The sequence below is a fragment of the Streptomyces sp. NPDC047525 genome (assembly GCF_040643025.1).
Classification (GTDB): domain Bacteria; phylum Actinomycetota; class Actinomycetes; order Streptomycetales; family Streptomycetaceae; genus Streptomyces; species Streptomyces durmitorensis.
Genome location: NZ_JBEYTL010000018.1, coordinates 1 through 189,485, shown reverse-complemented (window position 1 = coordinate 189,485; position 189,485 = coordinate 1). Strand labels below are relative to the sequence as shown.

Genomic DNA, 189,485 nt, shown 5'->3' with positions numbered 1-189,485 from the left:
GTGGGGCTGCGCCCCACGCTCACCCGCCTTGCTGCGCAAGGCGGGTGACACTCCGTCCGCTGCGCTCCCGGAGTGCAGGCCTTCGCTGCGCTCCGGCCCAGTGGGTCCGCTTCACTCCCCCACCCAACGGCCCTTCCGGCTTCGCCTCCAGAACCGTCAAGGCCCGCTACAGCGGGCCAGACTGGCTACGGGGTCTACTGGCCTGACGGAACGGCAGCAATAAGGAGGTCTGTAGGTGGTGACGGCACTTCGGCAAGCAGGCATCGACCAGGCCCGCCAGGTGGGCATTGACCAGTCGTCAAACTGCGTCATCTCGGGTGTCATGAAGAAGCGGTAGCAGGATCCAAGAACAGTAGGAAGCTCTCTGTCTGGGAGTGCTTCATTTTGAAGTCTAGATGGACTCTGGAATCAGAGCATCCCACCGATGCATATCAGAATCTGCATTTCGATGTCACTAAACCGCACTCTGATTGTCACCGGCGCCTGGGCTGTCATCGGAACCCCGTGACATCACCATAGCCGCCAACAAGCAGCCCACATACACGTTTCCCACGATCCCGTGGTTGTACGCCCCCGGGCGCGGCCTGCAGGGCAAAGCGGCAAATATCGGCAGGGAAGGAACTCCATATCCACCGATGAGAATTCCTTGGATGCATACCGAAAGCATGGGAAGTCTCTGCAAGAACATTTGGATCGCTGCGGGCGCCCTGGCGCCCATCCTTGCGGCTCACTGATCGGGGACAATCACAGGGCCTGCCCACCCGTACGCAGACGGGTGGGCAGGCTGCCGAAGCGCGAAGCCTGAACGGGTACTACGCGCCCAACATGGCCGCCGGAGGCACGAGCCCCAACTGCCCACCTGCGGAGGCGGCTCCGGACAGTCGGTGCCAGACGTCCGAAGCCGCCCCGCTTTTCCGGGCCGGGACGCCCGGAAAAGCGGGGTACAGCCCAGCCCCGTCACCGGGAGAGGTTGGCCAGGCTGCCGACACAACACGTGACGCTCTGCTGCATCCCCCGGCAAACGCCGCCGGCCACCACCAGGACACGCCAGCCGAACAGAATGGACAGCCTGAAGCCCAAGGAACAGGCGCCGCATCAGGCGGGTACTCCTCTGCCGCTGGGCGGGGGTACCCGTGACCCCTGGGAGGCCGAAGGGCCACCCACGCCCACTCCCCGAGCAACTGGCCACTTCCGTCAGCAAGACGAGATGGACGTCGTCCGCTCACCGCTCATCGACTGGCGAGGCGGCGGACCAGACGACTGGAGACACTGAAGGGAATGCGGCCGAACTTCTCACGTAGGACGGCCGCGACGGATGACTTCCCTGACGCGCTATTTCCGCGCAAAACGATCAGTCGCGTGTCTTCGATTCCCACCACGTCCGCACCCTCGCGTCGGTCACTCAGAGGTCGGTTCGGTCAGCAACGCCGAAGGAAGGATCACCCGACTCCGCGCGAATCGCGTCTGGCAAGCGTATGGACGCGCAACTCGAAGTCGACACAACTCTCAACATCCGCAGGTGCCTTGGTTCCGGCGATGAGGCCACCGTGCGCGTGATGATATCGGTTCATGACTTCGTCGACGCCACCGGACTGGCCGCACTGCGGACGTGGAGCCGACCCTGAGGTAGACGATGTGGGCTGCCGTGGCGTCCACGTGCCCGGTCACGCGGCATGCCTTGCCCACCTCGAACCCACCGATCGCGCCGCCTACTTCGGTGGGCTGGGTCCAGGCGCCGATGTCGACCACCGGGGGACGACCTTCGATGGGGCCGTGCTGCATGGCCTGATCGCGGCCTTGCGTGATCCGGGGTCCAACACCGTCCTGCTCGGGGACTCGTGGTTCGACGAGGCGACCTTTGCCGATGACGCTTGGTTCAACGGGGCGACTTTCACCGGGCGCGCCAGGTTCAAGGGCGCGACCTTCACCAAATACGCCCGGTTCGGTGGGGCGACCTTCGCGCAGGGTGCCCGGTTCGGTGGGGCGACCTTCGCGCAGGAAGCCTGGTTCGGCAGGGCGGCTTTCGCCGCGGACGTCTGGTTCGACGAAGCGACGTTCACTCAGGATGCCCGGTTCACCGGCACGGCCTTCGCTGGAGATGCCCGGTTCAAAGAGGCGACGTTCACTCAGGACGCCCGATTCAACGGGGCGACCTTCACCGGGGCTGCCCGGTTCCACAAGGCGACCTTCGCCGAGTCCGCAGGGTTCGAGGGGGCAACCTTCGCTATGGAGGCGGACTTCAGCAGGACGATCTTCGCCAAGGACGCCCTGTTCCAGGGAGTGACCTTCTCCGGGGATGCAGTGTTCGAGGCGCGCTTCACCGGGCGAGCCCGATTCAGCGCGGCGGTCTTCACAGCAGATGCCCGATTCAGGTGGGCGAAATTCATCGGGCACGCCGGGTTTGACAGGGCGACCTTCGCCGCCGGCGCCGACTTCGAGCGGGTGGCCTTCGCGGATGCCGCATTCGAGGGAGCGACTTTCACCGGGACGGCCGGGTTCGACAGCGCGATTTGTTCCGGAAATATCCGGTTCGATCGGGCGACCTTCCAGAAAGCCCAGTCACTGGGACCTCTTGCCTGCCAGGGCACGCTGAGCCTGTCCCGGGCCGTGTTCGCCGGACCGGTGACCGTCGAGGCCGCCGCCGCTCGCGTCCGATGCGTACGCACCCAATGGGGATCAACCGCAACCCTGCGCCTCCGTCACGCCATGCTCGACCTGACCGACTCCGTCCTGACACTTCCCATCGCCGTCACCGCACACCCCGCTCCGTTCGATTGCAACGCCCGCTTCGACGAGCCCGGGCTCACCTGGTATCAGTCGGGGGTCAGCGTCGAATCCCTTCGCGGGGTCGACTGCGCAATGCTGTCTCTTTCCGACGTCGACCTCGCACCGTGCCGATTCGCGGGAGCATTCCACCTCGATCAACTCCGCCTGGAGGGGCGGTATAACCTGTGCCCCCCGCCGGCCGGAGTACGTTGGCACCGTTGGCTGCCTGTGCGTTGGACACCGCGCCGTACTCTGGCCGAAGAACAGCACTGGCGCGCCAGCCGCAGTGTCTCTACGGACGGCTGGTCGCCTGCGCCCGAGGGAGTAGGTGTCCTCGAACCGGTCGCGTTGGCGCCGGTGTACCGGCAACTCCGCAAGGCATTCGAGGATGGGAAACACGAACCCGGAGCCGCTGACTTTTACTACGGCGAGATGGAGATGCGCCGTCACGCCGACGACATTCCCTGGTCCGAGCGCGCCTTGCTCAGCGCTTACTGGATACTCTCTGGCTACGGCCTCCGTGCAGCCCGCTCCATCGGTTGGCTCACCGCCGCTATGGCCGCCACCATCGTCCTCCTGATGGGCTTCGGACTGCCCAACGAGTCCCCACAGCAAGAAATCGTGCGGGAAAAGTTGGACGGCGAGTGGAAGACCATCATTGAAAAGCCCGAGCCGAAGAACCCGAACGGCGACCGGTTCACCACGAAGCGCTTCGAGAAGGCCCTCAACATCACCTTGAACTCAACGGTGTTCCGCGCCAGCGGCCAAGAGCTGACGACGGCCGGCGGGTACATCGAGATGGCGTCCCGGTTCACGGAGCCGGTACTCCTCGGGTTCGCTGCGCTCGCCATCCGCGGCAGAGTCAAGCGCGGCAGCTGACTCTGACGTTTTTGTGGTGTCGGCCGGACCTACCGCCAGCGCCGGGCCCATCCGCGCCGTACGTACCCGTGCTACGAGTACGAGCTCACGCCGTGCCCCGGGCCGGAGCATGAGTGCACCGGGTGCGCGGCCGACGACGTGGCGCGCTTCGACTTCGACCGCGACACGGTCGAACTGTTCCTGCACCACTTCGGCAACCCCACGGAGGCCAACCGGCAGCTGTGGCGCTCCACCCTGCACGGGTGGCACTGGTACCCGGTCCAGCAGCCGCGGCCCGAGATAGACTACCGAACGTACGAGGTCGAGGTCACCGAGCTGTGCGCGCGGCGCGCCCTGACCGACGACGAACGCGACCAGGCCGAGCAGCAGGCACACGTCTTCCTCGCGCCGTTCGTAGCCCGGATCCGAGCTGTACGCGGCGACACGAGTGAGACGACGTGACGGAGGTCCTGCCACCGTCACGCGACCTGTACAGGATCAGGCGGAGAGCGCGTCGAGGGCGGCTTGCCAGGGGCTGACAGCCGCTGGCTTCTCGGTGCCCAGGACAGTGCGGGACCTGTCCGAGCTCTACCTGACATGGGGGATGGCGAGCCGCGAAGAGACTCCGGACGGCACCCATTGGTCGATGCCCGCCGTCCTTCCGCTGCCCGGTGATCTGCTGACGCTGGACGCTGAACTCACCAAGCGCCTCGACGAGATCCGCTGGACGATGCGCACCGGACCGCTCGTCGACACCCTCATTAACCACCTGGTCGACGCTGGGGAGCCGCAGGAAATCCTGACCTCCCTGGACCGGCTGGCCTCTGCCACCAGCCAGGACGCCGACAACGTCCGCCTGGCCCTCGCGGAGCTCGTTCAGTCCGGCGATGCCCGCGTGCAGCGCGGCCAGGAGCCGGCCGACGCGGAACGACTGGAGGCGCACCAGCGCTTCCGCCTCGTCATGGACTGGGACCACTTCCACGAGCACCGGCTGCAGGTGAGCCTCGGTGACTGACGGCGCGCCGGGCAGGGGCAAGGTAGGCACCGAGGACACACGACTCATCGTGATCCGCGGCAACAGCGCCTCGCCGCACCGGCCGCGCCACGGCGACCTCGACGCTACCCGTGGCGCCGAACGCCTCCATGCATCTGGCCTCGTTTGCCTCGCGGCCCTCCGGCGCTTCTTCGTAGTCCCACTCCTCTTCGGGCCACGAGAACGTGAGTGCGCTGTCGAGACCGCCGCCGATCATGTCCCAGTGGCCGTCGAAGACTTCCTGCAGCAGGTCGTCGAGAGAGCCGGTGAAGCCGGGCTGGCTCGCGATCCCGATCAGCATTGTCAGCGGGAAGCCTGGCGGGGCAGGACGTGCTCCCAGCCCGAGACGAACCAGTCGTTGTGCATCGCCAGATCCCGGCGTGGGCCGGGCACATGCGGATTCTCGGTCATCAGCAGCTCTCCCTCGAAAACGGCCTGACGCGCGCAGCGTACGCACGCAGGTGTGTCTCGTCATGGACGTCCGACCCAGGCCCGATGGTCGGGCGTGGCGTGCAGTTCCTCGCGCAGGCGGCCCCGTAGGACACCGACGCGTGTTCGGCCCTCCAGGACCAGCAGTCCGCTGCCCGCCGGGTCCAGGAGGCGCCGGTCGAGGAGGAGCGGCGGGCGCCGCCACGTCCCGTGCTCTTCCCAGTGCCGGCCGACTTCCGGGGGCCGGACCGTGACCCAGTGCACCGGGTTGTCGGCATAGTCCTCGATGCAGCCGGCGTCGGACGCTCCGGTCGGCATGGTGTGGAAGTCCGCGGCCGGGATCGTCTCCAGCCGCCAGGTGATGTCGCGCAGGTCGATGCCGCCGTAGTCGTTGCCGAAGGCGGCGTTATCGCCGTGGTCGAAGAGGAACTGCTCGAGGACGTCGTCCGGCCACGACAGAGCGGCCAACGCCGGATCAGCACGGAACTGGTCGTAGCTGTAGCTGAGGCCACCGGCGCGACGGCGGACCATCAGCGGGCTGAGGTCGCTGAGCTTCATGACACTAGAACTACAGGAGATTCTCTGCGGTGTTGCCCCTGCTCCGGTCTCGTGACGGTGAGGTGGCGGAGCCTTTGTATCGAGTGACTCCATAGAGCCGGGCCCTGGGGATGTCATGGCTGCTCCCCGGGGCCCGTGGTGAGTCCCAGCGCGGCGCGGTCAGTTGAGGTCGGTGGTGCCGATCGCGGCGCGGGGCCGGTTGCGGGCCCACTTCTTCAGGTCTGCGACGCGGTAGAGGAGTTCGGTGCCGCTCTTGTCGACTGCGGCGGGGAAGGTGGGGTCGGTGGCGCGGGCGGTACGCAGCGCGTGGAGGCTGGTGAGGCCTGGCACGTCCTGCTCGAACGCCTCGCGGAGCCCTCCTCTTGGCGGTCCAAGGTCGAGTCTCAGGACGGGGGCCAGCGGTGCAATTGCTCCCGCTCGCCGACAAGGAGCGCCATCAGTTCAATGTCGTCGTCGGGCAGCGGCCGGCCAAGTCGCTGCCCGACGGCGCGATACAGGCGCACGGCGCTGTTGTCGCCATCGGCCGCCAGGAGCGTTGACAGCAGTGGTGTGCCGGGGTCGGCGCCTTTGTCGACCAGGACCAGGAGTTCCACCTTGTCCTGATGGTCGAGGCGGGCCAGCTGGCGCTCGCCGGTCTTTTCCCCGATCTGAGTCCACGTGGTGGTGCGCCGTTCACGGGCTGCCTTCTTCAGGGCCCCGCGCACGGTCGGCGTCAGCCTCGTGGCCTTAGCGCTTCGGGCTTCGAACACCGCGGCCTGATCTGCTTCGTCCCGTCGGCGCTGCTGTTCTTCCTCGCGGCGAGCCCGGTCTGCCTCGCGCCGCGCGGCATCGGCCTCCCGTTGCTCTTGCCCGTCTGAAAGCGCCCTCCCCCGCGCCCGGCGCGCGGCTTCCCGCCGGGCCTCGAGGTCGCGTGCCCGGGACCGTTGCAACTCCTGAGCCCGGGCCTGTGCGGCCCGCACGACGTCCTTGTCCTGCGCCGTGGCGCCGGGCTCGCTCAGCAGCTCGATCGCTTCAGTGAGCAAATACGAAGTGGGCCGTTCCTGCAGTTCGGCCAGCACGGTCCGGCGCCGTTGCGCGCGCTCATCCAGCCACCGAGCGGTGCGCGCCAGATGTAGCAGCCTCTGCCGTCGGTCCGCACGATGTCGTGCACTCCCACCCGATGGTGCGCATCACAGTGCGTACACCCCCGCACCGGCTGCGCACCATCGACGCAGCCCGAGCGCACGGGAGTTGAACACGGACAAGAATCCCTCCCCTCGATGCAGAGCATCGCGGACGCGTAAGTGGACGATGCGGGCGGTGGCCAACGTTGAGCGGGAACGATGCGGCAGGTAGCGCGCCTGGACAAGGGGGTGCACCCCCTGTGCGGAGCACTCACGGCAGCCGGTGCGCACCATCGCACCGCACCCGGGCACCGTCAGCCTGCGTGCACGCATCGGGGAGCATCGTGCATTCCCCCGCGATGACGTGCACTTGCGTAGGGAGTGCACGACACCGTCACGTGCGCACCGGCGGCATCGGGTGCGCAACATCCTGGTGCGCTCAGCGGCCAGTTTGCCGCCCGTGGCGCGGGTCCTGCTGGGAGCGGTGCGTCCAACCCGGAGGCTCCGGCGGAGGAGGTCACACCCCGGGTCCAGGTGCGCGTACCAACCTGGGGAATGGACCCAAAATCTGGCGTCGCAATTTTTCCGGACCTTGCGCAAAGATGGCGGCAGAGATCACGAAGGGGACGGCGTGCGGCTGACGATCGACACCGAGACGGACACCTACGAGCAGGCGCTCGCTGCGGTCCAGGCTGCCTACGGGCTGCGGCCGGTCGCTCCGGCCAGCTGGCCGGATGCCCCGGCCGTGGAGCCGCGGCCCGATCCGCAAGACCTGAGCGGTGACGACCTCACCGACGGCTGGAGCGAGCAGATGCTGTTCCAGGTGCTTGCCGCGCTCATGCCCGGGGCCCGGACGGTGCTGCGCCGGATCACCGACCTGGGCGGCGAGGCGTCATACGACGACGTCCAGCAGCACTTCACCGGGCACCCGACCGTCCCGATTCCGCCGTCCCGCATCGGCGGGACGCTGACCAGCGTCAAGGCGGTGCAGCGCCGTCTTGGGCCGGAAGGCGCGGGTCCTCTGCTCCAGCGGGACGAGCGAGCACGGCGCTACCGTATCGACAGTGCCCTCGTGGCCGGTCTCACGAGGGCGTTCGCCATGGCTGATGCCCGACCCGACCTGGTGCGCGGTGAGGGATCATCACAGGTCAGCTGACGTGGCCGCGCCATCGGTAGAAGAGCGTCTCGCCCGGGCCCGCACCGAGTTGGATCGGCACACCGGCCAGCAAGGTGCCGACGTCGATGGTCTGGCCGGGCCGCAGCACGGTGAAGCCCTGGCGTGTGTAGTACGGCCCAAGTGCGCGCGGGGTCTCGAACCCGCCGAACAGCAGCATGTAGTCCAGCTGCCAGTACAACTGAACGCATCGCTTCAGCAAGGCGGCCCCGATTCCTTGGCCGCGGGCGTCCTCGCTGACCGCGACCGCTTTGATCTTTGCGTACTTGAGCATCGAGAGCAGGGCGTGCTGCTCGTGGCCTGGCAGGCGGGTGACGGTGGAGATGATCGTGCCGGACGGTACGGCCAGCAGTGCTCCAAGGACCTGTCCCTCCCGGTCCTGGGCGACCAGCGGCAGTGACATCGCGGCCGCCGCTGCCTTCAAGTCGCCAACCGCAGCTGCCCGCACGAGCGGATCGATCAGACGGGCACCCGCGAGGCCGTCCAGCAGCCATGTCCCGCACCTCCCTTCGGCGAGCGCTTCAAGGTGGCCGGTCTCCATGTCATCGGACGCAGCCTTCAGCAGTTCAGTGACCTCGGCTGCCTCCTGCGGCCTCGCGAACCGGATCCGCACTCCGCCGGGCCCGGGTAAGCCATCGATCAGCCTCTGCTTCGTCACCCGCACCATCCTGGACGACGCCCCACGTAACTTCTTCGTCTTCTTCGCCATCTCTGAGAGCTATCCCCCGTCCTGTCCCCGGCACCCGCCCCACCTGGTCGGCGTCGCGACCGTTGCGGTGCAGCCAGGCCTGACCGAGCCGGGCCTCGGTCAGCGTCCAGCTGACTAACGCAGCAATCGACTTGGCGGGCACGTCCAGGACCAGGCCGCCGACGCAGTACGCCGACACCTGGCAGGACTGTGCAGACCGTGCCCCTCAGCGACTGGACCCGCTACAACTGGGCAATCCGCCGCGTCCTGTGACGGGTGCGCTGACGATCGCCTCCGGGGCCGCTATACCCGAGGCTGACTGTGCATCGACAGAAGCGTGTGTGGCTTGAGCACAGCCGAGCGCCAACGGCGTGGCCGGCTCGCGAATGTGCTTGTGAGACTCGAACCCCTTACCGATAAGAGCACAAGAGCCTGATCGAGCGATCTTGATGCCGCTGAGATTCTGACCGCCTGGAGTTAGCAGGGAGACGAACCGGTCCGACCCTTTGGGTAAGGAGATTCTCGCTGTGAGCCTGCTTCTCCAAGCACTTTGACAACTGGGATCACACAACACGAGGGGGTTATAGACACGCAGGCGGGCGAATCATATCCTGTATTGATGGATTTGGGGTTACTTACCGGTGTTGCGGGACTTGTCGTCACTATGGGAGCAGGTGCCATAGCTTGGTTACAGCTGCGTCGAACCCCCGCCCGGGAAGGCGATATCAGCCAAAGGCACCTAACCTCTGATCCAAGCAGCCCTTATTGGCCTCCACTTGGAAGGATTCGTGTAGGTCTTGTAGGGCGAGATTCCATACTCGAAGATCTTCGAGAATCAGCAAGGAGACCTGACGGGCGAGTTCATGTGTTGGCCGGAATGGGCGGGGTGGGAAAGTCCTACATTGCGTTACAACTGGCAAAGGAGGCCACCCAGAATCGTCGACCAGTTTGGTGGATCGAGAGCTCAAGTCAGAATGCGATAGATTCTTCGCTACTCGGCCTGGCAGCACACCTGGGTGCTACGAGTAGTGAAATAGAGCAGTCTCTGTCCGGAATTTCGAATCCATCTGACGTATTTTGGCGCACCCTCAACAAATATAAAGGATGGATGCTGATCATCGACAATGCCGACGATCCGAACAATTTAGAGGCGAGAGGTCGACTGCCCGGCGACGGGAATGGCTGGCTACGTTCCACCAAACGGGGTCTAATTATTGTGACAAGCCGGTGTGATGCTGCACTGTGGGGGCCCATTTGCCATGTGCGCAAGATCAGCGAACTGTCTCCGATGGATGGAGGGAAGCTCCTCTTAGATCTTGCACCTGAAGCAGGTAGCTACGAATCGGCACAGCAGATATCCACTCATTTGGGCGGACTGCCCCTGGCCCTTAATCACGCCGGCCGATACTTATCATCCAGCTTCGCGGCTGAGGATTCATTCGACTCCTACCTGCGAGGGCTATCCACTGGTATGGGTGACCTTCTCCGCAGTCATTCCCGCCCGGTTTTGAATCAAGGAGAATCTGTTTGGCAAACATGGGATTTGTCTGTCGGTGTACTGGTTGATTGCGGCGTCGGTGACGCTCGCAACGCAATGCTCACCCTGAGTTTAGGTTCTGCACCCAACCCCATACCATTAGAGATATTTCGCGCCGCAGTACACAGGCAGGCTGTACCCCGCTCATTCCTTTCACTCACCCTACCTTCGCTGTCCACATTCGGATTAATTGAAATTCAAAATTTGAACGAAGGTTTCGAGTCTCGCTTCACTGCACAAGTCTCGGTGCACCCAGTCGTGGCCGAAATGATAATATTCGCCGCAAGTGCTGACAGTATCTTGGAGAGTAAGAGAAACCTTGTGACTTGCTTTGAATCTGCAGTCGCAGCACTGGACAGGCTAGATCCGCGCACCTGGCGCACATGGGTTTCACTCGTTCCACACCTTTCAAAACTACTGGAAAGTTCCCTTGAAGCGGATGAGCGATTCGTTAGCGACTTACTTCACGTGGTCGCACGCGTAATCTCAGCCCTAGCCTTCGCCTCGGAGCACCCCAAAGCCGAAGACCTGGCAAAGAAAGTAGAAGATTACGCCTTACAATTTCCCTCATGTGAAATCACCGGTATAACGGCACGCTATTGCATAGCACAGGCACTGAGGACGCGTAGCGACTCGCGCGCAGGAGAGCGCGAGTTTCGAGATATACTGAGTGCGCAGGTACCCATTTTAGGTCCGTTTCATGCGGATGTATTCCACACAAGGCACAACCTGGCGCACACCCTGGCCGCGAAAGGCCTAGTGGACGAATCCATCAGGGAATTTAGGGTAGTGATAGCCGGGCGCGAGACTACCCTTGGGGCTCATGATCAGTACACGATAATCAGCAATATGGCGTTGCTATTCTGGATCATAAAAGCCCGTCGCCCTTTGGAGGCCAATGCACAGTACAATATCACCATGCTGGCAGTGCAAGAGGTATATCCAGCGGGGCACCCAATTTTCCTCACCTTACGACAGCGCTCGGCTGAAATCAAGATATTGGAAGGTCAGGTCGAAGGACTAACGGAAGAGCTTCATGAAATCATAGAAAGGCAGCAAGAATTATTAGGAGTGGGGCACATTTCAATCCTAGGAACATGTGCATCTCTCGCCGACGTACTTGAGATGGAGGGACAGAACTTTCGATCACTGGCCATACTGGATGGAGCCTTGTCTGCCCTTCAATTGCGGCTCGGCCATGACCATCCAAAAGTAGTAAATCTGCAAGCGCGCCTCAATGGGCTGCGCAGGCAATCCCGGAACACTTAAGTGAACCAATAAAGGCGGACCTGGACAGTGCGCGAAGAGTAACCTCGGCCGTCTCTTTCACCTTGCTGTCACGTAACATAACTATTGTTGTCGCGCCCGCGCCGCAGGCGGACACACAAAACTCTAGGCAACTCCCAGAATCGCCCGAATAGCTACTCTTCTTCCAAGTTTGCATTACCACAGTGGCTCCTCCATAGGTTGCCCTGGAAATCTTCTTCTTAGCCCCAAGTATGAGTATGTCGCTCGGTAGCTGTGATCACAAGCGGCTGCGCCATACAGCATCATTCCAACTCGTGATCAAAAATGACACAGACGCAATGAGAATATCGACCCCTGCAATCACTCTGGGGTAAAATACTGAGAGGGCGCCACCGAAGGTCCCTCACTCACAGCTTCCCTGTACGCCTGATTGGCAATCCGAACGAAGCTCTGACCTGTCCTTTTTCCGGAATGCTCGGCTTCTTCCGCCCAGTAGTCCCCACGGATCTCCCAGTGCTGCCGTGCAATCTCGCTCCGAAAGTGAGACACAAGCTCATGACGCAGACCTGCCTCTGAGAACTCACCGAGTGCATACGACGAGTAGATACCCGCCAGAATCAGATTGGCGAAACCAATCTGTTTGAATCTCTGCTCTGACATGGGGCGGCCTGGCGGGGCAAAACAGGGAAGCAGAGTCGGGTCCTGCATGGCAAGAACGAACAGCTCCCGCTGGTTTGTTCGCGTCAACTGATGTGCAGCTAAACGGCTCTGCCTAGCCTGATAGAGCAGCGAACCCGCCACGCCAATCAGCGCGAGGACCGAAAACAGTGAGGCGCAAATTTGGCTAGCGTCAGCGATTTCCTGCGAAAACACCCGGCCTGGGACGCTCGCCACGAGAATAAAAGGCACTGACAGCAGCAGGATAGCCGCGACGGCCGATAGCGCCAAAACCACCCGCAGCCTTGACTGTCCCCTAAAAGACACAGTGACTCCTAGTGGAATAGCTTCTAGTAGATCCTTATGCCGCCCTGCCGATCGGCAGGGTTATAGGCGAGTCGACGTCTATGCCCGGACAGTCGCGCACGCGAAGGTGATCGCGATAGGGGGACAGCCTGCCTGTGGCCAGGCACACAGTCTTGTGCTCCCCATCAGCCCGTCAGATGGGCTGGCACGCTCCCAGGGCACGCACGAGCCCCGCCGCAATGCGGGCTGCCCCCGCTGGAGCTACTCCTGCGCCCGCAGAGCATCCAGGAACCACTACCGATGTACGCCACCGTGTTCCGGTGGCTAGTCTGGTGGCATGACGGTCATGACATTGCGTATCCCCGATGATCTGGACCCCTCGATCCGCGCGAGCGCAGAGGCGGCCGGTATGTCACTGAATGCCTACATCGTGCGCGCCGCGCGCCGCCAGTCCGTCCTCGACGCAGCGCAACAGCTCGCCGACCTCGGCCTCGGTGACGACCTGGCCGGCGAGGGCGACACTCTGTGAGGCGCGGTGACATCTGGACGCTCACGGACGGACGCCACGTCCTGCTGGTGTCCCTCGACGGCCTGGAGGCCACGTTCAGCGCGGTCCTCGCGATCGTGCTGCACCCCTCCGGCCGCTTCCCGGACACCGCCATGTCCGTCGTGATCGGTGACCCGCTGCCGTGCACGGCGGTAGCGGTCAATCTCCAGCAGTTGCGCACGACCCGGTTCGAGGGCGCGCAGCACATCGGCACAGTGGCCCCGGAGACGATGGCACGCGTCGACCAGGCACTGCGCGCCGTCCTCGACCTGTAGTCGCCGGACTCACAGCGAGCACCACCATGCTCTGGCTGCCCCAATGCCAGACGCGGCGGCCTGCGCTGGAAACCCTCCGCAGCAACGTCCCCCGTAGCGTGCGATGTTGCCCCCGCGACCTCCCCCTGCCGCTGTACTGCCCAAGCGCAGCTTTGACTGTGCAAGTCGTGTCCGACCGCGAGGCCGGTGCGCAGAAGGACCCGTTTCAGTCGGACGGCTGCCATGCCCTTCTGCGCTTCCGGGCTCCCGCCGCTCACGCGGGATCTCCGCAACAAGCAGCGCAACGAGACCGACGTCAGCCGCGACGAATGCGGCGGCAGCCTGCTACTGGTCGCCGTCGTCAAACAATCCAATTGAGGCGACATAGTCGCGGGCGGTCCTGCCCACCAGGCCTGGCGACCTAGCCGCCGCGAGGCGTACTGCATCCCTGACCCGTTCCCGAAAACACGAGCCAATCCCGACATTGATCACACTGAGCAGAATCTGGTAACAAAGGTCCTCCTTGTCGACACGGTCGATGAGTTCGAGAAGGAGGTCGACGAAAGGCGGCACGATTCGCGGGTCGTAGCTTTTGCTCAACGCCCAGATCACAGAAGGAGAAGTGACTTCACCAGCCTGACTCACATGTGCAATTAATTCCTCAACAACGAGCGTCACCTCTACCTGCGACAGCCTCCAGTTTGCGTATTCCTTACTCAGAACGGCGGTGATTCCCCCGTCGTCGGCCAGTGGCCGGTAGACTCGCTCGCGCTCGATCAGCAGCCCAAGAATGAGAGCTGCATCCTCCCCGTCCGTGCCGCCCACGCGGACCGCTTCGACAAGTCCTGATACGTCATTCACGGCATCAGCGCCTCAGGTTGTGACCTCGCAGGTTCTCGACATCTACCCGAGCATCGCGGAACCTGAGATAGGGAAAGTACTCCGACCAGGAGTGAGTGCCGGCAACACCGGCTGGCGGACGGCTGAGGATCCACCGGATCTGCTTGGCACCAGCCAGCCCAGCCGCGGCTTGCGCTGCTTCCGGTCTGACCAGGGCGACAACCGCACCGAGCGTTGCCACCGCCTGCGCTGTCGTCACCCCGGTGTCCCAGGGGGCTACCGCGGGGAGTCCGAAAGTGGGGCCACCTGCGCGAGATCCCCACTGCACCTGGAACCTCATTCCAGCCGCCTTTCCCTTTCCCCGCTCCTTTTCCCCCTTCCTCTTGAACGCGGTCTTCTCCTCACCCACACTCTTGCGTTTGCTCGCCTCTGATCTGCCCCGCTGATTTTTACCCGGCTTGGGTCCTCCTCCCTTGGATTGGCCGCGTGTTTGGATGAACTGCACGAGGGATTCGACGGTTTGCATCACGCCCTCTGTACGCGCGGTGCCAAGATACTTGTTGATGCGAGCCAGGGCGCCCTCGATACTGGCCTGCAAGCCGATCATCTCCGCGATGTACATTTCGAACACAGAGCGAGCCTGCGGGAACACCCCTCCGGTGACCGTAATTGAGACCTCATTTACCTCCCCGCCGTGAACAAGCATGGGAATATCAGTCCGAACAAGTTGGATAAGATCTGTACTGCGGCCGCGAACCTTGCCAAAATCACCCTGGAGCTGTAGGACAACCGCTTCTGCCTCGGCGCGGCCAGTGAAATGACGGTCGTCGACGGCAAAGGACGCTCTCAATTCGCGCACCCCATCTTCAACACCGAGATAGTTTGTGACAACTACGACATGCCAGGAAGTGAGTTGATATGTCAGTATGTCGCCTGCAAGGGCGGTCCTATATGCAAGGAACAGCTCACGGTCACCTTGTGCCGAGGCTTCGAGAGCGGCAGTCGTGTGAGATCGGATCAGCGCGACCACAGCATCCCCTGCAGAAAGCCAGGCTGTTAGCACGGGGTCCCCAGTCGCCCCCGAGCGAATCTGCCGCCAGTCAGACTGGATCTCGTCTGCGGCATCGAGCGCTTCCTTCCCGGCGGTCTCAATATCTTCCTGCACCGCTGAGGCGCGCGCGGCACCAACCTGCGGAGCGGGGTCTCGCTGCACACCCGGTCCCACTCGTGTGCGGATGACCCGCGCAGCCGTATCAGCAGCTTCACGTTCCGCAAAGTCACTGGAAGTGCTGACAGGCAGAGCACCCGACGGCGCGGTGGCGGACTGCTGGACCACATGGGCAAGTTCATGCGCCAAGATCTTGCGCCCTGGGTCGCTGAGTAGGTCAGGCATCGAGTTTCCCAGCACAATGTGTCGACCGACGGTGTACGCCCTCGCCTGAACGCTCGCAGCCGACTCGGCGGCGCGTGGTTCACTGTGCACTCTTACTCGGCTGAAATCGTGCCCGAAACGTGCTGACATCTCGTCGCGTATGGCCCCCGGGAGTGGCTGCCCAGGCGAGTGGATGACGTTATGCACAATCGGCGGGGCGGTGTTCGGCGTTGGACTCTTGGGCAAGAATGCCGCGGACGTCCCAGTCCGGTGGCTAACCTTCAGTGCCCTGATCACAAGTCCCCCCAGATCTCTGCAGGGTCAGTGCAATGCGAAGGTATGCCGCGGCCGTCACGGCTCCGTCACCCGGCGAGGGGCGATTCGCTCATCGCCCGATCGCTCCCTCGAACTGGGCAGTGAGCGGTGACCGGAGCTGCCTTGTCAGCGACGTGCTTCAGCAGGCCCTGGTGTTTCGGGCTCGGAGCAAGCAGTCCGGGCGAGGCAGCTGATAGTGCAGGTGCCGACGAGGCTCAAGGCTCTGCCGTCTCGCGCGCTCATGGCTGGACGCGCGCAAGCCCGCGAGGCATACCGCGGGCCGGTCGATGCCGTACGCCGGCAACAGCAACGAGATGCGTACGCTGCACTCCTGTCAGCCGCACGGACCTACCTGCCCGAGACACAGCGGCTCGCCTACACCGCGTCCGACATCCGGGATCACCTCATGAGAGGCGACACGAGAAATGGCAGGGGCGGTATAGATGAGGCCCAGACGATTGCCAACTACAGAGCCGTCGGGTCCCTGGACATCGACCCCGTCCGGGACGCTGTCGCTCTGGTGGCTCTGGAAGGACGAAGCCCCGTGTCCTGGGCCGCCGACGATATCGAGCGTCGCGCCGAACTGCTGCACCGCTCGTTGGACCGCTATGCAGCGATGCCTGGGGGCGATTCATTCCTGTGGCCGGAAGACCCAGCAATCATCCGTGAAGGTCTGGAATCTTCGGTCAAGCAGTTCATTGCGGCAGCCCGGTCCCACCTGAACGGCATGCCCTTCGGCCCGTCGCCTGACGGGGAGCGGCGCGGTACGGGGCAGTTCGGTGATAGGGATCTTTGGAATTGGCTCTGGCCGCGGGCTTGGCCAACTCGTCCAACTGCCCCTGAGAACCTGCTCTGCTGAAGCTGACATGCCAGGTCCAGAGGCCGTCGTTTCGACCCCGATCCGTTCCACGTGGGGCTGTCGCGACAGGATAAGGGCATGACCGAGAGTGGAGCAGATCTGCTTGCGTTGTTGCGTGAGCTCGATGATCCGGAGTGGCTGGAGTGGCCCGAGCACTACAACCGTGCTGCAAGTGCAGCTCAGCTCGGCGGTCTGGTGACTCGACTCGAAGGCGATTTCGCAACGTGTTGTACGACTGAGCAGGACACTCAGGACTCAAGTGAATACGGACGCGTCGTCGTGCCTAGGGACGCGACCGTCTGTGGCACCCGGATCGTCATCTGTGTGAGCAAGTTCGGCTCGCTGGCTCGGGTTTGCGCGGACAACCCCGGCGCGTTCCTCGGGACGGAGGAGGCCCAGGCCGAGGGTGAGCTCGACGGCGCTGATCTCGCGAAGGTCAACCGGGCGTTGGGCGAGCTCGGGTATGTCGTGGTTGCCGAGGAACTGCTGGAACGCGACTACGACGGGCCGAGCCGACTGCCCTTGCATGTTCAGCGGCCCAGCTGGTGGCACCGCTTCTTCGGCATCTTCTGACGATCATGTCACTGAAGCAGACATAACACGGTGTCCGTCGGCGAGAGTGAACCTTTTCCAACCTCACACTGATGTGTAGTGAAGGACGAGGACGGCCTTCACCAGGTTGGTGATTCGGTTGGTGCCGCAGCGGAGCTTCCGCAGGAGGCGCCAGCCCTTGAGGGTGGCCATGGCCCGCTCGCCGAGGCAGCGGATCTTGGCGTGGGTGGTGTTGTGGCGGCGCTTCCATCGCTTGAGGCGACGGCCCGAAACGGCACCCGGACGAGTCCGCCGGCGCCTTGATATGCCTAATAGGCACGTGGGTTGGCCGTTGGGCCAGTCCGGGCAGGGGCCGGGCGAGACGTCTGGGCTGTACGCAGCACCGGGAGTGCTTCGACAAGCACGCGAAGCCCTTGGCGGACACGGGTGATCTTGGTCGAGAACCCGTCTACCAGGAGCTTCGTCGTCGCGCCGGACGGTCCAACTCGCGGTCAGCACCGCCAGCCCGGAAAGGGCCCACTGCTCAAGGTGAAGCGTCTATCAACGAGCAAGCTCAAGTGACAACGTCAGGCAGCTCATCGTTCGGATCAGCGTGGCATCCCAACAGGACCTACAGGGGCCGATGCTTCTGGAACCACGAGATCGTCTCAGAGAGACCTTTTTCGATGGAGGCTTCAGATTTCCATCCAAGGACGGCTCGCGCCAGAGTCAAATCAGGGCGTCTGAAGCGTGGTTCATCGGGTACCGGCGGCAAGTATTTGATCTTGGATGAACTTCCGGTGAGCCTGATCACCTCGAGGGCCAGACTCTCGATAGAGATCTCGCACTCAGTGCCCAGATTTATCGGCCCCGGATGATCTGAAGCAGCCATCCTCAGCATTCCTTCAATTAGTTCTGAAATATGGATGAATGACCTTGTCTGATCTCCCTCGCCCGTAACTGTCACTGGTCTCCTGTCTAGCGCCTGGGTGATAAAGGTCGGGACCGCACGGCCATCGCCTCGCCGCATGCGCCCGCCGTACGCGTTGAAAATTCGCACGACGCCCACATCGGTGCCATATGCCCTGGCATGGGCGAACGCGGACACCTCCCCAAAGCGCTTGGCCTCGCCATATATCGAGCGGGCATGCGTCGTGGCAAGGTTCCCCGGATAGCTCTCCGCCTGCGGCTGGACCAAGGCCTGACCATAGACCTCCGAACTAGAGGAGAATACGAATCGCGCATTCTTCCGGTGGGCGAGATTCAGCACGTTCAGCGTCCCGACCGATCCAGTCTCCAGGGTTTTCATCGGCATATGAAGGTAGTCCCGCGGGCTGCTAGGCGAGGCGAGATGGAAGATCAGGTCCACCCGGCCATCGATAGTGATCGTATCGATCACATCTCCACGGACCACTGTCAGCTCGGGAACCCTCAATATGTGATCGAGGTTAGCGAGTTTTCCGGTGGAGAAGTCGTCGATACAAGTTACCCTGAAGGATTGGCGCAGAAGAGCTTCGCAGAGATGCGATCCGACGAAACCGGCACCTCCGGTCACTAGCGCGTGTTTGATGGCCTTCACCTTGTCTCCGTCATAGCTCGGCGATAGGGATCTTGAGAACCTTGCGCCACCGCCAGGCAAGAGAAAGGCATGCTCGCCCGGCAGGCAGCGTGTGCGAGCTGTGTTCGTACTCCTTCACGATGTCCCTGGTGAACAAGAGACCGGCGTAGCCCGAGTTGTCGTCACGCATACGCACAAATGGGCCCTGAGAGTTCTCTGAGAGCATGGGCCCGAAGACTCGGTTGAAAGCGGTCTCCTCGAACACGACAACAGTGAGGATCTCTGGTTTCCAGGTAACCGGGTCTAGCCCGATGCCAAGGAACCAGATCTCGAGGTCATGGTTTCTGCGCATGGTGTCGAGCTCGGAGTATGGAGGATCCTCCGCGTAGTTATAGGTCGCTCCTCGGCGGGCCTGGGAGCTGTCCACTCCGAGGAATTCCTCGGAGTAGGAGCGCAGGACGCTGTGCCAGATGTCAAAGTCTTGGTCCACCCCCGCCGATCTCAGGCCTGATGTGGGCTGGAATTCCCTGGCGGGCGCCACGTGGATGGCGCCCATCGCGGTAGCCACGGCTGAGGCCCTGCGGTCATGAAGGAAGAAGTACGCCCCCTCTGCCCCTCTGCGTACGGTCAAAGTGTTGATACCCGGCAAGGCGCAGCGGCGATCGAACGCGAAAGGGTCGCCGAGCCATCTCCGGTATCGGCCCTTGACCGGGCGGAGCGATCTGCCGTCGACCAGCCGCGCGGCCAGTTCGTATCCGAGAGGCTCGGAGGTGTTGATCATGTCGAAGTAGTTGGCGAGTGTGAAGGACAGCGCCAGCTCCGCTTCACTTTGGAGTTCGTCTTCAGATCTAACTGACATCAGGCGATAAGAGCGTCCGTTGGCCCAGAGTGAAGGTCGCGCGAAGATCTCGATTGCATCGCTATACGAACCGATGTGTGTCCCGCCCTCAGTCAACGGCCAATACCTGAGGAGGCGCGCCTGAGCTTCGACGAGCGCTATGCGCGACGATTCTTGCCGATCGATGCTCAGGGACACGTCCCCGAGATCGAGGGGACTTCCCGGGATCCAGCCGGGCTTCTGCAACAGGGGTATGCCGGGATCGTGGCGATATTCCTTGTGGGCGGCAAGGCAAGCTTCCGTCAGCTCGGCTCGCGCTGAACTGAGCTTCGACCTGACGGCCATGAACCGTTGGGCGCTCGTGGTGCGTCGGCGAGCGGTTAATGCCACGTAAGCACCGGCGGCGCCCGCGCCGGCACTGGCTGAAGCGACGATCAGACTGATCAGCTGGAAGAGTGACATGAGGGGCTGCCTTCTGTCTGAGTATCCGAAGGCTGGAGATTGTTCACCTGAGTCTGACCGCAGGGCCTCACGGTTGTCGATGTCGGCGCTGACACTTGTTGAGGCGTTCCAACCTGACGGGTGATTGGACGGACGACCCCGGCGGTGGGCATGAAGCAAGCTCCTGGTAGACGGGTTCACAACCAAGATCACCAGTACGCCAGGAGCTTTCGCGTGCTTGATTACCCCTCCGGTATCGATCTGTCCAGCCGCACCCTGCAACACCTCTCTGGTCTCCTCACAGGTCACCGTCGTCGGATTGGCTCCCGGTGGCGTCGCCTCACCTGCGGTCGGCAGGCCCTGCTCGTCCTGGCCCACCTGCGCTGCGGCGACACCTACGCCCGCCTCGCAGCAGGTTTCCGCGTCGGTATCACGGCGGTCCACCGGTACATACGCGAGACCGTCGACCTTCCGGCCGAACTCGCGCCCACGCTGGAACAGGCCATAACGACCGTGCGGAAGAAGGCATACGTGATCCTCGACGGCACCATGCTGCCGATCGACCGCATCGCTGCCGACCAGTCGTACTACTCGGGGAAGAAGAAGCACCACGGGATGAACGTGCAGGTCCTCGCGGATCCAGCCGGCCGTCTGATCTGAGCCTCGGACGCCCTACCCGAAGCCGTGCACGATCTCACCGCGGCCCGGACCCAAGGCATTCCCGCCGCCCTGACCGCCGACGACGTCAAGTACTGGGCGGACAAGGCATATCAGGGCGCAGGCCCTGCTGTCCGCGTCCCGTTCCGGGGCAAGAACCTGCGCGGCTGGCGTCGGCGTCACAACCGCGATCACACCAAGATCCGCAGCCTTGGCGAACGCGCCATGGCCACCCTCAAATGCTGGCGGCTCCTGCGGAAGCTCCGCTGCAACACCACCCGGATCACCGCCGTCGTCCATGCCGTCGTCGCACTCGAACTCGCCACCTGATCAGGATGAAAAAGGTTTCAGTGCCTCTAACTGTTTCTAACAAAAGCGGTTGATCATGTGACTGTTGGCGTGTCGACTCGTTGGTCTGGTTGTGGCGAAGCGTCAGTCGCGGCCGTGGACCGTGTCGGATGAACTGTGGTCGCTTATCGAGCCGTTGCTGCCCGAACCGGCACCGAAGCTGGTTCAGGGCAGACCGCGGGTGCCCGATCGGCAGGCCCTGTGCGGCATCTTGTTCGTGCTGCACACCGGCATCCAATGGGAGTACCTGCCCCAGGAGCTGGGCTTTGGCTCGAGAATGACCTGTTGGCGGCGCCTGGCAGCCTGGAACGAGGCCGGCGTCTGGGATCAACTCCACCTCGTTCTGCTGGAGAAGCTGCGCTCGAAGAACCAGCTCGACTGGGACCGGGCGGTGATCGACTCCTCGCACGTGCGGGCGGCCCGGCTGGGCCCAAAAGCGGGCCCAGCCCGGTCGACCGAGCACGGCCGGGCAGCAAGCACCACGTCGTCGCCGACGGACAGGGCATCCCGCTCCCGGTGTCGCTGACCGGCGGAAACCGCCATGACGTCACGCAGTTGCTGCCCCTGCTGGACAAGATTCCGGCAGTGGCGGGCGTGGTCGGCCGCCCGAGGCGCAGACCCGATGCTCTGCTCGCCGACCGTGCCTACGATCACGACAAGTACCGTCGCCTGCTCTGGCAGCGTGGCATTCGTCCGGTGATCGCCGAACGAGGCGTAGAGCACGGCTCTGGCCTGGGTGTTTTCCGTTGGGTGGTGGAGCGCACGATCGCCTGGCTGCACGGCTTTCGACGGCTGCGGATCCGCTGGGAGCGACGCGACGACATCCACGAGGCCTTCCTCGGCCTCGCCACCTGCCTGATCACCCACCGGCACGTCCAACGTCTCTGTTAGGACCTCTTAGCGCACCAGGAGATCGATGGCGACCTTGAGCCGGTCGAGGTAGAACTCCCGTGACGCGGCTTGGTGCTTGAGGCCGATCGATGCGCTGATCATCGTCTGTGCTACCAAGGGGGCCGCGTCCTGTCCTGACTTGACGGCGATTGCGTCTGTGATCAATTCCTCGAAACGTCGCGGTGTGGTTTCGACGATCTCTCCGAGGAGGTCGGGGTTGCCCTCGATGACCGCCGCGACGTCGCGCGTCAGCGGGCCGATGTAGCGTCCTGCCCACTGGTCGAACGCTTCAACGAGGCGCTCCGCAAGGGGGCGTTCGGTCTCGGCCAGGACGTGTTCGACCGTTGTGATGTCTCGCTCCAGGGCCTGGGTGACCGCGGCACGGAACAGAGTCTCCTTCGAGGAGAAGAGAAAGTAGAGCCCGGGCCGGGAGATGTCCGCCGCCCGCGCCACTTCCTCCATCGAGGTCTTGCGGTAACCGAATCGCGCGAACGTGACCATCGCGGAGTCCAGAACCAGGGTCCGGCGATCGGTGTCGGCGGCTGTCGACGGCCGGTGGCCGATATCGGGACTGCTCATGGAACGAGCATACGAGCGAGAACCAGACTATACAACTTCAGTCCAGTTCGTATAGTCGGTGCCATGACTCACGCACTCATCTCCACGCCCTTCACTGCCTCCAGCACCGCGGACGAGGTGCTGCGAGGCGTCGATCTCGCTGGCGTCCGCGCCATCGTGACGGGAGCTTCTTCCGGACTCGGGCTCGAGACAGCTCGTGTGTTGGCCGCTGCCGGGGCGGAAGTGACGCTCGCTGTCCGGAACACGGCTTCGGGTGACGCCGTCGCAGAGACGATCGAGAAGTCGACCGAAGGGATCCGTCCCCGAGTCGTCCGGCTCGACCTTGCCGACAGGAGCTCCGTCACACGATTCGGCGACGCGTGGCGCGGCCCACTTCACCTGCTGATCAACAACGCTGGCGTGGTCACCGGTGGCCTCGAACGGACGCATGAAGGCTGGGAACTGCAATTCGCGACGAACCATCTTGGCCACTTCGCCCTGACCAGCGGCCTTCATGACGCCCTGGCTCTGGGAGCGGCCGACCGCGATGGAGCACGGATCGTCTCGGTCAGTTCGACGGCGCACATGCGTTCCGGCATCGACTTCGACGACCTCCACTTCGAGCGTCGCAGCTACGACTCGCAGATTGCCTACGCCCAGTCGAAGACGGCGAACTCTCTCTTCGCCGTCGAGGCGACCCGTCGCTGGGCGTCCGACGGCATCGTCGCCAATGCGGTGAATCCCGGCGGTATCGCGACAGGACTGCAGCGGAACTTCACAACAGAACAGAAGGAGTCGCTCGCCGCGGCCGAGGCCGCCGGAGTCTTCACCTATAAGACGGTCGGGCAGGGGGCCGCAACAAGCATCGTCGCGGCCGTCGCCCCCGAGTTCGCTCACTCCGGAGGCCACTACCTCGACGATGCACAAGAGGCCTACACCGTGCCGGACGACGCCGACCTCGCGCAGCACCCGCACGGTGTCAAGGAATGGGCGCTCGATCCCGCCATGGCCGAGCGTCTCTGGGCTGTCTCGACCGACCTACTCCGCGCCTGATCTCTCGACGTCGCGCAGATTCTCACCGTTGCCGAGCTCGATGGATCAGAGGCTCCGGTCAGCCATTGCTCCGGCGACCCTGGCGACGGGCCCGGGTCTGCGGCAGTCCCAAGTCCAGCCGGCCGCCTTCGTGGACGACCGGCTCCCCATCGAGGGAGATGGGTCGGGCCATCGGCTCCACCGGCGGCGGAGCACCATGCCGCTCGAGTGATCAGGAATCGTGCGCGGAGATGACGAGTTTCCATCCGCTGCCGGCGCAGCCCTCGTTCGGCGGCGGAAAACGGTGGCCGCGCACGTCGGCGCTGTAGCGGTGGTGCTCCCCGCACTCGCACTCGTAGATCCCCGACTCGGGGACGATCTCGCCGGGGCGGTAGACCTGACCACACCGTGGCACCGTCCGAAACGGAAATCAGCTGGACCACCTGCTCGTACACGGCACCGGCAGCCTCACGCTCCCACTGGGGAGTCTCGGCCCACGGCGTCACGTACGACGGATCCGGCTCCCCCGAATAGTGAAATTCGACTCCGGCGATCCGCGTCTCTATGAAGCGCTCACGGCGAGACTGCGCTCCAAGCTGGGCGTGCCGGGCCTCCTGGAGAAGGTCCGCGGCGCGGGGTACCGCGTCGTCACCCAGGACGCCTGAGAGGTACCTGTTCGTGCAACACCGGATGAGGCCTGCGGCTGGGCCCTGATGCCACCTCTCTGCGTCAGGATCAGCAACGCCGCCACAACGGCTATTTGCTCGGTACAACGCAAAATGGCCCGCACTCCTGGCGATTTCATGCCGAGGATGCGGGCCCGTCGTCGTCGGTTTTGCGAGCCGATACGGCCGCGCATGGCATGCACGCCGGTGATGGCTGCAGCCATCCAGAAGCACGCCCCAGACACCGCAATCTGAGCCGGTGCGTGAAGGAGCAGAGCCAGAACACACACAACGGCAAAGACGATGACGCCGCAGGCTATCGACGTGGTGTCACGCCAGGCGGGTGTCATAGGCCTGCCTACGAAAAACAGGACCCCGATAGACAGGAGCACCATCAGGGCTCCGCTATAGATGAGCCACGAGCTACTGGGCGGGGTGGCGTCCGGCCAGCTCGCGGGCCCGTGCGGGGGTCGAGTTCGCGCGGGACTGCGCGGCGCTGAAATCAACACGACCGTTGACGTACACGACTCCCTCGCCATCAAGAACGGTCCCCGGAGGAAGTTGTATGCCGGCGAGGGCGAGATCCATCCAGTCTGACGGCACGTCGCGTCCAGAGCGGGTCTGCATCGCACGGTGTCTTCGGTCCGCCACAGCACGAGCCGGTGCCCGTCGAACTTCAACTCGTAGTGAAGATCATCGCCGACGGGCAGGGGCGGCGCAGCCTGGGCAAGAGCGACGGAGATGGGCCAGTCCACACCCCGAGCCTGGTGGCGCCCCGCGAGCGCCGCCTGGCGGCCTACTCCGTCCGCGCGCGGCCCGAAACCTCCACCGTGCGGGCGCAACCCGATCCGCATGCCCGCTTAGTCGATGTCCTGCATCAGGAGGCACGACTCGTTTGGCTGGATCGTGTCAGCCCGGGGCTGCGGCACTCAGAGGATCTGTCGGATCCGGTGATGTCGAGGGTTGTCAGGAGCGGGTGGCGTAGCGGCTGTGCTTGCGCAGGCCGGTAGCGATGGTGTCGTAGCCGGTGAGGCGGAGTGCGCCGATGGCCAGTTCGCGGAGCGTGGCCGTGGCCCGGCGCCCTTTCCGTGACATGAGCCGGTGCTGGCTCGACGCGATGTCCCAGAGCGTGTCGGGTACGGCGGCGATCCAAATTCGGGCCGGGTCGGCGTGGCTGAAATGGACGCGCAGCATGTCGTTGGCTCTCCCCGCTGAGCGCGACCGGCGGGGACATCGCAGCGCGAGGGATCAGGAGGTGATAACCGTGTCCTCAATGCGTGCGTACGGGGACCGGCCAGGGGCGGCGGGCAGGTGCCCCTGGCCGGAGCGAGAGCGCGATGGTTCGCTTCGGGCAGGGAACCGGAGCGGACACGGTCAGTTGCAGGCGTGGCCCCAGCCCATGTCGGGGCGCCAGGTCTTGGTGCTCGCGGTCCCGCCCTGCTTCTTCCAGGTGAACTTCGCCTGTACCTGGAAACTGTTGGTCGGCCACCTGCACGGGTTGACCGACGAGGTGCTTGCCAGGTCTTGGGTGCGGTGCCAGCCGTCGTTGTCCTTGGCGGACTTCACCGTCAGCGTCCTGGTGCCGTTGAAGCGCAGGAGCTTCACGTCGTTGACCGCGACCGTGTAGTTGCCACCGCCGGCGGTGTCTGTGATCTTCGCCCGTGCCCGGTATGTGTCGGCCTCGTCGTCCCACCATACGGTCGCACAGCGCTTGACCTGCTTGCCGTAGCACTCCCAGGTGCTGTCCGCGGACGCCATGGACGGTGTGAAGACGATCGATGCGCCCACCGCTGCGACGGTGAGCCCACCAGCCGTACCGATCCGGCCGAGTTGCTTGAGCCTCATGAGGTTCCCTTCCATGTCCCGCGGCCGTTGGACGGCCGCCGGGTCTTAAGCGCTGGCGACGGGAACGCTAGCCGGGAATCCGGGGTGAACCGTGAGGCGTGCGGTGCTGTTGCGCAGCCGTGACAACGTCCGGATTCGGCTGCCGCCGCCAGCCGACCGAGCCCCAGATCTTCCAGGGCGCGAGCGACGGTCGGCCAGGAGGTGACGTCTGGGCAGTACCCGATGCGGTGGTTGGTGACTTCACTCTCAGCCCACCGGCCTGCCTTGCGAACGAAGCTGAGGTCAGCGGCGCGGTGTGCGCGCCCCGCGTTTGGGTTCGGGCGCGGGGACGCAGCCTTCTGGGATGGCGCGTAGAGGGAGAAGGCCCGCAGCGTTGCCCGGACACCTCGTGCGGGACGTGTCGCCGCCTGCGACGCGGGGCTCTGGGGTACGAAAGCCCGGCCGGGCGTGGGTGCTTGGCGTCGGTGCGGCAGTCGTGAGCGTGTTGCTCGTCGCGCTGATCGTCGTCGTGGCGCCGCGCCATCTCCTGGCCTGGGACACTGCCGGCGCCCGCGTTCCAGACCGCGCGAAGGCAATCAACGACATTCGGACCACGCTGCTGCAGGGGCTGGCCGGGGTGGCATTGCTTGTTGGAGCCTTCTTCACCTGGCGGCAATTGCAGGTGACGCGGTACGGACAGCTCAGCGAGCGGTTTACCGCGGCGGTGGAGCAGTTGGGCAGCCACCAGCAACACCACCTTGCGCCGACGGCTCATCGGCCTGTCGCGCCGCCGGCCAGGACCGCACATTTCGCCTGGACCGCGTCACCGGCGTACGGACCCTGCCGGGCTCGTTCGAGCCGCCCGCTGGACTCGACTCCGCCGAGCGCGTCCTGACAGGGCTCGCCACGGCTCCGTACCGGCATGCGGTGGCCTTGCGCATCCAAGGCACGACCGAGCACATTCACACCGGCTTCCGCCGAGCGTCGCGCTCGTGGAGGAACTGCCGGCCCGGGAGACTCCGGACAGCACGGACCCACCGGAGGAGCCGTGGTCTCGCGTAGAGATGCGCGTGGACCGGCTCGACTGGCTGCCTGCCGTACTGGCCTCGCTGGACCGGCCCTTCGCCATCGAGCGCCCGGACAAGCTCCACGACCTCGTCGAAGCCTTCGCCGAACGGCTCCTGCACTCCGCCCGGGCCGGGCGCTCCTAGCGACCTGAGTCATCGAGGTGTCTCAACGGAAAGGGGCGGTGTTCCGGGCGACCCAGGGGGCGAAGGGACGCGGGGCGCGGGGCGCGGCCACGTATGCGTTCCACGTCCGGGTTGAGCGCAGTCCGGCCGGATTCGGGACGGAGTGACGTCCAGGGTGCCGTCGGCGAGTACGGCGAGCACAAACCGGCGAGCAAGCCTGCACCACCTGGAACAGGTCCATGGACCACATGACCGACGTGCACCCCGTGCGCACCCGCAAGGCCGTCACGGACATACGACGCGATCTGCGCCGCTTCCGTGCCCACGGCATCCGCTCCGCCGTCGAACTCGACGAACGCGCCGCTTCGTTCCTGGCTGGCGGCGTTTACCCGCTTCGACCAGCCGCAGAGGACGGCGGCGGCCGCGAGCAGGGGGCGGTGTGCTTGAGTCTCGTCATGCGGGTGAGCTTCGCCGGTCTCCCTCAGCAGCCACATCTTCCCAACTGGCCTCTGTGGGTGGGGGTTTACCCTGAGCGATCACCTGGGGGCATGGACACGGGGGCCGCCACGTACGTGAGGGGCGGCCCTGTCCGGGTACCCGGAGTTGGACATGAGGAGGACTCCATGCCGCTCACGTTCCGCAAGAGCTTCCGGATACTGCCCGGCGTACGGCTGAACATCAACAAGCGCTCGTGGTCCCTCACCACAGGTGGCCGCCACGGCCCCCGCCGCACCCACAGCAGCACCGGCCGGCGCACCACGTCGATGGACCTGCCGGGCCCGTTCGGCTGGCGCCGCACAACGAAGCGACGGTAAGAGGACAGCAGGAGAGCAGCCTTGAGTCGGCTCCGGGCCCGCGCGGAAAAATTTGATGCCGCGACGCGCTGCGCCCTGTTACGGCCACGCACGCCAAGCGCTCGGCTGGAAACCCCAGCCGAGCGCTGCCGTCCCCGCAATCCGGCCGTTCTGACGGGTCTGCGTGGAAGGAGCGACGTTCAACGTGCACTCGCCACACGGGAAGGGACCCGCCCGCACCCAGAACCGTCGCCGCCCACCACTGCGGCGAGCGAGCCGACCCCGACCACTCCCCCGCCCGACCCGACCACCACAGATCAGGCCACGGCACAACCGGCCCGCCGATGACGGCTCGAAAAGTGCGCACCCACCCATTTCTTGCGGCGATCGACCCATCGCCGATGTCGTCGCCGGGGCGCGGTCGGGCGGCCCAGGACCAGGCCGTGGACACTGAAGTGGTCGGCGAGCAGAGCGAGTTCGCTCGATCGGTGGACGTGCCGGACTCGCCGCTTCGTACCCTGACCAGGGTGGAGGATCATACGGCTACCAGGATCGCTGCACGTCCGGCGCCCGCCTTGCGACGCTACGTCGGCTCGTATGTCGGTTTTGACCTGCACGGCTTCCCGGCGGGGGTGCACTGCCGTCCGCCCGGCCGGGTGCTCACTGCGGTGATCAGCCTCTCCGGCCCTTTGGAGGTGGCGGCGGGCGTCGACGACGGCTCACCGGTCACCCGATTCGACCCGGCCTCGTCGGCTCGGCGTCAGCGCGCTGCTGATCGTGGTTGCCGTCGCCGGAGTCGGCCTGTGCGGCCTGCACTTCGGGGTGGAGTTCACCGGCGGGCGCCTGGTGGAGTACAGCACCAGCAGGCCCGTGGACGCGGCCCGCACGGCGGTCACGGACGCCGGGTTCCCGCGCGCAGTGGTGCAGGAGTCAGGCGCCGGGGACATCTCCGTACGCAGCGGTGAGCTGAGCAACGACCAGCAGCACACGGTCAAATCGGCGCTGGCAAAGGAGGGCGGCGAAGTCACCGTCGAGCGCGACGAGCTGATCGGGCCGAGCCTGGGTGACGAGCTGCGCCGGCACGCGCTCATCGCGCTCGGCATCGCCGTGGCCGCCCAGCTGGTCTACCTCAGTGTGCGGTTCCGTGGACGTTCGCCGCCGCGGCGGTCCTGGCGATGGTGCACGATGTGCTGCTCGCGGTGGGTCTGTTCGCCTGGCTCGGCAAGCCCGTGGACAGCATCTTCCTGGCGGCCCTGCTCACTGTCATCGGGTACTCCGTCAACGACACCGTCGTCGTCTTCGACCGGGTACGCGAGGCGCGCCGCCGCGATCCGGCGGCGGACCTGGAATCCACCGCGAACAAGGCCGTCATCCAGACGCTGCCGCGCACGGTGAACACCGGGATGGGCGCACTGTTCATCCTGGCCGCCCTGGCCGTGCTCGGCGGCGACTCGCTCGCGGACTTCTCCACGGCGCTGATCGCCGGCGTGCTGATCGGTATGGCGTCGACGGTGTTCACGGCCGTGCCGATCGCCGTGCCACTCGAGGGCAGCCGCCCGGCGCCGCCGGTGCACACCAAGCGCGGAGAGGACAACGGAGCGCGGAGCCCGCTGGAGCGACGCGGACGGGCGCGGGATTCCGGCGCCGTGGTGTGAACGGAAGGTTGGGGGGCCACGAGCGGTGTGTCTGCCACCGGCCACCTGAAGACGGCTTCAGGTGGCTTCAGGTTGTCTTCAGGATCACTCCGCCACTGTGGATCTTGTCGAGCCCACCGCCTCGCACCAACCGACGCGCCGTCAATTGGCGTGCCAGGAGGAACTTTCCGATATGCAGCCCCTCATCGATCACGCCCGGTCCTTCCACCTACAGTCCGCGGCACGACCCGAGGAGTTTGCCCGACTGGCCGAGGGCCAGTCCCCGCAGGTTCTGTTCATCACTTGTTCCGACTCCCGGGTCGTCCCCTCATTGATCACCGGGGCCCGTCCTGGTGAGCTCTTCGAGCTGCGGACCGCGGGCAACATCGTCCCTCCGTACGCCTCCGAGCAGCCCACGGGCGAGGCGGCCACCATCGAGTACGCGGTGGAGGTGCTCGGAGTCCAGGACATCGTCGTCTGCGGCCACTCGCACTGCGGCGCGGTGGGCGCTCTGCTACGCGGTGACGACCTGACCTCCGTCCCCGCGGTGCGCGACTGGCTCGCGCACGCGACGCCCCGGCCCGACGGGGAGGTGGAAGACCCGGCCGTCGCCCAGGCCGTGCAGAACCACGTGCTGACACAGCTGTTGCGACTTCGTTCCCATCCTTACGTCGAAAGCCGCCTCGCGCAGAACCAACTCCGCCTGCACGGTTGGTTCTACGAAGTGCACACGGGGTTCGTACTGGCCCATGACGTGCACGGCGACACCTTCCAGGCCCTGTGAGCGCGAGCGTGGACCACCGGACGAAATTCCCTCATCTGCGGCAGGACTTCGCCGCCTCGCTCGTCGTGTTCCTGGTCGCCCTGCCGCTGTGCGTGGGCGTCGCCGTGGCCTCCGGTGTGCCGGCCGAACTGGGCCTGATCACCGGCATCGTGGGCGGTCTGGTCACCGGCATGATGCGCGGCAGCAGCTTCCAGGTCTCGGGCCCTGCCGCCGGACTGACCGTTCTGGTCTTCGAGGCCGTGCAGGAATTCGGGCTGCCCGCACTCGGGGTGATCGTGCTCGCGTCCGGCCTTCTCCAACTGGCCATGGGAGCCTTCAGACTGGGGAGCTGGTTCCGGGCCATCTCGGTCTCGGTCGTCGAGGGCATGCTCGCCGGCATCGGACTCGTGATCATCGCGGGCCAGTTGTACGCGGCGGCCGGCATGACGGCCCCGGCCTCCGGCCTGGGCAAGATCTCCGGGCTGCCCCGGGCAGTGGTCGATGCCGCCGGGAGCACTACTGCCCTCGCATCCCTCGCTCTCGGCGCGGGCACCATCGCCGTCATGCTGGTGTGGAAGCAGCTACCGCGGCCCGTACGATCCGTTCCGGCGGCGCTCGCCGCGGTCGCGCTGGCCACACTGGCCTCTCTGGCATTCGCCATGCCGGTCGACACGGTCGAGGTGCAAGGGCTGGCCGGCTCCATTCAACTGCCCGGGCTCGACGCCATCGGTGGGCTCGCCGACGTGAGCGTGCTCGGGACAGTTCTGGCCTTCACCCTGATCGCGTCGGCCGAGAGCCTGTTCAGCGCGGCGGCCGTGGACCGGCTGCACAACGGGCCGCGCACCGAGTACGACAAGGAGCTCATCGCCCAGGGCACAGGCAACGTCGTGAGCGGGTTCCTCGGCGCGCTGCCGATGACCGCGGTCATCGTGCGCAGCTCCGCCAACGTCCAGGCAGGCGCGCGGACCAAGGCCTCACGCGTCCTTCATGGCGTATGGCTGCTGCTGTTCGCGGCGTTGCTCCCCTTCGCACTGGCGCTCATCCCGATCCCGGCCCTCGCGGGCATCCTCGTCCACGCGGGGTGGAAGCTCATCCCGCTGCGTTCGACAGTGACGCTGTGGCGCGCGCACCGGGGCGAGGCGCTGATCCTGGTGGTCACCGCGGTGGCGATCGTCGCGGTGAACATGTTCGAGGGTGTTCTGATCGGCCTGGCGCTGTCCGTGGCGAAGACCGCCTGGCAGGCCTCGCACATCAGGCTGGAGGTCACCGACAAGGGCGCCGGCCCCATCGAGGCGTGCCTGACGGGCAACGCGACCTTCCTGCGGCTGCCGAAGATCCTCGACAACCTGGAGGCGCTGCCCCAAGACCGTCCCATCCGACTGGATCTCTCGGGCCTGCACCACCTCGACCACGCGTGCGGGACGGCGCTGGAGAACTGGTCGGCGCGGCACAGTGCGGCCGGGACCGAGCCGGTGAAGGTCACTGAGCTGCCATTGGAGCGGGCAACGTCCGGCTGACGCACCCTCTCGCGGGAGCGTAGCGTCCCTCGCTCGGGCCCCTGTCTGACGTGGCGGGGCCCGAGAGAGGGACGCTGGTCGGCGATCGGGGCTCAGGTTCCGGGCGCCGCGGAGTGTCCTGGTGTCGCCGCTCCCCCCAGCGCCGACAAGGCGGTTCGATCGCTTTCCGGCACCCTGACACAGTGGCGCACTGTGACAGACGTCGAGACTTTGACCGCTGCGAACGTGCAGCTCATGCAGGGCCTGGCTGGCACCCAGACGACCGAACGGACCGACCGCAGCGCTCAGTTGCAGGGCTGGCTGACGCTGGAGCGGCTGCCAGCCTACGCACCCGAACTCAACCCGGTGGAACTGCTGTGGTCGGCGACACCATCTCCGGAGGGCCTGGCGACGACATCATGGGCGGCGGCAACGGAGCCGACATCCTGATCGGCGGGCCCGGCAACGACACCAACTACGGCGAGACCCTCCTCGGCAGCCTGCTCTACCTGTTCGACAACGGCAACGACACCATCTACGGCGGCATCGGCAACGACGACCTCAACGGCCAAAACGGCAACGACACCCTCTACGACCACACCGGCACCGACACCATGAGCGGTGCCCTGGGCAACGACAACATCGACGTCCAGGACGGAGCGGGCAGCGGCATCGCCAACGGCGGCCTCGGCTCCGACACCTGTGCCACCGACGCAGGCGACACCACCAGCAGCTGCTGACACCACACCCCTACACACAACAGTCCCCGCTCCCCGACAGGGAGCGGGGACAGCGTTCGATTCCGCGAGCAGCACGGACGCCTCCCGAAGTGGTGAACATCTGCTGCTCGTTCTCGTGAACAAAGCCACCGGGGGAAGCTCCTGTGGCCGCACCCCGACTGTGCTCCACGCGGCTGGTATTGGTGGGATCCCGACCGTATGACCTGACGGGGCTACAGCAGGACCGACACCGAGCTCGACGTGCTCGACCACTAGGGGCCTCCTGAACGACGGCGACGGCCTTCGGGTGTGGTTCTGAGTTACCGGAGAGCGAAGCGGTTCGTTGGTGGGGCATGACGAAGATCACCTTGCCGTACGTCGGTTCTGGCGGTGGCTGAACAACAGGTCAAGTGCGGGCTCTTGGCTGCGGGTTGTCCGCCCGTCCCCGCGCGAAAGAAGCGGACTGCCGTTTGTGCTCGCTCCGCAGGCTCCCCGGTCTGTGCCCGGGGAGCCTGCGGAGCGGTGAGGTTGAACCATGCGGCCGATGTCCACGACGCGGCGGCTCGGCGCGCACCGACGATTGACCGCGTAGGCAATCGCCCGTTGACGTCTCAGGCGCGGGCTGCCGCCGTGGCGACGATCCAGTTCCTGAACTCGACGGCGTAGTGCCGCAGGTGGTGGTCCAGGACATCGTCCGGGCATGTGACGGGGAAGTAGACCGTCAGGTTCGCCGTGAAGCCGTCGGCGGTGTCACCGAACTGGATCAGCGCCCGCCCGACGACCGTACCGTCGGCCAGGAACAGGTTCGAGGACATCTTGCGCGGATATTCGGACTCCGGGAGAAGTTCTTCCGCGTCCTCGGCCCAAGCCAGTTCGGCCGTTCCCCAGCCGCCCATGTAGAAGTCGGCGACATGAGGGCCGATGTTCTCCACCACGCGCGCTCCGATCTCGTCGGTGCCCATCACGTAGTGCTCGGGGTGCGATGCGAGCAGTGCTCGCTCATCACCGGCGAAAGCCTTGTCCATCCAGGCCAGGAAGGTCCCCGAGCTGAGGCCCTGCGTCGCGAGCACCGTGGTGCCCGCCTTGAAGTTGCCGTCGGAGGTCCGGGCGCTCTCGCGCAGGAAGGCGTTGCCTTGCTCGATGTCCTCAGCCAGGAGGTCGAGCAGTGCCTGGCGGCCCAGTCGCGTCCGGAAGCGCTCCAGGGCACGGCGTGCGTAGAACAACTCGAAGTCGTCGATGCTCCCGGCGCCTGCGGGGCCTGACTCGAGCGTCACGGTCACCGGCGGGGAAGTCTGGTTGTCGGTCATGATCGAACCTCCATCAAGATGCGAATGTACATTCACATTCGCATTATGAGAGTAATCAGAGAGGTGCACCACTTGTCAAGAGTTCCTGCTGAGACCACCGCCGATACGATGCGGGACATGAACGATCAGCACGACCGCCCGGCGCCGTACCGGGAGCCCCGGCAGGCACGCAGCGCCGCGACACTGGCACGTGTGCTGCAGGCGGCCGAGGAAATCGCGTCATCGTCCGGTCTGGACGAGATGACGATTACCGGCGTCGCGGAACGCGCCGGCGTCTCGGTCGGCACGATCTACCGTCGCTTCGAGGACAAGGAACAGCTGATCAACGCGCTGACGGAGCGGATGCTGGACCGACGTGAGGAGTACGTGGCCGAGCGACTGCGCACGGCCGAGCCGTCCCTCTCCGGCGTCATGGACGCCTATGCGCACGCCCTGTTGCAGTCGTTCGCCGACAGCAGCAACCTCTTCCCCCAGTTGCTGCGCGCGCGAGGGGGCAGGCCCTCGGACCGCGGAGCCCGCACCATCACCGAGATTCATCGCTTCCTGATCGAAGCAGCAGCTCCCTACACGGATGAGATCCGTCGCGCGGACCCGCAGGCAGCGCTGGACACCGCGGCCCGCGCCATCCTCGGCGCGTGCTTCCACAACTCCATCCGCCCCGACCCGGCGACCGGAGAGGAGGCCCAACGCCGATACGCGAACGAACTCAGCGACATGGCGATCGCCTACCTCCTCACACCCGGCCGCCCGGGTGGCGGCGTCCGCGCCTGAGTCAGCCCGCGCCTGCCGCGCCTCGTACCGACACAGTCATTCCGTCGGCAGTACGCCACTCGCATCCAGCGGCGCCATCTGAAGAGCAGCAATCTCCCGCTGCACAAACTGCTTGAAACTGGTCGGCTCTCGACCAAGCAGCCACGTAAGGACGTTGGGGTTACCGACGAAGTCGTGACTGCTGTAGCGCTTGCTGATCGCACGCGCTGCCATGGTCTGATACGGGAAACGGCTCGCATGGTCGGGCCCGAGGGACGATTTGGTGAATTCGTCGGACTCGATACGCCGGGCGGAGATCTTGCGTCCCAGCGTTTCCGACAGGACTTCTGCGATCTTGTATGCCGTGCAGCGCCCGGGTGCGGCCAGTTCGTAGGTGGCCCCGACATGACGGTCACTGTCAGTCAGGACAGCAGCGGCTACGTCCGCCACATCGGCCAGATGCGGGGCGGGCCGCGTCTGATACATCTCCCGGTTCTGCCAGGTAAGGGGCGGGGCACACGGTGTGAGCGGGGGCCCTACAACAGGGCGCCGCCGGACACCTCGAGGCGCTGGGCGGTGACCCATCGCAGATCCTCGGAGGCGAGCGCGGCAATCGCGTCGCCGATCTCCTGCGGTTCACCGACACGGCCGAGCGCGGTCTGCGCGCCCAAGCCTTCGCGCATCTGCGCGTCGTCCCGCATGGCGCCGCCGTTGAAGTCGGTGGCGGTCGGCCCCGGCGCGATGGCATTGACGCGGATCTTGCGCACCCCCAGCTCCACGGCCAAGGTCCGGCTGAGGACCTCGACCGCCGCCTTGGAGGCCGAGTACACCGAGGTGCCGGCACTGGTGTGGCGGCTGAGGGAGGAGGAGACGTTGATGATCCGCCCCCCGTCGGCCAGCACGGGCGCAAGCGCCTGGATGAGGAAGAACGTGCCGCGCACGTTGGTGTCCATCACCGCGTCGAAGTCGTCGACCGTGACCGCTTCCAACGGTCCGAACAGCCCGATCCCGGCATTGTTGACCAGGACATCCAGCCGGGTCGCCTCCCAGCGCTCCAGCTGCGCAGCCAGGCGGGAGACGAAGGCGGGAAAGGAGGCCACGTCGCTGATATCCAGCCGCAGCGCGGCAGCCGTGGAGCCGGATTCCTGAACGTTCTTGACCGTCTCCTCGGCCTCCTGCGCGTCGCCGCGGTAGGTGACGATGACGCGCAGCCCGTGCCGGGCCAGCGCCTGGGCCGTAGCCCGGCCCAGCCCGCGATTGCCGCCGGTCACCAATGCGATCTTGCCTGACTCCATGAGCGCTTCTCCATGCGGTGACGGAACGACGCCGGCGGGGAGTGCTCCCGCCGACCGAATGCGAGTCGGGCGACTCGCCTCCCTGTCCACGTAAACACCTGCACAGTGGCGAGTCAAGTGACTCGCCTCGTGATGGGTCATACTGGTCCCATGACCGCAGGACTCTCCGCGCACCATCAACGACTCGCTCAGCGCAAACGTGAGGCGATCACTGCAGCGGCCACGAAGCTGTTCCTCGAACGAGGCTATGACGGGACCTCGCTGGCGAAGATCGCGCAGGAAGCGGTCGTCTCGAAGTCCACGCTGTTCAAGCAGTTCCCCACCAAGGCAGCGCTCTTCGAAGCCATCGTCACCGAGTACTGGAAGGGCGGGCCAGGCCCGGCGGCCCCCGCGACGCAGCCCGGTGACCTGCGCGCCGGCCTAAGCACCATCGGCCGCCAGTACGCCGACCTGATCGGCCGGCCCGCGATGGCGGCCCTCTTCCGCATCGTCATCGCCGAACTGCCGCGCTTCCCGGAACTGGGACGGGCTCAGTTCGAGCTGGGCAAACTGCCCTACTTCATCTCCGTCCAGCACTACCTGGAGGCCCAGCACGCCGCGTGCACTGCGGTGGTACCCGACGCGGAGAGCGCCACCAACCAGTTCCTCGGCATGATCGCCAACTACGTCCTGTGGCCGCGGATGCTGCTCGCCGACTGGAGCCCCGCACCTGCCGACGTCGGCCACGCGGTCGACGAGGCGGTCACGACGATGCTCGCCCGCTACGGCCGCAGCGCCAACGACTCGCAGCAATCCTGAGAGGTCGTTTTCAGCTGGCTTGCGCCGCCTCATGCATCTCTTAGGCGGCGTCTTGATTGGTGTCCGTAGGCTGGGCCTATGGAGAGTGGGCTTGAGACCGTGTGCCGGATCTGCGGGCTGGACGTCGGTGAAGTGCGGTTCGACGAGCACGGCTTGGCCCTGTTCATCATCTGTGGGTGCTGCGGCACTGAGTCTGGCGTCGGAGACGACACTGTGACTCAGGTCCGCCTCCTTCGTGACCGCTGGCTCGACGCTGGGTCCGTCTGGTTCGAGCCCAGGGCCCAACCGATCGATTGGCAACCGCGTGAGCAGTTGCGCATTCTTCCGCCGAACTGGCTCTGACCTCGATGGCTGTCAGTTCACCGGTGGCATGCGCCGGTAGCAGATGAGGAGTGCGGCGAGTCCGGCGAAGGCGAGGAAGCGTTCGGCCTTGCGTTCGTAGCGGCCGTGCAGGCGCCGGTATCCGTTCAGCCAGGCGGGCTCACGCCCCACGTACTTCGCCTCACCCTGCTGTCGACGGCAGCGACGGCGGGGCACTGCAGCCCCCGCCCCGAAACCGGACCGGGCCTCTGGAGCCCTGCGTCCGACGCGCCCCAGAGGGCGCGATCGGCGTGGCCGGGGTGGTGGTAGCTCCTGCCACCCTCCCGACCACGCATTTCGTGACCCTTTCGTCACCGTGGTCGGGGGGCAGTGGTCGACAATCCGGTCGGAGCCGGCGGGTTGCCTCAAGGCACCAACCCCACACCGCCCTCCGCAAGTTTGCGCATGTTCCGATCCACAGCATCACCAGACACCGTCCCGCGTCCGGCGGCCGCCGGCCTCGCGCTGACCCAGATGCGGCGCCGCGTACAGATCGGCCGCGCCGGAGTATGGGCCGCCCTGGCCGCCGGCCCCCTCGCCCTGGCCGTCACCGTCGGCCAACCCTCACCCACCATCGCGGCCACCCCCCAACCCGCCAAGCAGCACACCGCGCAGACAACATCGGTGACCGACCCCTCCGGCTACGTCGCCCAGTTCGTGGGATGCGGCACGACTAACGATTAGACTCATTGTTTAAATCTGGACACCTCCTCTAGCATGCGGATGGCAGCGTGCCTGCCGGGTCGCAGGACCCCACGACCGCACGTCGAGCGAGGAGAAGCCGGAACCGTCCATGAATGCCGAACAGCACTCAGCCGCCACTGCCCCCGACCTGTACGACCGGTCCGGACAGCGCTACCCCCTGGACGAGCCCCGCTGGCGGGGCAAGGACGGCAGCCCTCTCGCCGTCAGCGCACTGCCGGGCCTGCGGCCCGAGCAGATCGACACCGCCGAACGGTCCCTGTGGCGCTACCACGCGGTCCTGCCCGTCGACGCCGCCCGCCGGGTGAGCCTGGGAGAAGGGTGTACGCCGATGGTCCCGGTCGACTGGGCCGGCCGACGCGTGCACTTCAAGCTGGAGTGGTTCAACCCGACCTCCAGCTTCAAGGACCGGGGCGTATCGGTGATGATGTCCCACCTCGTGGCGCACGGCGCCGATCGCGTCCTCGAGGACAGTTCGGGCAACGGCGGTTCTGCGGTGGCCGCCTACGCCGCCGCTGCCGGCATCCGCGCCAAGGTGATCGTTCCCGCCCTCACCTCGGAGGCCAAGATCCTCCAAACCCGCGCCTACGGAGCGGAGGTCGAGCTGGTGGGCGGTACCCGCGACGAGGTCGCGGACGAGGCGATCCGCCAGTCGGAGCAGATCCCCTACGCCAGCCACAACTGGCACCCCATGTTCCTCCAGGGCACCAAGACCATCGCCTACGAGATGTGGGAGTCCCTCGGCTTCACCGCACCCGACAACGTCGTCCTGGTGGCCGGCGCGGGCAGCAACATCCTCGGGTGCGACCTCGCCTTCGGCGAGCTGCTCGAGGCGGGCCAGATCGACCGGCGCCCGCGCCTGTTCGTCGGGCAGCCCGAGCACTGGGCGACCATCGCCGACACGTTCAACGGCATCGCCCCCTCCAGCCGCGGCGAGCGAGTACCGACGATCGCCGAGGGCGCGTCGATCGCCCGCCCGGTCCGGCTGCCGGAGGCCGTGGCGGCCATCCGCCGCTCCGATGGCGCCGCCTACGCCGTCCCGGAGGCGGAGATTCACACCGCGGTCCGCGCGCTGAGCGCGCGAGGCCTGTACGCCGAGCCGACCAGCAGCGTTGCCGCGGCAGCCCTCGACCACTTCCTCGCGACGGGCGACATCGCGCCGGGCGAGACGACCGTGGTCGTCCTCACCGGCGCGGGACTGAAGTCCGCCGAAAAGATGGCCGCGGTGTTCGCCGGACACGGTAACGATGCCCAGGAATCGAGCAGCACGCGATGACCCACTCCACCGGTCGGCCAGATGGCGAACGCACCAACCAGCCCGTTGTACCGAAAGACGAGCGCTTCGTACCGGAAGACGAGCACCTCGTGCGTGAGGCCGAGCGCATTGCTGTCGCCCTCGGCCGCATGTTTCCAGGTCTGTGCGAGGTCGTCCTGCACGATCTGCGCCGCCCCGACAACGCCATCCGCACCATCGAGAACAACCTGTCCGGACGGCAGGTCGGCGACTCCGCCACGGAACTGGGCCTGCGCCGCATCGCGGACCCTGACTATCCCAGCGTGATTCAGAACTACAGCAACCAGTTCCCCGACGGGCGCCCGGCCAAGAGCACCTCGATCGGCATCAAGAACGCCGAGGGACGGTACGTCGCGGCCCTGTGCCTGAACCTGGACGTCAGCACGCTGTCTCCGCTGGCCTTGACCCTCGCCAACCTCGTCGCCCCCGATACCGAACACCAGGGCGAGACCCTGGAGACGCTGCGTGCCCGCACCGGACGCGAACTCCGCTCGGCCATCGACTCCTTCGCGGCGCAGCACTCCAGCACACCGCGCGGCCTAAACCGTGGCCAGAAACGCGAGCTCGTACGCCGACTACACAGCGAGGGCTTCTTCGAGACCCGCAGCTCCGCACAACTCATCGCCGACCAACTCGGCGTCTCCCGGGCGACCGTCTACAACTACACGAAACAGCCAGACCGATGAACCCCCTTGCAACCGGCCGCGACATGCCCCCTGCCCCAGGGCCCCGGGGAGAGTCGCGTTCGCCCGGTTTGATCATGGAATCCCGTGGAGGGTGAGCGTGGCTGCGGGGTGCGTGTGGGCTCGCCGGCCGCTGGCGACGTTGGCCCATCCGGAGCGGCGGAGGGTGGCGCGGGCAAGATCGCGCAGGGCGCTCATGACGGCGGGGGTGCGATGCCGGCGGATCTGACTGGCGTCTTCGGCGAAGGTCACGTCTTTCGTCCAGTAGACGGTGTTCTCGATGATCCAGTGGCCGCGCGCCCAGGCAGCGATCTCAGCGGGAGACGCCTGATGGGTCGCGAGATCGGTGACGGCGTAGACAGTCTTGGTCTGCCACTTCGATGTGCCGATTCGGCGGCGTTTGCGGTGGATGCGAACAACCTGGCGGGCATGGGGGAACAGCAGTCCGTCCACGCTCACCACCTTCACCTCGCGGACCTCCTCCCTGCCGTGCCCTCGGTCGCGGAACTGATCGAGGACCGGTACCTGCCTCCAGGGCAGTTTGGTCAACTGACGGGCCAGGGTGGGCTGGTTGTTCTTCACCGACAGCAGGTAGTGGGCCTGGCGGTCCTCGACAAGGTAGCGAGCGTGACTCGTCTGGGCATGCAGGGCGTCGACGGTGACGACGGAGCCGGCCAGATCCTGATCATCAAGGGTGTCCAGCAGCGGAGCGAACTCGGGGATCTCGTTCGTCTTCGCACCGATCTCGCGCAGAGCGGCAGTCAACGCATCGTGGTGGCGCACTGCGGACAGGACGAAGACGCGGCTGCCGTCCGCACGGACGGCTCCGCGTAGGCATTTGCCGTCCACGGCGAAGGCCGTACGACGTGGTTGCGGCGGGTCCGTCTCGTGCTGGGCGGTGCGGTGGACGCGGCGCTGTTCGCGCTCTACGGTCCCGTCCGGGGTTGTTGCGGATATCGGGCGGGCCTGGAGTGTGGTGAGCCTGGTGAAACCGGCGGCGGTGAGTATCGCGGGGTCGACACGGGGAAATACGTCGCGCAAAGTGCGCTCGCCCGGAGCCTTGAACCGGCCGGTAAAGGGATCGAAGGAGCAGCCCAGCCGGGCCAGGACATCCTGGTCGCAGCGGCGTACCCACTCGGCAATGGCGGTCAGGGAGTTGTGCCCGGCGCTGGTGAGAGCACACACGCCGACCGCGAGCAGCGTTGCCAGCCGGAACCGCACCCCACGCGGATTCCTCGGATCGGGCACCAGGGACAGTGCGTCGAGCAGCCCGGACGGCACCACCACCTCGGGCCGTGACGCTCCAAACGCGGCCTGTGGCAAGTGCAGAGCGGACGGATCAGATGATGGTGCAACGAGCACGGCGACCTTACCGGAACCGGGTTGGTTCACCGGTCGGTGCCGTGAGTTCCTTGGTCATGAAGACGCGGCTGGTGCCTGGCGGATCGCAGGGCACCTCTCCGAGCCGCTTCCAACCGTGGTTCTGGTAGAAGCCGGGGGCCTGGAAGGTGATCGTGTAGAGCACGGCCATGCGGCAGCCACGGGCACGAGCCTCGTCCTCGGCCTGCCGGAGTAGCTCTGTTCCCAGCCCGCTACCACGCAGCCGGGGCGGCAGGTAGAAGAGGTCGAGGAAGAACAGCCCGAGCGAGGTACGCCCGGTCAGTCCGCCTACCACCTGGCGCGTCTCGGGATCACGGACAAGGACGGCCAGAGGTCTGCGGTCGGCGATTCCCGTGCGTTCAATGTTGAAGCGGTCCAGCGCGTCGGAGATTGCCGCAACGTCCTCCGATAGGGGGGAGTCGGTGAGCACCCAGTCCGTCTGGGGTTTGGGCTGGTGGGAGGCAGTGACGGCAGTGTCGGACGCAGGCATGGTTGCTCCAGTACGTGAGCGGATGTGGGTGCAGGGCCGGTGAGCCCGGCGCACGAGCCGACGCTAGGACCCGGACGCTTCGACGGACGTCGAAGGGACGTCGGCGACAATGGGCACCGTGGACATTCAGCGCGCAGACCAGGATGTGGGTGTGGACCTGGCGGGCGTAGCCAAACTGGTGGCCGACAACACCCGGGCCGCCTTCTGCCTCGCACTGCTCGACGGCCAGGCGTGGACGGCGAACGAGCTCGCGCGCTACGCCGGAGTCGCACCGTCCACCGCGACCTCGCACCTGAACCTGCTCGTAAACGGCGGACTCCTCGTCGAGGAGCGGCACGGACGCCACCGCTACGTACGGGTGGCCGACCGCAGAGTGGTCGAACTGATCGAGAGCCTTGCCGCGCTGGCCCCGAAGCACAGCCCCCGGCCACGCTCGCTGTCGGCCTCCGGCCGGCAGCAGGCACTGGCCCGCGCCCGGCTGTGCTACGACCACCTGGCCGGAACCACCGCACTGGCTATCACCGACGCAATGGTCGAACACGGACTCCTGGAGTGGGGACCCGAGCCGGGCCTGACCGGCAAAGGCGCCCTCTGGCTTGTCGAGGTCGGCATCACGGTGCCCGCCGGCTCACGTCGGCCACCGGTGCGCGCATGCCTCGACTGGACCGAGCGCCGTCCCCACCTGGCCGGCGCTGTGGGCGCCGCCCTGTCTGCCCACGCACTCGCCACCGGGTGGATGACGCGCATCGGCACCACCCGCGCCCTCCTCGTGACACCCGCCGGCTGCCGGGCACTGCACGACCACCTCGGCCTGCCACCAGCTGAACTCTGATCCTGAACCGGACCTGACCGGGCCACACCGACGCGTGATCAAGCCGGGCGAACAGGACTCTCCCCGGGGCCCTGCCTCCCCTCCACACACCCCGGTTGCAGACAGCGAAACCCCCACCGACCCGAACCTGACCGAAAACACCCACCACCGAGCCGCACCGAAGCCGAGCAGGACCGCACTGCCCAGCTGCTGCCGCCCGGACGTAACAGCCCAGGTCAGAGGCGAATTGCTGCCTACGGGTGACGCTCGGGGAGCCAGGATAACCAAGGGGGCGGTGTCTCCCGGCGCGTGCCGGGCCGGATCACGGAGATACCGGTTCGCGCCGGGGGACGCCGACCGAAGGAGAGGGCAAAACTGCGGATTGGAATCCATTCGATCAGCCCGGGGAGGGACAATCGACCGATTTCGCCTCCCTGGGGTTATTGGATAGAAGGAACCGCGCCCGACGCGCCATCGAAGGACACGAGGCTGCCGGAGATCGTCGCGCCGCCGAAGGACGCCACTCCGCCGGAGAACGACGCGTTGTCGAAGTACATATGGCTGCCAGAGAATGTCGCGCTGCGGAAGTACACCTGGCCGCCGGAGAACGTCGCGTTGTCGAAAGACACCACGCTGCCGGAGAACGTCACGTGGCTGCGAAACAGGGCCAAACGCCCAGTCAGAGCCTGTCTTTGAACCCCCGCCTGCGGAGCGATGCCCGGCACGCACGCTTGCCGCACGTCGCCGAACGACATGCGGTTCACGGAAAGGTGATGGCGCTGTCGGCGGGCGTGAGCATGATCCAGCGCAGGGTCGGAGCGTCGCAGGGTACGCAGGCGGCGACACGGACCTCCGTCGGACGCGGTGAGACCGTCGGCAGGTACATCGGTCGTGCCGAGCCGAGTGGGAAGCGGCCCGCGGGCGCGTGGCACTGCCAGAGCCGTTCCACCTCCGGTGCCCGGCGGATGGCATGCACGACCTCGTCGAGGCGAGTGTTCTCTCCGCCGTGCTGCCAGGAAAGCCGCAACTGTCCCAGCAGCGGTTCGGCCCAACTGTTCTGCCATGCGCGCAGCTGGTAGCGGGCCTCCTCGGAGAACGCCCAGAGCATGACGTTGGCCTGCGGGCGCACGAGCCAGGGGCAGTGGCGAGCGGCGATATCGTTCGCGTGGCTGACATCCCAGGCCTCATCGCACAGAAAGCTGATGCAGCGCTGCCGACGCACCAGCTCGAGCAGTTCGGGTGCGGGGTCCACGTGCCCCGCCTGCGGCTCGGTGTGGCCGGTGCCCCGGTAGAGCGCGGCTGCCTGGGCGGGACCGAGTCCCAGGATGCGCACGACACCAGCGATGAACTCCCGGCTGTAGGGCCGGTCCTCGCCGCTCTCCAGCGCGCGGTACCAGCGCTCGGAGACGCCGAGGAGCAGGGCCATGTCGAGCTGGGTGAGGCGAGCGCGTCGGCCACGCCCCGGCACCAGGGTCGGAACCGCCTCCAACGGCCGGGCCGCGCGCCAGGCGCGAAGCATCCGTCCGAGGTCCTGACGGCGGGCATCCATAAGGCAAAGCTCCAGTAAATTCAGCGGTGCGCCCGGGCACGGCCAGGGCGAGCGGGCTGGTCAGAGCGGTCGAATTCACACAGGTGGGGCCAGTACGTCGGCGTACCAGAACCGGAACCTCACAGTACCGGAACCACACAGTTCCGGTGGTGGCCCGTCGTCGGCGGTCATGGTGTGGGCCGCAGCGGCGCCGGGCCGGGCGGCCACCACGTCGCCCCGGGTGTTCCGCATGCGCCCTGCCCGCACGCCCTTGGAGGTTCTTCCGATGACCTACTTCCTGCCCGAGACGGACCCGGTGCTGACCGCGGCCCGAGGCCTCGCCCAGACCCACCCGGACGCGATCGCGGTGCACGACGCCCCGCTCTACCTCACCGCGCGCTCGCCCCACCCCGGTCGGCGTGTGGCTCTCGTGTCGGGCGGCGGGTCCGGTCACGAGCCGCTCCACACCGGCCTGCTCGGCCGTGGCGGCCTTGACGCAGTGTGTCCGGGACAGGTCTTCGCCTCCCCGCACAACCGGCAGATCTACGAGGCGAGCCGGGCGACCGCCAAGCAGGACGGTGTCCTGCTCATCGTGAAGAACTACACCGGCGACGTCATCAACTTCCAGATCGCGGTGGAACGCCTGCGCCACGACGGCATCCCCGTGGCGACGGTCTTGGTCGACGACGACCTCGCCACCGACATCGCGGACAGCGCGACCGGCCGCCGCGGCACCGCGGCCACCGTGGTGGTGGAGAAGCTGCTCGGCGCCGCCGCGGACCGCGGCGCGACACTGGAGGAACTCGCCGCTCTCGGCTCCCGGATCGTGTCCCGGTCACGCAGCCTCGCGGTCGCCGCCCGCGCGCAGACGTCGCCGACCACCGGGGAACCCGCCTTCGACCTGCCCGCCGGAATCCTCGACTACGGCGTCGGCATCCACGGCGAACGCGGCATCCGCACCATGGTCCGCCCGCCGGTCGGCACACTCGTACGACAGATGACGGACGAACTCCTCGCCGCGCTTCCTCCCGGCCCCGACGAGGTTCTCGCCCTCGTCAACGGCCTGGGTGCCACCACCAGCCTGGAACTGCACTCCATCAGCACTCTGCTGGTGGACGCACTCGGCGAGCGCGGCGTCCGGACCGCCCTCGTCGTCCCCGGCACCTACACCTCCGCCCTGGACATGGCCGGCTTCTCGCTCACCCTGACGCGGCTCGAGGAAGGCTGGACGGACCTGTGGGCCGCACCCACCGATACCCCGCTCAGTTTCCCGAAGCACGTCATCGCCGTGGACTCCAGCGCGCCCTCTCCGGCGCCGGTGGCCGCCCCGCCCCTCACCGATGACCGACAGGGCAGCCGTGCGGTGCTCGACCGCTACGCGCTGATCGTCACCCAGGTCCGCGACAACCTCACCAAGCTGGACCAGCTCGTCGGTGACGGCGACTTCGGAGACAACCTCGCCGGCGGCGTGCGACGCGCCGGTCGCCGCGCGGACGAGACCGGCGTCGAGGGGACCGCCGCACTGGCCGACGTCTTCCTCAACGAAGTGGGCGGCACCAGCGGCCCGCTGTTCGGGCTGCTCTTCCAGCACTTGGCCTCGGTCTCGCCGGCCGACGGCCAGCCGCCGTCCCTGACCGCGCTGGCCGACGCCACCGGTGCGGCGCTCGCCGCGATTCAACGGGTCGGCGGCGCGGCCCCCGGCGACTGCACCCTCGTCGACGCCCTCGCCGCCACCGCCGACACGCTCGCCTCCCTGCCCCCGGAAGCCGCCGAGACTCCCTTCACCTGCGCCGCGGAAGCAGCCGTCCGGGGCGCTCTGGCCACCGCGTCGTTGCGGGCCCGGCGGGGCCGGGCGAGCTACGTCGGCGATCACGCCCTGGGCGTTCCCGATCCCGGTGCGCTGGCGGTTGCCCTCCTCTACACCGCGCTGGCCGATGTGTACGAGCCGTCCACGGCCACCCGCCTGCCGGCCCCCGGATACATCACGGCGCACTGACCGGATACCGCCTCCGGCTCGTGATTCAGAACCCGTCCTCGATCCCTTGATCATGCTGTCTTGCAGGGCGACTCCGCGCGTGGCACGTCGTTGCGGAGGTGTGCTGAACGAATCGCTGTACCGCTCGATCCGGGATGTCGCTGTTCGCCCCAACCGACCGAGCCGGCACCTCGTTGGGCTGGTCTCGTTGGAGGACAATGAATGTCGACGAGTTACGGGCCCGCCTGGATGTGGAGAGGCGACCGGAGACGATTGTTTTCCTGTCACGCGGGGTCAGCTTGAAGTTCCAGAGGTTGCGATGCGCAGTGAACTTCATCCCGGTCGGCGTCACTTTCGTTACCGCTGCTGCGCTGTTGAGAGCCTGTCTTTGGGCCCTCGCCGGTGTCTCGGCGTCCGGCACGCACGCTCAGCATGTGTACGACGGGGGTTCAAAGACAGGCTCTCAGCTTGTCTTTGAACCCCATCTGGCTCTGCAGATGACTGCTGACAACAGCAGCGGATACTTTAGGGCCAAACTGTGATGGCGGCGGCAGTTGGGATGAGGGTGCCCGTGAGGGAGAGGAGCCAGTAGCGGGGTGCGGTGAGTTGGGTTCGGCGGGCGAGGGGCCGGTTGGCTGTCCACCAGAGGAAGGCGCTCGCAGCGATCATGGGGCCGAAGAAGAGAAGTGCCGAATTCGGACTGTCGTCATGCTCGTTGTTCGGGATTCTTGTCGTCAGCCCCATGTCGGCGAGCGGCCAGTTCGATAGCAGAAACCAGAGCATCAGCATGGGCACGAGGGCTGGGACGCCCAGTAGTAAATTGATGCCGAGTGGTGTGTACCAGCGTCTGGTCATGGTCCCCCTCGATCCTGGACTGCGACGACGTCGCGGCCCCCTTAGTGCTCTGACCGCATAGGTTCACCGGTGCGATATCTCCGGCCCTGTACCCGCTCAGGAGGCGGTAGTTGTTGCCCAGGTTCGGAACAGGGTGAGGGCTTCGGTGAGGTTGCCGGGACCGCAGGCAGCGTGGAATGCCTTCTCAGCGGTCCAGGCACGAACCCAGTCCTGCGTGCTGCGGTTGACCTCCTGAATGGTGTGCTTGCGTCCTTCCAGGTCCGTCTCCTGCAAATCGATCTCGATGGTCCAGCCGGGATTGTCGAGCGTGGCGATCTTCACGCCCCACTCGTGCTCCCAGTCGCCGTCGCACTGCTGCGCGTACCAGTTCTGCAGCCAGCCGAGGAGAGACTCCGAATCGCTCATAGCAGGAGATGCTAAGCGAGTCGCGCGCCCGGTTTGTGCGTGACCGATCGGGCCTGCAGGGGAGAAGCGATGGCGGAGCCGGTACGAGTACGCAGGCTGACCGACCAGGAGGGGCAGCGACTGCAGCAGATCGTGCGCCGGAGCAGCACCAGTACGGTGCGCTACCGCCGCGCGATGATGCTCCTGGCGTCGGCCGGAGGGAGCCGGGTGCCCGTCATCACACAGCTCCTGGCGGCTGACGAGGATACCGTGCGTGACCTCATCCATCGCTTCAACGAGATCGGCATGGCCTGCCTGGACCCTCAGTGGGCGGGAGGCCGTCCCCGCCTGCTCACCGCTGACGACGAGGACTTCGTCATCGCGACGGCCACCACCCGCCCGGTCAAACTCGGCCAGCCCTTCACCCGCTGGTCGATCCGCAAACTCGCCACCTACCTGCGCAAAGTCCCGGACCGGGTGATCCGCATCGGCCGCGAGGCCCTGCGCTGCCTCCTTGCCCGGCGCGGCGTTACCTTCCAGCGGACCAAGACCTGGAAGGAATCCACCGACCCCCAACGAGACGCCAAGCTGGACCGCATCGAGCACGTCCTGGAGCACTTGCCCGACCGTGTTTTCGCCTTCGACGAGTTCGGGCCGCTCGGCATCCGCCCCACCGCAGGATCCTGCTGGGCTCCACGGAACCGGCCCCATCGGATCCCGGCGACCTACCACCGCACCCACGGCGTCACCTACTTCCACGGCTGCTACTCCATTGGCGACGACGCTCTGTGGGGCGTCAACCGCCGTCATAAGGGCGCTGCGCAGTCCCTGGCCGCACTGAAGTCGATACGTGCTGCCCGACCCGACGGCGCCCCCATCTACGTGATCATGGACAGCCTGTCCGCCCACAAAGGCGCCAAGATCCGGGTCTGGGCAAACGGGCATGGGGTCGAGCTGTGCTTCACCCCGACCAACGCCTCCTGGGCGAACCCGATCGAAGCCCACTTCGGGCCCTTACGACAGTTCACCCTGGCCAACTCCCACCACCCGAACCACACCGTTCAGACGCGCGCACTGCAGGCATATCTACGCTGGCGCAACACAAACGCCCGCCACCCCGACGTCCTCACAGCCCAGCGACGAGAACGCGCCCGAATACGCAGTGAGAAGGGCATGCGCTGGGGAGGACGCCCCCGCGCCATCGCAGCATGACCCCAACCCGGTGAACCTACGCGGTCACAGCACTAGAGACCGAACCCGGGTCCAGACGAGGGGCTCTCGGGACCTGACGGAGGTTCCGGCCCGCGGTTCGGGCTTTGTGGCAAAGGGGGTGACAGCAGTCTGTCCAGGTCAGACGCGCTCGTGACGCTTCGGCGCCGCTTTTCCCGTGCGATCGGGAGCGGCGCGCTCGCAGAAGTCGGGGACGGACCAGAGGGCCCAGAGGGCACGGAAGTCGCAGACGGCGGGGAAGGAGGCTCCCTTCTCGCCGAGGCTTGCCGTCGGAGTTGGGCGGCCATGCGGTTCATCAGGCGCCCGGATTCCTTGACCGCGCATTTGGGCAGGTTGCGTGGGTCCCTGAGCTCGACCGAGACGGCTTTGAAGTCGGCGGCGTGGCCCCTGTAGCCGATGCTGACCCCGTCACGGTCGCGTAGGACACCGGCGCTCCGGGGGCTGACCTTGATCGATCGGTCCGGGATCGCGTCGAGTGACTGGGGCGAATTGAGCGCGGCACGCACTGCGGCGTTCAGTTTCTCGCCCGGTTCCTTCCACTCCTTCTGCGATGGCATGACCACGGCGTCGATCAGCGAACTCGTCACTTCGGGATGTGACTTGAGCAGGGCAGAGGCACTGACGGTCGCCCGACGGCAGGCGTAGGTGAAGTCGTTCCGCTGATAGAGACTGTCCCCCGTCTGGACTCCTTGGCAGTTGAGCACGGTGATGTATCCCTGCATCGCTTTGAGACCACGGGTGACATCGGAGTGCGGGGACCGGCCTCCCGAGCGGCCCGAGATCGAGCAACTCTTCTTCTCTGAAGGTCCATTTGCCGGCGCACAACGCTTTTGCGGCCTTGGTGCGGAGTTCATCGTTCTTCGGGTCCATGATCAAACGGTTCAAGGCATCGCGCACCGCTGGGCGGCTTAAGACCTCCGCGAAGTTCACGGTGGGGTCCTGCAGTGTGTACGTGTAAGTGTTGAACTGCTCGTTGTCGTCACCGATCTGGACCCCACGGCAGGCGAGGACGAGCAACGCGGGGGCTGCTGGGGTCTGTGGAATCGAAGTCGGCGGTCCGGGGTTCTGGGACTCAGGTACGGCCGGTGGAACATATTTCCCGTTGATGATCGGCGCGTCCTCGCTGACAGGACTCGGCGGCATGGCCGCCCTGAATTTTGGGATGAGCGGCCTATGGCCCTCATAGGACCCGCCGAATACGGGATCGTCGTACGGCAACGCCAGCAGAGCCGTCTCGATCACCGGCCCGGCGTCACGATCGGACCCGCCGAACGCGAGATCGCCGAGTAGCTCACCGATCTCGGTCGGGTATGCCAGCCGTCCCAGGACAGGCTGTTCGACCGCAGGCCCGGCCACGGGATCGCTGGCGGCTGGCGTCGGAGAGGTGGCCGGAGCCGCCTCTTCGGGGGTGGGACGGCGACCGGACGTACGCGTCGAGCCTCCCGCTGCTTTCGGGTGCGCCGGTCGCGAAGTTCTGCAACCCCGTGCGCGAGCGCGGCAAGCAGCCCCAGGCCGGTTAGAGCGGCCACCGTCCAGGCTACGAACACGGCCACGTCCATCACCGCATCTGCCAGGAAGCCCGCCGCCACCCTGGACACATGTCCCGCCCCCGCGAAAACCCAAGAACCCACCCGGATGACGACCAGCCCGACGAGAATCCACCCCAGGAACCTCACATTCATCCCTCCCCTGGCCTCACCGGCGGCGCCAAGGCGTTGTTGAACGTATTCCACTGAGGCCCGAAGGCGATGCCATTGCTGTCGCTGATCCACAGGTTCCGGACGCCGCCGCCCTGCGTACCCTCCATCTGTCGCAGCACTCCGTCAGCGAGTGCCCGCAGCTCCTCGTCCTGCCCGGCCTGGACAGCCTCCAGCAGCCGACGTAGTTCGGGAGCCACCGGGTCCGGGGCGGAGGTGTCCCTGTCCCGCTGGGCTGCGATCGCGGGGTCCAGTTCGGCTGACCGTTCGCCCAGCCGCTCCCGGACCCGCTGGCGCAGGCGGGCGTACAGACTGCCTACGGCCTCGGACGTGCTGGCTTGTACTCCGGCGGCGGCCCCTGTGGCCAGGGCCGTCGCTATCAGCGCGATGACTTCCATGATCCCCCCAAATGAGAGCGGGAGAAGGAGTCACCGAGCGCGGAAAGAGTCTGAACGCCTAAGAAAAATCGATATGCGGGGTTGCTCCACAAAGAGGGCGAACCGCCCTCCGCCCCCGTCGGCCGTGCCTGATCCCGCTCCTCGGACAGTTCATCCGACGGCACGGGTTCCGCAATCCGGATCTGCCGGCGGGCAGTGGATCCCAGGCCCACGAGGGCGTCAAGGTCGGCCAGGGCGTGGTGACTTGATGCCCCGCTGCGCGCACGCCTGCGTCGACGCCTCGCACTCCCCCAGCCGCGCCCAAATTAGCCATCTTGCGCTGAGCGGACGCCTCTGGTCCGTGCTTCGCCTTGCCGGCCCGTGTTCCGGTGCGGGCATCCGGTCACAAGGTGAGGGCTCTCTGCGCTGCGGAAACTCGGACAGCACACTGCTGGGCGACTCAGTGCACGGCCGGCTGCTGCGAGTCTCCACGTCGCGCTCACATCTTCTCCACTGACCTGAGCATGACTTTTTCGCCAACGTGGCTACGGCGTGGCGTACTTGACAAAGTGTCATGATCGTTTGGTGTTACAATCTCGGGCACATGCCACGTGGACTTTTTCCTCGGCTTGGCTACAGCCAGGGGGCTCTCCGGGTGGTGAAGGCTGCCCACGTCGAGAGTCCGCATGGATAGATTCCGAGAGCTGGACTCCAGCCGCTCAAAGAGAGTCACATGACAATTTTGCAGGATCCGACGGTCTGGGCGCTTGCTGCCGGCGTCCCTGTCGCCACCATGGTGGTCGTTCGCCAGCGAAAAACGAGTGAGTCGTTGCGCCGTCAGAAGCGGGGACTCGAAAGCGATCTGACCGAACTTCAGGGCAGCCACGCTGACCTCCAATCCACCATCGCAGAGCTCCGCAGGGGCTACGACGAGGTGGTCCGACAGGCAAAGGAAGAGGCGGAGAACGCCACCAACACCGTACTGAAGTCTGCGATGCAGACCCTTCAGGGCCTCGCGGCGGAACAGCAGCGGGCCATCTCCGGGCTGCAGAAGAAGTACGGCGATTCGGCCGTGCTGCGAGATCTGCTGGACGTCGACCACATGAACTCGCAGTTCAACCGGCGTGCACAGTCCATTGCCGTGCTCTGCGGTGGGTGGCTCGGCCGGCAGCGGGATGCGGCATCCATCTACGACGTGATCCGCGCAGCTCAGGGCCGTATCCGGCACTACCAGCGCATCGACATCGCCTCGCGGGTGGACATCGCGGTGACCAGCCGCGCCGTCGAGCCGGTCGCGCTGACGGTGGCCGAACTGCTCGACAACGCCACCAGCTATTCGGCGCCGTCCTCCATGGTCGACGTCGAAGTGCGGACGGTGCCCAAGGGCATGTGCATCGTGATCGACGATGCAGGCGTCGGGATGAGCGAGGAAGAGAAGACGGCCGCCACAGCTCTGCTGTCCAGTGGGTCCGCGGTGAGCGTCTCCGAACTCGGCAATCCTCCCGCGTTCGGTTTCGCGGTGATCGGTGCGCTGTGCGCGCGCTTCGGGTTCACGGTCACCATCGACAGCACTTCTCCCTACGGCGGCGTCCGAGCGGTGGTGATGGTGCCGAAGGAGTTGCTGACCGACATGCCGGAACCCGCGAGGCCCGCCGCAACGCAAGGAGCCAACGCGGGCACAGGGGAAAGCGGTTCGGCTCCCGCGACGACAGCGGGCGACCTGCCCCGGCGACAGAACAAGCGCCGCGCCATGGCACTCGTGCCGGACAACCAGCCCGATGAAGCGACTGCGCCGCCGGCCCGGTCGGCGGAGGCACGGGTGGCGGCCATGGGCGCATTTCAGCGCGGCACTCTCAGCGGCCGAAGTGCGGGGGTACCGGCCGCCGAACGCGACACTCCTGCCGATACACACGAAGGATTCGATGCCCCGTGAGCGACGACCTGTCCTGGATGCTCGAGGACGCGCTGGCGATTCCCCATGCCCTGCACGCGGTCCTGATCTCTGCTGACGGCCTGCAGATGTCCCGCACCGCGGAGATCGGCCGGGACGACGCCGACAAGGTGGCCGCCGCCGTGAGTGGACTGCAGTCGCTCAGCCGGTCCGTCGGATTCTTCTGTGGTGACGACGGCACGACCTGGCGCCAGACGCTCATCGAGTTCGACGGTGGCTGGGTGTTCCTGAATGCCGCAGGAGGTGGCTCCTACCTCGCCGTGGCAGCGTCCGCCGAGGTCGACATGGGAGACATCACATATCGGATGCAGCAGCTGGTCAGCCGGCTGGGCAAGGCCATGTCGACCGGCCGCCGCACCGACACGGTCACCTCATGACGGATCCGGACCGTACCGAGCCCGAGCTCGTGTCCGAGGCCGGAGAATTAGTCCGGCCCTATGTCATCACCCGTGGGCGTGACCTGCTCGATGAGGGCGTATTCGCCCTCATCACTCTCGTCACGACATCCACCGATGATCAGCAGCGCCCCCAGCGGCTCTCGCCCGAGGAGCAGCAGATCCTGGAGATGTGCTCCAGCGGCTACCTCTCGGTCGCTGAGATCGCCGCCCATTCTCAACTGCCTCTGGGTGTCGTCAAGGTGCTGCTCAGTTCCCTCGCCGAGGGGGGCTACCTGGTCACCCGTGCGCCGGTTCCCTCGGCTCGTCTCGCCAACAAGGCCTTGCTTCAGGAGGTGCTCGATGGTCTCAAGGCTCTCTCTGTCTGAGGACGCCTACGTGCCCGGCGGTGCACAGCAGACTGCGGTGAAAATCCTGGTCGTCGGGCACTTCGCCGTCGGCAAGACCACTCTGATCGGCTCGCTCTCCGAGATCGCGCCGCTGTCCACCGAGGAGCAGATGACGAGCCTCTCGGAGAGAGTCGACGACCTCAAGGGAGTGCAGGGGAAGACCACGACTACGGTCGCCCTGGACTTCGGTCGCCTGACCCTCAGCGAGCGCATCGTGCTGTATCTGTTCGGGTCACCGGGCCAGCAGCGGTTCGTCAATCTGTGGGACGACATGGCCCGCGGAGCGCTGGGCGCCCTGGTCCTGGTGGACCCCGAGCGACTGGCCGACAGTTTCGAGGTCATGGATCTGGTCGAGAGCTACGGCCTCGACTTCGCCGTGGCCCTCAACCAGTTCGACGGCAGCGCGGTACACACCCCCGAAGCAGTCCGGGAGGCGCTCGACCTGCTGCCCGACACCCCGGTCGTCACCATCGACGCGCGCGACAAAGCGTCGTCCGTCAACGCCCTGATCACCATGGTCCGCTATCTGCAAAAGCGCGCCGCCCTGGAGCACGCATGACAACCCCTCCCGTACCTCCGCCCGGCTGCCCCGCACACGGCAGTGGGCAGCGCATATCCCTTGACACCCCGGAGTTCGCCGCCAACCCGCACGCGTACTACCGTTACATGCACCAGCTCGGCCCCACGGCGCCGGTCACCATCGCGCCCGGCGTGGAGGCGACCCTGGTGACCGACTACAACGCGGCTCTTGAGCTGTTGCAGGATCCCACTACCTTCCGCAAGGACGCGCGCCGCTGGCGTGCGCTGAACGAGGGCCTCATCCGCGCCGACAGCCCGGTCCTGCCGTTGCTGGCCTACCGGCCGAACTGCATGTTCACCGACGGCGCCGAGCACGTGCGACTGCGGCAGGCCATCACCGAGAGCTTCGCCCGCGTCAGCAACAGCCGGCTGAGCCGCATCGTCAACCAGGCCGCCCAGTTCCTCATCAACCAGTTCAGCGCTCGCGGCAGTGCCGACCTGCTCAGGGACTACGCGCAACAGCTCCCCCTGTACGTCTTCAACGAACTCTTCGGCTGCCCGGCGGAGATCGGCGACCGGGTCCTGTTCGGCATCTCCGGCATGTTCGACGGCGTCAATGCCGAGCAGGCCAGCCAGGTCCTGCTCCAGGCGGTGGGCGAGCTGGTGGCACTCAAGCGCGTCCATCCCGGGGAGGACATCACGTCCTACCTGATGCAGCACCCGGCACAGCTGACCGACGAGGAACTGGCGCACACGCTGGTGCTGCTCCTCGGCGCGGGCGGCGAGCCGGAAGGCAACCTCATCGGCAACGCCTTCTACACGATGCTGACCGTTGAGGAGTACGCGCGCAACGGTCAGTTCGACAAGGCCCTCGATGACACCCTGTGGCGCAACGCGCCCATGTCCAACTACGCGCCGCACTACCCGGTCTCCGACACAGACGTGGCCGGCGACAAGGTCCGCGCCGGTGAGCTGGTCCTGGTGTCCTTCGGTGCCGCCAATACGGCGCTCGCGGACCAGGGGGCCGACACCCGCGGTCACCTGGCCTGGAGCGCAGGCCCGCACGCCTGCCCGTCCAAGGAACCGGCCAGGCTCATCGCCCTGACCGGCCTGGAAGCTCTGTTCAACGCGCTGCCGGACGTTGAACTCGCGGTCCCCGCGGACAGCCTCGCCTGGCGGCCCGGCCCCTTCAACCGAGCTCTGGCCAGCCTGCCCGTCCGCTTCGGTGCGGTCACCCCGCGCCCCGCGGCCGCGCCTGAGCCGACGGCCGCGTCCCCTCGCCACCAGGCGCACCCTCCCCTGGCGCCCACGCCCGCGCCCACGGAGCCGCAGGCCACCGGCAAGCCGGCGCGCTGGAGCAGCTTCGTGAGGTGGCTGACGGGCCAGTAGCCGGTGCACCCCCTGTGATGCAGGCGACACGGGCAGTTGTTGTAGCCTGCATGAAAGATCAACTGCTGGGGTAGGACAGCGCGGAGTGTCTGGAGTGACACGAGATGAAGGAGAGGCAGTGAACCTCGCAACCTCCGCGCCCCGTTCCGCAGGCAACCGGCCGGGCCAACGGCGCACCACATCCAGCAGCAGGAACTCGTGCGGGTGCGACGACCCCGAAAAGGCGCAGGGCCGAATATCCGTGGCTTACGACGGATCGGCCCTCGTCTCCCGCCTGGTTGGCGCAGCACGTCCCCGTACCTCCGCGCCGTACAGAGGCTTCTTGCGCCGTGCCGTGCGAGGAACGCGATGACGTCCCTGCCGGAGGCGGGCATACCGGCAGACGAACCCGGTAAGGCAACGCTCGGCGATCACGTGCTGGGTCAACTACAGCGCCTCGGCGCCGCGGTGGGCCTGAGCGAGGCGGACACCGCGCTGTACGGGCAGGTCCTGCTCGACTCCCTCGCGGACTCCGCCCGGCGACCGTTGTCTCTGCCCCCGGCGTCGCCCAGCTTCCTCTCCGACGACCACACCCCCGTCGAGTTCTCCCTGGCCTGCACGTCGGACGCCGCCCCGGCACTGCGGGTGCTCGTGGAGCCCGGATGGACCCACGAGGACATGGGCGACAGCGGCCGCGCCGGACTCGAGGCCATCCACGCGATGGCCGCCCGCTGGAACTTTTCCACCCATCAACTCGACGCCCTGCACGACTTGTTCCTCCCCACTACGGCCGAGGGGCCGCTGTCACTGTGGTACGCGCTCGATCTGCGCGCGGGAGGGGTCCCCGGCGTCAAGGTCTATCTGAACCCCTCCGCCGCCGGACCCGAGCACGCTGCACACACCGTGCAAGAAGCGTTACGCCGACTTGGCTACGACAAGGCCTTCGCGCAGCTTCCCCCCGCGGCGGGCTATCCGTTCCTCGCACTGGACCTGGGCTCCTGGGAGTCACCTCGCGTCAAGGTCTACGTGAAGCACCCGCGTATGTCGGCCGACGACGCCTGCGCGCTCAGCCATGCCTCCGGGGCCGCAGCGGCAGACATCCGCCACTTCTTCCACGCGGCCGCCGGACACCTGCCGCCATCCGGGCAGCACGGGGACGGTACGCCGCGCCTGCTGCGGCGGTCCGCGCTCACCTGCCATTCCTTCACTGAAGGCGACAGCGACCCCAGCGGCTTCACGCTCCACATCCCCGTCCGTGACTACGTGCGCGACGACGAGGAGGCCCTCGACCGGGCAACCGCCCTGCTGACCCGGTTCGGCATGGACCCCACGGTCCTGCGCCGGAGCCTGCGCGCTCTCACACAGCGACAGCTCACCGACGGTGTGGGGCTGATCGCCTACCTCGCTCTCGTGCACGAGCGAAACCGGCAGCCCCGCATCACGGCCTATCTGTCCTCTGAGGCCTATCTGACCAGGGCGCCGACAGAGCAGTACGCGCAAGTCGGCCTGTCAGCTGCACAACACACCCAGAGCGCTCTGAACTCCGGTCGCAGGGCCGCCGATCATGCCATCCCGCACACCGCACCAAAGGAAGTCTCGTGGAACCGTATCGCATCAAAGTTGTAGAACCGATCGCGTTCACCACCCGAGCGGAGCGCGAGGCCGCGCTGAAGCGGGTCGCCTACAACCCCTTCGATCTGCGTGCCGACGAGGTCACCATCGACCTGCTGAGCGACTCGGGGACCGGTGCCATCTCCGCGGACCAGCTCGCCGCGGGCATGCACGGCGACGAGTCCTATGCCGGCAGCCGCAGCTACTACCGGTGGCACGAGGTCGTCTCCGAACTCACCGGATATCCCCACATCCTGCCGACACACCAGGGCCGCGCCGCCGAGCGCATCCTGTTCTCCGCCCTGCTCAAGCCCGGCACGAGCGTGCTGTCCAACACCCACTTCGACACCACCCGCGCCAACGTCGAACTGACCGGCTGCCAGGCCTACGACTTGCCCTGCGCCGAGGCGAAGGACCTCGACAGCGATTACCCGTTCAAGGGCAACATCGACCTGATCGCCCTCGAGCAGGCGTTGGAGAACGCGCATCAAGCGCCCGTGGCGGCCGTGCTGATGACCATCACCAACAATGGTGGCGGTGGCCAGCCGGTCAGCATGGAGAACCTGTACCGGACCGCCGAGCTGTGCCGCCGCCACGACGTCCCCCTGATCCTGGATGCCGCGCGTTTCGCGGAGAACGCCTGGCTGGTGACCCAGCGCGAGCCCGGCTACGCCAACCGCACCCCCCGCCAGGTCGCCGAGGAAACCTTCCGCCTTGCGGACGGCTGCGTCATGAGCGCGAAGAAGGACGGCATCGTCCACATCGGCGGCTTCATCGGTCTCAAGGACCCTGAACTCGCCGAGAAGTGCGCGGGCCTGCTCATCGCCACCGAGGGCTTCACCACCTACGGCGGCCTCGCCGGCCGTGACCTCGACATGATGGCCCGCGGACTTGTGGAAGTCACCGAATCGGCCTACCTCGCCGAACGCGCCGACATAGCCGCCTACCTCGCCGCGCGCATCCGCGAGGCCGGAGTCGACATCGTGGAGCCGGCAGGCCTGCACGCCCTCTACGTCAACGCCGGGCGGCTGTTGCCCCACATCCCCCCGCACCAGTACCCAGGCACCGCATTGGTCTGTGAGCTCTACCTACGCGGAGGCATCCGCTCGGCGGAGCTGGGCAGCCTGTACCTCGGGGAAGAGGACGAACAAGGCAACTCCATCAAGACCGCACCTTATGAACTCGTGCGGCTGGCACTCCCCCGTCGGGTCTACACCCGCAGCCACTACGACCATGTCGCCGCCACCCTGGCCGACATAGCCAAAAACCCCGAATCGGTGCACGGCTACCGCATCGTGGGTCAGTCGCCGATCCTTCGCCATTTCAGCATCAAGCTGGAGCCCGTGCAGTCCGGCGGCTGATCTCTACTCGACACGTCGCGTCGCGCAAGAGTGGGGCCGGCAGCGCCGGCTCCCACTTCTTGAGCTCGACTCTGTCGGGGATCTTGGAGTTTCCCGGTGCGGCAGCATGGTCGACGGGCATGCTCGGGACCCCTACCGGTGGATCAGCAAGCTGTCCGAAGCCACCCGGCTGCTGGATGAGGGTTGTGGGTGCCGAATATTACGTCGGTGCAGTTCAGCACCGCTATCGCGCCAACGACAGCGGACGGCAATGATCAATGCCCATGCTCCTTCGACTGGCCTGCATCGCCGTCACTCACGCCTTCACCGCCCTGCGGCTGATCCCGATGAACGACCACGACAAGGACGTCGAGATCCTCGCGCTGCGTCACCAGCTCGCCGTCCTGCAACGTCGGCTCGGCAATCAGCGCCCCGGATTGCAGGCGGGCCGACCGCGCCTTCCTGGCCGCTCTCCTCGCCCCGCTGCCACGAACCGCCCTGCGCCGGCTACGGCTCATCGTCTCCCCGGACACTGTCCTGCGCTGGCAGCGCGACTTCATGAATAACCGTCACACCCGCCTCAGCCGCAACCCGCGTCCAGGCCGCCCCGCACAATCGCCTCCGTCCGCAGCCTCACACTCCCCCTCGCCTCGGAAAACCCAGCCTGGGGATACCGGCGCATCCACGGCGAACTCCCGCTCCTCGGCATCAAGCTGGCGCCCTCCACCATCTGGGAAATCCTCAAGGCCGAAGGCATCGCCCCTGCAACCCAACGCTCGAACGTCACCTGGGCCACCACCTTCCTGCAGTCCCAGGCCGAGGCGATCCTCGCGATGGACTTCATCGAGACCGTCACCCTCACCGGGCAGCGTCAATACCCGCCGTCATCGACGAGATCCTCTCTCAGGCCGGGATCCGTACCGTGCTCACCGCCCTCCGCACGCCACGCATGAACTCAATCATGGAATGCTGGGTTCGCAGCCTGCGCCGTGAACTCCTCGACCGCGCCCTGCTCTGGAACGAAGCCCACCTGCGGCGAGCGCTCCACGAGTATGAGCAGCACTACAACCATCACCGCACCCACCGCACACTTCAGGCTGCCGCACCTCTCCACGCCGTCCCCGAACCGCTCGAACCAGTACAGATCGAGCGCCTAGACATACGCCGACGCGACCGTCTCGGCGGCGTGCTCCACGAGTACCACCATGCTTCCTGACCTGCAGGGGCGTAATTATCGGCACGCACAGGCCTCGGACGGGTTGTGGAAGCTGTTCCAGCGCGGTACCAGCCGCTCCGGTACGGGCCCTCAGGGTGGAGGTCGACGCAGGTAAGGAGACCGATAGGTGCTTGCGGCCACGACGGTCTGTACCTGGCACCAACGTCGAGTGGTAGGGCGAACTGACGCTGATACAGACCCGGCTGGGCCAGACGCTCAACCCTCGTCGGCAGTCCCCTCGTGCGCAGCCGACCCACCGTCTGCGCCGAAGTCGCGCGGGGCGCCTGGGCCGCCAAAGCCGACAGCAACCCTCCTCAGGCGTCGGGGAGTCCAGCGTCCACGGCCAACCGGCGGCCGCGGCCTGGCGTCAGGCGGCGACAAAGGTGAACACCCCCGTCAGCGCTCCGCGCCGATCGCGGCCGCCGCGGCGACGAGCGCCGTCATCACTGCCTCATCCACGTCAGGCGCCCAGGGCCGCCAGCACCACGGACCTGGCCTCCTCCTGGACCAGGCGCAGATGATCCTGCCCGAGGAAGGACTCCCCGTAGATCTTGTAGACGTCCTCGGTGCCCGAAGGCCGGGCCGCGAACCAGGCGTTGGCGGTAGCGACCTTGATGCCGCCGAGGGCGGCACCGTTGCCCGGTGCCTCGGTGAGGACCGTGGTGACCGGGTCTCCGGCGAGGGTGTCGGCGGCGACCTGGCGCGGGGACAACTTGGCGAGCAGCGCCTTTTCCTCGCGGGAGGCCGGGGCGTCGACGCGCGCGTAGGCCGGGGCGCCAAAGCGGTCGGTGAGCTGGGCGTAGTGCTGCGACGGGGTCTTGCCCGTAACCGCCGTGATCTCCGAGGCGAGCAGGGCCAGGATGATGCCGTCCTTGTCGGTCGTCCACACCGAGCCGTCCCGGCGCAGGAAGGACGCCCCCGCCGACTCCTCGCCGCCGAAGCCGAGCGTGCCGTCGGACAGGCCGTCCACGAACCACTTGAATCCGACGGGGACTTCGACCAGCGGGCGACCTACGTCCTCCGCGACCCGGTCGATCATGCTGGACGACACCAGGGTCTTGCCGATCCCGGCGCCCGCGGGCCACTGCTCCCGGTGCGAGAACAGGTACGAAATCGCCACGGCCAGATAGTGGTTGGGGTTCATCAGGCCCGCGTCCGGCGTGACGATGCCGTGCCGATCGGCGTCGGCGTCGTTGCCGGTGGCGATGTCGTAGCGGTCACGCTGTTCGATGAGCGAGGCCATGGCGTACGGCGAGGAGCAGTCCATGCGGATCTTGCCGTCCCAGTCGAGCGTCATGAAGCGCCAGGTGGGATCGGTCAGCGGGTTGACCACCGTCAGGTCGAGCGCGTGCTGTTCGGCGATGCGGCCCCAGTAGGCGACCGAGGCGCCGCCCAGCGGATCGGCGCCGATGCGCACGCCGGCGGCCCGGATCGCCTCGAGGTTCAGCACGTTCGGCAGGTCGGCGACGTAGGCGCCGAGGAAGTCGTAGCGGCCGGTGCCGGGGGCGGTCAGCGCACGGCTGTACGGGATGCGCCGTACGCCCTTCAGGCCGCCGGCGATGATCTCGTTGGCCCGGTCCTGGATCCAGGAGGTCGCCTCGGAACCGGCCGGGCCGCCGCTCGGCGGGTTGTACTTGAAGCCGCCGTCGGCGGGCGGGTTGTGCGAGGGGGTGACCACCACACCGTCGGCGAGACCGGAGGTGCGGTTCCGGTTGTGGGTGAGGATGGCGAGCGACACCGCCGGGGTGGGCGTGTAGCCGTCGGCCTCGTCGATGAGAACGCTCACGTCGTTGGCCGCGAACACCTCCAGCGCCGTGATCCGGGCGGGCTCGGACAGGGCGTGGGTGTCGGCACCGAGGCAGAGGGGGCCGTCGGTGCCCTGCGCGGCGCGGTACTCGCAGATGGCTTGGCTGGTGGCGGCGATGTGATCCTCGTTGAAGGCCGCCGCAAGGGACGAACCGCGGTGTCCCGAGGTGCCGAACGCCACCCGTTGCACCGGTTCGTCCGGGTCGGGGTGCAGTGCGTAGTACGCCGTGACCAGGCGGGCCACATCGATGAGGTCCTCGGGCCCGGCGACCTGCCCCGCTCGCTCGTCCTGCATCTCCCCGCTCCTCCACAAGGTCGACCGTTGTGTACGCCCCTCATTCTCCCCTGCCCGGCCCGCCGGGACGCGCACCGGGCCGCCGTTGTGGCCTGTGGCGGCGGGTACGACGATGCGGGCCGACGAGCGCAGGAGGGACCGCCGTGATGCACGACCAACCACCAAGAGCCTTTCGCCGCCGTGCCGTTCCACCCGCCGGGCGCCGACTACGAGAAGGCATTCGCACCTGTCCGCGCTGAAGAGGCTCCAGCCCCGCCCTTCCCGCCGACCCTTAGGGCAACTCCCGCTCGCCCCAAAAGGGGAGGACGAAAAGGCGCGGGGACACCCTGCGGAGGGCAGCCATTGTGTCCCCGCGCCAGGCGTCAACCGGGCCATCGTTGGCGAGGGCCGTACGCAGAGCGCACAGGCTGCCCAGGTCCGCGTCCCGCACGAACCATTCCATCAGGACGCCCGCCCGCCAGTAACTCACCTCACGGACCGCGTCCACGATCTCCGCGATCACCGCACTCTGTTCAGCCGACGAAGCCTTCATCAGGACACCTTCCTGACGAGCACCAGATCCCGGAGGGATCCCAACCCCACCCTCCTCCCCCTGACGGCCCGATTGCCGGAATCAGCTATCCCCGTTCCCCTGCCGACGTGCAGGGATCACCAGTAGATATTCACATCGCCACCCACATCAACAACCATCGAAGTGCATCACTTTGGCCGCATCCGTGGCATGTGTCCGAGCCCGAGCGCGACGGTTGGCGGACCGATATGCACCGGCCCCAGCACCTCCTCCGCCGCTCCACAGGGTTCAAAGACGGTGCACTTCAGTTGGCCATCGTCGCGCTCAGGACCAGTTGAGGGCCAGGAGTTCAGTTATCTCAGCTCGGTTGCGGACAGGACGTACGTGTACCGCCTCGGCAGCACGGGTGGAGAACACGCGCTGACAGCTGCGCCACTGTGACGTTCAGCGGTAGCTGGCCACATCACTTCACAGGGCGGCCGGTTGCAGTGCTGCGCGGCGCGGCACCTGGCCACTCTGCTCAGCGATAGTTGGCCGCTCAGGCTTTGGGACGGCAGATCCTCTGGTGCATCGTCCGCGCGTCCACCACCCTGAGCGCATGGATTGGAGCTCAGTGTTGTCGACTGCTGTCGGCGCCGCGATCGGCATCACGGCCACCGTCATCGCGGATCGCAACCGCTGGCACCGAGAACGATCCAGTCGGGCGCTGGAGGTCCGGAGGGAGACCTACACCTCGTTCATGACAGCCATGAACGAAGCTGGCGAGGCCATCCGCTCCGTGAGCCTGGGCGACCAGCCGAGTTCGGCGGCGCGAGACTCAGTGACTCGCGAGGCATTCAGGTCCTCGGGCGTTCACGCCGCGCTGGAGCGTTTGCGGCTGGAGGCGCCGCCCAATGTCGAAACAGCCGCCGCCGAGGCTTTTCGGTCCATGCGTCGCCTGCGCGATCACTATGCAGCCGGTAAGGAACCCACCGATGCCGAGGCACACGCCGTTCGCATGAAGCTCGAGGAGGACTTCAAAGTCCTGCGCGGCTTGATGCGCACAAACCTTGCGGCGGAGAACGACTGATCACATGACGGTTGTGACGGTGCGCGGTATCTGGCACAGACCCCTGGCGACCTGGGGCCGAGCGTCGAGTTGGGCGCGATGGTTGTCACCGCCTGGGTGCCGAAGTCGTCACCAGAGCACACAGCAGCGCGCGACGACCAGGCCAGGCGCACCTCAGTGCCCGTACAAGATCTTCGCGAGTGTGGGCCGGGATCGCGAACTCGCCTGATGCGGCCCTATACCGCGGTGAAGCCGCCGTCAGCGGCGACCACGGCTCCTGTGATGAAGCTGGAGCGTGGTGAAGCCAGGAAGCACAGGACCTCGGCGATCTCTTCGGGCTGCGCGACTCGGCCCAGGGGCTGCGCCTCGGCGAAGGACGCCAGGTATGAGCGGCTGTCGGGGCGGATCGTGTCGAGGAAATCGGTCTCGATGACGCCTGCGGCAACGAGATTGGCGCGGATGCCCAGTGGCCCGCCCTCGACGGCGAACACCTTGGTCAGTTGGGCCAGAGCGCCCTTCGACGCACTGTAGGCGACGCCTTCGGGCAGGGCGACGGTGCTGGCATAGGACCCGGTACTGACGATGGCACCGCCGCCACGGCTCTTCATGACCCGGAATGCTTCGCGGGCGCAGAAGAACGCGCCGCGGGCGTTGACCGCCATCACAGCGTCCCAGTCCTCGGCGGTGGTTTCGGTAATGGGCTTGTTCAAGGTACGTCCGGCGTTGTTCACCAGGATGTCCAGTCCTCCGAAGGTACCCAAGGCCGATTGCACCGCGCGGGCGGCGGTCTCTTCCCGCGTGATGTCGCCGCGCATCGCGAGTACGCCGGGAAACTCGTCCGGCAGAGTCGTGATGTCAGGACGTAGGTCGACGGCGACGACGCGGGCGCCGCGGGCGTGGAGAAGCGCCACGGTCTCCTTGCCCACGCCGCGCGCGGCCCCGGTGACTAGGGCGGTCTTCCCGGCGAACTCGGTGGATTGGGATGCTTCGGCGGACGCGGTTGCAGGTGTCACGGTGTGGTCCCTGGAGAAGGTGAGTGTGAGGGCAGGCACCGGTGCGGGCTGCCTGAAGCTGTGCAGTGGGTGAACGGGGCAGGTGGGCCAAGCCGTTGACGCGCTCACGGGGTGCGGCGTTCGAGGCAGGCCGTCGTGGTCGTCGCGCGGCTGGGCTGTTCAGTGCGCGGTGAGGCCGCCGTCGACCACCAACTCCGAGCCGGTGACGAACGAGGAGTCGTCGCAGGCGAGGAAGAGGATCGCGGGTGCGACCTCGTCGGCGTGGCCGGCCCGGCGCATGGGGGTGCGTTGGACGTCCGGCTGCTGGTCTCCCTGGTCGTCCAGGAGGTCCTGGATCATCGGTGTGGCAATCACCCCGGGATGCACCGAGTTGACCCGTACTCCTTGCCGGGCGTACTCGACCGCGGCGGTCTTGCTCAGCAGGCGTACGGCCCCCTTGGATGCTTGGTAAGCCGCGGCCGCACCGCTTCCCACCAGGCCGAGTACGGACGAGGTATTGATCACCGACGCATTGCCGCTCGCACGCAGGAGCGGCATCGCCGCCTTCATGCCGAGCCAGGTGCCTTTCTGGTTCACGTCGATGACGCGGTCCCACACCTCTTCCCGCGTGTCTTCGATACCTGGCCAGTCCAGGATGCCGGCGAGGTTCACGAGCACGTCCAGCGTGGCAAACCGGTCGCGCACAAGCGTGATCACGTCGTCCCACTCCCGCGCGGAGGAGACATCGAGGCGGGCGGCGACGACCTCCGCGCCGCCTGCCTCCAGCCGCTCGGTCAGACCTCGCAGCGGGCCTTCGGCGACATCGGTGATCACCAGCCGTGCGCCTTCGCGGGCGAAGAGTTCGGCGGTCGCTGTGCCGAGGCCGCCGGTCGCGCCCGTGATCAGCGCGACCTTGCCGTCAAGTCGTGGTCCTGTCATGGATATGGTCCTTGCTTCTCGTTGATACCGGCTGACTGCTGTGGGGGACTCATGGGTCCGCCGACGGCGGATTCGCCTTCCGGTGACCAGGCGCCGCGGCCCGGCCTCCTCTACGACGGCTTCCGCTCCCGATGGAGCACGACGTGCTCGTGATGGAGCACTCCGTCCCGGATGTCGCCCGTGGCGGTGAACCCGGTGTCGTCGACGTAGTCCAGGTGGCTGCCGGTCACCGTGTACCGGCCGGTGTACGCGCAGCGCCGCTCGCCGCGGGCTTCCAGGCAGCGGCCATCCGGCAGCAGCTCCCGCCGGATGTGACCATCCGCGGTCACGCACATCCCGACCACGTCGACGCGGTCGCCCTCAACGGCCCCGGCCATGGCGGACTCCTCTCCTCAGACGGTGCGGTCCTCCCCGCTCCACCGAGTCTGGGCAGGTCAGCGGCCACCAACCAGGACGCTTGCTGCCTGGACGTGCCACACCCAGGCAGCGCCCCGGGCCACGGCCTAGCCTGAACACATGGACGGCAACCACCTGGGAGACTTCCTGCGAGCACGCCGCGCCGGCCTGCAGCCGCAGGACGTCGGCATGACGAGCTACGGAGCCCGCAGAGTCGCCGGACTGCGCCGCGAAGAGGTCGCCGTCCTGGCCGGAGTGAACGCCGACTACTACACCCGCCTCGAACAAGGCCGCGAACACAACCCCTCAGCCCAGGTGGTCGACGCGCTCAGCCGCGCGCTGCACCTCGACAATGGCGCCCGCGCGCACCTGTACCGGCTGTCCGGGGCCACACCGAACGACCGGCCCTCCGCCCACGCCGCCGAGCGGGTCAGCCCGGCGCTGCGACAGCTGATGTCCGGCTACCCCAACACTCCAGCGTTCGTCATGAGCCGGACCCTGGAACTCCTCTCCATCAACGCCCTGGCCGATGCCCTCTACGCCCCGTTCGAACCGGCGGACAACCTGGCCCGCATGACCTTCCTGGACCCTGCGGGCCGCAACTTCTACACGGACTGGGACCGGGCGGCACAGGCCACCGTCGCCAACCTTCGCGAGGCAACCGGATTCGACCCGGACAACCCACGGCTGCGCGAACTCGTCCGCACCCTCACTGAGCACAGCGCGGACTTCACCCGCCTCTGGAGCTCCCACACCGTGCGCGGCAAGACCCAGGACGCCAAACACTTCCTCCACCCGGACGTCGGCCCCCTCACCCTCACCTACCAGGCATTCGACGTACGCGACGCCCCCGGCCAGCAGCTCGTCATCTACCACGCCGAACCAGGCAGCCCCAGCGCCCAGTCCCTCAATCTGCTCGGTTCCATCCACGCCACACAGCGCCAGCCCCACCGCTGACCAGGCGACGGAACGTGGAGACCGGCGGCGATGGGTCGGCCTCGCCTCCGTGTGTCTCGCAGGTGGTCACACATGAAGCACCCGCCCGCGCGGCACTCCACCTGCGACGATCATGTTTCATAGGTTGTTGCAAACGCCTTGAGACGCATGAAACAGCCTCAGGAAACAGTTCGAGGCGTGCTCACCGACTTCAAGCACGTGGAATCGCACCACTGCCCGATGTCCACCTGCGCCGCCCCGTCGGGTCCGCCCTGCCGGACGGGCACGTCCGCCTTGGCCACGTCCGCGCCTCAACCGCAGGCCACTGGACGCACAACTGGACTCGCTCGCCGATGCCGGGGTCACCCGGGTCTTCTCGGAGAAGATCTCCACCCGCGCCACCACGCGCCCCGAGCTGGACGCAGCCGTGAAGCTCGCCGGGGAGATCCGCCCCTCCGGCGTCGCCGTCACGCTCGTCGTACACAAGCACAAGTGGCTCGGCCGCGGCATCTAACTGGCCATGCTCGCCGAGGAGCTGAGGGCGAGCGACATCGGCCTGGAGTTCCTCACCGGAGAGCTCAGGGGCTCGCACGACCCGTCCGGAGTCGTCTTCACCGCGCTCGCCGCGATGTCCGGCATGGAGCGCGAGTACATCCGCGCCCGCACCCTCGAAGGCCACGCGTCCGCCCGCAGATGCGGCAAGACCACGGCAGCGAACGCGTAATGAGCCGCGAAAGCTACTAGCGAGTTCTTTGTTCCCTGGGGTCCGGGCTAGGACACCAGGGCCGTACCCCGGCGAGCAAGAACCGGACAATTGAGCCCTTCCATCAGGGACAAGTACTGATGTCATGCCGCCAGGCGGGTGCCGCGGCGCCAGATGGCGCGGGTGTTGAGGGTGTCGCTGATGTTGCTGGTCGGGTCGCCGTCGACCAGCAGGAGGTCGGCGCGGAGCCCTTCGGCGATGCGGCCCCGGTCGCCGAGGCGGAAGCGGCGGGCTGTGGTCGCGGTGGCCGCGCGCAGGGCCCGTTCGGGTGTGAGGCCGGCAGCCACGAGGTATTGCAGTTCGTGGTGCAGGCTCGCTCCGTGTGCCAGGCCCCCGAAGAACGTCTCGGGCATGGAGACGTCGGTGCCGGCCAGCACGTCGACGCCGGCGGCGTCCAGGGCGCGCACGGTGTCGTACACGTCGTCGAGCTTGCCCTGCGGGTAGCGGTTGTAGCTGGAGCGCAGGGTCTGGTCCCACTTGCTGTCGAGGCGTGCGGCGACCCGGGGGTCGTCGGCGAGTTCGCTGCCGGTGATCCCCATCATCGAGGCATTGAGAGTGATGCAGGGAGTGACGAACATGCCCGCATCCTTCATGAGGGCAATGATCTCGGCGGTGTGCGGCTGGTCCATGAACACGTGGGTGAGGCCGTCGATGCCGGCTTCGGCGGCCATCCTGGTGGCCTCCAGGGTCAGCGCGTGGGCCACGGTGAGGGCGCCGTACTTCTTGGCTGCGGCCACCCCTGCGTTCACGGTGGCCTGATCGAGCGCGGGCAGCCCGGGGTGCCCCTCCACGCTGCCGTCGTCGATCATGAACTTGATGAAGTCGGAACCGCGGCCGAGCAGTTGGGGCACGAAGGCGGCCGCTTCCTCGGGCGTGGTGGAGAACGGCATGAGGGGCATCACCGGGGGCAGATCCCACTTCGGCCGGAACCCTTCGGGCATCAGCTCGCTCGGGTGACCGCCCGGCGGGGTGATGGCGAAGCCGGACGAGCGCACGTCAGCCTGCGTGTCGTCGTCGGTGATGAGCCCTCGGTTCTCCCGGGTGTTCATCCCCTGCATCTCCAGTTCGGTCGTCACCCCGAACCGCAGGGCGAGCGCCAGGGAACCGGGGGCGGAGTGGACGTGGGCATCGATGAGTCCCGGCAGCAGGGTGGCGCCGCCGCCGTCCACGATCTCGATGCCCTGAGGAGCGTCGCCCCCGATGCGGGCGATCTTCCCGCCGTCGATGACGACGGTCTGCACGCCGACCGCCTTCTCTCCGTCGAAGATCTGCGCGTTGGTGATCGCGGTGAGCGCCATAGCGGTCCGCCTCGTTTCGTCGCTCGTCCAAATTTACATACCTGATGCTATGCACTTGTCTACTGGTATGCAAATGTGCGGGACGGGCCTAGAATCGGCCCCATGAGCAGCGCGCCCCTCTCCGAGCAGCCCTCCGACGACCAGGCGCTGGACCAGATCGGCCCGGCGCTGTCACGTCTGCGGCGACGTGCACCGGCATCAGGCAAGGACCTCTCCCGCAACCTCGTGCTCAATGTGATCGCCGACGCGCCGGGCGAGACGACCGTCGGAGGCCTCGCCGCCGAGATGGGCGTCGCCCAGCCGGTGGCCAGCCGGACCGTCGCCGCCTGCATCGAGGACGGGCTGCTGCGCCGGGCGGCGTCCCAGTCCGATGGACGCCGCACCGTGCTCGAACTCACCGAGCACGGCGAGGCCGAACGCAGCCGCTTCGCCGCCGAGCAGCGCACAGCGTTCCAGGAGATCACCACCGCCTGGTCACCGGAGGAACAGATCCAGTTCGCGCGCCTCTTGGCTCGATACGGAGCTGACGCCACCGCATGGTCCAGGAAACGAGCCGCCCGCGACTGAACGAGCGGTGCCCCGACACCGAATCACGGCCATGAGCTCAGGCACCGATCGCGCCGCCGGAAAATCTACCGATCCGACAGTCGCCCGTGAGCAGGGTGGGAACTTCGACAACCGAGCACGCCAGCCCTTTGACCTGCGACTTCAAGTGGGCGGCTGCCCGCTTAGCAAGACGTTGAGCGACGGGCGTGCCGGGCGTCCCACTTCCTCGGGGAAGCGGGTGCCCCTCCGCTGCCCGCCGTGATCTCCCCAGGCCACCCGGCAGCCGGAGGCAGTGGGCGCTGCCCACGCGGGCAGGCGGTGGGGATGGCAACTCGCTGCGCAGGCCGTCCGGGACCCGCTCACTTCACACTGCAGACTCCGCAGGACGCAGATGGACCGGGCCCTGAGCCAACTCGCCGCGGCGCCGCCCCCGCCACCCGCGGCGGCAGCCTACGTCCTTCACGGGACCCCGGAGGTGCGTTCGCCGTTCCACTCCCCCATCTCTGCCGCGGGTCCGACCCGCCAACCGCGAAGAGCGGAGTGCCGGTGGGCCCGAGTCTCAGCCAGTACCGCGCGACCAGAACTCGTAGCCGAGGGTGCCGACAGCGCCTGGGAGCGGATAGTCCGGATGGACGCCCGCGCCCTCACGGTAGCCATCGGTGCCGGCAGGCGAAACGCTCCAGGGAGCTTTGCCCTGTCCGGCGAGGGGACGCCTTCACGTCTCGGCGCGGCGGAACTTACGGTTTGTGACTTACCCAGAGCAGTTCCGCCGGCCAGCGGTGTGCCCAGTCGGGTGGGTCGGTTTTGTTATAGCCGTTGAGTGTTCCGAGTTCGGGCCGCGGCTCAATGAGGTCGTCGATGATGAGACCCGAGCCGCGCAGGACCTTGACCCAGTCGCCGTAGGTGAGCTGATAACTGGTCGCGCCGTCGTCTTCGGCGATGGTGTTCAGTCCGAAGTAGTCCTGCTGCAGCGTCGTGGTCACGCGGCTGGCGGCTTCGTCGTAGCAAGCTTCGAACCATGGGCTGGCGACGTTGAACACCAGGCGCCCGCCTCGGACCAAGACACGTGCGGCCTGCGGGACGGCCAGGTGCGGGGGCGCCCAGCTGAGCCCACCGAAGTCGCAGAACACCAGGTCGAAGCTGTCGGCGGCGAAGGGGAGTTGTTCGGCGGCGCCTTGCACCAGCGGGTAGCGGGCCGGTCCCATCGCGCGGGCGGCTGCGGCGAGTTGGGCTTCGGACAGGTCGAGCCCGACCACGGTGGCGCCCTCGGCGGCCAGCGCCCTGGACCACTGGCCTGCGCCGCAGCCGAGTTCGAGGACGCGCTTGCCGGTGACGTCGCCCAGGGCGTGCAGGTGCGCGTCGGGGACGGAGTACATGCCCCACAGCCGGGGTGTGGCGCCGATTTGCGGGTCGTGCTCGTGCTGGTAGGCGCTGCTGATCTGGTTCCAGAGCCGCCGGTTGGCGGGGATGCTGTCCACGTGGTGACTCCAGCACTGCCTGCCGGGGGCGGTCAACACGATTAGGGCACTGGCCGGCCCTCGCCTCGGTCCGGGCCTGACTCGGCCCACGATCCGCCGGACGAACCCCAGAGCGCGAGCCTGGCCACCGACACCTTGGCGGACACCGGTGGCGCCCACTCGGCACATCGAGGAGAGCGCGCACGATGCACGATGGTGGGTGCCAGGATCGGAGGACTCTGGCTGACGGGTCAGAGATGGGGAGGGCCAGCGGAGCGCTATACGGCCGACCAGATCAAGGTGATGGCGTTCGAGGAGAGCGTTCACAGCCGTCCAACCATGTATTTCCGGGTCCGAGACAGCCTGAGCTCCCTACCGAGGTGCTTCAAGCGGTGGTGTGGGACGCGTTGCACCACGGCGACGGCTCCCACGGACGGGTCGGTGTCGAGATCAGCTCTCACCTCAGCTTCACGGTAGAGGATGATCAGGTACACACTGCCGACCATCTCGGCAAACCTGTGCCTGGCTTCTACGATTCCTTGCTCGATCAGGCGCGGTGGGCCCCAGCCGCGGCAGCGGCCCTCAGCGTGCGGACCGTCATCGAGGTCTGACTCGAAGGCCGTGGATATCGGCAGGAGCTGGCCGGTTCGATGCCAGTTGGCCCCTGGGAAGAGCTCGCGGCATCGGCAACGAACGGAACTCGGACTACCTTCGAGGTGGATCCCGCTTACTCGTGGACGGCCTGGTGACGCTCACCCGACAGCGACTCACCGGCGAGGGCCGTCGGCGCTCGCTCGCCCGCCATGCTTGCGCCATCGAGAGCGTGCGCGACAAAGAGCTGCGCGAGATTCTCGTGTACCGCGAGAACGCCGGCCGCGAGGCCGTACGGCTGTACCTCGCCAACCGCGGCGTCACCGACGTCGGGAACCGCACCACTCACACTCGCTGAGCTGCATCGACGGACTGGTCTTCGACCGCTGGTGAACGGCGGCGAAGTGCGGCGCGAGGCACTCGAAGGCTGGTCGCTGCCGCGCTGCGTTGGGCCCCGGCCACGTGCGCTCCTTCGGCCACATGCTCACCCAGCTGCACGGCGACCGGCTCCCCGACTGGATCGAAGCGGCCAGCACCACCACCGAGCTGCCCAGCCTTCGCCACTTCGCTCAGCACCTTCTGCGCGACCTCGACGCCGCTACCGCCGGCCTCCTCACCCTGCCCTGGAACTCAGGGGTCGTGGAGGGCCATGTCAACAGGATCAAGATGCTCAAGCGGCAGATGTTCGGCCGCGCAGGCTTCGAACTCCTCCGCAAACGCGTCCTCCTCGCTCAGTGATCGCATTGTCGGTGCCTGATGTGAAGATCCCCGCGAATTGACGAAGGGTGTAGCTCGCTCTTGCTGAGGGAGATCGTGATTCACACCGTGAGTTGGTATCGGTGCTGTTCGGGGGTGGGGTGGAGGCGGAGCCGTCCTCCCCCGCTCATCCCCAGGCTCGATTCCGCGCTCGGCCCCCGGCTGCTCGTACTTCGGTGCCCCGCAGCCGGGAGCACCGATGGATTCCACTGTGTGACCGCGCACAAGCCATTGCCTGGGCAGGTGGTGGTAGCTCACGATGCCCGGATGCGCTTCTCGATCAATATCCCGAACTTCGGCGACTTCGCAGACCCCCGAAACGTGGCAACCGTAGCGGCGGCGGCCGAGGAGTCCGGGTGGGACGGGCTATTCGTCTGGAACCACGTCCATTACCGGGGTACTCGGGGCGCCCCTTCGGGGACGCGTGGATGCTGCTGACCGCGGCCGCACTCGCGACGTCACGGATCCGGGTGGGGACGCTGCTCACTCCGGTAGCTCGTTATCGGCCGCAGCAACTCGCGCGGCAGGTGGCCACCTTGGACAACCTCAGCGCAGGCAGGGTTGTCTTCGCCGCGGGGCTGGGCGGGCCGGTCGAGGACGAGTACGGCAGCTTCGGCGACTCCACCGATCGACATGTGCTCGCCGAGCGACTGGACGAAGGGCTGGAGTTGTTGGAGCGGTTCTGGACGGGCGAGGCCGTCGACCATCACGGCCGGCACTACCAGGCGCGGAACGTGAGCCTGCAGCCCGCCACCGTGCAGCGGCCCCGGCCGCCGGTGTGGATCGGGGGATTCTGGCCGAACCGTCCGCCCATGCGACGGGCCGCGCGGTGGGACGGCGCGGTGCCTCTGTTCAAGAACGCCCTGCATGGATACCCGCCGGACCGCCAGGACGTGCGGGAGTTGATCACCTATGTGGGCGGTCATCGAGAAGGCGACACTCCGCGCCCCTTCGACCTCGTGGTCGGCGGCGCCACTCCGGCGGACGCTGCCAAGGCCAAAGACGTGATCGGCCCGCTGCGCGACGCGGGTGCCACCTGGTGGGACGAAAGGCAACTCGATCCCGGCCCCGATGTGGACTGCCTGGCCCCGGTGCTGCGGCGCATCGAGGCGGGGCCACCGGTACTCGATTAGGCGCCCCACACCAAGGCGCAGGTGCCAGGCTGCCAGGGGTCGGTGGCAGAACTCAGGCACCTCCCCGCGGAAGAGCTACCGCGTAGCTCTGTGAGCTGCGGCAGGGAACTGCCGGGCACGGCCTCGGGGGACTTCGGCACAGTGGTTAACACTAAGTCGATGATCTTGAGTGCCTGGCACAAGCGGCCGCTCCGGTGGCAGGGTTCAGAACCGACCGAGGTCCCCGCCGACGCCTACTGCGTACCGAGCTCTTCAAGCATCTGCTGTTGGTGGCGATGGCCAATCGTCTCGTAGCCGATCACGGTGACAAATGGCGCGAGCATGACCACGAGCAGGCACACCGCGATGGCCACGCCGGCGGCGGCCAGGAGGACTGCCGTGACCAGTACGGCGATGGTGAGGGCGATCAGAAGGATGTGGAAGCGGTCGGCCGTGGACAGCAGCAGGGTGTGCAGGAGGTAGATCATCAGCATGTAGAGACCGACCGGGATGGCGAGGGCCAGGACGACGGCGGTGCCGGAGATCTTGGCGTGGTGTTCCATGTACAGGCCTGCCACGTGCAGCCCGGCGCCGGCTCCGGCGACGCCGATGAACAGGGGGATGTGGCCGTAGCCGAAGAGGTATCCGCGGCCGCGGCGGTGCACCAGGATGTCGCCGAACGGCGTCAGGAAATACATCCACCACATACCGAAGGTCAGGCCCACACCGGCGATGACGACGGCGATGGCGTTCCAGGTCCAGTGCGTGCCGTCCCCGCCGCCCAGGAGGTCGCCGGAAGAGGCGACTGTACCGACGACGCCCTCGCCGAGGACGATGATCGCAAATAGTCCGTACCGTTCGGCGACGTGGTGCGGGTGCCAGGGGGTGCCGCCCGCGGAGCCCTGCGTAAGCACCGGCAGGACGACTTCAAGGGCACCCAGGACGCCGAACGCGGCGAAGACGGCGCTGATCGGCATGTGCACGAAGGCCACGACGATCCAGCCGGCCTGGACGATCACCGTCCAGCGGATGTTGGCCATGCCGACGTCGTGGAACGACGGGGACTGCCGGGCGGCGCGCCACCACTGGAGCACCATCGCGATCCGCATCACGACATAGCCGATGACCATGGCGCGCAGTTCGAGGTGGCCGCCCTCCTCGACGGAGTGGAACATCGCGGGCAGGCCGAGCGAGAATACGACGACGCCGACCATCTGCAGCATCGTCACGGCCCGGTAGAGCCAGTCGTCGGTGGCGAAGGCAGAGGCGAACCAGCTGAAGCTGATCCAGGCGATACTGATCGCGAACATCGCCAATACGAACGCGATGACCGCCTGGCCGGCATGCCCCTCGGCGACCATCTCGGCGAACTGGAACGCCGCCGTGCCGACGGCGACCACGAAGGTCAGGTCAAACAACAGCTCCAGCGGCGAGGCGGTCCGGCCGTGCTCTTCCGGGTCACGGCCGGTCATGGGGACCAGCCGTCGCGACAGACCGAACTTGCCGGTCTTGCCGGTGGGTGGGGACTCATTCATGTACAGCAGTATTTCTGACGCTGCTCCTGCCCGCCCAGCCACACTGCCGACGCAGAGTCCTCCGGCGACAACGGCGAAACACCGCACCCGGCCGATACCCAGCAGCGCGGCCTGTATGCCGGCGGGCAGCAGATCCCACACCAAGTAGCGGACCTTCGCAACCGGATGGGTGGGCATGAACCGACGCAGCTCGATGGAGGTCTGCTGGTAAAGGTCGCCGGCTTTCTCCACGGGGCCGAACTGGACCCCGCAGAGCGCGCCGCGCTCGACCAGGGCGTGACTGTACGGCACGGCCAGGGCTACACGCTCCGCGTCAGCGCCGTGCCTTCGGTCCACCGCCGACTCCTCGCCCACTGCCGAACCCACGAAGGCGCCCCGGGACCTCGGCGATCCCGGCCCAGCGCAAGGCCCGCCGCGAGTACGAGAACGGCGTCAACCTGCATGCCCCCACTACAGGCCTCGGAAGGCAGTCACGTTCCGCTACATGATGGGTAACGGCGGCTTCACAAGGAGAGGGCCGAATCCAAACCACGGACCGCACAGGGCCCAACGTGGGGGTCCAGCCCCATGCACGCGTCACCCCCTCAACGCGTTCAGCGGCGAAAAGAACACGGCCAGCACCAGAGACCATGATCAACGGCTTGGCGTTGACCGATGTACCGATGTACCGATGTACCGATGTACCGATGTACCGATGTCCCGATGTACCGATGTCCCGATGTACCAACCGAAGCCGATGTCACGGTCAGCTCAAGCGTCGCATCTGAGCGAGCAACCGTGCTTGTTCGAGCTTCAGTGCCTCGAAAGAGCTCCGCAGGTAGGCGTCCAACTCCGCACGAGGGAAATTACCAGCGCTCGACACATGATCGTCGATCTGGACTGATTCGAACCCGCCTTCCTGCCAGCGGGCCACGATGGGCTCATAGCAGGCCACATGCGCACACAACTCCTTGAGAGGCTCGGGGATGGTGTCCTCGCGCAGCTCGACCTGAAGGCCAGGGCGGGTTCATCGCCTGGTCACGCTGACGTCCCTGGGGGTGAATCAGTGAGGCCGCACGCAGGGTTCATGGCCGCTCTCATTCGCATGGTGGCCGCGAGTGGAGTTCTGTCCGCGCTGCACTGGGCGATGTTGCCCTAGCTCCTCCTTGCGGTGCTGCCTGCTGGAGTCGGCGCGGTACTCACCGCTCGCGTCGACTACGAGATGCATTACGCGAACGTCTCGGACCACAACGTGCGCCACATGATGCGCTGGTGGGCCACCACGCCCAAGCACGGCGATGCGGTCCGCGCAAACGGCATGACCGGCTATCTGCCGCTTTGGTACCGCTCCCTGTCCGAACGCATCGACCGCCGTCTGTTCCTGCTCTTGACCTGGGCCACCCTGGCCTGGCTGGCCACCACCGGCCGGATCGAACCCGCCGTGCGCAACCGCCGTCATCGCCGTGCAGACCAAACTGGCTGCGCTCTCCCAGGTCGCCGGCCGCCCCGGACCGCGGTCCAGGACTGCGAGGACCTTCACAGCGCCAGTCTTCTCGCCTGTCCCAGGCCCCGGGCGGGAACGCTTGATCACATCAATCGCGGGTCAGGGCGTAAGGAAATCCGTGGACGGGCCCGCGGTAGACCACATAGTGTGCTGCTCCACGCCCTGAGATGGATGGAAGGAGGCGAGTGCCGTGCGGTTCACACCTTTCCAGCGCTCCCTCTTTCCGCTGTCCCGGCGTGGTTCGTGAGTTCTGACCGGGAGCGCTCCAAGCAGCCTGCATCCCGGAGGAATCAATGACCGATGCGGTCATCCGCGCGCTCTCCGCGAGCGACGCTCATCTCTTCGACGCACTCCCCGACCCCCTGGGCGCCCGTGAAGGCCATCGGCGTACCCAGTTCCGCCCCGACTGGAAGCGCGTCGCCCTGCGCGACGGCGAGGTCGTCGCACGCGGCGCGTGGTGGGGCGGCCCCAACAACTCGGAGCCCGTGAACATCAACTGGTTCGACGTGGCCGAGGGCGAGGAGGAGGCAGGGGCCGAGCTCCTGCGCTCCGCTCCCTGGCAGGTCGAACTCGAGATCAACCTGCCAGGCGGCTGGCGGGGAAAGACCGGCCTGCGTGCCGGCGCCGAGTCGCGCTTCGCCGCCGCACGAGCCGCAGGATACGAACTCCTGGTGGAACGCTTCCTCTACCGCTGGACCCCGGAGCGAGGTCTGCCCGAGCGGCCCGGACGCCTGCGCTTCAGCGCCGAACCCGACAACACCGTGTTCTTCGACGCGTTGCGCCGCATCCACTCCGCCACCCTGGACGCCCACGCACTCAGGGCCATCGGGGAGGGCGGCCTCGACCAGGCCGCCCAGGAGGAACTCGACTTCTTCCACTGGTGCCCCTCCCCACGGGAGTGGTGGCAGATCGCGCACACGTCGGAGGGCGACTTGGCCGGCATCCACATCCCAGCCCACAACCCCTCCGGCCCGACCATCGGCTTCATCGGAGTCGTCCCGGAACAGCGCGGTCGCGGCTACGCCTACGACCTGCTCGCGGAGTGCACCCACCTCCTCGTCGAGCAGGGCGCGGAGTTCGTCAGCGGAGCAACGGACCAGGGTAACTTCCCCATGGCCGCGAACTTTGCCAAGGCTGGCTTCCCTGTCATCAGGGAACGCATCAACTTCCACCCGACGGTCTAGCGGGTGTCTGAGAACCTCCGTTCAGGGCAGGTGACTTGGTAGTTCCTGTACTTCGGGGAGGTGGGATGACTGGCCGACGCACCTATCCGACGGACCTTTCCGACGCCGAGTGGACGGTGCTCGAACCACTGGTTCCGCCGCCGAAGCCGGTCGGCCGGCCATCCAAGCATGGAACGTGGAACGCATGGATCTCTGCGGAACGCGTGGAGGGGCCCGGGTGCCGTACTGGCATCCGGGCCCCGAGGAACTGCTGCACCATCTGCCGGCCCTAGTGCTGCGCCGACCTTCTGTGTCCGCATGACCACTCGGGAGCGAGTGGGGAATGCGGGGATCGCGGTTGCTTGACCGGAGACCACCTCACTATCGATGACCTGCGGTACCCGGGCCCAGTGGCTCCGCCCGGGCGATCCTGATGGCTCTCAGCCCCTCCGTTCGTCCCTCTTGATCAACTACCTATTCACGGGTACTGCGAACCGCACTTGCGGGTACTGCTCCTGCTCAACTGCGGTCCTGCTCACGGCGGCCCCTGATCACTGCGGGCCACCCGGTCCGGCCATCAGTCCCGTCACCGTCCTGCAACCGCTCTGGCTCCGGAACTCCACCGCCGCACCGTCCTGCGCACTGCAACTACGGGTACTACTGGCCGGCAGTTCGTCCCTGCCGGGCCCTACTTGACCTCGGCGACGAGAAAACCCATAACCACCCCACCACCCAATGTCTTCTCCAGCGGACATAGATTTCCGTGCGCTCGAAGATGAGACAACCCACCTCGAACCGGTCCATTGACGGTCGCTGCAGCCCCCGAAGCTCAGGTCCGGCTCGCGGAGTGACCCACGGCCTCGCAGCCCGTAGAGCTTCCTGTGAGGCCGGTGGCGGTGCCGCCATGCGTCGACCATGGCCGTCCGTTTCGTCGGCAAGCACTGCGGCCCGGCCCGTTTGCGAGTAGAGGGGCAGGGCACAGAAATCGGATCGGCAACGGCCGGGCATGGACGATCAGAGACCGCGGTGAACCTGATGAACACGATGGCCGTCAATGCCACAACCGACCGTTCCACGAGGGTGGTTGCCGACGCGCGCGATTGCGACGCTGGTCTTCCTCTAATGCCTGCCGCAGCCGGCCCCGGCCCCTGACGCGGCGGACACCGTGGTCCTGGTCGTGTCCGAACTCGTCACCAACGCCCTGCGCCACGACGGGTGCCGCTGCACGGGGGCCTGACTGCGCACCCCGACACCATCGAGGTGGCCGTCCACGACCCCAGTCGGCATGCGCCGCGCATGCGCACCCCTGACCTGAACGGCGGCACCGGAGGCTTCGGCCCGGCCCATGGTCAACCGCCTCGCCCGCTCCACCGCGGCCACCAGCCGGGCCTCCGGCAGCAACTGTGAGCGCCCGTCTTCCTCGGTAGCACCCCAGCACCGCCGCTCAAGCAGCTGGCCGGCCGGCGAATATAATCTTCCGCATGTCGAAGCCTGACGAGCTGCTCGTTGAGGTCGCCGCCCTGGTGGAATCCGGGCAGAGCAACCAGATGTCCCTGACCGTGGTCACCGGTGGTGCTGTCATCACCGGCCGCCTAGCTCCCGAAGCAGTGTGGCGGCAGAGGGTGGCGGAGGTGCTGACGGATTCGGACCGCTTGGCAGAGTTCTCCGCCGTCTTCGACACCCCGGCGAAGAAGGACGGGCCGCCTACATATCTGCACTTCCATGTCGCCCGGATCCTGCAGGGAACCGTGGGAATCCCCGAGACAGGCGGGATGTACCGCGTGGCGATCGAAGACATCAGCACCTGGACCGTGGGCGACTTCAGCTATTCCGACCACTGAGCACAGCCACTCAGCAAGAACCCGCCGCACTCACTGTGGGCCCGACCGGCGCGTGCCGGTCGGGCCCACACTGCTGTCCAGGTGCCGGACCCTCGCCACGGTTCAGGACGCCCTCCACCACGAACACTGAACCAGCCATTGGCGCTCGCCCAGCGGCGAGTCCCAACGCCCCTGGTGAGCGGGAACACGGATCAGGACGATGGCCAGTGCGGACAGCAGCATGCCGGTCAGGTCGAGCCGGTCGGCCCTCTTCACGGTCGACGCGGGGATGAACCTGCGTCCCAGAAGGAGCACGGCGAGGCCCACGGGCATGTTGACCGTAGATGTTCTTGGGCCTCGGGACTGAACCACCTGCTCTCCGCCTCCGTCTCTCTGACGGGGCGACATACGATCGCCCCGTCGGCGTGGAAGCGAGCGGCCCCTACCGGGCCTGGATGGGTATGCAGAAAAAGACTCTGATCATCAGCGCAGCCTGCGTAGTAGGTCTCTGGGCCGTCGGCTCGGCCGTGACACCCGTGCTGAAGGAACACAACGACGGTTTCCCGGACGCGTTCAACGACCATGTGCTCCACGAACGCGTCAAGACGTTCCCCACGGAGCACGAGGCCCGGAAGTCCGCTGACAATGAATTCATCTTCCGGCTCCCCAAGTGGGTGCCCAGGGACGCGACGGACATCACGATCAAGGCGCAGACCACCGGCAACGCCAAGCTCATGCGCTTCACGCTCGCCGACACCCCGCTGAAGCTGGCCGGTGAGGAGGGCTGCTTGGAAGGCGCCTTCTCCGACGGGCCCACGCTGGCAGCGAGCTGGTGGCCACAAGACGTGGGGGCCGATGACGGACGGCCCGACTGTTCCGGGCAGTACCAGCTACGGGTGGCGGTCAAGGGAGACAAGGTTTACGCCTGGAGCAATGGCGACATGGTCGAGAGCTAACTGGGCGATTGATCCTGTGAGGTGTGTTTAGTCCGCGGGATCAGGTTCCGCGCCAGTCGGGGGTGGCTTCGCCGGTGAGGCGGCGGGCTATGAGGTCGATCATCGCGAGGTGAATCATGCCTTCGCAGCGGTGCGGGTGGGTGTCGCAGTCGCGGGCGCGGGCGAATCTGCTGTGGTGCATGAGCCTGTGCCGATACCGCGCTCGATGGTCCAGCGTCTGGGGATGATTTTGAATGCCTTGATTCCTGGCGGCCGTTGAACGGGGTGGACGTCAATGCCCAGGCGGGCGCCGTGGTTGATGGCCATGGTCCGGTAGACGGCGCCCACCCAGGCCCTGGGGTTGTGCGGGTGGGCGGCGGCGACGCGGGACAGCAGCGTGACACCGACCGCGATGGCGGCCGCGGAATCCCGCCGCTTCCCCCAACTCGGCCAGGCCTGGCGCGCGCAGGCCCGGACCGCTTCGCCGAACCCCTGGCACAGACACTCCGCTCCCGAGCAGAGCTGCACATCCCCGACATGGAAGTGGCGATCCTCCAGTTCTACGCGCTGGTGCTCTACCCCCACATCGTCCACAGCGCGTAGGGCGAGCACCTCTCCCCCGACCTGGCCGAACGCCTGGTGGACCGCGGCGTCGACATGCTCCTGAGGTACTACCGCAAGCGATGAACACGGGTTCCGGGCCCAGCGGTTCGCACGGGCCGAAACCCGTCAGAATCAGCAGGCTGCGGTCAGCTCCGCGGTGAGTGTTCCGGTGTCTTCCCCGCCCCGAGCACATGGCCCAGCGCAGGCCCCAGAACCGGTGCACGGCCCTCCAGGAAGTCCCACAGCCGGTCGGCCACCGGCCCGTGCGGCCGGTCTCGCCGGCGCGCCGCCGAGAGTTCCTCGACCACGCCGGGAAAATGTCGCCCTGCGATGGAGAACAGCCGTCCGTCACGCAACTCGTTCTCGATCATGAACCGCGGCACGTGCCCCCATGCCATGCCGTGCAGGATCAGCTCCTTCTTCATGAGGTGGTCCGGAACGGAGCACAGGGGCGCGCCGTCGACCAGGAAATGGCCCGGTTCGGACGGATGGCGCGCCGAATCCCGGATCACGCATTGGGTGAAGGCCTGCATTCGCTGGGGTGTGATGTCGCTGTCCGGAGGAAAGGGCAGGAAACCCGGCGCCACGACGGGCACCAGCGCGACGCGGCCCAGACCGATCGACTCCATCCGCACATCGCTCTGGGGGACACGGTGCACCATGAGGTCGGCTTCGTCCTCCAGCAGCCGCTCCCAGGGGCCGGTGACCGTCTCGAACTGCAGGTGCAGCCGCGTCTGCGGGCACAGCGCGAAGAAGTCGCTGAGCATCTCCAGCACCGGCGGAAGCGGGCACAGGTCCCCGAGCACCACGCGCAGTTCGGCCTCCTCGCCCATCGCCAATTGCGCGGCATAGGTCTGCAGCTCCCCGGCCTCGTGCAGCAGGAAGCGCACCTTGCGGTGAAAAGCGTGCCCCGCCTCGGTGAGCCGGACCCGGTAGCCCGAGCGGTCGAGCAGGTCCAGACCCAGCTGGCGCTCCAGCTTGGCGACTGCCGCGAAGACAGAAGGGTGCGAGCGGTGCAGCCGCTCGGCCGCAGCCTGGAAGCCGCCGCCGAGTACCACCGCGTCAAAGCACTGCAATTCATGGAGCGTGAAATTCGACATTGTCCAGGCAACCTACAGGAATCGTCCAATCTTTGTAATAGCACTTTGGCAGGTCGTGTTCCTAGGCTCAGCACATAGCCGCTGCCGCTCGATCACTGGAGCTGACATGACTTCCCAGACCCTTACCGCCATCACCACCGGCGACGGCGTCCGCATCGCCTACCGCTTCGACGGTGACCAGAGCAAGCCGGTACTACTGCTCTCGAACTCCATCGGAACCGACCTGCACATGTGGGACGGCCAGGTGCCGGCGCTGACCGAGCACTTCCGGCTGCTGCGCTACGACGCACGCGGCCACGGCGCCTCCGACGTCCCCGACGGCCCGTACTCCCTGGACCGGCTGGGGCGCGACGTGGTGGAGCTGCTGGACGCCCTGGGCCTGCAGCGGGTGCACGTGCTGGGCCTTTCCCTGGGCGGCATCGTCGCGCAGTGGCTGGGCATCCACGTTCCCGAACGCGTCGACCGCCTCGTTCTCTCCAACACCGCCGCTCACCTCGGCCCGGCCGGTCAGTGGGATCAGCCGATCGCCGAACTGCTGCAAGCCCCCGACATGCAGGCCACCGCGGAAATGTTCCTGCACAACTGGTTCCCGGCCAGCATGCTGCGAGGCGACAACGAGATCACCGAGGGCTTCCGCCGCACTCTGCTCGCCACCCAGCGCCAGGGCGTGGCCGGGAGCTGGGCTGCGGTACGCGACTACGATCTGCGCCGCACGGCCGCACTCATCCCCAACCCGACACTGGTCATCGCAGGCGAACACGACACCGTCACCTCCGCCGAACACGGCAGGCAACTCGCCGCGACCGTCCCCGGCGCCCACTTCACCCTCCTGCCCACGGTGCACATGGCGAATGTCGAAGGCCAGACGCAGTTCCTCGACACCGTGGTCGCCTTCCTCACCGAACAGCCCTGAAGGGCCACGGATGCCAAGGCCCTGGCCCCTCCCCCGTCTTCGCGTCCTGACAGGCGCAGAGCCAGGGCCAGGCACGGCGGATACCCACTACCGCGACGGCCCGTGGTCCCCCGACGGTCGGCGCCCGGCTCACTGAGCGGGGTTCGTGCGGAGGTGGGCGGCGCCCGAGCGGACCGCCCACCCGAAGACCGCCAAGGCGATGACGCCCACCACGAGTGAGTCGTACGGCGCCGGCAGATGTCCGGAGCCGCCGAAAGTGCCGAGCCACGACAACAGCGTCAGCGCCGCCAGGTGGAACACGAGCCATGAGCCCTGACGCAGTTCCTGGGCCGGAGGGCGGCCGCCTGCCGCCCTGCGTCGTTGCAGCAGGAACAGCGGGACACCGGCAAGGACGAGAGGCAGGGCGAGCCGCAGGTCGTCCCACCCCGACCAGTAGACGAACTCGGTCGCCACGGCGAAACTGACCGGCGCGATCCAGCGCACTCCCGGCATGTGGCCGTCCGCGAGGGGCACGCCGCGCTCCCGGTCGTGGGCCCGGAAGGAGGCCACGGCCACCGCCGAGGCGGCGTAGATGATCAGGTACATGTCCCCCATCACGCTCACGATGTCCTGCCAGCCTCCGAACGGCAGCATGAAGACGACGATGACCGCGAGGTTGAGGACCAATGCGCGGCGTGCGATGCCGGAGCGGGGATCGATGCGCATGAAGAAGCGGGGCAGCAGACCGTTCTTCGAAAGGGCGTAGGTGTGGCGGGCGTCGATGGCGACGCCCACGTAGGCGGAGCCACCCGGGGAGACGACCGCGTCGGCGTAGAGCAGTGTGGCCAGCCAGTGCAGGTTGAGGACAAGGGCGAGCTGGCCGAACGGCGACTCGAAGTTGACCCCCTGCCAGCCGTTGGTGAGCAGCGCATCAGGCACGGTGTAGAGGAAGGCGAGTTGGAGTCCGAGGTACACCAGCACCGCGAGGCCGATTCCGGTGAGGACGGCGGCGGGTACGTTGCGGCGCGGGTTGCGGGCCTCTCCCGAGAAGTCCAAAGGGGCCTGGAAGCCGTTCACGGAGTAGACGATGCCTCCGCCGGCCAGTGCCGTGAGGCAGGCCGCGTAACCGTAGGGGGCGAACCCGCCGTGGTCCGTGAGACGGCCCGGGTGAGTGCCGGACAGGAACAGGGCGGCCACCGTGAGCACGGGAACGACGACCTTGAACACCGACACCAGGTTGTTTACGCGTGCGAACATCCGTACCGCGAACCAGTTCAGCGCGGTGAGCAGCACGCTCAGTGCGGCGGCCACGCCCAGGCCCGACAGGGTGAGGCTGGTGCCGTGGTAGAGGCCGGGCACGTAGTGGGCGGCGTACTGCATGATCGCGCTGATCTCGGCCGCGGTTCCGCCCACAGAGAGCAGGACGGACCAGCCGACGACCGTGCCCACCAGCCGGCCGTTCGCGTACAGCGGCCAGCGGACCGTGCCGCCGCCTTCCGGCCTCGTGGCGCCGAGTTCGACCATGACCACGGCCACCAGCGCACAGAGCAGGCCGGCAGCGATCCAGGAGAGCAGGGCGGCGGGCCCGGCGGTCTGCGCGGCGTACAGGGCGGCGAACAGCCAGCCCGAGCCGAGGATGTTGGAGAAGCCGATCGCGGTCAGAGCCCAGAACCCGAGGTCCTTGCGCAGCCGGCTCTCCTCGGCCAACACGTCCGGGCCACCAGCAGTCTTTGCCAGCTGTTGCTCCGCCACGTTGCAAACCTCCTCGACGATCACGGACCCACGGCGCCAGCGTGCCACGCCCTGACGTACGCAAGCCTGCTCATCCCCGGCGCGTGGCTGGCAGACCTCCGCGCCCTGTGCGCCTCGCGGGAGACATTCACTGATTCTGGCTGGATGAGACGGAACAGGCTTCTATGCCGCAACTGGCTCCGGCGGACCCGCGGATGCCGTGCAGAGGGAAAACACAGAGGGGCATGCAGGTCACCGACGGCAGTCCCCTTGGCGTCCAGCACGCCGCCTGCCTGTCAGCCGAATGGATGCAGGAAGGTGACATGCCCTTCAGGCCTTGCGGCTTCGAAGACGCCTTACGCCGACCTGCTCTGCCTGCCTGCCTCCGCTACCGGCGCAGCATTCCCCTCGAGGATGTCGGTATCGCAGACACCGGTCTCAGAGGGTCTGGGTCTCACTCACGCACGACCTCGTTGCTGTCACCAACGTGCCCGAACGGCACCTAGCCCCGGCTCGGGCCGGTGAACCCGATGCTCTGGCGCCAGCTGAGCTCATGGACTCCCTCACCGTCCTCCTTGCGGAAGACGACCCGATATCCGCTCCAGGAGAAACGCGTCCATTCCCACCCGTCTTCGCCCTTGGTCACATGCGTGTCCCACTGCGTGAGGTCGCCGTCGCTCACGGCGGCGATCACCGTGTCGTCCGCATCACCCAGGTAGCAGCCCTCGTTGTGATGGGCAATGACCGCGACAGTGTTCTGATAGGTGCTCAGGTCAACTCGGCAGTCACCATCCCCTGCCGTGGGGTGGAGAACCCGGGGCTGCGACCACGAACCGCCATCGGCACCCCGGTGCCTCTCCGTCAGCCCTCGCTTCGTGAAGCGCACCATGACACGACGGCCGTCTTCCAGCACGACTGGACCCTGCGCACTGGCCGTCTTCGCCGAGGGAGTCTCCACGGGCCACTCGGCGCATCCCACCCACGCACCCACCACTACGAGCACCAGTCCCCCGGCCAGCAGTCCACGCCTCAGACGCATCGTGGATCTTCACCTCCCCTCTCATCCTCCGCCCCTGATTCCTGGGACTGTAGCCTTCCCTGCTCAGTCAACTGTTCGCACCCTTCGTCCTGGTGACCGGGGTGCGCATGGGGTGGCTCAGCGGTGTCGTGCGAGCTTGTCTTGAGCGTGCCAGGAGAGGCGATCGCGCGAGTGTCGCCGTATACCTGCATCAACTCAGCACGGTAGAGCCGAAGGTGCACAGCCTCGTCGGCTGCGACGAGGATGCTCGACGTAATCAGGAGGCGGTACGGGCGGTGAGTGCGGAAAACTTCGCAGGGTGATCACGATGCAGCCCGTCCTGGAGATTTACACACCTGACGACTTCGGCCTCTGGCCTGTCGCCGAGATCGAGCCGTTCGGATACCTGCCTCTCAGCGGGGCGCTCTCACCTGCTGAGGTAGGGACGGTGGTGATGCGCATCGCCGACTACAACAACCTCGACTCCGATGGCGACCACACACAGCAGTCGGCCAATGCACTCGGCTCTTTCTTGCACGGGCTCCTCGCACCTGAGGACGGCCTCGTCGCCCCCGGCGGTCTTCGAGTCATAGACACCTCCACCAGTGTCACCTTCCTGCCGGGCTGCTGTGACGGGCTGGAGAGCTGGCGCGACTGGCATCAGTTCGTCGACGACGGCAACCTGCTCGGATTCGGTCATGATCCCGTGTCACCCGTTGCGGAGCGCTTCGGCGACACCGTCAGGCTCACTGTCAACGCCGAGCAGCGAGACAGTCCGGTCATCGCGCTGTCCGTCACCGAGCTCCGCCACCACCTCGCCGGTGCCGAGAGCGACTTGGCTGACTTCCTCGCGCTGGCAGCCGACTGGACGTCCGGGCACCTTCCTGACCACCGCGCTCCCGTCACAGCCGCTCTCGCCCACGTCCTCGATCTGCCCCTACCGGCCGTGAGACCGGAGCCATAGGACGATCGGCTCGACTTCCCCCAGCAGAAGGAGGCGGGTCCGCGGAAAGCCATCGTGCGCGACGCAGTGAGCTGGGTGCGCCGCTGGGGTGGGGACGGGCGGCTTGGTTGCCGCCCGTCCCCACCGGTTGTGTGCGGGGTCGGTCAGGCCGTCGCGGGCTGCGGTTCGGGCGCGGGGCGTGTCAGGCGTCCGGTCCGGTGCAGGCCGTAGAGGGACGCCGAGCAGGCCAGACCGAGCCCGAACAACGCGAGCCAGGGCAGCGCGGACATTCCGGCGGCCCGGGCCGCGTCGAGGGCTGCGCCGGTGAGCAGGTTGCCGAGCGTGATGCCGATTCCGCAGATGGTGTTGTAGAGGCCGTAGTGGGTGGCGACGAGGCGGTTACCCGCGAGCCGGACGATGGTGTCCATCTCGAAGGGGTACGCGATCATCGTGCCCAGCGCCAGCATGAGTGCGGCCAGCGTGGGCGGTACGGAGGCGAGCAGCCACAGTCCGATGCCTGTGTCCGGCACCGGGACGGCGGTCGCGGCCAGGAGCGGTATGAATGCGGCTCCCATGATCAGCAGGCCCCGGGTCAGGGCGCGGCCGGGTTCCAAGTGCTCCTTGCACCAAGCAGTCACCCGGGTCTGGCAGAGAATCGTGGTCAGGCCGGAGGCGGCGAACAGCAGCGCCACGGCAACGGTTCCGAACTCGCCGTCGCCACCCAGGCGCCGCACTTCGAGCGGCAGCGCGAGGTAAACCTGGAAGGAGAGGACGTACGAGCCGATCATCGCGGTTGAGAAGAGCAGGAACGCCCGGTTGGCGATCACGCCGCGCCACTGCGCCAGCACACTCTCCCGCTCACCGGTGCCGCCGCTTGCGCGATCGTCGCCCCTGCGGGCAGGCAGCGCGCGGATCTGCACCACGCTCAACAGAGCGAAAATCGCTGCCGAAACCAGGCAGGTGATACGGAAGTCGACTCCTGTGAGCAGCATCCCGACGAGCGGGCCGAGCAGGATGCCCGCCTGGTAGAAGACGTTGAACAGGGCGAATGCCTCGACCCTGCGCTCCCCCGCGTCCGCCGCGAGGTAGGCCCGCACGGCGGGGTTGAACAGGGCGCCCGCGAAGCCGGTGGCCGCCGAGGCCGCGATCAACGCCGCGACCGAGTCGACCAGACCGAGCGTCGCGAAACCGGCCGTGCGCAGAACACATCCGGCGACGATCAGCGGCTTGTAACCGAACCGGTCGGCGAGGGTGCCGCCGATGAGGAACATGCCCTGCTGGCTGAAGTTCCGCACCCCCAGCACGAGACCGACCAGCCACCCCGCGAGCCCGAGCGATCCCGACAGATGCTGCGCCAGGTAAGGCATCAGCATGTAGAAGCCGAGATTGATGGTGAACTGATTGGCGAACAGGAGCTGCACGCTCCGGTCGTAGGAGCGCACCTGCGCGATCGTGCCCTTCACCGGCCCCCTCCTTCGAGCACGCCGGACTCGGTCGGCTGGGAGAGCGGATCCGCGACCTCGGTGCAGCGGGTCCAGCGGGTCACTTCCTTCTCGTCGGAGCGGCCCACCACATCCGGTTCGGGAGCCGGGACCACTCCCAACAGCCCCTTCTCGGCGCAGTACTCGTCGTCGTAGACGGTTTCCAGATAACGCTGAGGCCCGTCGGGGAAGATCGCGACGATGCGGGTGTCCCGAGGCTCCGTACGTGCCAGCCACCCGGCCACGAGCGCGACCGCGCCGACGCTCCAGCCACCCGTGGCGTAGTGCGAGGTCGCCAACTGCCTGCAGGCCCAGACGGATTCGGCTGGTGCCACCCAGTGCACCTCGCTGATGTTCTTGTACGCGACGTTGCGCGGGTAGATGCTGGATCCGAGCCCGCGCATGAGCCTGGGCCGGGCGGGCTGCCCGAAGATGGTCGAGCCCACGGTGTCCACCCCCACCAGGCGCATATCCGGGTAGAGCTGGCGAAGCGCCCTTGAGATGCCCGCGGAGTGGCCCCCGGTACCGACACTGCATACGAGTACGTCGATGTGGCCGATCTGGGAGGCGAGTTCGAGGCCCAGCGGAGTGTAGGCGGAGACGTTGTCGGGATTGCCGTATTGATCGGGGCACCAAGCTCCGGGCTCCCGCGCGAGCAGTTCGACGACCCGGTCCCGGCGGGCCTGCTGCCAGCCTCCGGAGGGGTGCGCTTCGGTCACCGTGTCGACCGTGGCACCGTACACAGCAAGGAGACGGGCCATGGACGGTTCCAGACCCGGGTCGGTGACAAGGGTGACGGGATGCCCGTAGACCATCCCGGCAAGGGCAAGGCCGAGCCCCAGGGTGCCACTGGTCGACTCGACGATCGGGCAGCCCGGCAGCAATTCGCCGCGGGCACGAGCCCGTTCGACCATGTGCAGTGCCGGGCGGTCCTTGATGCCACCCGGGTTGAAGCCCTCCAACTTGGCCCAGAAGCCACGGTCGGAGGGGGTGAACGGCTGGGCCACCCGAAGGACGGGCGTGTTGCCGACCAGCCCTGGCAGGCTTGAGCCGGCAGGAGTGAAGTCACTCGTGGTCAGAGAGTGCATCTGATTCGCTCTCATTTCGCTGTAGAAGCTGCGCGGGTGCTCGTCTCGCACTGCACGCCCGTCAGGCGAGCAGCGCGGCGGTCGACCGCGGCCGACCGCGAAGGCGGCTCCTAGATCAGCCACCTGCACAGGACAGCCGGTGTGGCATGGCTGCCACCTGGTATCCGGCTGGGCGCAGCTCGGAGGTGCTCAGCGATGAGCGGTGTGACAGGGGTCGTCGGGTTCGCGAGCGCACTCGCGTACGGCAGGCCGCGTACGGACGCAGGAGCGGTTCCGACGGAGCCGGGATCGGAGACGGAACAGCCTGATGGTGACTCAGGTCCGTCGAGCACCTCCGTCGCGGGCCGCCCCTCGGTATGGGGCAGTGTTCGCGACACGGCACTGACGCGAGCCATCGACTGCTCACCGGCGTGCGCGGTCTCGGCGCCGCACTGCACCAGCGTGAGCAGGAGAACGGCCACCGCGGTCCATACGAGTCGGCGCTCCCACAACGCCTGGGCATGCGAAAGGGACCAACGTCCCGGAGGCGAACTCGCCCATGCGGGAGAGGACATCGGTTCAGCAAAGCAGGGCGGCACAGATCCTCCGTGCGGCGGATTCCCCTGCCGGATCGTCCACGGCAGGGCAGCAATGAGTGGGGGCGACGAGCCGTCGAAACCATCCCGGAGCCGCCCGCAACAGGGCACGCAAGGGAAGGCCAGACGCCGGGCACCGGCCGACGAGAGAAGGCACGACGACGGCCTCGGGCCGCGTCGGCAGGCCTCAGCGATGTGTCGGCCTATGGAGAAGGGGGCGCTGACCTAGATGCGTAGAACTGGAGACTCCGCCGCGTGCGGTATCGGAACGACGAAGCCCCGCACGGCTGATGGGCGGACGTGCACGAGCGGCGGCACCAATGTGTCCGCTGACGAACTCAGCGAAGTAAGGCATGGCAGCCCTAGCGCGGGGCCCTGTGACGGCTGGCCAAGACCGCATTCGTCGAGGGCGTGCTCCTGCCCGTGGCTGTCACCGCCATGGTGATTGACCGGCGCCTCGGCCGGGTCATGCGTGGCAGTGGCAGTGGCAACAAGCTGCTCCGGCCCGAGTTCAGCGTGGCCGGCGATCGCAGTCGAGGCCCCGCTGCCCGACGCGACGTGACCCGCTGTGCTCTCGGGGCTGGCCGCGTGCGTGTACAGAACGCCGAAGAGGATCAGACCAAGGCCCAGCAGGCGCAGCGGAATCGCAGTTGCGCGAGTCCGCTGTGCGCCGGAAGGAGACCAGGCCGTAATCACGTCGTGATCCTAACCTCTGTCTGTCTGACTGGCGTAAAGGACTGTGCGAACAACGAATGAACAAGCCACCTGGGCCGGGGATCTGCTGGTCAGCGACGCCGAACGCGCGCAGCAACATCCACAGGGCGTCGCCCGCAACGACCGGGTGCGGGGACATGCCGAAGAGGTTGACGAAGAACACCCCTCCGGGGAAACTCGGCCGCTCGGCGGGCACGGCCCGCACCGCGAAGGAGGTCTTGCCCAGGCCCGCCGCACCGGTGATGAGTCCCACCACCCCGACCCCCGGGGTGCTTTCGGCGTAGACCAGCTCACTCAGCCAGATCAGCTCCGTACTGCGGCCGGTGAAGTCACCCACCATCCGTGGCAGTTCACACAGACCGCCCGGACATGACCAGTGATCCCGCAGCCGGCCGCTGCGCGCCAGCTCGACCAGCTGCCGACTGGCCCTCTCGTCCAACGCGAGCGCATCCGCCAACGCCGTCACGGTGCGATGCTGAGGCCCCTTGCTGCGTCCGCGCTCCAAGTCCGACAGCGTCCGGGCGCTCGCCCCGGACATCCCGGCCAACTGTTCCCATGTCAAACGTCCCGCGCGCCGGTGAGCGCGCAGCACTTCCCCGAAACCAGGCTGTCCGGTCAACGGTCCCTCCCCTCCCAGCAGACAACGAACTGACCGCGCCGCACGCCTCCTCGCCCGCTCGGGCCACCCCCGGCTGTGTACGTATATGCCGCCCGCACACCGGCAGGGACATACCTGAGGCCGTCGTTGCCCCGCCGTGGGGTCAAATACGCCCGCCCCCGAGCTCGCGGTGTGTATGTGCAGGCGCCGTCGGACAATCGTCACTACGACGAGAGCGCCGAGCAGCGGCTCGGCCAGATATCCACCGCCCATAACGCCTCGCGGCGGATCCGGATCACACGGCCCTGTACGCGGCGCAGGTAGGCGGCGATTTTGCGGAGTGACCAGCGGGTAAAGGGTGCCCGAGCTTGGTCGGGCGGGTGTTGGCCTTCGCGATCACCGGCGCCCGGCCGTACTGGGTGACTCTCCATCACATTCACATGGGGAGCGAGAACAGGCGCACTGGCCCTGAGGGCCAGCGGGCGTCGTCGCGCAGGGGCGTCACCATAGTCCGCAATGGCATGGTCACCAGGCGGTCTTCGGGTTGTTCGACCAGTACGTCGTTGTCGAGCGGGTGCCATCCGAGGCGCCTGTAGAGCGACACGAGGGGAGGGCGGCAGAACAGGAGTGCGTGCTGAGGACCCATTGTGCGGGCGTGCTCCAGGGCAGCTGTGACGACGAGCCGAGCCAGGCCATGGCCTTGCATGTTGGGTGCGACGGCCACCCCGCCGACGCCCACCACCTCTGTCGCGACGCCACCAATCGCGACAGGCAGTCGCAGCAGGCCAGCATGTGCCACGAGCCGGTCCTCGTGTCTGATGCCGAAGTGTTCTTCCTTCGGCAGCCAGGTCAGACCGGTCGAGGCAACACCGAAGGGATCACCGCTGTTGCCAAGGATCTCTTCCTGGTTCGTCTTGGTGTATTGAGGGAGTCGCATCACAGTCGGTGTCACGGAGGGTCGGTTCTCAGGCATGGCCACATGATGATCTCTCCGCCGAGCACAGGCCAAGGGATTCTCCACCGACACTGGGGAACCGACTGTCCCTGACTTCTCCTACGACGCTCACGAAACTGCCCCCCGCGTACCGGTCCGTCAGGACACACTTCACCAACAGCGACTACGACAACGGGTGCGACACCTTCGGCTGCGGATTCGCCCGGCTGCCTCCATGACGGTCGGTGGGCAACCTCCTGGCACACCGGCCTGGGTGGCACTTCGACGTCGACGGTGCGGCACAGTGGAGTATCGGCGTCCTCGACAGCCTCCCTCAGCCTGTTGGACGCCACGGGCAACCCGAAGAAGCAGTACACCCTGCAAGAGCCCAGGGCCATCAAGGTCGACACCCCCCAGACCGGCAACGCCCAGAGCGCCACGATCCAGTTCACGAACCTGACGGCCGGCGAGTCCCCATTCTTGCCCCTTGGGATCACGTCGCGCTCTTCAGTCTGACGTCACGCAGCGCCGAGAGCGGTGGCCTCGGGCCTGAGCAGCGTAGGGGCTGGGCAGTCTGTCCAATGGGTGGATTCGCCGGGCTTCTTGGAGAAGTCGTCCTTGTTGCCCTTGGGGCATGTCTCGGGCGAGTAGTCGGTGTCCTTCTTCCCGGTCCCGTACCACTTGATGACCACCTGGGCGCAGTAGCCGTCGGCTGCCAAATCCTTGACCCATCCGCCCGCGTACGTGCTGTAGATGTTGCCCTCCGACTCGCCCCAGCTCGTGGCCTTGCTCCAGGTGCTCTGGGCAGTGAAGTCACCGCTGGAGGCCACAAGGACCCGCTCCTTCCCCAAAGACGCCTGAGGAGCTTGCGAGTCGGCGACAGCGGGTGCGGCCACCCCCCGCTGTCAGCCCGCCACCGACGAGCGGTTGAGAACCGTCTTACGACCAGACGAGTCGGCCTTCGGCGACCCCACAGACCGGGTGGTTTCCATCGGCGATCTTCGTCAGCATCTCCGCTACGGAGTCGAAATACTGGGCCAACGATTCGTACTCGCCCGTGATCGTGATGTCACCCACGAACCACCTGCCGACACGCCCGTCCCGCACATCGATGAACTTTCCCATCCAGCCGTCCTGGTCAGACAGGAACGGGATCCACTCATTACGCCAGAACGGAATGTCCGGCTGGTCCGGAGGGTCGAATCCACCGGACCTGGAGCGGTTTGCGTAGAGCTGCTCAATCGCCCGGATGCCCAGAAAGAAGCTTCCCTCGTCCGGGAACCCGTCGAAGCCGCAACACGCCACTTCGTCGTCGACGTCTTCCTCAGGCAGATCCAGATTGTTCTGCAACAGCCACGTCCGCAGGTCCCCAGGGAGGGAGACACCCATCCGTTCCTCGGCGGCCGCGAGCATCTGCTCCGAAGCGGGCCCTGGCAGATCCGCGTGATCGGCCGGGGCGTGCTGCCGAAGAAGTGTCATCACGTGGGACCAGCTCTCAGCCACGCTCATTGCACTCTGCTCTCTCTACATGGATGCATACGTCCGATTGCGCCACGACGGAGGTTGCGAAGTGCCGACCGGAGAACCTTGCAGGGATGCTACTTCGAGCAGGCGTTCTATCCCCTCCCCACGCCCATCTTCCGACCCGAAGCACAGGGCCGGCTCCTCAGCGAGGTGACCGCCCGCCAACTGCCATGGCGTCCGGCACGAGAAACTGCAACGGCCGCGTGTCGAGGCCGTCGAAACCCGCCCGCAGGGATCTTCGCGAGGAGGGGGCCTCGGGCCAGCTGTTGACGTAGCCGGGCATCAGAGAGTTCATGCGGATGCCCTTCGCGGCGTACTGGTCGGCGTAGAGCTTGGTGAAGCCGGTCAGAGCGGTGCACATCGCCGAGTTCACGGGGATCATGCTCATCGGCTCGAAGGCCGTGTAGGAGGACAGGTTCACGAACACGCCCTTGCCCGCCTGTTCGAAGCGACCGCCACCTTCGACTGGCGCGTACTGCGCGAATCCGGCATCACCCGCGAGCACAAAGCGGGCCGCTACAAGGCCGTCGAACTGCGCCGCGACGACCTGGATGCCCGCTTCCCCCACCTCCTGGACGCCGTCCTCACCGCCACTCCCCCCACCCAGCCCGCCGATGCGGCACCCGTCGAAGGCCTGGAGACGGCCCGCGCCAGCCGGTAAGCCGCCGCGGATGCCGAGGCTAGGAGTGAGCCGCCGATCTGTGACGCTCAGTGATGAGGGCCAGAGACCTTAAGAGCTGTTCTCTTCCGATCCCCTCAACCGGTTCGTGCAGGCGAATAGGGCGTTCCGGATGAGCGGGACCGGTCCCGGGCCGTCGTCGGTATCATCCTCGACATATCTTCTGACGAGGTGCGCAGACCCGCAGCGCTGGTGGTGGCTGCAGTTGGGATCCATGCGCTGCAGGCCGCCGGACGGAACCAGCGGGACCGGTCGTAGGGGGAGAGGAAACTCGTGGTGCGGGAGTGCTGGTTCTGCGGGAATGCCGCCCAAGCGTCGTGGCACGACCGCATCCTGGGGCTGCACCAGGGCGCCGACACCACCATGACCCCATGGATCGTTGTTCTGCGCACCAGGTGGCGCCAGGAAGTTGTGCATGTACCACGCTGTGCCCGCTGCCACACCGGACATCAGATCGAGCAGACCGCGGCGGTGCTCTCCACAGCCGCATTGATCGCCTACGCCGCCAGCGGCGGGCTGGACCAACTCCTCGGCATTCTGCCGACTTCGGCCGCAGAGCGGACGGTCGCAGCGATCTGGGCGGTCGTGGCCTGCCTGCCAGGACTCACCTGGATCGCCATCAGGCATGGTTGGCTGCCGTGGAGGCACCTGGCACCCCACCGCCTGGGCCATGCCCGCCATCACCCGGAGTTCATCCAACTCCTCGACGATGGCTGGAAACCCAGGCCGGGTCCCTTCCCCTGCTGGGGAAACCCGCAGAACCCCCATCACCCTCCGCCACCGAGCCGATCCCGGCGACTGATCGGGCACGTCATCGCCCTGGTCGGAACAACCTGCGTCATCGGCATCCCCATCTCCTACTTCCAGGGCTACGAGGAACTGGCCGGAGGTCTCATCGTGGCGGCGGCCGGGCTGTTCTCCCTGTCCTCAAAGATCAAACCCGACAACTGAACGCCGACTCCGAAGCACTTCTCGGCCGTCGGCTGACGAGCTCACCGGCGGCGACTGCTCGTGCCAGTTCGGATCGACGCCAACAGCCTCCTGGCCGTGGCCATCGGGCTCTCGCTGCTGAGGTCGTCAGCTCCCGCAGACTCCGCCAGGAGTACCCCGAACTAGGGCCTGTCCTGTCGATCTCAGCCGTCAGCGGTCACACTCCGATGAAGCTCACCGTTTCCGTCATGTCCGCCCGCCCGGTACGGAGCCGCGGCACGCCTTCCTTCTCGAATCCCACCGAGATGCCGCAGAACAGAACGAGCCCGTCATCGGCTCCGACTGTTCGGCTGACGGTCTTGCGGTACATGGTCCACATCACCTGGGGGCAGCTGTGCAACCCTTCCGCCCGCAGCAACAGCATGACCGTCTGCAAGTACATCCCCGCGTCACCCCACTGTCCGGGCCCCATCGTCCGGTCGAGGTAGCAGAACACGACGGCCGGCGCCCCGAACGCCTCCGAGTTCAAGGTAGCGATCTTCTGGGGCCGGGCGGGGTCATCGCGCTCAATCCCCAGCGCTACGTAGCGCTGAGCCGCCGCAGCGGAGAAGCGGTCCAGATACGGCGAGGTCAGTTCGTCCGGGTACATCGGGTACTCCCGCTCATCACCCGGGTCCCCCGCCAGTGCCCTGGCGGTCGCGCGCCTCTTCAGTTCGGCCAAGGGCTCGCCTGTCACGACATACACATGCCACGGCTGGAGGTTCCCACTGGACGGAGCCCGCGTCGCTGCGGTCAGCACTCGCTCGAGTACCTCCTTGGGCACCGGCTCACCGCTGAACGCCCGCACGGCCCGGCGACTGTCCACGGCCTCATACACATCCACGTCTTCGCGTCCTCTCCTCAACCGGGCTCCTCCACCGTATTCAGCGGTCAGCACCGAGCATCGCCGGGGGCCGGCCAACGTCCCGACGATCAGTCCAGTCGTTGATAGGACTGTGGGTGACAGAGGTGACTTGGCGGATGCTCAGTGGGCGCGGCTGGAGCCGCTTCTACCAGTGAGCAACGGGCGTTGCGGCAGGTGGCGGGACCACCGCCAGGTCGTGAATGGGGTGCTCTACCGGATACGTACGGGCCTGCAGTGGCGTGATCTGCCGGAGCGGTACGGACCGTGGAAGACGGTGCACGAGCGGCATCGCCGCTGGTCGGCGGACGGAACGTGGGAGATGCTCCTCCAGCAGGTTCAGGCCGAGGCGGACGCGGTCGGCGAGGTCGACTGGGACATCTCGGTCGACTCGACGTCCGTGCGCGCGCACCACCACGCCGCCGGCGCCCGGCACGCACCGCCGCCCGCCGTCAAAAGGGGCTTCGCCTGGGCGGTCAAAGCCGCTCGGATCCGGGCGGAACTGATCGACCGGCTGGCGGAGGCGGTGCGGGAGGTGAGGCGCTCGGCCGCTCACGCGGCGGGTTCACCACCAAGATCCACCTGAGTGCGGACGGTCGCTGCCGGGTGCTCTCGCTGGTCATCACGCCCGGACAGTGTGCCGACTGCAGCCAATTCGAGCTGGTCATGGACAAGATCCGCATGCCGCGGCTGGCCGCTGGCAGGCCGCGCACGAAGCCGGACAGTGTCAGCGCCGACAAGGGCTACAGCAACCGACGAACCCGCCGCTACCTTCGCAGACGAGGAATCCGGCACGTCATCCCGGAGAAAGCTGACCAGGCCGCCAACCGGGTCCGACGCGGCAGGGCCGGCGGTCGGCCGCCCGGCTTCGACAAGGACCGCTACAAGAAGCGCAACACCGTTGAACGGGCGATCAACAAGCTGAAGGCCTTCCGTGCGGTTGCGACCAGGTTCGACAAGCGCGGCTACGTCTTTCTCGGCACCGTCACCGCATCCGCACTCGTCATCTGGCTCCGCTCGTGATCGCCAGGACACTGCCTAGGGCCTGTGTGGGGTCGTGATCAATGTTCGTATTGCGCTGCTGCGCTGGGGCGGGCCGTACTCCCCCGTGCGGTGGAGTTGGATCATCACGCGGTACGACGTGCCGGGCCCGGCGGTGCGAGAGATTCGGGTCATGACGACGAAGGATCCCGCCCCGCCCGAATCCCGCGTGCCGCTGCTGGTCCCGCCGCCTCCGCGCTGGGCGGTGCGTGCCGCCCATGTCGCGGCCTGGTCGACCGTGCCCTCCGGGGTGTGGCGCGTCGCGCTCGTGCTCGGGGTGCCGGTCGGGGTGATGGAGCGAGAGGAGTTCCTCGCCGCATTCCCTGACAACTCCCCGCTGATCGGCCTGGTTTACGTACTGCTGATCGGTGCGGTCGCCGAGGCTGCCTCGTACCTCACGCTGGGCCTGGTACGGCCCTGGGGTGAAGTGGTGCCGCGCTGGATTCCGTTCCTCGGAGGGCGCCCGGTCGACCGCAGGCTCGCGGTCCTCGCCGCTTCGCTGGGAGCCCTCGCGGTCACCGTCCTGTGGTGGGTCCTCTTCTTCGGCGGACTGCTGACCTCCCCCAGCCCGGACGCCGGCATCTCGGCCGGCGAAGCCGTCTTCGTCGCCACCTACGCCCCACTCCTGCTGTGGGGCCCGCTCCTGGCGGCGGTGACCTGGTCTTACCACCGACGACACAAGGCTTGTGCGAGGTTGTGATCGAACTCGGGTTCCGTCCCTGTGGGAGGAATGGAACCTGGAAAGGCGTTGGATGTGACACGCAGACAACTCACCGAAGGGCAGTGGCGGGAGATGCCGACGGAGTTCGGTGCCTGGTCGACCGTCCACGACCGCTTCCGGCAGTGGCGCGACGCTGGGGTCTTCGAGGCCCTGCTGGAGGGCACGATCGCGGAAGCCGCGAAGCGCGGTGAGGTGGACCTCTCCCTGGTCAGCATCGACTCCACCATTGTCCGGACCCACCACGACGCGGCCGGCATGCACCTCGACGGGGACGTCGTCACCGCCCTGGAGAGTGCCGCCTCCGAGGAGAAGAAGGCCAGGTCAAAGGTCCACCTCGCCTCCGACCGGAAATGCCGCCCGCTGGCGTTCATCCTGACCACGGGTGAGGCGGCGGACAGCCCGCAGTTCATCCCCGTTCTGAAGAAGGTGCGGGTGCGCGGGCCCGTCGGCCGTCCCCGCACCCGGCCGGACACGGTCACCGGGGAGAAAACCCACTCGCCCCGCGGCAACCGCTCCCACCTGCGTATACGCCGAATCAAGGCGGTCATCCCGGAGAAGAGGGACCAGGCCGCCAACCGGAAGACGAAGGGGTCCGCAGGAGGCCGCCCCGTCAGCCACGACGCCGACCTCTACAAGGAGCGGAACACCGTCGAGCGCGCGTTCAACAGCATGAAGGCGTGGCGCGGCATCGCCATCCGCTACGACAAGAATCCGGGCAGCTACCTCGCTGGCCTCCACCTCCGCGCCTCGACCATCTGGATCAAGGCCGCACGCGAAACTCTCCTTGATCACAACCGAATACGTTCCCTGGTCCGCCACTACTGGCGGGCACAACGCCTCTGCTCTGGCTCCTACTTCGCCGACTCGGTAGGTGGAGCCCCGTTGAACATCGTCAGGCAGTACATCGAGCAGCAAAATCGTCCGCTCTATCCCACGGGTTAGAACACTTCTGAGAATCGCTTCACCACCGCCCTGAAGGGCGGGGCACTGCGATTAATCCCGGTAGCGCACCCACGGAGGAATCCTCCAGCCGAAGGCCGTCGGCGCCGTCGGCAGGGGGCATACGAAGGCCCCGACTGGTTCGGGGAATCCCCAGCCAGGGCCGATCGAGAGTGGGCGCGAAGGGCGGTCGCCTCGCGGCGGGGGCTCCATAAGGCTTCAGCCGAACGATCGTCCTCATGGGCAAAGGGTTAGGCCCGGGGACACAGTTCCCTTCACGCCCACACACGCACTAACGGTGAAGCACCCTCGAATGTTCCCTGGGAGCGACTCAGACCAGGACTCTCCGGATGCTCGTGAGAGCGGGGCCCGGTGAGCGCCTGTCGCGCGGTTCCCGGCGCGATCAGGTAATCAGGAACGGTGAACAAGGACGCGAGCGACCCCTTCGTGCATGTCCTGGGCGCCAGTGAGAACAACCTGCGGAACATCGATGTCGACGTTCCGCGGGACGCGATGGTCGCCTTCACCGGCGTCTCCGGTTCGGGAAAGACCTCGCTCGCATTCGGCACGCTCTACGCAGAGGCCCAGCGGCGCTACTTCGAGTCCGTAGCACCATACGCCCGAAGGCTTTTGCATCAGGTCGCAGCGCCGCACGTGCAGGACATCACCGGACTGCCACCCGCCGTGGCCCTGCAGCAGCGACGCGGGGCGCCCAGTTCACGCTCGACGGTCGGCACCATCACCACACTGTCCAATCTGCTGCGCATGCTGTATTCCCGCGCCGGCACCTACCCGGCCCGGGCCGCGCGGCTGGAAGCCGAGTCGTTCTCACCCAACACCGCGGCCGGCGCCTGCCCGGAGTGCCACGGACTGGGCGTCGTGCACGACGTCGCCGAGGACCTGCTCGTCCCGGACCCCTCGCTGAGCATCCGCGAGGGGGCGATCGCCGCCTGGCCGGGCGCCTGGCAGGGCGCCAACCTGCGCAGTGTCGTGAGCGGCCTGGGGATCGACATCGACCGACCGTGGCGCAGGCTCAGGAAGAAGGACCGGGAGTGGCTGCTGTACACGGACGAGCAGCCCTCCGTGTACGTCGAGCCGGAGGAGGACCGCGTCGACTACGGCTATCAGGGCAAGTTCTGGAGCGCCCGCAAGCACGTCATGCACGTCCTTGCCGACTCCAAGAGCGAGAAGATGCGTGAACGGGCACTCCGGTTCGTCAGGAGTGTGCCCTGCCCGGAGTGTCACGGCAGCGGACTGCGGCCCGATGCGCTCGCCGTGACATTCGCCGGACGTTCCATCGCCGAGATCAACGCGATGCCCCTCACCGAGGTCGCGGCGCTGCTGCGGCCCGTCGCGGGGCGGTCCAAGGCCGATGCCACCACGTCGACCGCCCGATCCGGGGAGACGACCGAGGTCGCGGTCCGGATCTGCGGTGATCTGGTCGCGCGGGTCGACGTACTGCTCGAGCTAGGCCTCGGATATCTCAGCCTGGGGCGCCGCTCGACGACTCTGTCGCCCGGCGAGGCGCAGCGGCTACGGATCGCCACCCAGCTGCGCTCGGGGCTGTTCGGCGTCGTCTACGTCCTCGACGAACCCTCCGCGGGCCTGCACCCGGCTGACGCGGAACCGCTGCTGGACGTGCTGGACCGCCTCAAGGCGGCGGGCAACTCGCTGTTCGTCGTGGAGCACGACATGGATGTCGTACGGCAGGCGGACTGGGTGGTCGACATCGGCCCCGGCGCGGGCGAGGGCGGCGGGCGCGTGCTGTACAGCGGCCCGGTCGCCGGTCTTGAGCAGGTCGGGGAGTCGGCCACGAGCCAGCACCTGTTCGGGCGCGCCAAGCCGCTCGATCACCGCCCGCGCACACCGCACGGCTGGCTGCACCTGAGCGGCGTCTCCCGCCACAATCTGCACGACGTCTCCGTCGACGTGCCGCTGTGCGTGCTGACCGCGGTAACAGGCGTGTCCGGTTCCGGAAAGTCGACGCTGGTGACGCAGGTGCTCGCCGAGGTCGTCCGCAGCCACCTCGGACTCGTACCCGAGGAGCCCGACGAGGCGCAGCTGGAGGTCGACGTCCAGGACGTGTCGGGGGTCGAGTCGTTCGACCGGCTGGTCCGGGTGGACCAACGGCCCATCGGCCGTACCCCCCGGTCCAACCTGGCCACGTACACGGGGATGTTCGACGCGGTGCGCAAGCTGTACGCGGCGACGGACGAGGCCAGGGCGCGCGGCTACTCGGCCGGGCGGTTCTCCTTCAACGTGCCCCAAGGGCGGTGCGAGACCTGCCAGGGCGAAGGATTCGTCGCGGTGGAACTGCTGTTCCTGCCCGGCACCTACGCGTCGTGCCCGACCTGCCAGGGCGCCCGGTACAACGCCGAAACGCTGGAAGTCACCTACCGCGGCAAGAACATCGCGGAAGTGCTGGCGCTGTCCGTCGACGCCGCCGCCAAGTTCCTGTCCGCCGTACCGGCCGCCTCCCGCAGTCTGGAGACGTTGCGCGAGGTGGGACTGGGGTACCTGCGCCTGGGCCAGCCCGCGACGGAACTCAGCGGTGGTGAGGCACAACGCATCAAGCTGGCCACCGAACTGCAGCGAGCCCGCCGCGGCCACGCGCTCTACCTGCTCGACGAGCCGACGGCGGGGCTGCACCCCTCCGACATCGCACTGCTGCTGCGACAGCTGCACCGGCTCGTCGACGCGGGCAACACGGTCGTCCTCGTCGAGCACGACCTGGACACGATCGTCACCGCCGACTGGGTCATCGACCTCGGGCCGGGCGGTGGCGACGCAGGCGGGCGGGTGGTCGCGGCGGGCCCGCCGGCCAAGGTGGCAAGGGCCCGCCGCAGCGCCACCGCGCCCTATCTCGCGGCCCGGCTCGCGGGCTCCTGACGACGGCGCGAGGGACTGAGCACCGGTCACAGGGCGTGGTGGCTGGGTCTGGTCAAGATCCCAGACTCAAGTCGTCCTACATACACAGCCGTTGACCGGTGGGCACCAGGGAAGTGATCCCGGCCGCCGTCGACCGCTCGAGCGCCGACAGCTCAGGGAGTCTCCCCATGACCCGTTCCACCATCAGCTCGCGCCGCCGCATGGCCGGGGTGGCCACCGCCGCCTTACTGTCCCTGGTCTGCTGACCGCGTGCGGCTCCGAATCCTCGGACACCGGCGCGGCCAGCGCCAGTTCGCCCCAGAAGCCCGAGTCACGTGCCAACGCGTCCGACATCCGACAACGGCGCGAAGGGCCACTCGGATCTGTCCTCCCGGGCCGAATGCGGGGAGTTGAGCCTCCCGGAGGGCGACGCCCTCACCGCCCACCAGGTCCAGTTGAGCGTCGACGGCAACACCCAGCCCGAGACGGCCTCCCTCAGTCTGTTGGACGCCACGGGCAACCCGAAGAAGCAGTGCTCCCTGCAAGAGCCCAGGGCCATCAAGGTCGACACCCCCCAGACCGGCAACGCCCAGAGCGCAACGATCCAGTTCACGAACCTGACGGTCGACTAGTCCCCATTCCTGCCCCTTGGGATCACGTCGCGCTCTTCAGCGTGACGTCACGCAGTGCCGAGAGCGGTGGCCTCGGGCCTGAGCAGCGTAGGGGCTGGGCAGTTGGCCTTGGCCGCGTTCCACTCAACACGGAATCGAGCGGGCCGTGATGCCGCCAGGGTGTCAGATCTTCTGCATGTAGACCGCCCAGCCGGTGGCTGTCCAATGGGTGGAGTCGCCGGGCTTCTTGGAGAAGTCGTCCTTGTTGCCCTTGGGGCATGCCTGGGGCGAGTAGTCGGTGTCCCTCTTCCCGTTGGTCCCGTACCACTCGATGACCACCTGGGCACAGTAGCCGTCGGCTGCCAGGTCCTTGACCCATCCACCCGCGTACGTGCTGTAGATGTTGCCCTCCGACTCGCCCCAGCTCGTGGCCTTGCTCCAGGTGCTCTGGGCAGTGAAGTCACCGCTGGAGGCCACAAGGACCCGCTCCTTCCCCAAAGACGCCTGAGGAGCTTGCGAGTCGGCGACAGCGGGTGCGGCCACCCCCGCTGTCAGCCCGCCACCGACGAGCATGACGGCAGTGGCTCCCAGTGTTGCCAGCTTGAGCTTGAGCTTCATACGATTCCCCCTAGGACAGGTCATTCACGGACGGCCACGGTCGCCCCGCGGAATCTCGCCGCCGTGCTTGGCAGGTCCCACTGTTGTCCAGCGGTGCCGCGCCCAGCCAGGCTTTTGCGGCTGACCGCAAAAGCTGAGTCAGGTGCGGATCCTCTGCAGTGACGGTCAGCTGTCGCCGGGTGCATCGATGAAGACGGCGCCGGTCTCGGCCATCCGCTCGACCGCATACGCCGGGTCGAGCAGTGCCTCGGGAGTGTGGATGCCCGGCGTGACGGCGTCGCCGCGCAGTCCGAGCAATCGCTCGATGCCCAGGGCGATGCCGAGTGCGGTCAAGGGGCGCTGCCCTGCCGGATGGGCCAGATAGCTACTCGTACTGATCGGCACACCCCCTCGGTCTGCGCCCTCGATGTCGATCCGGACCTCGAAGGACGCGGGTTCGCCGCGACGTCGGCCGGCGGATTCGCCGACGGCGAAGTCGAAGCGGACATTGGGCGCGTCCGTCGCGAGGGCGAGACTTGGTACGTCGAGGATGGCGATGCTCTGGCCGGGCAGGACGGTGCCGTCGGTACTGCGTACATCCGTCTGGGCGTCGGGGCCGTTGATCCAGGTGAAGACGCCGTCTCGGCGCACCATTCCCGCCGAGGTGGCGGTGGACCACCGCTGTAGATCCGCAACTCCCGCGGGCCCGCCGGTGTCCAGTTCGTCCAGGACGGCACTGATCCGGATGGTGTGGACCCGGTCGAACTGCCGGGCCGAGTGCAGTGCCGCGAGGACGACGGTACCGGCGCAGTAGTGGCTGGCTACCAGGATCGGGGCGGCGCCTGCTCGTTGGGCGCCCGCGACGACCTCCGGCGCGATGTCTGTCAGGCCGCTGGAGATGCTGAGGTACGGCAGCCCGCGATGCTGCGCGTACCGCAGACCGTGCAAGTGGTCGTCCCATAGCGCGGCGACCACCGCGGAGCAGTGGAGATCGGCCGGGAGGCCGAGATCGCTGCGTCGCAGGTCGGTGGTCACGGCCGTTGCGGCGCCCAGTTCGTCGGCCACCCGCTGGGCACGCTCGAGGTCACGGCCCGCGATCGTCAGCGGCAGTGCCGGGTGCCATTGGCGCAGGAGGGCAGCGGCCCCCGCGCCCGCCTGACCCGTACCACCCAATATCAGTACCGATTCCGACTGTCCCACGGTGGGTTCCCCTCACATCACATCCATGAAGCTACATTTTGTAACCTACGTTTTGTAGCTTAGATTCGGACGTGAACGCAAGGGAGGACCATGGCCACCACACCGACCCGCCTGTCCAAGCCGGCCAGGCGGGAGCAACTGCTCGACACCGCCATGGCGATCGTGCGCACCCACGGGACGGACGGTCTGACGCTGGTCACCCTCGCGGAAGCAGCCGGGGTGAGCAGACCCATCACATACGGCCACTTCGCCACCCGCCCGGGCCTGCTGCTCGCGCTCTACCGACGCCTCGACGAACGCCACCGGGCCGCGATCACACACGTGTTGCAGGCTGCCGTACCCGACGCCGGCGAGGTCGCCCACGTCATCAGCACCGCCTACTTCGCCTGCGCCACCGACATGCCGGAGCTCAGCGCCATTTCCGCCGCGCTGAAAGGGAACCCGGAAATGGAGGCGGTCCAGCACGAGTTGACGGACAGCTACACGGACTTGATGGCCACGGCGCTGCTGCCGTACTCCGACCTCCCGCCCCAAGCCCTCCGGCTGCACTGCGTCGGCATGCTGGGCGCGGCCGAGGCGATCGCCGCCGAGCTGAACCGAGAACGGGCAACCGACGGCGAAGCGGTCACCACGCTGACCGACCTCATCCTGGGCGGCCTCGACGCGAAGGCCGACCGTTAGGGCCTCAATGGAAAAGGCCCCCGGGCCAGGGGCTTTGGCTTCCGTTCCAGTGGCCGTCACAACACCCCAGTTCAGGGGACGCGATGGACTTCAAGATCCGGGATATCCGGACGGTGGCTCGGGGCCGCACGAAACTGCTGCGTGAGCGGGAGGCATACTTCCAGCTCATGCAGCAGGGCCTGAGCAACAACGAGGCATGCCGGATCGGCGGCATCAATCCGAAGACCGGGAGCCGATGGCGCAAGGGTCGCAGCGCCAGTCAGAGCCGTATCCGCGACCCCGTAATGATGATCAGTGAGCGTCCTGCTGAAGCGCAGAAGACCGAGAAAAGTTCCTGGCCGCTGGGAGGGGGATTTGATCATCGGCACAGACAACGGCTCCGCCATCGGAACCCTGGCCGAACGCTCCACCCGCTACGTGATGCTCTTGCGCCTGCCGAACGACCGAGCAACCGAGCTCGTTCGCGACGCTCCAGTCGAGACGGTCAAGACCCTGCCGCCCATCTGAAACGATCCCTGACCTGGGACCAGGGCAGCGAGCTCCAGCGCACACACCCCATACCTCGCGCCACGGCTCCCGAAAGCAACCTCAGCCTGATACTCCAACTCTGCGCCTTCGCCAACGAATCCGGCGCCAACCATGTGAAGGACTGGATGATTCCGGTGGAAGACCAATGCCCTGGTTAGTTGCTCGTCCACCAGGCCGCCCCGGCTCCGGCGGCCGTGGTGATCAGCGAGACGAGACACACAGGCACACGCTGCACGGTTAAATGCAGCCCGCCAGAGCGCAGGTAGAGGAAGCGACACGACGCCATGACGCGGCGCCTCCGGTCGCACCAGCACTTCGATATCAGCAAGGGAACCCTTCCGTGACCGAACACATCGCTCGGCATGACCTGTCGGCAGGACCTGACGCCGAGCAGTTGGCGGAGCGCCTCAGCGCACACTTGGTGAACGGCATCGATCACCTTGCGGACTCCGCTGGTTCCGCGAGCCTGATCGACTCACATTTCGACACCGGGCTTCTGGTGTTGCGTGCTCGCTGTGTCGTCGATCCCCGAGCGGCGGCGTCGGAGACGTGGGAGGCCACGGTCAATGCGATGCAGCTGGGGTCAGCCTTGTTCGCCGTGACGGCGGCGGGCGAGGGGTCCGTCGAGTGCCGTATCAACCGGAAGATGCGGACGCTTCCGGCCTTGGGCTTGATGCCAACTGCCGATGCGGGAAACTGGCTGATGGCGTTCTGGCTGGCCATCATCTGCCGTGATCAGCCGCGAATGACGCAGCTGTGCGAGATCCCCTTGGAGCGACTGCGCGCACGCGAGGGAAAGTACGACGAGTACATCTATCACTGGGTAGACACCCTGCAGACATACTGGCTGCGCCGGCCTGGGTTGGTGGAGAAACTCACCGCTACGTTCCAGGCGTCGGATCCTGCCGTCGCGCGAATCGCCCCGCGAGATCTATTGGACGGCCTGCTCTACCCACCGATCAACCTCTTTTACCACTTCGTGCGCAAGGACGAGGAGGGGTTCAGTCCCGCCCTATTGGAAGCCTTGAAGCTGCACAAGAGTTACTGGACGCTGAACGAGGATCGGGAAGCGGACATTGATGGAAGCGTCGCTTTGGGGCCGCTGGCTATCGCTTGCCTTGCCTACGACGGGGGAATTCCGATTGCCGTCGAGTCGGAGTACTTGCCGAAGCATCTGTTGCAGCACGGCTGGTTGGGCGAGTTCCCCACGTGACGCCGGTTAGCCGTCAGCGTCTCTCTCATGGACTTCCCGCTGACAGAGCCGCAGTTGAGCCCTTGGTTCCGGGCGGAGAGGCCGGGTGGCAGAAGGTCTCAGACTGCGACGGAGAGCAGGTCCACCACGAAGACGAGTGTCGAGCCCGCCGGGATCAACGGCGAGGGTGACTGGTTGCCGTAGCCGAGGCGCGGCGGAACGATGATCTCGCGCCGGCCGCCGACCTTCATCCCTCTGACACCGCGGTCCCAGCCCTTGATGACCTTGCCACCGCCCACGGCGAACTTGAACGACTGGCCCCGGTCCCACGAGGCGTCGAATTCCTTACCGGACTCGAAAGTGACCCCGACGTAGTGAACCCGGACAACCCTGCCCGGCTTCGCCTCAAGCCCGTCCCCCACCACGAGGTCACGGATGGTCAGTTCGGTGGGAGCCTCACCCTCCGGAAGGTCGATCCCAGGCTTCGACAGTTCACTCATAGCAGCCTCCTTCACTCACCGTTGAAAGTCCTCACACAAGCCCTGGCAGAGGCCGACCGCCTCCCACTCGCGGCGCAATTCGACGTAGACCAGCGTCGCGTTCGCGTCCAGGGCGTCCCACACTAGCTCCGCGACGGCAGCGATCTGGGTCATACCGGAGTGTGTTCCGCATGCACGACGGGACATGGCTGGTGAAGGTGAAAAGCGGCTACGACGAGACGCACTTCCGCGTAAGCACAGGCGAGCTTGTCCTCATGGAAGAGGAGATCAAGGGGCAGGATCCGCCCGCAACTTGCAGGAAGGGCCTCAAAGGGCTTTTCGGACGCTGAACTCCCCGGTCCGAGCGAGTCGACTGAAGCTGGCCCGACAAGCCCCGGAACACGCGGACACCGTTGCACAGCTCCACCGTTCGAGACGCCGCAGCGCAGGGGGGCGACCGGAGATGCATTACGGGACAGCCCTTAAGTGACTCGGCCGGGGCCGCGCACCTGCAGCGGACACTGGGGCCCCGGCATCCCGTCCTCCCCGCCCGCCCTAGGGGCGCCGCCCGCTCGCTCCATGGAGGGAAGACGAATGGGCGCGGGGACACCCGGGGAGCCATTGTGTCCCCGCGCCGTGCGGCCGCCGTCGATTTCCGACCATCGGTGGTGGCTGCACCCACCACCGGCCATCTCATCTCCCTCCTCACGGAGAGGAGAGAGTCCTTCTCCTACGGAGCGCGGAGAAGATGGCGGGCAGGAGCCTGCTCACCGCCCGGCATCCACCGGGCCGTCCGCGGCGAGGGCCGCGCGCAGCGCGCACAGACTGGCCAGGTCCGCGTCCCGCACGAACCGCTCCATCAACACGCCGGCCCGCCAGTAGCTCACCTCACGGACCGCATCCACGATCTCCGCGATCACCGCGCCCTGTTCAGCCGACGAAGCCCTCATCAGGACACCTTCTCCAAGGGAAGGGAGCACCAGAACCCGGAGGGATCCCACCCCCCACTCTCCTCCCTCCGACGGGCCGATTACCGGAATGGGCCCTGCTAGTTGCCACGTTGGCGTACGCGGATCACGAACCGGCACTTACCTTGCCGTTCAACCTCGGCGTGAGGTGAGTCGAGCGAGTGACTCCGTGGGCCAGCAGAGCCACTCGAGAAGAGGGCTAGTGACCACGAACCAGTGGACGCTGATTAGGCCTTGCTTCTTGTCCAGGATCAGTGGGGCTTCATCCCGGTAGACGTAGCGGAGGTATCGGCGACGGACCAGCGCTCCGGCTATCAGAAGCACTGGCGAGGCCACAAGGATGGCCACCGGGACCGAGGTCCTTGCGGTGGCGAGCTTCGCCTTCTCCTCGTATCGCATGCGCTCAGTGTGCTGATTGGAGCAGCACTGTCGTTGCCCGTCTTTCGGAGCGCGCTCGGCGCTCCAGCGGGATCTCGCACAGCTGCTGCCATCTGCTGCTCGCGGCAGATGACAGCCGGCCAGAATGCCTCCAACCAGGTGCCCGCATCTGCTGACGGCCTCGAGCCGATGGCTCGCAGGCTGCGCGCCATGCGGTCGATGACGCATTCCTGGGCCCGTGCTCATCGGCGAAGGCCGTGACGGTCGGGCTCGACGTGGCCGCCGTCGGCCTGCCACACCGGTTCCGCGTAGATCTCTGCGCCAATCGTAGGCAGATCTCCTTGGGGATGCCTTCGACGGCAGCCGCGCTGCCTGGTCGGCGAGCGGGGAAGCAGCAGCGGCATCTCGGCCCCGCTCCCCAGCACGCGCCAGGCGCCGCTCTTTCTGTCCGGGAGGTCGGCCTGGCAGGTTGGCACGTACCGGTCCAGGTGGCGATGCGGTGTCGCAGGAGGTCCAGTACCTGGGCATGGCCCTCCACCACACCGCTTGCGGCAGCAGTCGATGCGGACAGGTCTCGGCCTGGTGGCCAAGGGGTCCCTCGTCAGTTCCGCCAACAGATCCGTGTCGTTTCGTGAGGTACCCGAGTGCGAACTCCTGTTCCTGAAGGAGGTACATTGCGTAGCGACCACCGCGGGAGCTCGGGAGTAGCCGGGCTGAGAGGGCGGACGGGACTTGATCCCCTTTCCGCCGACCGCATGAACCTGGACCGGGTAATGCCGGCGTAGGAAGGGTGTTGACGATGGATACTGCCTCCGTACCTGCCCGGCACGGCACTGCCGTTTCCCGTGATGCCGTGGCGGATGTGATCGCGTCCCTGCGGACCTCCGCACCCCTTGTGCACTGCCTGACCAACGTCGTGGTGTCGCAGTTCACCGCGAACGTGCTGCTCGCGGCGGGGGCTGCCCCCGCGATGGTGCACAGCGCGGAGGAGGCCGGAGCGCTGGCCCGGGTGGCCGGGGGTGTCCTGGTCAACCTGGGAACGGTGACGTCCGTGACGGCGGCGGCGATGCGCGTCGCGGTCACAGAAGCGGCCGGGGCGGGGCGGCCGTGGGTGCTCGACCCGGTGGCGGTCGGCCCGCTGCCCTGGCGCACCGAGCTCGCCCACGAACTGCTGGAGAGCGCACCTCCGGCGGTCGTTCGCGGCAATGCTTCCGAGATCCTGGCCCTGGACGGCGGCACGGGCGGGCGCGGCGTGGACAGCACGGACGCCCCCGATGCCGCGCTGGCCGCGGCAGGCGCGCTGGCCCGGCGCTACGGCTGCGCGGTCGCGGTGAGCGGTCCGGAGGACGTCCTCACGGACGGGACGCGAGTGGTGCGCCTGGCCAACGGGCACCCGCTGCTGGCTCTGGTGACGGGAACGGGCTGCTCACTCGGCGCCCTGGTGGCCGCCTGCACAGCCGTCACCGGCGACGCTCTGCTGGCCGCCACTGCCGCGACCGGCCTGCTCACCGTGGCCGCGGAGGACGCCGCCACCCGCTCTGCGGGGCCCGGCACGTTCGCGGTCGCCCTGATCGACGCGCTGTACGAGCTCAGCCCTGAGCGGCTCGCCGAGGCTCTCAACCTGCGCTGAGCATGCGCGTACTGCGGGTCCTGCGTGAGCAGCGGCCTGGACACCACCCGCTGCAAAGGACCCGCCCGCCCTGGGGCGGCGCCCCCAGCACCGAGTCTGGCTGCCCTGTCCCCCATCTCGCGCCTGTGAACAACTCAAGGTCCGTGCACGTCAGGGCCTGCCCTTCCCCCGTACCTCCCGATGCGTTTCCCCCGCTTTTCCCCGGCCGGGAGACCCCAAGGAGTAACCCATGCGACCTCCTCTCGACCTGTCCCTGTATCTCGTGACCGACACCGGACTCTGCGGCCACCGCGGTGTCGGCCCTACCGTTGCAGCGGCCGTCAAGGGCGGCGTCACCGCCGTCCAGTTGCGTGATCCGGACGCGGACGCCCGCACGCTGTTCTCGCTCGGCCGGGTGATCCAGGCCGAACTCGCGGGCACTGGTGTCCCCTTGATCGTCAACGATCGCCTGGACGTGGCTGTCTGGCTGGACGCGGACGGCGTCCACCTCGGGCAGCGGGACGTCTCCCCCGAGACCGCCCGGTGCCAGCTCGGTCCCGATGCGTACATCGGCCTGTCCGTCAGCCGTCCCGAGCAGCTGGCGCACGTGCCGGACGCCGTCGACCACCTCGGTGTCGGTCCGGTGTTCCCGCAGTCCACCAAGCCGGACGCGGACGTCCCGCTCGGTCTGGGCGGCCTGGCCCAGATCGTTCGGGAGAGCCCGCTGCCCTGCGTGGCCATCGGCGGGATCGGCGTGTCCGAGGCCGCCGCGGTCATGGGAAGTGGCGCGGCCGGGATCGCTGTCGTCAGCGCGGTCTGCGGGCAGCCCGACCCCGAGGCCGCAGCCCGTTCCCTCGTTCGCACTCTGCGACAGGAGATCCCCGCGTGACCAGCCCGCCCATCGCCCTCAGCATCGCCGCCAGCGACCCCTCCGGCGGCGCCGGGATACAAGCCGACTTGAAGGCGTTCTCCGCCAACGGCGCCTACGGAACAGCAGTTCTGACCGCCCTGACCGCACAGAACACTCAAGGCGTCAGCGGCATCCATACCGTCCCCCCGGCGTTCGTCACCGAGCAGCTCGACACTCTGTTCGCCGACGTCCCGGTGGACGCCGTCAAGATCGGAATGCTGGCCGACGCCGCCATCGCCGAAGCCGTCGCAGAAGCCCTGGAGCGGCACCGCCCCCGGTATGTCGTCCTCGACCCCGTCATGGTCTCGACCAGCGGCCACCGCCTCCTCGAGGCCGATGCGGTGACGGTGCTGCGCGACCGTCTGCTGCCTCTCGCCGACCTCATCACGCCCAACCTCCCCGAGGCCGGCGACCTCCTCGGCACCGCCGCCGCAAGGAACCGCGCAGAAGCCATCGAGCAGGCCCACTCACTCCTCAAAACCGGCGCCAGGCGCGTCCTCCTCAAGGGCGGCCACCACACACACGACGCCGAGTCCGTAGACATCCTCGTCGACGCCACGGACGCCTCAGGCTCGGGCGTCACCGAGCTGTCCGCACCCCGCGTGAACACGCGCAACACCCATGGCACCGGCTGCACCCTCTCCGCCGCTATCGCCGCCCTGCGCCCGCAGCACGACGACTGGCACACCACCGTCAGTGCCGCGAAGGCGTACCTGACCGGGGCCCTGCGCGCGGCCGACACCCTGCATATCGGCCGCGGCCACGGACCCGTCCACCACTTCTACCAGTACTGGAGCTGAGCCCCATGACCACAACGTTCTGCGACGAGCTGTGGACGGCCACGGCCGAGATACGTGCGGCCATCGACAAGCTGCCGTTCGTCATCGCCCTCGGCGACGGCACCCTGGACCGGGAGAAGTTCGTCTACTACCTGGCCCAGGACGCCCACTACCTGCGCGGCTACGCCCGCGCGCTGGCCAGCGCCGCCGCGAAGGCGGACCGGCCGCAGGACATCGCGTTCTTCGCGAAGTCCGCCCACGACGCCGTGGTCGTCGAGAGCTCCCTGCACGAGAGCAACGTCGTCGACGTCGACGCCTGGACGCCCTCCCCCACCGGCACCGGATACACCTCCTACCTGCTCTCCGTGGCTCACACCCAGGGCTACCCGGAGCTGACCGCCGCGGTCCTGCCCTGCTTCTGGATCTACGCCGAGGTGGGCCGGGCGCTCCTCGAGACGGCAGGCGACCTCGCCACCCACCCCTACGGCGACTGGATCGGCACGTACGCCGACGAGGAGTTCGAAGCCGCCACCGAACACGCCCGGCAGATCGTCAACCGGCTTGCGGACCAGGCCGATCCGGCCACCCGCGCACGGATGCGTACGGCCTTCACCACCGCGTCCACCTGGGAGTGGATGTTCTGGGACGCCGCCTGGCGCATGGAGTCCTGGCCCGTCGGCGCCGCTCCTGTCCAGGTTTCGGAGCCCGCGAAGTGACGACCACCACCGACCCCACCACCCCGGGACCAGCCCCGGCGAACGAGGCGCCGCTCACCCTCGACCAGCCCACACCCAAGGTCCTGAGCGGCCTGGACCAAGGGACCTTCTGGGCCAACCTGGGCGTCAGCCTGCTCGGCTTCAGCGGCATGCTGGTCGTCCTCGACCCCCTTGGCACCGGCAGTCCGACCCTGTCGTTCGCAGCCGCCGTCACCGCGTCCGTCGTCGGCACCCTGATCGGCACCGCCGCCCTCGGCCTCGCCGCCATCACCGGGGCCCGCACCGGCGCGCCCTCGATGGTGCTGCTGCGCGGCCTGTTCGGCGCGAAGGCGTCCTACCTCCCCACCGTCCTCAACGTGCTGCAGATGGTCGGCTGGGCCGTCTTCGAGCTGGTGGTCATCTCCACCGGCCTGAAGATCCTGGCCCGCCAGGCCTTCGGCGACCCGGGACCCGGCTGGCTGTACGTACTCGTCGCGGGCGCGGTGACGACAGCGCTCACGCTGCGCCCGCTCGGCGCCCTGCGCATCATCCGCCGCTACGTCACCATCGCCGTCGTCCTGGCCATCTGCTACCTGGGCTGGGACCTGGCCGGTCGCGGCATTCCGATGGAGGGCGGCTCCTGGAAGGACTTCTGGTTCGCCGCCGACAGCGTGATCGCCGTGTCGATCTCCTGGCTGCCGCTGGTCGCCGACTACTCGCGGCACTCCCGCAGCGAGAAGGCGGCATTCGGCGGCCTGGTCGTGGGCCAGACCCTCGCGGGCGTCGCGGGCTCGGTCCTCGGCGTGGCCGCCCTCGCCATGATCGCGTTCGACACCACCGACCCGTACAAGGTCTTCGACCCTTTCACCGCCACCAGCGTCGGCGTGATCTGCTTCGGTGTCCTGGTCCTGCGCGAGGTCGACCAGTCCTTCGCCAACGTCTACTCCACCGCCGTCTCCGCCCAGAACCTGCTGCCCCGGGCCGACCGCCGCATCCTGTGCCTGATCAGCGGCACCCTGGCCACCGCCCTGGCACTTCTGGTGAACATGGACAGCTACGCCAGCTTCCTCTACCTGATCGGCGCGGTCTTCATCCCGATGTTCGCCGTCCTCGTCGTGGACTTCTTCGTACTCGGCGGCCACCGCACCTGGGACGTCTCCGAACAGGCCCCCACCCGCTGGGTCATGCTGCTGCCCTGGGCACTCGGCTTCGCCACCTACCAACTGATCGCACCGACGAAAATCGCCGGCTGGTCCGACTTCTGGGTCTGGCTGCAGGACGCCGTGGGCTTCACCGTCCAGCCGTGGATGAGTGCCTCCCTGCTCTCCTTCGCGGTAGCTGCCCTCACCACCCTCGCCGTGGGCCACAGGCGCCGGCACGTTTCAGCTTCGCCCGGGCGGCACCCCGGGCAGTGACACGTAGCACTGCGGGCGCTACTTGGGCCAGCGACGCCTCCGGGCACGCCACCGCATGCACGGCCCCCGCTATGTTTTCCGCGGTCCTGCAAGAGGGCCGCTGGCCTCCGGGCCCGGCATGGCTGTTCCCCCTGTCGAACCCGCGGCCTGGGGGCTGGTATTCACCGGGCCCGAGAGGTGCCGTCGGAGACGCTGATGAGAGGCCCGGCCACCGTCCGGTCCGGCGCAATGGCGGGCAGTTCGCGGGCGGCAGGTCTGCATAACTCTGCATAACGTGGATGCGCGAGTACGACGCCGATGCCAAGGCCAGCCGTACCAAAGGAGTGGAGAAGACCACGTTCGACACCGACGACGTGGGCGTCTTCCTCGGCCTGGACGTCGGCAAGACCGCCCACCATGGCCACGGGCTGCCCCCGGCCGGGAAGAAGGTCTTCGACAAGCCATTGCCCAACAGCGAACCGAAGCTGCGGGCCGTCTTCGACAAGCTCGCCGAGAAGTTCGGCACCGTACTGCTGGTCTGGTCGTGGACCAGCCTGCCTCAATCGGCGCCCTGCCCCTGACCGTCGCTCGCGACCCGGGCTGCAAGGTCGCCTACCTGCCAGTCCGCATCTCTACACCACTACGTGGAACGCGACCTCACGGAGACAGCACGCGCCGTCGTCGGGACCATCCCCGAGGGCGCGAGGAACGGACTCGCTGACCTCGGCGCCCACAGGCACTACTGCCACAAGTGCGCCGCCCGAACGGCCGGACCGCAAACCGAACAGGGCACATCACCGTGGATGGAGGGGATGAGTTCCAGTGCGCGCAGGGCTGCGGCGAGGGCGGGTCCGTCGTTGACGTCGAGGGCGGTGTCGGCGAATTTGGGCGAATTTGAGGGCATGTTCATCGCCGTGGGTGCGGGCGCGTTCCAATACCTCTTCGGCCGTGAGGTGGGTCGGCAGAGGGTAGTCCACAGGCTCCGGCGCTGAGGCTGGGCGCCCACAACTCGCGGGGCAGTGCAGGCAGGGTGCGCAGTACGGCGTTCGGCGCGGTCGCCGCGTGGACGAGCATGACCAGCCTGCCGTGCCCATGGGTGGCGTAGCGGTGGGCGGCGGCCGTGACAAGTGCCCTCAGGCGCAGCTGAACATCCTGCGCGGTGCCTATCTCGTCTGGCCAATGGGGCACTTGGCCGATCCGCGCGAGCCTGGTTTGGAAATCCCCGGTGCGTTCCCGGAGGACCGGCACGGCAGCGAGGGAGTCGGCCGCTCCCGGAGCCGCAGGCAACGGGGTGACCGTGATGGGGCGGTGTTGCGCAGCCCAGTCACCCAGCCCGTGGGCAAGTTCGGTCAGCGGGGGGCTGGGCAGCCACGCCGACCGGGACGGCTTCGGCGGCGAGCAGGGACCGTACGGCGTGGCCCACCCGGATCGCCGGATGTGTGGCTCCTCCCGCGATGGCCAGGCCATAGTCTCGGCCACCAAGTAGATAGCACCTGCCTCCATGGCTGTTCGGCGAGAACCCGGCTCATGAAGTGGATCCAGTCGGCCGGTGTCTCAACCGGGCTGCAGCGGGTCGGGCCTTGCCAGGCGCCGGCGGGACCTCGCCGACGCTCTGGACCCGGGCGGTCAACGGGTCTGCGACCTGCGGCTGGCCGCCCTGCTCCGCCCTCGATCTTCAGCGCCGCTTCGACACGTGAGCGCCCGTCAGGCCCGGCACGCGATCTTGAGCCGAATGCCGGATTCAGCCGCGAACTCATCAAGCTGGCCTGCGTTTTCTTCACACTTCCCACGCCAGCTGCACGACTCAAGGTGGCATCGTTGATCGATTGGCGGGCCGGACACTCCGCGTCCGCATCGGGGGGACTTCCATGCGTACTCGTACTCGTACTGCTGCAGCTTCGGCCGTTTTGATCCTGTGCACGGTGATGGGCTCGGCGGCCTGCTCCTCGCCCCCGGAGGCCAACCCGTCTTCGGGCACCTCGACTCCGGACGAACAGGGCAAGAGCCGGCGCCAGGCCCACCAGACCGCCCCCGATGCCGATCCCTCGGCCTGCGCGACTTCCAGCGAGAAGATCCCCGAAGGGTGCGCAGTCGACATGGACGCAGCCGAGATGGACCAGGCAACTCCTGCCACGGAGCCGCCGACGACGCATGCCACGTGGGCAACCCCGACGCAGTAACTGCACCCATGTCCGACGGCCCGGCCCGGCCAGGACCGGCCTGATGCAGGCTGCCCGCGCATCACTTGCGCAGTCGAGAACGGTACTCACCCGGGGGCATCCCCCGGACACGTCGGAAGGCGCGGCTGAAAGCGTGCGGCGAGGCGTAGCCGACTGCGCCGGAGATCGACTCGACCGGCTCGTCGGTGTCGCGGAGCCGGACGGACGCCAGGTCCATGCGCCACTGCGTCACGTAGGCGCCCGGCGTCTGTCCGAGCGCGGACCGGAAGTGCCTGGACAGCGTCGTTCGGGAAACCGCCGTCGCGGCCGCCAGGGACTCGGTGGTCCAGGGGTGTTCCGGCCGGGCGTGGACACATGCCAGGGCATCGCGCACAACCGGATCACGCATCGCGCCCAGCCATGAGCCGGACTGCTCCTGCGGGTGGCGGGCCAGCCAGACGCGTACGAACTGGATGAGCAGAAGGTCGACGATGCTGTTGACGGCGGCAGTAGTGCCGACCTGCGGCTGTGCGAGCTCCGCCGTGAGAAGCTCGACGGTCTTTCTGAGCTGTGTGTTCTCCCGGCTCGTGACGTGCATCGGCCGGGCGAGGGAGGTGAGCACCGGCGTGCTCACCTCCGGGTCCTGCTCATAGCGCAGGACGAGCACTTCGGTCTGCGCCGGCGTCGAGCCCAGGTGCAGGGCGCTGCCGTCGATGAGGGCCTGGTTCGTCGCCTTCCGGTCACAGGGGCCCATCGTCGTACTGGACCCGTCGGCTATCCCGTGGGCGGTGCCCGGCGACAACAGGACGGCGTCTCCTGCCTGCACCTCCCGCGGTCTTTCGCCCGGGACGTGGAGCCACATCGTGCCGCGGGACACCACGTGCAGTGCCGCTCCTGGAGAGGACTCCAACCACAGGCCCCAGGTTCCTCCGGCCTTCAGTACGACCCCGAGCGCCCCTCGCGCACCCGATACACGCAAGGCCTGTGCGAGTACGTCCATCGTTCCATTCTCCTCGACGGGCGTCAGACCACGTCGAGAACGATCTTTCCGTGCACCTTCCGCTCGAACAGTGCCCGGACGGCGTCGTCCACGTCCTGCCAGCTGCCTCGCAGTCCGACCGGTGCCGAGAGCCTCCCGGCGGCCATGAGGCCCAGCAGGTCCGTCAACTCCCCGCTGGTAGGCGTCATGTCGCCGTAGGTGGCGATGCTGCGGGGTTCACCGAAACCGAACAAGGCCCCCGACGCAAACGTGGTGTCCTGCCCCGAGGAGTAACCGACCACGTGGATGGTGCCGCCCTCGGCGAGGGAACTCCACGCCTGGGCCGTCAGCGGCCCACCGACCGTATCCAGGACGAGGTCGAAGCGGTACTCGGTCCCGGCCAGGTCGGTCAGGACCCTGTCGGCCCCGAGTCCGCGGAGGCCGGCGGCCCGCTCCGGCGAACCCACCAGTGCCGTCACCCGAGCGCCCGCCAGCGCCGCCAACTGAACGGCGAAGTGCCCCACGCCCCCGCTGGCGCCGGTGACCAGCACGTCGCGCGCCAGCAGGGAGCGCTTGCGCAGCACCCGCAGCGCGGTGACTCCCGCGATCCCCAGCGCGGCACCGTCGGCCAGATCCACGCCCTCGGGGACGGTGCCGAGCGAGGCGGGGCTGACCGCCACCCGCTCCGCCCACGCGTGGGAAGTCATCCCCAGGGCGACGCGCGTACCTTCTGGCGGCCCCGACCCATCGGATGCGGCGCGCACCACGACGCCGGCCGCGTCGTGACCGTGCACGGCGCCGGCTGGCCACTGGCGCACGTAATTCAACTCACCGAAGTTGAGACCGATGTGCCCTATCTCGACCAACGCCTCGTCGCTGGACGGCACGGGCTCATCGACATCGGCGAACCGGACGGGTCCGGCCTCGCCGTGATCGACCACAAGGGCGCGCATGGGTGTGTTTCCTTCGCTCGTGAATACGCCTGAACACTCGGCGCGGCAGAAGCAGCAGTGCGTGAATGCCGCACTGCCGCCTTCTTGGAACCCTTTCGCAGGACCAGCACAGCGACCAGCCCCGTGAGAACCGATCAGTTGACGATCTGTAGCAGTGCGACTCGCGTGCGGCGTCGCGCTCTGCACGCACACGGTGGATGACGCTGTGACGGGACGCCCACACCCCGAGTCAGCGACTGACCGACACGTTGACTACGGAGGGCTGCTCATCCCTTGGTTCGCCGTTCGTCAACGGCACCCCGAGATCGGCGTCCCTGCTGGAATGGGTCAAGGCCATGACCAGCAAGCAGGTCCACGACCGTGTTCCCGCGACCGGCGAGGAGGTTTTCGACCTGGATCGCATGCTTCCCGAGCAGAGCGCCTGACCTCCGTCAGACCGCCGAGGCGGCGCTGGCCGATGTCCATGGCCCCCTCAGCGGCCAGCCCCCGTTCCAGTCGGCCGGCATCATCCGCAATCCGCACACCGACGGTGGCAGCAAGGACGGCGAGCGGGCCCCCGGGCGCCTCGCGAAACCGGCAGCAGGTGAGCGTCATTCCCAGCTTGTGGCGCAGTGCCATCGGTTGGGATCATCCCCCGCATGTTCGAGTTGCTCCCCGGAGCCGGTCTCCGGCTCCCCGGCCGTGCCGGCACCCTGCGCTTCGGCACGGACGAGCAAACTGCCCGGTGGGCCCTCGCCACTGTCGCGGACGTTCGCGATGGTTGGGTCTGCGGCGCCCGTTGGGCCTTCAGCGCGCACTACCAGGGCCTGACCATCGACGCGCACGGCGACACCACCGACCCCCGCGGCCGCCACCCAGACACCCCCGGCCTGGCCGACATCAGTCTCACCCGCCACCCCTTCACGCACACCGGGCCGTCGGCCTGCCCTGTTGTCCTGCGCGGCATCGACCTCTTCGGCTACCCGGCCACCGAGGTTTCCGATGCCCTCGGCGAGGGCCTGCCCCCCACGCTCCGGATCAGCGGCAACGGCCTCTACTTCACCGCCGTGTCGGTCCACGCCGAACCCGCACCCGCCGAAAGCTGATCACGACGGCGGGCCGGACCGACGAAACCGAGCACAACGCCAACCTGCCCCCCTCTTCCCGCTGAGCTGCGTCAACACCCCTTCCAGATGTGACGGGCGTCGCGGCCACGTGCCGCAGCGGCTGCTCAGAGGTGACCGTCCAGGAGTTTCCGTACCTCGTCGATGGTCGTAGGCCCCGTGCCCTGCGCCACCGCCTCTCCCTCCTTCAGCAGGACGTAGGACGGGGCTGCGGTGATCCCGTATCGCTCGGTTGCGGCCGGACAACGCGTGATGTCGGCGCGGACGACCGTCAGGCGGCCCGTGTAGTCGTCGGCGATGCCACCCACGACGAGGTCCATCACCCGGCAGGGCTCGATCGCCTTGGGCCACGTCCCGGTGAAGTAGGCGAGGACCGGGACTCCGCTCATCCCGAGAATGAAATTGAACTCCGCGTCCTCACGGGGTCGGTGAACCCGCTTCGCCATTCCAGCTCCTGACCTCACGTTGCCTCATTCCATCCCCATCATCCCTCGCGCGGTTTGGCAGGCCGGCCCGGTCGGTCGTCCGGTTGACCTGCCGGTAGCAAGGCACGGGGCACCCAGCTGCATCCCGCCGCGCATCCGCGGGTCCTCTCGTGCCAGGACATTGCCCCCCACGACGGCATGGAAGCTGTTTTCAGGGCATGGCGGCCCAGATCGCTGACCAGATCCACGACGAGCGCGTCGACATGAGCCAGCTGATGGGACCGAGAACGAGGCGCGATCCCTGGACCGCTCGCGGACGCGGTCGTGGACGCGGTCGTGGACGGTCGAAGTACGCGTCAGCTGGCCCCGAGACCGACCGCCAGCGTCAGTTCAAGGACCCGGTGCGGCGATGCGAGATCCGGAAACAGCTCCCGCAGCTGCGACATCCGGTACCGAACTGTCTGGGGATGGACGAACAACGCCGTCGCCACCTCCTCCCGTCTGCCCTGGTGCAGCAGCCACGCCCGCAAGGTCTCCTCCAGCCGCCGTGCGGTCGCGGCAGGCAAGGTCTGCAACGGTGCGAGGGCTCGGGCACGCAGGTCGGCGAACGCGTCCGCGTCGGCGCTCAGCACCAGCTCGGGCAGGTGGTCCTCGGTGTCGCGAATATCGGAGGAGAGAGAGCGCGCTCGTACGGCTCGTGCGTACGAGGCGGACGCACGGGTCCATGGCCGGGCCGGGCCGACCACGGCGGTGCGGTCGGTCAGCTGCCGCACGAGACGTGACCGGTCGGCATCGGGGACGAGCAGCACACCGGTGGCGTCCGGCAGATCGTCGAGGATGAGGGTGCTCGGGTCGAGCGCACGGTAGGCAGGACGGGCCTGGGCGGCGGGCAGCAGGACCGCGGTCAGCGAAACCGGAGGCTGCCACCCGGCCCGTTGAACAGAGGCCAGCAGCGCGTCCGGGCTCGCGCCGGCGAGGAGGTCGCGGGCCAGCTGTTCCAGGTGGCGCTCGTGGGCCCTGCCCCGGGCGGCCAGTTCGTCGGCGTGGCCCGCCGCGCTCGCGGCGGAGAGCTCGTCGATGTAGGCGAAGGTCAGCTCGGCGAACTTGGCGACCTCGGCGGCGGGCAGACCTGCGGGGACGGCACCCGCTGCCAGGCATCGCCAGGCCACGCGGGCGCCGACGCGGTAGGCGCTGAGCAGGGCGTCCATCGAACGGCCGTCGCGCACCTCGCCGCGGCCCAGCTCGTAGGCCGCATCCCCGGCGTCGCCGCCTGTGGCGTTACCGCTCGCGAGGTCCAGGTAGTGCCCCAGAGCGGTGCGGACGGCTCGGCGGATGGTGCCGCCCATGCGGCCCGAAAGGGCGTTGGCGTAGGAAGGGACCTCGTCGATGATCGCCTGGACAACCTCGTCGGCGGTGGTCTTCAGCACGGCCCGAAGTGCGGTGACCGTCGTCTCATTCAGGGCCAGCTCGCTGGCCCTCCGGATTGCATGGCTCACGTTTTTGTTCCCTGTGAACAATTCTGTCGACCAGATTTACGTCCTGTGGTCAGGACTTTACGCCTTGAGGCGCACCAAGCTGGGGTCATGACGAGTACAGCCCTCCGCAGCAGGGCGTGGAAACTGCTGGAGATGGTCACGACGCCGCTGCTGCCGTCGGACTACCTCGACCTGGTCAGCCCGCTGCGTGCGGGCGCTGACCTGCGTGGGCGCATCGAGGCCGTGCACCCCGAGACGGGTGACGCCGCGACTGTCGTGATCAGGCCGGGACGGGGCTGGCGCGGCCACACAGCCGGTCAGTACGTGCGGATCGGAGTCGACATCGACGGGGTGCGCCTGTGGCGTGCCTACTCCCTCACCTCGCCGACAAACCGCCGGGACGGCCGCGTCACGATCACCGTGAAGGCGATCCCGGACGGCAAGGTCAGCAACCACCTGGTCCGCAGGGCGAAACCGGGCACGCTGATCCAGCTCGACCAGCCGACCGGTGATTTCGTGCTGCCGCAGGCCAAGCCCGCCAAGGTGCTCTACCTGACGGCCGGCAGCGGCATCACGCCCGTGATGGGCATGCTGCGCGACATCGCGTTCGACGACGTCGTCATGATCCACTGTGCGCCACAGCCGCAAGATGTGATCTTCCGCAACGAACTGCACGGCCTGGTCGCGGACAAGAAGCTGCGTCTCACCGAGGTGCACACCGACACGGACGGCATGCTCGACATCGCCCGTCTCGACGAACTCGTGCCCGACTGGACCGAGCGCGAGACCTGGGCTTGCGGGCCCGCGGGCCTGCTCGACGCCGCCGAAGAGCACTGGAGTGAGCACGGCGTACAAGAGCGCCTGCACACCGAGCGCTTCCGCCCCAGCATCGTCGTCGCCGGCGACGGCGGCGAGGTCACGTTCAGCACCACCGGCAAGACCGTCGACGCGGACGGCGCCACGCCGTTGCTGGACATCGGCGAGGAGGCCGGCGTGCTCATGCCCTCCGGGTGCCGCATGGGCATCTGCTTCGGCTGCGTCACGCCGCTCAAGGCGGGCGCCGTCCGTGACCTGCGCACCGGCGAGATCACCGAGGCCGAGCCGGGCGTCCTCATCCAGACCTGCGTGTCCGCCGCGGCGGGCCCCTGCGACATCGAACGGTAGGAGCACCTTGACCGCCATCGACCCCACCGCCCACCTGACCGCGAAGCAGATCGAGGAGCTGGGCCGCGAGCTGGACGCGATCCGTGACGAGGTGATCGCCGAACGTGGCGAGAAAGACGCCGCCTACATCCGTAAGGTCATCTCGGCGCAGCGCAAGCTCGAGCTGGTCAGCCGGGGCGTGCTGCTGTTCTCGATCTTCCCGCCCGCCTGGCTGATCGGCACCGCCGGGCTGTCCGTGGCGAAGATCATGGACAACATGGAGATCGGCCACAACATCCTGCACGGCCAGTGGGACTGGATGCGGGACCCGAAGATCCACTCCACCACCTGGGAGTGGGATCACGTCTCGCCGTCCGAGCAGTGGAAGCACTCGCACAACGAGCTGCACCACACGTACACCAACGTGATCGGCAAGGACAACGACCTCGGCTACGGCATCATGCGCGTCGACGAGGACCAGAAGTGGCACCCGTTCCACCTCGGCCAGCCGTTGTGGAACTTCATCAACGCCTGCTTCTTCGAGTACGGCATCGCAGCGTACGACCTGGAGCTCGGCAAGAACCTGGACAAGCGCCGCCGCAAGAACCCGGAGTTCCGCGCGCGGGCCAAGGCCGTGGGCCGCAAGATCCGCAAGCAGGTGCTCAAGGACTACGTGATCCACCCGCTCCTTTCGGGCCCGTCGTTCCTCCCCACGCTCGGCGCCACGTTCACCGCGAACCTGGTGCGCAACCTCTGGACCCACTCGGTGATCATGTGCGGGCACTTCCCCGAGGGCGTTCAGGTCTTCGAGCGCCGGTCGATCAAGGGTGAGACGCGCGGCCAGTGGTACCTGCGCCAGATGATGGGCTCGGCGAACATCAGCGGCAGCAAGGCCATGCACTTCATGACCGGCAACCTGTCGCACCAGATCGAGCACCACCTGTTCCCGGACCTGCCGAGCAACCGGTACGCCGAGGTCGCGGTGAAGGTGCGCGCGCTGTTCGAGAAGTACGAGCTGGAGTACGTCACCGGCCCGCTGCCCAAGCAGGTGTTCTCCGCGTGGCACAAGGTCTTCCGGCTCTCGCTGCCGAACAAGAAGCCCAAGGTCAAAACGCCGGACCGCGAGCAGGAGCTCGTCGCTGCCTGATTCCCGGTATGGGTTCGGATCTCTCGGCCTACCGGCGGCAGCGCCGGGTTCGGTGGGATCCGTTGCGGACGGTGGGCGACCGCGACGTCAGACCGTACGACACGGGATCCGGGGCGGCCGGTGTCCGGCTGCGCTGCGCTGCGCCTGGAGCTCAGCACATAACCCCAGGTCCCTCGGGCGTAGCTGCACTTCGCGGTCTGTAGCCCAGGAGCCTGTGGTCAGGTCACTCACTCTGCGGTCTCTTCGGCAAGGAACTGTTGGAGGCAACGGGCGACCTCTTCGGGTGCTTCGACCGGAGCGTGGTGGGCGACAGTCGAAAGCACGGTGAGGTGTGCGTCTTCGGCCAGGGTGGCGATCTCCTCTGACAGCACAGGCGGCATGGCGCGGTCGTCCGCACCGGCCAGGACCAGGGTGCGGGCCTGGATGGCGGGCAGCAGGTGCCGCATGTCGGAGCGTTCCAGCACGGCTGCGTCCAAGGCGCGGCGCATGGCCAGAGGGTCCTGACTGGTCATCACACGGAGTTCGGCCGCTGCGGGTTCGGGGCTGTTGCTGCGCCATTGAGCGCTCGTCACGCTGCCCTGCACCTCGCGCATCATGGTCTGCTGCGCTTCACGGGAACCGTCGGTGAGCACCGTACGGCGCTGCAGCCACAGCTCGCGCGGCTCTTCGGGCTCGGGACGTGCACTGGTGTTGAGCAGGGCCACGTTGTTCACCAGGTCAGGGCGACGCGCGGCCAGCAGCATGGCGACCATGCCGCCTTGGGAGTGGCCCACGAGCGCCAGCGGACCCCAGTTCTTCTCCTCGATCAGCAGGGCAAGGTCATCGGCGATGTCCTCGAGGGTCCAGCGCTGCGCGGTGACGGCCGAGGCGCCGTGCCCCGGCATGTCCGGCACGACGCACCGGTGCTGCGGATGGAGCGCCTCGACCTGGTGTTGGAACATGGTTCGGTCGCCGAACAGGCCGTGCAGGAACATGACGGTCGGGCCGTCGCCAGTGTCGTCGTAGCCGTAGATGGTGTCGTTCACCCGGATGCGCTGCGCGTAGGGCCGGCAAGGCTGGGAGGCGACGTCGAAGGCGTTGGCGAGAGCGAGGGAGTCTTCGAACATCTGGTAGCGGGCGATGTGCCCGTCACGGACCGTGAACCGCATCACGTAATCGCCCTGGATCACCTTGCCGGTCGGCCGTACCAGGAAGTGGAAGCGGCCGCACACGATCGCGTCCTCGCCCTGCGCCACCGTGGTGAGGACGGAGCCGCCGCGCGGTTCGGACGCGCCAGGAAAGACGTCCATCCACTGCCTCACGCGGCGCCGGCCGTGACGCAGCCCTGTGGGCGGGACCCCAGGGTCGCCGTCGACGTGCCAAACGGCCTCCTCGGCGACCAGGCTCGCGGCGGTATCGAAGTCGCCGGCCCAGAAGGCCTCGAGGAAGGACTGGACGACGGCCTCACCCGCACACCCACGACGACGCCCTTCGCGGTCGGTCGTCGGAGGTCGCGAGGCGGTCCGTCTTCGCACAGTTCGCCGCCCGGCTGGCCACCCTCCTGTCCCCCGGCGGCCGGCGCGGGCTGCGGGCGTGGAGCCTACTCGTCCCAGGGCGGCTTCCCCTCGAACGCCAGATGGTGTACGTCGAAGAGGACCGCCGCCTCGACCCCGAGCGCGGGGCCGCCCATCCGCGCCGCCCAGGTCAGGAATGGACGGGGTTCGAAGCTTTGCTCCCCCAGCCCCCTGGTGTACTCCACGTGGGCGGACAGCGAGGCGATGCCGCGTTCCAAGGGTTCTCCAGTGACGTCCACGGCGTGGGTGGGGTGCTCGGGGCCGGCCATGCACACGAGGCGGACGCCACCCCAGGGCTCGAGGCCTTCGTCGGCCAACTCCGGGAAGATCCAGCGGTTGCCCGCATCCCTCGCGGCATCCAGGGCCGCGAGGCCCACCACGCGGTGATCGGCCTGGTTGGTGACACCGGCGATCATCCGCACGGTGAACGCGCCCGTCACCACCACCTCAGGCCGGTACCGGCGCATCGCACGCACGATGTCGCGGCGCAGTTCGTAGCCGTACTCCACCACGCCGTCGCGATGGTCGAGGAACTCCACCGTGTCCACGCCGACCTCGCGGGCTCCGGCCCGCTCCTCGGCCTCGCGCAGCGGTCCGGCCTCGGTGGGGTGCAGACCGTCGATGCCCGCTTCACCGCGGGTGGCAAGCAGATACGTCACCTGCTTGCCCTGAGCGGTCCAGCGTGCGACGGCCGAGGCCGCACCGTACTCGATGTCGTCCGGATGCGCCGCCACGGCCAGACATCGCTGCCAGTCCTCCGGAAGCGGCGGCAGCGGGCCATGCGAGCCGACCCCGCCCGTTTCATCTCTCGTCGTCATGTACCGATCGTGACTCCTTCTTCTCGAATCGGCAGGGGCTCGCGCGCTTCTTCCCCGATCCGTAGAGACGCGCGTCTCTGCCGAACCTCCCGCACACACGGGGCGGCAGTCGGCGCGGGCCGACATGAAGAACTGCGTGGTCGCGGTCATGGGGAGCTTGTGCCGCACCAGATGCTTGGCGAACAAGTGTGGCCGCGGATCGGGAAGCGCCCTCGACAAACGGGTGTAGCACAGCCTTGGGAGGGCGACCCGTGGCCGGTCGGGGCAGCGCCGAGGATGCGCCCGCTTCTACGCCTGCGCGCCGCGATAGCGAGTTGCGGGCGTGGGCTTGTTGCCGCCGGTGAGCAGAGCGGACTCCGCGGCCAGCAGGGCGTCAAGGGCTGCGTCCTGGTCCTCCAGACCAGGTGTGCACACGGTTTCCCCCAGGCGCAGGCCGGCCAGGCTGGCCGATGCGACGTCCTGCGGGGTCATCGCCCAGGGGATGTCGCGGCCGGAGCCTTCGTTCCACTCCGTGGCCACGACACCGGGCAACAGCAGCTGTGTACGGATGGGCGTCTCGGCGAGCTCACCTGCGAGGGTCCGGGTGAAGGCGACGGTGGCGGCCTTCGCCGCCGCGTAGAGAGTGCGTCGTGGTGCGCGGGGATCGTTGAGGCCCCCGCTGAAGGCCAGCAGAGAGGCCACCGTGATGATCGAGCCTTCTCCGGCGGCGAGCATTCCGGGAAGCGCGGCGCGGACCAGCTGAACGGGGGCCACGGCGTTGAGGGTGAGCAGGCGGTCGATGTCGGCGGCGTCGACATCGACGAGCGGGGCGTAGCCGCCGGCGCCGGCGTTGCTGACCAGCAGGCGCACGTCCCCCGCGGCGAGGCGACCGGCGACAGCGGTGATGCCCTCGTGGGTGCCGAGATCGGCGGGCAGCACCTCCACGGCTGCGCCCCGGGCGCGGAGCTGCCCGGCGAGGTCGCCGAGCCGGTCCGCGCGGCGCGCCACCAGGACGAGGTCGTGGTCGTCCGCCAGGAGACGGGCGTATTCGGCGCCGATGCCGGAGGAAGCGCCGGTGATGAGAGCGATAGTACGAGGCATACCCTGAGCGTGCCTCAAGCGTTAGCTGGCTGTCAAACGCTTGATACTTATGAAGTGTCGTACCCTTGGCGAGTGATACGCGATGACGAGGAGCCTGTCGGGCTCGGCGCACTCGACCGGGTGACCTGGGCCTTGCGCCGCGCGGAACTGGCGGTGCAGACACTCAAGGAACAGCGGCTGCGCCCACTGGGCATGGCCGCCGCGCACTACACCCTGCTGATGTCGGTGCACAGCGAACCAGGTCTGGCCGGCGCCGAGTTGGCCCGCCGCCTCAACGTGACCCCCCAGGCCGTCGCCTCGCTGGTGGCGCGCCTGGAAGGCCGCGGGCAGTTGGAGAGGCGCGAGCATCCGCGACACCGCCACGTGCAGGAGCTGCACCTCACCGACGTCGGACGCGAAGCGCTGCGCGCCGCCGACCAGGTGATCGCCGACATAGAGCGTCACATCACCGGCGGCCTGGGACCGGACCAGAGCGCGCAGCTGCGGATGCTGCTCGACCAGGTGAGCAAGACAGTACGCAACGCCTGAGCCCGTCGGCCGGTCAAGGACACGCCCCGCGTCGGGGGCCTCGGCACGGCGCACGCCGCCTCTCCCCCGGCGGTCTCGGCGCATCGAATGCAGCGGCAGGCGAGGGTTCTGCCCGCCCGCGGCCCCGCTCGGCGCATCGCCCTTGTTCGCCGGCGAGCCCGGTCGGCCGCGTCGGTTCGGTGACGACGTGCCGGCGAGTTCCGGTTCAGCGGCCGACGAAGCCCATGTGCAAGGCGTTGTAGCGGTCGCCGTGGATGCGCAGGCGGGTCGCTACGCCGTCCAGGTCGGCGATCTCATCCGCCGACAAGGCGACCTGGCTCGCCCCGGCGTTCTCCTCCAGGCGCTGAACCCGGCGGGTGCCGGGAATCGGGACGATCCACGGGTGCTGGGCCAGGAGCCAGGCCAGGGCGATCTGTCCCGAGGTGGCGTTCTTGTTCTTGGCGAGAGTGGCGACGTGGTCGACCAGGGTCTGGTTGGCCGCCCGGTTGTCCTGGGTGAAGCGCGGGATCGAGGTGCGGATGTCGTCCTTGGCGAAGGGTGTCGTTGCATCGACCGTGCCGGTCAGGAAGCCTTTGCCGAGCGGGCTGAACGGGACGAAGCCGATGCCGAGTTCGGCCAGGGCCGGCAGGACCTCGGGCTCGGGGTCGCGGGTCCACAGGGAGTATTCGCTCTGCACGGCGGTCACCGGGTGGACCGCGTGAGCCCGGCGGATCGTGACGGCGGATGCCTCGGAGAGCCCGAAGTGGCGGACCTTGCCGGCTTGGACCAGTTCCCCTACTGCACCGGCCACTTCTTCGATGGGCACCTCGGGGTCGACGCGGTGTTGGTAGAAGAGGTCGATGGTGTCGCTGCGCAGGCGGCGCAGGGAGGCGTCGGCGACGCGCCTGATCTGCTCGGGGCGGCTGTCGAGTCCGGCGGAGGCGCCGTTCTCGATGCGCCAGCCGAACTTCGTCGCCAAAACCACCTGGTCCCGTACGGGTGCGAGGGCCTCACCGACAAGCTCTTCGTTGACGTAGGGGCCGTAGACCTCGGCAGTGTCGAAGAAGGTGATACCCGAGTCGACTGCGGAGCGCAGGACCTGGATCATGTCCTGACGGCTGCCAGGATTGGGGCCATAGCTCTGCGACATGCCCATGCATCCCAGGCCGAGCGCCGAGACCTCAAGGCCCTGACCGAGCGTGCGTGTGTGCATGGAGTGCGTCTCCTTCGTCGTTGAGGTGCTGACAGTACGGCCGGCCGAGCGTGTCGGGGAGGCCGGACTGGGTGAGCGTTTCAGCTGGCGGAGTTGATGGTGACCGTGAAATCGCCGGTGGGCGCCGCGAACCGGCTGCCGCGGGTACCGACCAGGCCGGCACCGTCAATGATGTAGAGGACCTGACCGTTGGCGTGCGAATGCCAGTTCATGCGGGCACCGGGCGTGAAGCGGACCAGTGCGGAGGCCAACCGGGCTGGCTCCTAGGGCGTCTCGTTCGGGGGCGAGGACGGCTTCGCTCGGCCCGGTGATGCGTGCGGCGGCGTCAGGCCGCGATTTCGTCGGCGATCTTCTTCAGCTGGTTGATCGCGGTCATCGCGTTGGGCCAGCCCGCGTAGAACGCCAGGTGGGTGATGGCCTCGGACAACTCCTCCACGGTCAGCCCGTTCTCCAGGGCCTTGCCCAGGTGGTAGGGCAACTGCTCGCTGCGGTACAGAGCGGCCAGCACGCTCACCGTCACCAGGCTCCGGTCCCGTGGGGAGAGCTCGCTGCGCTCCCACACATCTCCGAAGAGCACGTCGTCGGTGATCTGGACCAGCTTCGGCGCGATCGGCGCCAGCTCCTTGGGCGCGGACTGCTTCGCCATGTGATGACTCCCTGGAATAGGTCGAGTGCCTTCCGGTAGGACCACTGTCTGCGGAAGCTGCCCCACCAGCAGCCCCAGAGGGCGGCGGTTGAGCGGTTCCGCAAACGCGCAGTCCTACCGATATCGACGAAACCGCAGGTCACCAGCGCACGGAAGGCACTGTTGTTACAGGTACTGGCAGGACCCCCCAGGTCAGACCTGTCAGCCCTAGCCTGACGGTATGGACACCGCCCACGACATCCGCGAATTCCTCGCCAGCCGCCGCGCCAAGATCACCCCGCAGCAGGCCGGACTGCCCGCCTTCGGCAGCAACCGCCGCGTGCCGGGACTGCGCCGCGAGGAAGTCGCCCTGCTCGCCGGTGTCAGCATCGACTACTACGTCCGCCTCGAGCGCGGCCACCTCGCCGGCGCCTCCGAGGAGGTCCTCGACGCCCTCTGCAACGCGCTCCAGCTCGACGAGGCCGAACGTGCCCACCTCTTCGACCTGGCTGCTGCGCAGCGCAGCAGGCCCGCCCGCCGCGCCAGGAGGTCACGCACTCCCGTACCGGCCAGCATCCAGCGGGTCCTGGACTCCATGACCGACAGCCCGGCCTTCGTGCGCAACGGGCGCCTGGACATCCTGGCCATCAACCGGCTCGGCCGCGCCCTGTATGCCCCGCTGTTCACCGACGCGGCACCGCAGCCGGTCAACATCGCCCGCTTCCAGGTCCTGGACCCTGCCGGGCAGGACTTCTTCCCCGACTGGGACGCGGCCCTCAACACCACGGTCTCGTTGCTGCGCACCGAAGTCGGACGCGCCCCGCACGACTCCGACCTCACCAACCCGATCGGTGAGCTGGTCACCCGCAGCGACGCCTTCCGCCTCGTCTGGGCCAAGCACAACGTGCGCCTGCACCACACCGGCCGCAAGCCCTTCCGCCACCCCGAGGTCGGTGAGCTCACCCTGGACTTCGACGCCATGGCACTGCCCGCCCAGCCCGGGCTGACCCTCACCGCATACAGCGCCGAGCCGAACACCCGCGACCGCGACGCCCTGCGGCTGCTTTCGGCCTGGGCCGCCACCGAAGACGCACAGCACACAGAGGGTGGATGATCTCCAGTCACCTGCACCGCCGCCCTCGGGCGGGCAGTTGCCCTTCCGGGGCGGCTGGGCCCCGGTGCTGTTCGCTGCTTGTAGCGGCTGGCAGGAGTGTCGCCTCGGGAACCCCCGAGGCACAGCCACAGCCATGCAGGTCGTCGCGGCCCTTCGCATAGGGTCGGACCCACGATGAACAGCAACGATCCGTCCGCCGCGCCGTCCAAGGCCGACAAGGCGACCGTACGGCGGCACAATCTGAGCCTGGTGTTGCGCACGGTCCATGACGCGGGTGAGGCGACGCGCGCCGGGGTTGCCGCGCGGGTGGGGCTGACCCGGGCCGCGGTGTCCTCGCTCGTGGATCAGCTCCTCACCGAGGGGTTCCTCACGGAGTGGGGCAAGACGTTCAGCGGACAGGCGGGGCGGCCGGGTACGGCGCTGCAGGTGGCGCGGACCGGGCCCGCCGGGCTCGGGGTCGAGATCAACATCGACTACGTGACGGTGTGCGTCATCGATCTCGCCGGCACCGAGCGCGTACGCCTGGTGGAGCGCACTGACAACCGCGGTGCCCCGCCCGCCACGGTCCTGGCGCGGGCGGCGCGGCTCGCGTCACGGGCCATCGAGTCCGCGGCGGAGCAGAGGCTTCGCCCCGTCGGCGCCGAACTGGCACTGCCCGCCCTGGTCTCCGGTGGTTCGGTGCGGCAGGCGCCGAACCTGGGCTGGAACCGGGTGGCCGTGGAGGGGCTGTTCGCGCAGGCGTTGACGGCGCTGCATCCCACGCACCGCGCCCTGCCGGTCAGCGCCGACAACGAGGCGAACCTGGCGGCCATGGCCGAGCTGTGGTTCGGCGACAGCGACGACCGCGTGACCAGCTTCATCTACCTGACCGGCGAGATCGGCATCGGCGGCGCCCTGGTGCTGAACGGTCAACTCCTGCGGGGTGCCCACGGGTTCGCCGGGGAGATCGGGCATGTGGTGGTGGAGCCGGACGGTCCCCGGTGCCGCTGCGGTGCGCGGGGCTGTCTGGAGCAGTACGCGGGACAGGCGGCGTTGTTGCGGGCGGCGGATCTCGACGAGAGCGCGGGCCTGACTGGGCTCGCGGAGCTGGAGCGCCGGGCGCGCGAGGGCGAGCCGCAAGCCCGGCACGCGATCGAGGAGGCCGGGCGCCGGCTGGGCCGGGTGCTCTCGGGCGCGGTGAATCTGATCGACCCGGACGCGGTGATTCTGGGCGGTGTCTTCCGCGACCTCATGCCGTGGCTCGCCCCCGCCGCCGACGGGGAGCTGACCGCCCGTGTGGTGTCGGGCCTGTGGACACCGGGCAGTGGGCGGCTGCGGGCCTCGTCCTCGTCCGGTGATGCGGCGCGAGGCGCCGCCGGGCGCGTGGTGCGCGAGGTCCTGGCAGACCCGGCGGCGTACGTGGAGCGCGTGGTGGACTGACGTCTCGGGCCGGGCGAGGGCCGGGCGGGTGCCGGGCGGTGTCGGCCCGCCGCGCGCTCCGGGACGGTGTCAGCCCCGGTGTGCCGCGATCAGCTGCCGGTACCAGTGGTAGCTGTCCTTCGGGGTGCGCTGCTGGGTGTCGTAGTCGACGCGTACGATCCCGAACCGCTTGGCATAGCCAAGCGCCCACTCGAAGTTGTCGAGCAGCGACCAGACGTAGTAGCCGCGGACGTCGACGCCCGCATCCATGGCGGCGCGCAGAGCCGTCAGGTGGCTGTGCAGATAGGCGACGCGGTCCGGGTCGTGGACGCTGCCGTCCTGCTCGGCCACATCGTGCTCGGCCGAGCCGTTCTCGGTGATGTGGATCGGCGGCAGGGCCTGGCCGTAGGTGTCCTTCAGTGCGGTCAGCAGGTCGGTGAAGGACTCGGGCACCACGGGCCAGTTCATGGCCGTGCGCCGCACGTCCGGATAGGCCATCTCCTGGTAGCGGTTGTCCGTGGCGACGCGGTGGGCGGGGTCGGGCTCGCGGTGTGGGGCGTCGGCGACCACGATCGGCCGGTAGTAGTTGACGCCGAGGAAGTCCAGCGGCTGGGCGATCAGATCGAGGTCCCCATCGCGGCGGAAGTCCTGGCGGGTGATCAGCTCGCCCCAGGTGTCCTGCTCGGTCGCCGGATAGCGGCCCGCGAGGAGCGGCTCCGTCCACACCAGGTTGTGCTGGGTGTCGGCGCGCACGGTGGCCGCGCGGTCGGCGGGCGTGTCGTTCGCGGGCACGTTCCGATCGAGGTTGAGGGTGATGCCGGCTTCCCGGACGCCGGTCGCGCGCAGCGCCTTCATCGCCAGGCCGTGGCCGACGAGCAGGTGGTGTGCGGCGGCCAGGGCGCCGGTGCCCTCCTGGGCGCCAGGGGCGTGACGGCCGACGGAGTAGCCGAGGAAGGCGCTGCACCACGGCTCGTTGAGGGTGATCCAGCGGGGTACGCGGTCGGCGAGGTGCTCGGCGACGATGTGCGCGTACTCGCCGAAGCGTTCGGCGGTCTCACGCACGCGCCAGCCGCCTCGGTCCTCCAGGGCCTGCGGCAGGTCCCAGTGGTAGAGGGTGGCGGCCGGTTCGATGCCGGCTTCGAGGAGTTGGTCGACGAGCCGCGAGTAGAAGTCCAGGCCCTTGGGGTTGGCGGGTCCCGAACCTGTGGGCTGGATGCGGGGCCAGGCGAGGGAGAAGCGGTAGGAGTCGACGCCCAGCTCGCGCAGCAGGGCCACGTCCTGGGGGTAGCGGTGGTAGTGGTCGCAGGCCACGTCGCCGGTGTCGCCTCCGTCGACACGGCCCGGGGTGTGGCAGTAGGTGTCCCAGATGGAGGGGCCGCGGCCGTCCTCGTGCGCGGCGCCCTCGATCTGGTACGAGGCGGTGGCCGCGCCGAAGACGAAGCCGGAGGGGAAGACGGGCAAGTCGCTCATGAATGGCCTTACTTGACGGATCCGCCGGTGATGCCGGCGGCGATGTATTTCTGGGCGAGGACGAGCAGCACCGCTGCCGGGATCGCGGACAGGACGGATGCGGCCATGACGGAGCCCCAGTCGCCGACGTGCGCGCCGATGTACTGGTAGATGCCGAGGGTGACCGGTTTGACGTCGTCGGTGGTGTTGAGCGTGAGGGCGAACATGAAGTCGCTCCACGCATACAGGAAGGAGAAAAGGCCCGCGGTGATCAGGGAGTTGCGGCTCATGGGGAGCACGACCTGCACGAAGGTACGGAGCCGGCCCGCGCCGTCGACCTCGGCGGCCTCGATGACCTCCTTGGGGATGGCCACCATGAAGGAGCGCATCAAAACGATGGCGAAGGGGATGCCGAGCGAGGCGTCGGCGAGCATGAGGCCGAAGTAGGAGTTGACCAGGCCGAGATCGACGTACGCGCTGTAGAGCGCGTTGGCGATGACGATGCCCGGCACCATCTGGGTGATGAGCGTGCCGAAGACGATGGTGCGGGTGGCGCGGAGACGGAACTGGGCGAGCCCGTAGGCCGCGGGCGCGGCGATCGCGAGGCAGATGGTGACGGCGCCGAAGGCGACGGCGAGCGAGGTCAGCAGGTGGCCGCCCTGCTCGCGGATCGCGGAGGTGAACCCGGACAGGTCCACCCCGTGCGGGATGGGCGAGACCTCCAGGAGACCGGATGTGGGCTGCAGGGCCGTGTTGAGCATCCAGTAGAGCGGGAAGAGCATCACGCTCAGGATGAGTACGCCGACGACGGTGGCACCCCAGCGGCGCTTCGCCCTGGTGGCAGGCCGCTGAGCGGTGGGTGTCTGGGTGACGGTGGTGGTCGCCATGGCGGTCACTTCCCCTCGGAGCGGTTGGCCCGCAGGTAGAACACCGCGAAGACGGCGGAGATCAGAATCAGGACGTTGCCGACGACGGCACCCGCGCCGAAGTCCAGCTGCACGAAGGAGTTCTGGTACGTGAGGGTGCCCAGGGTCTGGGTGGAGTCGGCGGGGCCGCCGTCGGTCAGGGCGAGGATCAGGTCGAGGATCTTGACCGTCGACATGAAGCCGAGAACCAGCACCACGGTGATGACCGGCTTCAGCAGCGGCAGCGTGATCGAGCGGAACGTGCGCCAGGCGGACGCACCGTCCAGGGACGCGGCCTCGTACAGCTCCTTGGGGACCTCTTGGAGGCCTCCGTAGAGGATCACCATGTTGAAGGGGATGCCGATCCAGATGTTCACCAGGATGACGGAGAACAGGGCCATGCCGGGGCTGGTCAGCCAGGGGGTCGCGCCGCCCAGGCCGAAGGTGTCGAGGAAGGAGTTGAGAACGCCGGTGTCCTGGTCCAGGATGCGGCGCCACACGATGCCGGAGACGACCATCGGGACGAGCCAGGGCAGCAGGATCAGGGAGCGCAGCACGCCGTTCAGCGGGAATCTCTTGGTGAAGAAGACAGCGAGCGCGAGGCCGATGCCGAACTGGCCGCTCAGGGAACCGATGGTGAAGACGACGGTGTGCCACAGCGCCTTGCCGAACAGGTCGTCCTGGAAGACCTTGCTCCAGTTGTCGGTGCCGTTGAACGGGGCCTTGCCGTCGAAGAAGGTGGAGGGCGAGTAGTCCTGGAAGCTCATCAGGACGTTGCGCACGAGCGGGTAGCCGAAGAAGAGCACCATGAAGAGGATCGCGGGCGCGATGAAGCCCCACTGGGAGAGCCTGCGGCGGCGCCGGGCGCGTGCCGGGTCGGGCTTCTTCACGGTGGTCGTCGGGTGATCGGCGGCGGGCGCGGTCGCGGAGGCTGTGGTGGTCGACATGTTCGTCACCTCACTTCCCGCTCGTGGCGCGCTGTTGGGCGCGCTGGAGCGCGGCCTTGCTGGACTGCCCGGTGAGAGCGGACTGGAAGGCGCTCTGCAGGGCGAGCGACACCGACGACCAGCGCGCGCCGACCTTGGCGGTGCGCGAGCGCGCGGTGGCCACCTGGTCGGCGAGGGCGTCGAGTTCGGGCACTTCCTTGCGCCAGACGGCGGCGGCCTTCTCGTTGGCCGGGACCATCCAGCTGTTGCGTGCGTAGGTGATCTGCTCCTGCTCGCCGGCCATGCAGTCGATGATCTTCGCGGCGGTCTTCTCGCGCGCGGTGTCACCGGTCTTGGGCACGGTCAGCACGGCGCCGCCGAGCGGGCCGACGGAGTCGTCCCCCGCCTTCGGCACGGGGATCCGGGCGATGCCCCAGTCCAGGTTCTTCTTGGTGTTGAGGGTCTCGACCTGCCACGGGCCGTTGATCATCATTGCGGCGTTGCCCGCCATGAACTGGTCGTTGACGTCGGCCTGGGTCCAGTTGACGGTCGACTTGGACAGCGAACCGTCCTTGATGAGGCTCTTCCAGTAGTCAAGCGCCTGGGCGACCTGCTTGCTCGCGAGGTGCGACTCGTCGCCGCCGTTGGACCACATGAACGGCGTGAACTGGAAGACGCCGTCCTCCGCGCCGCCCGCGCTCAGGGCGATGCCGTACTGCTTGCCCTTGGTGAGCTTCTTGGCGCTCTGCCGCATCTCGGCCCAGGTGGTGGGCACGTCGAGACCCGCCCTCTTCAAGGTGTCCTTGTTGTAGAACAGGGCGAGAGTGTTCACCGTGCGCGCGGCCCCGTAGTACGTGCCCTGGTAGGAGCCGAAGTCGACGATGCCCCGCGGTATGTCCTGGGTGGACAGGCCCAGCGTGCGCAGATCGATGAGGCCGCCGGCCTCCGCGAACGTCGGCATCTCGGAGGCGTCGAACTGGATGACGTCCGGCAGGGACTTCGACGACGCCATGCGCAGTGACTTCGTCATGACCTGTGCGGCCGGCACGCTCTGCTGCTCGATGGTGATGCCGAGCCGCTTGCCGCAGCGGGACAGGGTGGCGGCGTCCCAGCCGTGATATGAGTCGTCGGTCGACGAGTTGAGGACGGTGTAGACGTCGTCGTCGCGTTGCTGGCCGCAGCCGGCGAGCGCCGCGGTGGCCACGAGCGCGGAGATAACGGTGAGCGGGACCATCGCCCGCCGACCGGCACGGCGGCGCCTGCCACGCGCGCGCTCCGGTATGTGTGCTGCTGTCACGGTGGTTGCCCTTGCCTGGGAGGGGTGGCCGGCCGGCGGGACGCCCGTGTCCCGCCGGAGGTGTTCTCGCAGATCCCGGTACGGCTCCGGCCTCGGCCGTACGGGCTCGGTCGCAGGTGCGGGGATCAGCGCACGCCGAGCAGGTGCTCCATGGCGAGCTGGTCGGGGCGGGAGTCGCGCAGCGCCTGGTGCACCTGAGGGTCGGACCGGAACGCGGCCGAACGCTCCTTGAGGATCAGGTAGTTGCGCATGCAGTTCTTCGCGGACTCCCACACGCCGTCGACACCGTCGGTGCGCGCCGGCTCGAAGTCGAAGTGGCGCGGCCCCTGGTAGCCGGCGCTCTCCAGGAGGTCGACGAGCCAGAGCGCCTGGCGCACGTCACCGGCGCCGCAGCGCAGGTCCTGGTCGTACTTGATGCCGGTCTGGCCGTTGAGAGGGGTGAAGCAGTCGGACATGGTGCGGCCCTTTGCTGCGAGTTTGTTTTCTGACATGACTAATACGCCACGAAGCGCTTCGACGCCAGACCCTGGAGCCAACTTCACGCCCCGCAAAACCTTCGCTACCTGCCGCTGTCAAGAATCGAAGCGCTTCCGCGATCGCGCCGGAAAAGGACCCTTGCCGTTTTGTTTTCTGTACGATCAAATGGCCCGCGCAGCTACTTCCCCCTCAAGATCGCAAGCCAGTTGAGGCGCTCCACGCCACCGCCCGACGTCGTCACCGGCAAGGGAAGTCCGACGGCTCCTGCGACCCGAACTGCGACCCCGCACCACCCTGAGGAAGATCATGAAGTTCACCGACGGCTTCTGGCTCATGCGCGACGGGGTCCAGGCCTCGTACGCGACCGAGGTCCGCAGCGTCCGAGCCGACGCCGACCGCTTCACCGCCCACGCAGCGACCAAGCGCGTCGAGCGCCGCGGCGACACCCTCAACTCCCCTCTGCTGACCGTCGACTGCTTCTCCCCCGCCGAGGGCATCATCGGCGTCCGCACCACACACCTGGCGGGCAAGCTCCACCCCGGCCCGGACTTCGCACTGCCGGGCGCCGACACCGGGGCCGGCCAGGTGCGCCGCGACGGCGACATGATCGAGCTGACCAGCGGCCCCCTGACCGCACGCCTGGACCAAGCCTCGCCCTGGGCGCTGTCGTTCCGTGACGCGGACGGCCGGGAGATGACATCGGCGGGCCGCAAGGGCACGGCCTTCTTCACCACCGGCGACGGCGCGCACCACATGGCCGGGCGGTTGGCGCTCGGCGTCGGCGAACAGGTCTACGGCCTGGGTGAGCGCTTCACGCCGTTCATCAAGAACGGCCAGGTCGTGGACATGTGGCAGGCCGACGGCGGCACGAGCAGCGAACAGGCCTACAAAAACATCCCCTTCAGCCTGCACGTCTCCCCCGCCGGTGCGTACGGCGTGTTCGTCAATCACCCCGGCAAGGTGAGCTACGAGATCGGCTCGGAGGCGGTCGGCCAGATGCAGTTCAGCGTCGAGGACCAGACGCTGGAGTACTACATCGTCGCGGGCCCGACACCGAAAGACGTCCTGCGCCGCTACACCGCGCTCACCGGCCGCCCGGCGCTGCCGCCGGCGTGGTCGTTCGGACTGTGGCTCACCACGTCCTTCACCACGCAGTACGACGAAGAGACGGTGACGTCGTTCGTCGACGGCATGGCCCAGCGGGACATCCCGCTGAGCGTCTTCCACTTCGACTGCTTCTGGATGCGCGAGTACCAGTGGTCGGACTTCGAGTGGGACCCGGATGTCTTCCCCGACCCCCAGGGCATGCTGGCCCGGCTCAAGGGACGGGGGCTGAAGCTCTCCGTATGGATCAACCCGTACATCGCACAGAAGTCCGCCTTGTTCGACGAGGCCGCCGCCGCGGGACATCTGGTGAAGCGGGCGAACGGTGACATCTGGCAATGGGACCTGTGGCAGGCGGGCATGGCGCTCGTCGACTTCACGAACCCCGAGGCCTGCGCCTGGTTCCAGGCGAAGCTGAAGGTGCTGCTCGACCAGGGCGTCGACTGCTTCAAGACCGACTTCGGCGAGCGCATCCCCACCGACGTGGTGTGGCACGACGGCTCCGACCCGGAGCGCATGCACAACTATTACGCGCACCTCTACAACCGCACCGTCTTCGAGCTCCTGGAGAAGGAACGCGGCACGGGCGAAGCCGTCCTGTTCGCGCGTTCGGCGACGGCCGGCGGCCAGCAGTACCCGGTGCACTGGGGCGGCGACTGCTGGTCGTCGTTCGGTGCGATGGCAGAGTCGCTGCGCGGCGGTCTGTCGCTGTCGCTGTCGGGCTTCGGCTTCTGGAGCCACGACATCGGCGGCTTCGAAGGCACCCCGGACCCGGCGGTCTTCAAACGCTGGCTCGCCTTCGGCCTGCTCTCCTCCCACAGCCGACTGCACGGCTCCAGCTCCTACCGGGTGCCGTGGGAGTTCGGTGACGAAGCCGTCGACGTGACACGGAAGTTCACGCGGCTCAAGCACCGACTCATGCCCTATCTGTACGGCGCTGCGGCCGAAGCGCACCACACCGGCACGCCGCTGATGCGGCCCATGCTCCTCGAGTTCCCCGAGAACCCCACCGCCCGCGGCCTGGACCGGCAGTACATGCTCGGCCCCGACCTGCTCGTCGCCCCCGTCTTCTCGGCCGACGGCGACGTCGAGTACTACCTGCCCGAGGGCACCTGGACCCACCTCCTGACCGGCGAACACGTACAGGGCCCGGTCTGGCGCCGCGAAAGGCACGGCTTCGACAGCCTGCCCCTGTACGTCCGCCCAGGAGCGGTCCTCCCGCTGGGCTCCGACACACAGCGACCCGACGGGGACTGGCTCGATGGCCTCACCCTGCTCGTCACCCCCGACGCACAACAGGTGACGGTCACTGTCCCCGACCACGCCGGCCGCCCTGCCGCCACTTACCAGGTGACGCGCGAGGCGACGGACACGACGGTGACCGTGACCCCGCCCGAAGGACACAGCGCTCCACGCACGGTGGTCTCGGCCGACCTGTGACGTCCGGAGCCCAGGCAGATACCCCCGTCAAGTACGGGGGTATCACGGGGCGAGCCGGTTCCAGCGGCGCTTGTGGAGTGCGGCTGCGTGCAAAGGCGACCTGACTCCACAACCGTCCGGAGGCTGCCCGGACGAGGCGACATCGCAAGAGGCTCGCGCACATGCGTCTCGTTACGCAGGTGTCCTCCGGACGGGCAGCGAAGGTGCACTGGGTGGATCGCGGCGGCGTGGAGGGGCGGCATTGGCTGGGCCGGCTCGGTTGCCGCGAGCGCCAGTGGTTCGTACTCGGGTCCGGCGCGGACGTTTCACCGGACCCGATGGACGTCCGTGTGCGTCGGCTCCGCCGCAGAGCCACACATACGAAGACGGCCGCCACCTCGCTGACCGTTATCGCGGCCACGAGTTGGGCGCCTCGGCCCGACGCGTTCACGACACCGGCGAGCCGGGTGCCGAGCGCCATCCCGCTGCCCAGCGCGAGCGCCATGATCGCCCCACCGGCCAGCGCGCGCCCCAGCACGGCACCCCACGACGGCACACGACCGGCCCGCCGGGCCTCCTTCATGCGGCTCACCTCAGAGCAGGGCCGCTGACCGGCTCCGGACGAGACCCGAGACGAACCTGAACCCGACCACCGCATGGTTGCCCGCCTCCACCAGGACAGCATCCGCACCGGCACAAGCGAACTCCGCCCGGTCCCGCGCCCGTTGTCAGGGCGTCCGAAGGCGGCCTCGCTGGCGCCGCGCCGGAGGAGACGCTCAGGCTCATCGACGACATCGCCGACGCGTGCGAACACAGCACAGGGCCAATGCCCGTCGCTGACGCGGCACTACGCGGGCGATGCTGGATCCTCTGCCCGGCGATCGGCGGCGCCCAACGCCCCGTCCCTGAAGCCGCCCAGCAACCACACCTGCCCAACAGCCAACGGGCCTCGGAGCAGGGGATGCGTGGGGGATGCCACGCCCCCAACCACAGCCGCACATCTCCTCGACCGAGACCACTAGCAGGGCAGCCTGCTCCGGGTTCTGGTCGGCCGGTCGAGCAGCAGAGAGCTTGCCGGACCAGTCCCGGCCGAACGCGGTGCCGAAGTGTGACTGAAGCATCAATAGGGTGTCCCCCATGTCTGCCACGCTGAGTTCCACGAAAACCGCCGCCGCGCTCCGCAGATCTGCGCGGGTCTCCGTCGAGTTGCTGCTGGTTCTTGTGGCCGCTGCGGTAGCCCTGTGGGTTCTGGGTCGGATGTGGTCGGTCGTCTGGCCGCTCATCGTAGGCCTCTTGCTCACCACACTGACCTGGCCTCTGGCCCGCTTCCTACGCCGGCGCGGGTGGCCCCCCGCCCTGGCCGCCTCGGTGGTGACCGTTCTGTTCCTTCTGTTCGTCGCGGGCATCGTGACGCTGATCGCAGTACCGGTGGCGTCCCAGTCCGGCGAACTGTCCGACGGCGTGGCCGAAGGCATCGAGAAACTGCGCGAGTGGGCCGCCGGGCCGCCCCTGAACATCAACGACGCCCAGATCTCAGGCGGAGTCGACTCCGCGATCGCCCGGATCAAGGACAGCCTCGGCAGCATGGTCACCACTCTCTTCACAGGAGTGAGCACCGTGTTGAACGGTGTGGTCACCGCGTTCCTGTCGCTCTTCCTGATGTTCTTCTTCCTCAAGGACGGCCCGCGGTTCCTTCCGTGGCTCGCACGTCAGCTCCCCGGCAGGCTCGCCGACGACGTCCCGATCGTGGCAGCGCGCGGCTGGGACACTCTGGGCGCCTTCATCCGTTCCCAGGCCTTCGTCGGCCTGCTCGACGCGGTCTTCATCGGTCTGGGCCTGTGGATCCTGGGTGTGCCCCTCGTGCTCCCGCTGGCGGTGCTGACCTTCGTATCGGCATTCGTGCCGATCGTGGGCGCCCTGTTCGCCGGTTTGGTAGCGGTGCTCATCGCGTTGGTGTCCAACGGCCTGACAGACGCGCTGATCGTGCTGGCGATCATCCTCGTGGTGCAGCAACTCGAGGGCAACGTGTTCCAGCCGATCATCCAAAGTCGCGGGCTGGGTCTGCACGCGGCGGTGGTCCTGCTGGCAGTCACACTGGGCGCGAGCCTGGCCGGCGTCGTGGGCAGCCTGCTGGCGGTACCGGCAGCCGCCCTGATCGCGGTGGTCTGGAACTATCTGCGCGAGCAGCTCAGCGACCCGCCGCAAGAGCCGGAGACCGACGACCCGCACCCGGGCGCGGCGACCCCGTCGTAGCTCCTCCTTCCTGTCGCAGCCTCGCCTCCCGATCGCGGTGGCGGCCCCTCACCGCCATCGCCTGGGCCCTCACACTCGCTTACGCCGGGGCAGCAGACTCAGCAAACGCAGCTTCGAGGACACGACAGCCTCCATGCGCAGTTCGTCGGTCCGTGGCTGCTCGTGCAGGGGCCTTCGAGAAGATCGAATCAACCTGCGGCGGAGGTACGGGCAGTGGCTGTCGAGGCGTCCGAATAGATGGTGAAGACCCGGTCCAGACCGACGATGCTCAGCATGCGGGCGGTATTGGCGGGGATCGCGGCCAGGGCTACGGTGCCGCCTTGTTCGATGGCCAGGTTCCGGGCCGCCAGGAAGACGCTGATGCCGCTCGAGTCGCAGAATTCCAGGCCGGACAGGTCCAGGACCAAGAGCTGTCCCGCGTCCAGGGTGAGCTTGTGCAGGGCTTGGCGGAGTTCGAGTTCTGTCGTGTAGTCGAGGTCACCGGTGATCTCCAGTACGGGACCGGTGGCGGCATCGCGGGAGGTGATCGTCAGTGGGGTCATCTCAGGTTTCACTCACGGGGGCGGGAACAGAGAACGGAAGCGGGACCGGCATTCCAAGGGCGAGCAGCGCGGTGTCGTCGTCCAGACCGTCGCCGAAGCCGGCGAGGAGCCCGGTCAGGGCGGTGATCAGGGCCTGCGGGCCCGCTGGGGGCTGGGCAGTGGTGAAGGCATGCAGGGCTTCCTCTCCATACAGTTCGCGGCCGGGTCCGGTGCGGGCTTCGGTCAGGCCGTCGGTGTAGAGGAGCAGGGTGTCTCCGGGCCGCAGTCGGGTGCAGGTGGCGGCGAACTCGGCTTGGGGCATGACGCCGATGAGCATGCCTCCCGGGGTGGGGAGGTAATCGGCGGTGCCGTCGGTGCGCTGGATCAGCGCCGAGGGGTGTCCGCCGGAGGCCAGGTGCACGCTGACGTGGTCGTCGCCGGGCTCCAGGGTGCCGAATATGGCGGTGCAGTAGCGCGCGTCGCCGCTGGTATACCGCTCGTGGAGCACCTTGTTCAAGGTGGTCAGCACGGTGGCCGGATCGGGGTCGTGCAGGGCGGCGGCGCGCAGGGTGTAGCGGGTCAGTGAGGTGACGGCTGCGGCCTGGGGGCCCTTGCCGCACACGTCGCCGAGGAAGAACGCCCACCGGTCGGTGCCCAGGGGGAAGAGGTCGTAGAAGTCTCCGCCCAGCAGATCTGGGGAGGCCGTGTGGTAGTAGGAAGCGGCCTCCAGACCCGGTATTGCCGGCAGTGCGGAGGGCAGCAGGCTCTGCTGAAGGACGGCCAGGGCCTCCTGGAGCCGTTCGCGGTCGGCCTCGGCCTGTCGGCGTGCTTCTTCCGCCGCCTGGCGGCCGCGCAGCAGTTCGGCTTCGTAGGCGCGGCGGTCTCGTGCGTCGAAGACCGTGGTGCGGATCAGCAGCGGCTCACCGTCCTGGCTCTCCTTCACCTTCGAGGTGACCAGTGCCGGCATCCGGCCGGCGGCGGCTTTGATGTCGAGGGCGATGCCACTGACCTCACCCTTCATCTGCAGCAGGGGAGCGAAGTGCGTCTCGTGGTAGAGCTTGCCGCCCACGGTCAGCAGATCGGTGAACCGCATCCGGCCCACCACCTGCGCCCTTTCCAGACCCAGCCAGTGCAGCAGAGTGGCGTTGATCTTCGCGATGGTGCCGTCCATCAGCGTCGACAGGTACCCGCACGGGGCCTGCTCGTACAGCTCCTCGGCGCTGTCCTCCAGCAGCGAGGTGAACACCGCGTCGGTGGCGTGCGCATCGTGCTCCCCGCCCGGCTCGGACGTCTGGTCGGTGCGGCACATCACTAGGCCGCTCCGAGGAATTCGGTGATCGCCTCAGCGGTGGCCTGCGGGGCACTCAGGTGAGGGCAGTGCCCCGTCGCCTCCAGCGTCACCAGACGGCTGCCGGGAATCACGGCATGGACGTAGGCGCCGACTTCGCGGGGAGCGATCACGTCCTGTGTGCAGTCCAGGATCAGCGTCGGCACCTCGACCGTCTTGAGGTCGTCCCGGCTGTCGGACAGGAACGTCGTGCGCGCGAACACCCGCGCCATGTCCGGGTCAGTCGCGCAGAACGAATTGGTCAGCTCCTGGCCGAGTTCCGGACGGTCCGCGTTGCCCATGATGGCCGGGGCCATCGCCGCCGACCAGCCCAGATAGTTCGACTCCAGCGACTCCAGCAGCTCCTCGATGTCCTCGGCACTGAAACCGCCCCGGTAGTCGGCGTCGTCGATGTAGCGAGGTGAGGGGGCGACCATCACCAGCCGGGAGATGCGCTGTGGCGCCTGCGCAGCCGCGAGCACTCCGACCATCGCGCTGACCGAATGGCCCACGAAGGTCACATCCCGCAGGTCCAGCTCCTCACATACCTCCAGCACATCGAGCGCGTACCCCTCAAGCGAGCTGTAGCGCCGCTCATCCCAGGCCGAAGCATCCGCCCCACCCGAGCCCACGTAGTCGAAGAGCACCACGCGGTAGTCCTCGGCAAGCGCGGGGACGATCAGGCGCCACATGTTCTGGTCACAGCCGAACCCGTGCGCAAGCACAAGCACCGGCCCCTCCGCACGACCGGTGACGGTGACGTTGTTCCTGCGACGGATATCCATACTCGCCAGTTTCCCATCAGCCCCAACAACCACACGTAGGGGCCTACTACGGGCTGCACGCCCGAGGCCACGGCCACACCAACCGGTGCAGAGCTTGCGCAGCCCACGGCAGGGCGGCTTCCTGGTTCGCCTGGTTCAGGTCAGCGGGGTGGAGCCTCAAGAGGTGAAGGCTTCAGACCTTGCGCCAGCGCGCGTTGGCCCAGGAGAAGAGACCGAAGGCCGCGAGGCCGAGTGCGATGAGGGCCAGCAGCCAGGGACCGGCGGGGGTGTCGGTGAAGGCGCGCAGAGTGTCGTCCATGCCTTTGGCCTTGCCGGGCTTGTGCTTGAGGGCTGCCGCGATGGCGAAGCCGCCCGCAACGGCGAAGACCGCGCCCCGGCACGCGCCGCCGAACACCCCGAGGAACATGACCGCTGTGCGGGCCTTCGGTGCCATCTCGGACATCTTCAGATGCTTCTTGAACTTGCGCATGACTGCCCTGACGGTGATCCATACGCCGGCGCCGGCCACCACCGCGCCGGCGATACCGACGAGCCACTGCCCGCCAGGCCAGTCCAGGACCTTCGCCGTGATGTCCTGGGACTCCTTGTCTGAGCTCCCGCTGCCGCTGCCCTTCTCCCCCGCCGCATACGACAGCACGGAGTAGGCGACGAACCCGTAGAAGACGCAACGGCCTGCGGCCATTGCCCTCTTGCCTGCCTTCTTGCCGTCGGGCCCCGCTTGCCCGAAGGCCGCTTCGGTCAGCCGCCACACGGCCATCCCCACCAACGCTATGCCCAGCAGCCACAGCAGAACGGCGCCAAAGGGCTTCTCAGCGATCTCGGCGATGGCACCGCCCCGATCTGCCTGTTCACCGCCTCCGTCCGAGAAGGCGATCCTGAGTGAGAGCACCCCGATGAGCAGATAGATGACCCCACGGGCCACGAAGCCCGCTCGGGCCGCGCCCGAGACTGCTGTGCTGTTCGCCGCACGCTGGGCCTGCCTGCGTCCGCGTGCTGTTGCTGATCCAGTTGCCATACCTGGCCTTCTGCCCCCAGGCCGGTGTGCGATCCCTGGATCGAACCCTCCGCTTCTTTTGTCTTCGTGCCCATCGTCCAGGAAGGTGCACCCATGACACACACGCGAAGTGCTCCCGCAGGGCCCACCAAAACGGCCGCAGCCCTCAAGCCTTCACCCTCCGGTGAGGGGGCAGAGGGGAACGTCAGCGTCGACCTTGATGAACGGGCACGGCGTGCCAGACGTCGCCTGGAGAGACTCATAGGGGTCGCCGCGACCGAAGGCAATGCCCTGGTCCCGCTGCGCAACGGGGACGAGATTTTCGGGGCGATGCTGGAGGGGATCCGCTCCGCTCGGCACACCGTGGACATGATGACGTTCGTGTACTGGAAGGGCGAGGTCGCCCAGCGGTTCGCCGATGCACTGGCCGAACGGGCGCGTCAGGGGGTGCGGGTGCGCCTCATGCTGGACGGTTTTGGCAGCCGGCTCATCGAGAAGGAGCAGCTGGAGGTGATGGAGCGGGCCGGTGTGCAGGTGGCCTGGTTTCGCAAACCGCTCTATCTCTCACCTTTGAAGCAGAACCACCGCTGTCACCGCAAGGTCCTCGTCATCGATGAGGAGACCGGGTTTACCGGCGGGGTCGGTATCGCCGAGGAGTGGTGCGGCGATGCCCGCAATCCGGGCGAGTGGCGCGACACCCACGTGCAGGTACGTGGGCCCGCCGTGGACGGGCTGGCCGCCGCGTTCGCCCAGAACTGGGCCGAGTGTCACGATGAACTCTTCGATGGACGCGACCGGTTCATCAACCACGCCCCGCACGGGGACGCCGTCGTGCAGGTGGTGCGGGGCTCGGCCAGTTTCGGCTGGCAGGACATGCAGACGCTGCTGCGTGTGGTGATCGAGTCGGCGGAAGAACGGATCCGGCTGGCCACCGCCTACTTCGCTCCTGATGCGTACTTCATCGAGCTGCTGTGCGCCGCCGCGCGCCGCGGGGTCGCAGTCGAGATCCTGTTGCCTGGCCCGCACACCGACAAGAGGGTCTGCCGGCTGGCCGGCCAGCGCTACTACGAAGACCTCACCGCCTGCGGCGTAAAGATCTTCCAGTACCAGCCGACGATGCTCCACACCAAGGTCATCACCATCGACCGAACCATCGCCCTGGTCGGTTCGACGAACTTCAACCGCCGATCCCTCAACCACGACGAAGAGGTCATGCTCGCCGTCCTGGACCAGACGTTCACCGCTGCTCTAGACAGCCATTTCACCGAAGATCTCGAGCACAGCGAGCCCATCAGACCCGGACGCTGGAAGCGCCGCTCGACCTTCCAGCGCGCCAGAGAAGCGGCTGTCGTGCCCATCCGGCGTTTCCTCTGACCCCGGGACTACTGCCGACAACGGGTGACAACCCCACAAGTGCTCCTGACAGCACTCCCCGTTCATGTCGCAGCAGACAGCGAGGGCCGATCATGCAACAGCGGTGGGGCGGACCTGCTGAGCAGGTCCGCCCCACCGCTGCGACGTTCGGCCGCTAGTGCTTGCCGACATCCTTGATCTTTTCCTTGGCCTGTCGGGCGTCGCCCTGCTTTCGCTCGGCGCGCCCCTCGACGGTCAGGCGTTCGTTGCCGACAGCGCGTCCCGCCGCCTCCTTGGCGGCACCGGTGGCCTGCTCGGTTTTTGCCTTGGCCTTCTCGTTGGCAGTCATGTCCGATCACGCTCCTTTGGCTACGACGTCTTGCGCTGTGGGCACGTGTAGCCACTGATCAATAGCGCAAACATCACCGCAGCGAATTTCCCGGGTCCACAGCGTCCGAAGCGTGGCCAGTGCGATCGCGGGCACTCAGACCAGTATTTGGCAGAGCCTCCGACGGCGTCTTCGCACTCGGTAAGGTCGGCACGCTTCTTTTGGGTGGACGAGAGGAATGCCGTGCGGCGGGTCGGGCAGATGGGATAACGCGACGGTGCACCATCCGATTGACGAGTTCGCAGAATGATGCAGAGAGGGGCTGAGGTCTTCATGACCGCTCCCGCGGCGCCCAAGATCCAGGACATCGCCTGTCACGACGCGCGCGCCGCGGTAAGGGCCGTCATGGAACCAGCGTGCCAGTCTTTGCCCTCGAGTCAGGCCAGGCGTTTTCGTGAGGATGCCCTGCTGGTGGCCAGCGAGTTGACGTCCAACGCGATCCTGCATGGCGGCGGCCTCACCCAGTTCCACGCTCAGATCGAGGGTGGGTCCTTGCTGATGCAGGTGAGTGACCGCAGCACGAGGGCGCCTCACCTCGTACGCCCCGACCCCGGACGGCCCGGCGGCTTCGGGTGGATGATCACGCAGCGACTCGCCTCGCACGTCTCCGTCGACATACAGCCCGACGGCAAGACCATCACCGCCGCCTTGGCTATGCCCTGAGTGAGCCCATCACCTGTCACGGACTACTTGAAAACAATCACCGGTGCTCTGCCTGCATACTTGCTGCCCTGCCGGGTATCCGCGTCGGCACGGAAGGCCGCAGGCAAGCTCGGAACAACCAAAGGCGGGGCGCATGATGACCGTGACGACGCAGGGGAAGAGCCGGGCCGCTCAGGCTGAGAAGGACCTCGTCGAGCGGGCCTACGCCAGCCCCTCTTCCCTTGCGCCGAAGGATGCGCGGGAGATCGGCAAGCGGTTCTTCGACCGGCTCGGGCATCTGGAGGAGGGCACGCACGAGTACCAATACGTGCGTAACTGCCTGATCGAGATGAACCTCTCCCTCGTGCAGTACGCGGCGTCCCGGTTCCGCCATCGCGGCCAGGGGGAGATGGAAGACATCGTCCAGGTCGGCACGATCGGCCTGATCAAGGCGATCGACCGGTTTGAACTGACTCGTGAGGTCGAGTTCGCCACGTTCGCCGTCCCCTACATCACCGGTGAGATCAAGCGCTTCTTCCGCGACACCAGCTGGGCCGTACATGTGCCACGGCGTCTCCAGGAAGCCCGCATCGAACTGTCCAAGGCCACCGAGGAACTGCGCACCCGCCTGGACCGCAACCCCTCCACTGCCGAGCTGGCAGAGCTGATGCAGCTGGAGCCGTCCGAGGTCGCCCAGGCTCAGATGGCGTCCAATGGCTACAACGCCGCCTCGCTGGACGCCTCAGTGATGGGCAGCAACGACGAGTCCGACGCCGCGCTGGCCGACTTCATCGGCTTCGAAGAGGACGCCTACGAACTCATCGACAACTTCCACTCCCTGGCCCCGCTCATCGCCGACCTCGACGACCGCGAACGCACGCTGATCCATCTCCGCTTCGTCGAGGAAAAGACGCAGGCGCAGATCGGCGAAGCACTCGGTGTCTCGCAGATGCACGTCTCCCGGCTGCTCACCCGCGTCGTCGCCAAGCTGCGCACCGACCTGATGACCACCAACTAGCCACTGCCCAAGGCTGCGGGTCAACGAACCCAGTTGGTAGACCGCTCGTGCCAGGACGTTGACGCTCTCGCGGTAGCGGCTAAAGGTGCACCGGCACGTTGGGACATAGGTCCGCCGTGGAGGGGTACCGGGCAGCAGCTGGAGGGAGAGGGCTGTGATGCCTGAGAAGGTTGCGCTGGAAGGGGGTCCCCGGGGGTGATGGCACCGGCTCCGAGGTCGATGGCGTGGTGCAGATGATCCACATGATCACAGTGAGCCGCATGATCGGGGTGCTGCCCCGCTCGCTGGCCGCACCGGTCCCGCACGGCCTGGCCTGCGCCCCGGTGACCGACGCGCCACCCTGCCGCCTCGTCCTCGCCTGGAACGAGCAGGGCCGCCGCCCGCTCGTCGCGTCGTTCGTGACCGCCGCGCTCGGGTCGACTGCGGCGCCCGCATCCCCGCTCTCCAAGGAGCACCGGCGGTCGCGGCCAACGCCTTCGCCACGCAGACCGTAAATGACATCCATTCCGGCCTGCCCATCCCACAGCAGCCTGCTGTCGGTGCGGTCCTGGCCGCCGCGACAGCCGATGGGGCTGCCAAGGGGACCGCGCGCTCCAGCACACAGCCTCCATCTCACGGCCCGGAATACGGCCTGGTTGGTGGCCAAAGTCCTCACCAACCTGCCCGAATGGCTGCCCTGGGGGTCCTCACCGCGGCCGGGTAATGAGCGTTAATGTGCAGAGGTGACTGACGTGATCATCCTTCACGGAGCCTGGCACCAGCCCGCTCACTACGCCGAACTCGTCGCTCTGCTGCGCGCCCGGGATCTGTCCGTGGAGGTGCCCGACCTCTACGAGCTGTCGCTGGCCGAGAGCACCGCGAAGGTCGAGGCCATCGTCTCGGGCTCATCGGAGCCCTCGGTGGTGGTGGGACATTCGTTCGGGGGTGTCGCCGCTGGGACGGTGCGTGGTGCTGCTGCGTTGATCTTCCTCAACAGCTGGATTCTCGACGTCGATGAATCCCCGGCCACAGTGCTCGCACAGACCCCTGGCGAGCCCGGCGAGGGGCTGCTCGCGCTGCCGGACGCGGACGGGCGGCTCCGCCTGGACCCGGACGATGCCCGAACGAAGCTCTACGGCGACATCGACGAACCGGCGGCCACGCGTGCGGTGGAGTTGCTGCGTCCCGAACCTCCGTCGATCTTCGACACCACACCTACTCACGTGAGTTGGCGGGACACCCCGTCGATCTACCTCCGCGGGCAGCAAGACCGGACCATCGCGACTCCACTTCCGGACCGCTTCGCCGGGCGTTGCTCTCGCACGGAAACGTGGGACACCAGCCACTCGCCCTACCTGAGCCGCCCGGCCGCCGTGGCCGACCTGATCCAGCGTCAGCGTACGGGCGACGGTGATCAAGCCTGAACCGAGGTGCCGTTGGCGTGCCCAGGTCAGCAAGTCTCCGTCCATGCGGCGGCGGGTTCACCCGCTACGGGCTCTAGGTGGAATTCGACCTGCACATGTACGCCGCCCGGCAACATGGGCCGCGGTTGCACGGCAACTCCGCCAGTGGAGATGAACCGCCACCAGGACCTGTGCCCCCGCGGTCGGCCAGGACGAGTACGACGAAAACCCCCAGCACCAGCCTGGCACGGCGTAACACTCGCGAGCGGCAGTCGACTTGACGCGATGTAGCTGGAGGCGGACGGGTATGGACGTCCCCTCGTCAGACGGCCCGCCGTCGCGCAGAACGGCCAGGTTCCAGTGAGCCCCGTCGGGCCCACTGATCGGCTCGTACGGGTCCCGCATCGCGACGCGCCGGCGCTGTCGGCGAGCCCAACGTTGCGCAATGGCCAGGGCGGCCAGGCAGGCGAACACAGCGAATTCGGAGCCGCCGGAGCCGCCGGAGCCGATCACTGTGGTGCGCTTGCCCGCGTAACGAGCCCGGACGGCGGGGCCCTTGAGGTCGGACACGCTGTAGGAGAGGCGCTCATCCGTAGTGCCCTCACCGAGAGCGGGCAGGCCGACACCGCGGAGCGGGCTGGGGTGGACCTCGCCATCCAGGTTCAGCGCACCGGGGGTTGGACCTCCTGGCCGAGCCGGCCAGACACGGTCGCGGCCTCCCGGCCGGTGCCGACCGGGTCCGCCGCACGCCGCCGCCACAGCGCGAACACAGCCATGGCAACCATCAGATACACGGGCACGAGGAGCTCCGCACCCGGCGTCGTTTGCACGGACCATCCCGCACCTCGCCGGTCGCCCTCGAACACAACCCGGTTGACGGTGAGGAAGGTCAGATGCGCGCCGATGCCGACCCACAGCGGAGCCTGCCGCACCGCCGTGCGGGCCGCGACGAGCATCAGGCCGAAGACGGTGAGAAGAATCAGGTAGTCGACCGGATTCTGCCCTCCGGGCACGAGGCCGACGGTCCCGCCCTCGCCACCGACAAGTCGCGCCACGCCTGCCTCCACCACCGTCGAGACACCTGGTACGAACAGGAACACGGCCGTCGTCCCGAGCGCCGATGCTGCCCCGCCGAACCGGCTCCGCAGCGACGTCCACGTATGGCCGCGCAGCGTCGTCTCCTCGGGCAGCGCCTCAAGGAGCAGAGCGATCACGGCGTTCGTCACGATGTATCCGGCGAGCATGGGCGGATCAGGGCGTGACCAGTGCAGCATCCCGGCGGCTGTCCCCGCACCGAGCACCAGCGCCGCGGCCCCCGCCGTCACACCCACCCCGACGAGCAGGGCCCGCAGACTCGGGCCCGCACCGCCGAACCCGATGTCAGTGAGTGAGCCGCGCCGCCGACGCAGCGCGAACACGACGAGCGGCATGGCCACCGCGCTGACGAACGCGGCAGGCACCAGGCGGGCCGCGAACCCGCTCACCCCGACGGCATCGGCAACCATCGGGCCCACCGCGGTGCCGGCCCCCAGCGCCACGGCCATGATGAGACCGCCACCCAGGGCCCGACCCAGGACCCCGGAGAGGGAAGGGGTCAGGAGGGAGTGAACGGACGAGTCGGGGCGAGGGTCGGTCAATGCTCTCTCCTTGCTGAACACCCGCTTGCACCAGGGGTATTCACCATCCTCGGCGCCCACGCGACCACCGGGGTCGTAGCGGCGGATGAGATGCCGATACATCTTTCGATGCACGAACGGCGGCGCTTCGGCTCTGTACGACCTCGCCACCTCGTCCAGACGCATACGACCTGCACGCCTCGGATTGCGTGGGACGACCGGTGACAGCCACTCCAGGCGCGCCCACAACTCGACGTGATCTCCCACGGTTTGGGCTGAGCTGCGAGATTGCGGCCCGGCGGGGTGCGGGGCTCACATGCGGCTCACACGGTTGCCCAACTGGCCCCAGATGCCTTGCCCAGTCTTGACCTCGGATGCACCGGCCGAGGTGCCTGACTCATGGCAACCCTTGCTGGAGGAGCTGATGATCGAGGTGAAGGGGCTCACCAAGCGCTACGGCGACGTGCCGGCCGTCCCGCCGCGCTGCCCTCGACCGTTGATCTGAGCAAGGTGCCACGCGTCCGGCCCCTTGGCCCCACACAAGGGTGAGCCGAGGGGCCGACGGTGGCTGAGAGGTACGGGGGTTACCGCTTGTGGCCGGGGGTCGAGTCGGTCCCGGCGGGCCTCTCTACCGTCTTGCTGTAGTTCGGCGTGGCGCTCTCGGCCTTCTTCCCGGGCTTGGAGTCCGTACCGGCCGGAGCCTTGACCGTGTGGGAGTACGAGCCCTCACCGGTCTGCTTGGCGGGCTTGGAGTCGGTGCCTGCCGGGCGCTCGACGGTGTGGCTGTGTCCCTTGCTCGGCGCGGCGGTCGACGCATTCGCGACGACGGCGGTCGAACCGAGCGTGCCGAGCGTGATGACGGCGAACGTGGCGATCGCTATGGACTTCTTCATGGGGAGTCTCCGTGATCGTGGGGGCTGCTTTGCCTGCCCTTCGATCCTCACAGCCAGCAGATTTCGTCTCCGTCTCTGTCGGCCTCCGGGGATGAGAAGCCGATGAAAACCCCCGCGTGAATCTTCCGCACGGCATCAGGCAGCGCCGGGTCCACCGATCTCGGGGCGGGACCACACGTCGGAGCCGCGCCTACGGGTGCGTGTCCGTGACCGCGATGACCTGGTCGAGGCGGTCCAGGGCAGCCTGCAGGTCGTCGACCTTGGCCTGGATCCGGTCGCGCTCGGCGTGCAGCATCGCTCGTTGCCCGGCGCCGGTGTGCCCGGAGTCCCAACACGGAAGGAGTTCCGTGATCCTTCGGCTGGTCAGGCCGGCGGCGAACATCTGCTGGAAGAAGCGGACCAGGGGGATGGCGTCCTGTCGGTAGAGGCGCTGGCCGGATGGGCTGCGCCCCGCGATGAGCAGCCCCTGCTGCTCGTAGTAGCGCACGGCGCGCACCGAGACGCCAGCGCCCCGTGCCACCTCGCCGATGCGGATCAGCCGCTCGGCCGCGGCCTCTGTGACAGTCATGGTGATTCCTCTCACCTCGGCCCTGATGACCAACGCTTGCCTCTGACGTCAACGTCAGGTTTTAGCGTACCGGGCATGGACATCAACAACTCAGTTGCCCTTGTCACTGGAGCCAACCGCGGCCTGGGCCGCGCCTTCGCCCTGCGCCTGCTCGAACGGGGCGCCCGCAAGGTCTACGCGACGGCCCGCCGTCCGGAGACCGTGGACCTGCCCGGGGTCGAGGTGCTGCCCCTCGACATCACCGATCCCGCATCGGTGAGGACCGCTGCCGAGGCCGCCCCGGACGTCTCGCTGCTCATCAACAACGCAGGGATCCAGACGGGAACCGACCTGGTGACCGGTTCGCTGGACGCGGTGCGGCATGAGCTGGAGACCAACGTGTTCGGCCACCTGGGAATGATCCGGGAGTTCGCGCCGGCGCTCGCCAGGAACGGCGGGGGCGCGATCGTCGACGTGCTCTCCGCCATGTCGTGGTTCGGCGGCAAGGGCGCCAATGCCTACCACCTGACCAAGGCCGCCGCCTGGGCCATGACCAATGGCGTCCGCCTGGAGCTCGCCGACCAGGGCACGCTCGTGACAGCGGTGCACCTCGGCCTGGCCGACACCGATATGGCTGCGGGCTGGCCCGTGGACAAGATCGCGCCGTCGGACCTGGCCGACGCGGCGCTCGACGGTGTCGAGGCAGGCTCCGCCGAGGTCCTCGCCGACCAGTGGAGCCGAGACGTCAAGTCCCGGCTGCCGCTGACCCCGGAGGAGTTCAACGCCGCGATGGACCGCGCCCTGGCGGCACTAGCGGCGACCTGAGGGGCCTCTCGGGCCGCACTGACTTCGGTCGGTTGCTCCTGAGGCCAGTCAGCCAATACTCCATCCGCAGTTGTGGATCTTCATGTTGTGGCCTCGCGTCGGCGGCAGTGGCAGTCGCGGGCGCGGGCCTGGTGTCGACGACGCCATGGGGACCAGCGCAGACTCGGGCGTCGCTGGGCACCCTTTCCGGCCCGTCATCACGGAGAACCGTTGGCCTGGCCCATACACGCTAGCCAGGTTGATCCGGGTCGCAGCTGGCGCGCCGCAGGCCAATGGTGCGCAGGGCGGCGTGCATGGCGGTCTGATCGCCGTGATGGACGGTGTGCACGCCGCCTTCGGCCTCTTCGAGCAGACGCGACGGGACAGGGGGTTCTGCCGAAACGTGCCAGATGACCCCGCTGGGAGGGTCCAAACGGCGTAGCTCCTGGAACAGCGCGGAAAGCTCTGCCGGGGTCCCGGGGACGGCGGTGTCGATGATGACGATGTCCGGGAGCAGAACCCTTGCCTGAGCCAGAGCGACACCTGGGCTGGCGGCGTGGGAGATGACACGGTAATGCGGGCCGTGGTGGATCAGCGGGCGCAAGGACCTGGTCATGTCGTCATCGGCTACGAGCAGCACAGTCATCATGAGACCAGCATGATTCCAAGCCCGACACACCGCCCATCGGTGGACGAGAGCCGCCCACGGGGAACGCCGCACAGGCCAGAACGCCTCCGGGTGACCGGTAAGACCGGGAGTGACCACCGCCCCCTGACACGGCCCGTCGAACGAGGAACCCGCCCGAAGCACCAGCCGGCCACCACCGGCAGGCGGGACTCCCCGTCCTCCAGGGCGAGGAGGATGTCAGAAGTCGCACTCTCGGGCTCTGTGTGGCCTACCCTGACGCGGTGAAGTTCGTGATGGTGCCGGGTGGCTGGCAAGGCGGTTGGGTGTTCGACTCGGTGGGCGCCGAGCTGCACCGAGCTGGTCACCACGTCGAGGCGGTGACCCTGTCCGGGTTGGAGGTGGACGCCCCAGTCGATGTGGAACGTCCGCCGAACCTCGACGCCCATATTGACCAGGTAGCCGAGATCATCGACCTTTGCGACGAGGCGCCCCTCGCGCTGTGCGGGCACAGCTACGGCGGGATGGTGATCGCTGGTGTTGCCGATCGGCTCGGCGACCGCCTCGATCAGCTCGTCTTCATCGATGCCTACGTCCCGGACGACGGGGATTCGTGTTGGTCTTTGACCAGCGACAGCTTCCGGGAGCTGTTCGTGGCCGGCGCCCGCGCCGACGGTCGATGGGTCGCAGTTCCTGATGGGCTCGACCCGCGCGCGCGACCGCACCCGATGGCAAGCTTCGTCCAGTCGATCAGGCTGGGAGGCAAACCCAGCCGCGCGCTCGGCCGAACGTTCATCAGTGGTGGCGCGTGGACGGGCAGCCCGTTCGTGAACCTGGCCGAACGGTTGCGCAACGACTCAGGCTGGCGGGTTCACGAGATTCCCGTTGGTCACAACATCGCCCGCCGCGACCCGCACAGCCTCGCGGCAGTTCTCGGAGCGTTGCCTCCCCACACCGCCTGACGCATGGTCGTTCGGCCCTCCGTGCTGTCGTCCTCCCCGATTTGGACGACTGCCAGGTCGCGTAGGGTCCGCAGCCCTTCGTACGGCGGGCGGGCGGTCGGCGCGCGGGCCAGGGCAACGCGCTGGCGCATGCCGCGTACTCCCCAGCCTCCGCGGGAAGGGACGCAGGTGTGTCACGCAGGCGCCCAGGTACAGGTGGAGATCGTTGCCCGTTGCAGGGTTGATCGTTGCCCGGCGCCTTCTTGCCGTTCCCGTGCCCATACCGTTGAATTCTGCCTCACACGCCGCAATAGGCTTTGCACACAAGGGAGTTGGAAGATGAGCTCTGGCCAGCCGGGACCCGGGCCGTCCCCTACTCCCCCGACGCCGCCCCCGTCACCCCCCTCGCCCGCACCGCGGCGCCCTGGCCGCAGAGCCGAGATGGCCGCGCTGGTGAGCGCGTTCACCGGTGTCGTCGGTCTCGCCCTGGGGTTCTTCGGTGTCCCGTCGTTCGTCACGCCGCCCACAGCGCGTCCGGTGGCTGCCACAGCCACGGCCACTGTGACCGCGACGGTGACCGCCTCCCCTGCTCCCGGGCCGAGTTCCGCCGACGGCGCGGCACCGAGTGCGAGTGACCGGAAGGACAAGGACGTCCCACTCACTGATGTCGATCCCCTGGGTGCCGGCTACGTCAACATGGAGCGCAAGCCGGTGACCATGGACGGCAAACGCTTCGAGGACGCCATCACCGCCGAGGAACTAGGCAGCTACGAGACCCTGAGCTACAGCATCAACGAACGGTACAAGAGCCTCACCGTCACCGTGGGGCTCGACGACGACAGCCCTGCCGCCCCCGCGCGGGTGTCCTTCAAGAGCGGCGGGGAGGACGGAAAGACGCTGAAGAGCGCGACCGCGCAGATCAACCGTCCGGTGAAGGTGACCGTGGACGTGACCGGTGTCGCCATTCTGAGCATCGTGGCCGAGAGCGACGACTGCGTCTGCACTCTCGGCCTCGGGTCCCCCGTCCTGCACCGCGGCTGACGCCTGGCGTCGGCTCGCGACGCTCCGCCCTCCAGGCGCTACGCAAAGGGAGAACCACAGAGGCCACGGCCATGCCGCTGCCCCGCTCGATTACAGCTCACTGTCAATGCCTGTGACTGCAGGTGAGCCGAGTGGGGCATCAGCTTCGTTGATTCCCACTTCCTTCAACGCAGCCACGACAAGCCTGGTGGCCTGCAGTTCGGCCTCGTAGCGGTCTGCCGCTTCCACTTCGAGGCGGACCGAGAAAGTACCGCCTTCGTTCAACGTCAGCAGGTCAACGCCTTCACTCTCGCTCACGTCAGTGTGCCGAGAAGCCAGCTCCCGCTCGAGAGCCACGCATGCCGAGTCATTGATGTCGCTGAGGAAAGTGCCAGGGACAGTGATGACGAACGTGGTCATGTCGGCTCCTCGCTTGAACGGTTTCGTGTGTCACTTCCCCTGCCCACGTACATTGCAGCGAATCCGGCAGCGGGCCGTTGCATGACACGCAGCAGGTGCACGCCGGTCACCCAATGCTTCATTTCACCGCAGAAGAGGCCCCGTCCTTTAGGTCGGGGAGGAATCGGACTCCTGCGGAGCAGGGCAGGGAAAGACGGAGCGCCGACAGAGCGATCCGGCGTGTTCCCCGAACGGTGGTGAGGCAGTCCGCAACGATCAAAAGCCCTCAACTGTCTGTCCTGCCGGATAGGTTGATGTGTGTCATGACATCAGCAGCAGAGGATGCCGGGCATACCCGGTGGGCGTTGCGGCTGCGCGTGGGGGGCGGGCCCGAGGCTCAGCCGGGCAGGGTCGTCCGAGTTCACTACGTAGGAGTCACATTCGCGCCCGGAAGGGAGTTCGACTTCTCCTGGGAGCAGGACCGGCCGTTCAAATTCGCCGTGGGCGGTGGCAGGGCCATCAAGGGGGCCCCTTCGAGCACCGTGGAACAGGCGGAGGGGCACCGGCAGCCGGCGTCCCCGCCCGCTCAACCAACCGTGTCTTCGCAGGCGCCTACGCCCTGCATTCCCCGCTGCCCGACCACCGTTCGGTGAAGGGGCACTGCCCGTACTTCACCTGCACCGTGCGGGGCGCGACCTTGGAGACCCGCAGGTCCACGAGCAGCCCGGCGTGAGCGGCCGGGCGGGCGTTCAACGGCAACCAGCCAGGCTGACGGCTTCACGGTGTGCGCGGTGCTGTCTGCTGAGCTAGTCGGAGTGCTGACGCGGTGCTTCCTCGGCCCTGCCGGAGCGAGTGAAAAGGTCGCCGTGAGTGCGCTCGATCTGGCGCTTCGCCATCCAGGCCATCGATCGCCAATGGTCCGACAAATGATGGCTGTTCAGGTCCCGTTGACGTGTGCCGCCCATCCCGCCAGGCTCGGAATGCACGTGCGCATCTCCATCCCCCGCTTCTCATGGAGTCCTCTGATGACCAGACGCACCGCACGACTCGTCCTATCGATTGTCATGTTCATTGCCGCCACCTTGGGCGGTCTCGTGGCAACCACGGGAACTGCTCAGGCCGACGGCTGCTACACCTGGTCGCGCACCCTGTCCCAAGGGGCCTCGGGTGCCGACGTAACGCACTTGCAGATACGGGTGGCAGGCCACGCCGGCAGCGGCGGCGCGCTCGCCATCGACGGTGCCTACGGGCCGGCGACAACTGCCGCGGTCAAACGGTTCCAGACGGCCTACGGACTGGCCGCCGACGGCGTTGCCGGCCCGGCGACATTCAGCAAGATCTACGCCCTCCAGGACAACGACTGCACACCGATCCACTTCACATACGCCGAGCTCAACACCTGCAACTCCACCTGGGCGGGAGGCGCAGTGAGCGCGAGCACCGCGAAAGCAAACGCGTTGCGCACCATGTGGAAGCTCGAGGCATTGCGACACGCCCTCGGCGACCAACCCCTTCGCGTGACCAGCGGCTTCCGCTCGCATGCCTGCAACGACGCGGTCGGCGGAGCAGCCGGCAGCCGCCACTTGTACGGCGATGCGGCCGACCTCGGCGCGGGCCCGCACTCGCTGTGCCGCCTCGCCCAGCAGGCCCGCAATCACGGCTTCAACGGAATCCTCGGCCCTGGCTACCCGGGCCACAGCGACCACACCCACCTCGATCACCGCGCAAGCCGCTTCTGGTCGGCGTCGGCCTGCGGCATCTGAATGCACCGGCGGGCGCCCCGGGCCTGAGGCCCGGGCCCTGCCACCGGGCTGCTCACCGCGCTGGCCGCCGGCTGGATCGCCGGGCGCCGGCCCGCGAGGATCAAGCCCGGGCAAGCACTGTCGGAAGCATCGGTGGAGCGACTGCGGCCCGGGTGATCCGTACCGGACTTGGCCTGGCCGCGCTGGTGGGCGGTGCGACTCTCACCGGCGTCGCCGCCGGTTCCACCGGTGACAACGCTGCCGGTGCCGCCCTCGGCGTCGTCATGTGCTTCATGCTCGGTGTCGGGTTGCTCGGCCCGCTGGTGGCGCGGCTGTGCGCGGGCCTCTTCGGCCTGCCGCTGCGTTGGGCGGGGCCTGCCGCTTCGCTTGCGGCCGCCAACTCCCGTACCAACTCCCGCCGCCTCGCCTCCGCGATCACCCCGATCGTGCTGGCCATGGCCTTCGCCTCGACGCTCGTCTTCATGAATACGAGCGAGCGCCACGTCGCCGACACCCAGCTGCGCGCGGGCATCACCGCGGACCACGTGGTCACGGACCCGGCCGGACTCCCGGTCGACACGGCGCAGCGCGCAGCCCGGGCGCCGGGTGTGGACGCGGCAGTCGGCGTGCTGAACACGCAGGTGCTGGTGCCCACCGGTTCCGGTGAGTTCAAGGCGCTGCAGGGCGCGGCGACCCAGGGCATCACCGGCTCGGGCGCCGAGCTCGCGAAGGTGCAGGACCTGGACGTGCAGGCTTCGACAGCACGCTGCTCGTCAGTGGCGGCTCGCAGCAGTCGCTGTCCGCCTTGGGCACGGTCACCGACGCCTCCGGCTACGCCACCCAGCAGAGCCTCGACGCCAAGACCGGTGCCTGGATGAACAACACCATGGCCGCGGTCCTCGGCGGCTTCGCCGCCATCGCCGCCCTCAACACCCTGGTGATGACCGTGCTCGACCGCCGCCGCGAGCTCGGCACCCTGCGCCTCATAGGATCCACCCGGAGCCAGGTCATGCAGATGCTCCGCTGGGAGGGCCTGCTGGTCTCCGCCGCAGGCGTCATCCTCGGCTCCGCGATCGCCGCGGCCACGCTGATCCCGATGATGCACGGCATGACCGGCGAGGCACCGTACGTCCCCCCGCTCGTGTACGGATGCTTCGCAGCCGCCGCCGGCGGGCTGACGCTGCTCGCCGTCACGATCCCGGCACGAGGGGCGCTACGCCGCTGGTCATAACGCACGTACATCGGGCGGGAGCCCGGCACCCGGCTCCCGCCCCGCACGGCCTCCCAGACCGCGAGCCAACGGTGGAACGGCGCCCAGGAGCGACGTGAGACTGGCACCCCCGCGGCGAGCAGGCCCGGCGGTCGGCGGCCAGCGGTCCGGTCATCTCTTGGGTGCCGGGGGGGGGTTGGGTACGGCGCGGGGGCGAGGGCGGAGGCGAGGGCGGGTGATGGTGCGTCAAACGGCGTTGTCAGTGCCTGCCCATAGAGTGAAATCACTCGGGAAGCTTGAAAGAAGGAGCAGGACTGTGTCTGCCAACAGGATCCAGCACAAGGTGAATCACGTCGCGCTGGTAGTGGACTGTTCGGGTTCCATGCGTCCGCATCAGAGTCAGCTCGTGCGCGTGGTGGACGAGTTCGTGGCGGGGCTGAAGGCCGAGTCGGACAGTCTGGGCCACGAGACCCGGATCAGTCTCTACTCCTTTGACCACCGGGTGGAGAACCTGGTGTGGGACATGGACGTGAAGCATCTGCCGTCCATGCGGGGTCTCTACCGGGTCAACAATGGTGCGACGGCGCTCATCGAGGCTTCGCTGAAGTCTCTGGACGACCTGGAACACATCTGGGAGGAATACGGTGAGCACAGCTTCCTCCAGATCGTGGTGACGGATGGCGAGGAGAATGCCTCCGGCGGTGACAGGCGGCACGACGGCGACATGACCATCCTCGGCCCCTGGCTCGACAGGATCGCGGCGAAGATGAACGGGCTTGCGGGGCACTGGACTTCCGCGATCCTCGTTCCCAACTCCCTGGCCAAGCGGACCGCGCAGAACTACGGCTTCCCGGCCGGGAACATCGCCATCTGGGACGCGGATTCCCAGGAGGGAGTCGAGGAGGCCATCGGCACCGTGCGCGCCGCCGCCACCAGCTTCCTGCGGGCCCGCGAGAAGGGCGTACGCGGCACGAAGAACCTGTTCGCCGTCGGCCAGGACATATCGGTCGACCAGGTGCGGGCGCATCTCGAACCGGTGCCGGCCGCCATGTACCGGCTCCTGAAGGTCGACAAGGAGGTCGAGATCCGTCCCTTCGTCGATTCACATCCGGGCGTGACCTACGAACGCGGTGCGTGTTTCTACCAGTTGGGTGCCCGGGCCCAGGTGCAGCCGGACAAGGAAGTCATCGTGGTCGAGAAGGACACCGACCGCGCCTACACCGGCGACGCGGCGCGCAGTCTCCTCTTCGGATCGGGTATCCAGGGGACCGTCTCGGTGAAGGCGGGAAACAATCCCAAGCTGGAGGTCTACGTGCAGAGCCGTTCGGTGAACAGGAAACTCAAGCCGAACACGCGTCTGCTCATCATGCTCTGACACAGGTGCATCGCCCCATCTGCCGGGCGGATCCCAGGAATACGACAGGGCCCGGATCCTTGGGAGATCCGGGCCCTGTCGGGTGGTAGCGGGGACAGGATTTGAACCTGCGACCTCTGGGTTATGAGCCCAGCGAGCTACCGAGCTGCTCCACCCCGCGTCGGTGAAACCCACCGTACGCCATCGCAGCGGGTACTCAGGACCACGAAGGCCACCTGGCCCCCTCCGACCGTCCGCGTGCTCGTCACCGCAGATCGCGGATGAGCTGTGCAAGGGCCGCGTCCACCCTGTCCTCGTCGAACTCCTCCGACCCCACCAGCAGGGTCACCGACCGCGAGCCGTCCCCGGTGGCGGCGTTGCGGAGCTTGTGTCCGGTCTCCATGAACCCGCTGTGGCCCCAGGTGACCAGCCTCGGCGTCGAGGCGTAGCGCTCGACGCCGAGGCCGTAGCGGCCGCCTTCGCCGTCGGGGACCGTGCGCTTCATCTCCGCCAGCTGAGCCGCGGGCAGCAACCTGCCGCTCATCAGTGCGGTCCAGAAGGCGGTCACGTCCGCTGCGGTGGAGACCAGGGCGCCGGAGGCGTCGGAGCCCGAGACGTTCCACTCGGTCCAGTCGCGGAGCTTGCCGCCCCGCTTCACGTAGGCCCGCAGGTCCGGTGAAGGGAGCCTGGTGCGGTCGCCGGGCCAGGACGTGTGACGCAGGCCGAGGGGGTTGATGATCCGCTGCCGGATCTCGGTGGAGATGCTGTGGCCGGTGACCTTCGAGACGATCAGACCGGCAAGGTTGTAGTTGGTGTTGGAGTACGAGAAGCCGGATGCGGGGCGGTCCTTGGGCGGGGGCAGCTTCAGCGCCTGCCGGACCGTCCACAGGGGCTCGAAGTGCTCCCAGCGGTGCTCGGTCTCGTCCTGCCAGTACGGGGCTTCCAGGTAGTCGGGGAGGCCGCTGGTGTGCTGCAGGAGCTGGCGCACGGTGATGCGGCGGCCGTCGTACTGCTCGGTGCGGATGAGGCCGGGGAGATAGTGGTCGACGTTTTCGTCCAGCCGGATCCGCCCCTCGGCGACCAGCTGCAGCACGACGGTGGCCACCCAGGTCTTGGTGTCGCTCGCGATCCGGCTGTGCTCGTCGCCGGTGACCTTGCGGCCGGTACGCAGGTCGGCGAGGCCGACGCCGCCCTTCCAGTGGCCGCAGCGCGGGCTCTTCAGCGCCACGCTGATGCCCGAGGCACCGGCGCCGCGCAGCGACTTCAGCGCGGACTCCAGGGGCCTGTGGTCGCATGCCGGGGTCGTGGTGGCGGAAGCCACGGGGGCGGCCGGCAGGCAGGCCGTGAAGGCCAGGGACAGGGCCAGGGCCGCACTCGTCCTGCGTCGCATGAATCCTCCTGCGGAGATCGGGGTAACTGCGCCCACGATCTGCGCTCCGGGAGCACACCCGGTATCCGCCGGTCGTCGCTCAGACCCCCGCCGAGCAGCGGTTCTCGTGCGGAATCCGCATGCGCACGCGGTAGCCCCCGCCCTCGGTCGGCCCCGCCTCCAGGACGCCGCCCAGCAGCTCGGCGCGTTCCTTGAGGCCCACCAGGCCCTGGCCCGAGCCCGGCAGCGCGAGCGCGGGACGGGTGGCGGGGGTGTTGGTGACACTCACCCCGTACATGTCGGCCTCGTGCCAGAGACGGACGGTCGCGGTGGCGCCGGGTGCGTGCTTGCGGACATTGGTGAGGGCCTCCTGGACACAGCGGTAGACGGCGCGCTGCCCCGGCACGCCGAGCTCGGCGGGGAGCGTGCCGGTCAGCTCGGTCTCGATGCCACTTGCCGCGACGAGGCGGTCGAGGTCGGCGAGGGTCGGTTGAGGGGTGAGCTCCCTCGTGCGGCCGCCAGAGGCGCGCAGCAGCGTGACCATGTGGCGCAGCTCGTCGAGGGTGTCCGCGCTCAGCCTGCGGATGGTGCGGGCGCCCTCCCTGGCACCGGGTTCCTTGGCAGCGACCTGGAGGGCACCGGCCTGCACGGCGATCAGGCTGACCTGGTGGGCGACCACGTCGTGCATCTCACGGGCCAGCTGCGCGCGTTCACCGGCGACGACGGCCTGAGCGTGCAGCAGCCGCTCGTGTTCGCGGGCCTCCTCGATCTCCACCAGGCGGCGCCGCAGATCCCGGCGGGCCTGGACGAGTTGGCCCAGCAGGACGGGCGAGGCGGCGGTGGCGAGGGTGTAGAAGAAGTTGACGGCCGTCCAGGTCCCCTCCCCCGCGGCGACGCCGCCCTGCGGCCAGGGCAGGACGGCGGCGAGCGCGAACAGCAGCGCGCACAGCGCCGGACCCCGCCTGCCGCGGGATTGCTCGGCGAAGGTGAACAGCGCCGCGAACGGGGCGAACACGATGTCCAGTACGAGGGTGGCGGGCAGGGTGCACAAGAACACCGCGAGCGGGAAGCGGCGCCGTGCGGCGAGCGCCGCACAGGCCAGGGCCGCCAGAGTGACGGTCACCGCGGAGCCCCCGCCCGCGTCCCACAGCGCCACCGCGACGTCCACCGCGGCAAGGACGACCACCAGCCCGTCGATGCACCAAGGCCGTACGGCGCTCACAGACCCGGCTCCCGGCCGGTCAGCAGTCCGGCCCGCTGGGCCAGCAGCGCGGCCTGCACCCGGCTGCTCACTCGCAGCTTGCCCAGGATCGCGCTGACGTGGTCCTTGACGGTGGCCGCGCTGAGGTGCATCCGGGCGCCGATCTCCCCGTTGGACAGACCCCCGGCGACCAGCACGAGGACCTCCCGCTCGCGCTCCGTAAGACGCCCCACCCGCGCCACGCCCTCGTCCGCCTCCGGATGCCCCCGCAGCACCGCGTGCGAGGCCCTGGGCGACAGCACGACGCCGCCCGCGGCGAGCGTGCGCACCAACTGCGCCAGGTGCTCCGGCTCGGTGTCCTTGAGCAGGAAGCCTGCCGCCCCGGTGCGCAGCGCGCTCAGGACGTACTCGTCGGTGTCGAAGGTGGTCAGCATGGCCACGACGGGCGGCTTGGGCAACGCGCGTACGGCACTCAGCACGCTCAGTCCGTCCACATCCGGCATCCGGATGTCCAGCAGCAGCACGTCCGGACGCTCCCGGCGCACCGCGTCGAGGGCCCCCGCACCCACCGCGGTCGCCACGACCCGTACGTCCTGGGAGGCATTGAGGATCAGCTCGAACCCTGACCGGACGAGCGCCTCGTCGTCCACGACCACCACACGGATCACTCGGGTCATCCTCCGAGGCTAAGCCCCTTCACCCGGCGCACCCTCCACCGCCCGGCACGGCAGCCGGTCGGCGGGGCGTCTCCCGCCGACCGGCGGGGGTGGAGCAGAGAACGAGAAGCAGCCGGTGCAGCCACCACGTGCCGCAGCGGGCCGGAGGGTTTCAGCCGCGGTGCACCCGATGGACGCTGACGGCATAGCCGCCGCCCTCGTAGGGGTGGGCGTCCCACGTCGCGAAGCGGTCGACCAAGGTGAGGCCCGCCGCGGCGCAGCAGGCGTCGTACTCCGGCAGGGTGATGGCGGGCGCCACCGGCAGGTGGGCCTCGTCCAGACCGAATCCGGCGACCAGGAGGCCGCCCGGGCGCAGGCTCGCGGCCAAGCGGTCGACCACCGCGGCCTCCGTACCCGCGGCGAGGAGCGGGAAGATGTTTCCGGCGGCGACCACGAGGTCGAAGTGGGCGCCACCATGAAGCTCGGCCGGGTCGAGCGTGGCCAGGTCGGCCTGGATCCAGCGCAGTTCGGGCGCCTGCCTGCGCGCCACGGCCAGCATGGAAGCATCGAGGTCGACCCCGACACAGTCGTACCCCAGCTCCGCCAGCCGGATCATGACCCGGCCCGTCCCGCACCCGGCATCCAGCACCCGGGCCTTGGCGGGTACCAGAGCGGCGCACAACCGTGCCTCACCGTGCATGTCCTTGCCGCTGCCGGCGAGGGCCGCGAACCGGGCGGCGTAGTCCTCCCCGGATGTCCCACCGGTCAGCTCTTCCCAACGACTCATGAGGCACAGGGTAGGTGAGCGGCACGGTGGCATCGTGCTGCCCGGCGGACGGCTAACGTGTCCGGCGGCACGTGAGAACCCCACGGCATCGGAGATCGAGTTGGCTGAACGGCTGATCGGACAACGCCCCACGCTCGAGGACGTCGCGCGCAGGGCGGAGGTGTCGAAATCCACGGTGTCGCGTGTGATCAACGGCGAGCCCAGGGTGCGGGCAGCGGTGGCCGAACGCATCCGGGAAGCGGTGGCGGAGCTCGGCTACGTACCGAACCAGGCCGCCAGAAGCCTGGTCACCCGCCGCAACGACGCCGTCGCCGTGGTGGTCACCGAACCGCAGAACCGGCTGTTCGTCGACCCCTACTTCGACTGCCTTCTGCGGGGCATCCGACACGAACTCGTTCAGCACGGCGCCCAGCCGGTACTCCTGTTCATCGAGGAGCAGGAGGACTATCCGCGCGTCTGCAACTTCCTGGGCGGCGGTCACGTCGACGGCGCCCTGCTGTTCTCCCTGCGCGCCGACGACCCGTTGCCGGACCTGGTCGAACAGATGGGGCTGCCCGCTGTCTTCGGTGGGCGTCCGGTCCCTGGCTCCGGACATCGCAGCGACGTCTACACGTACGTCGACGCCGACAACCGCGGCGGTGCCCGCGAAGCCGTGCGCCACCTCGTCTCGCTGGGGCGCCGGCGCATTGCGACGATCACCGGGCCCCTCGACCAGGCTTCCGCGATGGACCGGCTCGACGGCTACCGCGACGTGCTCCTGGACACCCCGCCCCAACTGCTCGCCGAGGCCGACTTCACATTGCAGGGCGGCGCTGATGCCATGGCGCTGCTCCTCGATCAGGCACCGGATCTGGACGCGGTGTTCGTCGCCTCGGACCTGATGGCCTCCGGCGCCCTACGGATCCTGCGGGAGCGGGGGCGCACCGTGCCGGGGGACGTCGCCGTCGTCGGCTTCGACGACCTGACGCCCATCGCCGAGGCCACGGAGCCGCCGCTCACGACGGTGCGTCAGGACATCGAGGGGATGGGACGGCTGATGGCCCGGCTGCTCTGCGACCGGACGTCGCACCAGCCCCTCCGGAAGGACCGCGCCCACTCCCTGCCGTCCGTGATCACCCCCACGCATCTGGTGATACGGGATTCGGCCTGAGCGTCAGTGGTGTTCGGATGCCGCTGTGGGCTGGTTGGAGCAGAGCCGCGCGCGGGTTCCTGACCGGCGGGCGAACCTGGACGTCCCACCACGCTCACGTCCCGGGAGTACTCCGTGCCAGTTCCCCGCTCCGCGCAGGTCCGCCTGCCCCTTGTCGCTCTGCTGGCCGCCGCCTGCCTGGCCGGTCTCGTGCAGGCCCCGGCCCGAGCCGCGGATGCCCCCGCCGACGACCACCGCGCACTGCGACGGCAGTTGCAGGAGCTGACCACCGCGCCCGGCGGGCCGCCCGGAGCAGTGGCCGTCCTCAAGCGCGGGTCCCGTACCGAGGTCTACCGCGCCGGCGTCGCCGAGACCGGCTCCAGCCGTCCGATCGACGTCAACGACCACATGCGCATCGCCAGTACGGCCAAGGCGTACAGCGGCGCGGTCGCCCTCCAGCTCGTCGACCGTGGGGAACTGCGTCTGAACGACACCATCGGCAAGGTGCTCCCCCACCTGCCGCGTGCATGGCACCGGGTGACGCTGCGGCAGCTCCTGAACCACACCAGCGGACTGCCGGACTTCACCGACGACCCCGAGTTCCTGGCCCTGGTGACCGAGGACCCGCGCCGCCATTTCGACTCGCGCCGACTGCTCGACTTCGTGGCCGACAAGCCGTTGGGGTTCCGTCCGGGGGCCCGGTACGCCTACTCCAACTCCGACAACATCGCCGTGGCCCTGATGGCGGAGGCGGCGACGGACTGCCGCTACGAAGACCTGCTCGCCCAGCTCGTGTACCGCCCGCTGGGTCTGCGCCGCACCAGCCTGCCGCAGGGCTACCGGATGCCCGAGCCGTACATGCACGGCTACGACGTCACCCCGCCGAATCCGCCCGAGGACGTCAGCGAGGTGCTGAGCGCGTCGGGCGTGTGGGCTTCGGGCGGGATCATCTCGACGCCGAAGGACATGACGGCCTTCATCCGCGGCTACGCAGGCGGAAAGCTGATCTCCGACCGGACCCGCCGTCAGCAGCTGAACTGGGTGAACGGCGCATCCGAACCTGCGGGTCCCGGCAAGAACAAGGCCGGTCTGGCCATCTTCCGGTACACCACCCGCTGCGGCGTGGTGTACGGCCACGCGGGCAACTTCCCCGGCTACACCCAGCTGATCGCGGCCACCCCGGACGGCAAGCGGTCGCTGACCGTCTCCCTCACCACCCAGATCAACAAGACGAACAAGCCGGAACTGCTGAAGCGGCTGCGGAACGTGGAAGAGAACTTCGTCTGCGCGCTGTTGCGCAAGCAGTAGGCAGGACGCGGTCGCGGGGTTGTTCACCCAGTCGTTCGGCGCGATCACCGCGCCGATGGTCAGCGCGGTCACGTTCCTGGTTTCCGCGCTCCCCTGACTGGCGGCCTCCGCGAGAGGGCACGTTGCAGGGATGAGCCCTCACCTGCGCAACGGCCCGCACGGCTATGGGATGGTCACGAAGACGCTCCACTGGGTGGTCTTCGTGGCCATGGCCGCGCAGTTCGTCGTGGGATATCTGCTCGACGCGGACGACAGCGGCCATGGGCGGGGCCGCGGGCGTGGACGTGGTGAGGGCTCGGGCCGAGGGCGAGGCCGTGGCGGGGGCGCGGAGGACGGGTACGACCCTTTCGGCGATGACGCGCTGCTCACCCTGCACGTCGTGCTCGGCGCGGCGGTGCTGCTGCTCGGTGTCGTCCGGCTCGCCTGGCGGCTGGCCACGCCGTTGCCCCCGTGGGCGCCGACCCTCACCCACCGCGAGCGACGCCTCGCGCACGGCACCGAGACCGCCTTGTACGTGTCCATGTTCGCCGTTCCGGCCACCGGTATCGCACTGCTGCTGTCGGGCGACGATCTGCTCGTCGTCCACATCGCCGCGCATGTCGTCTTCTTCGCGGCTCTGACGGTCCACGTCGGGTTGGTGCTCAAGCATCAGCTGATCAACCGGGACCACTTGCTGCGCCGCATCACCTGAAGCGTTTCCGCCCGGCCAGGCCCTGAGGCAGCTCCCGTGCGGCCGCAGGGACCCCCGAAGCCGCCGCCCCTGTCCCCCACCTCGTACGACGTGCGATGCTCGGCACCGTGCACAGCAGTCATACAAGCCCCGTCTTCGTGGGCCGCAGCGCCGAACTGACCGCCCTCGGCGAGGGGCTGTCCAGGGCGAACGCCGGGGAGCCCGGTGCCCTGGTCGTCGGCGGCGAAGCCGGTGTCGGCAAGACCCGGCTGATTCGGGAGTTCCTCGGCCGGGCCACCACGGACGGAGCCGTCGTCGCCCTCGGCGGCTGCGTCGAGATCGGCGCCGACGCCCTGCCCTACCACCCCGTGTCGACCGCACTGCGCTCACTGCGCCGTCGGCTCGGCGCGGAGCTCGACGCCGCCGTCGCCGGCCAGGAGGGCGAGCTCGCCCGGCTGCTGCCCGAGCTCGGCGAGATGGACCCCGGCCGCTCCGAGACCGACGGCCGTGCCCGGCTGTTCGAGCTCACCGTCCGCCTCTTCGAGCGCCTCGCCGCCGACCGGACCCTCGTCCTGGTCCTGGAGGACCTGCACTGGGCCGACCGCTCCACCCGCGAGCTGCTCAGCTATCTGCTGCGTGCCCTCACCGACTGCCGCCTGCTCATCGTCGCCACCTACCGAGCCGACGACCTGCACCGCCGCCACCCGCTGCGCCCCGCCCTCGCCGAGTACGAGCGACTGCGCACCGTCACCCGCATCGAACTGCCCCGCTTCGACCGCACCGAGGTCCGCAGCCAGCTCGCCGCCATCCACGGCGAGGCCCCGACCGAGCAGGTCCTCGACCGGGTCTTCGAACGGTCCGAGGGCAACGCGTTCTTCGTCGAGGAGCTGGCCTGCAGCATCCTCGAAGGCTCCCCGGGCGGCATCAGCGACTCGCTGCGCGACCTTCTGCTGGTCCGGGTCGAGACACTGCCGGACGAAGTGCAACGCGTGGTGCGGATCGCCGCCGAGGGCGGTTCCGAGGTGGAGTTCGCGCTCCTTGCCACCGTCACGGGCCTCCCCGAGGACGCGCTGATCGAGACCCTGCGCACCGCTGTCGGCGCCGCCGTCCTGCAGCCCTGCGACGAGGGCGAGTCCTTCCGCTTCCGGCACGCCCTGATGCGCGAGGCCGTGGCCGGCGACCTGCTGCCCGGTGAACGCTCCCGCCTCAACCGCCGCTACGCCGAGGCACTGGAGGCCGACCCCACGCTCGTACGGGCCGAGGAACGGGCCGGGCGACTTGCCGGCTACTGGTTCGACGCCCGTGACCCCGCAAGGGCGCTGCCCGCCGTGATCGCCGCGGCGGCCACCGCCCGCCGTCGGCACGCGTTCGCCGAGCAGCACCAACTCCTGGAGCGGGCGCTGGAAATGTGGGACGACGCCCCCGAGGAGCTGCGCGGCCAGGCGATACGTCAAGGCATCGAGGACGGCTTGTGTCCGGCCGTCTCCCCCGACATGCCCGGGGACTTCGTGGGCCTGCTCGCCGCGCTCACCGTCGCCGCGCGCCTCGCGACCGAGCGGGAGCGGGCTCTCGCCCTCAGCAAGCGCGCGCTGCGCACGCTGGAGGGCGCTCCTCTGTGGGCGGCGTGGTTCTGGCTGGAGCGCTATCAGCTGATGCGCGACCTCTGCCGCTCCGACGGCTGGGAAGAGATCAGCAACGCCCAGAAGCTGATGCAGGGCCTGCCGCCGTCCGTCGTGCACGCCGATGTGATGACGCAGGCGGCTCACTGGCACGCGGTGCACCGGCCCGACCTGACGGCCACCGAGACCGCCAGGCAGGCAGTGGAGCTCTGCCGGATCACGGGCGCCGAGATCAGCGGCATCACCGCGCAGCAGACCCTGGCCTGGCGGATCATGGACTCGGGTGACATCGAGGCCGGGCTCGAGCTGGCCCGTGCCGCGTGCGCCCGGGACCTGGAGCCGGGCAACGCCCAAAGGCTGCTGCGCGGCTACGGCAACCTGTCCACCGCGCTGCACGGCATCGGCCGCTACACCGACGCCGTCGAGACCGGTGAGGAGGGCAGCGGCCTTGCCGACCGGCACGGCCTTCCGGACACCGCCTCGTTCATCGACGGCAACCTCGCCGAGTCCCTCATCCAGCTCGGCCGCTGGGACGATGCCGACGACGTGCTCGCGCGGGCCCTCGGCCGCCGCGGGGCGAGCATCCGCACCCGGGGGCAGATCGCCGAGCTGAGGGCCGAACTGGCCCTGGCCCGGGGCGCGTACGACGAGGCGCGTCATCATCTGGAAGAGTCCGACACCTGGACCACCGGCTCCTACCCGGAGCCGCAGCACACCCTGGCCGTGGCCCGGGTCGCCATCGCGCTGGCGGCCGCCGACGGCCGGATCCTCGACGTCCGCTCCCTCCTTGAGACCGCGATCGGCGAGGCCATCCCGCCCGGCCATCAGCGCTACGGCTGGCCGCTGTTGTACGAGGCCGCGGCTCAGGAGGCGCGGGCCCGCGGCCACGCCGCGGCCGAGCCGGGGCGCAAGGCGGCGGTGGAGCGGATCCGCGAGGCGATGCAGGGCCAGCCCCGGTTCGTACCGCTGTGGGACGCGCAGGCCCTGATGACCGAGTCCGAGCTGCTCACCGCCGAGGGGCGCGACGCAACCGCCCACTGGACGCGGGCGGTCGCCGCCACGGAGAGCCTGGAGGCCCCGGTGACGGCGGCCACCGCCCGGCTGCGGCTCGCACAGGCCCTGATCACCGAGGGCGGCGCCGCGTCCCGCGAAGCAGCCGGTGAGCTGCTGCGGCACGCCGAGGCGGTGGCGCGCGAGCTGGGCGCGGTGCCGCTCACGACGGAGATCACCGCGCTGGCAGGCCGCGCCAGGATCCCGCTGCACCGGGCCGACGGCGAGGCGGCTCCGCCCCCGGGGCCGGCTCAGGCGCTGGGGCTCACGGCCCGGGAGCGGGACGTGCTGCGGCTGGTCGCCGCCGGACGGAGCAACCGCAGGATCGCGGAGGAGCTGTTCATCTCGCCGAAGACGGCGAGCGTGCATGTCTCCAACATCCTGGCCAAGCTGAACGCTTCAGGCCGGGGGGAGGCTGCGGCGATCGCGCACCGGTCGGGGGTTTTCGGCGAGTGACGGATCAGGACTGGCCGGGTGCGGTGCCTCGCGCCGACCCGACGGTGTTCGATTCCGGCCCCCGCACATAGAGTCAAGGCCATGACATCTGATCGGCCCCCGACACCGGCCATGGCCTTCCTGGAATCACAGGAAATCACCACGACGGACTGCCGCCAGTGCGGCACCCAGGTATCAGGCGTCAACGGCCGCTACGCGTGCGGAGTATGCGGATGGGTCAACAACTGGAGCGAAGGCCACAACGAACTCCCCAGCGGCGACGACGACATCCAGCACGGCGACCCCACGGACTCACCACGCGTGCGTAGGAGTACGGAGGCCTGAGAGGGTGCAGACCAGGGTGAGCACGTGGAACCGGCGCTCCATGACTTGCCCCTAGATGCCGGTGCGGCCGTCGGTCCCGGAGTGGGGGACGATGCTTCCGTCGCTGCTCTGGTCTTCCCCATCGGCCGACCCGCCGTGCTGGATGACGAAGGTGCCCTGACGGCCGTCGAGGGTGCCCTCGATCACGCCGCTGTAGCGCTTGCGAATCGTGACCCGGGTCAGTTTGGGACCCGCCCCGGCCGTACCACCGTCGTCCGGCGGGCTCCCGTCTGCCACCGGTGCGCTTGGTGGGCAGGCGATGTCAGACCCCTCTGCCACGATCGGCGCATGGGATTCTTCGACGATCTGGTCTTACCGGAAGAACCGGCCGCGGAACGGACCGTGTTGGTCCAGTTGAGCCCGCCGGGAACGGACGCCGGGCGTCACGCGCCGCCCGTCGACTGGTTCGCACCGGTGCTGCACTCGCAGTTGGAGGTGGCCGGTGCCGGGGCGCAGGCCCGGGTGGTGTTGACGGGATGGTCTCTGTGGCCGCAGGCGGCGACCCTGCATCTCTCCGTCTTCCGCAAGGCCCGATGGTCCGGCGCGGAGGCGGGGCGGCAGTCCGGGCTCAGGATCGGCCTGTTGTTCTCCGACGGCCGCCGGGTGACTTCACTAGATGCCCCAGTGCAACGAGCCGTGCATTGGACGAGGCCAGATGGAGAGGAGAGCACGGCCATCACGGACCAGGCCGTCGGGCTGATCCCGCAGGACCTCGGTCTGCACCAGTCCCGCCGCTCCCTCTTCAAGTCCGACGTCGACCTGTATCTGGCCGAGCTTCCCCCGCCCGGCGAAGCGCATCTGGTCGTCGAGTGGCCGGACGAGGGCATCGACGAGACGCGTACGTCGATCGACACAGCTGCGTTGCATGCCGCGTCGGCGCGGGTGCTCGAGGTCTGGCCCGGCCTCGAACCGCCCGAGCCGACGGAACAGCCGAGCTCCTTCGCGACCTTCGAGATGGGCGGACCGCCCAGCTTCCTGGCCAGGCCTCTGACCGGGCGCCAGCGCACGATGCTGCGCCGTCAGGAAGAGGAACGGCTGCGCTTTGTGCCGCGGGCCGACTGGAAACGGATGGCCTACGGGGACTGGGGGAACGCGGCGGTGATCGGGGCCCGGCTCGACGGGGGCGCGCCGCCCGACGCCCGCATCGAAGCGCATGGGTCGACCCCGCTGCACCTGGCGGCGGAGCGCGGGGCAGCGGAAGCGGTCGCCGCGCTCCTGGCCCACGGCGCGGAGGCCGACCCACACGACGCCGACGAACACACGCCGTTGTGGTACGCCGCCTGCACCGTGGACGAGGACAGCGTCCGTGCGCTGATCGCCGCCGGGGCCGATGTGTGGACGCCACAGACAGGCCTCTGGTCGCCGGGCCGGCTGTTGCTGTCGACGTCGCTCGCGTCCCACGTCAGGCAACTGCCCGGGGCGGCGGAGCTGCCCGCCGAAGAAGCCACCGCCTTCCGGGAGGCGGACGGGCTCATCACGGCGTTCAGCGGACGAGAGCTGTGGACCGAGGGGCTCGGTCTCTGTTTCGTGCGAGGGCTGAGCGAGGAAGAGGTGATCCGGCGCCTGGGCACTGACCTCACGCGCTGCCCGACGGCAGACCTTGAGCACGCCCCCTTCGACCTGACCGATGCCGACGAATCCCTCCGCTACGTGGGCGTCACCACCGTGCCCGGCGCACCTGGCGGCTGTGTGATCACGCAAGAGGGATACATGCCGAGCGACGACGCCGTGCTGCGGGCGATATCGGCGGGCACCGCCGCGTACGGCCTCTACTTCAACCCCAAGGGCGGCACCTTCGGGACCCTGGCACGGAACGGCGAGACTGTCGCGCACGAGGAGATCGGCCTGACCCCGGACGAGACGGACCCGCCCGCCTACTGGCACTTTCGCTTCTGGCAGCGACAGCACACGTTCCCGCACGACGCCAACACTCTCGCCTACGCCGCCGCGGCGGCCGGTCTGCGTGTCAGTGACGCCCAGGACGCGATGGATCTCCACGCGCCGCGCCGCTGGGTGGAGTTGCCTGCACATCTTCGGCGCTGAGAGGTCCAGAGCAGGGCAGGACTCGAGCTCAGACGGCGAACTCGCCGAGCCAGCTGCGCTGCAGGAGGTGCTGGGGCAGGTACTCCGACTCGACCTCGATGGGGATCCCCCCGTCGTGGGCCAGGCACGCGATCGCCAGCGGGCCCAGGGCGATGCTGCCGTCGATGTCGCTCTTTCGGTCCTCGTTCGAGGTCCAGTACATCTGGTGCAGCTTCAGCGCATCGGCCAGGACCTCGCTGAAACCCGTCTCGTCCTTGGTGACGTAGCGGTAGAAGAGGTTGATCGGCGGATGGAGGATGCCGTCCAGCAGGTCACGCGGGGCGACGTGCGGCACCGACGGGTCGCACGCCTCGAACGTGGCCGTGAGCTTCTCCACCAGGCCGGGGCGGCGCGACCAGTAGGTCTGCAGGGTGTCCACCCAGTGGTAGACGTACGCGTCGTACTGCCCTTCCGGAGCGCGCAAGCGGTCCAGCGGAATCTCGCACAGCTGCGTCATCCGTTCCTGTTCACGGCAGATGACAGCAAGCCAGAAGGCCTCCAACCAGGTGCCCGCATCCGCTGTGGAGAGCGGACCGACGGCCCGCAAGGTGCGCACCTTGCGGGCAATGCGGCACTCCACGGTGCCCTCCCTGATGCCAGTGACGGCAAACAGCGCGGACCCCACCTGCATGGCCGCGGCCGCGGCCTCCCACGTCTCGACCGCAGCTGCCCGTGGGTCAATGGCACAGCGCGCTCGCAGGTTCAGAACCGATGTGTGGAAGTCCCCGTCGATGGTGGACGCGGACTCCTCAAGCCGATCGATCTTCCCGCTGAAGTACTGGCCGAGTCGTTCCGCATACGCTTCGGCCTCAGGCCCTGACGGCAGTTCATGCCGGTTGATGCGTACAGTCACGGAAGGGCCCCCTGCTGATGTCGAACGGGCGGAACTCGGTTTCCGGCGAACAAGGCCGAGACGATCCCGTCGACCCGGCGGACTCCGGACAAGGCTCTCAGAGGCTGGGCGGACCGGTGCAGGCGGGGCGTGCGGCCACTCTCCCCGGCCTGCGGCGAGTCCTGTGCCGCGCCGCCGTAGGCTGGCCCCGGAATCGGTGATCATGTGCCTGGGCTCGGGACGACGGAAGAAGGAGGCGGTTCCGGATGGGCGGAGATGTTCTGCGCTGGAGCGGATATCGCAGCATGCCGTGGAAGAACGGCGGCGGTACGACCCGCGAGGTCGCGTCCGGCGCCGTGCAAGCGCCCGTGGCCTCCGCGGGGCCCGCGGACGGCTTCGACTGGCGGGTGAGTGTCGCCGACGTGGACGCGGGAGGCCCCTTCTCCTCCTTTCCCGGGATCGACCGCGTGATCACCCTGGTCGAGGGCGAAGGCATGGTGCTGACCGTGGACGGGACCCCGCAGCCGGTCGAGCCGTTGAACCCCTTCGCCTTCTCCGGGGACGCAGTGACGGACTGCCGGCTGGAGGCGGGCGCGGTACGCGACATGAATGTGATGACCCGCAGGGGCCGGGCGACGGCACAGGTAGGGATGGTCACCGTCGCCGCCGCACAAGGGGCGGAGATGGTGTGCGCTGCGGGCGAGACGCTCCTCGTCATGGCCGCCACCGAGGGTGTCGCCGTCGGCGGACCGGACGGGCGGGAGACCTCGCTCGGCCGTCTCGACTGCGTACGTCACGAAGGCCCGGGGACGCTCACCCTGCGGGGCGAGGGCGCGGTGGCCGCGATCAGGATCACCGCTGCGCGCTGACGGCGGGCCTCAGCCGTAGACACTCCCCCACTACGACCTGCCTCAGCACATGACGGCCGCCGCGGGACCTTTCCCGCGGCTTTCCCAGTTGCAGCGGGTGGCGCCGGGCCTCACCGGTGCCGTTCGGTCACTGGCGCCGCAGCGAACGGCGGTGCCGCTGGAGGGAGTTCACTCGATGCGTGTTGACGTCTGGTCGGACATCACCTGCCCTTGGTGCTATCTCGGCAGGGCCAGGTTCTCGAAGGCGCTTGCCGCGTCCGGGCACCGTGCCGAGGTCGAGGTGGTGCATCGGTCCTTCGAGCTGGATCCGCACCGCGCCAGGCGGGACGTCGAGGCCGTGATTCCGATGCTGATGTCCTCTCACCGCTGGTCCGAGGAGCAGGCGCGTGACAATGAGCGGCGGCTCACCCGCCTGACCGCGGAGGAAGGGCTCGCCTACGTCCAGAATCGTGACCACGGCAACACCCATGACCTGCATCGGCTGCTTCAGTACGCGAAGACGCGCGGACGCGATCACGAATTGCTCGATCTGATGTTCCGGGCGAACTACGCCGAGGAACGGTCGCTGTTCAATGACGACGAGCGGCTCGTCGCGGTGGCGGTCGAGGCGGGGCTGGAAGCCGAGGCCGCTCGTGATGTTCTCGGTGATTCCGCCGCGTACGCGGATGTGGTTCGCGCCGATTCCCGCAAGCTGGTCGAACTGGGCGGTATGGGCGTCCCGTTCATGCTGCTCGACGGCAGGGTTCCTGTGCCTGGGGTGCGCTCGGTGCTTGCGCTCACCCGGATTCTGCAAGAGGTGTACGCGGGAGCTGCCGCTGAAGGGCGCGGCGGCCGGATGGTGGCACCGCAGTAGTTCAGTTCCGATCGACTTTGGCGATTGTGAATTGATCAGGTGCGCATGCCGAAGCGAAGCTGAGCATCCATCTCACCCCGAGCGCAACTGTGGGAGCCAGTCATGTCCGCGGGGTTGGTGAGGCAGGTCGGGACGCTTGCCTCACCCACCCCGCTTTGATCGGAACCGAGGGGACCAATGGCACACGACAGAACATCATTCGTTCATGAGCGGTTCGCCCTCCGCGCGGCGGAGCAGCCGGACGCTGTAGCGGTGGTGCAGGGAGGTTCGAGCGTCAGCTACGCCGAACTGGATGCCCGTGCCGTGCGGCTGGCTTCTCGGTTGCGTGACGGGGGCATCGGCCGGAATTCCGTGGTGATGGTCCATCTGGAGCGGTCGATCGAGCTGGTCGTGGCGCTGTTGGCGGTACTGAAGGCGGGTGCGGCGTACCTGCCGGTGGAGCCGGGTGTTCCTGACTGCCGGATCGGCACGTTCGCCGAGGAGACCGGATGTGCGGCCGTGGTGACGAGCGCCGCGGACCGGGATCGCTTTGATGTCCTGGGCCTGCCCGTGGTGGATCCCCTGGCCACCGACGGCGACGTGGACTCTGTCGGTGCCACGGGCTCCGGCGGTGCCACGGACTTCGTCGGTACGGAAGTCGAGGGCTCCGACTGCGCGTATGTCATCTATACCTCTGGTTCGACCGGTGCTCCCAAAGGTGTGCGGGTCAATCACGCGTCAGTCGCCTATCTGTTGCGTGAGATCAACGAGCGGTACGGGATCGGCCCTTCGGACCGTGTGCTGCAGTTTGCCGCTGTCACCTTTGATACGTCCGTCGAGCAGATCCTGGTCACGCTGCTCCATGGGGCGACCCTCGTGTTGCCCGATCGTGTCTGGGCGCCCAGTGAATTCGCGAGTCAGCTGGTGGCGTACGGCGTGACGGTGATGGATCTGACTCCGTCCTATTGGCGGGCCTTCTTGCCGGAGTTGGCAGCGGCGCCCGCGGATCTGGCGGTACGGCTCACTCTGGTGGGCGGCAGCGCCGTACATGCCGAGGACTGCCGGGTCGCGTTACGGCTCATGCCGCGGTCGCGTCTGGTGAACGCCTATGGCCTGACGGAGACCACGATCACTTCGTGCACGATGGAGGTCACCGCGCGGGTCCTGCCGGAGCACGGCCCTGTTCCGGTGGGGCGGCCGTTGCCCGGCACCATAGTGCGCGTTCTGGACGAGAATCTCCGTCCGGTTCCCGCCGGGCAGCACGGCGAGGTCTATGTCGGTGGGGCCGGTGTCGCGCATGGCTATCTCAGCGAGAGCGCGGATCATTCGCGCTTTCTGCGGGACCCGCTCGCGACGGACGCCGGGGCCCGGTTGTATCGGACCGGTGATCTCGGAGGGTTGACCGCCGACGGTGTGCTGGAGGTCGTCGGGCGCGTCGACCGGCAGATCAAGGTGCGGGGTTTCCGTGTCGAGCCCGCGGAGATCGAGGCGGCGCTCTCGATGCATGAGTCGATCACGGATGCGGCGGTGAAACCGTACTGCAGGCGTGGTGAGTTGGAGATCGCCGCTTACTACGTGACCGCGCCCGGGGGTGGGCTTGAGCTCGGTCCTCGTGATGTGCGGTCCCATGTGGCGGGGCGGTTGCCCGCGTTCATGGTGCCGACGGCCTTCGTGCCGTTGCGGGAGATGCCGGTGAAGAGCAACGGCAAGGTCGACATGGACGCGCTGCCGCTGCCCGGGTTGTGTGCGATGACGGCCACGGGGCCCCAGGGCCCGGACGTGGAGGATGACGCGGACTCGGATCCGGCGGTGCTTGGGGCAAGTCCGCTCGAGCGGGCGGTGGCCGGGATCTGGCGGCAGGTCCTTGGTGTGGACCGCATCGTGCCGGACGACAACTTCTTCGACATGGGCGGCAATTCCCTGCTGGCCGCCGAGCTGCTCGCGAAGGTGCGGGCTTCGCTCGGCGTCATGATCACCCAGGTGCGGCCGCTGATCCGGCTGTTGCTCGACGACGCGACGCTGCGTGGTTTCGCCGCCGCCGTCCAGTCGGCGCGGACGGGCACGTTGAGCGAGGACGCGAAGGAGATCGACTTCGCCGCCGAGGCCGAGCTGGGTGATGTCTCCGTGGGGCGCAGCCCCGTCGACCCGGCTTCGTGGCGGGACCCGAGGCATGTGTTCCTGACGGGTGCCACCGGGTTCCTCGGCGTCTATCTGCTGCGCGAACTGCTCGCCACCACCGACGCGACGGTGCACTGTCTGGTCCGCGCAGGGGACAGCGAGACGGCGATGGGCCGTCTGCAGGCCAATGCGCTGCACTATTTCCGCGACGATCTGTCCGGGTACCGTTCCGCCGGCCGGGTCGTGGCCGTGCCCGGTGATCTGGCCGAGCCCCGACTGGGGCTCTCCGACGCGGACTTCGACCGCCTCGCCCGGATCGTCGACGTCGTCCACCATCCCGGAGGGCTCGTCAACTTCATCTATCCGTACACGCACATGCGGGCCGCGAACGTGGAGGGGACCCGCGAGATCATTCGTCTGGCCGCCCGGTACCGCAACGCGCCGGTCCACTACACGTCCACGATGGCGGTGATCTCCGGCTTCGGCACCGCGGGCGTCAGGCACGTGACGGAGAAGACGCCGGCCGCGCATGCCGACCATCTGTCCGTCGGCTACGTGGAGAGCAAGTGGGTCGCCGAGGCACTGCTGCAGAATGCCGCCGAGGCAGGACTGCCCGTGGCGATCTACCGGGCCGCCGACATATCGGGAGACCGGACCTGCGGTGCCTGGAACACGGCCACCGAGATGTGCGCGATGAAGAAGTTCATCGTCGACACCAAAATGGCTCCGGTGGCCGAACTTCCCCTGGACTACACGCCGGTGGACGTCTTCGCGGCAGCCGTCGGGCACGTCGCCGCCACCCGGCTGCCGCAGGGCGAGGTCTACCACCTCACCAACCCCGGCAAGGTGAACGTATCGGTCCTCACCGAGCGGCTGCGGGCCCACGGCCACGCCATCCGCGACGTTCCGTGGGACCAGTGGCTCGACGAGGTCGTCAGGACCGCCGTCGAGCGGCCCGACCATCCGATGACACCTTTCGCGCCGCTGTTCATCGACCGCTGTTCCACGGGTGAGATGAGCGTGGCGGAGATGTATCTGGAGACCACGTTCCCCCTCTTCACCCGGGACAACGTCGAGTCGGCGCTGCGGGGCAGTGGCATCGAGATACCGCCGGTCGACGGCGAGATGCTGGATCGCTACATCCGGTACCTGACCGCTGTCGACTTCCTGTGAGGCGGACGTGTTGCTTCCCCGAGTGACCCGGCCCCGATCGGCCTGGGAGTCCATGAACCTGTCGACCGCGCCTGCCGAGGGCCCGGTGGCGTTCGGCGACGACCTGCGGCCGCAGAGTCTCCTCGGTGCCTACCGTCGCGGCTTGTACCCGTTCCCCGCGGGGAGCATCGAGCAGCGTTTCCTCAACGAGATGCTCTACGAGACCGAGGTGGAGGCGGGCCGCATCCATGTGCTCTCCGCCGGCGATGAGCCGTACTCCGTGGCGTGGTGCTGTCCCGATCCGCGGCCGTTGATCCTGGTGGACCAGGTGCGGGTGCAGCGCAGTCTGCGTCGTCAGCTGCGCGGGGCCACGGGTTGGACGAGCACCGTGGACGTCTGTTTCGAGCGCGTGGTCACCCAGTGCCGGGAGGGCCGCTCGGAGCGGTGGCTGACCGATGAGCTCCTTGCCGGTCTGTGCCGCCTGCACGCGCTGGGCTTCGCGCACAGCGTGGAGATCTGGGAGGGTGCCGAGCTCGTCGGCGGCACCTTCGGGGTGCGTGCGGGCGCGGTGTTCAGTGCCGATTCGCAGTTCACGCTGCGCAGTGGCGCGGGCAAGGCCGCGGTCACCGATCTGGTGCGGCGGTTCGCCGATGCGGGCGGTGTGGCGGTCGACGTCCAGCAGGACGGGGAGCATGTCCGCCTGCTCGGGGCGCGGCCCGTGGCGCGCGCGCAGTATCTGGAGCTCCTTCGTGCTCCGCACTCCGGATCGGGCCTGCCCACCGGGGAGTTGCCGGTGAGCCGGCTGGCCGACTGACGTCTCCGTTTCGCACCGGCACTGCTCCCGCTTCCCTGGAGGTTCGCGATGCCCTACCCCGTCTCCGGTACGCACTTGCACGCGGCCTCGCTCGCCGAGCGTCCCGACCTCGAGGAGGCCATGCTGACCATGGAGTCGTCCTGGCCGGCGTACATCCGGCCCGATCCGGTGCTGGTGCACTGGGCATTCGAGCGGCACGCGCGACATCAACTCGTGGTGTACGAGGGCGAGTCCACCGTGGTGGCCCGCGCCGCCACCGTGCCGCTGGCCTGGGACGGCGTGGAGGCCTCACTGCCCGACACCGGCTGGGACGAGGCGCTGCGTCAATGCCTGGCCGACACCTACGACGGGCGTGCGTTCACCGCGCTGTGCGCCCTGGAGATCGCGGTGGTGCCGGGACGCCGGGGCGAGGATCTGTCGACCCGTACCCTCGCGGTGCTCGCCGAGCACGCCCGGCGTGCGGGGCTCAGCGATGTGGTGGTGCCGGTGAGGCCCAGCCTCAAGCACACCGAACCGTACGCCCCGATGGCCGAGTACGCCGCCCGTGCCCGTCCCGATGGGCTTCCGCACGATCCCTGGCTGCGTGTGCATGTCCGGGCGGGTGGCCGGGTCGTGAAGGTGTGTCCGGCGTCGATGACGGTCGCCGCGAGCCTCGCCCAGTGGCGCGCCTGGACCCAGCTGCCCTTCGACGCCGACGGGCTTGTTGAGGTACCCGATGCGCTGTCGCCGGTCGCGGTGGACGTCGGGCGTGACCACGCCGTGTATGTCGAGCCCAATGTGTGGGTGCGGCACCGGCTCTGACTTCGTACATCTGTCGGACATCTATGGAGGAGGACGAACCACCATGAGCAGCAGTGTTGTTGAGACCGTCGAGTCCGAGCGCACTCCCGCGGAGAAGATGAAGCTGCGTGCCGCGCTCATCGAGCGGATCGGCGGCTACATGACCGCGCACGCCATCGGCCTCGCCGCCGAGCTCGGCCTAGCCGACTTGATCAAGGACGGTGTGCGGAGCAGTGAGGAGCTCGCCGCCGGGACCGGGACACATGAGCCGTCCCTTCGGCGGCTGCTGCGCACTCTGGCGGCTGTCGGGATCACGGAGGAGCCCGAGCCGGGCCGGTTCGGCCTCACCGAGGTCGGTGCCCAGCTGCGTTCGGACTCCCCCGATTCGCTGCGGGCCTTCTCACGGATCTTCTGCCACCCCTCCCTGTTCGGCGCCTGGGCGGGGCTCGGCCACACGGTCAGTACCGGTGAGCCGGCCTACGATCACGTCTTCGGCAAGGAGTTCTACGCCCACCTCTCCGAACAGGCCGATCTCAGCGCGCTGTTCAACGAGGCGATGGGTGAGGAGTCGAGGATCGCGGCCGGTCAGCTCGCCGCAGGGTACGACTACTCCGGCTTCAGGAAAGTGGTCGACCTGGGTGGGGGCGACGGCACCCTGCTCGCCACGGTGCTGCCCGGCCACCCTGGACTGCGGGGCGTCGTCTTCGACAGTGCGAGCGGAGTGGCGCAGGCGCCCGGCGTCCTGGCGGCGGCGGGTGTCGCCGATCGCTGCGAGGTGGTCGGGGGCGACTTCTTCCAGGACATTCCCGGCGACGGCGACCTGTACGTCATCAAGAGCGTCTTCCAGGACTGGGGGGACGAGGACTCCCGGGCCCTGCTGCGTTCCGTGCGCGCCCAGATGCCCGAGTCGGCCACGCTGCTGATCGTGGGCACCGTGCTCCCCGAGACGGCCTCGCCCGAGTTTCCGATCATGTTCTTCACCGATCTGAACATGCTGGTCAACACCGGTGGCAGGGAGCGCAGCGAGAGCGAGTTCCGAGCCATGCTCGAGGACACGGGTTTCGCCGTCGAATCGGTGCGTCTCGGGGCGGCAGGCCCGCTCTCCATCATCGAGGCCGTCCCCGCGGGCGCGGCGCGGTGACGGCGGCCGACTTCGGTGCGGAGCTGTTCCTCGGGCGGCTCCGCACCGGCCTGTTGGCTCTGCCCGTCGGCGCCGCGGACCGGATCGACGACGCGGACGAGCGGTTCCTCGCCGAGCTGCGGGAGTTCTGCGCCACGCGGGTCGACGGACATCGGATCGAGCGCGAGGACTCCGTCCCGGACGAGGTGATCGAGGGGCTCAAGGACATCGGGGCGTTCGCCGTCAAGCTTCCTCGGGAGTACGGCGGGCTCGGTCTGTCCGGTGTCTGCTACCACCGGGCACTGATGACCGTGAGCAGCGTCCACTCGTCCCTGGGCGAGCTGCTCGCGGCACACCAGGCCATCGGCCTTCCGCAGCCCCTCGTCCTGTTCGGCACCGAGCGGCAGAAGCAGCAGTTCCTGCCACGCTGCGTACGGGAGATCTCCGCGTTCACGCTCACCGAACCGGACCTGGGAAACGACCCGTTCCGGGTGCACACCACCGCCGTCCTGGACCGCGCCACGGACACCTACACGCTCGACGGCGTAAAGCTGTGGGCCACCAACGGCGTCATCGCCGACCTGCTCGTGGTCATCGCCCGGGTGCCCGAGTCCGCGACCGGGCCCGGCGGCCTTACCGCGTTCGTGGTCGAGGCGGACGACCCCGGTGTGACGGTGGAGCACCGCAGCAGCTTCCTGGGCCTGCGCGGTCTGGAGAACGGCGTGATCCGTCTGCACGACGTCACGGTCCCGGCCTTAAACCGCATCGGAGCGGAGGGCGCGGGCCTGGACATCGCGCTGGCCGCGCAGGACACGGGCCGCCTCTCGCTGCCCGCCGTGTGTGCGGCGGCGGCGAAGTGGTGCGTGCGGATCGCCCGCCAGTGGTCGGGGGCCCGGATGCAGGGCGGCCGTCCGATCGGCACGTACGACGCGGTCGCGGGCAAGCTGTCGTACATGGCGGCGACCGCGTTCGCCCTGGAGGCCATGGTCGAGGTCACCGGTCACCATGCGGACCGCGGTGACCGCGACACCCGTCTGGAGGCCGAGCTGGCGAAGCTGTTCGCCGCGGAACAGGCCTGGCTGGTCGCCGACGACCTGATGCAGATCCGTGGCGGCCGCGGCTACGAGACCGCCGAGTCCGCGGTCGCCAGGGGCGAACGCGGGGTCCCCGTCGAACGGCTCCTGCGCGATCTGCGCATCGGCCGCATCTTCGACGGCTCGACGGAGGCGTTGGGGTCGTACCTGGCCGAGGCGGTGCTCGCGCGGCACCGCGACGCGGAGGAATCCGCCACCCCCGTGCCGGACGACGCGGTGCTCACGGGTCCGCTCGCACCGCACCGGCGCTACGCCGCGGGTGCCGCGGCCCGACTGGCCGACCTGTTCCGTGAGTTCGCCCGGCTTCCCGGCGACACGGCCGTCACCGCCCACCAGCGCTCCCTGTGCCGGCTGATCGACATCGGCGCCGAGCTGTACGCGATGACCGCGAGCTGTGCGTACGCGGAGGCCCTCGTGGGCCGGGGCGAGGCGCCGCTGGAGCTCGCCGACGCCTTCTGCACTCAGTCCCGACATCGCGTCGAGTCGCTGTTCAGCCGGGTCGGCGAGAACAGCGACGCCCGGGACCGTGACATCGCCCGGCACCTGCTCGCCCGGCGATACGCCTGGCTGGAGGAGGGCGTCATCGACACCTCCGTCGACGGCCCGTGGATCGCCGAGCCGAAGCCGGGACCGGCCACGGGGCCCAATCTGCGCAGGACCGTTCCGCGGCGAAGGAGCACACCATGAACAACGCCACTCCGCGTGCCGTCGACGACGTCGCCCGGCTCATCGAGGCCGCGCAGCGGCAGATGGCCGGGCAGTCGGCGCCGCACCGGTATCTCGATCTGCTCGATGCGGGCCGTGTGCCCAAGGAGCGGCTCGGGGCGCTGGCGGGCGAGCTGTTCCGTCTGGTCTCCGCCGACCGGCGCAGCTTCGCCCTGGCCGCCACCCGCTTCCCCGACCCCACCGGCGCCGACCTGTTCCTCGCCCTGGCCCAGGGCGAGAGCGAGGCGCTGCGCCTGCTGCTCGACTTCGCCGCCGAACTCGGCCTGGGAGAGCAGCAGTTGCGCGCGTACGAGCCGCTGGCACTCGCCCAGGCCTACCCGGCGTTCCTGGCGCAGACCGCGGCGTTCGGCACCCGCAGCGACCTGGCACTCGCGCTGCTGGCGAACGTGGCCGGTTCAGGGGCGGCCTACGCGCGGGCGGCCGACGCGCTGCAGTCTCGCCACGGGTTCGCCGACGCGGCGGTGGCGCACTTCCGCTACTTCGCGGACACCCCGCAGCAGCTCCTGGACGAGGCCGCCGCCACTCTGGCGGCGGGCCTGGCGGGGGGCGACGATCCGGCCCAGGCGGTGCGGACGGCGCGGATGGTGCACGCGTACGAGGCGACGTTCTGGAACGCGCTCGCCGAGACCGTCTGACGCCCAGCCCCGCGCACCGTATTAGTCCAACTCGACCTCTTTGAGCGGCACTTCGACACGCCGGTCGATCCGGTCCTGCTCCCAGGTGCGGGTGTCGACCAGCCACCACCGATCCACCTCGACGAGGTAGAGCCGGTGAGGGGCCGGCGCCCGCAGCTCGGACGGTGCCAGCAGCCACCGCGCGCGCTCCCGCTCGTCGGGAAAGAGCGCCTCGTAGAAGAACGCGTGGTGGCGCTCGAGGCCGACGCCGGTGAGCTCCTCGCAGTGGCCGCTGAACTGAGCGCCGTCGAGGGCCTCGACGGCGAGGCCGACATGGTCGCCGCCCGCCACGAAGAGCGATCCGCTCACCCGTGGCCGGGCGGCGATGTCGTGCCCGTGCCGGGATGTGGTGGCCGAGCCGAACACGAGGCGCAGCGGGTCGCCGCGCCAGGCGTACTGGAGGGTCGCCACCCACGGCTCGCCGTCCGCCGACACGGTCGCCAGGTTCAGATAGCGGGCCTGGTCGAGCACCTTGCGGGTCCGGTGGGCGAGTTGGTCGAGGTCGAGTGCGCTCATCTTCTTCTCCTCGGGTGGTCGTGGTCCGCCCCCGCGCCGGTCGGGGGCGGACCCGCTCTGCGGGCGGCTAGTCGTGCCGCAGGTACACCGGGAGTGAGGTGACCCCGTTCCCGATGAACGTGGGCACCGGCTCGACCTCGTCCGGCGCGACGGCGAGTTCGAGTCGGGGGAAGCGCTCGAACAGTGCGGGCAGGGCCACCTGGGCCTCGAGCCGGGCCAGGCGTGAGCCGGGGCAGAAGTGTGCGCCGAGCCCGAACGCGATGTGATCCTTGCTCGTCCGGTCGATGTCGAAGCTTTCCGGGTCCTCGTGCACGGCGGGGTCGCGGCCGTGCGCGCCGTAGCAGATCAGGATGGCGTCCCCGGCCCTGATCCGGACGCCCTCGCCGAGGTCGATGTCCTCGACGGCCCAGCGCATCGGCAGATGCATGACCGGGCAGTGCACACGCATCGACTCCTCGATGGCGTCGCCCCAGCGGGCCGGATCGGCCTTGACGGCGTCCAACTGATCGGGGTGGGCGAGGAGTTCGCGCACGGTGTGGTCGATGAGGTTGATGGTGGTCGTGCTTCCGCCGCCGATCATCAGGAGCAGGGTGGAGATCAGCTCGTGCTCGGTCAGCGGCTGCTCCCCTGCCGCATCGCCGCCTTCCTCGTGGGCGCCGAGCAGAAAGCTGGTCAGGTCGTCGCCGGGCTCGCGGCGTTTGGCCGCGATCAGGCCGAGCATCTCCGCGACGAGGGAGTCGTTGACGGCGATCGACTCCTCCTTCGACACGTCGGTCTGCCCGACGGCCCGGAACAGCCGCAGCACTTCCGGCCGTTGCCTGTTCGGCACACCGAAGAGGTCGCAGATCATCTCGGTCGGTACGCGGTACGAGTAGGCGGTGTGCAGGTCCACCACGTCGCCGCCCGGCCGTGCCGCCAGGTCGCCGAGCAGCCGGTCGATCAGCGCTCGCAGCGGGGCGTGCATGGCGTCCACACGTCGAGGGCTGAAGGCCGGGGTGATCAGCTTGCGCAGGCGGGCGTGGTCCTTGCCCTCCGCGGTGGCCATGGAGTCCACGTCCACCCACGGGGACAGCCAGGGGATGGAGCCCGGCCGGTAACTCGGCACGTTCTTCTTCAGGTTGCGCGAGACGCCGGGGTGCGTGAGCAGGCGCCGTACGACGTCCCCGCGGGTGACCGACCATGCCGTGACGCCTTCGGGCAGCCGCACGGGCACGGCGGGCCCGTCCTTGCGCAGCCGGTCGACCTGTGCGTACATGCAGCGGCCGCCCGTGCTGCCGAGGGTCTGGGTGGGCGCCGCGCTGAAGGCGATCACGCCTTCGCCCCAGCCGTGTCGCCGGACCGGACGGCCTCGTCGCCCGGGTCGGCCGCGGGGCCCGCGGCCGCCTGCCCGGTGGGCGGCACGTGCCGGAGCCAGATGGCCGCGACGAGCGCGCCGACGGCGGCGATGACCGCCGCGGTGGTGGCCGCGGCGCTCAGGCCCGAGGCGAACGCGTCGCGTGCCGTCCGGAGCAGGGAGTCGCCGGTGCCCGCGGGGAGCGTGCCTGCTGCGGCGACCGCGCCGTCGAGGTTGTCCCGTGCGGCTTCGGCCGCGTCCGCGGGAAGGCCGCCCGGCAGGTTGCCGTCGATCTCGCTGCGGTAGCGGGCGACGCCGATGCTGCCGACGATCGCGACGCCGAGCGAGATGCCCAGGTCGTTCACGGTCGAGCTGAGGCCGCTCGCCGCGCCGGCCTTCTCGGGCGGCACGGAGCTGACGATGAGTTCGTTGGGCAGCGTCATCGACGGGGCGACCGCCGGGTAGATGACGATGAAGCTGGCGATCAGCCAGGGCAGTCCGGTGCCGGGGCCGACCTGGGCGAGCAGCAGATAGCCGACGACCTGCACCCCCAGGCCGGTGGCCATGATGTATCCGGGGCGCACGCGCCGGGCCAGAATCGGCGAGAAGGCGGCGACGGCGATGAGGATGAGCGCCGCGGGCAGGATCGCGAGACCCGTCTCGATCGGCGAGAGGTCCTTCACCAGTTGCAGGAACTGGCTGAACATCAGGTACACGCCGCCGATGCCGGTGGGTGCGAGGACGAACACGATCAGGGTGCCGCTGACGGTGCGGTTGCCGAAGAGCCGTATGTCCAACAGGGGTGCGCACGCTCGGAGTTGCCGTACCACGAAGATCACACCGAAGAGCAGGCCGACCGCTATGGCGGCCAGTGAGAGGGTGAGTTCCTCACCGGTGGCGATGGACTTGATGCCGTAGATGAACGGCAGCATGGTGGCCAGGAGCAGCAGTGCGCTGAAGAAGTCGAGCCGGGCTCCGCCCGCGTACTGGTGCTTGGGCAGCAGGAGGGGCGCGCCGATCACCACGACGGCCATGACCGGCACCGCGACCAGGAACGTGGCGCGCCACGAGAAGGCGTCCAGGAGCAGCCCGCTGAGCAGGGGGCCGAGCGCGACACCGCCGGAGATGCCCGCGGCCCAGGCGCCGATGGCCACGCCCCGCTGCTTGGCGTCGTGGAACATCGTGAAGATCAGGCCGAGGGTGGCCGGTACTTGTGCGGCGCCCGCGAGGCCGAGTACGGCTCGCCAGACGATCATCATCGCCGGGTCCTCGGTGGTGGCGGCGGCCACGGACACGACGCCGAACACGGCGGCGCCTGCGATCAGCAGGTTCCGGTGTCCGATGCGGTCGGCCATGGTGCCCATGAGCACGAGGAAGCCGGCCATGAGGAAGCCGTAGATGTCCAGGATCCACAGCGTCTGCGTGCTGCTGGGCTCCAGGTCCGCGGCGAGGTAGGGGATCGCCAGGAACAGGATCGTGAGCATCATGAACAGGAGCATGGTCGGCAGCACGAGGATCGCCAGGGCGGTCCATTCCCTGCGGCCGGCGGTCGGCGGAGGGCCGGAGTCGGGCTGCCCGGCCGCGTCGTTCGCCGAGGACATGGGGTTCTCCCTTCCCTGAATAGTTACCCCTACGGGGTATGGGTACGTGAAGTTACGGCCGAGGAGTGCTCACGTCAAGGTCGCTTCGGCAGCCCCTCGACGACTACGCGGACTTGCCCAGGCCGTATGCCACTTGGGGCCGCCCCGAGCCGGAGGAACCGGCCCGTCAGACACCGATGGCGACGGCGGGCTCCTCCGGCTCGGGGTGGGCGGCGCCGCCGCGCGGGACGCTGAGGGCGCTGAGCAGCAGCCCGCCGCGGCACAGCCAGCGGCCCTCCCAGGTGTGCACTGCGGGGCTGTGCGGCGTCGGGCCGGGGACGCGGACGCGGGCGGTGTAGCGGGAGCTGTCCGCACCGAAGGTGAACGTGGCGTCCTCGAAGTCGAGGCGCTGACCGGTGAGCGGGTACCAGCTCTTGTAGACCGTCTCCTTCATGCTGAACAGCAGTCGGCCCCAGTGGATGCCGGGAGCCGTGGCGGTGAGTTCGGCGATGAGGCGCTGCTCGGCGGGCAGTGCGATGGTCTCCAGGACGCATGCGGGGAGTGGTTCGTTGGGCTCCGCGTCGATGCCGAGCATGGTGATGTCGTCGGTGCGGGCGAGTGCGGCGGCCCGGTAACCGGCGCAGTGGGTGAGGCTGCCGACGATGCGGTCGGGCCACTTCGGGGCGCCGTGTGCGTCGGGAAGTACGGGCGTGGGCGGCCGTCCGAGACGGGCGAGGGCGCGGCGGGCGCACCAGCGCACGGTGGCGAACTCGCGGCGCCTGCTCTCCTTCGCCCTGCGGACGACCTCGATTTCCTCGGGGTAGAGGGGGAAGTCCGGCAGGTCGTGGAAGGCCTCGACGGCGACCACTCCGGAGGGCAGCAGTTCCTCGATCATGCGGATCCAGTCCTTGCCCGGCGCGGCGCGGCCACGGTGTCAGGAAGAGCCTGCGGGAGGATGCGGCGCAGACCGGTGGCCGGGTGGGCCGGGCGGCGCCATTCGCGCGGGTAGCCGACGGAGACTTCCTCGAAGCGCACCCCGTCGTGCCAAGTGGTCCGGGGGATGTGCAGGTGACCGTAGACGACGCTCCGGGCACGGAAGCGACGGTGCCAGTCGGCGGTGCGTACGGTCCCGCACCACTGGGCGAACTCCTGGTGGTGCAGGAGTTCGGTGTTCTCTCTGATCAGCGGGAAGTGGTTGACCAGGACGGTGGGGATGCCCGGGTCGCAGGCCATGAGGCGTTGTTCGGTCTCCGCGACCCGTGCCCTGCACCACGCCTCGCGCGTGGGGTACGGATCCGGGTGCAGCAGGAACTCGTCGCTGCAGACGATGCCCTTGTCGTACGCGACGGCCAGGGATTCCCGTCTGCTCGTGGTGCCCGGGACGCGGAACGTGTAGTCGTAGAGGATGAACAGGGGTGCCACGGTGACCGGGCCGCCGGCGCCGTGCCACACCGCGTAGGGGTCTTCGGGGGTGAGGACACCGAGGCCGCGGCAGAAGTCGACGAAGTGCTCGTAGCGGGCTTGGCCGCGCAGTTGCAGCGGGTCTTCGCGCGGGGTCCACAGTTCGTGGTTGCCCGGCGCCCAGATGACCTTGGAGAAGCGGTTGTTGAGGGTGGTGAGCGCCCATTCGATGTCCGCCGAGTGTTCGCCGACGTCACCGGCGACGATCAGCCAGTCCTCGTCGTGGCCCGGCCGCAGACAGTTCACGATCTTGCGGTTGTCGGCGTAGGCGGTGTGCAGGTCGCTGATGGCCAGGAGGCTGCCGTTCGCCGTGGGCCGCTCCGTGCCCGGCATGGCGACTGCCGGGCCGGTCACGCCGGGTCCTTGATCTCGCAGATCACGGCGCCGGAGGTGAGGGAGGCACCGACCTCGGCCGTGAGGCCCTTGATCGTGCCCGAGCGGTGCGCGTTGAGAGGCTGTTCCATCTTCATGGCCTCCAGGACGACGACCAGGTCGCCCTCCTGGACCTCCTGGCCCTCCTCGACAGCGATCTTGACGATCGTGCCCTGCATGGGCGACGCGAGGGTGTCCCCGGACGCGGCAGGCCCGGACCGTTTCACGGCCCGGCGCTTGGGCTTGGCGCCCGCGGCCAGACCGGTGCGGGCCAGTGACATGCCCAGGCTGACAGGCACGGAGATCTCGAGCCGCCGGCCCGCGACCTCGATCACCACGGTCTCGCGACCGTCCTCGTCCTCGTCTGTCTCGGTGTCGGTGTCGGTCGGCGCGGCGAACGGGGGGATCTCGTTGACGAACTCGGTCTCGATCCACCGCGTGTGGGTCGTGAACACGTCTTTCGATGTCGCGGTGGCGGAGCCGGTGAGTTCGGGGGCGAAGGCCGGGTCCTTGACGACCGCGCGGTGGAAGGGGATGGCGGTGGCCATGCCCTCCACGGTGAACTCCT

The 189,485-nt window shown here is 68.0% G+C and carries 177 protein-coding genes, 1 tRNA gene, 22 pseudogenes and 1 riboswitch; of the genes and pseudogenes, 105 read left to right on the top strand and 95 right to left on the bottom strand.

Annotated elements, in window-relative coordinates; all coding sequences use genetic code 11:
• Positions 1–1,280 precede the first annotated feature (1,280 nt).
• Positions 1,281–1,379 (bottom strand): annotated as a pseudogene (locus tag ABZ833_RS37395) (kinase); the annotation flags it as partial.
• 190 nt (positions 1,380–1,569) lie between these two features.
• Here ABZ833_RS37395 and ABZ833_RS37390 point away from each other — a divergent pair.
• The 3 genes from ABZ833_RS37390 to ABZ833_RS37380 all read left to right on the top strand — a co-directional run bounded on the left by ABZ833_RS37390 (position 1,570) and on the right by ABZ833_RS37380 (position 4,639).
• Complete coding sequence (locus tag ABZ833_RS37390) at positions 1,570–3,645, top strand: pentapeptide repeat-containing protein (RefSeq protein ID WP_361056702.1); 2,076 nt, start codon at positions 1,570–1,572, stop codon at positions 3,643–3,645.
• A 138-nt stretch (positions 3,646–3,783) separates the two neighbouring features.
• Positions 3,784–4,086: a hypothetical protein gene (locus ABZ833_RS37385; RefSeq protein WP_361056699.1), complete on the top strand. Its 303-nt coding sequence runs from the start codon at positions 3,784–3,786 to the stop codon at positions 4,084–4,086.
• Positions 4,073–4,639, top strand: coding sequence for a DUF6042 family protein (locus ABZ833_RS37380; protein WP_361056696.1), 567 nt, complete (start codon positions 4,073–4,075; stop codon positions 4,637–4,639). The genes ABZ833_RS37385 and ABZ833_RS37380 overlap by 14 nt, the downstream gene beginning before the upstream one ends.
• Positions 4,640–5,128: 489 nt before the next feature.
• Here the strand turns inward: ABZ833_RS37380 and ABZ833_RS37375 are convergent, their stop codons facing one another.
• From ABZ833_RS37375 to ABZ833_RS37365, 3 genes are all read right to left on the bottom strand, one after another.
• On the bottom strand, positions 5,129–5,644 hold the full coding sequence (locus ABZ833_RS37375) for a hypothetical protein (RefSeq protein WP_361056693.1): 516 nt from the start codon (positions 5,642–5,644) through the stop codon (positions 5,129–5,131).
• A gap of 159 nt (positions 5,645–5,803) precedes the next feature.
• Complete coding sequence (locus tag ABZ833_RS37370) at positions 5,804–5,974, bottom strand: hypothetical protein (protein WP_361056690.1); 171 nt, start codon at positions 5,972–5,974, stop codon at positions 5,804–5,806.
• A gap of 53 nt (positions 5,975–6,027) precedes the next feature.
• Positions 6,028–6,702: a hypothetical protein gene (locus ABZ833_RS37365; RefSeq protein WP_361056687.1), complete on the bottom strand. Its 675-nt coding sequence runs from the start codon at positions 6,700–6,702 to the stop codon at positions 6,028–6,030.
• 676 nt (positions 6,703–7,378) lie between these two features.
• Between ABZ833_RS37365 and ABZ833_RS37360 the strand changes: the two genes are divergently transcribed.
• Positions 7,379–7,903, top strand: a complete 525-nt coding sequence (locus ABZ833_RS37360) for a hypothetical protein (protein ID WP_361056684.1) — start codon at positions 7,379–7,381, stop codon at positions 7,901–7,903.
• Here ABZ833_RS37360 and ABZ833_RS37355 read toward each other — a convergent pair.
• Positions 7,896–8,588 carry a GNAT family N-acetyltransferase gene (locus ABZ833_RS37355; RefSeq protein ID WP_361056681.1) on the bottom strand — a complete coding sequence of 231 codons (693 nt, stop codon included), beginning with the start codon at positions 8,586–8,588 and terminating at the stop codon, positions 7,896–7,898. The genes ABZ833_RS37360 and ABZ833_RS37355 overlap by 8 nt on opposite strands.
• A gap of 1,129 nt (positions 8,589–9,717) precedes the next feature.
• Between ABZ833_RS37355 and ABZ833_RS37350 the strand changes: the two genes are divergently transcribed.
• Complete coding sequence (locus ABZ833_RS37350) at positions 9,718–11,415, top strand: hypothetical protein (protein ID WP_361056678.1); 1,698 nt, start codon at positions 9,718–9,720, stop codon at positions 11,413–11,415.
• Here ABZ833_RS37350 and ABZ833_RS37345 read toward each other — a convergent pair.
• Both ABZ833_RS37345 and ABZ833_RS37340 read right to left on the bottom strand, forming a co-directional pair.
• Positions 11,381–11,590: a DUF397 domain-containing protein gene (locus ABZ833_RS37345; RefSeq protein WP_361056675.1), complete on the bottom strand. Its 210-nt coding sequence runs from the start codon at positions 11,588–11,590 to the stop codon at positions 11,381–11,383. The genes ABZ833_RS37350 and ABZ833_RS37345 overlap by 35 nt on opposite strands.
• Before the next feature lie 164 nt (positions 11,591–11,754).
• Positions 11,755–12,378 carry a DUF6082 family protein gene (locus ABZ833_RS37340; protein WP_361056672.1) on the bottom strand — a complete coding sequence of 208 codons (624 nt, stop codon included), beginning with the start codon at positions 12,376–12,378 and terminating at the stop codon, positions 11,755–11,757.
• A gap of 316 nt (positions 12,379–12,694) precedes the next feature.
• On the opposite strand from ABZ833_RS37340, the gene ABZ833_RS37335 reads away from it, so the two are divergent.
• Positions 12,695–12,886 carry a toxin-antitoxin system HicB family antitoxin gene (locus ABZ833_RS37335; protein WP_361056669.1) on the top strand — a complete coding sequence of 64 codons (192 nt, stop codon included), beginning with the start codon at positions 12,695–12,697 and terminating at the stop codon, positions 12,884–12,886.
• Complete coding sequence (locus ABZ833_RS37330; protein WP_361056666.1) at positions 12,883–13,179, top strand: type II toxin-antitoxin system PemK/MazF family toxin; 297 nt, start codon at positions 12,883–12,885, stop codon at positions 13,177–13,179. The genes ABZ833_RS37335 and ABZ833_RS37330 overlap by 4 nt, the downstream gene beginning before the upstream one ends.
• Positions 13,180–13,503: 324 nt before the next feature.
• On the opposite strand, the gene ABZ833_RS37325 is transcribed toward ABZ833_RS37330, so the two are convergent.
• Positions 13,504–14,019 carry a hypothetical protein gene (locus tag ABZ833_RS37325; RefSeq protein ID WP_361056663.1) on the bottom strand — a complete coding sequence of 172 codons (516 nt, stop codon included), beginning with the start codon at positions 14,017–14,019 and terminating at the stop codon, positions 13,504–13,506.
• 4 nt (positions 14,020–14,023) lie between these two features.
• Complete coding sequence (locus ABZ833_RS37320) at positions 14,024–15,577, bottom strand: DUF4157 domain-containing protein (protein ID WP_361056732.1); 1,554 nt, start codon at positions 15,575–15,577, stop codon at positions 14,024–14,026.
• A 652-nt stretch (positions 15,578–16,229) separates the two neighbouring features.
• On the opposite strand from ABZ833_RS37320, the gene ABZ833_RS37315 reads away from it, so the two are divergent.
• Both ABZ833_RS37315 and ABZ833_RS37310 read left to right on the top strand, forming a co-directional pair.
• The gene (locus ABZ833_RS37315) at positions 16,230–16,544 is read left to right on the top strand and encodes a hypothetical protein (RefSeq protein WP_361056660.1); all 315 of its coding nucleotides are present in this window, start codon (positions 16,230–16,232) and stop codon (positions 16,542–16,544) included.
• 78 nt (positions 16,545–16,622) lie between these two features.
• Positions 16,623–17,117 (top strand): hypothetical protein, encoded by a 495-nt coding sequence (locus ABZ833_RS37310; RefSeq protein ID WP_361056658.1) that lies wholly within the window; start codon positions 16,623–16,625, stop codon positions 17,115–17,117.
• Positions 17,118–17,180: 63 nt separating this feature from the next.
• Here the strand turns inward: ABZ833_RS37310 and ABZ833_RS37305 are convergent.
• From ABZ833_RS37305 to ABZ833_RS37295, 3 genes and pseudogenes are all read right to left on the bottom strand, one after another.
• Positions 17,181–17,401, bottom strand: a pseudogene (locus ABZ833_RS37305) (transposase family protein); the annotation flags it as partial.
• A 305-nt stretch (positions 17,402–17,706) separates the two neighbouring features.
• A complete protein-coding gene (locus ABZ833_RS37300; protein WP_361056655.1) occupies positions 17,707–18,654 on the bottom strand; it encodes a GDP-mannose 4,6-dehydratase in 948 nt (315 codons plus the stop codon).
• Between the two features lie 10 nt (positions 18,655–18,664).
• On the bottom strand, positions 18,665–19,933 hold the full coding sequence (locus ABZ833_RS37295; protein WP_361056652.1) for a hypothetical protein: 1,269 nt from the start codon (positions 19,931–19,933) through the stop codon (positions 18,665–18,667).
• 213 nt (positions 19,934–20,146) lie between these two features.
• Here ABZ833_RS37295 and ABZ833_RS37290 point away from each other — a divergent pair.
• Together ABZ833_RS37290 and ABZ833_RS37285 are read left to right on the top strand one after the other, a co-directional pair.
• A pseudogene (locus ABZ833_RS37290) lies at positions 20,147–20,899 on the top strand (transposase family protein).
• Positions 20,900–20,990: 91 nt separating this feature from the next.
• Positions 20,991–21,808: pseudogene (locus ABZ833_RS37285) on the top strand (IS5 family transposase).
• A gap of 6 nt (positions 21,809–21,814) precedes the next feature.
• Here the strand turns inward: ABZ833_RS37285 and ABZ833_RS37280 are convergent.
• Positions 21,815–22,309, bottom strand: coding sequence for a TetR/AcrR family transcriptional regulator (locus tag ABZ833_RS37280; protein WP_361056729.1), 495 nt, complete (start codon positions 22,307–22,309; stop codon positions 21,815–21,817).
• A 141-nt stretch (positions 22,310–22,450) separates the two neighbouring features.
• Between ABZ833_RS37280 and ABZ833_RS37275 the strand changes: the two genes are divergently transcribed.
• Positions 22,451–23,419: an SDR family NAD(P)-dependent oxidoreductase gene (locus ABZ833_RS37275; RefSeq protein ID WP_361056649.1), complete on the top strand. Its 969-nt coding sequence runs from the start codon at positions 22,451–22,453 to the stop codon at positions 23,417–23,419.
• 211 nt (positions 23,420–23,630) lie between these two features.
• Here ABZ833_RS37275 and ABZ833_RS37270 read toward each other — a convergent pair whose 3' ends face one another.
• Positions 23,631–23,813, bottom strand: a complete 183-nt coding sequence (locus ABZ833_RS37270; protein ID WP_361056646.1) for a hypothetical protein — start codon at positions 23,811–23,813, stop codon at positions 23,631–23,633.
• A 118-nt stretch (positions 23,814–23,931) separates the two neighbouring features.
• On the opposite strand from ABZ833_RS37270, the gene ABZ833_RS37265 reads away from it, so the two are divergent.
• On the top strand, positions 23,932–24,063 hold the full coding sequence (locus ABZ833_RS37265; protein WP_361056643.1) for a hypothetical protein: 132 nt from the start codon (positions 23,932–23,934) through the stop codon (positions 24,061–24,063).
• Positions 24,064–25,029: 966 nt separating this feature from the next.
• Here ABZ833_RS37265 and ABZ833_RS37260 read toward each other — a convergent pair.
• Positions 25,030–25,257, bottom strand: a complete 228-nt coding sequence (locus ABZ833_RS37260; protein ID WP_361056640.1) for a hypothetical protein — start codon at positions 25,255–25,257, stop codon at positions 25,030–25,032.
• 180 nt (positions 25,258–25,437) lie between these two features.
• The gene (locus ABZ833_RS37255) at positions 25,438–25,908 is read right to left on the bottom strand and encodes a hypothetical protein (protein ID WP_361056637.1); all 471 of its coding nucleotides are present in this window, start codon (positions 25,906–25,908) and stop codon (positions 25,438–25,440) included.
• 475 nt (positions 25,909–26,383) lie between these two features.
• On the opposite strand from ABZ833_RS37255, the gene ABZ833_RS37250 reads away from it, so the two are divergent.
• The 9 genes and pseudogenes from ABZ833_RS37250 (at position 26,384) to ABZ833_RS37210 (ending at position 32,504) form a co-directional block, all read left to right on the top strand.
• Positions 26,384–26,782 (top strand): hypothetical protein, encoded by a 399-nt coding sequence (locus ABZ833_RS37250; protein WP_361056741.1) that lies wholly within the window; start codon positions 26,384–26,386, stop codon positions 26,780–26,782.
• Positions 26,680–27,098, top strand: a pseudogene (locus tag ABZ833_RS37245) (WYL domain-containing protein); the annotation flags it as partial. The gene ABZ833_RS37250 and the pseudogene ABZ833_RS37245, both read left to right, overlap by 103 nt.
• A gap of 602 nt (positions 27,099–27,700) precedes the next feature.
• Complete coding sequence (locus tag ABZ833_RS37240) at positions 27,701–27,892, top strand: DUF4236 domain-containing protein (RefSeq protein ID WP_160502320.1); 192 nt, start codon at positions 27,701–27,703, stop codon at positions 27,890–27,892.
• 506 nt (positions 27,893–28,398) lie between these two features.
• A pseudogene (locus ABZ833_RS37235) lies at positions 28,399–28,608 on the top strand (AraC family transcriptional regulator); the annotation flags it as partial.
• Between the two features lie 10 nt (positions 28,609–28,618).
• Positions 28,619–29,526, top strand: a pseudogene (gene secF, locus ABZ833_RS37230) (protein translocase subunit SecF); the annotation flags it as partial.
• Between the two features lie 172 nt (positions 29,527–29,698).
• Positions 29,699–30,289, top strand: a complete 591-nt coding sequence (locus ABZ833_RS37225; RefSeq protein WP_361056632.1) for a carbonic anhydrase — start codon at positions 29,699–29,701, stop codon at positions 30,287–30,289.
• A gap of 8 nt (positions 30,290–30,297) precedes the next feature.
• Positions 30,298–31,785, top strand: a complete 1,488-nt coding sequence (locus ABZ833_RS37220; protein WP_361056629.1) for a SulP family inorganic anion transporter — start codon at positions 30,298–30,300, stop codon at positions 31,783–31,785.
• A 282-nt stretch (positions 31,786–32,067) separates the two neighbouring features.
• Positions 32,068–32,151 (top strand): annotated as a pseudogene (locus ABZ833_RS37215) (transposase); the annotation flags it as partial.
• A gap of 32 nt (positions 32,152–32,183) precedes the next feature.
• Positions 32,184–32,504: a hypothetical protein gene (locus ABZ833_RS37210; RefSeq protein ID WP_361056726.1), complete on the top strand. Its 321-nt coding sequence runs from the start codon at positions 32,184–32,186 to the stop codon at positions 32,502–32,504.
• Between the two features lie 590 nt (positions 32,505–33,094).
• On the opposite strand, the gene ABZ833_RS37205 is transcribed toward ABZ833_RS37210, so the two are convergent.
• Positions 33,095–33,790 carry a hypothetical protein gene (locus ABZ833_RS37205; protein ID WP_361056627.1) on the bottom strand — a complete coding sequence of 232 codons (696 nt, stop codon included), beginning with the start codon at positions 33,788–33,790 and terminating at the stop codon, positions 33,095–33,097.
• Positions 33,791–33,907: 117 nt separating this feature from the next.
• Between ABZ833_RS37205 and ABZ833_RS37200 the strand changes: the two genes are divergently transcribed.
• On the top strand, positions 33,908–34,561 hold the full coding sequence (locus ABZ833_RS37200) for a TetR/AcrR family transcriptional regulator (protein WP_361056624.1): 654 nt from the start codon (positions 33,908–33,910) through the stop codon (positions 34,559–34,561).
• A gap of 36 nt (positions 34,562–34,597) precedes the next feature.
• Here ABZ833_RS37200 and ABZ833_RS37195 read toward each other — a convergent pair whose 3' ends face one another.
• Positions 34,598–35,026 carry a hypothetical protein gene (locus ABZ833_RS37195; protein ID WP_361056621.1) on the bottom strand — a complete coding sequence of 143 codons (429 nt, stop codon included), beginning with the start codon at positions 35,024–35,026 and terminating at the stop codon, positions 34,598–34,600.
• A gap of 50 nt (positions 35,027–35,076) precedes the next feature.
• Positions 35,077–35,835 (bottom strand): SDR family oxidoreductase, encoded by a 759-nt coding sequence (locus ABZ833_RS37190; RefSeq protein ID WP_361056618.1) that lies wholly within the window; start codon positions 35,833–35,835, stop codon positions 35,077–35,079.
• 150 nt (positions 35,836–35,985) lie between these two features.
• On the opposite strand from ABZ833_RS37190, the gene ABZ833_RS37185 reads away from it, so the two are divergent.
• A complete protein-coding gene (locus ABZ833_RS37185; RefSeq protein ID WP_361056615.1) occupies positions 35,986–36,633 on the top strand; it encodes a TetR/AcrR family transcriptional regulator in 648 nt (215 codons plus the stop codon).
• 354 nt (positions 36,634–36,987) lie between these two features.
• Here the strand turns inward: ABZ833_RS37185 and ABZ833_RS37180 are convergent.
• Positions 36,988–37,110, bottom strand: a pseudogene (locus tag ABZ833_RS37180) (IS5/IS1182 family transposase); the annotation flags it as partial.
• A gap of 288 nt (positions 37,111–37,398) precedes the next feature.
• On the opposite strand from ABZ833_RS37180, the gene ABZ833_RS37175 reads away from it, so the two are divergent.
• The 3 genes from ABZ833_RS37175 to ABZ833_RS37165 all read left to right on the top strand — a co-directional run bounded on the left by ABZ833_RS37175 (position 37,399) and on the right by ABZ833_RS37165 (position 39,675).
• Positions 37,399–37,677, top strand: coding sequence for a hypothetical protein (locus tag ABZ833_RS37175; protein WP_361056612.1), 279 nt, complete (start codon positions 37,399–37,401; stop codon positions 37,675–37,677).
• A 109-nt stretch (positions 37,678–37,786) separates the two neighbouring features.
• Positions 37,787–38,971: a pyridoxal-phosphate dependent enzyme gene (locus ABZ833_RS37170; protein WP_361056609.1), complete on the top strand. Its 1,185-nt coding sequence runs from the start codon at positions 37,787–37,789 to the stop codon at positions 38,969–38,971.
• A gap of 89 nt (positions 38,972–39,060) precedes the next feature.
• Entirely contained in the window at positions 39,061–39,675 is a 615-nt protein-coding gene (locus ABZ833_RS37165) for a PAS domain-containing protein (protein ID WP_361056606.1), read from the top strand.
• Positions 39,676–39,747: 72 nt separating this feature from the next.
• Here the strand turns inward: ABZ833_RS37165 and ABZ833_RS37160 are convergent, their stop codons facing one another.
• Together ABZ833_RS37160 and ABZ833_RS37155 are read right to left on the bottom strand one after the other, a co-directional pair.
• Positions 39,748–40,959: an ISAs1 family transposase gene (locus ABZ833_RS37160; protein ID WP_361056604.1), complete on the bottom strand. Its 1,212-nt coding sequence runs from the start codon at positions 40,957–40,959 to the stop codon at positions 39,748–39,750.
• Positions 40,960–41,041: 82 nt separating this feature from the next.
• Positions 41,042–41,542: a GNAT family N-acetyltransferase gene (locus ABZ833_RS37155; protein WP_361056601.1), complete on the bottom strand. Its 501-nt coding sequence runs from the start codon at positions 41,540–41,542 to the stop codon at positions 41,042–41,044.
• Positions 41,543–41,651: 109 nt separating this feature from the next.
• Here ABZ833_RS37155 and ABZ833_RS37150 point away from each other — a divergent pair, with 109 nt between their 5' ends.
• Complete coding sequence (locus ABZ833_RS37150; RefSeq protein WP_361056598.1) at positions 41,652–42,374, top strand: winged helix-turn-helix domain-containing protein; 723 nt, start codon at positions 41,652–41,654, stop codon at positions 42,372–42,374.
• Positions 42,375–42,793: 419 nt separating this feature from the next.
• Here ABZ833_RS37150 and ABZ833_RS37145 read toward each other — a convergent pair whose 3' ends face one another.
• A complete protein-coding gene (locus ABZ833_RS37145) occupies positions 42,794–43,117 on the bottom strand; it encodes a pentapeptide repeat-containing protein (RefSeq protein ID WP_361056595.1) in 324 nt (107 codons plus the stop codon).
• Entirely contained in the window at positions 43,114–43,872 is a 759-nt protein-coding gene (locus ABZ833_RS37140) for a helix-turn-helix domain-containing protein (protein ID WP_361056723.1), read from the bottom strand. Before ABZ833_RS37140 ends, ABZ833_RS37145 begins: the two co-directional genes overlap by 4 nt.
• Before the next feature lie 295 nt (positions 43,873–44,167).
• Here ABZ833_RS37140 and ABZ833_RS37135 point away from each other — a divergent pair, with 295 nt between their 5' ends.
• Positions 44,168–45,877 (top strand): dihydroxyacetone kinase family protein, encoded by a 1,710-nt coding sequence (locus ABZ833_RS37135; protein ID WP_361056592.1) that lies wholly within the window; start codon positions 44,168–44,170, stop codon positions 45,875–45,877.
• 504 nt (positions 45,878–46,381) lie between these two features.
• On the opposite strand, the gene ABZ833_RS37130 is transcribed toward ABZ833_RS37135, so the two are convergent.
• Both ABZ833_RS37130 and ABZ833_RS37125 read right to left on the bottom strand, forming a co-directional pair.
• Positions 46,382–46,711, bottom strand: coding sequence for a hypothetical protein (locus ABZ833_RS37130; RefSeq protein ID WP_361056589.1), 330 nt, complete (start codon positions 46,709–46,711; stop codon positions 46,382–46,384).
• Between the two features lie 96 nt (positions 46,712–46,807).
• Complete coding sequence (locus ABZ833_RS37125; protein WP_361056586.1) at positions 46,808–47,116, bottom strand: immunity 53 family protein; 309 nt, start codon at positions 47,114–47,116, stop codon at positions 46,808–46,810.
• A gap of 69 nt (positions 47,117–47,185) precedes the next feature.
• Here ABZ833_RS37125 and ABZ833_RS37120 point away from each other — a divergent pair, with 69 nt between their 5' ends.
• Entirely contained in the window at positions 47,186–48,307 is a 1,122-nt protein-coding gene (locus ABZ833_RS37120; RefSeq protein WP_361056583.1) for an IS630 family transposase, read from the top strand.
• 1,696 nt (positions 48,308–50,003) lie between these two features.
• Here ABZ833_RS37120 and ABZ833_RS37115 read toward each other — a convergent pair.
• Positions 50,004–50,420: a hypothetical protein gene (locus tag ABZ833_RS37115; RefSeq protein ID WP_361056580.1), complete on the bottom strand. Its 417-nt coding sequence runs from the start codon at positions 50,418–50,420 to the stop codon at positions 50,004–50,006.
• A 712-nt stretch (positions 50,421–51,132) separates the two neighbouring features.
• Between ABZ833_RS37115 and ABZ833_RS37110 the strand changes: the two genes are divergently transcribed.
• The 7 genes from ABZ833_RS37110 to ABZ833_RS37080 all read left to right on the top strand — a co-directional run bounded on the left by ABZ833_RS37110 (position 51,133) and on the right by ABZ833_RS37080 (position 57,993).
• A complete protein-coding gene (locus tag ABZ833_RS37110; RefSeq protein ID WP_361056577.1) occupies positions 51,133–52,332 on the top strand; it encodes an ATP-binding protein in 1,200 nt (399 codons plus the stop codon).
• Positions 52,329–52,727, top strand: coding sequence for a roadblock/LC7 domain-containing protein (locus ABZ833_RS37105; protein ID WP_160509868.1), 399 nt, complete (start codon positions 52,329–52,331; stop codon positions 52,725–52,727). Before ABZ833_RS37110 ends, ABZ833_RS37105 begins: the two co-directional genes overlap by 4 nt.
• On the top strand, positions 52,724–53,113 hold the full coding sequence (locus tag ABZ833_RS37100) for a DUF742 domain-containing protein (protein ID WP_361056573.1): 390 nt from the start codon (positions 52,724–52,726) through the stop codon (positions 53,111–53,113). The genes ABZ833_RS37105 and ABZ833_RS37100 overlap by 4 nt, the downstream gene beginning before the upstream one ends.
• Positions 53,088–53,693 carry an ATP/GTP-binding protein gene (locus tag ABZ833_RS37095; RefSeq protein ID WP_361056570.1) on the top strand — a complete coding sequence of 202 codons (606 nt, stop codon included), beginning with the start codon at positions 53,088–53,090 and terminating at the stop codon, positions 53,691–53,693. Before ABZ833_RS37100 ends, ABZ833_RS37095 begins: the two co-directional genes overlap by 26 nt.
• Positions 53,690–55,042: a cytochrome P450 gene (locus ABZ833_RS37090; RefSeq protein ID WP_361056567.1), complete on the top strand. Its 1,353-nt coding sequence runs from the start codon at positions 53,690–53,692 to the stop codon at positions 55,040–55,042. The genes ABZ833_RS37095 and ABZ833_RS37090 overlap by 4 nt, the downstream gene beginning before the upstream one ends.
• A 348-nt stretch (positions 55,043–55,390) precedes the next feature.
• Positions 55,391–56,647: a tryptophan dimethylallyltransferase family protein gene (locus ABZ833_RS37085; RefSeq protein WP_361056564.1), complete on the top strand. Its 1,257-nt coding sequence runs from the start codon at positions 55,391–55,393 to the stop codon at positions 56,645–56,647.
• Positions 56,620–57,993, top strand: a complete 1,374-nt coding sequence (locus ABZ833_RS37080) for a tryptophanase (protein WP_361056561.1) — start codon at positions 56,620–56,622, stop codon at positions 57,991–57,993. The genes ABZ833_RS37085 and ABZ833_RS37080 overlap by 28 nt, the downstream gene beginning before the upstream one ends.
• 254 nt (positions 57,994–58,247) lie before the next feature.
• Here ABZ833_RS37080 and ABZ833_RS37075 read toward each other — a convergent pair whose 3' ends face one another.
• Positions 58,248–58,490 carry a hypothetical protein gene (locus ABZ833_RS37075; RefSeq protein ID WP_361056558.1) on the bottom strand — a complete coding sequence of 81 codons (243 nt, stop codon included), beginning with the start codon at positions 58,488–58,490 and terminating at the stop codon, positions 58,248–58,250.
• A gap of 443 nt (positions 58,491–58,933) precedes the next feature.
• Here ABZ833_RS37075 and ABZ833_RS37070 point away from each other — a divergent pair, with 443 nt between their 5' ends.
• Positions 58,934–59,188: an integrase core domain-containing protein gene (locus ABZ833_RS37070; RefSeq protein WP_361056555.1), complete on the top strand. Its 255-nt coding sequence runs from the start codon at positions 58,934–58,936 to the stop codon at positions 59,186–59,188.
• A gap of 460 nt (positions 59,189–59,648) precedes the next feature.
• Here ABZ833_RS37070 and pgm read toward each other — a convergent pair whose 3' ends face one another.
• On the bottom strand, positions 59,649–61,289 hold the full coding sequence (gene pgm, locus ABZ833_RS37065; protein ID WP_361056552.1) for a phosphoglucomutase (alpha-D-glucose-1,6-bisphosphate-dependent): 1,641 nt from the start codon (positions 61,287–61,289) through the stop codon (positions 59,649–59,651).
• A 271-nt stretch (positions 61,290–61,560) separates the two neighbouring features.
• Entirely contained in the window at positions 61,561–61,821 is a 261-nt protein-coding gene (locus tag ABZ833_RS37060) for a hypothetical protein (RefSeq protein ID WP_361056549.1), read from the bottom strand.
• A 577-nt stretch (positions 61,822–62,398) separates the two neighbouring features.
• Between ABZ833_RS37060 and ABZ833_RS37055 the strand changes: the two genes are divergently transcribed.
• Positions 62,399–62,869 (top strand): hypothetical protein, encoded by a 471-nt coding sequence (locus ABZ833_RS37055; protein WP_361056546.1) that lies wholly within the window; start codon positions 62,399–62,401, stop codon positions 62,867–62,869.
• A 215-nt stretch (positions 62,870–63,084) separates the two neighbouring features.
• On the opposite strand, the gene ABZ833_RS37050 is transcribed toward ABZ833_RS37055, so the two are convergent.
• The 3 genes from ABZ833_RS37050 to ABZ833_RS37040 form a co-directional block, all read right to left on the bottom strand.
• Positions 63,085–63,861, bottom strand: coding sequence for an SDR family oxidoreductase (locus ABZ833_RS37050; protein WP_361056543.1), 777 nt, complete (start codon positions 63,859–63,861; stop codon positions 63,085–63,087).
• A 159-nt stretch (positions 63,862–64,020) separates the two neighbouring features.
• Entirely contained in the window at positions 64,021–64,779 is a 759-nt protein-coding gene (locus ABZ833_RS37045) for a glucose 1-dehydrogenase (RefSeq protein ID WP_361056540.1), read from the bottom strand.
• A gap of 110 nt (positions 64,780–64,889) precedes the next feature.
• The gene (locus ABZ833_RS37040) at positions 64,890–65,156 is read right to left on the bottom strand and encodes an Atu4866 domain-containing protein (RefSeq protein ID WP_361056537.1); all 267 of its coding nucleotides are present in this window, start codon (positions 65,154–65,156) and stop codon (positions 64,890–64,892) included.
• Positions 65,157–65,295: 139 nt separating this feature from the next.
• On the opposite strand from ABZ833_RS37040, the gene ABZ833_RS37035 reads away from it, so the two are divergent.
• Positions 65,296–66,132 (top strand): helix-turn-helix transcriptional regulator, encoded by an 837-nt coding sequence (locus ABZ833_RS37035; protein ID WP_361056534.1) that lies wholly within the window; start codon positions 65,296–65,298, stop codon positions 66,130–66,132.
• 499 nt (positions 66,133–66,631) lie between these two features.
• A complete protein-coding gene (locus ABZ833_RS37030) occupies positions 66,632–66,835 on the top strand; it encodes a recombinase family protein (RefSeq protein ID WP_361056531.1) in 204 nt (67 codons plus the stop codon).
• Positions 66,836–66,957: 122 nt separating this feature from the next.
• Here the strand turns inward: ABZ833_RS37030 and ABZ833_RS37025 are convergent, their stop codons facing one another.
• Entirely contained in the window at positions 66,958–68,172 is a 1,215-nt protein-coding gene (locus ABZ833_RS37025) for an amidohydrolase family protein (protein ID WP_361056528.1), read from the bottom strand.
• 102 nt (positions 68,173–68,274) lie between these two features.
• Between ABZ833_RS37025 and ABZ833_RS37020 the strand changes: the two genes are divergently transcribed.
• Positions 68,275–68,739 carry a MarR family winged helix-turn-helix transcriptional regulator gene (locus tag ABZ833_RS37020; RefSeq protein WP_361056525.1) on the top strand — a complete coding sequence of 155 codons (465 nt, stop codon included), beginning with the start codon at positions 68,275–68,277 and terminating at the stop codon, positions 68,737–68,739.
• Positions 68,740–69,455: 716 nt separating this feature from the next.
• Here the strand turns inward: ABZ833_RS37020 and ABZ833_RS37015 are convergent.
• Positions 69,456–70,196 (bottom strand): class I SAM-dependent methyltransferase, encoded by a 741-nt coding sequence (locus tag ABZ833_RS37015; RefSeq protein ID WP_361056522.1) that lies wholly within the window; start codon positions 70,194–70,196, stop codon positions 69,456–69,458.
• Positions 70,197–70,905: 709 nt separating this feature from the next.
• On the opposite strand from ABZ833_RS37015, the pseudogene ABZ833_RS37010 reads away from it, so the two are divergent.
• The 3 genes and pseudogenes from ABZ833_RS37010 to ABZ833_RS37000 form a co-directional block, all read left to right on the top strand.
• A pseudogene (locus ABZ833_RS37010) lies at positions 70,906–71,194 on the top strand (TetR family transcriptional regulator); the annotation flags it as partial.
• A 52-nt stretch (positions 71,195–71,246) separates the two neighbouring features.
• Positions 71,247–71,504 carry a hypothetical protein gene (locus ABZ833_RS37005; RefSeq protein ID WP_361056738.1) on the top strand — a complete coding sequence of 86 codons (258 nt, stop codon included), beginning with the start codon at positions 71,247–71,249 and terminating at the stop codon, positions 71,502–71,504.
• A gap of 285 nt (positions 71,505–71,789) precedes the next feature.
• Positions 71,790–72,655, top strand: a pseudogene (locus tag ABZ833_RS37000) (LLM class flavin-dependent oxidoreductase).
• 233 nt (positions 72,656–72,888) lie between these two features.
• On the opposite strand, the gene ABZ833_RS36995 reads toward ABZ833_RS37000, so the two are convergent.
• Positions 72,889–74,505 (bottom strand): low temperature requirement protein A, encoded by a 1,617-nt coding sequence (locus ABZ833_RS36995; RefSeq protein WP_361056519.1) that lies wholly within the window; start codon positions 74,503–74,505, stop codon positions 72,889–72,891.
• A gap of 727 nt (positions 74,506–75,232) precedes the next feature.
• Here ABZ833_RS36995 and ABZ833_RS36990 point away from each other — a divergent pair.
• The 4 genes and pseudogenes from ABZ833_RS36990 to ABZ833_RS36975 form a co-directional block, all read left to right on the top strand.
• Positions 75,233–75,644 (top strand): annotated as a pseudogene (locus tag ABZ833_RS36990) (ABC transporter ATP-binding protein); the annotation flags it as partial.
• A gap of 301 nt (positions 75,645–75,945) precedes the next feature.
• On the top strand, positions 75,946–76,836 hold the full coding sequence (locus tag ABZ833_RS36985) for a GNAT family N-acetyltransferase (protein WP_361056516.1): 891 nt from the start codon (positions 75,946–75,948) through the stop codon (positions 76,834–76,836).
• A gap of 1,014 nt (positions 76,837–77,850) precedes the next feature.
• Positions 77,851–78,190 (top strand): annotated as a pseudogene (locus tag ABZ833_RS36980) (ATP-binding protein); the annotation flags it as partial.
• A 106-nt stretch (positions 78,191–78,296) separates the two neighbouring features.
• On the top strand, positions 78,297–78,656 hold the full coding sequence (locus tag ABZ833_RS36975) for a hypothetical protein (RefSeq protein ID WP_249592605.1): 360 nt from the start codon (positions 78,297–78,299) through the stop codon (positions 78,654–78,656).
• A gap of 102 nt (positions 78,657–78,758) precedes the next feature.
• On the opposite strand, the gene ABZ833_RS36970 is transcribed toward ABZ833_RS36975, so the two are convergent.
• On the bottom strand, positions 78,759–78,968 hold the full coding sequence (locus ABZ833_RS36970) for a hypothetical protein (protein WP_361056512.1): 210 nt from the start codon (positions 78,966–78,968) through the stop codon (positions 78,759–78,761).
• Between the two features lie 122 nt (positions 78,969–79,090).
• Between ABZ833_RS36970 and ABZ833_RS36965 the strand changes: the two genes are divergently transcribed.
• Complete coding sequence (locus ABZ833_RS36965; protein ID WP_361056509.1) at positions 79,091–79,591, top strand: hypothetical protein; 501 nt, start codon at positions 79,091–79,093, stop codon at positions 79,589–79,591.
• A gap of 40 nt (positions 79,592–79,631) precedes the next feature.
• On the opposite strand, the gene ABZ833_RS36960 is transcribed toward ABZ833_RS36965, so the two are convergent.
• Complete coding sequence (locus ABZ833_RS36960; protein ID WP_361056506.1) at positions 79,632–79,772, bottom strand: hypothetical protein; 141 nt, start codon at positions 79,770–79,772, stop codon at positions 79,632–79,634.
• A 167-nt stretch (positions 79,773–79,939) separates the two neighbouring features.
• Between ABZ833_RS36960 and ABZ833_RS36955 the strand changes: the two genes are divergently transcribed.
• The gene (locus ABZ833_RS36955) at positions 79,940–80,173 is read left to right on the top strand and encodes a hypothetical protein (RefSeq protein ID WP_361056503.1); all 234 of its coding nucleotides are present in this window, start codon (positions 79,940–79,942) and stop codon (positions 80,171–80,173) included.
• Between the two features lie 146 nt (positions 80,174–80,319).
• On the opposite strand, the gene ABZ833_RS36950 is transcribed toward ABZ833_RS36955, so the two are convergent.
• The gene (locus ABZ833_RS36950) at positions 80,320–81,273 is read right to left on the bottom strand and encodes a LysR family transcriptional regulator (protein ID WP_361056500.1); all 954 of its coding nucleotides are present in this window, start codon (positions 81,271–81,273) and stop codon (positions 80,320–80,322) included.
• A gap of 106 nt (positions 81,274–81,379) precedes the next feature.
• Here ABZ833_RS36950 and pcaD point away from each other — a divergent pair, with 106 nt between their 5' ends.
• The gene (pcaD, locus tag ABZ833_RS36945; protein ID WP_361056497.1) at positions 81,380–82,186 is read left to right on the top strand and encodes a 3-oxoadipate enol-lactonase; all 807 of its coding nucleotides are present in this window, start codon (positions 81,380–81,382) and stop codon (positions 82,184–82,186) included.
• A 129-nt stretch (positions 82,187–82,315) separates the two neighbouring features.
• On the opposite strand, the gene ABZ833_RS36940 is transcribed toward pcaD, so the two are convergent.
• A complete protein-coding gene (locus tag ABZ833_RS36940) occupies positions 82,316–83,917 on the bottom strand; it encodes an APC family permease (RefSeq protein ID WP_361056493.1) in 1,602 nt (533 codons plus the stop codon).
• Positions 83,918–84,398: 481 nt separating this feature from the next.
• Complete coding sequence (locus ABZ833_RS36935; RefSeq protein ID WP_361056490.1) at positions 84,399–84,935, bottom strand: hypothetical protein; 537 nt, start codon at positions 84,933–84,935, stop codon at positions 84,399–84,401.
• Between the two features lie 307 nt (positions 84,936–85,242).
• Between ABZ833_RS36935 and ABZ833_RS36930 the strand changes: the two genes are divergently transcribed.
• Positions 85,243–85,878 carry a hypothetical protein gene (locus ABZ833_RS36930; RefSeq protein ID WP_361056720.1) on the top strand — a complete coding sequence of 212 codons (636 nt, stop codon included), beginning with the start codon at positions 85,243–85,245 and terminating at the stop codon, positions 85,876–85,878.
• Positions 85,879–86,021: 143 nt separating this feature from the next.
• Here ABZ833_RS36930 and ABZ833_RS36925 read toward each other — a convergent pair whose 3' ends face one another.
• The 8 genes and pseudogenes from ABZ833_RS36925 to ABZ833_RS36890 form a co-directional block, all read right to left on the bottom strand.
• Positions 86,022–87,320 (bottom strand): MFS transporter, encoded by a 1,299-nt coding sequence (locus ABZ833_RS36925; RefSeq protein ID WP_361056487.1) that lies wholly within the window; start codon positions 87,318–87,320, stop codon positions 86,022–86,024.
• A complete protein-coding gene (locus tag ABZ833_RS36920) occupies positions 87,317–88,426 on the bottom strand; it encodes a PLP-dependent cysteine synthase family protein (protein WP_361056484.1) in 1,110 nt (369 codons plus the stop codon). The genes ABZ833_RS36925 and ABZ833_RS36920 overlap by 4 nt, the downstream gene beginning before the upstream one ends.
• A 1,086-nt stretch (positions 88,427–89,512) precedes the next feature.
• Complete coding sequence (locus tag ABZ833_RS36915) at positions 89,513–90,334, bottom strand: helix-turn-helix domain-containing protein (RefSeq protein ID WP_361056481.1); 822 nt, start codon at positions 90,332–90,334, stop codon at positions 89,513–89,515.
• 251 nt (positions 90,335–90,585) lie between these two features.
• Positions 90,586–90,713, bottom strand: a pseudogene (locus ABZ833_RS36910) (IS630 family transposase); the annotation flags it as partial.
• A gap of 36 nt (positions 90,714–90,749) precedes the next feature.
• Complete coding sequence (locus ABZ833_RS36905) at positions 90,750–91,286, bottom strand: GNAT family N-acetyltransferase (RefSeq protein ID WP_361056479.1); 537 nt, start codon at positions 91,284–91,286, stop codon at positions 90,750–90,752.
• A gap of 479 nt (positions 91,287–91,765) precedes the next feature.
• Positions 91,766–92,077 (bottom strand): hypothetical protein, encoded by a 312-nt coding sequence (locus ABZ833_RS36900; RefSeq protein ID WP_361056476.1) that lies wholly within the window; start codon positions 92,075–92,077, stop codon positions 91,766–91,768.
• Between the two features lie 109 nt (positions 92,078–92,186).
• Positions 92,187–92,756 (bottom strand): SMI1/KNR4 family protein, encoded by a 570-nt coding sequence (locus ABZ833_RS36895; RefSeq protein WP_361056473.1) that lies wholly within the window; start codon positions 92,754–92,756, stop codon positions 92,187–92,189.
• Between the two features lie 157 nt (positions 92,757–92,913).
• A complete protein-coding gene (locus ABZ833_RS36890) occupies positions 92,914–93,339 on the bottom strand; it encodes an SDR family NAD(P)-dependent oxidoreductase (RefSeq protein WP_361056470.1) in 426 nt (141 codons plus the stop codon).
• Positions 93,340–93,723: 384 nt separating this feature from the next.
• Between ABZ833_RS36890 and ABZ833_RS36885 the strand changes: the two genes are divergently transcribed.
• A complete protein-coding gene (locus tag ABZ833_RS36885; RefSeq protein ID WP_361056467.1) occupies positions 93,724–94,401 on the top strand; it encodes a hypothetical protein in 678 nt (225 codons plus the stop codon).
• A gap of 196 nt (positions 94,402–94,597) precedes the next feature.
• Here the strand turns inward: ABZ833_RS36885 and ABZ833_RS36880 are convergent, their stop codons facing one another.
• The gene (locus ABZ833_RS36880; protein WP_361056717.1) at positions 94,598–95,263 is read right to left on the bottom strand and encodes a nitroreductase; all 666 of its coding nucleotides are present in this window, start codon (positions 95,261–95,263) and stop codon (positions 94,598–94,600) included.
• Positions 95,264–95,375: 112 nt separating this feature from the next.
• On the opposite strand from ABZ833_RS36880, the pseudogene ABZ833_RS36875 reads away from it, so the two are divergent.
• The 5 genes and pseudogenes from ABZ833_RS36875 (at position 95,376) to ABZ833_RS36855 (ending at position 101,482) form a co-directional block, all read left to right on the top strand.
• Positions 95,376–96,304 (top strand): annotated as a pseudogene (locus ABZ833_RS36875) (IS5 family transposase).
• A gap of 151 nt (positions 96,305–96,455) precedes the next feature.
• On the top strand, positions 96,456–97,022 hold the full coding sequence (locus ABZ833_RS36870) for a hypothetical protein (protein ID WP_361056464.1): 567 nt from the start codon (positions 96,456–96,458) through the stop codon (positions 97,020–97,022).
• Positions 97,023–97,094: 72 nt separating this feature from the next.
• Positions 97,095–97,805 (top strand): annotated as a pseudogene (locus ABZ833_RS36865) (IS5 family transposase); the annotation flags it as partial.
• 597 nt (positions 97,806–98,402) lie between these two features.
• Positions 98,403–100,871: an excinuclease ABC subunit UvrA gene (gene uvrA / locus ABZ833_RS36860; RefSeq protein WP_361056461.1), complete on the top strand. Its 2,469-nt coding sequence runs from the start codon at positions 98,403–98,405 to the stop codon at positions 100,869–100,871.
• A gap of 314 nt (positions 100,872–101,185) precedes the next feature.
• Positions 101,186–101,482, top strand: a complete 297-nt coding sequence (locus ABZ833_RS36855; protein ID WP_361056458.1) for a hypothetical protein — start codon at positions 101,186–101,188, stop codon at positions 101,480–101,482.
• A gap of 162 nt (positions 101,483–101,644) precedes the next feature.
• Here ABZ833_RS36855 and ABZ833_RS36850 read toward each other — a convergent pair whose 3' ends face one another.
• Both ABZ833_RS36850 and ABZ833_RS36845 read right to left on the bottom strand, forming a co-directional pair.
• Positions 101,645–102,079, bottom strand: coding sequence for a hypothetical protein (locus ABZ833_RS36850; RefSeq protein WP_361056455.1), 435 nt, complete (start codon positions 102,077–102,079; stop codon positions 101,645–101,647).
• 165 nt (positions 102,080–102,244) lie between these two features.
• Positions 102,245–103,258 (bottom strand): saccharopine dehydrogenase, encoded by a 1,014-nt coding sequence (locus ABZ833_RS36845; protein ID WP_361056452.1) that lies wholly within the window; start codon positions 103,256–103,258, stop codon positions 102,245–102,247.
• Between the two features lie 90 nt (positions 103,259–103,348).
• On the opposite strand from ABZ833_RS36845, the gene ABZ833_RS36840 reads away from it, so the two are divergent.
• The 3 genes and pseudogenes from ABZ833_RS36840 (at position 103,349) to ABZ833_RS36830 (ending at position 105,680) form a co-directional block, all read left to right on the top strand.
• Complete coding sequence (locus ABZ833_RS36840; protein ID WP_361056449.1) at positions 103,349–103,939, top strand: TetR/AcrR family transcriptional regulator; 591 nt, start codon at positions 103,349–103,351, stop codon at positions 103,937–103,939.
• A gap of 251 nt (positions 103,940–104,190) precedes the next feature.
• A pseudogene (locus ABZ833_RS36835) lies at positions 104,191–104,481 on the top strand (IS30 family transposase); the annotation flags it as partial.
• A gap of 326 nt (positions 104,482–104,807) precedes the next feature.
• The gene (locus ABZ833_RS36830) at positions 104,808–105,680 is read left to right on the top strand and encodes an immunity 49 family protein (RefSeq protein WP_361056446.1); all 873 of its coding nucleotides are present in this window, start codon (positions 104,808–104,810) and stop codon (positions 105,678–105,680) included.
• Positions 105,681–105,778: 98 nt separating this feature from the next.
• Here the strand turns inward: ABZ833_RS36830 and ABZ833_RS36825 are convergent, their stop codons facing one another.
• Positions 105,779–106,159 (bottom strand): FKBP-type peptidyl-prolyl cis-trans isomerase, encoded by a 381-nt coding sequence (locus tag ABZ833_RS36825; protein WP_361056443.1) that lies wholly within the window; start codon positions 106,157–106,159, stop codon positions 105,779–105,781.
• A 15-nt stretch (positions 106,160–106,174) separates the two neighbouring features.
• Complete coding sequence (locus ABZ833_RS36820; RefSeq protein ID WP_361056440.1) at positions 106,175–106,312, bottom strand: hypothetical protein; 138 nt, start codon at positions 106,310–106,312, stop codon at positions 106,175–106,177.
• Positions 106,313–106,329: 17 nt separating this feature from the next.
• On the opposite strand from ABZ833_RS36820, the gene ABZ833_RS36815 reads away from it, so the two are divergent.
• The gene (locus tag ABZ833_RS36815; protein ID WP_361056437.1) at positions 106,330–106,488 is read left to right on the top strand and encodes a hypothetical protein; all 159 of its coding nucleotides are present in this window, start codon (positions 106,330–106,332) and stop codon (positions 106,486–106,488) included.
• 417 nt (positions 106,489–106,905) lie between these two features.
• On the opposite strand, the gene ABZ833_RS36810 is transcribed toward ABZ833_RS36815, so the two are convergent.
• The gene (locus tag ABZ833_RS36810) at positions 106,906–107,088 is read right to left on the bottom strand and encodes a hypothetical protein (protein ID WP_361056434.1); all 183 of its coding nucleotides are present in this window, start codon (positions 107,086–107,088) and stop codon (positions 106,906–106,908) included.
• Positions 107,089–108,164: 1,076 nt separating this feature from the next.
• A riboswitch (TPP riboswitch) is annotated at positions 108,165–108,290 on the top strand.
• Positions 108,291–108,337: 47 nt separating this feature from the next.
• Here ABZ833_RS36810 and thiM point away from each other — a divergent pair.
• The 7 genes and pseudogenes from thiM to ABZ833_RS36775 all read left to right on the top strand — a co-directional run bounded on the left by thiM (position 108,338) and on the right by ABZ833_RS36775 (position 115,051).
• Entirely contained in the window at positions 108,338–109,114 is a 777-nt protein-coding gene (thiM, locus tag ABZ833_RS36805; protein WP_361056431.1) for a hydroxyethylthiazole kinase, read from the top strand.
• A 229-nt stretch (positions 109,115–109,343) separates the two neighbouring features.
• A complete protein-coding gene (gene thiE / locus ABZ833_RS36800) occupies positions 109,344–109,982 on the top strand; it encodes a thiamine phosphate synthase (protein WP_361056429.1) in 639 nt (212 codons plus the stop codon).
• Positions 109,979–110,803, top strand: a complete 825-nt coding sequence (gene thiD, locus ABZ833_RS36795) for a bifunctional hydroxymethylpyrimidine kinase/phosphomethylpyrimidine kinase (protein ID WP_361056425.1) — start codon at positions 109,979–109,981, stop codon at positions 110,801–110,803. Before thiE ends, thiD begins: the two co-directional genes overlap by 4 nt.
• 5 nt (positions 110,804–110,808) lie before the next feature.
• Positions 110,809–111,498, top strand: a complete 690-nt coding sequence (gene tenA / locus ABZ833_RS36790; protein ID WP_361056421.1) for a thiaminase II — start codon at positions 110,809–110,811, stop codon at positions 111,496–111,498.
• Positions 111,495–112,892 carry a cytosine permease gene (locus tag ABZ833_RS36785; protein WP_361056414.1) on the top strand — a complete coding sequence of 466 codons (1,398 nt, stop codon included), beginning with the start codon at positions 111,495–111,497 and terminating at the stop codon, positions 112,890–112,892. Before tenA ends, ABZ833_RS36785 begins: the two co-directional genes overlap by 4 nt.
• Positions 112,893–113,170: 278 nt before the next feature.
• Positions 113,171–113,493, top strand: a pseudogene (locus tag ABZ833_RS36780) (transposase); the annotation flags it as partial.
• Positions 113,494–114,739: 1,246 nt separating this feature from the next.
• Positions 114,740–115,051: a hypothetical protein gene (locus ABZ833_RS36775; RefSeq protein ID WP_361056411.1), complete on the top strand. Its 312-nt coding sequence runs from the start codon at positions 114,740–114,742 to the stop codon at positions 115,049–115,051.
• A 61-nt stretch (positions 115,052–115,112) separates the two neighbouring features.
• Here the strand turns inward: ABZ833_RS36775 and ABZ833_RS36770 are convergent, their stop codons facing one another.
• A complete protein-coding gene (locus ABZ833_RS36770; protein WP_361056408.1) occupies positions 115,113–116,030 on the bottom strand; it encodes an AraC family transcriptional regulator in 918 nt (305 codons plus the stop codon).
• A gap of 23 nt (positions 116,031–116,053) precedes the next feature.
• Positions 116,054–116,962, bottom strand: a complete 909-nt coding sequence (locus ABZ833_RS36765; RefSeq protein WP_361056405.1) for a zinc-binding dehydrogenase — start codon at positions 116,960–116,962, stop codon at positions 116,054–116,056.
• A gap of 638 nt (positions 116,963–117,600) precedes the next feature.
• Here ABZ833_RS36765 and ABZ833_RS36760 point away from each other — a divergent pair.
• Positions 117,601–118,047 carry a hypothetical protein gene (locus tag ABZ833_RS36760; RefSeq protein ID WP_361056402.1) on the top strand — a complete coding sequence of 149 codons (447 nt, stop codon included), beginning with the start codon at positions 117,601–117,603 and terminating at the stop codon, positions 118,045–118,047.
• A gap of 125 nt (positions 118,048–118,172) precedes the next feature.
• Here ABZ833_RS36760 and ABZ833_RS36755 read toward each other — a convergent pair whose 3' ends face one another.
• On the bottom strand, positions 118,173–118,511 hold the full coding sequence (locus ABZ833_RS36755; protein ID WP_361056399.1) for a thioredoxin family protein: 339 nt from the start codon (positions 118,509–118,511) through the stop codon (positions 118,173–118,175).
• A 335-nt stretch (positions 118,512–118,846) separates the two neighbouring features.
• Positions 118,847–119,986 (bottom strand): helix-turn-helix domain-containing protein, encoded by a 1,140-nt coding sequence (locus tag ABZ833_RS36750; RefSeq protein WP_361056396.1) that lies wholly within the window; start codon positions 119,984–119,986, stop codon positions 118,847–118,849.
• A gap of 87 nt (positions 119,987–120,073) precedes the next feature.
• On the opposite strand from ABZ833_RS36750, the gene ABZ833_RS36745 reads away from it, so the two are divergent.
• Positions 120,074–121,129: a ferredoxin reductase gene (locus tag ABZ833_RS36745; RefSeq protein ID WP_361056393.1), complete on the top strand. Its 1,056-nt coding sequence runs from the start codon at positions 120,074–120,076 to the stop codon at positions 121,127–121,129.
• Between the two features lie 7 nt (positions 121,130–121,136).
• Complete coding sequence (locus tag ABZ833_RS36740; protein ID WP_361056390.1) at positions 121,137–122,255, top strand: acyl-CoA desaturase; 1,119 nt, start codon at positions 121,137–121,139, stop codon at positions 122,253–122,255.
• A gap of 227 nt (positions 122,256–122,482) precedes the next feature.
• Here the strand turns inward: ABZ833_RS36740 and ABZ833_RS36735 are convergent, their stop codons facing one another.
• From ABZ833_RS36735 to ABZ833_RS36725, 3 genes are all read right to left on the bottom strand, one after another.
• Positions 122,483–123,769, bottom strand: coding sequence for an alpha/beta fold hydrolase (locus ABZ833_RS36735; RefSeq protein ID WP_361056387.1), 1,287 nt, complete (start codon positions 123,767–123,769; stop codon positions 122,483–122,485).
• A 65-nt stretch (positions 123,770–123,834) separates the two neighbouring features.
• Positions 123,835–124,626: a PIG-L deacetylase family protein gene (locus ABZ833_RS36730; protein ID WP_361056384.1), complete on the bottom strand. Its 792-nt coding sequence runs from the start codon at positions 124,624–124,626 to the stop codon at positions 123,835–123,837.
• Positions 124,627–124,914: 288 nt separating this feature from the next.
• A complete protein-coding gene (locus tag ABZ833_RS36725) occupies positions 124,915–125,706 on the bottom strand; it encodes an SDR family NAD(P)-dependent oxidoreductase (RefSeq protein WP_361056381.1) in 792 nt (263 codons plus the stop codon).
• Positions 125,707–125,778: 72 nt separating this feature from the next.
• Here ABZ833_RS36725 and ABZ833_RS36720 point away from each other — a divergent pair, with 72 nt between their 5' ends.
• The gene (locus ABZ833_RS36720) at positions 125,779–126,234 is read left to right on the top strand and encodes a MarR family transcriptional regulator (RefSeq protein ID WP_361056378.1); all 456 of its coding nucleotides are present in this window, start codon (positions 125,779–125,781) and stop codon (positions 126,232–126,234) included.
• Positions 126,235–126,439: 205 nt separating this feature from the next.
• On the opposite strand, the gene ABZ833_RS36715 is transcribed toward ABZ833_RS36720, so the two are convergent.
• From ABZ833_RS36715 to ABZ833_RS36705, 3 genes are all read right to left on the bottom strand, one after another.
• Positions 126,440–127,426 (bottom strand): aldo/keto reductase, encoded by a 987-nt coding sequence (locus ABZ833_RS36715; RefSeq protein ID WP_361056375.1) that lies wholly within the window; start codon positions 127,424–127,426, stop codon positions 126,440–126,442.
• Positions 127,427–127,506: 80 nt separating this feature from the next.
• Positions 127,507–127,677: a cupin domain-containing protein gene (locus ABZ833_RS36710; RefSeq protein ID WP_361056372.1), complete on the bottom strand. Its 171-nt coding sequence runs from the start codon at positions 127,675–127,677 to the stop codon at positions 127,507–127,509.
• A gap of 74 nt (positions 127,678–127,751) precedes the next feature.
• Complete coding sequence (locus ABZ833_RS36705; protein WP_361056369.1) at positions 127,752–128,072, bottom strand: carboxymuconolactone decarboxylase family protein; 321 nt, start codon at positions 128,070–128,072, stop codon at positions 127,752–127,754.
• A 220-nt stretch (positions 128,073–128,292) separates the two neighbouring features.
• On the opposite strand from ABZ833_RS36705, the gene ABZ833_RS36700 reads away from it, so the two are divergent.
• Together ABZ833_RS36700 and ABZ833_RS36695 are read left to right on the top strand one after the other, a co-directional pair.
• The gene (locus tag ABZ833_RS36700) at positions 128,293–129,165 is read left to right on the top strand and encodes a helix-turn-helix transcriptional regulator (protein ID WP_361056366.1); all 873 of its coding nucleotides are present in this window, start codon (positions 128,293–128,295) and stop codon (positions 129,163–129,165) included.
• A 174-nt stretch (positions 129,166–129,339) separates the two neighbouring features.
• Positions 129,340–130,584, top strand: a complete 1,245-nt coding sequence (locus ABZ833_RS36695; RefSeq protein WP_361056363.1) for an ROK family transcriptional regulator — start codon at positions 129,340–129,342, stop codon at positions 130,582–130,584.
• A gap of 69 nt (positions 130,585–130,653) precedes the next feature.
• On the opposite strand, the gene ABZ833_RS36690 is transcribed toward ABZ833_RS36695, so the two are convergent.
• The 5 genes and pseudogenes from ABZ833_RS36690 to ABZ833_RS36670 form a co-directional block, all read right to left on the bottom strand.
• Positions 130,654–132,033 carry a GH1 family beta-glucosidase gene (locus tag ABZ833_RS36690; RefSeq protein WP_361056361.1) on the bottom strand — a complete coding sequence of 460 codons (1,380 nt, stop codon included), beginning with the start codon at positions 132,031–132,033 and terminating at the stop codon, positions 130,654–130,656.
• Positions 132,034–132,041: 8 nt separating this feature from the next.
• Positions 132,042–132,899 carry a carbohydrate ABC transporter permease gene (locus ABZ833_RS36685; RefSeq protein WP_361056358.1) on the bottom strand — a complete coding sequence of 286 codons (858 nt, stop codon included), beginning with the start codon at positions 132,897–132,899 and terminating at the stop codon, positions 132,042–132,044.
• A 5-nt stretch (positions 132,900–132,904) separates the two neighbouring features.
• Positions 132,905–133,864: a sugar ABC transporter permease gene (locus ABZ833_RS36680; RefSeq protein WP_361056355.1), complete on the bottom strand. Its 960-nt coding sequence runs from the start codon at positions 133,862–133,864 to the stop codon at positions 132,905–132,907.
• A gap of 10 nt (positions 133,865–133,874) precedes the next feature.
• The gene (locus tag ABZ833_RS36675; protein WP_361056714.1) at positions 133,875–135,077 is read right to left on the bottom strand and encodes a sugar ABC transporter substrate-binding protein; all 1,203 of its coding nucleotides are present in this window, start codon (positions 135,075–135,077) and stop codon (positions 133,875–133,877) included.
• Between the two features lie 188 nt (positions 135,078–135,265).
• A pseudogene (locus ABZ833_RS36670) lies at positions 135,266–135,574 on the bottom strand (xylose isomerase); the annotation flags it as partial.
• Positions 135,575–135,923: 349 nt separating this feature from the next.
• On the opposite strand from ABZ833_RS36670, the gene yicI reads away from it, so the two are divergent.
• From yicI to ABZ833_RS36655, 3 genes are all read left to right on the top strand, one after another.
• Entirely contained in the window at positions 135,924–138,161 is a 2,238-nt protein-coding gene (gene yicI, locus ABZ833_RS36665) for an alpha-xylosidase (RefSeq protein WP_361056352.1), read from the top strand.
• Positions 138,162–138,322: 161 nt separating this feature from the next.
• A complete protein-coding gene (locus ABZ833_RS36660) occupies positions 138,323–138,751 on the top strand; it encodes a hypothetical protein (RefSeq protein ID WP_361056349.1) in 429 nt (142 codons plus the stop codon).
• A gap of 526 nt (positions 138,752–139,277) precedes the next feature.
• Positions 139,278–140,393 (top strand): AI-2E family transporter, encoded by a 1,116-nt coding sequence (locus ABZ833_RS36655; protein WP_361056347.1) that lies wholly within the window; start codon positions 139,278–139,280, stop codon positions 140,391–140,393.
• Between the two features lie 188 nt (positions 140,394–140,581).
• Here ABZ833_RS36655 and ABZ833_RS36650 read toward each other — a convergent pair whose 3' ends face one another.
• From ABZ833_RS36650 to ABZ833_RS36635, 4 genes are all read right to left on the bottom strand, one after another.
• Entirely contained in the window at positions 140,582–140,935 is a 354-nt protein-coding gene (locus ABZ833_RS36650) for an STAS domain-containing protein (RefSeq protein WP_361056344.1), read from the bottom strand.
• A 1-nt stretch (position 140,936) separates the two neighbouring features.
• The gene (locus tag ABZ833_RS36645; protein WP_361056341.1) at positions 140,937–142,223 is read right to left on the bottom strand and encodes a SpoIIE family protein phosphatase; all 1,287 of its coding nucleotides are present in this window, start codon (positions 142,221–142,223) and stop codon (positions 140,937–140,939) included.
• Positions 142,224–142,225: 2 nt separating this feature from the next.
• Entirely contained in the window at positions 142,226–143,026 is an 801-nt protein-coding gene (locus ABZ833_RS36640) for an alpha/beta hydrolase (RefSeq protein WP_361056338.1), read from the bottom strand.
• Positions 143,027–143,198: 172 nt separating this feature from the next.
• Positions 143,199–144,041: a DUF1206 domain-containing protein gene (locus ABZ833_RS36635; protein WP_361056335.1), complete on the bottom strand. Its 843-nt coding sequence runs from the start codon at positions 144,039–144,041 to the stop codon at positions 143,199–143,201.
• Between the two features lie 93 nt (positions 144,042–144,134).
• On the opposite strand from ABZ833_RS36635, the gene ABZ833_RS36630 reads away from it, so the two are divergent.
• Positions 144,135–145,394 carry a phospholipase D-like domain-containing protein gene (locus tag ABZ833_RS36630; protein ID WP_361056332.1) on the top strand — a complete coding sequence of 420 codons (1,260 nt, stop codon included), beginning with the start codon at positions 144,135–144,137 and terminating at the stop codon, positions 145,392–145,394.
• A gap of 154 nt (positions 145,395–145,548) precedes the next feature.
• Here ABZ833_RS36630 and ABZ833_RS36625 read toward each other — a convergent pair whose 3' ends face one another.
• Entirely contained in the window at positions 145,549–145,722 is a 174-nt protein-coding gene (locus tag ABZ833_RS36625) for a CsbD family protein (RefSeq protein ID WP_361056329.1), read from the bottom strand.
• Positions 145,723–146,007: 285 nt separating this feature from the next.
• Between ABZ833_RS36625 and ABZ833_RS36620 the strand changes: the two genes are divergently transcribed.
• The 4 genes from ABZ833_RS36620 (at position 146,008) to ABZ833_RS36605 (ending at position 148,824) form a co-directional block, all read left to right on the top strand.
• Positions 146,008–146,424, top strand: coding sequence for an ATP-binding protein (locus tag ABZ833_RS36620; protein WP_361056326.1), 417 nt, complete (start codon positions 146,008–146,010; stop codon positions 146,422–146,424).
• 136 nt (positions 146,425–146,560) lie between these two features.
• Positions 146,561–147,421 carry a SigB/SigF/SigG family RNA polymerase sigma factor gene (locus ABZ833_RS36615; protein WP_361056711.1) on the top strand — a complete coding sequence of 287 codons (861 nt, stop codon included), beginning with the start codon at positions 146,561–146,563 and terminating at the stop codon, positions 147,419–147,421.
• Positions 147,422–147,663: 242 nt separating this feature from the next.
• Positions 147,664–147,915 (top strand): hypothetical protein, encoded by a 252-nt coding sequence (locus tag ABZ833_RS36610; protein ID WP_361056324.1) that lies wholly within the window; start codon positions 147,664–147,666, stop codon positions 147,913–147,915.
• A gap of 237 nt (positions 147,916–148,152) precedes the next feature.
• Complete coding sequence (locus ABZ833_RS36605; RefSeq protein ID WP_361056321.1) at positions 148,153–148,824, top strand: alpha/beta hydrolase; 672 nt, start codon at positions 148,153–148,155, stop codon at positions 148,822–148,824.
• 471 nt (positions 148,825–149,295) lie between these two features.
• Here the strand turns inward: ABZ833_RS36605 and ABZ833_RS36600 are convergent.
• The 4 genes and pseudogenes from ABZ833_RS36600 to ABZ833_RS36585 form a co-directional block, all read right to left on the bottom strand.
• Positions 149,296–149,445: pseudogene (locus ABZ833_RS36600) on the bottom strand (flavoprotein); the annotation flags it as partial.
• A 20-nt stretch (positions 149,446–149,465) separates the two neighbouring features.
• Positions 149,466–150,440, bottom strand: a complete 975-nt coding sequence (locus tag ABZ833_RS36595) for a CPBP family glutamic-type intramembrane protease (RefSeq protein ID WP_361056318.1) — start codon at positions 150,438–150,440, stop codon at positions 149,466–149,468.
• 563 nt (positions 150,441–151,003) lie between these two features.
• On the bottom strand, positions 151,004–151,312 hold the full coding sequence (locus ABZ833_RS36590) for a hypothetical protein (protein WP_361056315.1): 309 nt from the start codon (positions 151,310–151,312) through the stop codon (positions 151,004–151,006).
• Positions 151,313–151,502: 190 nt separating this feature from the next.
• Positions 151,503–151,880: a MerR family transcriptional regulator gene (locus tag ABZ833_RS36585; protein WP_361056312.1), complete on the bottom strand. Its 378-nt coding sequence runs from the start codon at positions 151,878–151,880 to the stop codon at positions 151,503–151,505.
• A gap of 75 nt (positions 151,881–151,955) precedes the next feature.
• Here ABZ833_RS36585 and ABZ833_RS36580 point away from each other — a divergent pair, with 75 nt between their 5' ends.
• Positions 151,956–152,684, top strand: a complete 729-nt coding sequence (locus tag ABZ833_RS36580) for an SDR family oxidoreductase (RefSeq protein WP_361056308.1) — start codon at positions 151,956–151,958, stop codon at positions 152,682–152,684.
• Positions 152,685–152,913: 229 nt separating this feature from the next.
• Here the strand turns inward: ABZ833_RS36580 and ABZ833_RS36575 are convergent, their stop codons facing one another.
• The gene (locus tag ABZ833_RS36575) at positions 152,914–153,312 is read right to left on the bottom strand and encodes a hypothetical protein (protein ID WP_361056305.1); all 399 of its coding nucleotides are present in this window, start codon (positions 153,310–153,312) and stop codon (positions 152,914–152,916) included.
• 260 nt (positions 153,313–153,572) lie between these two features.
• Here ABZ833_RS36575 and ABZ833_RS36570 point away from each other — a divergent pair, with 260 nt between their 5' ends.
• Together ABZ833_RS36570 and ABZ833_RS36565 are read left to right on the top strand one after the other, a co-directional pair.
• A complete protein-coding gene (locus ABZ833_RS36570; RefSeq protein WP_361056302.1) occupies positions 153,573–154,250 on the top strand; it encodes an alpha/beta hydrolase in 678 nt (225 codons plus the stop codon).
• A 420-nt stretch (positions 154,251–154,670) separates the two neighbouring features.
• Positions 154,671–155,270, top strand: a complete 600-nt coding sequence (locus tag ABZ833_RS36565) for an NPCBM/NEW2 domain-containing protein (protein ID WP_361056299.1) — start codon at positions 154,671–154,673, stop codon at positions 155,268–155,270.
• Positions 155,271–155,360: 90 nt separating this feature from the next.
• Here ABZ833_RS36565 and ABZ833_RS36560 read toward each other — a convergent pair whose 3' ends face one another.
• A complete protein-coding gene (locus ABZ833_RS36560; RefSeq protein ID WP_361056296.1) occupies positions 155,361–155,669 on the bottom strand; it encodes a hypothetical protein in 309 nt (102 codons plus the stop codon).
• A gap of 344 nt (positions 155,670–156,013) precedes the next feature.
• Here ABZ833_RS36560 and ABZ833_RS36555 point away from each other — a divergent pair.
• A pseudogene (locus tag ABZ833_RS36555) lies at positions 156,014–156,175 on the top strand (FKBP-type peptidyl-prolyl cis-trans isomerase); the annotation flags it as partial.
• An 85-nt stretch (positions 156,176–156,260) separates the two neighbouring features.
• On the opposite strand, the gene ABZ833_RS36550 reads toward ABZ833_RS36555, so the two are convergent.
• Positions 156,261–156,407 (bottom strand): hypothetical protein, encoded by a 147-nt coding sequence (locus tag ABZ833_RS36550; protein WP_361056735.1) that lies wholly within the window; start codon positions 156,405–156,407, stop codon positions 156,261–156,263.
• Between the two features lie 266 nt (positions 156,408–156,673).
• On the opposite strand from ABZ833_RS36550, the gene ABZ833_RS36545 reads away from it, so the two are divergent.
• The 3 genes and pseudogenes from ABZ833_RS36545 to ABZ833_RS36535 all read left to right on the top strand — a co-directional run bounded on the left by ABZ833_RS36545 (position 156,674) and on the right by ABZ833_RS36535 (position 159,975).
• Positions 156,674–157,411, top strand: a complete 738-nt coding sequence (locus tag ABZ833_RS36545) for a D-Ala-D-Ala carboxypeptidase family metallohydrolase (protein WP_361056293.1) — start codon at positions 156,674–156,676, stop codon at positions 157,409–157,411.
• A 45-nt stretch (positions 157,412–157,456) separates the two neighbouring features.
• Positions 157,457–158,621: pseudogene (locus tag ABZ833_RS36540) on the top strand (FtsX-like permease family protein); the annotation flags it as partial.
• Positions 158,622–158,916: 295 nt separating this feature from the next.
• Positions 158,917–159,975 (top strand): vWA domain-containing protein, encoded by a 1,059-nt coding sequence (locus ABZ833_RS36535; RefSeq protein WP_361056290.1) that lies wholly within the window; start codon positions 158,917–158,919, stop codon positions 159,973–159,975.
• Between the two features lie 83 nt (positions 159,976–160,058).
• Here the strand turns inward: ABZ833_RS36535 and ABZ833_RS36530 are convergent.
• From ABZ833_RS36530 to ABZ833_RS36510, 5 genes are all read right to left on the bottom strand, one after another.
• A tRNA-Met gene (locus ABZ833_RS36530) sits at positions 160,059–160,135 on the bottom strand.
• Positions 160,136–160,219: 84 nt separating this feature from the next.
• The gene (locus ABZ833_RS36525; protein ID WP_361056287.1) at positions 160,220–161,344 is read right to left on the bottom strand and encodes a serine hydrolase domain-containing protein; all 1,125 of its coding nucleotides are present in this window, start codon (positions 161,342–161,344) and stop codon (positions 160,220–160,222) included.
• Between the two features lie 79 nt (positions 161,345–161,423).
• Positions 161,424–162,545, bottom strand: a complete 1,122-nt coding sequence (locus ABZ833_RS36520; protein ID WP_361056284.1) for a histidine kinase — start codon at positions 162,543–162,545, stop codon at positions 161,424–161,426.
• Positions 162,542–163,201, bottom strand: a complete 660-nt coding sequence (locus ABZ833_RS36515; protein ID WP_361056282.1) for a response regulator transcription factor — start codon at positions 163,199–163,201, stop codon at positions 162,542–162,544. The genes ABZ833_RS36520 and ABZ833_RS36515 overlap by 4 nt, the downstream gene beginning before the upstream one ends.
• A gap of 151 nt (positions 163,202–163,352) precedes the next feature.
• The gene (locus tag ABZ833_RS36510; protein WP_361056279.1) at positions 163,353–163,967 is read right to left on the bottom strand and encodes a class I SAM-dependent methyltransferase; all 615 of its coding nucleotides are present in this window, start codon (positions 163,965–163,967) and stop codon (positions 163,353–163,355) included.
• Between the two features lie 100 nt (positions 163,968–164,067).
• On the opposite strand from ABZ833_RS36510, the gene ABZ833_RS36505 reads away from it, so the two are divergent.
• The 5 genes from ABZ833_RS36505 to ABZ833_RS36485 all read left to right on the top strand — a co-directional run bounded on the left by ABZ833_RS36505 (position 164,068) and on the right by ABZ833_RS36485 (position 170,523).
• Complete coding sequence (locus ABZ833_RS36505) at positions 164,068–165,117, top strand: LacI family DNA-binding transcriptional regulator (protein WP_361056276.1); 1,050 nt, start codon at positions 164,068–164,070, stop codon at positions 165,115–165,117.
• Positions 165,118–165,231: 114 nt separating this feature from the next.
• On the top strand, positions 165,232–166,404 hold the full coding sequence (locus ABZ833_RS36500; protein ID WP_361056273.1) for a serine hydrolase domain-containing protein: 1,173 nt from the start codon (positions 165,232–165,234) through the stop codon (positions 166,402–166,404).
• Positions 166,405–166,534: 130 nt separating this feature from the next.
• Complete coding sequence (locus tag ABZ833_RS36495; protein WP_361056270.1) at positions 166,535–167,095, top strand: cytochrome b/b6 domain-containing protein; 561 nt, start codon at positions 166,535–166,537, stop codon at positions 167,093–167,095.
• 107 nt (positions 167,096–167,202) lie between these two features.
• Positions 167,203–170,199 carry an AAA family ATPase gene (locus tag ABZ833_RS36490; RefSeq protein WP_361056267.1) on the top strand — a complete coding sequence of 999 codons (2,997 nt, stop codon included), beginning with the start codon at positions 167,203–167,205 and terminating at the stop codon, positions 170,197–170,199.
• 81 nt (positions 170,200–170,280) lie between these two features.
• Positions 170,281–170,523 carry a hypothetical protein gene (locus ABZ833_RS36485; protein WP_361056264.1) on the top strand — a complete coding sequence of 81 codons (243 nt, stop codon included), beginning with the start codon at positions 170,281–170,283 and terminating at the stop codon, positions 170,521–170,523.
• A 51-nt stretch (positions 170,524–170,574) separates the two neighbouring features.
• Here ABZ833_RS36485 and ABZ833_RS36480 read toward each other — a convergent pair whose 3' ends face one another.
• Positions 170,575–170,799, bottom strand: a complete 225-nt coding sequence (locus tag ABZ833_RS36480) for a DUF3224 domain-containing protein (RefSeq protein WP_361056261.1) — start codon at positions 170,797–170,799, stop codon at positions 170,575–170,577.
• Positions 170,800–170,850: 51 nt separating this feature from the next.
• On the opposite strand from ABZ833_RS36480, the gene ABZ833_RS36475 reads away from it, so the two are divergent.
• Positions 170,851–172,605, top strand: a complete 1,755-nt coding sequence (locus ABZ833_RS36475) for an ankyrin repeat domain-containing protein (RefSeq protein ID WP_361056258.1) — start codon at positions 170,851–170,853, stop codon at positions 172,603–172,605.
• Between the two features lie 28 nt (positions 172,606–172,633).
• Here the strand turns inward: ABZ833_RS36475 and ABZ833_RS36470 are convergent, their stop codons facing one another.
• Positions 172,634–173,497 (bottom strand): immunity 49 family protein, encoded by an 864-nt coding sequence (locus tag ABZ833_RS36470; protein WP_361056255.1) that lies wholly within the window; start codon positions 173,495–173,497, stop codon positions 172,634–172,636.
• A 245-nt stretch (positions 173,498–173,742) separates the two neighbouring features.
• On the opposite strand from ABZ833_RS36470, the gene ABZ833_RS36465 reads away from it, so the two are divergent.
• The 8 genes from ABZ833_RS36465 (at position 173,743) to ABZ833_RS36430 (ending at position 183,616) form a co-directional block, all read left to right on the top strand.
• Positions 173,743–174,345: a HutD family protein gene (locus ABZ833_RS36465; RefSeq protein ID WP_361056252.1), complete on the top strand. Its 603-nt coding sequence runs from the start codon at positions 173,743–173,745 to the stop codon at positions 174,343–174,345.
• 175 nt (positions 174,346–174,520) lie between these two features.
• The gene (locus ABZ833_RS36460) at positions 174,521–175,198 is read left to right on the top strand and encodes a DsbA family oxidoreductase (protein WP_361056708.1); all 678 of its coding nucleotides are present in this window, start codon (positions 174,521–174,523) and stop codon (positions 175,196–175,198) included.
• Between the two features lie 177 nt (positions 175,199–175,375).
• Positions 175,376–178,468, top strand: coding sequence for an amino acid adenylation domain-containing protein (locus ABZ833_RS36455; RefSeq protein WP_361056249.1), 3,093 nt, complete (start codon positions 175,376–175,378; stop codon positions 178,466–178,468).
• Positions 178,469–178,520: 52 nt separating this feature from the next.
• Positions 178,521–179,261, top strand: a complete 741-nt coding sequence (locus ABZ833_RS36450; protein ID WP_361056246.1) for a leucyl/phenylalanyl-tRNA--protein transferase — start codon at positions 178,521–178,523, stop codon at positions 179,259–179,261.
• A 48-nt stretch (positions 179,262–179,309) separates the two neighbouring features.
• Positions 179,310–180,062, top strand: a complete 753-nt coding sequence (locus tag ABZ833_RS36445) for an N-acetyltransferase (protein ID WP_361056243.1) — start codon at positions 179,310–179,312, stop codon at positions 180,060–180,062.
• Between the two features lie 43 nt (positions 180,063–180,105).
• On the top strand, positions 180,106–181,182 hold the full coding sequence (locus ABZ833_RS36440; protein ID WP_361056240.1) for a methyltransferase: 1,077 nt from the start codon (positions 180,106–180,108) through the stop codon (positions 181,180–181,182).
• On the top strand, positions 181,179–182,942 hold the full coding sequence (locus ABZ833_RS36435; protein ID WP_361056237.1) for an acyl-CoA dehydrogenase family protein: 1,764 nt from the start codon (positions 181,179–181,181) through the stop codon (positions 182,940–182,942). Before ABZ833_RS36440 ends, ABZ833_RS36435 begins: the two co-directional genes overlap by 4 nt.
• Positions 182,939–183,616: a hypothetical protein gene (locus tag ABZ833_RS36430; protein ID WP_361056234.1), complete on the top strand. Its 678-nt coding sequence runs from the start codon at positions 182,939–182,941 to the stop codon at positions 183,614–183,616. The genes ABZ833_RS36435 and ABZ833_RS36430 overlap by 4 nt, the downstream gene beginning before the upstream one ends.
• A gap of 21 nt (positions 183,617–183,637) precedes the next feature.
• Here the strand turns inward: ABZ833_RS36430 and ABZ833_RS36425 are convergent, their stop codons facing one another.
• The 6 genes from ABZ833_RS36425 to ABZ833_RS36400 form a co-directional block, all read right to left on the bottom strand.
• Positions 183,638–184,171, bottom strand: a complete 534-nt coding sequence (locus ABZ833_RS36425; RefSeq protein ID WP_361056231.1) for a pyridoxamine 5'-phosphate oxidase family protein — start codon at positions 184,169–184,171, stop codon at positions 183,638–183,640.
• Between the two features lie 67 nt (positions 184,172–184,238).
• On the bottom strand, positions 184,239–185,483 hold the full coding sequence (locus ABZ833_RS36420; RefSeq protein WP_361056228.1) for a cytochrome P450: 1,245 nt from the start codon (positions 185,481–185,483) through the stop codon (positions 184,239–184,241).
• On the bottom strand, positions 185,480–187,105 hold the full coding sequence (locus ABZ833_RS36415) for an MFS transporter (RefSeq protein WP_361056225.1): 1,626 nt from the start codon (positions 187,103–187,105) through the stop codon (positions 185,480–185,482). Before ABZ833_RS36415 ends, ABZ833_RS36420 begins: the two co-directional genes overlap by 4 nt.
• A 166-nt stretch (positions 187,106–187,271) precedes the next feature.
• On the bottom strand, positions 187,272–187,979 hold the full coding sequence (locus ABZ833_RS36410; protein WP_361056222.1) for a 4'-phosphopantetheinyl transferase superfamily protein: 708 nt from the start codon (positions 187,977–187,979) through the stop codon (positions 187,272–187,274).
• Positions 187,976–188,878: a metallophosphoesterase gene (locus ABZ833_RS36405; protein ID WP_361056705.1), complete on the bottom strand. Its 903-nt coding sequence runs from the start codon at positions 188,876–188,878 to the stop codon at positions 187,976–187,978. Before ABZ833_RS36405 ends, ABZ833_RS36410 begins: the two co-directional genes overlap by 4 nt.
• A 17-nt stretch (positions 188,879–188,895) precedes the next feature.
• On the bottom strand, positions 188,896–189,485 hold a 590-nt coding region (locus ABZ833_RS36400; RefSeq protein ID WP_361056219.1), incomplete at its 5' end, for a biotin/lipoyl-containing protein.

Coding starts and splice junctions, on each gene's coding strand:
- ABZ833_RS37390 (WP_361056702.1), top strand. CDS start 1,570: ATGACTTCGTCGACGCCACCGGACTGGCCGCACTGCGGACGTGGAGCC.
- ABZ833_RS37375 (WP_361056693.1), bottom strand. CDS start 5,644: ATGAAGCTCAGCGACCTCAGCCCGCTGATGGTCCGCCGTCGCGCCGGT.
- ABZ833_RS37355 (WP_361056681.1), bottom strand. CDS start 8,588: ATGGTGCGGGTGACGAAGCAGAGGCTGATCGATGGCTTACCCGGGCCC.
- ABZ833_RS37350 (WP_361056678.1), top strand. CDS start 9,718: ATGCTGATCATCGACAATGCCGACGATCCGAACAATTTAGAGGCGAGA.
- ABZ833_RS37345 (WP_361056675.1), bottom strand. CDS start 11,590: ATGCAAACTTGGAAGAAGAGTAGCTATTCGGGCGATTCTGGGAGTTGC.
- ABZ833_RS37335 (WP_361056669.1), top strand. CDS start 12,695: ATGACGGTCATGACATTGCGTATCCCCGATGATCTGGACCCCTCGATC.
- ABZ833_RS37310 (WP_361056658.1), top strand. CDS start 16,623: ATGACCGAGAGTGGAGCAGATCTGCTTGCGTTGTTGCGTGAGCTCGAT.
- ABZ833_RS37295 (WP_361056652.1), bottom strand. CDS start 19,933: ATGTCACTCTTCCAGCTGATCAGTCTGATCGTCGCTTCAGCCAGTGCC.
- ABZ833_RS37280 (WP_361056729.1), bottom strand. CDS start 22,309: ATGGTCACGTTCGCGCGATTCGGTTACCGCAAGACCTCGATGGAGGAA.
- ABZ833_RS37275 (WP_361056649.1), top strand. CDS start 22,451: ATGACTCACGCACTCATCTCCACGCCCTTCACTGCCTCCAGCACCGCG.
- ABZ833_RS37260 (WP_361056640.1), bottom strand. CDS start 25,257: ATGCTGCGCGTCCATTTCAGCCACGCCGACCCGGCCCGAATTTGGATC.
- ABZ833_RS37255 (WP_361056637.1), bottom strand. CDS start 25,908: ATGAGGCTCAAGCAACTCGGCCGGATCGGTACGGCTGGTGGGCTCACC.
- ABZ833_RS37240 (WP_160502320.1), top strand. CDS start 27,701: ATGCCGCTCACGTTCCGCAAGAGCTTCCGGATACTGCCCGGCGTACGG.
- ABZ833_RS37225 (WP_361056632.1), top strand. CDS start 29,699: ATGCAGCCCCTCATCGATCACGCCCGGTCCTTCCACCTACAGTCCGCG.
- ABZ833_RS37210 (WP_361056726.1), top strand. CDS start 32,184: ATGGGCGGCGGCAACGGAGCCGACATCCTGATCGGCGGGCCCGGCAAC.
- ABZ833_RS37205 (WP_361056627.1), bottom strand. CDS start 33,790: ATGACCGACAACCAGACTTCCCCGCCGGTGACCGTGACGCTCGAGTCA.
- ABZ833_RS37200 (WP_361056624.1), top strand. CDS start 33,908: ATGAACGATCAGCACGACCGCCCGGCGCCGTACCGGGAGCCCCGGCAG.
- ABZ833_RS37195 (WP_361056621.1), bottom strand. CDS start 35,026: ATGTATCAGACGCGGCCCGCCCCGCATCTGGCCGATGTGGCGGACGTA.
- ABZ833_RS37190 (WP_361056618.1), bottom strand. CDS start 35,835: ATGGAGTCAGGCAAGATCGCATTGGTGACCGGCGGCAATCGCGGGCTG.
- ABZ833_RS37185 (WP_361056615.1), top strand. CDS start 35,986: ATGACCGCAGGACTCTCCGCGCACCATCAACGACTCGCTCAGCGCAAA.
- ABZ833_RS37175 (WP_361056612.1), top strand. CDS start 37,399: ATGTTCCGATCCACAGCATCACCAGACACCGTCCCGCGTCCGGCGGCC.
- ABZ833_RS37170 (WP_361056609.1), top strand. CDS start 37,787: ATGAATGCCGAACAGCACTCAGCCGCCACTGCCCCCGACCTGTACGAC.
- ABZ833_RS37155 (WP_361056601.1), bottom strand. CDS start 41,542: ATGCCTGCGTCCGACACTGCCGTCACTGCCTCCCACCAGCCCAAACCC.
- ABZ833_RS37150 (WP_361056598.1), top strand. CDS start 41,652: ATGGGCACCGTGGACATTCAGCGCGCAGACCAGGATGTGGGTGTGGAC.
- ABZ833_RS37140 (WP_361056723.1), bottom strand. CDS start 43,872: ATGCTTCGCGCCTGGCGCGCGGCCCGGCCGTTGGAGGCGGTTCCGACC.
- ABZ833_RS37135 (WP_361056592.1), top strand. CDS start 44,168: ATGACCTACTTCCTGCCCGAGACGGACCCGGTGCTGACCGCGGCCCGA.
- ABZ833_RS37130 (WP_361056589.1), bottom strand. CDS start 46,711: ATGACCAGACGCTGGTACACACCACTCGGCATCAATTTACTACTGGGC.
- ABZ833_RS37125 (WP_361056586.1), bottom strand. CDS start 47,116: ATGAGCGATTCGGAGTCTCTCCTCGGCTGGCTGCAGAACTGGTACGCG.
- ABZ833_RS37120 (WP_361056583.1), top strand. CDS start 47,186: ATGGCGGAGCCGGTACGAGTACGCAGGCTGACCGACCAGGAGGGGCAG.
- ABZ833_RS37115 (WP_361056580.1), bottom strand. CDS start 50,420: ATGGAAGTCATCGCGCTGATAGCGACGGCCCTGGCCACAGGGGCCGCC.
- ABZ833_RS37110 (WP_361056577.1), top strand. CDS start 51,133: ATGACAATTTTGCAGGATCCGACGGTCTGGGCGCTTGCTGCCGGCGTC.
- ABZ833_RS37100 (WP_361056573.1), top strand. CDS start 52,724: ATGACGGATCCGGACCGTACCGAGCCCGAGCTCGTGTCCGAGGCCGGA.
- ABZ833_RS37095 (WP_361056570.1), top strand. CDS start 53,088: ATGGTCTCAAGGCTCTCTCTGTCTGAGGACGCCTACGTGCCCGGCGGT.
- ABZ833_RS37090 (WP_361056567.1), top strand. CDS start 53,690: ATGACAACCCCTCCCGTACCTCCGCCCGGCTGCCCCGCACACGGCAGT.
- ABZ833_RS37085 (WP_361056564.1), top strand. CDS start 55,391: ATGACGTCCCTGCCGGAGGCGGGCATACCGGCAGACGAACCCGGTAAG.
- ABZ833_RS37075 (WP_361056558.1), bottom strand. CDS start 58,490: ATGAGCCGTAGCCGGCGCAGGGCGGTTCGTGGCAGCGGGGCGAGGAGA.
- ABZ833_RS37070 (WP_361056555.1), top strand. CDS start 58,934: ATGGAATGCTGGGTTCGCAGCCTGCGCCGTGAACTCCTCGACCGCGCC.
- pgm (WP_361056552.1), bottom strand. CDS start 61,289: ATGCAGGACGAGCGAGCGGGGCAGGTCGCCGGGCCCGAGGACCTCATC.
- ABZ833_RS37060 (WP_361056549.1), bottom strand. CDS start 61,821: ATGAAGGCTTCGTCGGCTGAACAGAGTGCGGTGATCGCGGAGATCGTG.
- ABZ833_RS37055 (WP_361056546.1), top strand. CDS start 62,399: ATGGATTGGAGCTCAGTGTTGTCGACTGCTGTCGGCGCCGCGATCGGC.
- ABZ833_RS37045 (WP_361056540.1), bottom strand. CDS start 64,779: ATGACAGGACCACGACTTGACGGCAAGGTCGCGCTGATCACGGGCGCG.
- ABZ833_RS37040 (WP_361056537.1), bottom strand. CDS start 65,156: ATGGCCGGGGCCGTTGAGGGCGACCGCGTCGACGTGGTCGGGATGTGC.
- ABZ833_RS37035 (WP_361056534.1), top strand. CDS start 65,296: ATGGACGGCAACCACCTGGGAGACTTCCTGCGAGCACGCCGCGCCGGC.
- ABZ833_RS37030 (WP_361056531.1), top strand. CDS start 66,632: ATGCTCGCCGAGGAGCTGAGGGCGAGCGACATCGGCCTGGAGTTCCTC.
- ABZ833_RS37025 (WP_361056528.1), bottom strand. CDS start 68,172: ATGGCGCTCACCGCGATCACCAACGCGCAGATCTTCGACGGAGAGAAG.
- ABZ833_RS37020 (WP_361056525.1), top strand. CDS start 68,275: ATGAGCAGCGCGCCCCTCTCCGAGCAGCCCTCCGACGACCAGGCGCTG.
- ABZ833_RS37005 (WP_361056738.1), top strand. CDS start 71,247: ATGCTCACCCAGCTGCACGGCGACCGGCTCCCCGACTGGATCGAAGCG.
- ABZ833_RS36985 (WP_361056516.1), top strand. CDS start 75,946: ATGACCGATGCGGTCATCCGCGCGCTCTCCGCGAGCGACGCTCATCTC.
- ABZ833_RS36975 (WP_249592605.1), top strand. CDS start 78,297: ATGTCGAAGCCTGACGAGCTGCTCGTTGAGGTCGCCGCCCTGGTGGAA.
- ABZ833_RS36970 (WP_361056512.1), bottom strand. CDS start 78,968: ATGCCCGTGGGCCTCGCCGTGCTCCTTCTGGGACGCAGGTTCATCCCC.
- ABZ833_RS36965 (WP_361056509.1), top strand. CDS start 79,091: ATGGGTATGCAGAAAAAGACTCTGATCATCAGCGCAGCCTGCGTAGTA.
- ABZ833_RS36960 (WP_361056506.1), bottom strand. CDS start 79,772: ATGCACCACAGCAGATTCGCCCGCGCCCGCGACTGCGACACCCACCCG.
- ABZ833_RS36950 (WP_361056500.1), bottom strand. CDS start 81,273: ATGTCGAATTTCACGCTCCATGAATTGCAGTGCTTTGACGCGGTGGTA.
- pcaD (WP_361056497.1), top strand. CDS start 81,380: ATGACTTCCCAGACCCTTACCGCCATCACCACCGGCGACGGCGTCCGC.
- ABZ833_RS36935 (WP_361056490.1), bottom strand. CDS start 84,935: ATGCGTCTGAGGCGTGGACTGCTGGCCGGGGGACTGGTGCTCGTAGTG.
- ABZ833_RS36930 (WP_361056720.1), top strand. CDS start 85,243: ATGCAGCCCGTCCTGGAGATTTACACACCTGACGACTTCGGCCTCTGG.
- ABZ833_RS36920 (WP_361056484.1), bottom strand. CDS start 88,426: ATGCACTCTCTGACCACGAGTGACTTCACTCCTGCCGGCTCAAGCCTG.
- ABZ833_RS36905 (WP_361056479.1), bottom strand. CDS start 91,286: ATGCCTGAGAACCGACCCTCCGTGACACCGACTGTGATGCGACTCCCT.
- ABZ833_RS36895 (WP_361056473.1), bottom strand. CDS start 92,756: ATGAGCGTGGCTGAGAGCTGGTCCCACGTGATGACACTTCTTCGGCAG.
- ABZ833_RS36870 (WP_361056464.1), top strand. CDS start 96,456: ATGACGACGAAGGATCCCGCCCCGCCCGAATCCCGCGTGCCGCTGCTG.
- ABZ833_RS36850 (WP_361056455.1), bottom strand. CDS start 102,079: ATGAAGCTCAAGCTCAAGCTGGCAACACTGGGAGCCACTGCCGTCATG.
- ABZ833_RS36840 (WP_361056449.1), top strand. CDS start 103,349: ATGGCCACCACACCGACCCGCCTGTCCAAGCCGGCCAGGCGGGAGCAA.
- ABZ833_RS36825 (WP_361056443.1), bottom strand. CDS start 106,159: ATGAGTGAACTGTCGAAGCCTGGGATCGACCTTCCGGAGGGTGAGGCT.
- ABZ833_RS36820 (WP_361056440.1), bottom strand. CDS start 106,312: ATGACCCAGATCGCTGCCGTCGCGGAGCTAGTGTGGGACGCCCTGGAC.
- ABZ833_RS36815 (WP_361056437.1), top strand. CDS start 106,330: ATGCACGACGGGACATGGCTGGTGAAGGTGAAAAGCGGCTACGACGAG.
- ABZ833_RS36810 (WP_361056434.1), bottom strand. CDS start 107,088: ATGAGGGCTTCGTCGGCTGAACAGGGCGCGGTGATCGCGGAGATCGTG.
- thiE (WP_361056429.1), top strand. CDS start 109,344: ATGCGACCTCCTCTCGACCTGTCCCTGTATCTCGTGACCGACACCGGA.
- tenA (WP_361056421.1), top strand. CDS start 110,809: ATGACCACAACGTTCTGCGACGAGCTGTGGACGGCCACGGCCGAGATA.
- ABZ833_RS36775 (WP_361056411.1), top strand. CDS start 114,740: ATGCGTACTCGTACTCGTACTGCTGCAGCTTCGGCCGTTTTGATCCTG.
- ABZ833_RS36770 (WP_361056408.1), bottom strand. CDS start 116,030: ATGGACGTACTCGCACAGGCCTTGCGTGTATCGGGTGCGCGAGGGGCG.
- ABZ833_RS36765 (WP_361056405.1), bottom strand. CDS start 116,962: ATGCGCGCCCTTGTGGTCGATCACGGCGAGGCCGGACCCGTCCGGTTC.
- ABZ833_RS36760 (WP_361056402.1), top strand. CDS start 117,601: ATGTTCGAGTTGCTCCCCGGAGCCGGTCTCCGGCTCCCCGGCCGTGCC.
- ABZ833_RS36755 (WP_361056399.1), bottom strand. CDS start 118,511: ATGGCGAAGCGGGTTCACCGACCCCGTGAGGACGCGGAGTTCAATTTC.
- ABZ833_RS36745 (WP_361056393.1), top strand. CDS start 120,074: ATGACGAGTACAGCCCTCCGCAGCAGGGCGTGGAAACTGCTGGAGATG.
- ABZ833_RS36730 (WP_361056384.1), bottom strand. CDS start 124,626: ATGACGACGAGAGATGAAACGGGCGGGGTCGGCTCGCATGGCCCGCTG.
- ABZ833_RS36725 (WP_361056381.1), bottom strand. CDS start 125,706: ATGCCTCGTACTATCGCTCTCATCACCGGCGCTTCCTCCGGCATCGGC.
- ABZ833_RS36715 (WP_361056375.1), bottom strand. CDS start 127,426: ATGCACACACGCACGCTCGGTCAGGGCCTTGAGGTCTCGGCGCTCGGC.
- ABZ833_RS36705 (WP_361056369.1), bottom strand. CDS start 128,072: ATGGCGAAGCAGTCCGCGCCCAAGGAGCTGGCGCCGATCGCGCCGAAG.
- ABZ833_RS36700 (WP_361056366.1), top strand. CDS start 128,293: ATGGACACCGCCCACGACATCCGCGAATTCCTCGCCAGCCGCCGCGCC.
- ABZ833_RS36695 (WP_361056363.1), top strand. CDS start 129,340: ATGAACAGCAACGATCCGTCCGCCGCGCCGTCCAAGGCCGACAAGGCG.
- ABZ833_RS36690 (WP_361056361.1), bottom strand. CDS start 132,033: ATGAGCGACTTGCCCGTCTTCCCCTCCGGCTTCGTCTTCGGCGCGGCC.
- ABZ833_RS36685 (WP_361056358.1), bottom strand. CDS start 132,899: ATGGCGACCACCACCGTCACCCAGACACCCACCGCTCAGCGGCCTGCC.
- ABZ833_RS36680 (WP_361056355.1), bottom strand. CDS start 133,864: ATGTCGACCACCACAGCCTCCGCGACCGCGCCCGCCGCCGATCACCCG.
- ABZ833_RS36675 (WP_361056714.1), bottom strand. CDS start 135,077: ATGGTCCCGCTCACCGTTATCTCCGCGCTCGTGGCCACCGCGGCGCTC.
- yicI (WP_361056352.1), top strand. CDS start 135,924: ATGAAGTTCACCGACGGCTTCTGGCTCATGCGCGACGGGGTCCAGGCC.
- ABZ833_RS36660 (WP_361056349.1), top strand. CDS start 138,323: ATGCGTCTCGTTACGCAGGTGTCCTCCGGACGGGCAGCGAAGGTGCAC.
- ABZ833_RS36655 (WP_361056347.1), top strand. CDS start 139,278: ATGTCTGCCACGCTGAGTTCCACGAAAACCGCCGCCGCGCTCCGCAGA.
- ABZ833_RS36650 (WP_361056344.1), bottom strand. CDS start 140,935: ATGACCCCACTGACGATCACCTCCCGCGATGCCGCCACCGGTCCCGTA.
- ABZ833_RS36645 (WP_361056341.1), bottom strand. CDS start 142,223: ATGTGCCGCACCGACCAGACGTCCGAGCCGGGCGGGGAGCACGATGCG.
- ABZ833_RS36640 (WP_361056338.1), bottom strand. CDS start 143,026: ATGGATATCCGTCGCAGGAACAACGTCACCGTCACCGGTCGTGCGGAG.
- ABZ833_RS36635 (WP_361056335.1), bottom strand. CDS start 144,041: ATGGCAACTGGATCAGCAACAGCACGCGGACGCAGGCAGGCCCAGCGT.
- ABZ833_RS36630 (WP_361056332.1), top strand. CDS start 144,135: ATGACACACACGCGAAGTGCTCCCGCAGGGCCCACCAAAACGGCCGCA.
- ABZ833_RS36625 (WP_361056329.1), bottom strand. CDS start 145,722: ATGACTGCCAACGAGAAGGCCAAGGCAAAAACCGAGCAGGCCACCGGT.
- ABZ833_RS36620 (WP_361056326.1), top strand. CDS start 146,008: ATGATGCAGAGAGGGGCTGAGGTCTTCATGACCGCTCCCGCGGCGCCC.
- ABZ833_RS36615 (WP_361056711.1), top strand. CDS start 146,561: ATGACCGTGACGACGCAGGGGAAGAGCCGGGCCGCTCAGGCTGAGAAG.
- ABZ833_RS36610 (WP_361056324.1), top strand. CDS start 147,664: ATGATCACAGTGAGCCGCATGATCGGGGTGCTGCCCCGCTCGCTGGCC.
- ABZ833_RS36590 (WP_361056315.1), bottom strand. CDS start 151,312: ATGAAGAAGTCCATAGCGATCGCCACGTTCGCCGTCATCACGCTCGGC.
- ABZ833_RS36585 (WP_361056312.1), bottom strand. CDS start 151,880: ATGACTGTCACAGAGGCCGCGGCCGAGCGGCTGATCCGCATCGGCGAG.
- ABZ833_RS36580 (WP_361056308.1), top strand. CDS start 151,956: ATGGACATCAACAACTCAGTTGCCCTTGTCACTGGAGCCAACCGCGGC.
- ABZ833_RS36575 (WP_361056305.1), bottom strand. CDS start 153,312: ATGATGACTGTGCTGCTCGTAGCCGATGACGACATGACCAGGTCCTTG.
- ABZ833_RS36565 (WP_361056299.1), top strand. CDS start 154,671: ATGGCCGCGCTGGTGAGCGCGTTCACCGGTGTCGTCGGTCTCGCCCTG.
- ABZ833_RS36560 (WP_361056296.1), bottom strand. CDS start 155,669: ATGACCACGTTCGTCATCACTGTCCCTGGCACTTTCCTCAGCGACATC.
- ABZ833_RS36545 (WP_361056293.1), top strand. CDS start 156,674: ATGACCAGACGCACCGCACGACTCGTCCTATCGATTGTCATGTTCATT.
- ABZ833_RS36525 (WP_361056287.1), bottom strand. CDS start 161,344: ATGCGACGCAGGACGAGTGCGGCCCTGGCCCTGTCCCTGGCCTTCACG.
- ABZ833_RS36515 (WP_361056282.1), bottom strand. CDS start 163,201: ATGACCCGAGTGATCCGTGTGGTGGTCGTGGACGACGAGGCGCTCGTC.
- ABZ833_RS36510 (WP_361056279.1), bottom strand. CDS start 163,967: ATGAGTCGTTGGGAAGAGCTGACCGGTGGGACATCCGGGGAGGACTAC.
- ABZ833_RS36495 (WP_361056270.1), top strand. CDS start 166,535: ATGAGCCCTCACCTGCGCAACGGCCCGCACGGCTATGGGATGGTCACG.
- ABZ833_RS36485 (WP_361056264.1), top strand. CDS start 170,281: ATGACATCTGATCGGCCCCCGACACCGGCCATGGCCTTCCTGGAATCA.
- ABZ833_RS36475 (WP_361056258.1), top strand. CDS start 170,851: ATGGGATTCTTCGACGATCTGGTCTTACCGGAAGAACCGGCCGCGGAA.
- ABZ833_RS36465 (WP_361056252.1), top strand. CDS start 173,743: ATGGGCGGAGATGTTCTGCGCTGGAGCGGATATCGCAGCATGCCGTGG.
- ABZ833_RS36460 (WP_361056708.1), top strand. CDS start 174,521: ATGCGTGTTGACGTCTGGTCGGACATCACCTGCCCTTGGTGCTATCTC.
- ABZ833_RS36455 (WP_361056249.1), top strand. CDS start 175,376: ATGGCACACGACAGAACATCATTCGTTCATGAGCGGTTCGCCCTCCGC.
- ABZ833_RS36450 (WP_361056246.1), top strand. CDS start 178,521: ATGAACCTGTCGACCGCGCCTGCCGAGGGCCCGGTGGCGTTCGGCGAC.
- ABZ833_RS36445 (WP_361056243.1), top strand. CDS start 179,310: ATGCCCTACCCCGTCTCCGGTACGCACTTGCACGCGGCCTCGCTCGCC.
- ABZ833_RS36440 (WP_361056240.1), top strand. CDS start 180,106: ATGAGCAGCAGTGTTGTTGAGACCGTCGAGTCCGAGCGCACTCCCGCG.
- ABZ833_RS36430 (WP_361056234.1), top strand. CDS start 182,939: ATGAACAACGCCACTCCGCGTGCCGTCGACGACGTCGCCCGGCTCATC.
- ABZ833_RS36425 (WP_361056231.1), bottom strand. CDS start 184,171: ATGAGCGCACTCGACCTCGACCAACTCGCCCACCGGACCCGCAAGGTG.
- ABZ833_RS36415 (WP_361056225.1), bottom strand. CDS start 187,105: ATGTCCTCGGCGAACGACGCGGCCGGGCAGCCCGACTCCGGCCCTCCG.
- ABZ833_RS36410 (WP_361056222.1), bottom strand. CDS start 187,979: ATGATCGAGGAACTGCTGCCCTCCGGAGTGGTCGCCGTCGAGGCCTTC.
- ABZ833_RS36405 (WP_361056705.1), bottom strand. CDS start 188,878: ATGCCGGGCACGGAGCGGCCCACGGCGAACGGCAGCCTCCTGGCCATC.